Annotated in this window: 201 protein-coding genes, 1 tRNA gene, 2 rRNA genes, 1 other RNA gene and 1 pseudogene (1 of these 206 running past the window's edge); 118 read left to right on the forward strand and 88 right to left on the reverse strand. The window is 67.3% G+C overall.

Going from position 1 to position 228,686, the window contains the following annotated elements; genetic code table 11:
* From ABIC50_RS00005 to ABIC50_RS00020, 4 genes are all read left to right on the forward strand, one after another.
* Positions 1-83: ribosomal RNA gene (locus ABIC50_RS00005) — 23S ribosomal RNA — on the forward strand; the annotation flags it as partial.
* Positions 84-214: 131 nt separating this feature from the next.
* Positions 215-327, forward strand: a 5S ribosomal RNA gene (gene rrf / locus ABIC50_RS00010).
* A 313-nt stretch (positions 328-640) separates the two neighbouring features.
* On the forward strand, positions 641-2,716 hold the full coding sequence (locus tag ABIC50_RS00015; RefSeq protein WP_354162152.1) for a molybdopterin-containing oxidoreductase family protein: 2,076 nt from the start codon (positions 641-643) through the stop codon (positions 2,714-2,716).
* A gap of 136 nt (positions 2,717-2,852) precedes the next feature.
* Positions 2,853-4,526, forward strand: coding sequence for a long-chain fatty acid--CoA ligase (locus ABIC50_RS00020; protein WP_175674912.1), 1,674 nt, complete (start codon positions 2,853-2,855; stop codon positions 4,524-4,526).
* A 346-nt stretch (positions 4,527-4,872) separates the two neighbouring features.
* Here the strand turns inward: ABIC50_RS00020 and ABIC50_RS00025 are convergent, their stop codons facing one another.
* Positions 4,873-6,030, reverse strand: coding sequence for a porin (locus ABIC50_RS00025; protein WP_011655884.1), 1,158 nt, complete (start codon positions 6,028-6,030; stop codon positions 4,873-4,875).
* A 277-nt stretch (positions 6,031-6,307) separates the two neighbouring features.
* Here ABIC50_RS00025 and coq7 point away from each other — a divergent pair, with 277 nt between their 5' ends.
* From coq7 to lpxC, 18 genes are all read left to right on the forward strand, one after another.
* The gene (gene coq7, locus ABIC50_RS00030; protein WP_175674911.1) at positions 6,308-6,934 is read left to right on the forward strand and encodes a 2-polyprenyl-3-methyl-6-methoxy-1,4-benzoquinone monooxygenase; all 627 of its coding nucleotides are present in this window, start codon (positions 6,308-6,310) and stop codon (positions 6,932-6,934) included.
* A 388-nt stretch (positions 6,935-7,322) separates the two neighbouring features.
* Positions 7,323-7,751 carry a division/cell wall cluster transcriptional repressor MraZ gene (gene mraZ / locus ABIC50_RS00035; protein WP_006752433.1) on the forward strand — a complete coding sequence of 143 codons (429 nt, stop codon included), beginning with the start codon at positions 7,323-7,325 and terminating at the stop codon, positions 7,749-7,751.
* A gap of 23 nt (positions 7,752-7,774) precedes the next feature.
* Positions 7,775-8,716: a 16S rRNA (cytosine(1402)-N(4))-methyltransferase RsmH gene (gene rsmH, locus ABIC50_RS00040; protein ID WP_006752434.1), complete on the forward strand. Its 942-nt coding sequence runs from the start codon at positions 7,775-7,777 to the stop codon at positions 8,714-8,716.
* The gene (gene ftsL, locus ABIC50_RS00045; RefSeq protein ID WP_166722693.1) at positions 8,713-9,054 is read left to right on the forward strand and encodes a cell division protein FtsL; all 342 of its coding nucleotides are present in this window, start codon (positions 8,713-8,715) and stop codon (positions 9,052-9,054) included. The genes rsmH and ftsL overlap by 4 nt, the downstream gene beginning before the upstream one ends.
* On the forward strand, positions 9,051-10,898 hold the full coding sequence (locus tag ABIC50_RS00050) for a peptidoglycan D,D-transpeptidase FtsI family protein (protein ID WP_105834670.1): 1,848 nt from the start codon (positions 9,051-9,053) through the stop codon (positions 10,896-10,898). Before ftsL ends, ABIC50_RS00050 begins: the two co-directional genes overlap by 4 nt.
* Positions 10,895-12,433: a UDP-N-acetylmuramoyl-L-alanyl-D-glutamate--2,6-diaminopimelate ligase gene (locus tag ABIC50_RS00055; protein WP_354160969.1), complete on the forward strand. Its 1,539-nt coding sequence runs from the start codon at positions 10,895-10,897 to the stop codon at positions 12,431-12,433. The genes ABIC50_RS00050 and ABIC50_RS00055 overlap by 4 nt, the downstream gene beginning before the upstream one ends.
* Positions 12,430-13,836 carry a UDP-N-acetylmuramoyl-tripeptide--D-alanyl-D-alanine ligase gene (locus ABIC50_RS00060; protein ID WP_354160971.1) on the forward strand — a complete coding sequence of 469 codons (1,407 nt, stop codon included), beginning with the start codon at positions 12,430-12,432 and terminating at the stop codon, positions 13,834-13,836. Before ABIC50_RS00055 ends, ABIC50_RS00060 begins: the two co-directional genes overlap by 4 nt.
* Positions 13,837-13,852: 16 nt before the next feature.
* Positions 13,853-15,022 carry a phospho-N-acetylmuramoyl-pentapeptide-transferase gene (gene mraY / locus ABIC50_RS00065; RefSeq protein ID WP_006752439.1) on the forward strand — a complete coding sequence of 390 codons (1,170 nt, stop codon included), beginning with the start codon at positions 13,853-13,855 and terminating at the stop codon, positions 15,020-15,022.
* 27 nt (positions 15,023-15,049) lie between these two features.
* Positions 15,050-16,558 carry a UDP-N-acetylmuramoyl-L-alanine--D-glutamate ligase gene (gene murD, locus ABIC50_RS00070; protein WP_011655891.1) on the forward strand — a complete coding sequence of 503 codons (1,509 nt, stop codon included), beginning with the start codon at positions 15,050-15,052 and terminating at the stop codon, positions 16,556-16,558.
* Positions 16,555-17,838: a putative lipid II flippase FtsW gene (ftsW, locus tag ABIC50_RS00075; protein WP_006752441.1), complete on the forward strand. Its 1,284-nt coding sequence runs from the start codon at positions 16,555-16,557 to the stop codon at positions 17,836-17,838. The genes murD and ftsW overlap by 4 nt, the downstream gene beginning before the upstream one ends.
* A 121-nt stretch (positions 17,839-17,959) precedes the next feature.
* Positions 17,960-19,063, forward strand: coding sequence for an undecaprenyldiphospho-muramoylpentapeptide beta-N-acetylglucosaminyltransferase (gene murG, locus ABIC50_RS00080; RefSeq protein ID WP_011655892.1), 1,104 nt, complete (start codon positions 17,960-17,962; stop codon positions 19,061-19,063).
* Positions 19,060-20,457 carry a UDP-N-acetylmuramate--L-alanine ligase gene (murC, locus tag ABIC50_RS00085; protein WP_126227108.1) on the forward strand — a complete coding sequence of 466 codons (1,398 nt, stop codon included), beginning with the start codon at positions 19,060-19,062 and terminating at the stop codon, positions 20,455-20,457. The genes murG and murC overlap by 4 nt, the downstream gene beginning before the upstream one ends.
* An 84-nt stretch (positions 20,458-20,541) precedes the next feature.
* Positions 20,542-21,483, forward strand: coding sequence for a D-alanine--D-alanine ligase (locus ABIC50_RS00090; RefSeq protein ID WP_105834675.1), 942 nt, complete (start codon positions 20,542-20,544; stop codon positions 21,481-21,483).
* 19 nt (positions 21,484-21,502) lie between these two features.
* Positions 21,503-22,255 carry a cell division protein FtsQ/DivIB gene (locus tag ABIC50_RS00095; protein ID WP_006752446.1) on the forward strand — a complete coding sequence of 251 codons (753 nt, stop codon included), beginning with the start codon at positions 21,503-21,505 and terminating at the stop codon, positions 22,253-22,255.
* Positions 22,256-22,281: 26 nt separating this feature from the next.
* Positions 22,282-23,514 (forward strand): cell division protein FtsA, encoded by a 1,233-nt coding sequence (gene ftsA / locus ABIC50_RS00100; protein ID WP_006752447.1) that lies wholly within the window; start codon positions 22,282-22,284, stop codon positions 23,512-23,514.
* Positions 23,515-23,705: 191 nt separating this feature from the next.
* On the forward strand, positions 23,706-24,902 hold the full coding sequence (gene ftsZ, locus ABIC50_RS00105; RefSeq protein ID WP_006752448.1) for a cell division protein FtsZ: 1,197 nt from the start codon (positions 23,706-23,708) through the stop codon (positions 24,900-24,902).
* A gap of 198 nt (positions 24,903-25,100) precedes the next feature.
* Positions 25,101-25,607: a peroxiredoxin gene (locus ABIC50_RS00110; RefSeq protein ID WP_011655895.1), complete on the forward strand. Its 507-nt coding sequence runs from the start codon at positions 25,101-25,103 to the stop codon at positions 25,605-25,607.
* A gap of 240 nt (positions 25,608-25,847) precedes the next feature.
* Complete coding sequence (gene lpxC / locus ABIC50_RS00115; RefSeq protein ID WP_006756824.1) at positions 25,848-26,765, forward strand: UDP-3-O-acyl-N-acetylglucosamine deacetylase; 918 nt, start codon at positions 25,848-25,850, stop codon at positions 26,763-26,765.
* 78 nt (positions 26,766-26,843) lie between these two features.
* Here lpxC and ABIC50_RS00120 read toward each other — a convergent pair whose 3' ends face one another.
* Positions 26,844-27,323 (reverse strand): DciA family protein, encoded by a 480-nt coding sequence (locus ABIC50_RS00120; RefSeq protein ID WP_006756825.1) that lies wholly within the window; start codon positions 27,321-27,323, stop codon positions 26,844-26,846.
* Between the two features lie 267 nt (positions 27,324-27,590).
* Here ABIC50_RS00120 and secA point away from each other — a divergent pair, with 267 nt between their 5' ends.
* From secA to ABIC50_RS00140, 4 genes are all read left to right on the forward strand, one after another.
* Positions 27,591-30,386 carry a preprotein translocase subunit SecA gene (secA, locus tag ABIC50_RS00125; RefSeq protein ID WP_175698770.1) on the forward strand — a complete coding sequence of 932 codons (2,796 nt, stop codon included), beginning with the start codon at positions 27,591-27,593 and terminating at the stop codon, positions 30,384-30,386.
* Positions 30,387-30,528: 142 nt separating this feature from the next.
* Complete coding sequence (argJ, locus tag ABIC50_RS00130) at positions 30,529-31,770, forward strand: bifunctional glutamate N-acetyltransferase/amino-acid acetyltransferase ArgJ (RefSeq protein WP_354160973.1); 1,242 nt, start codon at positions 30,529-30,531, stop codon at positions 31,768-31,770.
* Positions 31,771-31,789: 19 nt separating this feature from the next.
* Positions 31,790-32,659: an ATP-binding protein gene (locus ABIC50_RS00135; RefSeq protein ID WP_011655899.1), complete on the forward strand. Its 870-nt coding sequence runs from the start codon at positions 31,790-31,792 to the stop codon at positions 32,657-32,659.
* Positions 32,656-33,114: an NUDIX domain-containing protein gene (locus ABIC50_RS00140; protein WP_105834678.1), complete on the forward strand. Its 459-nt coding sequence runs from the start codon at positions 32,656-32,658 to the stop codon at positions 33,112-33,114. Before ABIC50_RS00135 ends, ABIC50_RS00140 begins: the two co-directional genes overlap by 4 nt.
* Before the next feature lie 60 nt (positions 33,115-33,174).
* Here the strand turns inward: ABIC50_RS00140 and ABIC50_RS00145 are convergent, their stop codons facing one another.
* The 9 genes from ABIC50_RS00145 to ABIC50_RS00185 all read right to left on the reverse strand — a co-directional run bounded on the left by ABIC50_RS00145 (position 33,175) and on the right by ABIC50_RS00185 (position 41,146).
* The gene (locus tag ABIC50_RS00145; protein WP_138848284.1) at positions 33,175-33,375 is read right to left on the reverse strand and encodes a DNA gyrase inhibitor YacG; all 201 of its coding nucleotides are present in this window, start codon (positions 33,373-33,375) and stop codon (positions 33,175-33,177) included.
* A gap of 28 nt (positions 33,376-33,403) precedes the next feature.
* Complete coding sequence (gene zapD / locus ABIC50_RS00150; protein WP_006754990.1) at positions 33,404-34,159, reverse strand: cell division protein ZapD; 756 nt, start codon at positions 34,157-34,159, stop codon at positions 33,404-33,406.
* Between the two features lie 109 nt (positions 34,160-34,268).
* Complete coding sequence (coaE, locus tag ABIC50_RS00155) at positions 34,269-34,877, reverse strand: dephospho-CoA kinase (RefSeq protein ID WP_175668795.1); 609 nt, start codon at positions 34,875-34,877, stop codon at positions 34,269-34,271.
* Between the two features lie 84 nt (positions 34,878-34,961).
* Positions 34,962-35,873, reverse strand: coding sequence for a prepilin peptidase (locus tag ABIC50_RS00160; protein ID WP_354160975.1), 912 nt, complete (start codon positions 35,871-35,873; stop codon positions 34,962-34,964).
* Between the two features lie 44 nt (positions 35,874-35,917).
* Positions 35,918-37,123, reverse strand: coding sequence for a type II secretion system F family protein (locus ABIC50_RS00165; RefSeq protein WP_354160978.1), 1,206 nt, complete (start codon positions 37,121-37,123; stop codon positions 35,918-35,920).
* 5 nt (positions 37,124-37,128) lie between these two features.
* Positions 37,129-38,406 carry a GspE/PulE family protein gene (locus tag ABIC50_RS00170; RefSeq protein ID WP_354160981.1) on the reverse strand — a complete coding sequence of 426 codons (1,278 nt, stop codon included), beginning with the start codon at positions 38,404-38,406 and terminating at the stop codon, positions 37,129-37,131.
* 82 nt (positions 38,407-38,488) lie between these two features.
* Positions 38,489-39,778, reverse strand: coding sequence for an HlyC/CorC family transporter (locus tag ABIC50_RS00175; RefSeq protein WP_126227117.1), 1,290 nt, complete (start codon positions 39,776-39,778; stop codon positions 38,489-38,491).
* A gap of 149 nt (positions 39,779-39,927) precedes the next feature.
* Positions 39,928-40,004, reverse strand: a tRNA-Pro gene (locus tag ABIC50_RS00180).
* 146 nt (positions 40,005-40,150) lie between these two features.
* Positions 40,151-41,146, reverse strand: coding sequence for a polyprenyl synthetase family protein (locus ABIC50_RS00185; protein WP_006752232.1), 996 nt, complete (start codon positions 41,144-41,146; stop codon positions 40,151-40,153).
* 210 nt (positions 41,147-41,356) lie between these two features.
* Between ABIC50_RS00185 and rplU the strand changes: the two genes are divergently transcribed.
* The 4 genes from rplU (at position 41,357) to proB (ending at position 44,468) form a co-directional block, all read left to right on the forward strand.
* Positions 41,357-41,668, forward strand: coding sequence for a 50S ribosomal protein L21 (gene rplU / locus ABIC50_RS00190; RefSeq protein ID WP_006025184.1), 312 nt, complete (start codon positions 41,357-41,359; stop codon positions 41,666-41,668).
* Between the two features lie 24 nt (positions 41,669-41,692).
* Positions 41,693-41,956, forward strand: a complete 264-nt coding sequence (gene rpmA, locus ABIC50_RS00195; RefSeq protein WP_006476999.1) for a 50S ribosomal protein L27 — start codon at positions 41,693-41,695, stop codon at positions 41,954-41,956.
* Positions 41,957-42,146: 190 nt separating this feature from the next.
* Positions 42,147-43,259, forward strand: coding sequence for a GTPase ObgE (gene obgE / locus ABIC50_RS00200; RefSeq protein ID WP_229080154.1), 1,113 nt, complete (start codon positions 42,147-42,149; stop codon positions 43,257-43,259).
* A 90-nt stretch (positions 43,260-43,349) separates the two neighbouring features.
* Entirely contained in the window at positions 43,350-44,468 is a 1,119-nt protein-coding gene (gene proB / locus ABIC50_RS00205) for a glutamate 5-kinase (RefSeq protein WP_006752234.1), read from the forward strand.
* 121 nt (positions 44,469-44,589) lie between these two features.
* Here proB and ABIC50_RS00210 read toward each other — a convergent pair whose 3' ends face one another.
* Both ABIC50_RS00210 and ABIC50_RS00215 read right to left on the reverse strand, forming a co-directional pair.
* Positions 44,590-45,198 (reverse strand): CNP1-like family protein, encoded by a 609-nt coding sequence (locus ABIC50_RS00210; protein ID WP_354160983.1) that lies wholly within the window; start codon positions 45,196-45,198, stop codon positions 44,590-44,592.
* A gap of 13 nt (positions 45,199-45,211) precedes the next feature.
* A complete protein-coding gene (locus ABIC50_RS00215) occupies positions 45,212-45,862 on the reverse strand; it encodes an RNA pyrophosphohydrolase (RefSeq protein WP_011655908.1) in 651 nt (216 codons plus the stop codon).
* Positions 45,863-46,080: 218 nt separating this feature from the next.
* Here ABIC50_RS00215 and ABIC50_RS00220 point away from each other — a divergent pair, with 218 nt between their 5' ends.
* Complete coding sequence (locus ABIC50_RS00220) at positions 46,081-47,817, forward strand: proline--tRNA ligase (protein WP_354160986.1); 1,737 nt, start codon at positions 46,081-46,083, stop codon at positions 47,815-47,817.
* Positions 47,818-47,838: 21 nt separating this feature from the next.
* The gene (locus ABIC50_RS00225; RefSeq protein ID WP_011655910.1) at positions 47,839-48,441 is read left to right on the forward strand and encodes a MarC family protein; all 603 of its coding nucleotides are present in this window, start codon (positions 47,839-47,841) and stop codon (positions 48,439-48,441) included.
* A gap of 77 nt (positions 48,442-48,518) precedes the next feature.
* Here ABIC50_RS00225 and ABIC50_RS00230 read toward each other — a convergent pair whose 3' ends face one another.
* Positions 48,519-49,070 carry a hypoxanthine-guanine phosphoribosyltransferase gene (locus ABIC50_RS00230; protein ID WP_006756843.1) on the reverse strand — a complete coding sequence of 184 codons (552 nt, stop codon included), beginning with the start codon at positions 49,068-49,070 and terminating at the stop codon, positions 48,519-48,521.
* Positions 49,071-49,164: 94 nt separating this feature from the next.
* The gene (gene ffh, locus ABIC50_RS00235) at positions 49,165-50,532 is read right to left on the reverse strand and encodes a signal recognition particle protein (RefSeq protein WP_006752240.1); all 1,368 of its coding nucleotides are present in this window, start codon (positions 50,530-50,532) and stop codon (positions 49,165-49,167) included.
* A gap of 89 nt (positions 50,533-50,621) precedes the next feature.
* Between ffh and ABIC50_RS00240 the strand changes: the two genes are divergently transcribed.
* The 7 genes from ABIC50_RS00240 to ABIC50_RS00270 all read left to right on the forward strand — a co-directional run bounded on the left by ABIC50_RS00240 (position 50,622) and on the right by ABIC50_RS00270 (position 58,567).
* On the forward strand, positions 50,622-51,515 hold the full coding sequence (locus ABIC50_RS00240) for a cytochrome C assembly family protein (protein WP_105834690.1): 894 nt from the start codon (positions 50,622-50,624) through the stop codon (positions 51,513-51,515).
* A gap of 13 nt (positions 51,516-51,528) precedes the next feature.
* The gene (locus ABIC50_RS00245; protein ID WP_011655912.1) at positions 51,529-51,843 is read left to right on the forward strand and encodes a PP0621 family protein; all 315 of its coding nucleotides are present in this window, start codon (positions 51,529-51,531) and stop codon (positions 51,841-51,843) included.
* A complete protein-coding gene (ampD, locus tag ABIC50_RS00250) occupies positions 51,840-52,430 on the forward strand; it encodes a 1,6-anhydro-N-acetylmuramyl-L-alanine amidase AmpD (protein ID WP_011655913.1) in 591 nt (196 codons plus the stop codon). The genes ABIC50_RS00245 and ampD overlap by 4 nt, the downstream gene beginning before the upstream one ends.
* Positions 52,431-52,895: 465 nt before the next feature.
* Positions 52,896-55,895: a ribonucleoside-diphosphate reductase subunit alpha gene (locus ABIC50_RS00255; RefSeq protein ID WP_354160988.1), complete on the forward strand. Its 3,000-nt coding sequence runs from the start codon at positions 52,896-52,898 to the stop codon at positions 55,893-55,895.
* Between the two features lie 359 nt (positions 55,896-56,254).
* Complete coding sequence (locus ABIC50_RS00260; protein WP_011655915.1) at positions 56,255-57,466, forward strand: ribonucleotide-diphosphate reductase subunit beta; 1,212 nt, start codon at positions 56,255-56,257, stop codon at positions 57,464-57,466.
* An 83-nt stretch (positions 57,467-57,549) separates the two neighbouring features.
* A complete protein-coding gene (locus ABIC50_RS00265; protein WP_011655916.1) occupies positions 57,550-57,876 on the forward strand; it encodes a hypothetical protein in 327 nt (108 codons plus the stop codon).
* 28 nt (positions 57,877-57,904) lie between these two features.
* Positions 57,905-58,567, forward strand: a complete 663-nt coding sequence (locus tag ABIC50_RS00270) for a histone H1-like DNA-binding protein (RefSeq protein WP_011655917.1) — start codon at positions 57,905-57,907, stop codon at positions 58,565-58,567.
* 229 nt (positions 58,568-58,796) lie between these two features.
* Here ABIC50_RS00270 and ABIC50_RS00275 read toward each other — a convergent pair whose 3' ends face one another.
* The 10 genes from ABIC50_RS00275 to ABIC50_RS00320 form a co-directional block, all read right to left on the reverse strand.
* Complete coding sequence (locus tag ABIC50_RS00275) at positions 58,797-59,270, reverse strand: outer membrane lipoprotein (protein ID WP_006752247.1); 474 nt, start codon at positions 59,268-59,270, stop codon at positions 58,797-58,799.
* Positions 59,271-59,289: 19 nt separating this feature from the next.
* Entirely contained in the window at positions 59,290-60,228 is a 939-nt protein-coding gene (locus ABIC50_RS00280; protein WP_012363046.1) for a carbohydrate kinase family protein, read from the reverse strand.
* Positions 60,229-60,318: 90 nt separating this feature from the next.
* On the reverse strand, positions 60,319-60,822 hold the full coding sequence (gene tpx / locus ABIC50_RS00285) for a thiol peroxidase (RefSeq protein WP_006758913.1): 504 nt from the start codon (positions 60,820-60,822) through the stop codon (positions 60,319-60,321).
* A gap of 72 nt (positions 60,823-60,894) precedes the next feature.
* A complete protein-coding gene (locus ABIC50_RS00290; RefSeq protein ID WP_354160990.1) occupies positions 60,895-62,277 on the reverse strand; it encodes a DUF3426 domain-containing protein in 1,383 nt (460 codons plus the stop codon).
* Positions 62,278-62,322: 45 nt separating this feature from the next.
* Positions 62,323-63,225, reverse strand: a complete 903-nt coding sequence (gene prmA / locus ABIC50_RS00295) for a 50S ribosomal protein L11 methyltransferase (RefSeq protein WP_105834694.1) — start codon at positions 63,223-63,225, stop codon at positions 62,323-62,325.
* Positions 63,226-63,227: 2 nt separating this feature from the next.
* Positions 63,228-64,595, reverse strand: coding sequence for an acetyl-CoA carboxylase biotin carboxylase subunit (accC, locus tag ABIC50_RS00300; RefSeq protein WP_006752252.1), 1,368 nt, complete (start codon positions 64,593-64,595; stop codon positions 63,228-63,230).
* Between the two features lie 85 nt (positions 64,596-64,680).
* Entirely contained in the window at positions 64,681-65,154 is a 474-nt protein-coding gene (gene accB / locus ABIC50_RS00305) for an acetyl-CoA carboxylase biotin carboxyl carrier protein (protein ID WP_011655921.1), read from the reverse strand.
* Between the two features lie 66 nt (positions 65,155-65,220).
* Positions 65,221-65,673, reverse strand: a complete 453-nt coding sequence (gene aroQ, locus ABIC50_RS00310) for a type II 3-dehydroquinate dehydratase (protein ID WP_006756005.1) — start codon at positions 65,671-65,673, stop codon at positions 65,221-65,223.
* Between the two features lie 194 nt (positions 65,674-65,867).
* Complete coding sequence (locus ABIC50_RS00315) at positions 65,868-66,422, reverse strand: TlpA family protein disulfide reductase (RefSeq protein ID WP_011655922.1); 555 nt, start codon at positions 66,420-66,422, stop codon at positions 65,868-65,870.
* A 7-nt stretch (positions 66,423-66,429) separates the two neighbouring features.
* Positions 66,430-67,074, reverse strand: coding sequence for a UDP-N-acetylmuramate--alanine ligase (locus ABIC50_RS00320; protein WP_354160993.1), 645 nt, complete (start codon positions 67,072-67,074; stop codon positions 66,430-66,432).
* Between the two features lie 222 nt (positions 67,075-67,296).
* Here ABIC50_RS00320 and mpl point away from each other — a divergent pair, with 222 nt between their 5' ends.
* From mpl to ABIC50_RS00410, 18 genes are all read left to right on the forward strand, one after another.
* The gene (gene mpl / locus ABIC50_RS00325; RefSeq protein ID WP_354160995.1) at positions 67,297-68,682 is read left to right on the forward strand and encodes a UDP-N-acetylmuramate:L-alanyl-gamma-D-glutamyl-meso-diaminopimelate ligase; all 1,386 of its coding nucleotides are present in this window, start codon (positions 67,297-67,299) and stop codon (positions 68,680-68,682) included.
* Positions 68,679-69,248: a YqiA/YcfP family alpha/beta fold hydrolase gene (locus tag ABIC50_RS00330; protein WP_011655925.1), complete on the forward strand. Its 570-nt coding sequence runs from the start codon at positions 68,679-68,681 to the stop codon at positions 69,246-69,248. Before mpl ends, ABIC50_RS00330 begins: the two co-directional genes overlap by 4 nt.
* Positions 69,249-69,329: 81 nt before the next feature.
* Positions 69,330-71,420 carry an RNB domain-containing ribonuclease gene (locus ABIC50_RS00335; protein ID WP_354160998.1) on the forward strand — a complete coding sequence of 697 codons (2,091 nt, stop codon included), beginning with the start codon at positions 69,330-69,332 and terminating at the stop codon, positions 71,418-71,420.
* The gene (aroE, locus tag ABIC50_RS00340) at positions 71,417-72,283 is read left to right on the forward strand and encodes a shikimate dehydrogenase (RefSeq protein ID WP_354161000.1); all 867 of its coding nucleotides are present in this window, start codon (positions 71,417-71,419) and stop codon (positions 72,281-72,283) included. Before ABIC50_RS00335 ends, aroE begins: the two co-directional genes overlap by 4 nt.
* 14 nt (positions 72,284-72,297) lie before the next feature.
* Positions 72,298-73,035 (forward strand): monofunctional biosynthetic peptidoglycan transglycosylase, encoded by a 738-nt coding sequence (gene mtgA, locus ABIC50_RS00345; RefSeq protein WP_354161002.1) that lies wholly within the window; start codon positions 72,298-72,300, stop codon positions 73,033-73,035.
* Between the two features lie 434 nt (positions 73,036-73,469).
* Entirely contained in the window at positions 73,470-75,080 is a 1,611-nt protein-coding gene (locus tag ABIC50_RS00350) for a S10 family peptidase (protein ID WP_354161005.1), read from the forward strand.
* Between the two features lie 82 nt (positions 75,081-75,162).
* Positions 75,163-75,561, forward strand: a complete 399-nt coding sequence (locus ABIC50_RS00355; RefSeq protein ID WP_354161008.1) for an EF-hand domain-containing protein — start codon at positions 75,163-75,165, stop codon at positions 75,559-75,561.
* Positions 75,562-75,895: 334 nt separating this feature from the next.
* Positions 75,896-76,795: an IclR family transcriptional regulator gene (locus tag ABIC50_RS00360; protein WP_011655931.1), complete on the forward strand. Its 900-nt coding sequence runs from the start codon at positions 75,896-75,898 to the stop codon at positions 76,793-76,795.
* Positions 76,792-77,817: a 2-dehydro-3-deoxygalactonokinase gene (locus ABIC50_RS00365; protein ID WP_175704590.1), complete on the forward strand. Its 1,026-nt coding sequence runs from the start codon at positions 76,792-76,794 to the stop codon at positions 77,815-77,817. The genes ABIC50_RS00360 and ABIC50_RS00365 overlap by 4 nt, the downstream gene beginning before the upstream one ends.
* A gap of 22 nt (positions 77,818-77,839) precedes the next feature.
* Positions 77,840-78,517, forward strand: a complete 678-nt coding sequence (locus ABIC50_RS00370) for a 2-dehydro-3-deoxy-6-phosphogalactonate aldolase (protein ID WP_175661529.1) — start codon at positions 77,840-77,842, stop codon at positions 78,515-78,517.
* Positions 78,517-79,296 carry an SDR family oxidoreductase gene (locus ABIC50_RS00375; protein WP_041491315.1) on the forward strand — a complete coding sequence of 260 codons (780 nt, stop codon included), beginning with the start codon at positions 78,517-78,519 and terminating at the stop codon, positions 79,294-79,296. Before ABIC50_RS00370 ends, ABIC50_RS00375 begins: the two co-directional genes overlap by 1 nt.
* A 102-nt stretch (positions 79,297-79,398) precedes the next feature.
* Positions 79,399-80,394: an arabinose ABC transporter substrate-binding protein gene (locus ABIC50_RS00380; protein ID WP_006755510.1), complete on the forward strand. Its 996-nt coding sequence runs from the start codon at positions 79,399-79,401 to the stop codon at positions 80,392-80,394.
* Positions 80,395-80,462: 68 nt separating this feature from the next.
* Positions 80,463-81,974 carry an L-arabinose ABC transporter ATP-binding protein AraG gene (gene araG, locus ABIC50_RS00385; protein WP_041491316.1) on the forward strand — a complete coding sequence of 504 codons (1,512 nt, stop codon included), beginning with the start codon at positions 80,463-80,465 and terminating at the stop codon, positions 81,972-81,974.
* Between the two features lie 90 nt (positions 81,975-82,064).
* The gene (gene araH, locus ABIC50_RS00390) at positions 82,065-83,081 is read left to right on the forward strand and encodes an L-arabinose ABC transporter permease AraH (protein WP_012363061.1); all 1,017 of its coding nucleotides are present in this window, start codon (positions 82,065-82,067) and stop codon (positions 83,079-83,081) included.
* Positions 83,082-83,104: 23 nt separating this feature from the next.
* Positions 83,105-83,920 carry an SDR family NAD(P)-dependent oxidoreductase gene (locus ABIC50_RS00395; protein ID WP_354161010.1) on the forward strand — a complete coding sequence of 272 codons (816 nt, stop codon included), beginning with the start codon at positions 83,105-83,107 and terminating at the stop codon, positions 83,918-83,920.
* 80 nt (positions 83,921-84,000) lie between these two features.
* Positions 84,001-85,062: an aldose 1-epimerase gene (locus ABIC50_RS00400; RefSeq protein WP_175713729.1), complete on the forward strand. Its 1,062-nt coding sequence runs from the start codon at positions 84,001-84,003 to the stop codon at positions 85,060-85,062.
* Between the two features lie 39 nt (positions 85,063-85,101).
* Entirely contained in the window at positions 85,102-85,929 is an 828-nt protein-coding gene (gene pyrF / locus ABIC50_RS00405) for an orotidine-5'-phosphate decarboxylase (protein ID WP_011655939.1), read from the forward strand.
* Between the two features lie 220 nt (positions 85,930-86,149).
* A complete protein-coding gene (locus tag ABIC50_RS00410) occupies positions 86,150-87,208 on the forward strand; it encodes an HAD family hydrolase (protein WP_126227140.1) in 1,059 nt (352 codons plus the stop codon).
* 63 nt (positions 87,209-87,271) lie between these two features.
* Here the strand turns inward: ABIC50_RS00410 and ABIC50_RS00415 are convergent, their stop codons facing one another.
* The 3 genes from ABIC50_RS00415 to thiL are packed head-to-tail and all read right to left on the reverse strand — an operon-like array spanning position 87,272 to position 89,374.
* A complete protein-coding gene (locus tag ABIC50_RS00415; protein ID WP_012363065.1) occupies positions 87,272-87,772 on the reverse strand; it encodes a CinA family protein in 501 nt (166 codons plus the stop codon).
* Positions 87,773-87,804: 32 nt separating this feature from the next.
* Positions 87,805-88,350, reverse strand: coding sequence for a phosphatidylglycerophosphatase A family protein (locus tag ABIC50_RS00420; protein WP_011655942.1), 546 nt, complete (start codon positions 88,348-88,350; stop codon positions 87,805-87,807).
* Entirely contained in the window at positions 88,340-89,374 is a 1,035-nt protein-coding gene (gene thiL, locus ABIC50_RS00425) for a thiamine-phosphate kinase (protein WP_354161013.1), read from the reverse strand. The genes ABIC50_RS00420 and thiL overlap by 11 nt, the downstream gene beginning before the upstream one ends.
* Before the next feature lie 100 nt (positions 89,375-89,474).
* Between thiL and ABIC50_RS00430 the strand changes: the two genes are divergently transcribed.
* The 3 genes from ABIC50_RS00430 (at position 89,475) to ABIC50_RS00440 (ending at position 93,206) form a co-directional block, all read left to right on the forward strand.
* On the forward strand, positions 89,475-91,817 hold the full coding sequence (locus ABIC50_RS00430) for an NADP-dependent malic enzyme (RefSeq protein ID WP_279607089.1): 2,343 nt from the start codon (positions 89,475-89,477) through the stop codon (positions 91,815-91,817).
* A gap of 377 nt (positions 91,818-92,194) precedes the next feature.
* A complete protein-coding gene (locus tag ABIC50_RS00435; RefSeq protein WP_006760307.1) occupies positions 92,195-92,626 on the forward strand; it encodes a ribonuclease in 432 nt (143 codons plus the stop codon).
* 16 nt (positions 92,627-92,642) lie between these two features.
* Positions 92,643-93,206 carry a barstar family protein gene (locus ABIC50_RS00440; protein ID WP_006753300.1) on the forward strand — a complete coding sequence of 188 codons (564 nt, stop codon included), beginning with the start codon at positions 92,643-92,645 and terminating at the stop codon, positions 93,204-93,206.
* A gap of 96 nt (positions 93,207-93,302) precedes the next feature.
* On the opposite strand, the gene ABIC50_RS00445 is transcribed toward ABIC50_RS00440, so the two are convergent.
* From ABIC50_RS00445 to speE, 3 genes are all read right to left on the reverse strand, one after another.
* Positions 93,303-94,070 carry a 16S rRNA (uracil(1498)-N(3))-methyltransferase gene (locus ABIC50_RS00445; RefSeq protein ID WP_165750860.1) on the reverse strand — a complete coding sequence of 256 codons (768 nt, stop codon included), beginning with the start codon at positions 94,068-94,070 and terminating at the stop codon, positions 93,303-93,305.
* A 17-nt stretch (positions 94,071-94,087) separates the two neighbouring features.
* Positions 94,088-94,504, reverse strand: coding sequence for a VOC family protein (locus tag ABIC50_RS00450; protein WP_105834711.1), 417 nt, complete (start codon positions 94,502-94,504; stop codon positions 94,088-94,090).
* A gap of 193 nt (positions 94,505-94,697) precedes the next feature.
* Positions 94,698-95,555 carry a polyamine aminopropyltransferase gene (gene speE / locus ABIC50_RS00455; RefSeq protein ID WP_011655948.1) on the reverse strand — a complete coding sequence of 286 codons (858 nt, stop codon included), beginning with the start codon at positions 95,553-95,555 and terminating at the stop codon, positions 94,698-94,700.
* Positions 95,556-95,771: 216 nt separating this feature from the next.
* On the opposite strand from speE, the gene tkt reads away from it, so the two are divergent.
* Both tkt and gap read left to right on the forward strand, forming a co-directional pair.
* Positions 95,772-97,844 carry a transketolase gene (gene tkt / locus ABIC50_RS00460; protein ID WP_175674875.1) on the forward strand — a complete coding sequence of 691 codons (2,073 nt, stop codon included), beginning with the start codon at positions 95,772-95,774 and terminating at the stop codon, positions 97,842-97,844.
* 88 nt (positions 97,845-97,932) lie between these two features.
* Complete coding sequence (gap, locus tag ABIC50_RS00465) at positions 97,933-98,943, forward strand: type I glyceraldehyde-3-phosphate dehydrogenase (RefSeq protein WP_175657212.1); 1,011 nt, start codon at positions 97,933-97,935, stop codon at positions 98,941-98,943.
* Positions 98,944-99,021: 78 nt separating this feature from the next.
* Here the strand turns inward: gap and ABIC50_RS00470 are convergent, their stop codons facing one another.
* Positions 99,022-99,741, reverse strand: a complete 720-nt coding sequence (locus tag ABIC50_RS00470; protein WP_011655951.1) for a FadR/GntR family transcriptional regulator — start codon at positions 99,739-99,741, stop codon at positions 99,022-99,024.
* 245 nt (positions 99,742-99,986) lie between these two features.
* Between ABIC50_RS00470 and ABIC50_RS00475 the strand changes: the two genes are divergently transcribed.
* From ABIC50_RS00475 to ABIC50_RS00485, 3 genes are all read left to right on the forward strand, one after another.
* Positions 99,987-101,309 (forward strand): C4-dicarboxylate transporter DctA, encoded by a 1,323-nt coding sequence (locus tag ABIC50_RS00475; protein WP_011655952.1) that lies wholly within the window; start codon positions 99,987-99,989, stop codon positions 101,307-101,309.
* Positions 101,310-101,414: 105 nt separating this feature from the next.
* The gene (gene alc, locus ABIC50_RS00480) at positions 101,415-102,422 is read left to right on the forward strand and encodes an allantoicase (protein ID WP_165750865.1); all 1,008 of its coding nucleotides are present in this window, start codon (positions 101,415-101,417) and stop codon (positions 102,420-102,422) included.
* Positions 102,423-102,436: 14 nt separating this feature from the next.
* A complete protein-coding gene (locus tag ABIC50_RS00485; RefSeq protein ID WP_354161015.1) occupies positions 102,437-102,961 on the forward strand; it encodes an ureidoglycolate lyase in 525 nt (174 codons plus the stop codon).
* A gap of 198 nt (positions 102,962-103,159) precedes the next feature.
* Here ABIC50_RS00485 and fur read toward each other — a convergent pair whose 3' ends face one another.
* Positions 103,160-103,588, reverse strand: a complete 429-nt coding sequence (gene fur / locus ABIC50_RS00490; protein WP_006753314.1) for a ferric iron uptake transcriptional regulator — start codon at positions 103,586-103,588, stop codon at positions 103,160-103,162.
* A gap of 141 nt (positions 103,589-103,729) precedes the next feature.
* Between fur and ABIC50_RS00495 the strand changes: the two genes are divergently transcribed.
* From ABIC50_RS00495 to ABIC50_RS00535, 9 genes are all read left to right on the forward strand, one after another.
* Positions 103,730-104,527 carry an outer membrane protein assembly factor BamE gene (locus ABIC50_RS00495; protein WP_105834717.1) on the forward strand — a complete coding sequence of 266 codons (798 nt, stop codon included), beginning with the start codon at positions 103,730-103,732 and terminating at the stop codon, positions 104,525-104,527.
* A gap of 65 nt (positions 104,528-104,592) precedes the next feature.
* Positions 104,593-105,390: a 4-hydroxy-tetrahydrodipicolinate reductase gene (gene dapB, locus ABIC50_RS00500; RefSeq protein ID WP_105834718.1), complete on the forward strand. Its 798-nt coding sequence runs from the start codon at positions 104,593-104,595 to the stop codon at positions 105,388-105,390.
* A 19-nt stretch (positions 105,391-105,409) separates the two neighbouring features.
* Entirely contained in the window at positions 105,410-106,078 is a 669-nt protein-coding gene (locus ABIC50_RS00505) for a MotA/TolQ/ExbB proton channel family protein (protein ID WP_175792056.1), read from the forward strand.
* A gap of 22 nt (positions 106,079-106,100) precedes the next feature.
* Positions 106,101-106,556, forward strand: a complete 456-nt coding sequence (locus ABIC50_RS00510) for an ExbD/TolR family protein (RefSeq protein WP_229080172.1) — start codon at positions 106,101-106,103, stop codon at positions 106,554-106,556.
* Positions 106,557-106,836: 280 nt separating this feature from the next.
* Entirely contained in the window at positions 106,837-109,431 is a 2,595-nt protein-coding gene (leuS, locus tag ABIC50_RS00515) for a leucine--tRNA ligase (RefSeq protein ID WP_229080173.1), read from the forward strand.
* Positions 109,432-109,469: 38 nt separating this feature from the next.
* Entirely contained in the window at positions 109,470-110,021 is a 552-nt protein-coding gene (locus ABIC50_RS00520; protein WP_011655959.1) for an LPS-assembly lipoprotein LptE, read from the forward strand.
* Between the two features lie 18 nt (positions 110,022-110,039).
* Positions 110,040-111,134 carry a DNA polymerase III subunit delta gene (holA, locus tag ABIC50_RS00525; protein ID WP_229080174.1) on the forward strand — a complete coding sequence of 365 codons (1,095 nt, stop codon included), beginning with the start codon at positions 110,040-110,042 and terminating at the stop codon, positions 111,132-111,134.
* A 139-nt stretch (positions 111,135-111,273) separates the two neighbouring features.
* The gene (locus tag ABIC50_RS00530) at positions 111,274-112,545 is read left to right on the forward strand and encodes a glutamate-5-semialdehyde dehydrogenase (protein WP_354161018.1); all 1,272 of its coding nucleotides are present in this window, start codon (positions 111,274-111,276) and stop codon (positions 112,543-112,545) included.
* Positions 112,546-112,562: 17 nt separating this feature from the next.
* Positions 112,563-112,985: a CopD family protein gene (locus tag ABIC50_RS00535; protein WP_011655962.1), complete on the forward strand. Its 423-nt coding sequence runs from the start codon at positions 112,563-112,565 to the stop codon at positions 112,983-112,985.
* Between the two features lie 102 nt (positions 112,986-113,087).
* On the opposite strand, the gene ABIC50_RS00540 is transcribed toward ABIC50_RS00535, so the two are convergent.
* Positions 113,088-113,936 (reverse strand): MurR/RpiR family transcriptional regulator, encoded by an 849-nt coding sequence (locus ABIC50_RS00540; RefSeq protein WP_050013824.1) that lies wholly within the window; start codon positions 113,934-113,936, stop codon positions 113,088-113,090.
* A gap of 292 nt (positions 113,937-114,228) precedes the next feature.
* Between ABIC50_RS00540 and edd the strand changes: the two genes are divergently transcribed.
* The 4 genes from edd (at position 114,229) to ABIC50_RS00560 (ending at position 118,827) form a co-directional block, all read left to right on the forward strand.
* Entirely contained in the window at positions 114,229-116,085 is a 1,857-nt protein-coding gene (edd, locus tag ABIC50_RS00545) for a phosphogluconate dehydratase (RefSeq protein WP_138848247.1), read from the forward strand.
* Positions 116,086-116,104: 19 nt separating this feature from the next.
* Positions 116,105-116,731: a bifunctional 4-hydroxy-2-oxoglutarate aldolase/2-dehydro-3-deoxy-phosphogluconate aldolase gene (gene eda, locus ABIC50_RS00550; RefSeq protein ID WP_105834724.1), complete on the forward strand. Its 627-nt coding sequence runs from the start codon at positions 116,105-116,107 to the stop codon at positions 116,729-116,731.
* Positions 116,732-116,947: 216 nt separating this feature from the next.
* Positions 116,948-118,309, forward strand: a complete 1,362-nt coding sequence (locus tag ABIC50_RS00555) for a GntP family permease (RefSeq protein WP_229061636.1) — start codon at positions 116,948-116,950, stop codon at positions 118,307-118,309.
* A 14-nt stretch (positions 118,310-118,323) separates the two neighbouring features.
* A complete protein-coding gene (locus ABIC50_RS00560) occupies positions 118,324-118,827 on the forward strand; it encodes a gluconokinase (protein ID WP_006753807.1) in 504 nt (167 codons plus the stop codon).
* 69 nt (positions 118,828-118,896) lie between these two features.
* On the opposite strand, the gene ABIC50_RS00565 is transcribed toward ABIC50_RS00560, so the two are convergent.
* Positions 118,897-119,544 (reverse strand): TetR/AcrR family transcriptional regulator, encoded by a 648-nt coding sequence (locus ABIC50_RS00565; RefSeq protein WP_011655966.1) that lies wholly within the window; start codon positions 119,542-119,544, stop codon positions 118,897-118,899.
* A 267-nt stretch (positions 119,545-119,811) separates the two neighbouring features.
* On the opposite strand from ABIC50_RS00565, the gene ABIC50_RS00570 reads away from it, so the two are divergent.
* On the forward strand, positions 119,812-121,233 hold the full coding sequence (locus ABIC50_RS00570) for an NAD(P)/FAD-dependent oxidoreductase (protein WP_354161021.1): 1,422 nt from the start codon (positions 119,812-119,814) through the stop codon (positions 121,231-121,233).
* 114 nt (positions 121,234-121,347) lie between these two features.
* Here ABIC50_RS00570 and purB read toward each other — a convergent pair whose 3' ends face one another.
* Entirely contained in the window at positions 121,348-122,736 is a 1,389-nt protein-coding gene (gene purB / locus ABIC50_RS00575; protein ID WP_354161022.1) for an adenylosuccinate lyase, read from the reverse strand.
* Between the two features lie 337 nt (positions 122,737-123,073).
* Between purB and ABIC50_RS00580 the strand changes: the two genes are divergently transcribed.
* From ABIC50_RS00580 to ABIC50_RS00605, 6 genes are all read left to right on the forward strand, one after another.
* Positions 123,074-124,027, forward strand: a complete 954-nt coding sequence (locus tag ABIC50_RS00580) for a LysR substrate-binding domain-containing protein (protein WP_354161025.1) — start codon at positions 123,074-123,076, stop codon at positions 124,025-124,027.
* Between the two features lie 265 nt (positions 124,028-124,292).
* A complete protein-coding gene (locus ABIC50_RS00585) occupies positions 124,293-125,579 on the forward strand; it encodes a Glu/Leu/Phe/Val family dehydrogenase (protein WP_011655970.1) in 1,287 nt (428 codons plus the stop codon).
* Between the two features lie 265 nt (positions 125,580-125,844).
* On the forward strand, positions 125,845-126,738 hold the full coding sequence (locus ABIC50_RS00590; protein WP_166726363.1) for a glutamate/aspartate ABC transporter substrate-binding protein: 894 nt from the start codon (positions 125,845-125,847) through the stop codon (positions 126,736-126,738).
* Positions 126,739-126,822: 84 nt separating this feature from the next.
* The gene (locus tag ABIC50_RS00595; RefSeq protein WP_011655972.1) at positions 126,823-127,563 is read left to right on the forward strand and encodes an amino acid ABC transporter permease; all 741 of its coding nucleotides are present in this window, start codon (positions 126,823-126,825) and stop codon (positions 127,561-127,563) included.
* The gene (gltK, locus tag ABIC50_RS00600) at positions 127,563-128,240 is read left to right on the forward strand and encodes a glutamate/aspartate ABC transporter permease GltK (RefSeq protein ID WP_011655973.1); all 678 of its coding nucleotides are present in this window, start codon (positions 127,563-127,565) and stop codon (positions 128,238-128,240) included. Before ABIC50_RS00595 ends, gltK begins: the two co-directional genes overlap by 1 nt.
* Positions 128,237-128,962 (forward strand): amino acid ABC transporter ATP-binding protein, encoded by a 726-nt coding sequence (locus ABIC50_RS00605; RefSeq protein WP_006755150.1) that lies wholly within the window; start codon positions 128,237-128,239, stop codon positions 128,960-128,962. The genes gltK and ABIC50_RS00605 overlap by 4 nt, the downstream gene beginning before the upstream one ends.
* A 111-nt stretch (positions 128,963-129,073) precedes the next feature.
* Here ABIC50_RS00605 and ABIC50_RS00610 read toward each other — a convergent pair whose 3' ends face one another.
* Entirely contained in the window at positions 129,074-134,329 is a 5,256-nt protein-coding gene (locus ABIC50_RS00610; protein ID WP_354161027.1) for an autotransporter outer membrane beta-barrel domain-containing protein, read from the reverse strand.
* Positions 134,330-134,374: 45 nt separating this feature from the next.
* On the opposite strand from ABIC50_RS00610, the gene ABIC50_RS00615 reads away from it, so the two are divergent.
* Positions 134,375-134,686, forward strand: coding sequence for a hypothetical protein (locus ABIC50_RS00615; RefSeq protein WP_354161029.1), 312 nt, complete (start codon positions 134,375-134,377; stop codon positions 134,684-134,686).
* Between the two features lie 300 nt (positions 134,687-134,986).
* On the opposite strand, the gene ABIC50_RS00620 is transcribed toward ABIC50_RS00615, so the two are convergent.
* Positions 134,987-135,904, reverse strand: a complete 918-nt coding sequence (locus ABIC50_RS00620) for a class II glutamine amidotransferase (RefSeq protein WP_354161032.1) — start codon at positions 135,902-135,904, stop codon at positions 134,987-134,989.
* A gap of 203 nt (positions 135,905-136,107) precedes the next feature.
* Between ABIC50_RS00620 and pyrC the strand changes: the two genes are divergently transcribed.
* Both pyrC and rnpB read left to right on the forward strand, forming a co-directional pair.
* Positions 136,108-137,172: a dihydroorotase gene (pyrC, locus tag ABIC50_RS00625; RefSeq protein WP_354161035.1), complete on the forward strand. Its 1,065-nt coding sequence runs from the start codon at positions 136,108-136,110 to the stop codon at positions 137,170-137,172.
* Between the two features lie 74 nt (positions 137,173-137,246).
* Positions 137,247-137,658: RNase P RNA component class A (gene rnpB / locus ABIC50_RS00630), an RNA gene on the forward strand.
* Between the two features lie 70 nt (positions 137,659-137,728).
* Here the strand turns inward: rnpB and ABIC50_RS00635 are convergent.
* Positions 137,729-138,193, reverse strand: coding sequence for an OsmC family protein (locus ABIC50_RS00635; protein WP_072465471.1), 465 nt, complete (start codon positions 138,191-138,193; stop codon positions 137,729-137,731).
* Positions 138,194-138,627: 434 nt separating this feature from the next.
* A complete protein-coding gene (locus ABIC50_RS00640; protein ID WP_126227165.1) occupies positions 138,628-138,933 on the reverse strand; it encodes a hypothetical protein in 306 nt (101 codons plus the stop codon).
* A 313-nt stretch (positions 138,934-139,246) separates the two neighbouring features.
* On the opposite strand from ABIC50_RS00640, the gene rplM reads away from it, so the two are divergent.
* From rplM to erpA, 3 genes are all read left to right on the forward strand, one after another.
* Positions 139,247-139,675: a 50S ribosomal protein L13 gene (gene rplM, locus ABIC50_RS00645; protein WP_009687896.1), complete on the forward strand. Its 429-nt coding sequence runs from the start codon at positions 139,247-139,249 to the stop codon at positions 139,673-139,675.
* 11 nt (positions 139,676-139,686) lie between these two features.
* Entirely contained in the window at positions 139,687-140,079 is a 393-nt protein-coding gene (gene rpsI / locus ABIC50_RS00650; RefSeq protein WP_006751887.1) for a 30S ribosomal protein S9, read from the forward strand.
* A 204-nt stretch (positions 140,080-140,283) separates the two neighbouring features.
* On the forward strand, positions 140,284-140,655 hold the full coding sequence (gene erpA, locus ABIC50_RS00655; RefSeq protein WP_006751888.1) for an iron-sulfur cluster insertion protein ErpA: 372 nt from the start codon (positions 140,284-140,286) through the stop codon (positions 140,653-140,655).
* 107 nt (positions 140,656-140,762) lie between these two features.
* Here erpA and ABIC50_RS00660 read toward each other — a convergent pair whose 3' ends face one another.
* Positions 140,763-141,911: an anhydro-N-acetylmuramic acid kinase gene (locus tag ABIC50_RS00660; protein ID WP_354161037.1), complete on the reverse strand. Its 1,149-nt coding sequence runs from the start codon at positions 141,909-141,911 to the stop codon at positions 140,763-140,765.
* A gap of 142 nt (positions 141,912-142,053) precedes the next feature.
* Between ABIC50_RS00660 and tyrS the strand changes: the two genes are divergently transcribed.
* From tyrS to ABIC50_RS00675, 3 genes are read left to right on the forward strand one after another with little or no spacing between them, the layout of a single operon-like run.
* On the forward strand, positions 142,054-143,295 hold the full coding sequence (tyrS, locus tag ABIC50_RS00665) for a tyrosine--tRNA ligase (protein ID WP_006751890.1): 1,242 nt from the start codon (positions 142,054-142,056) through the stop codon (positions 143,293-143,295).
* A complete protein-coding gene (gene dtd, locus ABIC50_RS00670) occupies positions 143,292-143,750 on the forward strand; it encodes a D-aminoacyl-tRNA deacylase (RefSeq protein ID WP_012363101.1) in 459 nt (152 codons plus the stop codon). Before tyrS ends, dtd begins: the two co-directional genes overlap by 4 nt.
* Before the next feature lie 23 nt (positions 143,751-143,773).
* The gene (locus ABIC50_RS00675) at positions 143,774-144,436 is read left to right on the forward strand and encodes a histidine phosphatase family protein (protein WP_354161039.1); all 663 of its coding nucleotides are present in this window, start codon (positions 143,774-143,776) and stop codon (positions 144,434-144,436) included.
* Positions 144,437-144,557: 121 nt separating this feature from the next.
* Here ABIC50_RS00675 and ABIC50_RS00680 read toward each other — a convergent pair whose 3' ends face one another.
* The 9 genes from ABIC50_RS00680 to ABIC50_RS00720 form a co-directional block, all read right to left on the reverse strand.
* A complete protein-coding gene (locus ABIC50_RS00680; protein WP_354161041.1) occupies positions 144,558-145,502 on the reverse strand; it encodes an oxygenase MpaB family protein in 945 nt (314 codons plus the stop codon).
* A 24-nt stretch (positions 145,503-145,526) separates the two neighbouring features.
* Entirely contained in the window at positions 145,527-146,591 is a 1,065-nt protein-coding gene (gene ruvB, locus ABIC50_RS00685; protein WP_105831930.1) for a Holliday junction branch migration DNA helicase RuvB, read from the reverse strand.
* A 120-nt stretch (positions 146,592-146,711) separates the two neighbouring features.
* Positions 146,712-147,293, reverse strand: a complete 582-nt coding sequence (gene ruvA, locus ABIC50_RS00690; RefSeq protein WP_006751895.1) for a Holliday junction branch migration protein RuvA — start codon at positions 147,291-147,293, stop codon at positions 146,712-146,714.
* 153 nt (positions 147,294-147,446) lie between these two features.
* Positions 147,447-147,998, reverse strand: coding sequence for a crossover junction endodeoxyribonuclease RuvC (ruvC, locus tag ABIC50_RS00695; protein ID WP_006751896.1), 552 nt, complete (start codon positions 147,996-147,998; stop codon positions 147,447-147,449).
* A 151-nt stretch (positions 147,999-148,149) separates the two neighbouring features.
* Entirely contained in the window at positions 148,150-149,715 is a 1,566-nt protein-coding gene (purH, locus tag ABIC50_RS00700; RefSeq protein WP_175739083.1) for a bifunctional phosphoribosylaminoimidazolecarboxamide formyltransferase/IMP cyclohydrolase, read from the reverse strand.
* A 45-nt stretch (positions 149,716-149,760) separates the two neighbouring features.
* On the reverse strand, positions 149,761-149,994 hold the full coding sequence (locus ABIC50_RS00705; RefSeq protein ID WP_006476892.1) for a Fis family transcriptional regulator: 234 nt from the start codon (positions 149,992-149,994) through the stop codon (positions 149,761-149,763).
* Positions 149,991-151,058, reverse strand: a complete 1,068-nt coding sequence (gene dusB, locus ABIC50_RS00710) for a tRNA dihydrouridine synthase DusB (RefSeq protein WP_012363107.1) — start codon at positions 151,056-151,058, stop codon at positions 149,991-149,993. Before dusB ends, ABIC50_RS00705 begins: the two co-directional genes overlap by 4 nt.
* A gap of 159 nt (positions 151,059-151,217) precedes the next feature.
* Positions 151,218-152,396 (reverse strand): UbiH/UbiF/VisC/COQ6 family ubiquinone biosynthesis hydroxylase, encoded by a 1,179-nt coding sequence (locus tag ABIC50_RS00715; RefSeq protein ID WP_354161043.1) that lies wholly within the window; start codon positions 152,394-152,396, stop codon positions 151,218-151,220.
* Positions 152,397-152,463: 67 nt separating this feature from the next.
* Entirely contained in the window at positions 152,464-153,858 is a 1,395-nt protein-coding gene (locus ABIC50_RS00720; protein ID WP_354161046.1) for an aminopeptidase P N-terminal domain-containing protein, read from the reverse strand.
* Positions 153,859-154,043: 185 nt separating this feature from the next.
* Between ABIC50_RS00720 and ABIC50_RS00725 the strand changes: the two genes are divergently transcribed.
* Positions 154,044-154,658 (forward strand): glutathione S-transferase family protein, encoded by a 615-nt coding sequence (locus tag ABIC50_RS00725; protein WP_011655988.1) that lies wholly within the window; start codon positions 154,044-154,046, stop codon positions 154,656-154,658.
* A gap of 105 nt (positions 154,659-154,763) precedes the next feature.
* On the opposite strand, the gene ABIC50_RS00730 is transcribed toward ABIC50_RS00725, so the two are convergent.
* The 4 genes from ABIC50_RS00730 to ABIC50_RS00745 form a co-directional block, all read right to left on the reverse strand.
* Positions 154,764-156,383 carry an FMN-binding glutamate synthase family protein gene (locus ABIC50_RS00730; RefSeq protein ID WP_354161049.1) on the reverse strand — a complete coding sequence of 540 codons (1,620 nt, stop codon included), beginning with the start codon at positions 156,381-156,383 and terminating at the stop codon, positions 154,764-154,766.
* Positions 156,384-156,495: 112 nt separating this feature from the next.
* Positions 156,496-157,665: a tRNA 2-thiouridine(34) synthase MnmA gene (mnmA, locus tag ABIC50_RS00735; protein ID WP_354161052.1), complete on the reverse strand. Its 1,170-nt coding sequence runs from the start codon at positions 157,663-157,665 to the stop codon at positions 156,496-156,498.
* A complete protein-coding gene (locus ABIC50_RS00740; RefSeq protein ID WP_006751904.1) occupies positions 157,662-158,171 on the reverse strand; it encodes an NUDIX hydrolase in 510 nt (169 codons plus the stop codon). Before ABIC50_RS00740 ends, mnmA begins: the two co-directional genes overlap by 4 nt.
* 188 nt (positions 158,172-158,359) lie before the next feature.
* The gene (locus ABIC50_RS00745) at positions 158,360-159,280 is read right to left on the reverse strand and encodes a LysR family transcriptional regulator (RefSeq protein WP_354161055.1); all 921 of its coding nucleotides are present in this window, start codon (positions 159,278-159,280) and stop codon (positions 158,360-158,362) included.
* 81 nt (positions 159,281-159,361) lie between these two features.
* Between ABIC50_RS00745 and ABIC50_RS00750 the strand changes: the two genes are divergently transcribed.
* Complete coding sequence (locus tag ABIC50_RS00750; protein ID WP_354161058.1) at positions 159,362-160,285, forward strand: carbon-nitrogen hydrolase family protein; 924 nt, start codon at positions 159,362-159,364, stop codon at positions 160,283-160,285.
* A gap of 94 nt (positions 160,286-160,379) precedes the next feature.
* On the opposite strand, the gene ABIC50_RS00755 is transcribed toward ABIC50_RS00750, so the two are convergent.
* The 8 genes from ABIC50_RS00755 to ABIC50_RS00790 form a co-directional block, all read right to left on the reverse strand.
* Positions 160,380-161,066 (reverse strand): helix-turn-helix transcriptional regulator, encoded by a 687-nt coding sequence (locus ABIC50_RS00755; protein WP_006751907.1) that lies wholly within the window; start codon positions 161,064-161,066, stop codon positions 160,380-160,382.
* Between the two features lie 73 nt (positions 161,067-161,139).
* A complete protein-coding gene (locus tag ABIC50_RS00760) occupies positions 161,140-161,550 on the reverse strand; it encodes a VOC family protein (RefSeq protein ID WP_166724774.1) in 411 nt (136 codons plus the stop codon).
* 298 nt (positions 161,551-161,848) lie between these two features.
* The gene (locus ABIC50_RS00765; protein WP_212072993.1) at positions 161,849-163,147 is read right to left on the reverse strand and encodes a THUMP domain-containing class I SAM-dependent RNA methyltransferase; all 1,299 of its coding nucleotides are present in this window, start codon (positions 163,145-163,147) and stop codon (positions 161,849-161,851) included.
* Positions 163,148-163,313: 166 nt separating this feature from the next.
* Positions 163,314-165,437 (reverse strand): site-specific recombinase, encoded by a 2,124-nt coding sequence (locus ABIC50_RS00770; protein WP_175674856.1) that lies wholly within the window; start codon positions 165,435-165,437, stop codon positions 163,314-163,316.
* A gap of 499 nt (positions 165,438-165,936) precedes the next feature.
* Entirely contained in the window at positions 165,937-166,671 is a 735-nt protein-coding gene (locus ABIC50_RS00775; RefSeq protein WP_354161061.1) for a PqiC family protein, read from the reverse strand.
* Complete coding sequence (locus tag ABIC50_RS00780) at positions 166,668-168,287, reverse strand: PqiB family protein (protein WP_011655999.1); 1,620 nt, start codon at positions 168,285-168,287, stop codon at positions 166,668-166,670. The genes ABIC50_RS00775 and ABIC50_RS00780 overlap by 4 nt, the downstream gene beginning before the upstream one ends.
* Entirely contained in the window at positions 168,280-168,909 is a 630-nt protein-coding gene (locus ABIC50_RS00785; protein WP_012363120.1) for a paraquat-inducible protein A, read from the reverse strand. The genes ABIC50_RS00780 and ABIC50_RS00785 overlap by 8 nt, the downstream gene beginning before the upstream one ends.
* Complete coding sequence (locus ABIC50_RS00790) at positions 168,906-169,568, reverse strand: paraquat-inducible protein A (protein WP_175661495.1); 663 nt, start codon at positions 169,566-169,568, stop codon at positions 168,906-168,908. The genes ABIC50_RS00785 and ABIC50_RS00790 overlap by 4 nt, the downstream gene beginning before the upstream one ends.
* 258 nt (positions 169,569-169,826) lie before the next feature.
* On the opposite strand from ABIC50_RS00790, the gene ABIC50_RS00795 reads away from it, so the two are divergent.
* The 4 genes from ABIC50_RS00795 to ABIC50_RS00810 all read left to right on the forward strand — a co-directional run bounded on the left by ABIC50_RS00795 (position 169,827) and on the right by ABIC50_RS00810 (position 173,038).
* Positions 169,827-170,387 carry a cytochrome b gene (locus ABIC50_RS00795; RefSeq protein WP_175661494.1) on the forward strand — a complete coding sequence of 187 codons (561 nt, stop codon included), beginning with the start codon at positions 169,827-169,829 and terminating at the stop codon, positions 170,385-170,387.
* An 8-nt stretch (positions 170,388-170,395) separates the two neighbouring features.
* A complete protein-coding gene (locus ABIC50_RS00800) occupies positions 170,396-170,956 on the forward strand; it encodes a YceI family protein (RefSeq protein ID WP_175661493.1) in 561 nt (186 codons plus the stop codon).
* Between the two features lie 65 nt (positions 170,957-171,021).
* Positions 171,022-171,603, forward strand: coding sequence for a YceI family protein (locus ABIC50_RS00805; RefSeq protein ID WP_041491319.1), 582 nt, complete (start codon positions 171,022-171,024; stop codon positions 171,601-171,603).
* Between the two features lie 157 nt (positions 171,604-171,760).
* Positions 171,761-173,038 (forward strand): MFS transporter, encoded by a 1,278-nt coding sequence (locus ABIC50_RS00810; protein WP_354161064.1) that lies wholly within the window; start codon positions 171,761-171,763, stop codon positions 173,036-173,038.
* Between the two features lie 26 nt (positions 173,039-173,064).
* Here the strand turns inward: ABIC50_RS00810 and ABIC50_RS00815 are convergent, their stop codons facing one another.
* The 7 genes and pseudogenes from ABIC50_RS00815 to queA all read right to left on the reverse strand — a co-directional run bounded on the left by ABIC50_RS00815 (position 173,065) and on the right by queA (position 180,923).
* Entirely contained in the window at positions 173,065-173,520 is a 456-nt protein-coding gene (locus ABIC50_RS00815; RefSeq protein ID WP_354161067.1) for a hypothetical protein, read from the reverse strand.
* 127 nt (positions 173,521-173,647) lie between these two features.
* Positions 173,648-174,658: pseudogene (locus ABIC50_RS00820) on the reverse strand (S41 family peptidase).
* Positions 174,659-174,817: 159 nt separating this feature from the next.
* Complete coding sequence (gene secF, locus ABIC50_RS00825; RefSeq protein ID WP_011656006.1) at positions 174,818-175,768, reverse strand: protein translocase subunit SecF; 951 nt, start codon at positions 175,766-175,768, stop codon at positions 174,818-174,820.
* A gap of 18 nt (positions 175,769-175,786) precedes the next feature.
* The gene (gene secD / locus ABIC50_RS00830) at positions 175,787-177,808 is read right to left on the reverse strand and encodes a protein translocase subunit SecD (protein WP_354161070.1); all 2,022 of its coding nucleotides are present in this window, start codon (positions 177,806-177,808) and stop codon (positions 175,787-175,789) included.
* Positions 177,809-177,926: 118 nt separating this feature from the next.
* Positions 177,927-178,250 (reverse strand): preprotein translocase subunit YajC, encoded by a 324-nt coding sequence (yajC, locus tag ABIC50_RS00835; RefSeq protein ID WP_006476868.1) that lies wholly within the window; start codon positions 178,248-178,250, stop codon positions 177,927-177,929.
* 258 nt (positions 178,251-178,508) lie between these two features.
* Positions 178,509-179,696 (reverse strand): tRNA guanosine(34) transglycosylase Tgt, encoded by a 1,188-nt coding sequence (gene tgt / locus ABIC50_RS00840; RefSeq protein ID WP_354161072.1) that lies wholly within the window; start codon positions 179,694-179,696, stop codon positions 178,509-178,511.
* Between the two features lie 159 nt (positions 179,697-179,855).
* Complete coding sequence (gene queA / locus ABIC50_RS00845; RefSeq protein WP_354161075.1) at positions 179,856-180,923, reverse strand: tRNA preQ1(34) S-adenosylmethionine ribosyltransferase-isomerase QueA; 1,068 nt, start codon at positions 180,921-180,923, stop codon at positions 179,856-179,858.
* A 167-nt stretch (positions 180,924-181,090) separates the two neighbouring features.
* Between queA and recG the strand changes: the two genes are divergently transcribed.
* The 6 genes from recG (at position 181,091) to ubiA (ending at position 189,203) form a co-directional block, all read left to right on the forward strand.
* Positions 181,091-183,448 (forward strand): ATP-dependent DNA helicase RecG, encoded by a 2,358-nt coding sequence (gene recG / locus ABIC50_RS00850; RefSeq protein ID WP_354161078.1) that lies wholly within the window; start codon positions 181,091-181,093, stop codon positions 183,446-183,448.
* Positions 183,449-183,584: 136 nt separating this feature from the next.
* On the forward strand, positions 183,585-184,544 hold the full coding sequence (locus tag ABIC50_RS00855; RefSeq protein WP_011656011.1) for a hydrogen peroxide-inducible genes activator: 960 nt from the start codon (positions 183,585-183,587) through the stop codon (positions 184,542-184,544).
* Between the two features lie 433 nt (positions 184,545-184,977).
* On the forward strand, positions 184,978-187,164 hold the full coding sequence (katG, locus tag ABIC50_RS00860) for a catalase/peroxidase HPI (protein ID WP_165750900.1): 2,187 nt from the start codon (positions 184,978-184,980) through the stop codon (positions 187,162-187,164).
* A gap of 104 nt (positions 187,165-187,268) precedes the next feature.
* The gene (locus ABIC50_RS00865) at positions 187,269-187,442 is read left to right on the forward strand and encodes a hypothetical protein (protein ID WP_011656013.1); all 174 of its coding nucleotides are present in this window, start codon (positions 187,269-187,271) and stop codon (positions 187,440-187,442) included.
* Positions 187,443-187,559: 117 nt separating this feature from the next.
* Entirely contained in the window at positions 187,560-188,048 is a 489-nt protein-coding gene (gene dpsA / locus ABIC50_RS00870; RefSeq protein ID WP_126227186.1) for a non-specific DNA-binding protein DpsA, read from the forward strand.
* Positions 188,049-188,330: 282 nt separating this feature from the next.
* Positions 188,331-189,203 (forward strand): 4-hydroxybenzoate octaprenyltransferase, encoded by an 873-nt coding sequence (gene ubiA, locus ABIC50_RS00875; protein WP_354161081.1) that lies wholly within the window; start codon positions 188,331-188,333, stop codon positions 189,201-189,203.
* Positions 189,204-189,296: 93 nt separating this feature from the next.
* Here ubiA and proC read toward each other — a convergent pair whose 3' ends face one another.
* From proC to ABIC50_RS00905, 6 genes are all read right to left on the reverse strand, one after another.
* Complete coding sequence (gene proC / locus ABIC50_RS00880; protein WP_354161084.1) at positions 189,297-190,109, reverse strand: pyrroline-5-carboxylate reductase; 813 nt, start codon at positions 190,107-190,109, stop codon at positions 189,297-189,299.
* Between the two features lie 50 nt (positions 190,110-190,159).
* Complete coding sequence (locus ABIC50_RS00885; RefSeq protein WP_354161087.1) at positions 190,160-190,858, reverse strand: YggS family pyridoxal phosphate-dependent enzyme; 699 nt, start codon at positions 190,856-190,858, stop codon at positions 190,160-190,162.
* Positions 190,859-190,980: 122 nt separating this feature from the next.
* Positions 190,981-192,207: a glycolate oxidase subunit GlcF gene (gene glcF / locus ABIC50_RS00890; protein ID WP_011656018.1), complete on the reverse strand. Its 1,227-nt coding sequence runs from the start codon at positions 192,205-192,207 to the stop codon at positions 190,981-190,983.
* 285 nt (positions 192,208-192,492) lie between these two features.
* A complete protein-coding gene (gene glcE, locus ABIC50_RS00895) occupies positions 192,493-193,581 on the reverse strand; it encodes a glycolate oxidase subunit GlcE (protein ID WP_126227188.1) in 1,089 nt (362 codons plus the stop codon).
* Positions 193,582-193,766: 185 nt separating this feature from the next.
* Positions 193,767-195,260 (reverse strand): FAD-linked oxidase C-terminal domain-containing protein, encoded by a 1,494-nt coding sequence (locus ABIC50_RS00900; RefSeq protein WP_011656020.1) that lies wholly within the window; start codon positions 195,258-195,260, stop codon positions 193,767-193,769.
* Between the two features lie 37 nt (positions 195,261-195,297).
* Positions 195,298-196,707: an FAD-binding oxidoreductase gene (locus ABIC50_RS00905; RefSeq protein WP_354161089.1), complete on the reverse strand. Its 1,410-nt coding sequence runs from the start codon at positions 196,705-196,707 to the stop codon at positions 195,298-195,300.
* Positions 196,708-196,847: 140 nt separating this feature from the next.
* Here ABIC50_RS00905 and ABIC50_RS00910 point away from each other — a divergent pair, with 140 nt between their 5' ends.
* Together ABIC50_RS00910 and hmpA are read left to right on the forward strand one after the other, a co-directional pair.
* Complete coding sequence (locus tag ABIC50_RS00910) at positions 196,848-197,399, forward strand: cob(I)yrinic acid a,c-diamide adenosyltransferase (RefSeq protein WP_126227190.1); 552 nt, start codon at positions 196,848-196,850, stop codon at positions 197,397-197,399.
* A 94-nt stretch (positions 197,400-197,493) separates the two neighbouring features.
* Positions 197,494-198,702, forward strand: coding sequence for an NO-inducible flavohemoprotein (hmpA, locus tag ABIC50_RS00915; protein WP_354161092.1), 1,209 nt, complete (start codon positions 197,494-197,496; stop codon positions 198,700-198,702).
* A gap of 78 nt (positions 198,703-198,780) precedes the next feature.
* On the opposite strand, the gene ABIC50_RS00920 is transcribed toward hmpA, so the two are convergent.
* The 6 genes from ABIC50_RS00920 to ABIC50_RS00945 form a co-directional block, all read right to left on the reverse strand.
* Complete coding sequence (locus tag ABIC50_RS00920) at positions 198,781-199,170, reverse strand: type II toxin-antitoxin system VapC family toxin (RefSeq protein WP_011656024.1); 390 nt, start codon at positions 199,168-199,170, stop codon at positions 198,781-198,783.
* Positions 199,167-199,436 carry a type II toxin-antitoxin system Phd/YefM family antitoxin gene (locus ABIC50_RS00925; protein ID WP_059574295.1) on the reverse strand — a complete coding sequence of 90 codons (270 nt, stop codon included), beginning with the start codon at positions 199,434-199,436 and terminating at the stop codon, positions 199,167-199,169. Before ABIC50_RS00925 ends, ABIC50_RS00920 begins: the two co-directional genes overlap by 4 nt.
* A 123-nt stretch (positions 199,437-199,559) precedes the next feature.
* Positions 199,560-200,633 (reverse strand): 3-deoxy-7-phosphoheptulonate synthase AroG, encoded by a 1,074-nt coding sequence (gene aroG / locus ABIC50_RS00930; RefSeq protein WP_105831904.1) that lies wholly within the window; start codon positions 200,631-200,633, stop codon positions 199,560-199,562.
* A 444-nt stretch (positions 200,634-201,077) separates the two neighbouring features.
* The gene (gene tldD / locus ABIC50_RS00935; protein WP_012363145.1) at positions 201,078-202,544 is read right to left on the reverse strand and encodes a metalloprotease TldD; all 1,467 of its coding nucleotides are present in this window, start codon (positions 202,542-202,544) and stop codon (positions 201,078-201,080) included.
* Between the two features lie 93 nt (positions 202,545-202,637).
* Positions 202,638-203,465 (reverse strand): carbon-nitrogen hydrolase family protein, encoded by an 828-nt coding sequence (locus ABIC50_RS00940; protein ID WP_354161095.1) that lies wholly within the window; start codon positions 203,463-203,465, stop codon positions 202,638-202,640.
* A 51-nt stretch (positions 203,466-203,516) separates the two neighbouring features.
* Positions 203,517-207,713 carry a YhdP family phospholipid transporter gene (locus ABIC50_RS00945; protein ID WP_354161097.1) on the reverse strand — a complete coding sequence of 1,399 codons (4,197 nt, stop codon included), beginning with the start codon at positions 207,711-207,713 and terminating at the stop codon, positions 203,517-203,519.
* A gap of 227 nt (positions 207,714-207,940) precedes the next feature.
* On the opposite strand from ABIC50_RS00945, the gene glnE reads away from it, so the two are divergent.
* Both glnE and ABIC50_RS00955 read left to right on the forward strand, forming a co-directional pair.
* On the forward strand, positions 207,941-210,730 hold the full coding sequence (gene glnE, locus ABIC50_RS00950; RefSeq protein WP_354161100.1) for a bifunctional [glutamate--ammonia ligase]-adenylyl-L-tyrosine phosphorylase/[glutamate--ammonia-ligase] adenylyltransferase: 2,790 nt from the start codon (positions 207,941-207,943) through the stop codon (positions 210,728-210,730).
* Positions 210,731-210,887: 157 nt separating this feature from the next.
* Positions 210,888-213,131, forward strand: a complete 2,244-nt coding sequence (locus tag ABIC50_RS00955) for a PKD domain-containing protein (protein ID WP_354161102.1) — start codon at positions 210,888-210,890, stop codon at positions 213,129-213,131.
* A gap of 110 nt (positions 213,132-213,241) precedes the next feature.
* On the opposite strand, the gene recN is transcribed toward ABIC50_RS00955, so the two are convergent.
* Positions 213,242-214,891, reverse strand: coding sequence for a DNA repair protein RecN (gene recN, locus ABIC50_RS00960; protein ID WP_126227198.1), 1,650 nt, complete (start codon positions 214,889-214,891; stop codon positions 213,242-213,244).
* Positions 214,892-214,910: 19 nt separating this feature from the next.
* Positions 214,911-215,813: an NAD kinase gene (locus ABIC50_RS00965; RefSeq protein WP_006752731.1), complete on the reverse strand. Its 903-nt coding sequence runs from the start codon at positions 215,811-215,813 to the stop codon at positions 214,911-214,913.
* A gap of 130 nt (positions 215,814-215,943) precedes the next feature.
* On the opposite strand from ABIC50_RS00965, the gene hrcA reads away from it, so the two are divergent.
* From hrcA to ABIC50_RS00980, 3 genes are all read left to right on the forward strand, one after another.
* Positions 215,944-216,966 (forward strand): heat-inducible transcriptional repressor HrcA, encoded by a 1,023-nt coding sequence (gene hrcA / locus ABIC50_RS00970; RefSeq protein WP_011656033.1) that lies wholly within the window; start codon positions 215,944-215,946, stop codon positions 216,964-216,966.
* A 137-nt stretch (positions 216,967-217,103) separates the two neighbouring features.
* Entirely contained in the window at positions 217,104-218,168 is a 1,065-nt protein-coding gene (gene hemH / locus ABIC50_RS00975) for a ferrochelatase (RefSeq protein ID WP_165750910.1), read from the forward strand.
* Positions 218,169-218,263: 95 nt separating this feature from the next.
* Positions 218,264-218,671 carry an RNA-binding S4 domain-containing protein gene (locus ABIC50_RS00980; RefSeq protein WP_006752734.1) on the forward strand — a complete coding sequence of 136 codons (408 nt, stop codon included), beginning with the start codon at positions 218,264-218,266 and terminating at the stop codon, positions 218,669-218,671.
* Here the strand turns inward: ABIC50_RS00980 and ABIC50_RS00985 are convergent.
* Positions 218,643-218,804 carry a hypothetical protein gene (locus tag ABIC50_RS00985; protein WP_006752735.1) on the reverse strand — a complete coding sequence of 54 codons (162 nt, stop codon included), beginning with the start codon at positions 218,802-218,804 and terminating at the stop codon, positions 218,643-218,645. The two genes, ABIC50_RS00980 and ABIC50_RS00985, sit on opposite strands and share 29 nt — an antisense overlap.
* A gap of 353 nt (positions 218,805-219,157) precedes the next feature.
* Between ABIC50_RS00985 and grpE the strand changes: the two genes are divergently transcribed.
* From grpE to ABIC50_RS01010, 5 genes are all read left to right on the forward strand, one after another.
* On the forward strand, positions 219,158-219,703 hold the full coding sequence (gene grpE, locus ABIC50_RS00990; protein ID WP_006752736.1) for a nucleotide exchange factor GrpE: 546 nt from the start codon (positions 219,158-219,160) through the stop codon (positions 219,701-219,703).
* Positions 219,704-219,713: 10 nt separating this feature from the next.
* Entirely contained in the window at positions 219,714-220,154 is a 441-nt protein-coding gene (locus ABIC50_RS00995; protein ID WP_354161105.1) for a thioredoxin family protein, read from the forward strand.
* Positions 220,155-220,300: 146 nt separating this feature from the next.
* A complete protein-coding gene (gene dnaK / locus ABIC50_RS01000; RefSeq protein ID WP_011656038.1) occupies positions 220,301-222,253 on the forward strand; it encodes a molecular chaperone DnaK in 1,953 nt (650 codons plus the stop codon).
* 253 nt (positions 222,254-222,506) lie between these two features.
* Positions 222,507-223,640, forward strand: coding sequence for a molecular chaperone DnaJ (gene dnaJ, locus ABIC50_RS01005; RefSeq protein WP_354161108.1), 1,134 nt, complete (start codon positions 222,507-222,509; stop codon positions 223,638-223,640).
* A gap of 4 nt (positions 223,641-223,644) precedes the next feature.
* Positions 223,645-225,564, forward strand: a complete 1,920-nt coding sequence (locus ABIC50_RS01010) for a chorismate-binding protein (RefSeq protein WP_354161111.1) — start codon at positions 223,645-223,647, stop codon at positions 225,562-225,564.
* 151 nt (positions 225,565-225,715) lie between these two features.
* Here ABIC50_RS01010 and panB read toward each other — a convergent pair whose 3' ends face one another.
* The 4 genes in view from panB to pcnB are tightly spaced (at most 41 nt apart) and all read right to left on the reverse strand, a layout consistent with a single transcriptional unit that may run on beyond the window.
* On the reverse strand, positions 225,716-226,531 hold the full coding sequence (gene panB, locus ABIC50_RS01015) for a 3-methyl-2-oxobutanoate hydroxymethyltransferase (RefSeq protein ID WP_354161114.1): 816 nt from the start codon (positions 226,529-226,531) through the stop codon (positions 225,716-225,718).
* Positions 226,532-226,572: 41 nt separating this feature from the next.
* The gene (locus tag ABIC50_RS01020) at positions 226,573-227,259 is read right to left on the reverse strand and encodes a deoxynucleoside kinase (RefSeq protein WP_175701950.1); all 687 of its coding nucleotides are present in this window, start codon (positions 227,257-227,259) and stop codon (positions 226,573-226,575) included.
* Positions 227,256-227,798, reverse strand: coding sequence for a 2-amino-4-hydroxy-6-hydroxymethyldihydropteridine diphosphokinase (gene folK / locus ABIC50_RS01025; RefSeq protein ID WP_006750662.1), 543 nt, complete (start codon positions 227,796-227,798; stop codon positions 227,256-227,258). The genes ABIC50_RS01020 and folK overlap by 4 nt, the downstream gene beginning before the upstream one ends.
* Positions 227,799-227,833: 35 nt before the next feature.
* Positions 227,834-228,686, reverse strand: partial view of a polynucleotide adenylyltransferase PcnB gene (pcnB, locus tag ABIC50_RS01030; RefSeq protein WP_354161117.1) — the 3' portion only. 710 nt of this gene lie beyond the right edge of the window; only the last 853 of its 1,563 coding nucleotides appear in the window; the start codon falls outside the window, past its right edge; the stop codon is at positions 227,834-227,836.

The raw sequence follows: 228,686 nt of genomic DNA on the forward strand, positions 1-228,686 counted from the left end.
GACCAGGACGTTGATAGGTCAGGTGTGTAAGCGCAGTAATGCGTTCAGCTAACTGATACTAATTGCCCGTAAGGCTTGATCCTATAACAAGTCTGTTTCGCGCTGACAGAGCGCGTCGGACAAGTTGGATTCTCGTGTGTGATACACACAACCTAAATTACTGCTTCTTCCCAGATTGGTTCTATTGGCCACGCCAGCAGAACAACCCTCTTTGCCTGATGACCATAGCGAGTCGGTCCCACCCCTTCCCATCCCGAACAGGACCGTGAAACGACTCTACGCCGATGATAGTGCGGATTCCCGTGTGAAAGTAGGTAATCGTCAGGCTCCCTAAGCCAAGAACCCCCGCCCGACAAGGCGGGGGTTTTTGCATTGGCGCGACGGAAAAGCGATGGATCCCGATCGGTTATCCCCGATCGAACCTGCGACCCGTATCGGCGCAGCGATGCCACCACCAGGGTTGCATCTAACCCGTACCGCCGCCGCACCGGCCGTTAGAAGCCGCTCAACTGTCGATACTCCCCATCCTCCGCTTCTGCTTTTCTCCAAAAATAGACGGGAAATTCATACGAATCGACGTCTTATTCGGCCCGTCCACGTAAAATTTGCGAATCCTCTCCACGCAGTCGCATCCGAAACGATGAACGCCGCCACTCAGATAGCTCGGGCCGTATGCCCACACGATTGTCCGGACACCTGCGCAATGCGAGTGACCGTCGAAAACGGCCGGGCGATCAAGGTCACGGGCGATCCCGATCATCCGCCCACGCAAGGCGTGTTGTGTACGAAAGTCAGCCGATACGCGGACCGCGTTCATCATCCGGACCGTCTTACCGTTCCGCTCAAGCGCATCGGAGCGAAGGGAGAAGGGCGATTCGCGCCGATCAGCTGGACCGAAGCGCTCGACGAGATCGGCCGCCGTCTCGGCGAAATCGCCGCGCGCGCGCCGGAGGCGATCCTGCCGTACAGCTATGCGGGAACGATGGGGCTCGTGCAGGGCGAAGGCATTGCGCAGCGCTTCTTCCATAAAATCGGCGCGTCGCGGCTCGAGCGGGCAATTTGCTCCGCGGCCGGCGCGGCCGGCCTGCGCTATACGTACGGCGGAAACGTCGGCATGCATCTCGAGCATTTCGAGGAAAGCGAGCTGATTCTGATCTGGGGCGCCAATCCCATCGCATCGAGCCTTCACTTCTGGACCCGCGCGCAGGAAGCCAAGCGTCGCGGTGCCCGTCTCGTTGCGATCGATCCGTACCGCTCGCTGACGGCGGAGAAATGTCACCAGCACATCGCCTTGAAACCCGGCACCGATGGTGCGTTCGCGCTCGGGATGATGCATGTGCTGATTACCGAAGATCTGCTCGATCACGACTACATCGCGCGTCATACGCTCGGCTTCGACGCGCTCAAGGCGCGAGCCCTGTCCTATCCGCCGGAACGTGTCGCCCGGATCTGCGGCATCGAAGCGTCGGAGCTGATCGAACTCGCACGTCGTTACGGTGCGACTCGCAAGGCAGCGATCCGGCTCAATTACGGGATGCAGCGCGTCCGCGGCGGCGGCAATGCCGTGCGCGCGGTCGCGAGCCTGCCTGCGCTGACGGGCGCGTGGCGCGACCGGGCAGGGGGCCTGCTGCTGTCGTCGTCGGAGTCGGCGCCGGTCAATCACGCGGCGCTGCTGCGCCCCGATCTGATGCCCGGCTGGCCGCACAAGCTCCCCCGCATCATCAACATGAACACGATCGGCGATGCGTTGCTGAATCCGGGCGACGCGGCTTTCGGGCCGAAGGTCGAAGCGGTAATTGTCTACAATTCAAATCCGGTCGCGGTCGCGCCCGACTCGTCGAAAGTAGCGGCGGGGTTCGCGCGCGACGATCTGTTCACGGTCGTTCTCGAACACTTCAAGACCGATACGGCCGATTTCGCCGACATTGTGTTGCCGGCTACGACCCAGCTCGAGCATCTCGACGTCCACAAGTCGTACGGCCACACCTATGTAATGGCGAATCTGCCGGCGATTCCGCCAGTCGGCGACGCCCGCCCGAACACCGAAATCTTTCGTGGCATTGCCCGCAGTATGGGGCTCGACGAGCCCGCGCTTTTCCACAGCGATGAAGAGGTCGCGCAGGCAGCGCTCCGTTGGGACGACCCGGCGCTCGACAGCAATTGGGATACGTTGAAGCGTGCCGGCTGGCTGAAGTTGAAGGTGGCGGACGCGCCTTTCGCGAACGGTGGCTTCCGTACGCCGTCCGGCAAATGCGAGTTCCATAGCGCGCGACTCGAACAGATGGGCATGGACCCAGTGGCCGATTACCTGCCGCCGTTCGAATCGGCGGAGGCCGCGCCTGAACTCGCCGCCCGCTATCCGCTCGCGATGATTTCGCCGCCGGCGCGGCACTTCCTGAACAGCACGTTCGTCAACGTGGACAGCCTGCGCAGCACGGAAGGCCAGCCGCACCTCGACTTGCATCCGGCCGACGCCGATGCGCGCGGCATCCACGAGGGCGATGTCGTACGCATCTTCAACGACCGCGGCTCGATGCAGGCGGTCGCGAGAGTGACCGATCGCGCGCGACAAGGCCTCGTCGTCGGGCTGTCGATCTGGTGGAAGAAGCTCGCGGCGGATGGGCGAAACGCAAACGAAGTGACAAGCCAGGCGCTGACCGATCTCGGCAACTCGGCGACGTTCTACGATTGTCTGGTCGAAGTTGAGCGGATTTGACCGAACTTCGAGATATGATCAGACGAAATCGCTCGAAAGTTGGAAGTGAGCATCTAACCCTGTTGTCGCGGGACCTGCGAGCCGCTACGATGCGTTTTAGCACGACCATTCGAAAATCTGTGAGGAGACGCGCAGTATGGAAAAAATTTGGCTGAAATCGTACCCACCCGGCGTTCCAGCCGAAATTGACGCGTCCCCGTATCCTTCCATTCCGGATCTCCTCGACGAAAGCTTCAGGCAGTATCGCGACCGCAAGGCGTTCGTCTGCATGGGCAAGAGCATCACGTACGGCGAGCTCGATGCGCTGTCGCGCCAGTTCGGCGCATGGCTGCAATCGCGCGGTCTGGCGCGCGGCGCGCGCGTCGCCCTCATGATGCCGAACGTGCTGCAGTATCCCGTGGCGATCGTCGCGGTGCTGCGCGCGGGCTACACCGTCGTCAACGTCAACCCGCTCTATACCCCGCGCGAGCTCGAACATCAGCTGAAGGACAGCGGGGCGGAAGCGATCGTCATCCTCGAGAACTTCGCGTCGACGTTGCAGGCCGTCATCGCCAATACCGCGGTCAAGCATGTGGTGGTCGCGTCGATGGGCGATCTGCTGGGCATCAAGGGCTGGCTGGTCAATTACGTCGTGCGCAACGTGAAGAAGATGGTGCCGGCCTGGCAGCTTCCGTCGTTTACGCGCTTCAAGGCCGCGCTGTCGGAAGGCGCGCGCCAGACCTTCAAGCCGCAGAAGCTCGGCCCCGACGACGTCGCGTTCCTCCAGTACACGGGCGGCACGACGGGTGTCGCGAAAGGCGCGACGCTGCTGCACCGGAACATCGTGTCGAACGTGCTGCAGGCCGGCGCGTGGCACCATCCGGCGCACGAGAAGTACCCCGACGTGAAGCAGTTCGTGACGGTCGTCGCGCTGCCGCTCTATCACGTGTTTGCGCTGACGGTCTGCGGTTTCCTGACGATGCGCACGGGCGGTATGGGTATCCTGATTCCGAACCCGCGCGACATCGGCGGCATGATCAAGGAGCTGAAGGGTTACCAGATCTCGACGATCCCGGCCGTCAACACGCTGTACAACGCGCTGCTGAACCATCCCGACTTCAACCAGCTCGACCTGTCGAAGCTCGCGATCGCCAACGGCGGCGGCATGGCGATCCAGGAAAGCGTCGCGAAGCGCTGGTATGAGAAGACCCATACGGCGATCGTCGAAGGGTATGGCCTGTCTGAAACGTCGCCGGTTGCCACCTGCAATCCCGTGACGGCGACCGAGTACAGCGGGACGATCGGCTTGCCGCTGCCGTCGACCGAGGTTGCCATCCGCGACGATGCCGGCGCGGACGTCCCGCTCGGCGAGCCGGGCGAGATCTGCATCCGCGGACCGCAGGTCATGGCCGGCTACTGGAACCGTCCGGATGAAACCGAGAAGGTCATGTTCCCGGACGGTTTCTTCAAGACCGGCGACGTCGGCGTGATGGACGCGCGCGGTTACGTGAAGATCGTCGACCGGAAGAAGGACATGATCCTGGTATCCGGCTTCAACGTGTATCCGAACGAGGTCGAGGACGTGGTGGCGTCCCACCCGGGCGTGTTCGAGGTGGCGGCGGTCGGCGTGCCGGACGAGCACTCGGGCGAAGCCGTGAAGCTGTTCGTCGTGAAGAAGGATCCGGCGTTGACCGACAAGGACATCCTCGCGTACTGCAAGGAGCGGCTCACCGGCTACAAGCGGCCGAAACTCGTCGAGTTCCGCACGGAGCTGCCGAAGACGAACGTCGGCAAGATCCTGCGGCGCGAATTGCGCGACGGACGCGCGTAACACCGAAGTCGAACAACGAGCCCGGCCTGTGCCGGGTTTTTTATTTGTGACGCCGGCATCGGGGCTGCGGCGCACCGATGTGGCTATCGCCGGAACGACGCGCGTTCGACCGGGCGCGTCGCAGCCGACGGAACGCCTCAACGGGGTTGTCAGCGCGCGGATGGCGCTCGGTGCATTCCGCGAGCAATCGGCCAAGGCGTACGCGTCGATGAAGCCCGCGAACGGTACGTTGCAGTCGCCGCGATGTGCTGCGACCGTCCCGCTCACCGCTTCGCTTCCCGGGCTCCACAAAGAAAAAGGCGCCCGAAGGCGCCTTCAATATGCTGCGGCTTGTCAGACAAGCTGATTAGAACTTGTGACGGATGCCGACGCGAGCTGCGACCTGGTTGCTGGTCGTCGACGGGTCGAGACCGTTGATCGAAGCATGTGCCTGAACGACGTTGCCTGCTGCGTCGAGCGCGTTGCCCGATGCATGCTGGTACACGCCGATCACGTAGACGTCCGTGCGCTTCGACAGGAAGTAGTCGACGCCCAGCGAGCCCTGGTGGTACTTGGCTGCCGAGTTGCCGTCGATCTTGCTGCCTTGCGTGTAGTCGTACGCGGCGCCGACGATCAGCGCCGGGGTCAGCTGATACTTGAAGTTGATTTCGCCGTTGTTGAACGTCGCGGTCTGGTTCACGAACGGACCCACCGAGAAGCCCTTGAACTTCGTGTTCGAGTACGTCGCGCCGATCGTCGCCGCGCCGAACGTGTACGCGCCGCCCGCACCGATGACCTGGTACGTGTTCGCGCTGTTCGCGTACGCGCCGTACACCGGCGACGACACGGCCGTCGTGGCAGCCGACGCGCCGGTGTTGAACATGCCGCCGAAGTTCGCCGGCGTGCGGGCGTTCAAGTAGCCGACACCCAACACCAGCGGGCCGTTGTTGTAACCGGCGCCGAGCGACCAGACCTGGTTCCGCGAGAACTGGCCGGCCTGACCGCCGAAGCTGTACATGCCGCCGAACGAGAAGCCGCCGTAGGTCGGGCTCGTGTACTTGACCGCGTTGTTCACACGGTACGCGTTGTTGAAGTTGTCGAGGTCGCCCGGGTGAGCAGCGATGTAGCCGCCCCACTGATCGCCTGCCTCGAGCGGGCCGACGAAGTCGACGACGGAGTCGTACTGACGACCCAGCGTGACCGTACCGAACTGGCTCGACAGGCCGACGTAAGCCTGGCGGCCGAACATCAGGCCGCCCTGGCCGAGCCTGCCGGAGTTGACGTCAAAACCGTTCTCGAGCACGAAGACCGCCTTCAGGCCGCCGCCCAGATCTTCGGTGCCGCGCAGGCCGAAGCGGCTGCCTTGCATCACGCCGCTCGACAGACCGTACAGATGGCCGCCCTTCGCATTGTTGTTGAAGATGAAGCCTTCATCGATGATGCCGTAAAGCGTCACGCTGCTTTGCGCATGAGCTGCGCCAGCGAACGCGCCCAGCGCGACGAGCGCGAGAAGCGACTTTTTCATTAACGGATCTCCAAGAATCACTGAATTTTTTTGGCGGGGCGGATAGTTATGTTCTGTTGACGGGCCCCACCAACTTCGCAAGAAGTCGCACGTAATGTAGCAAAACCGATTTTTCGGACAAAGCGAAATGCCGTCGCTCAAGGTCGCCATGTTTCCTTTATGCAACAATGGTTAAAATCACGGGTTAACCGCAATTTCCGCTGAATAATCAAGTCGGTTACGCAGCGGAGCACGTGCCTTTGCCGCCCGCGGCGGCACACGCAGCCAGGAGAACAGGATGGTGTTGGATGAACTGATCAGCGAATTCGATCGCGGCTTGCGCTCGCTGACCGGCATTAGCCGGATGAGCCGCCCGGTGCCCGTGCCGACGGAGCCGCCCGCCGGCGAACTGACGCCCGCGGAGCGCGCGCATGCCGCCGGGCTGATGCGCGTGAACCATGTCGGCGAGGTCTGTGCGCAGGCGCTTTATCAGGCGCAGAAGCTGACCGCGCGCTCGGCATCGTCGAAGGCGATGTTCGAGGAAGCAGCACGCGAGGAGGAGGATCACCTCGCGTGGACCGCGCATCGGCTGAAGGAACTCGATTCGCGTCCGAGCCTGCTCAACCCGCTGTGGTACGCCGGCGCGCTCGCGATCGGCGTCGCGGCCGGCACGCTGGGCGACAAGGTCAGCCTCGGCTTCATGGCGGAGACGGAGCGTCAGGTCGAGAGCCACCTCGACGGGCACCTTTCCGAGTTGCCGGCCACCGACACGGCGTCGCGCGCGATCGTCGAGCAGATGCGGGTCGACGAGGTCAAGCACGGCAAGGCCGCGACCGACGCCGGCGGCATCGAACTGCCGCTGCCCGCGCGCATGCTGATGCGCGCCGCGTCGAAAGTCATGACGCGCACAGCGTACTATCTCTGACGTCCGGGGCCGGCGCGACGCACGACGCCGCGCCGGTCCGCCGAACCCGATACCGCCCGTTTTTTCCGCGTTTTCCCGCCCCCGAAAGTCCCGTCCGCACGCCAGTCTGGCCCGCCTTTCTCACGTATCACCTTCACAAGCTTCCCTAGCCCGTTCATTTATAACGGTTTTTGGTATGAGGGGTGGCATGAGCATGTGCGCGTAAGTCCTTGTTCTAACTAACAAAATTCGTCAAAAAAGCGGGCCGCTCCCTTGACCGTGCCAAACCCTTCCTCTAAAGTGGGAGACAGTGTGAGAAAGTGTATTTTTGTGTGATTTGGCGGGCTGTTCGGGCTAAATTCTTGAGCGTTGGGCGGGTGCTTCGGTGCCCTGAACGGGAGAGCGGAAAGTGTTCCAAGGGGCGTCGGCGCTGACGCTCGATGCGAAAGGGCGGATGTCGGTGCCGTCTCGCTATCGCGAAGCGCTGCAAGGACAGGCAGAAGGACGGGTGACTGTGACCAAGCACCCGGACGGCTGCCTGTTGCTGTTTCCGCGCCCCGAATGGGAAGTATTCCGCGCCAAGATCGCCGCGCTGCCGATGGACGCCCATTGGTGGCGGCGGATTTTTCTCGGCAATGCGATGGATGTCGATCTCGACAGCGCGGGCCGGATTCTCGTATCGCCCGAGCTGCGGATGGCAGCCGGACTGGAAAAGGAAGTCATGTTGTTGGGAATGGGTAGTCACTTCGAGCTGTGGGATTCGCAGACCTACATCGCGAAGGAGCAGGCAGCGATGGCGCAGGGCATGCCCGATGCGCTCAAGAACTTTACGTTCTGATTGCGGTGACGGAGACGCCCGCGATGGGAAATGAATTGCAGCATCGGACCGTGCTGTTGGACGAAGCAGTCGAGTCGCTCGTGACGCGCCCGGACGGCATTTATGTCGACGGCACGTTCGGGCGCGGCGGCCACAGCCGCGCGGTACTCGCGCGGCTGGCGGAGGCCGGCCGGCTGATCGCGTTCGACAAGGATCCGAGGGCGATCGAGACGGCGCAGCGCATCGAGGATGCGCGCTTCTCGATCGTGCATGACAGCTTTGCATCGATGCGCGACGCGCTTGCGGCGCGCGGTATCGAGAAGGTGTCGGGTGTGTTGCTGGACCTGGGCGTGTCCTCGCCGCAGGTGGACGATCCGGCGCGCGGTTTCAGCTTTCGCGCCGATGGTCCGCTGGACATGCGAATGGATCCGACGCGTGGGGAGTCGGCGGCCGAATGGCTCGCGCGGGCTTCGGTGCAGGAATTGACGGAGGTGATACGGGATTATGGGGAAGAACGGTTTGCTTTTCAGATTGCAAAGGCGCTTGTTGCTCGCCGGGCAGAGTCCGACCGTCTTGGGCCTCTCGACACCACGGGCGAGCTTGCCCAAATCGTGGGTCACGTCGTCAAAACCCGTGAGAAGGGCAAGGATCCGGCAACCCGCACCTTTCAGGCTATACGGATTCACGTCAATCAAGAGCTTGCGGACCTGCAAGTCGTACTAGACGCGGCATTGTCGTTGCTGGAGCAAGGGGGGCGGCTGGTGGTCATCAGCTTTCATTCACTCGAGGACCGGATCGTCAAGCGATTCATGCAGGCGCACGCGAGTGCGCCCGCGGTCGATCGTCGCCTGCCGATCCGTGCCGTCGACCTCCCGAGCCCGCCGCTCAAGATAATCAGCCGTCAATTCCCGAGCGAAGCGGAAGTCGTCGCGAATCCGCGCGCCCGGTCGGCCGTGATGCGCATCGCGGAGCGCGTCACGCCATGAGCCGCTTCAATATCTTCCTGCTGATCATCGTGATGGGTTGCGCGCTGTCGGTCGTCAACTCGACGAACCAGCAGCGCCAGATCTTCATCCAGCTGCAGCGCGCGCAGTCGCAGGAGCGTCAGCTCCAGCAGGACTATGCGCAGCTTCAATATCAGCAGAGCGCGCTGTCGAAGACGTCGCGCATCGAGCAACTCGCGAACGATTCGCTGAAGATGCAGCCGATCACGACGGGCCGCACCCAATACCTGACGCTGCCGCCGGGCGCCGTGAAGGCGATCGACGCGCCGATTCCCGCGTCGGCCGACGCGGCCACCAAGGGCAAGGGGGGCGCGCGATGAAGCCGTCGCAAAAGCGCCAGGACGTGAAATTCTCGTCGAGCCCCGTGCTCGGCGTGCACCTGCCGATGTGGCGCTCGAAACTCGTCGTGTTCATGTTGTTCATGGCGTTCGTCGCGCTCGCCGCGCGGGCGTTCTGGATCCAGGGGCCCGGCAACGCGTTCTATCAGAAGCAGGGCGAAAGCCGCTATCAGCGCACGCTCGAACTGCCCGCCACGCGCGGCAAGATCCTCGACCGTAACGGGCTCGTGCTCGCGACGAGTCTGCCCGTGCGCGCGATCTGGGCGATTCCGGACGCCGTGCCGGACGATCTCGGCGCGGACAAGATCAACCAGCTCGGCAAGCTCCTCGGCATGACGCCGAAGGAACTGCGCGTGAAGCTGTCGGAAGACAAGGGTTTCGTCTACGTGAAGCGCCAGGTGCCGATCGACGTCGCGGACAAGGTCGCCGCGCTCGATATCCCCGGTATCTATCAGCGCAACGAGTACAAGCGCTTTTATCCGGAAGGCGAGATCACCGCGCACCTGATCGGCTTCACGAACGTCGAGGACGAAGGTCAGGAAGGCGTCGAGCTCGGCGACCAGAAGCTGTTGTCCGGCACGTCCGGCGTGCGCCGCGTGATCAAGGACCGGCTGGGGCACATCGTCGAGGACGTCGCCGAACAGGTTCCCCCGCACAACGGGACGGACGTCGGCCTGTCGATCGACAGCAAGATCCAGTACATCGCCTATGCGAACCTGAAGGCCGCCGTCGAGAAGTTCAAGGCGAAGGCTGGCGCGGCGATGGTCGTCGACGTGCGTACCGGCGAAGTGCTCGCGCTCGTCAACTACCCGACGTACAACCCGAACGACCGCTCGCGGATGACGGGCGAGCAGTTGCGCAACCGGATCATGACCGACGTGTTCGAGCCGGGCTCGATCATGAAGCCGTTCACGGTATCGCTCGCGCTCGACCTGCACCGCGTGACGCCGAACACGCTCGTCGAGACGGGCAACGGGCATTTCGTGCTCGACGGCGCGCCGATCACCGACGACGCGGGCTTCGGCACGCTGACGGTCGGCGGCGTGATCCAGAAGTCGAGCAACATCGGCGCGACGAAGATCGCGATGACGATGCGGCCCGAGGAAATGTGGAATATGTATACGAGCATCGGCCTCGGCCAGGCGCCGAAGGTCGGGTTCCCGGGCGCGGTAGCCGGCCGCCTGCGTCCGTGGAAGAGCTGGCGCCGCATCGAGCAGGCCACGATGTCGTACGGCTATGGCCTGTCGGTGTCGCTGTTCCAGCTCGCACGCGCGTACACGGCGATCGCGCACGACGGCGAGCTGATGCCCGTGACCATTTTCAAGACCGACCCCAATCAGCCGATCGCCGGCACGCAGGTGTTCAACCCGACCACCGCCCGCGAAGTACGCGCGATGCTCGAGACGGTCGTCGCGCCGGGCGGTACGTCGCCGGACGCCGCCGTGCCGGGCTATCGCGTCGGCGGCAAGAGCGGTACCGCGTACAAGCATGAAGGCCACGGCTACACGCGCAAGTACCGCGCGTCGTTCGTCGGGATGGCGCCGATGCCGAATCCGCGCATCGTCGTCGCGGTGTCGGTGGACGAACCGACCGCCGGCAGCCACTTCGGCGGCCAGGTGTCCGGCCCCGTATTCTCAGCGATCGCCGGCGATACGATGCGCGCGCTGAACGTGCCGCCGAACATGCCGATCAAGCAGCTGGTCGTGTCCGACGACGCACCGGGCGCGCCCGCGAAGCCGGGTCCGCAAAAGCTCGCCGCGGGCAGCGGTGCGAAGCATATGATCGTATCCAGCACGACACGTAATTCACCAGGAGTTGTTCGATGAGCGCCGCTCGCAGTTCCCATCCGGCGCATCAGCAGATCGCAGCCGCGCTTGCGTGGCTGCGCCAGCATGTGGCCCCCGCGGCGCAACTGCATGCCGACACGCGCAGCCTGCGGGCCGGCGACGTGTTTCTCGGCTATGCGGTCGACGGGGCAGACAATCGCGCCTTCATTGCCGATGCCGTCGCGCGTGGCGCGGCCGCCGTGCTGTATCAGCCGGAAGGTCTCGCGGCCGCGCCGGCCGTGCCCGTCGCACTCGCTGTGCCGGCGCTCGACCAACTGGCCGGCGAGATCGCCAGCGGCTGGTACGGCGACCCGAGCGACAGCATGCTCGCAATCGGCGTGACCGGTACGAACGGCAAGACGTCGTGCACGCAATGGATCGCCGCCGCGCTGACGGCGCTGCACCAGCCGTGCGCGGTGATCGGCACGCTCGGCAGCGGCATGCACGGGCATCTGGTGCCGACCGGCTTCACGACGCCGGACGCGCCGCAGCTGCAGCGCAGCCTCGCGCAGCTGCACGACGCGGGCGCGAAGGCCGTCGCGATGGAAGTGTCGTCGCACGCGCTGCATCAGGGCCGCGTGAACGGCACGGCGTTCGACATCGCCGTGTTCACGAACCTCACCCAGGATCACCTCGACTATCACGGCACGTTCGAGGCGTATGAAGCCGCGAAGGCGAAGCTGTTTGCGTGGCGCGGCCTGCGCGCGGCGGTCGTCAATCGCGACGACGCAGCCGGCCGCCGGCTGCTCGAGAAGCTGGCCGGCCGCGTGCGCACGATCGCATACGGGATCGGCGACGCGCAGGCGCCCGACGCCGATCGCGAACTGGTCGCGATCGACGTGCGCGCCACCGCCACGGGCACGGCGTTCCACCTGCGTTCGTCGTGGGGCGACGCGGACGTCGAGGTCGGCACGCTCGGCGCGTTCAACGTCAGCAACCTGCTCGCGGTGCTCGGCTCGCTGCTCGCGGCCGACGTGCCGTTCGACGCGGCGGTCGCGGAGATCGCACGGCTCGAGTCCGTCAATGGCCGCATGCAGCGCCTGGGCGGCCGGCTGCAGAACGACGAACCGCTGGTCGTGATCGACTATGCGCATACGCCCGATGCGCTCGAGAAGACGCTCGACGCGTTGCGCCCGATCGCGGCCGCACGCGGCGGCCGGCTCGTGTGCATGTTCGGCTGCGGCGGCGATCGCGATGCGACGAAGCGCCCGCTGATGGGCGCGATCGCCGAACGGCTCGCCGATGAAGTCGTCGTCACGAGCGACAACCCGCGCAGCGAAGATCCGCAGCGCATCATCGACCAGGTCATCGCGGGCATGACGGCGCCCGATCACGCGCGCCGCATCGAGGATCGCGCAAGCGCGATCCTGCAGGCCGTGCGCGGCGCCGCCCGCGAGGACGTCGTCGTGCTGGCCGGCAAGGGGCACGAGGCGACGCAGGAAATCATGGGCAAGAAGCGCGCGTTCTCCGATCAGGATCACGCGCGGCTCGCGCTCGCGGCACGCGCGACGCACGTCAAGGGAGGTGCCGAATGACGATGCTCAGTCTCGGCGAAGCCGCCCGCCTGATTCCCGGCGCCACCGTCCACGGCGATCCGGACACGACGTTCGAGCGCGTGTCGACGGACAGCCGCACGGTCGGCCCGGGCGACCTGTTCGTCGCGCTGAAGGGCGACCGCTTCGACGCGCACGACTTCCTGGGCGACGTGGCCGCGCGTGGCGCAGCCGCGGCGCTCGTCGCGCACGTGCCGGCGGGTCTCGCGATGCCGGTCGTCGAGGGCGGTGAAACGCGTGCCGCGCTCGGCGCGCTCGCACACGGCTGGCGCAAGCGCTTCGCGGTGCCGCTCGTCGCGGTGACGGGCAGCAACGGCAAGACGACCGTCAAGGAAATGATCGCGTCGATCTTCGCGGCGGCAGTCGGCGCCGACGCGCGACTGGCGACGGCCGGCAACCTGAACAACGACATCGGCGTGCCGTTGACGCTGCTGCGCCTGTCCGGCGCGCATCGCGTCGCGGTGATCGAACTCGGGATGAACCACCCGGGCGAGACGGAAATCCTCGCGCGCCTCGCGGCACCGACCGTCGCGCTCGTCAACAACGCGCAGCGCGAGCACCAGGAATTCATGGCTACCGTCGAAGCCGTTGCGCTCGAGCACGCGGCCGTGATCCACGCGCTGACGCCGGACGGCGTCGCGGTGTTTCCGGCCGACGATGCATACGCGAGCATCTGGCGCGTCGCGGCGACCGGCAACCCGATCCTCGATTTCGCGCTGCACGATGCCGAACGGCAGGTCGAAGCGCAGGTCACGGGCCGTCTGCACGGCGGCGGGCTTGCGATCGACACGCCGTCGGGCGCGGTGACGGTGCGCCTGCGCGCGCTCGGCGAGCACAACGCACGCAACGCATTGGCTGCTGCTGCTGCTGCGCTCGCGGCCGGTATCGAACTGGCCGCGATCAAGCAGGGCCTCGAATCGTTCGAACCGGTCAAGGGTCGTCTGCAGGTCCGGCAGGCGGACGTCGGCAGCCTCGCGGGCGCGACGGTCGTCGATGACACCTACAACGCGAACCCCGACTCGATGCGCGCGGCGATCGACGTGCTGGCTGCGCAACCGGCGCCGCGCGTGCTGGTGATCGGCGACATGGGCGAGGTCGGCGACGAAGGCCCGGCATTCCACCGCGAGATCGGCGCGTATGCGCGCGAGCGCGGCATCGATGCGCTGTTCGCGCTCGGCGACGCGTCGCGCGATGCGTGCACGGCGTACGGCGACACGGCCCGCCATTTCGGCGACGTCGGCGCGCTGGTGACGGCGCTGCTCGCGGCGGGCTACGGCGCGCAGGCGACGGTGCTCGTGAAGGGCTCGCGGTACATGAAGATGGAGCGCGTGGTCGACGCGCTGACGAACCAATCCGCGGCGGGCACGGTGCCCGCCGCACACTGAGTAGAAGGAAGGAAGCATGCTGCTGGCGCTGGCGCAATGGCTGCAGGGCGACGCAAGCTTTTTGCGCTTGTTCACGTACCTGACGTTCCGTGCGGTGATGGCTACCATCACCGCGCTCGGGATCGGGCTCGTGTGCGGACCGTGGGTGATCCGCAAGCTGACGCAAATGAAGGTCGGGCAGGCCGTGCGCAAGGACGGCCCGCAGAGCCACCTCGTGAAGTCCGGCACGCCGACGATGGGCGGCGTGCTGATCCTGATCGGCATCGCGGTCGCGACGCTGCTGTGGGGCGACCTGACCAACCGTTTCATCTGGATCGTGATGCTCGTCACGTTCGGTTTCGGCGTGATCGGCTGGGTCGATGACTATCGCAAGGTCGTCTACAAGGATCCGCGCGGGATGTCGTCGCGCGAAAAGTATTTCTGGCAGTCGGTGATCGGGCTGTTCGCGGCGGTCTACCTGGCATTCAGCGTGTCCGAGGCGAACAACGTGCGCGTGTTCGACCTGTTCATGGCGTGGGTGCGCAGCGGCCTGTCGATGGGGCTGCCCGCGCGTGCCGACCTGATGCTGCCGTTCCTGAAGTCGATCAGCTATCCGCTCGGCGTGTGGGGCTTCATCGTGCTGACCTACTTCGTGATCGTCGGCGCGAGCAACGCGGTGAACCTCACCGACGGCCTCGACGGCCTCGTGATCATGCCGGTCGTGCTGGTCGGCGGGTCGCTCGGCGTGTTCGCGTACGTGATGGGCAGCTCGGTCTATTCGAAATACCTGTTGTTCCCGCACATTCCGGGCGCGGGCGAACTGCTGATCTTCTGTTCGGCGATGGGCGGGGCAGGGCTCGCGTTCCTCTGGTACAACACGCACCCCGCGCAAGTGTTCATGGGCGACGTCGGCGCACTGGCGCTCGGCGGCGCGCTCGGCACGGTCGCGGTGATCGTGCGCCAGGAAATCGTGCTGTTCATCATGGGTGGCATCTTCGTCGCGGAAACCTTGTCGGTGATGCTGCAGGTGTCGTGGTTCAAGTACACGAAGAAGCGTTACGGCGAAGGGCGGCGCCTGCTGAAGATGGCGCCGCTGCATCACCATTTCGAATTGTCCGGCTGGAAGGAAACGCAGGTGGTGGTGCGTTTCTGGATCATCACGCTGATGCTGTGCCTGTTCGGTCTGTCCACCCTCAAGTTGCGGTAAAGGAAAGGTAAAAGGATGTCTGGCGAGATGTTTGGAGATCGGCAGCGGCCGATGGTGCTCGTACTGGGGCTCGGGGAATCGGGCCTCGCGATCGCGCGATGGTGCGCGAGGCACGGGTGCCGGCTGCGTATTGCCGATACCCGCGAGGCGCCGCCTAACCTTGCCGCGCTGCAGGCCGAAGGCATCGATGCCGAGTTCGTCGGCGGGCCGTTCACGCCCGCGCTGCTCGACGGCGGTGTCGAGATCGTCGGCCTGAGCCCTGGCCTGTCGCCGCTCGAACCGGCACTCGCCGCGCTGATCGCAGCCGCGAACGAGCGCGCGATCGCGGTGTGGGGCGAGCTCGAATTCTTCGCGCAGGCGCTGCGCGCGCTCGGCACGAGCGGCTACCAGCCGAAGGTGCTCGCGATTACCGGCACCAACGGCAAGACCACGACGACGAATCTCACGGGCCTGCTGTGCCAGCGTTCGGGCAAGAAGGTCGCCGTCGCCGGCAACATCAGCCCGGCGATGCTCGACCGGCTCGCGCGCGCGATCGACGAGACGGCGCTGCCCGACGTCTGGGTGCTCGAACTGTCGAGCTTCCAGCTCGAGACGGCGCGCACGTTCGCGCCCGACGCGGCCGCGATTCTCAACATCACGCAGGATCACCTCGACTGGCATGGCAGCTTCGACGCGTATGCGGCGGCGAAGGGCCGGATCTTCGGCGCGACGACCACCCGCGTGCTCAATCGCGACGATGCGGCCGTGATGAAATTCGCGCCGGCCGCCGGCGCGGCCGATGCGGCGCGCACGGTCACGTTCGGCCTGAACGAACCGGCGCAGCAGGGCGACTACGGCCTGTCGCGCGACAACGGCATCGCATGGCTGGTCGAGGCGGTCGACCGCGACGCGCCGGACGAGACGACGAGCCGCCGGCGCAAGCGCGACGGCGCGCATACGCCGGACATCGCGCAGAAGCGCCTGATGCCGGCCGACGCGCTGCGCATCCGCGGGCTGCACAACGCGGCGAACGCGCTGGCCGCGTTCGCGCTCGCGCGTGCGATCGACCTGCCGGCCGCGCCGCTCTTGCACGCGCTGCGCGAATACCGCGGCGAAGCGCATCGTGTCGAAGTGATCGCGACGATCGACGACGTGGACTACGTCGACGACAGCAAGGGAACCAACGTCGGCGCGACGGTGGCCGCGCTCGACGGGCTCGCGCAGAAGATCGTGCTGATCGCGGGCGGTGACGGCAAGGGGCAGGATTTCGCGCCGCTCGTCGCGCCCGTCGCGCGGTGGTGCCGCGCGGTGATGCTGATCGGCCGCGATGCGCCGGCGATCCGCGACACACTCGCCGAGACGGGCGTGCCGCTTGCCGACCACGCGACGCTCGAGGCGGCGGTGCATGCGGCGGCGGAGCTCGCGGAGCCGGGCGACGCGGTGCTGCTGTCGCCCGCGTGCGCGAGCCTCGACATGTTCAGGAACTACGCCCACCGCGCTGACGTGTTCCGCGCGGCCGTGGACGAAATCGCCATCGACAAAGGAGCGACGACATGAGCTGGTCCGATCGCCTCGTCTCCCGTTTCAACGACCGGCGCGGCACCGGCGGCAATGCCGCGGGCGGCCGCGTCGCATCGGCCACGCGCGCCGCGACGGGCGGCCTGGCCAGCGTCGTCAACGGCGTGCGGCCGAGCCGCTCGCGGATGCTCGATTTCGACTACTCGCTGCTGTGGGTCGCGATCGCGTTGCTCGGGCTCGGCGTCGTGATGGTGTATTCGGCGTCGATCGCGATGCCCGATTCGCCGAAATACGCGGCGTATCACGATTACGCGTTCCTGATGCGTCACTGCGTGTCGCTCGGCGTCGCGTTCATCGCGGCGGTGATCGCGTTCCGCGTACCGGTGTCGACGTGGGATAAATACGCGCCGCATCTCTTCCTGATCGCGCTCGTCGGGCTCGTGATCGTGCTGATTCCGCACGTCGGCAAGGGCGTGAACGGCGCGCGCCGCTGGATTCCGCTCGGCATCACGAACATGCAGCCGTCGGAAATCATGAAGCTCGCGGTGACGATCTACGCGGCGAACTACACGGTGCGCAAGCAGGAATACATGCAGAGCTTCGCGAAGGGCTTCCTGCCGATGGCGTTCGCGGTCGGTCTCGTCGGCGCGCTGCTGCTGCTCGAGCCGGACATGGGCGCGTTCATGGTGGTCGCCGCGATCGCGATGGGCGTGCTGTTCCTCGGCGGCGTGAACGGCAAGCTGTTCGGCGGCCTCGTCGCGACGGCGGTCGGCACGTTCACGATGCTCGTGTGGCTGTCGCCGTGGCGTCGCGAGCGGATCTTCGCGTATCTCGATCCGTGGGACGAACGCTACGCGCAGGGCAAGGCATACCAGCTCACGCACTCGCTGATCGCGTTCGGCCGCGGCGAGTGGTTCGGCGTCGGCCTCGGCGGCAGCGTCGAGAAGCTGAACTACCTGCCGGAAGCGCATACCGACTTCATCCTCGCGGTGATCGGCGAGGAGCTCGGCTTCGTCGGCGTGCTGGTCGTGATCCTGCTGTTCTACTGGATCGTGCGCCGCGCGTTCGAGATCGGCCGCCAGGCGCTCGCGCTCGACCGCACGTTCGCGGGCCTCACCGCGAAGGGCATCGGCATCTGGTTCGGTGCGCAGACGTTCATCAACATGGGCGTGAACCTCGGCCTGCTGCCGACCAAGGGCCTGACACTGCCGCTCGTGAGCTACGGCGGTTCGGGCATTCTGCTGAATTGCGTCGCGCTCGCGGTGCTGCTGCGGGTCGATTATGAAAATCGCGTGCTGATGCGGGGAGGGAAGGTATGACCTCCCCGCGTCAGTACGCGATTTCGGCGAAGGCTAACTTCGTGCGCGCAGCGTGCGAAGTTAAGCGTAGCGGCCGTAGCCAAAACATTGATTCATTCTTATTGATGCGCGGAGGCAAGGTATGACCGCGTCGCGACGCACGCTGATGGTGATGGCAGGCGGCACCGGGGGCCACGTGTTCCCGGGGCTCGCTGTCGCGCACCGGATGGAAGCGGCGGGGTGGCGCGTCGTATGGCTCGGCAATCCGGCCGGGATGGAAGCGACGCTCGTGCCGAAACACGGCATTCCGATGGAATACGTGCGCTTCGGCGGGCTGCGCGGCAAGGGCCTGAAGACCAAGCTGACGCTGCCGTTCAACCTGCTGCGTGCGTGCTGGCAGAGCCTCGGCGCATTGCGCCGCGTGCGGCCCGACGTCGTGCTCGGGATGGGCGGCTACATCACGTTCCCGGCGGGCGTGATGGCCGCGCTGTCGGGCCGGCCGCTCGTGCTGCACGAGCAGAATTCGATTGCCGGCCTCGCGAACAAGGTGCTCGCGAAATTCGCGAAGCGCGTGCTCGTCGCGTTCCCCGGCGCACTGCCGCACGCGGAATGGACCGGCAACCCGATTCGCGCGGAACTTGCGCGCACGGAAACGCCCCAAGCACGCTATGCATCGCGCAGCGGCCCGCTGAACCTGCTGGTGGTCGGCGGCAGCCTGGGCGCGGCCGCACTGAACGAAGTCGTGCCGCGCGCGCTGGCGCTGCTGGCGCCGGGCGAGCGCCCGCGCGTCGTGCACCAGGCCGGCGCGAAGCACATCGACGCGCTGAAGGCGAATTACGAAGCGGCCGGTTTCGCGGGCGGCGACGCCGTGCGGCTGGTGCCGTTCATCGACGACATGGCGAGTGCATACGCGGCGGCGGATCTCGTGATCTGCCGCTCCGGCGCGATGACGGTGTCGGAGATCGCGGCGGTGGGCGTGGCGGCGCTGTTCGTGCCGTTCCCGTACGCGGTCGACGATCACCAGACGACCAACGCCGCGTTCCTCGCCGATGCGGGCGCGGCGGTGCTGGTGCAACAACGCGACCTTTCGGCCGAGTTGCTCGCCGACTGGCTGCGCAGCCAGTCGCGGGCATCGCTCGCGGACATGGCGGAGCGTTCGCGCTCGCTGGCCAAGCCCGAGGCCACCGACGAAGTCGCGCGCATCTGCGCGACGGTGGCTGGCGCGAACCTGGAAGAAATCAAATGAAACACATCGTCAAACAGATTCATTTCGTCGGGATCGGCGGCGCGGGCATGAGCGGCATCGCCGAAGTGCTCGTCAACCTCGGCTACGAGGTCAGCGGCTCGGACCTGTCGCGCAACGCGGTGACCGATCGTCTCGAGGCGCTCGGCGCGCGGATCGCGATCGGCCACGACGCGGCGAACATCGCGGGCGCGAACGCGGTCGTCGTGTCGACGGCCGTGCGCTCGGACAATCCCGAAGTACTGGCCGCACGGCACCAGGGCGTGCCGATCGTGCAGCGCGCGGTGATGCTCGCGGAGCTGATGCGCCTGAAGCAGGGGATCGCGATTGCCGGCACGCACGGCAAGACCACGACGACGAGCCTCGTCGCGAGCGTGCTCGCCGCGGGCGGCCTCGATCCGACCTTCGTGATCGGCGGCCGGCTGATCAGCGCCGGCGCGAACGCGCGGCTCGGCACGGGCGACTTCATCGTCGCCGAGGCCGACGAGTCGGACGCATCGTTCCTGAACCTGTATCCGGTGATCGAAGTCATCACGAACATCGACGCCGACCACATGGACACCTACGGCCACGATTTCGCGCGGCTCAAGCAGGCGTTCATCGAATTCACGCAGCGCCTGCCGTTCTACGGCAGCGCGGTCGTGTGCGTCGACGATCCGAACGTGCGGCAGATCATCCCGTTCATCTCGAAGCCGGTCGTGCGCTACGGCCTGTCGCCGGATGCGCAGGTGCGCGCCGAAGACATCGACGCGCGCGACGGCCGCATGCACTTCACGGTGATCCGCGAAGGCCGTGCGCCGCTCGCGGTGGTGCTGAACCTGCCGGGCCTGCACAACGTGCAGAACGCGCTCGCGGCGATCGCGATCGCAACCGATCTCGGCGTGTCGGACGACGCGATCCAGCAGGCGCTGGCGGAATTCAACGGCGTCGGCCGGCGCTTCCAGCGCTACGGCGAGGTGCCGAGCGCGGACGGCGGCCAGTACACGCTGATCGACGACTACGGCCACCACCCGGTCGAGATGGCCGCGACGGTCGCGGCCGCGCGCGGCGCGTTTCCGGGCCGCCGCCTCGTGCTGGCGTTCCAGCCGCACCGCTACACGCGCACGCGCGACTGTTTCGACGATTTCGTCAACGTGCTGTCGACGGTCGACGCGCTGGTGCTGACGGAAGTCTATGCCGCGGGCGAAGCGGCGATCGCGACGGCCAACGGCGATGCGCTGTCGCGTGCGCTGCGGGCGGTGGGGAAGGTCGACCCGGTATTCGTCGCGTCGGTCGACGACGTGCCGGACGCCTTGGCGGGGGTCGCCCGGAATGGCGACGTGGTGATCACGATGGGCGCGGGTTCGATCGGCGGCGTGCCGGCGAAGATCGTGCAACACATTCAACAGAAGGCATGACATGAAACGACCCCCACGCTCACTTCGTTCGCTGCCCCCCGCGGGGGCGGTCAGCCTCCTTGGGGCGGCCCGGCGGAGGCTGACATGAGCGGAATCGATCCGAAACGTTTCGGCAAGGTGGCAGTGTTGTTCGGCGGCGAATCCGCCGAGCGCGAGGTGTCGCTCACCTCGGGCCGCCTCGTGCTGCAGGGCCTGCGCGACGCGGGCATCGACGCGCATCCGTTCGACCCGGCCGAGCGGCCGCTGTCGGCGCTGAAGGATGAAGGCTTCGTGCGCGCGTTCAACGCGCTGCACGGCGGCTATGGCGAGAACGGCCAGATCCAGGGCGCGCTCGATTTCTACGGGATCCGTTACACGGGCAGCGGCGTGCTCGGCTCGGCGCTCGGCCTCGACAAGTTCCGCACGAAGCTCGTGTGGCAGCAGACGGGCGTGCCGACGCCGCCGTTCGAGACGGTGATGCGCGGCGACGACTACGCGGCGCGCGCGACGGACATCGTCGCGAAGCTCGGCCTGCCGCTGTTCGTGAAGCCGGCGAGCGAAGGCTCGAGCGTCGCGGTGCTGAAGGTCAAGACGGCCGACGCGTTGCCCGCCGCACTGTCGGAAGCCGCGACGCACGACAAGATCGTGATCGTCGAGAAGAGCATCGAAGGCGGCGGCGAATACACCGCGTGCATCGCCGGCGATCTCGATCTCCCGCTGATCAAGATCGTGCCGGCGGGCGAGTTCTACGACTACCACGCGAAGTATGTCGCCAACGACACGCAGTACCTGATTCCGTGCGGACTGCCGGCGGAGCAGGAAACCGAACTGAAGCGCATCGCGCGCCGCGCGTTCGACGTGCTCGGCTGCACCGACTGGGGCCGCGCGGATTTCATGCTCGACGCCGCCGGCAACGCGTATTTCCTGGAAGTGAACACGGCCCCCGGGATGACCGACCATTCGCTGCCGCCGAAGGCCGCGCGCTCGATCGGCATCAGCTATTCGGAGCTGGTCGTGAAGGTGCTGTCGCTTACGCTCAACGATTGACGCAGGAACGGAACGACGTATGTGGAACAACGTTCGCCAACTCAACCTTGCCGCCAGCGCGCTGTACGCGCTGCTGCTGCTCGTGTTGGCGGCGGCCGGCTGCTACTGGCTGATCCAGCGTCCGACGTTCGCGTTGCGCGAGATCCGGATCGACGGCGACACCGAGCACATCAACTCGCCGACGGTGCGCGCGGGCGTGGTCGGCCGGCTGAAAGGCAATTTCTTCACGGTCGATCTCGACTCGGCGCGGGCCGCGTTCGAGCAGATGCCGTGGGTGCGTCACGCGAGCGTGCGCCGGGTGTGGCCGAATGCGCTGGCTGTCACGCTCGAGGAGTACAAACCGCTCGGGACCTGGGGCAGCGCGCAGCTCGTGAGCGTCGACGGCGAGCTGTTCACCGCGAACCAGGGCGAGCTCGATCAGGAACTGCCGGCGTTCGACGGCCCGGAGGGCAGTGCGAAGGAAGTCGTCACGCGGTATCGCGACTTCGCGAATTGGTTTGCGCCGCTGAAGGCGGCGCCGGAAGAAGTGACGCTGTCGGCGCGCTACGCGTGGACGGTGAAGCTGTCGAACGGCATGCAGGTCGAACTGGGCAAGGAGCGCACCAGCGAGACCCTGCATGACCGGAGCCAGCGCCTCGTCGCCGCATGGCCGGCCGTCACGGAGCGTTGGGGCAACGACATCGAGTACGCGGACCTGCGTTATCCGAACGGATTCGCGATTCGCGCGGCAGGCATGCGGTTCCTGACCGATACCGACAAGCGCAAGAAGTAACGAGAGATCACACGCAAGAGCACTTTATGAGCAAAGACTACAAGGATCTGCTGGTTTCCCTCGACATCGGCACGTCGAAGGTGGTGGCCATCGTCGCCGAGCTGAAGGGCGAAGGCCATTACGAGGTCATCGGCCTCGGCCAGAGCGAATCGAAAGGTCTGAAGAAGGGCGTGGTGGTCAACATCGAGGCCACCGTGCAGTCGATCCAGCGCGCGCTCGAGGAAGCCGAGCTGATGGCCGACTGCAAGATCACCAACGTGTTCACGGGGATTGCCGGCAGCCACATCCGCAGCTTCAACTCGAGCGGGATGGTCGCGATCAAGGACAAGGAAGTCACGCAGACCGACGTCGCGCGTGTGATCGAGACCGCGAAGGCGATCAACATCCCGACCGACCAGCAGGTACTGCACATCCTCACGCAGGAATTCATCATCGACGGCCAGGAAGACGTGCGCGAGCCGATCGGGATGAGCGGCATCCGCCTCGAGGTGAAGGTGCACATCGTGACGGGCGCGGTCAGCGCCGCGCAGAACATCGTCAAGTGCGTGCGCCGCTGCGGGCTGGAAGTGAACGACCTGATCCTGCAGCCGCTCGCGTCGTCGCTGGCCGTGCTGACGGAAGACGAGAAGGATCTCGGCGTGGTGCTGGTCGACATCGGCGGCGGCACGACCGACATCGCGATCTTCGCCGAAGGCGCGATCCGCCATACCGCGGTGATTCCGATCGCCGGCGACCAGATCACGAGCGACATCGCGATGGCGCTGCGCACGCCGACGCCGGACGCGGAAGACATCAAGGTCGGCTACGGCATCGCCAAGCAGGCACTCGCCGATCCGGACGAGATGGTCGAAGTGCCGGGCCTCGGCGAACGCGGTCCGCGCACGCTGTCGCGCCAGGCGCTCGCGGCGGTGATCGAGCCGCGCGTCGAGGAATTGTTCTCGCTCGTGCAGCAGGTCGTGCGCGAGTCGGGTTACGAAGAACTGCTGAGCTCCGGCGTGGTCATTACCGGCGGGGCTTCGATGATGCCGGGCATGGTCGAGCTCGGCGAAGACATTTTCCTGAAGCCGGTGCGCATCGGCGCGCCGGAATACGCGGGCGGCCTCGCCGACGTCGTGCGCAATCCGCGCTATTCGACGGCGATGGGCCTGCTCGTCGAAGGCAGTGCGCAGCGCATGCGCGGCCGCAAGGTCGCCGTGCAGTCCGGCAACGCGGGGCAGATCTTCTCGCGGATGAAGGAATGGTTCCTGAGTAATTTTTGAGTACCCCACGGCTCGGTACGCCGAGCCTGCCCCCGACGGGGGCCAGGAAAACGCGGGGCGGCCCGACGTTGTCCTGAGGATGAACCGAATCGAAATTCGCGCCGGTGCCGGCGGCTGGCGCGCGACAGGGGGTTGCCCGATCTCCTGCCGAATAACGGCCGAGTAGTCTTATTTTCTTGACGGAGGCAACAATGGAATTCGAAATGCTGGAAACCGAAACCAACGGCACCATCATCAAGGTGGTCGGCGTTGGCGGCGCTGGCGGCAATGCCGTTCAGCACATGATCAACCGCGGCGTGCAGGGCGTCGACTTCATCGTGATGAACACGGACGCCCAGGCGCTGTCGCGTTCGCGCGCATCGTCGGTGATCCAGCTGGGCAACACGGGCCTCGGCGCCGGTGCGAAGCCGGAAATGGGCCGTGCCGCGGCGGAAGAAGCGCGTGAGCGCATCGCCGATGCACTGCGCGGCGCGCACATGGTGTTCATCACCGCTGGCATGGGCGGCGGCACGGGCACGGGCGCGGCGCCGGTGGTCGCGCAGATCGCGAAGGAGATGGGCATCCTGACGGTTGGCGTCGTCAGCAAGCCGTTCGAATTCGAAGGCGGCAAGCGCATGCGCGTCGCGGAAGCAGGCTCGCAGCAACTGGAGGATCACGTCGACTCGCTGATCGTCGTCCTGAACGACAAGCTGTTCGACGTGATGGGCGATGACGCCGAGATGGACAAGTGCTTCCAGTGCGCGGACGACGTGTTGAACAACGCGGTCGCGGGCATTGCCGAAATCATCAATGTCGATGGTCTCGTGAACGTCGACTTCGAAGACGTGAAGACGGTGATGGGCGAGCAGGGCAAGGCGATGATGGGCACGGCGACGGTCGCCGGCGTCGATCGCGCACGCCTCGCGGCGGAACAGGCCGTGGCGAGCCCGCTGCTCGAAGGCGTCGATCTGTCGGGCGCGCGCGGCGTGCTGGTCAACATCACGTCGAGCCGTTCGCTGCGCCTGTCGGAAACGCGCGAAGTGATGAACACGATCAAGAGCTACGCGGCGGAAGATGCGACGGTGATCTTCGGTGCGGTGTACGACGACGCGATGGGCGATGCACTGCGCGTGACGGTCGTGGCGACGGGTCTGGGCCGTGCGGCGAAGAAGCAGCAATCGGCTCCGATGACGCTGCTGCGCACGGGTACCGACAACCAGCCGGTCAGCGCGGTCTCGCACGGTTACGCGCAGCCGCAACACGTCAGCACGGCCGACTACGGCGCGCTCGATACGCCGGCGGTGTGGCGCAATTCGCGCGAAACCGCGGCATCGCACGTGCAGGCGCTGCAGGAGAAGGGTGTCGATACGTACGACATCCCGGCTTTCCTGCGCAAGCAGGCTGACTGACGACGCACACAGGCGAAGCCGCGGCACAATCGCTGAGATTGCCGCGGTAACGCCGGCGTGACGGATGCCACGGACCACGACAGGCCGCGTCGGATGCGACGCCGGGCCGGGAAACGTGCCCTCTTCGCATGAGCGGAGCGGGATGGGACGTGCTGTCCGCAATACGCTGAAAAACCGTATCGCTATGAGGGACCAGCCATGATTCAAGTGGGCGACGCGCTGCCCGACGCGCAATTGTTCGAGTTCATCGACGACGCGCGCGCAGGCTGCACGCTGGGGCCGAACGCCTTCAGCGTGCGCGACCAGGTGGCGGGAAAGCGGGTGGTGATCTTCGGATTGCCGGGTGCTTTCACGCCGACCTGTTCGGCGCAGCATGTGCCGGGCTATGTCGAGCACGCCGAGCAATTGCGCTCGGCGGGCATCGACGAGCTCTGGTGCGTGTCCGTCAACGACGCATTCGTGATGGGCGCATGGGGACGTGATCTGCACACCGCGGGCAAGGTGCGCATGATGGCGGACGGCAGCGCTGCTTTCACTCATGCGCTGGGGCTGACGCAGGATTTGTCCGCGCGTGGCATGGGAATCCGTTCCCTGCGCTACGCGATGGTGGTCGACGACGGTGTGGTCAAGACGCTGGCCGTCGAAGCACCGGGCAAGTTCGAAGTGAGCGATGCGGCGAGTGTTCTCGCGACGTTGACGTCCTGATCGTGCGGTGCGCCGTTGCCTGCCGGCAACGCTGCTCACCGCCGTCGGGGCAGTTGTAACACGGGCCGATGACCGGAAACGCCTCCGTTCCGGGCATCGGCCCGTCCCGTATCGGCGCGGGTAAACAGTCGAAACAGATTGATACGCAGTTTCCAACAGCGTTGAATAGGGAATTACGCTATAATCTCACCTATCGAATATAACTCCTGATTGATATTCTCAATCAAGTTGAAGAAGACCATGCTGAAGCAGCGCACCATCAAATCGATCGTGAAGACCGTCGGTATCGGTCTGCACTCGGGCCGCAAGGTTGAACTGACGCTCCGTCCGGCCGCGCCGGGCACGGGGATCGTTTTCTCGCGCGTCGACCTGCCCACGCCTGTCGACATTCCGGCATCCGCGATGTCGATCGGCGACACGCGGCTCGCGTCGGTGCTGCAGAAGGATGGCGCGCGCGTGTCGACCGTCGAGCACCTGATGTCGGCCTGCGCCGGCCTCGGCATCGACAATCTCTATGTCGACGTGACGGCCGAGGAAATTCCGATCATGGACGGCAGCGCCGCGTCCTTCGTGTTCCTGATCCAGTCCGCGGGCATCGAGGAGCAGAACGCGCCGAAGCGCTTCATCAAGGTGACGAAGCCGGTCGAAATCCGCGACGGCGACAAGTTCGCGCGTCTCGAGCCGTATTTCGGCTTCAAGCTGAAGTTCACGATCGACTTCCGTCATCCGGCGGTCGACAAGACCGGCCAGGAACTCGAGGTCGACTTCGCGAACACGTCGTACGTGCGCGAGATCGCGCGCGCGCGCACGTTCGGTTTCGCCCACGAAGTCGAAATGATGCGCGAGCTGGGTCTCGCACGCGGCGGCAGCATGGACAACGCGATCGTGCTCGACGAATACCGGATCCTGAACAACGACGGGCTGCGCTACGACGACGAGTTCGTGAAGCACAAGATGCTCGACGCGATCGGCGACCTGTACGTGGTCGGCCATCCGCTGCTGGCGTCGTACACGGCATACAAGTCGGGTCACGGGCTGAACAACGCGCTGCTGCGCGAGCTGCTCGCCCACGAAGACGCGTACGAGATCGTCACGTTCGACGATCCGCAAGCCGCGCCGAAAGGATTTGCGTTCGACGCGCAGACGGCCTTCGCCTGATCGGCGTTCGTCCCGAGCGAATAAAAAAAGCGACCTTCGGGTCGCTTTTTTGCTGGGCGGCCGCGGTCGGCGGCGCGTTCAGCGCGACGACTTCGCGCCGTGCCGCGCGGCCATCCGCGCGAGCGCGGCCTGCAGCGGCGACGGCTCGAGGTGATCGGCGAGTTCGCGCAACGCGGCGGCGCCGACGGTCGTCATGCGCGCCTGCTTCACGTGCGGCGGCTCCGGCGCGTCCTTCGGCCGCACGCGCACGCGCAGCGCCGAAACCGGCCAGCCGCGCTTCTGCAGTTCGGCGAGCAGCCGCGGCTCGACCTGCCGCAGCCGGGCAGCGAGCGCATTGTGCGCGGCAAAGAGGGTCAGGGTGCCGTCCTTGATCGAGCCCGGTTCGACATGATTCGCAAGATAGTCGGGCAGGAGCGCGGTGAGGTCGCGCTGCAGCGACGCGACCTGTTCGACGCCGGCGCGCAGCGCGGCGAACGCGTCGGTGCGGTTGAGCACCTCGGACACGGGTTGGGGGCGATACGCGGAGAGCGGGCCGAAACGCTTGGAAAATCGGTTCATCGAGGCATTGTTCGGGCGCGCACCTGCGCGGACGTTGACGCCGATTGTACCCGCGCCGGCCCTCGCACGGGCGGCTTTCGGGCCGTGCGCCCGGTGGCCCGCGCGGGTCCGGCGCGCGGCGCGCGTCCAGCCGGCACACGGGCGCATGCGTCCCCGCGTGCTAAAATTCCTCGTTTGATTCCACTAATTCGCTAAGCCGCCGAGGCTCGGGCGTCGGGGCGCGCAACACGCGCCGGGCGCCGGTGCTGCGACGCAGGATCCGATCCGATGACAACCGGTTTTCTCCAGAAAATTTTTGGCAGCCGCAACCAGCGGCTCGTCAAGCAATATCAAAAGACCGTCGAGACGATCAATGCGCTCGAAACGCAGATCGAGCAGCTGACGGACGACCAGTTGCGCGGCAAGACGGACGAGTTCCGCCAGCGGGTCGCGGCCGGGGAGTCGCTCGACAAGCTGCTGCCCGAGGCGTTCGCGGTCTGCCGGGAGGCGAGCCGCCGCGTGCTGAAGATGCGCCACTTCGACGTGCAGCTGATCGGCGGCATGGTGCTCCACTACGGCAAGATCGCGGAAATGCGCACCGGCGAGGGCAAGACGCTCGTCGCGACGCTGCCCGTGTACCTGAATGCGCTGGCCGGCCGCGGCGTGCACGTCGTGACGGTCAACGACTACCTCGCCCAGCGCGACGCCGAATGGATGGCGCGTCTCTACAACTTCCTCGGTCTGTCGGTCGGCATCAACCTGTCCGGCATGGAGCACGAGCAGAAGCAGCAGGCCTACGCGTCGGACATCACCTACGGTACGAACAACGAGTTCGGCTTCGACTACCTGCGCGACAACATGGTCTACGAGACCGAAGCGCGCGTGCAGCGGGCACTGAACTTCGCGGTCGTCGACGAAGTGGACTCGATCCTGATCGATGAGGCGCGTACGCCGCTGATCATCTCGGGCCAGGCCGAAGATCACACCGAACTCTACGTGCGGATGAACGCGCTGCCGCCGCTGCTCGAGCGCCAGATCGGCGAGGAGAAGGCCGACGGCACGGGCGTCGAGAAGCCGGGCGACTACACGCTGGACGAAAAATCGCGCCAGGTGTTCCTGACGGAGTCGGGCCACGAGAAGGCCGAGCGGCTGCTCGCCGAGTGGGGCCTGATCGGTGAGGGCGAGAGCCTGTACGCGCCGCAGAACATCACGCTGATGCACCACGTGTACGCGGCGCTGCGCGCGCACACGCTGTTCTACAAGGACCAGCACTACGTCGTGCAGAACGGCGAAGTGGTGATCGTCGACGAATTCACGGGCCGCCTGATGGCGGGCCGCCGCTGGTCCGACGGCCTGCACCAGGCGGTCGAGGCGAAGGAACACGTGAAGATCCAGAGCGAGAACCAGACGCTCGCATCGATCACGTTCCAGAACTACTTCCGGATGTACGCGAAGCTCGCGGGCATGACGGGTACGGCGGACACCGAAGCGTACGAATTCAACGAGATCTACGGCCTCGAGACGGTCGTGATCCCGACCAACCGCCCGCCAAAGCGGATCGACAAGCAGGACCAGATCTACAAGACCGCCAAGGAGCGCTACGACGCGGTGATCCGCGACATTCGCGAGTGCTACGAGCGCGGTCAGCCGGTGCTGGTCGGCACGACGTCGATCGAGAACTCGGAACTGCTGTCGCACCTGCTGAAGCAGGCCGGGCTGCCGCACGAAGTGCTGAACGCGAAGCAGCACGAGCGTGAAGCCGCGATCGTCGCGGAAGCCGGCCGTCCGAAACGCATCACGATCGCGACCAACATGGCCGGCCGCGGTACCGACATCGTGCTCGGCGGCAACGCCGAGAAGCAGGCGGCGTTCATCGAAGCCGACGAAGCGATCCCGGCCGACGAAAAGGCGCGCCGCATCAAGCAGCTGCACGACGAGTGGGAGACGCTGCACGAGCAGGTGAAGGCCGCGGGCGGCCTGCACATCATCGGCACCGAGCGCCACGAATCGCGCCGGATCGACAACCAGCTGCGCGGCCGTGCAGGCCGTCAGGGCGACCCGGGTTCGTCGCGCTTCTACTTGTCGCTGGACGATCCGCTGCTGCGCATCTTCGCGGGCGACCGCGTGCGTTCGATCATGGATCGCCTGAAGATGCCCGAAGGCGAGGCGATCGAGGCCGGCATCGTCACGCGTTCGATCGAATCCGCGCAGCGCAAGGTCGAAGCACGCAACTTCGACATCCGCAAGCAGCTGCTCGAATACGACGACGTGTCGAACGACCAGCGCAAGGTGATCTACCAGCAGCGCAACGAACTGCTCGAAGCCCACGACATCACCGAGACGATCTCGGCGATGCGTCACGGCGTGATCACTGAAGTCGTCCGCCAGTTCGTGCCGGAAGGCAGCATCGAGGAACAGTGGGACGTGCCCGAGCTCGAGGAAGCGCTGCGCAACGACTGGCAGCTCGATCTCGCGATCCAGGAAATGGTGAACGAGTCGTCGTCGATCACGGCCGACGAGATTCTCGACGCCGTGACGACCGCCGCCGACGAGCAGTACGAAGCGAAGGTCGCGATGGTCGGCCGCGAATCGTTCAGCGCGTTCGAGCGTTCGGTGATGCTGCAGACGGTCGACCGCCTCTGGCGTGAGCACCTCGCGGCGCTCGATCACCTGCGCCAGGGCATCCACCTGCGCGGCTATGCGCAGAAGAACCCGAAGCAGGAATACAAGCGCGAAGCGTTCGAGCTGTTCGCCGCGATGCTCGATGCGATCAAGCAGGAAGTCACGCGCATCGTGATGAACGTGCAGATCCAGTCGCCGGAGCAGCTCGAGGAAGCCGCCGAGCAGATCGAGGAGCGCAGCGGTCATCTCGAGAACGTCGAGTATCAGCACGCCGACTACGCGGAATCCGGCGCGCCGGTGGCGAACGTCGCGGCCGCCACGGCGGCCACCGCGACGGCCGACATGGTCGGCAGCGCGATGGCCCACGGCCACGGCGGCGAGCTGCCGAAGGTCGGCCGCAACGACCCGTGCCCGTGCGGCAGCGGCAAGAAGTACAAGCAATGTCACGGGAAGCTGTCATGATCGGCGGCGGCGCGCATCGGCGTGCCGCTTCATCCGCAGCTTCGAGTCAGTGAAGTGAGTTGCGGCGGCCGCTCGTGCGGCCGTCGGTTCTTCCAATCAATGCCGGCGCGTGCCGGCATTTTCCATCCGGCAGGTGTGCCCCATGGCTGTCAATTTTCCGTCGATCGATCCCGCCCAACTGCATCCCGTCGCCGGCGTCACGCTCGGCTGGGCGGAAGCGAACATCCGCAAGCCGAATCGCAAGGACGTGCTGGTCATCTCCGTCGAGGAAGGGGCGACGGTCGCCGGCGTATTCACCGAGAACCGCTTCTGCGCCGCACCGGTGATCGTATGCCGCGAGCACCTGGCCATCGTGCGTGCGGGCGGCGCGGGCATCCGTGCGCTCGTCGTGAATACGGGCAATGCGAATGCGGGCACCGGCGAGCCGGGCCTCGCGCACACGCGCGAAACCTGCGCGGAACTCGCGCGCCTCGCGGGCATCGACGCCGCACAGGTGCTGCCGTTCTCGACCGGCGTGATTCTCGAGCCGCTGCCGATCGACCGCCTGAAGGCAGGGCTGCCGGCCGCGCTCGCGAACCGCCAGGCCGCGAACTGGTACGACGCCGCGCAGACGATCATGACGACCGACACGCTGCCGAAGGCCACGTCGCGCCAGGTGACGATCGACGGTCACACGGTCACGCTGACGGGCATCAGCAAGGGCGCGGGCATGATCAAGCCGAACATGGCGACGATGCTCGGCTTCCTCGCGTTCGATGCGAACGTCGCGCAGCCGGTGCTCGACACGCTCGTGAAGGAAGTGGCCGATCGCTCATTCAACTGCATCACGATCGACGGCGACACGTCGACCAACGACTCGTTCATCCTGATCGCGTCGGGCAAGAGCACGCTGCCCGCGATCACGTCGACCGACTCGCCGGCCTATGCGGCGCTGCGCGAAGCGGTCACGCAGGTCGCCCAGGAACTGTCGCAGCTGATCGTGCGCGACGGCGAAGGCGCGACGAAATTCATGACGGTGCAGGTCGAAGGCGGCAAGAGCGTCGCCGAGTGCCGCCAGATTGCCTACGCAATCGGTCATTCGCCGCTGGTGAAGACGGCCTTCTACGCTTCCGACCCCAACCTGGGCCGGATTCTCGCGGCGATCGGCTATGCGGGCGTCACGGATCTCGATGTCGACAAGATCGATCTCTATCTCGACGACGTGCTCGTCGCGAAGGCCGGCGGCCGCAACCCGGCCTACCAGGAAGAGGACAGCCAGCGCGTGATGAAGCAGAGCGAAATCACGATCCGCGTGCTGCTCGGCCGCGGCGACGCGCAGGCTACCGTCTGGACGTGCGACCTGTCGCACGATTACGTGAGCATCAACGCGGATTACCGCTCCTGATCGGGAGCGCTCGGACGACATGGACAAGCTCGAACAGTTTCTGACGCGGGCCGAAGCGTTGCTCGGCCGCCTCGAGGGGATGCTGCCACCCGCACCGGCGGCTGTCGACTGGAATGCCGCCACCGCGTTCCGCTGGCGCAAGCGCCAAGGGCGCGGCTATCTGCAGCCGGTGCCGGCCGCGTCGTCGATCACGCTCGACGATCTGCACAATATCGATCGGCAGAAAGGGCTGATCGAACAGAACACGCGACAGTTCGTGCAGTGCAAGCCGGCGAACAACGTGCTGCTGACCGGTGCGCGCGGCACCGGCAAGTCGTCGCTGATCAAGGCGTGCCTGAACGCGTATGCGAAGGACGGGCTGCGCCTGATCGAAGTCGACAAGGACGACCTGCACGATCTCGGCGACATCGTCGACCTGATCGCGCAGCGTCCGGAGCGGTTCATCGTGTTCTGCGACGATCTGTCGTTCGAGGAAGGCGAATCGGGCTACAAGGCGCTGAAGGTCGCGCTCGACGGCTCGATCGCCGCGCAGTCCGACAACGTGCTGATCTACGCGACGTCGAACCGCCGCCATCTGCTGCCCGAGTACATGAGCGACAACGAGTCGTACAAGCATCTGCCGGACGGCGAGATCCATCCCGGTGAAGTGGTCGAGGAAAAGATTTCGCTGTCGGAGCGCTTCGGCCTGTGGGTCAGCTTCTATCCGTTCAAGCAGGACGACTATCTCGACATCGTCGCGCACTGGCTGCGCCATTTCGGCTGCGCGGACGGTGAGATCGAGACGGCGCGCGGCGACGCGCTCGTGTGGGCGCTCGAGCGCGGTTCGCGCTCGGGGCGTGTCGCGTGGCAGTTCGCGCGCGATTGGTCGGGTCGCAAGGAGCAGGCATGAGCACGGATTCCGCAGTGGGCGCCGTGCGTGCGCCTGACGGCCGCAAGGTGACGGAAGTCGCGGTCGGCGTGATGGTACAGCCCGGCAGCCCGCTCGGTGGCTGCCGCTACCTGCTTGCGCAGCGGCTGCAGGGCAAGCCGTACGAAGGCTACTGGGAGTTCCCGGGCGGCAAGCTGGAAGCCGGCGAGAGCGTCGAGGACGCGCTGGCGCGCGAGCTGCACGAGGAACTGGGCATCGTCGTCACCGCGAGCCACCGCTGGCATACGCTCGAGCACGACTATCCGCACGCATACGTGCGGCTCTATTTCTGCAAGGTGACGGGCTGGACGGGCGAGCCGCACAGCAAGGAAGGCCAGGCGTTCGTGTGGCAGCAACTGCCGGTCGACGTCGCGCCGCTGTTGCCGGCGGCGCTGCCGGTGCTGGAATTGCTCGAGAAGGAAGCGGCGTCGCAATGACGCCGCGGCGGCTCGCCTGAAAAGCGGGCCGCATCCGCCTGCGGCGGTACCGCGCGACGCTCAGCTGTCGCGGCGGTCGTCGGTGCCGTCTTCCTCGGACGACGGACCTTCGTCGGCGGACCCGCCGATCCGGTACTTTTCCGCGGCCCATGCGCCGAGGTCGAGCTGCTTGCAGCGGGCCGAACAGAACGGGCGGAACTTGTTTTCAGGCGTCCAGCGCACTTCTGCGCCGCACGAAGGACATTTCACAACGGTAGTCATACGAAAGCGTCGAACCGGCGCGGGGCCGTTACAGATTGCACAGTGTCAGATGGAACGGCACGTCGATGTCCACCGCGCGCGGCCGCACGTCGCCGTCCTGCATGGTGAACCGTACCCACAGCATGTATTTGTTGGCGCTTGCTTCAGGAATCACGCGCAGTTCGGGCGGCACGCGCACCTGCATCAGCTGGTAGCTGCGCCCCGACAGCATCTGCTGGTAGCTGCCCTGCATCGCCATCACCTTCGACGCCTGACCCGATTCGCGAGCGAGCCGCAGCACGATTGCCGCCGCGTCGCGCAGCGGCAGCAGCGGCATGATCCATTTCGCGATGTCCTGGCGCCGCTGTTCCGCGGGCCATTGCTGCCACGCATAGTACGACGGCAGGTCGAACTTGCACGTGCCGCCGGGAATCACCGCGCGGCTGCGGATGCTGGCGAGCCACTCGTTGTCGACCAGGTGCTGCCCGGTCTTGCCCTGCATCTGCGCAAGATTGGCGAGCGTCTGCTCGATTTCACCGAGCACGGCTTCGAGCGCATTCTGTTCGATGCCCGGATTGCCGCGAAAGGGAGCGAGCGTCTGACGTTGACGTTCGAGCTCCTTCATCAGATCCGATTTCAGGTCCGCGCGGCCCGTGACCTCGGCGATTTCGAACAGCGTCGTCAGCGCGACGTGATGTTCACGCGGGTCCTCCTGAGCCAAAAAGAACGCGAAGCGCTCGAACAAGTCTTCGAGGCGCAACAGCGTGCGAATTCGCTCGTTGAACGGATACTCGTAAAGAATCAAGCGCGCTCGCCTCTCGGGGTAGGAATTGAAACAATGCAGGACATTCTAATGCTCACTCTCTACCCTAGCAACGCGCCAATTTCGTACACCATCACGATTGCGGCGGCGGTCAGTGCGCGGCGGCCGCGAATCCGAGATAGCGTTGGTGCAGTGCATCGACCTGCGCGGCAAGCATATCGGGCGCCGTCGCATCATTGACGATCACGTCATCGGCCGCCGCGAGACGCGCTTCACGCGTCGCCTGTCTTGCGATGATCGCTTCGACCTGTTCGCGCGTGAAACCATTGCGCCGCATCACACGTGCGATCTGCGTTTCGACCGGACAGTCGACGACCAGCACGCGATCGCAGCGCGCCTTCCAGTTACCTGACTCCACGAGCAGCGGTACGACGAAGATCACGTACGGGCCCCGCGCTTCACGGGCCTCGCGATCGGTCTCCGCGCGGATCAGCGGATGCGTGATTGCTTCGAGGCGCCGGCGTGCGTCGTCGTCGCTGAAAATCAGTGCGCGCATCTTCGCGCGATCGAGCGAGCCGTCGGCCGCGACGAAGTCCGGCCCGAATGCGTGTTCGATCGCCGGCATCGCGAGACCGGCCGGCGCGGTGATGCGGTGCGCGATCAGGTCGGTATCGACGAGCGATGCACCGCGTGCGGCGAACAGGTCGGCGACGGTGGTCTTGCCGCTGCCGATGCCGCCCGTGAGTCCTATTGCAAACATGTGAGCCTCCGCCGGGCCGCCACGAGGAAACGAACCTCCTCCCTGCGACGCAGCGAACGAGTCGGACGGGATCGGTGCGTCATGTCAGCCGCCGAGCGCCAGATAGAAAGGGGTGCCGAAAAACAGTGTCGCGACGCCGCCGGCCGCGAGGAACGGGCCGAACGGAATCGGCTCCTCGAAGCGCATGCGCCCGCGCCAGGTCGCGACGAGCCCGACGATCGCGCCCGTCACCGCGGCGAACAGCACGACCTGCGGCAGCGCGGCCCAGCCCATCCATGCGCCGAGCGCGGCGAGCAGCTTCAGGTCGCCGAAGCCGATGCCCTCGATGCCACGCAGCCATTTGAACAGCCAGTAGATCGACCACAGGAACAGGTAGCCGGCCATCGCGCCGACCACGGCCGAACGCAGCGACGTGAACGTGCCGCCGAGATTCAGTGCGAGCCCTGCCCACAGCAGCGGCAGCGTCATCGAATCGGGAAGGTAGCCGGTCTGGATGTCGATCGCGCTCATCGCCAGCAGCGCGGCGCAGAGCCCGAACGCGGCGAGTGCGGCGGCGGTGGGGCCGAACGCGGCGAGCGAGCCGGCGGCGAGCAGCGCACCCGCGACCTCGACGAGCGGATAGCGCACGCCGATCGCATGGCCGCACTGTCGGCAGCGCCCGCGCAATATCAGATAGCTGACGAGCGGGATGTTTTCCCACGCGCGCAGCACGTGGCCGCAGTGCGGACAGGCGCTGCGCGGGCGCCACAGATCGTAGTGCGGCGGATAGCCGTCGTCCGGCGCGGCGCTCGCGCTGCCCGTCGCTTCTGCGATTTCGGCCTGCCATGCGCGCTGCATCATCACCGGGATCCGGTGCGCGACGACGTTCACGAAGCTGCCGACGCACAGCCCGAGCACGACGGCGAATGCATATTGCACCGCGGGCGGCAGCATCGCCAGCGCGAGCAACGTGCTGTCGGGCGAATCGAAAACGGTGGTCAGGGGCGCGGGCGTCATGGGCTCGGGTTCGGGCTTGAAAGGCGACAGAATCGGTTGCGATGCTACACCACGTTGCCCAGCTGAAGGATGGGCAGATACATCGCGATCACGAGGCCGCCGACGAGGGCACCCAGCACGATCACGATCAGCGGCTCGCCGAGCGCGGCGAGCGCATCGAGACGCGCGTCGAGCTGACGCTCGCAGAGCGCGGCGATGTCGGCGAGCATCGTGTCGAGTGCGCCGGTTTCCTCGGCGACGGCGATCGGCTGTACCACGTCGTCCGGGAAGCAGCCCGCCGCATGCATTGCATCGGCAAGACGCGCGCCGCGCAGCACGCGCGCGGCGATCTGCGCGGTGGCCTGCTCGAACACCGGGTGGCCGGCCGTGCGTTCGAGCGTGGCGAATGCATCGGCGAGCGGTACGCCGGCACCGAGCAGCGTGGCAAGCGAGCGGCACCAGCGCGCGGCCGCGAACCGCGTGAGCGCGCTGCCGACCAACGGCGCATTCAGCACGTGCCGCGCGGCCGTGTAGCGCAGCGACGGCGAGCGCCGCAGCGCATGGCGTGCGACGAGCCCCGCCACCGCGGCGCCGGCGACGAACGTGCCGCCCCAGGCCGATGTCGCGGAGGACAGGGCGAGCAGCGCGCGGGTCGGCGCCGGCAGTGCTGCGCCGAAGCCGTCGAAGATCTGCCGGAACGTTGGCACGACCCACACCATCAGCGCGGCCGAGATCGCGAGCGCGAACACGATGACGGCGACCGGGTACGCGAGCGCGGCACACAGCTTGCGCCATTGCGCGTCGGCGCGTTCGCGGTGCTCCGCGACGCGGGTCAGCACGGTGCCGAGCGCCCCCGATGCTTCGCCGACCTCGATCAACTGGCGATACAGCATGCCGAACTGGGACGGATAGCGTGCCAGCGCGGCGGCGAAGCGCTGGCCGCCGACGATCTCGCGTGCGAGACCCGCGGCGATGCGCGGGAGCCCGTCGCGCGTGCGGGTGCGGGCAAGCATTTCGAGCGACGGAGCGAGCGGCAGTCCGGCTTGCAGCAGGCTCGCGAGCTGACGCGTGAAGCGCGTGACCTCGCGTGTGCCGGCCGCCGGTGGCCGGGCCGTGCCGCGGATGTCGAGCGACAGCACCGCGACGCCGTCGCGCGCGAGCGCCGCGCGTGCGGCGGCTGCATCGAATGCGATGACGTTGCCGCGGCACGGCGTGCCGTCGCGACGACGGCCGCGCCACGCGAAGCGGGTTTCGTGAGGCGGCGCATGCATGGCGATCACGCGTCGGGCGTCGCGGCCAGGGCTTCCGCGACGCTCGTCGTGCCGTCGCGAACGTGCGCGAGTGCCGCGTCGCGCAGACTGCGCACGCCTTCGGCCGCCGCGCATTGCGTGAGCGCACCGACGCTTGCGCGCGCGACGATGCGTTCGGCCATCTCCGGTGAAACCGGCATCGTCTGATGCAGGCCGATGCGGCCTCGATAACCGATACCGTGACAGGCGGCACAGCCGCGTGCGACGAACGGGCGCCATCCGGATGCCAGTGCCGCAGGATCGCAGCCCGCATCGCGCAGCGCGTGCGCCGGCGCGTCCGAACGCGCGCGGCAGCTTACGCACAGACGCCGCACGAGCCGCTGCGCGGTGACGAGGCGCAACGCGGCGGCCAGGTTGTACGGCGCGACGCCGATATCGAGCAGTCGCGCGACAGCGGCCGGCGCGTCGTTCGTATGCAGCGTCGACAGCACGAGATGCCCCGTCTGCGCGGCCTTGATCGCAACGTCGGCCGTCTCCGCATCGCGAATCTCACCGACCATGATGACGTCCGGATCCTGCCGCAGCAGCGCGCGCAGCGCGGTGGCGAAGGTCAGCCCGGCTTTCTCCGCCACGCCGACCTGGTTGATGCCGTCGAGCTGAATCTCGGCCGGATCCTCGACCGTGCATACGTTGTGCGCGTCGCGATCGAGCATCTGCAGCGCGCAATAGAGCGACAGCGTCTTGCCGCTGCCGGTCGGGCCGGTGACGAGCACGAGACCGTGCGGCGCGCGTATCGCGGCCTCCATTGCCGCGGCCTGTCGCGCGTCGAAGCCGAGGCGCGCGAGCGTGAGGTCGGGCGGCAGCGTTTCGAGGCGGCGCAACACGAGTTTCTCGCCGAACAGCGTGGGCAGCGAACTGACCCGGTAATCGCCTCGCAGGCCACCGTCGACCGCGATGCGCAGCCGGCCGTCCTGCGGAAGCCGGCGCTCGGCGATGTCCATGCGTGCGAGCACCTTGATGCGCGTCACGAGCGCGTCGCGCAGATGGACGGGCGGTCGCGCGTGTTCATGCAGGACGCCGTCGACGCGCAGGCGAATGCGCCAGCCTGCTTCGAATGGCTCGACGTGGATGTCGGACGCGTCGCGCACGCGGGCGGCGTGCAGCGTGTCGGTCAGCAGCCGTACGGCGGGCGAGTCGTCGAGTTGCGCCGCATCGAGCGAATGGGGCGGCTCGGCGGGCGATGCGTCGGTGGAGGCAGGGGGCCGCTGCGTGCGCAGCGGCGCCCCGGGAGGTGGGAAGTGCATGTGAGCCGGCGCTCGGCCGCCTGTTGATCGTGACCGGTCAATGGTCGCGTATCGCGGGCGGCGCCGACAGTCGGCCGTTCGGCTAGCGCGCGACGGCGCGTGCGCGCGTGCTGCGCGGCTTGAAGAGCTTGACGGTGCGCACGGCCTGGTCGTCGCTGCGCATGACTTCGAGCATCACGTCGCGGATTTTCAGGCATACGTCGCCGTCGGGAATTTCCTCGAGGATCTCGAGGATCAGGCCGTTCAGCGTCTTCGGCCCGTCGGTCGGCAGTTGCAGGTGCAGCCAGCGGTTCAGTTCGCGCAGCGGCATCCGGGCGGCGACGATGCATTCGCCGTTTTCATCCCAGCCGCCCGCGCGTTCGCCGCGCGGCATCGACGTCGTGAATTCGCCGATCAGTTCCTCGATGATGTCCTCGGGCGTGACGAGCCCCTCGAGCTCGCCGTACTCGTTGACGACGAGCGCGGTGCGCTGCCGGCTTTCCTGGAAATACTGCAGCTGCTGGACGACCGGCGTGCCCGACGGCACGTAGTACGGCTCCGCGAGCAGCGTGCGCAACGTTTCGCGGTCGAAATCCTGGTTGTGCAGCGCGGTGAGCGTCTTGCGCACGTGCAGCACGCCGAGCACCTTGTCGATGTCGCCTTCATAGACGACCAGCCGGTTGTGATAGCAGGTCTCGAGTTGATGCAGGATGTCGTCGAGCGGCGCGTAGAAGTTGAGCGACTCGATCTGGCGGCGCGGCACCATCACATCGTCGACCGTGATGTTCTCGAGGTCGAACAGATTGAGCAGGATGCTGCGGTGCTTGGTCGGCATGAAGCTGCTCGACTCGAGCACGATCGCGCGCAGTTCGTCGGCCGACATCCGCTGGTCGCGGCCCTTCTTCGTATTGATGCGCAGCACCCAGAGCACGCCGTTCGCGAGCGCGTTGACGAACCAGACGATCGGCTTGAACACGCGCATCAGCGGCGCGATCACGAGACTCGCGGGCAGCGCGATGCGCTCGGGAAAGGTCGCGCCGACGATCTTCGGTGCGATTTCCGCGAACACGATGATCAGGAACGCGACGATGCCGGTCGCGATCGACAGCGCGAGGTTGTTACGGCCGAACGTGTGGAGCGCGAGCGACGTCGTGAGGACCGGGATGATCGTGTTGAACAGGTTGTTGCCGATCAGGATCACGCTGAGCAGCAGGTCGGTGCGCGTGAGCAGACCTTGCGTGGTCTTCGCGCCGAGCACGCCCTGGCCGGCGAGATGCTTCAGCCGATGACGGTTGAGCGCCATCATCGCGGTCTCGGAAATGGAAAAGAAACTGGAGCAGAGGAGAAGCAGGAAGACGGCGCCGATTTGCGCCCATAAGGGAATTTGGTCCACGCGTCAGAATGGGCAGTGAAGGACAGGGATGGAGGGAATATAGCAGAGGCCGGCGGCCGTGATGTGTCGCGCGCGGCACGAGGGCCCGCGCGATCAGGCTAAAGCAGGCAAAAAAAAACCGTGCACGTGGTGCACGGTTTTTTTAAATCTGGTCGGGGTGAGAGGATTCGAACCTCCGGCCTCTACGTCCCGAACGTAGCGCTCTACCAGGCTAAGCTACACCCCGATTTGGACTCTTCCGACTTCGCCGTCTTCTTCAAGACCGCTGCGTCGTCGAGCAAGAACATAACTATAGCGATGTTTTTTTAAAAAGGGAATACCTTGGTGAAGAAATTTTTCGAGGCAGCATATCGCCTCGTGTTTTCCTCGCGCTTACGACTGCCGCGACGTCGAGTACGAGCACAACGCGAGCAGGCTTTCCTTGTAGATCGAATCCGGGAACGCGGTGATCGCGGCAGCGGCGGCCTGTGCTTCCTGGCGCGCGCATTCGAGCGTATGGTCGAGCGCGCCCGAACGCGTGATCGCGTCGAAAATCGTGTCGAAGCGATCGGTGCCGCCTTGTTCGATCGCCTCGCGGGCGAGCGCCGACTGTTCGGGCGTGCCGCGTTCGATCAGATAGATGAGCGGCAGCGTCGGCTTGCCTTCGCGCAGGTCGTCGCCGGCGTTCTTGCCCATCGCTTCGGCCGTGCCCGCGTAGTCGAGCCAGTCGTCCATGATCTGGAACGCGGTGCCGATCCGGCGGCCATATTCGGCCGCGGCGGCTTCGGTCGGCGCATCGGCGCCCGCGAGCACCGCGCCGAGGCGGGCCGATGCTTCGAACAGCTTCGCCGTCTTGTAGCGGATCACCTGCATGTAGCGCGTCTCGTCGACGTCCGCGTCGTGCATGTTCAGCAACTGCAGCACTTCGCCTTCGGAAATGATCGTCGTCGCTTCCGACAGGATTTCCATCACGCGCATCTTGCCGACGCCGACCATCATCTCGAACGAGCGCGAATACAGGTAGTCGCCCACCAGCACGCTCGCCGCGTTGCCGAACAGCGCGTTGGCCGTCTGGCGGCCGCGCCGCAGCTCGGATTCGTCGACGACGTCGTCATGCAGCAGCGTGGCCGTGTGGATGAACTCGACGACGGCGGCCAGCACGTGCCGCTGGTGCGACGTCTCGCCGAGCGCGCCGGCGACGAGCAACAGCAGGGCCGGACGCAGCCGCTTGCCGCCCGCGCCGATGATGTACTCGGCGATCTGGTTGATCAGCAGCACGTCGGACGCGAGGCTTTGCCGGATAACGCGATTCACCTGCTCCATGTCGCTTGTGATCGGGGCGAGCAGGTGGGCGGCGCTGAGGGTGGGGGAGGCGGTGGACGACGACATGATGATCGAAATGGGTGATGCGGCGGATTATAAGTCCAATCCGCGATATCCCGGTCTGTCGGACGCGCGTGCACCGTGATTTTGGCCGTCCGGCCAAGGCCTGCGCGCGGCAATCGTGGATCGGCTTTGACTTGGGTGCTAAGCCCATGTATAATCACGTGTTTTCCGCGCGTGGTGTGCGGAAAATTTGGATCCAGAGTGAGGTTCTCAATGTACGCGGTCATAAAAACCGGCGGCAAGCAGTACAAGGTTGCCGTTGGCGAAAAACTCAAAGTAGAACAGATACCGGCTGACATTGACGCTGAAATCACGCTCGACCAGGTTCTCGCAGTGGGCGAAGGCGAATCGATTAAGTTCGGTACGCCGCTGGTCAGTGGGGCTTCCGTCAAGGCCACCGTTGTGTCGCACGGTCGTCATGCCAAGGTCACCATCTTCAAGATGCGTCGCCGGAAGCACTACCAAAAGCACGGCGGCCACCGCCAGAACTACACTGAGCTGCGCATCGACGCGATCAACGCGTAAGCGCCTCGGTAAAGGAGCAATCAGATGGCACACAAAAAGGCAGGCGGCTCTTCCCGGAACGGCCGCGACTCCGAGTCGAAACGTCTCGGCGTGAAAGTGTACGGCGGCCAGGCGATCAACGCTGGCGGCATCATCGTGCGTCAGCGCGGTACGCGCATGCACGCTGGCGAGAACGTCGGCATGGGCAAGGATCACACCCTGTTCGCGCTGGTCGACGGTCACGTCAAGTTCGCGACCAAGGGCGCGGACAAGAAGCATCTGGTCATCGTTGTCCCGGCGGCTGCCTAAGTTAGTTAGGCACCCACGGGCTTCGTAGCCGAAAGGCCCCGCAGTCTTCGCGGGGCCTTTTTTTATTTGGCCGCCGGGCGCATGTGCGCGCCGGCGGCTGTCGCGAAGCGGCGGGCAATCGGCCGAACGGCAGATTGTTCAAGCGTGCCGGCGCGCGGCACAATAGCGGAAATACTGGTCGGAGTAACGAATGAAGTTCATTGACGAAGCACGAATCGAAGTCATCGCCGGCGACGGAGGTGATGGGAGCGCGTCGATGCGCCGCGAAAAGTTCGTTCCGTTCGGCGGGCCGGACGGCGGCGACGGCGGCCGGGGCGGCAACGTCTACGCGATTGCCGACCGCAACATCAACACGCTGATCGACTACCGTTACGCGAAGAAGCACCTGGCGCGCAACGGCGAGAACGGTCGCGGCTCGGATTGCTACGGCAAGGGCGGTGACGACGTCACGCTGCGCATGCCGGTCGGCACGGTCGTGACCGACATGGATACCGGCGAGCTGATCGCCGACCTGACCGAGCACGGCCAGCAGGTGATGCTTGCGCAAGGCGGTGCGGGCGGTCTCGGCAACCTGCATTTCAAGTCGAGCACGAACCGTGCGCCGCGCCAGAAGACCGACGGCAAGCCCGGCGAACGGCGCATGCTGCGGCTCGAGCTGAAGGTGCTCGCCGACGTCGGGCTGCTCGGCATGCCGAACGCCGGCAAGTCGACCTTCATCTCGTCGGTGTCGAACGCGAAGCCGAAGATCGCCGACTATCCGTTTACGACGCTCGCGCCGAACCTCGGCGTCGTGCGGGTCGGCCCGAGCAAGAGCTTCGTGATCGCCGACATCCCGGGGCTGATCGAGGGCGCCGCCGAAGGCGCGGGCCTTGGCCACCAGTTCCTGCGACATCTGCAGCGCACGGGCGTGCTGCTGCATCTCGTCGATCTGGCCCCGTTCGACGAAAACGTCGACCCGGTCGCGGAAGCGAAGGCGATCGTCGGCGAACTGCGCAAGTACGACGAGGCGCTCTACGAGAAGCCGCGCTGGCTCGTCCTCAACAAGCTCGACATGGTGCCGGAAGACGAGCGTGAAGCGCGCGTCGCCGATTTCCTCGCCCGCTTCGAGTGGGACGGCCCGGTGTTCGAGATTTCGGCGCTGACGGGCCAGGGCTGCGAAGCGCTGTGCTACGCGATCTACGATTACCTCGCCGAGCATTCGGACGCGCATCGCGCGGCGGAAGAGGAAGATCTGGCCACGGACGTGCGGTTCCGCGACGCGCCGCCCGCAGTTGGCGGGACGACGCCCGGCGACGACGCCTGAGCGGACCCGAAACGCACCGGGCATCGCGCCCGGTGCCGGAATTCAATCGCGCCCGGCCGGGCAGGCATCAGATACAGGAGACGGCGCACGATGCGTTCGATCATCGCGGATTCGAAGCGATTGGTGGTGAAGGTGGGCTCGAGCCTCGTGACCAACGACGGCAAGGGGCTCGATCATGCTGCAATCGGCCGCTGGGCGGCCCAGATCGCCGCGCTGCGCGCGCAGGGCAAGGAAGTGGTGCTCGTCAGTTCGGGCGCGATTGCCGAAGGGATGCAGCGGCTCGGCTGGAGCAAGCGTCCGCGCGAGATCGACGAGCTGCAGGCTGCCGCCGCGGTCGGCCAGATGGGGCTCGCGCAAGTCTATGAAAGCCGCTTTACCGAGCACGACATCCGCACCGCGCAGATCCTGCTCACGCATGCCGACCTCGCGGATCGCGAACGCTACCTGAATGCACGCTCGACGCTGCTCACGCTGCTGCGCCTCGGCGTCGTGCCGATCATCAACGAGAACGACACGGTCGTCACCGACGAAATCAAGTTCGGCGACAACGACACGCTCGGCGCACTCGTCGCGAACCTGATCGAAGGCGACGCACTGATCATCCTGACCGACCAGTCGGGGCTGTTCACCGCCGATCCGCGCAAGGATCCGAACGCGACGCTCGTCGCGGAAGCCAGCGCGGGCGCGCCGGACCTCGAGGCGATGGCGGGTGGCGCAGGCTCGAGCCTCGGCCGCGGCGGGATGCTGACGAAGATCCTCGCGGCGAAGCGCGCGGCGCATAGCGGCGCGAACACCGTGATTGCGAGCGGCCGCGAAACCGACGTGCTGGTGCGGCTCGCGGCCGGCGAGGCGATCGGCACGCAGCTGATCGCGCGCACCGCGCGGATGGCCGCGCGCAAGCAATGGATGGCCGATCACCTGCAGGTGCGCGGGCACGTCGTGATCGATGCGGGCGCGGTCGAGAAGCTGACGGCCGGCGGCAAGAGCCTGCTGCCGATCGGCGTGATCGGCGTGCAGGGCGCTTTCGCGCGCGGCGAGGTCATTGCGTGCGTCGGTCCCGACGGACGTGAAGTGGCGCGCGGCCTCACGAACTACAGCAGCGCGGAAACGAAGCTGATTCATCGCAAGCCGAGCGGCGAGATCGAGACGGTGCTCGGCTACATGCTGGAGCCGGAGCTGATTCACCGCGACAACCTCGTGCTGGTGTAACGGTTCGGCCCGGCGTCGCGAGACAGCCAAAAAGCCAAAACGCAAAAAAGCCCGCATTTGCGCGGGCTTTTTCGTTGCGACGAAGCGGAGCAGGGCCGGCCAGGCGGCCTGCGTTGCGCCGTCAGCGCAGCTGGCTCATCGCGGTGCGGTGGAACTTGATGTTCTCGATGATCTGCTTGGTCGTGCCCTGCGGCATCTTGTTCGAGCAGAAGTAGTCCTGGTACAGCGCCGAGTGATACGAGTTCAGTTCGCCGTTCTCGATGCGACGCCAGTCGTTCTCGACCGTGCGGTCCCAGCCGTCGTGATCCGAATTCAGGCCTGCATACTGACGCCATTCGTAGGTGTCGCAGCGGATGCCTTCGTAGTTCACGTTGCGCGCGCCGGCCGGGCTCGTGATGACGACCGCGTAGCGCACGATGCCGTCGGTGCCGACCGTGAGCGACTTCGCATCCACGAAGAACTTGAGCGGCGTGTTCTGCGACACGGTGAACGGCAGCAGGTCGCCCGCTTGCGGCAGCGGCGGCAGCGTGTCGACCGGGTTTTCCTTCCACTCACCCTTACGGTCGAGCAGATAGACGAACTCGCTGTCGTCCTTGTTGGACGGCGCTTTCGAATTGGCGCAACCGGCCAGCGTGGCCACCGCGACAACCGATGCGAGCGCGAGAGCAATCGCTTTCAATATGCATTCCTCGTAAAAAAAGGGCGCGACACCAAGGTCGCGCCCGGTCATGCAGTCCGACTCGTCATTTGCCGACGATCACGCGGGGCGGCATCTCATCGAGCGTGCTCGCCTCCACTTCGATCTCCGAACAGACCACCGATGTGTCGACAATCGTCAGCGTCTGCTGGGACTGCGTGCCGATCACGCGCGGATAGCGCGACGACGGACGCGGCCCCTGCGGCTTGTCGGCTCGCTGCGCCGGGCGGCGCAGGAAGCGTGACAGTTCCGTCAGCGCCAACTGATAGACATCCCGCTTGAACTCGATCACCGCATCGAGTGGCACCCAGTACTCGTTCCAGCGCCACGCATCGAACTCCGGGTGATCGGTCGCGCGCAAGCAAATGTCGCAATCGCGTCCGACCATCCGCAGCAGGAACCAGATCTGCTTCTGGCCGCGGTAATGGCCGCGTACTTCGCGTTTGATGAACTTGTCAGGCACCTCGTAACGCAACCAGTCGCGGGTGCGGCCGATTATCTTGACGTGTTCCGGGTGCAGGCCGGTTTCCTCGTGCAGCTCCCGGTACATCGCCTGCATGGGGGTCTCGCCGTACTTGATCCCACCTTGAGGAAACTGCCAGGAATGCTCGCGGAGCCGCTTGCCCCAAAACACCTCGTTGCGCGCGTTCAAGAGGATGATGCCGACGTTCGGGCGAAAGCCTTCACGATCCAGCATACAACCACCTTCGAATCCTTTAAAATTGCTTTGATTATAAACAGATAACGGGCGCTGCGCACCGTGACGGAGCGAATCCGCGCGGGGTACGGCGGCTGAATTGTCCCTGATTTGTCTGCTACGTCATCTGCGCCATCGTCGTTCGTCGCGCGCAGCTTTTTCACCTTGAAACTTTTTCGGGCGCCCCGCCTGGGGGCGCCGTATTTGGAACCGTCCGCATGAAAGCTTCCCGTTTCTTTATCGGCACCCTCAAAGAAGCACCGGCCGACGCAGAGATCGTCAGCCACAAGCTGATGGTGCGCGCCGGCATGATCCGTCGTGTCGCCGGCGGCATCTATAACTACCTGCCGGTCGGCCTGCGTTCGATTCGCAAGGTCGAAGCGATCGTGCGCGAGGAAATGAACCGGGCAGGCGCCATCGAGCTGCTGATGCCGGCCGTGCAGCCGGCCGAGCTGTGGCAAGAGTCGGGCCGCTGGGAGCAGTACGGCCCCGAGCTGCTGCGCTTCAAGGACCGCAAGGACAACGACTTCGTGATCGGGCCGACGCACGAGGAAGTCGTCACCGACATCGCGCGCAACCAGATCAAGAGCTACCGGCAGATGCCGGTGAACTTCTACCAGATCCAGACGAAGTTCCGCGACGAGATCCGTCCGCGCTTCGGCGTGATGCGCGGCCGCGAATTCATCATGAAGGACGCGTATTCGTTCGACAAGGACACGGCCGGCCTGAACGAGTCGTATCGCAAGATGTACGACGCGTACGTGCGCATCTTCACGCGCCTCGGCCTCGAGTTCCGGGCGGTCGCGGCCGACAGCGGCTCGATCGGCGGCAACTTCTCGCACGAGTTCCACGTGATCGCCGATACCGGCGAGGACGCGATTGCCTACTGCCCGACGTCCGATTTCGCGGCGAACATCGAAGCGGCCGAAGCGCTGCCGTTGATCGCCGAGCGTGCGGCGCCGGCCGAGGCAATGGAGAAGGTCGCGACGCCCGGCAAGGCGAAGTGCGAGGCGGTCGCCGAACTGCTGGCGATCCCGCTCGAGCGCACGATCAAGTCGATCGTGCTCGCCACGGAGAACGAAGGCGCCGAGCCGACCATCTGGCTCATCATGCTGCGCGGCGACCACGACCTGAACGAGATCAAGGTGTCGAAGCTGCCGGGGCTGAAGAACCACCGCTTCGCGACCGAGCAGGAAATCGTCGACTGGTTCGGCACGCCGCCGGGCTATCTCGGCCCGGTCGGCACGAAGAAGCCGGTGAAGGTGATCGCCGATCGCACGGTCGCGAACATGAGCGACTTCGTCGTCGGCGCGAACGAGGTCGACTATCACATCGCGGGCGTGAACTGGGGCCGCGACCTGCCGGAACCGGAAGTCGCCGATGTGCGCGACGTGAAGAAGGGCGATCCGTCGCCGGACGGCAAGGGCACGATCGACATCTGCCGCGGCATCGAAGTCGGTCACGTGTTCCAGCTCGGCACCAAGTATTCGGACGCGATGGGCGCGACGTTCCTCGATGAATCGGGCAAGCCGCAGCCGATGCTGATGGGCTGCTACGGCGTCGGCATCACGCGGATTCTCGGCGCGGCGATCGAACAGAACTTCGACGACCGCGGCATCATCTGGCCCGAGTCGATCGCGCCGTTCGAGGTCGTGCTCTGCCCGATGGGCTACGATCGCAGCGACATGGTCCGCGAGGCCGCCGACAAGCTGTACGCGGAACTGGCCGCCGCCGGCATCGACGTGATCCTCGACGATCGCGGCGAGCGCCCGGGCGTGATGTTCGCCGACTGGGAACTGATCGGCGTGCCGCATCGCCTGGTGATCGGCGAGCGCGGCCTGAAGGAAGGCAAGATCGAGTACCAGGGCCGCCGCGACGCGGAGGCGACGCTGCTGCCGGCGGACGAGGCTGCGGCGACGGTGACGGAGAAGATCCGCGCCGCGCTCGCGCACTAAGCGCCGCGACCGGGGGACACGGTGGAATACACCTTCCTGTCGGCCACCGTGCTCCTCGTGCTGATTACGGATCCGCTCGGCAACATCCCGCTGTTCATCACGGCGATGCGGGACGTGCCGCGCGAGCGGCGCGTGAAGCTGATCCTGCGCGAGGTGGGGATCGCGTTCGTGATCCTGCTGTTCTTCATGGTGGTCGGCGACCGCTTTCTGCGGATGATGAGCCTCACCGACCTGTCGCTGCGGCTCGGCGGCGGGATCGTGCTGTTCCTGATCGCGCTGCGGATGATCTTTCCGCATCCGGACGGCGCGCTCGGCACCGATCCGCGCGCGGGCGGCGAGCCCTTCATCGTGCCGCTCGCGATTCCCGCGCTCGCCGGGCCGTCCGCGCTCGCGACGGTGATGCTGCTGACGTCGCAGGCGCCGGGCAAGATGTTCGAGTGGGTCGGCGCGCTGACGGTCACGATGATCGTCTGCGCGATCACGCTGGTGCTGGCCGAACGGATCCAGCAGTGGCTCGGCGAGCGGACCGTCGCGGCGTTCGAGCGGCTGATGGGCCTCGTGCTCGTCGCGATCTCGGTCGAGATGCTGCTGGCCGGCGTGCGGGCGTTCGTGCACCAGCTGTAGCACGGGCGGCGCGGCCGACAAAAAAGCGGCGCTCCGGGAAACCGGAGCGCCGCTTTTCTTTATTGCAGGCCGGGCAGTCAGACGTTCGCGGTCAGCGCGCGGATCGTCGGCAGGTTGCGCCAGTAGCCCTTCGCGTCCATCCCGCAGCCGAACACGTAGCGGTCGGGCACCGGGAAGCCGCAGAAGTCGGGATGCAGCGGTTTCGCCTTCGCGAGCGTCTTCTCGCACAGCACGGCGGACATGAAGCGCGTCGCGCCCATGTCGAGGATGCGGTCGCGGATCGCGGCCATCGTCTCGCCTTCGTCGAGGATGTCGTCGAGCACGAGCACGATCCGGTCCTTCACCGATTCGCGCGGCGCGACGCGCCAGTGCATCTCCGGGCTGCCCTGCGTCGTGTTGCGGTAGCGGGTCAGGTGGATGTAGTCGAATTCCAGCGGGAAATCGAGGCGCGGCAGCAGCATCCCGGTAAACACGGCGGCGCCGCCCATCACCGAAAGCACGAGCGGGAACGCGTCGCCGATCTCGGCGCGGATCGCGTCGGCCATCCGGGAGATCGAAGCATTGACGGCGTCTGCCGAGACGATCTCTTCGGAGTGGTCGAAAATGTGGAGGGCTTCTTCGCGGTTCATGTGTTCTGGCGAGCAGTCGGTATACAAATAAGAATGAAGCAGAACGGACGGCGCGCGCTACAGCAAAAACCCGCGCGCCGGCCGATGGGCGCGATCAGCGCATGCCGGGCATCATGCCCTTCAGGCCGCGCATCATCTTCTGCATGTTGCCGCCCTTCAGCTTCTTCATCATCGTACGCATCTGGTCGTACTGGTTCAGCATCCGGTTGACTTCCTGCACCGGCACACCCGCGCCGGCCGCAATGCGGCGCTTGCGCGTCGCCTTGATGATTTCGGGTTTCGCGCGCTCGGCGGGCGTCATCGAGCTGATGATGCCTTCCATCCGGCGGATCGACTTCTCGGCCTGGCCCATGTCGGCACCGGCCGCCGCCTGCTGGAATTGCGCGGGCAGCTTGTCCATCAGCGACGACAGGCCGCCCATGTTCTTCATCTGCGAGATCTGCGCGCGGAAATCGTTCAGGTCGAAGTCGCCGCCTTTCTTCACCTTGTCGGCGAGCTTCTGCGCGGCCTGCACGTCGACGCCGCGCTGCGCTTCCTCGACCAGCGCGAGGATGTCGCCCATGCCGAGGATCCGGTTCGCCATGCGATCCGGGTGGAACACCTCGAGGCCGTCGAGCTTTTCGGCGACACCGACGAACTTGATCGGCTTGCCCGTGATGTGGCGCACCGACAGCGCGGCACCGCCGCGCGAATCGCCGTCGAGCTTGGTCAGCACGACGCCGGTGAGCGGCAGCGTGTCGTTGAACGCCTTCGCGGTGTTGACCGCATCCTGGCCGAGCATCGCGTCGACGACGAACAGCGTTTCAGCCGGCTTTAGCGTGCCGTGCAGCGCGGCGATTTCCTGCATCATCGCCTCGTCGATACCGAGGCGGCCGGCCGTATCGACGATCAGCACGTCATGGTAGTGACGCTTCGCCCAGTCGACGGCCGCGACCGCGATGTCGACGGGCTTCTGGTCCGGCGTGGACGGGAAGAAGTCGGCGCCGACCTGTTCGCTCACCGTTTTCAACTGCATGATGGCGGCCGGGCGATACACGTCGCACGAGACCGTCAGCACCTTTTTCTTGTGCTTCTCGCGCAGCAGCTTCGCGAGCTTGCCGACGGTCGTGGTCTTGCCGGCGCCCTGCAGGCCCGCCATCAGGATCACGGCGGGCGGCGTGACCGCGAGGTTCAGCTCGGCGGCCTTGCCTTCGTAGTCGCCGCCGATCACGGCGGTCAGTTCCTTCTGGACCACGCCGACGAGCGCCTGACCCGGCGACAGGCTGCTGATCACTTCCTCGCCGAGCGCCTTTTCCTTGACCTTGGCGATGAATTCGCGCACGACGGGCAACGCGACGTCGGCCTCGAGCAGCGCGAGACGCACCTCGCGGAGCATTTCCTGGGTGTTCGCCTCGGTAAGCCGGGCCTCGCCGCGCAGCGTCTTGACGACGCGCGCCATCCGTTGAGTGAGATTGTCGAGCATGGGGAGCGTTGGACAGTGGGGCCCGAAGGCGCAACGGAACCGAACAAAGGGAGCCGTCGCGGGAAGGGGGCCTAGTGTAAACTTCGAACATGGATATTGTACTGTATGCCCTCACCGCATTCCTGTACGGCGGCCTCGCCGTCGCAGGCTGGCGCACGCACCGCCAAGGCGCGACGCCGCTCGTCGCGAGCGTGCCCGCCGTGCCGGTTCCGGCGTCCGCCGCGTCGGGGATGAGCGCGGCCGGCCGCGCGCTGCTGTTCGCGGCGCTCGTCGCGCACGGCGTGCTGCTGCACATGACGATCTTCCCGCACGACGCGATGATCTTCGGGTTCGCGTTCGCGTTGTCGGCGATGTTCTGGCTCGGCGCCGGCATCTACTGGATCGAGAGCTTCTTCTTCCCGCTCGACAGCCTGCGCCTGCTGGTGCTGCCGCTCGCATGCGGCGCGTCGCTGCTGCCGCTCCTGTTCGGCGGCGTGCGGGTGCTGCCTTATGCCGCGGCGCCGCTGTTCAAGATGCACTTCCTGATCGCGAATATCGCGTACGGCCTCTTTGCGATCGCCGCGCTGCACGCGGTCCTGATGCTGATGGTCGAGCGGCGCCTGCAGTCGCTCAGGAGCGGCGGGCGCGACGGTTCGACCGGCTGGATCGCGAGCTGGCTCGAAACGCTGCCGCCGCTGCTCACGCTCGAGAAGCTGCTGTTCCGCCTGATCGGCGCCGGCTTCGTGCTGCTGACGCTGACGCTCGCATCGGGGATCCTGTTCAGCGAGCAGGTCGATGCACGCGCGATGCGGCTTGATCACAAGACGGTGTTCGCGGTGCTGTCGTGGCTGATGTTCGGCGGCCTGCTGGTCGCCCGCAAGACGTCGGGCTGGCGCGGGCGCGGCGCCGCGCGCTGGGTGCTCGTGTCGTTCGCGGCGCTGCTGCTCGCGTATGTCGGCAGCCGGTTCGTTTTCGAGGTGCTGCTGCACCGCTCCGTGGTTTGAACGCAGGTTTCCGATGCGACAGATTCTTCTCCTGATTCTTCTTCTCTTCGCGGGCTCGTGGCTTGCGCGCAAGCTGCGCCAGGCCCAGGAGCAAGCGCACGCGCGCACCGGCCGCGGTGACGGCGCCGACGCGCCCGGTCACGGCGGCGCGGGTGCGGCACGCCCGAACGGCGGCACGCGCTCGCTGCCCGAACCGATGGTGCGCTGCGCGGAATGCGGCGTGCATGCGCCGAAGGGCGACGCCGTCGCCGCGGGCGGCGAATACTTCTGCAGCACCGACCATGCGCGGCGCCACGGCGCACGCGCGAGCGGCCACGACGCGCGATGAGCGACGCAGCGCCGCTGTCGGTCGACGCACACGGCTGGGTGCGCGAAGCGCGCCACGCGCCGTCGCCGAATTTCGAGGCGCGGCCCGCGGGCGCGGTGCCGACGCTCGTCGTCGTCCACAACATCAGCCTGCCGCCCGGCGAGTTCGGCGGCGACGCGATCGAGTCGCTGTTCCTGAATCGCCTCGATTGCGATGCGCATCCCTATTACCAGAGCCACCTGCGCGGCGTGCGCGTGTCCGCGCACTTCCTGATCCGCCGCGACGGCGAGCTCGTGCAGTTCGTGTCGTGCGACGAGCGCGCATGGCATGCGGGCTCGTCGGAGTTCTTCGGCCGGCCGCGCTGCAACGATTTCTCGATCGGCATCGAGCTCGAGGGCGCGGACGACGTGCCGTTCGACCCGGCGCAGTACGCGACGCTCGGCGTGCTCGCCCGCACGCTCGCCGCGCGCTACCCGATCGATGCGGTGGCCGGGCATTCCGACGTCGCGCCGGGCCGCAAGACCGACCCGGGTCCGCATTTCGATTGGCAACGCTTCGCAGGCGATGCCGGCTTTTCGGCCGAATACTTTCCTTTCCGTCAGCACTGAGCGCAGGGTTTTCGAGCGCGCGAAAAAAATTTTTCCGACCAATGCCTTGTCACGTCTGCGCCTGCGCGGGGCGGGGGTGATGTCAATACCTTCAGCGCAAATTATCCGTTTTGACCTCGTCCGAATGTCCACTATACTTGGTGCCAGTTGAGCGGTTCTGTACTAGATATAGTGTGTGTCGCAGGGGAAACCCGAGCGGCACCGGCCGGCGGCCAACGCCGGCGGACAGGGTTCTCAGGGCGGCGCGCCAGGGCCGGGCGGTCCGGGCGTCGCGATCAAGCGCAGCGAACTTCGACGGGGCAGGGGTACACATGACGAAGCACACGACCGGCTCGGTTGTCGCGCATCGACCGCACCGGCGTCCCCGCCGCATCGCTCGCCTCTTACCGCTCGCGCACTCCATCGCGCAGCGTTCGTTTTAATCCGCGGTTCTCTCCGCACCATCCAACACCAGGAGCTTTGCACATGCAAACCACCGACAACGCGACGTCCCAGTACGAGAGCGCCTCGAGCCGTCCGCTCGGCGGGACCGAACAGGGCGCGAAGGCGCTCGCGCCGCAGGCCACGTTCGCCGACTACAAGGTGATCCGCCGCAACGGCAGTGTGGTGTCGTTCGAGCCTTCGAAGATCGCGATCGCGGTGACCAAGGCTTTCCTGGCCGTCAACGGCGGGCAGGGCGCGGCATCGGCGCGCGTGCGCGAGCAGGTCGAGCAGCTCACGCACAACGTCGTGCGCGCGCTCGTGCGCAGCCGTCCGAACGGCGGTACGTTCCATATCGAAGACATCCAGGATCAGGTCGAACTGGCGCTGATGCGCGGCGGCGAGCATAACGTCGCGCGTGCGTACGTGCTGTATCGCGAGAAGCGCCACCTCGAGCGCCAGCACGCAGGCGAAGAAGCGGCCGCAGCGGGCGGCGAGGCGAGCGCGGGCATCAACGTGGTCGACAACGGCGTCACGCGCCCGCTCGACATGAACGCGCTGCGCGAGCTGATCGTGTCGTCATGCGCCGGTCTCGGCGCTGCGGTTAACTCTGAGCCGATCGTCGCGGAGACGGTGAAGAACCTGTACGACGGCGTGCCGATGAGCCAGGTCTACGACTCGGCGATCCTCGCGGCGCGCACGATGATCGAGAAGGACCCGGCGTACAGCCAGGTCACGGCCCGCATCCTGCTGCACACGATCCGCCGCGAGATCCTCGGCGAGGAAGTGCTCCAGGCCGAGATGGCGACCCGCTACACGGAATACTTCCCGCAGTTCCTGAAGCGCGGCGTCGATGCCGGCCTGCTCGACGACAAGCTGCTGCAGTTCGACCTGAAGCGTCTCGGCGAAGCGCTCGACGCGAACCGCGACCTGCAGTTCGGCTACCTCGGCCTGCAGACGCTGTACGACCGCTACTTCCTGCACGTCGAAGGCACCCGCATCGAAATGCCGCAGGCATTCTTCATGCGCGTCGCGATGGGCCTGTCGCTGAACGAGATCGACCGCGAAACGCGCGCGATCGAGTTCTACAACGTGCTGTCGAGCTTCGACTTCATGAGCTCGACGCCGACGCTGTTCAACTCGGGCACGCACCGCTCGCAGCTGTCGTCGTGCTACCTGACGACGGTCGCGGACGACCTCGACGGCATCTATGAAGCGCTGAAGGAAAACGCGCTGCTGTCGAAGTTCGCCGGCGGTCTCGGCAACGACTGGACCCGCGTGCGTGCGCTCGGCTCGCATATCAAGGGCACGAACGGCAAGTCGCAAGGCGTGGTGCCGTTCCTGAAGGTCGTCAACGACACGGCCGTCGCGGTCAACCAGGGCGGCAAGCGCAAGGGCGCGGTGTGCGCGTACCTCGAATCGTGGCACCTCGACATCGAGGAGTTCCTCGAGCTGCGCAAGAATACCGGCGACGATCGCCGCCGCACGCACGACATGAACACGGCGAACTGGATTCCCGACCTGTTCATGAAGCGCGTGATGGAAGGCGCCGACTGGACGCTGTTCTCGCCGTCGACCTGCCCGGATCTCCACGACAAGTTCGGCGCGGAGTTCGAGGCGGCTTACACGGCTTACGAAGACAAGGTCGCGCGCGGCGAGATCAAGCTGTTCAAGAAGATCCCGGCGCAGCAGCTCTGGCGCAAGATGCTCGGCATGCTGTTCGAAACGGGCCACCCGTGGATCACGTTCAAGGATCCGTGCAACGTGCGTTCGCCGCAGCAGCACGTCGGCGTCGTCCATTCGTCGAACCTGTGCACGGAAATCACGCTGAACACCAGCGACACCGAAATCGCGGTGTGCAACCTGGGCTCCGTGAACCTCGTCGCCCACCTGGTGAAGCAGGCCGACGGCAGCTACGCGCTCGACCACGACAAGCTCAAGCGCACGATCAGCGTCGCGATGCGCATGCTCGACAACGTGATCGACATCAACTACTACGCGGTGCCGAAGGCGCGTAACTCGAACCTGAAGCACCGTCCGGTCGGCATGGGCATCATGGGCTTCCAGGACTGCCTGCACCTGCTGCGCACGCCGTACGCGTCGGAAGCGGCGGTCGAGTTCGCCGATCGCTCGATGGAAGCGGTCTGCTACTACGCGTACTACGCGTCGACCGAGCTGGCCGAGGAACGCGGCCGCTACTCGAGCTACCGCGGCTCGCTGTGGGATCGCGGCATCCTCCCGCAGGACACGCTCAAGCTGCTGACGGAAGCACGCGGCGGCTACGTCGAGGTCGACACGTCGGAGTCGCTCGACTGGACGTCGCTGCGCTCGCGGATCGCGGCACACGGCATGCGCAACTCGAACTGCGTCGCGATCGCGCCGACGGCGACGATCTCGAACATCATCGGCGTGTCGGCGTGCATCGAGCCGACCTTCCAGAACCTGTACGTGAAGTCGAACCTGTCGGGCGAGTTCACGGTGGTCAACGAGTACCTCGTGCGCGACCTGAAGGAACGCGGCCTATGGGACGAAGTGATGGTCGCCGACCTGAAGTACTTCGACGGCATGCTGTCGCGCATCGACCGCATCCCGGCCGACCTCCGCGCGATCTACGCGACCGCGTTCGAAGTCGACCCGACGTGGCTGGTCGAAGCGGCATCGCGTCGCCAGAAGTGGATCGACCAGGCGCAGTCGCTGAACATCTACATGGGCGGCGCGTCGGGCAAGAAGCTCGACGAGGTCTACAAGCTCGCGTGGCTGCGCGGTCTGAAGACGACCTACTACCTCCGCACGATGGCGGCGACGCACGTCGAGAAGTCGACGGTCGCGCACGGCGCGCTGAACGCGGTGCCGACGGGCGGTGCGGGCGGCTCGAGCAGCGGCGGCGCGCAAGGCGCGGCAGGCGGTTTCGGTGCGGCAGGTGGCGATGCCTCGTCGGGCGCGGTCAATGCGGCAGCGGCGCTGGCGCCGGTCGAAGCAGACGGTCCGGTATGCACGATGCGTCCGGGCGATGCGGGTTTCGACGAGTGCGAAGCCTGCCAGTAACGCAGCGCGTATGAACTAAGGTTCGTGCGGCGCGCACGACAACCGATGGAGGTTGAAGTGTGCGCCGCTCTCAACTAAAAAAATGATAAGGAATCTGTAACGCGGCATTCGCGTTGCAGGCAGTGACGAGCGATCGAAACATCCCCGACGACGTCGCGTTTCGATCAGCGTTCGATGCGTCGAGCGCACCTCGCGATACATGTGCGACACGCGTCGCGCTCTGCATGAACGACGATGCGTTGCTCAAAGTGTTGTATCGAGGTCGCAACGCGAATCGAAAAAAGGATTTTTCGTGAGCGAACCCTTTTATCGCTCAGGAAAAGATGGTACAAACCGTTCTAAATTGATGGTGAGAATTTATGCTCAACTGGGATGACGAGAAGACTGCCGTAACCCCCGCGAGCGGAGCGCAGCAGAACGCGTTGCGCACCTCCGCTGGGATGGCTGTCGGACTGCAGGCGACAGCGCCTGCCGCCCATCAGGTCCGCGACATTTTCGAAGGCGATCTCGCGGTGCCGCCGCAAGCATCGGCTGTTCCCGCTGCGGGTTCGGAAGCGCGGGTCAACGTTGCGGACAAGCGCATCATCAACGGCCAGACTGACGTCAATCAGCTGGTGCCGTTCAAGTACAAGTGGGCGTGGGAAAAGTATCTGGCCGGTTGCGCGAACCACTGGATGCCGCAGGAAATCAACATGTCCCGCGACATCGCCCTGTGGAAGGACCCGAACGGTCTGACCGAGGACGAGCGCCGCATCGTCAAGCGCAACCTCGGCTTCTTCGTGACGGCCGATTCGCTCGCCGCGAACAACATCGTGCTCGGCACGTACCGCCACATCACGGCGCCCGAGTGCCGGCAGTTCCTGCTGCGCCAGGCGTTCGAAGAGGCGATCCACACGCACGCGTATCAATACATTGTCGAATCGCTCGGTCTCGACGAAGGCGAGATCTTCAACGCGTACCACGAGGTCACGTCGATCCGCGCGAAGGACGAATTCCTGATCCCGTTCATCCACACGCTGACGGATCCGGCCTTCAAGACCGGCACGCTCGAAGCGGACCAGAAGCTGCTGAAGTCGCTGATCGTGTTCGCCTGCATCATGGAAGGCCTGTTCTTCTACGTCGGCTTCACGCAGATCCTCGCGCTCGGCCGCCAGAACAAGATGACGGGTGCTGCAGAGCAATATCAGTACATCCTGCGCGACGAGTCGATGCACTGCAATTTCGGCATCGACCTGATCAATCAGATCAAGCTCGAGAACCCGCATCTCTGGACCGCGGAATTCCGCGCCGAGATCCGCGAGCTGTTCAAGCAGGCTGTCGAACTCGAATACCGCTACGCCGAGGACACCATGCCGCGCGGCGTGCTGGGTCTGAACGCGTCGATGTTCAAGAGCTATCTGCGCTTCATCAGCAACCGCCGTTGCCAGCAGATCGGCCTCGACCCGCTGTATCCGAACGAGGAAAACCCGTTCCCGTGGATGAGCGAGATGATCGACCTGAAGAAGGAACGCAACTTCTTCGAGACGCGTGTGATCGAGTATCAGACGGGCGGCGCGCTGTCCTGGGAATAACCCGCAGCAGCGAACCCGTCACATGATGTGAGCAGCCGGCGGCCTCTCGGCCCCGGCCCAAGGTTTAGGAGCAAGAACGCCTGATGCAAAGCATGCCCGGTGCCTTAACGGCCCAACGACATGATCGGCACTTTGCGAACCCTTCAGTGGGATGGGCAAACTTCCCTCCGGAAAAAGCGGACGGCCGTGTGGCGGTCTGCTTTATCAAGCGATTAGGGGTAGCGGCGCGAGGTGCGCCGGCTACCGACTTGATTTGGCGCGCGAGGCCATGGGGTCACGCGCGCCATACCGTATTCATTAGCGTAAGCGCGCGGTATCCGCGTACGCCGATGAATAGCCCGCTTCGAAGCGCACGTGCTGAACAGCGTCCGCGGGAAGCGGGTTTTGACGAAGGGTGTAGTTTGAACTGACTCTCATCTGAACCTGAAGGAGAACAACATGGCTACTGCCAAGAAAAAACCGGCTGCGAAGAAGGTTGCCGCCAAGAAGACCGTTGCGAAGAAGGCTGCTCCGGCCAAGAAGGCTGCCGCGGTGAAGAAGGTTGCTGCCAAGAAAGTCGCGGTGAAGAAGGTTGCCGCGAAGAAGGCAGCACCGGCGAAGAAGGCCGCTGCGAAGAAGGTCGCGGCCAAGAAGGTCGCAACGAAGAAGGTTGCAGCCAAGAAGGTCGCTGCGAAGAAAGTCGCGGTGAAGAAGGTTGCCGCGAAGAAGGCAGCACCGGCGAAGAAGGCCGCTGCGAAGAAGGTTGCAGCCAAGAAGGTCGCAACGAAGAAGGTTGCTGCGAAGAAGGCCGCACCGGCGAAGAAGGCTGCTGCGAAGAAGGCCGCGCCGGCGAAGAAGGCTGCCGCCAAAAAGGCTGCGCCTGCGAAGAAGGCTGCTGCGAAGAAGGCCGCGCCTGCCAAGAAGGCTGCCCCTGCGAAGAAGGCTGCCGCACCGAAGGCTGCTGCCCCGGCGAAGAAGGCTGCTGCTCCGAAGAAGGCCGTCGTGAAGAAGGCTGCACCGGCAACCACCGCGTCGACCGCATCGGTTGCGCCGGCATCGGGCGTGAAGACCGCGCTCAACCCGGCAGCGGCATGGCCGTTCCCGACCGGCAGCCGTCCGTAATCGCGGCTGGCCAGTACCACCCGGACACTCATGCGGTGTCCGTGGGTTGAGTAGCGCTACTCAATCGATCCCGCCATCTGGCTCAGGTGGCGGGATTTTTTTCGTCCGTATTCATCGAAGCGCCGACCCGCGGCCGGCGGCCGCCAGCGAATAGCGGACGAAAAAAAACGCATGTGCAGCTTCGCACATGCGTTCGACCGCGGCTTGCGCCGCGTGCTGAGGATGCTCGTTAGTGCGTGACGCGCGTGACGCCGCCGCTCGACAGCAGTCGCACACGCTCGCCGGCGCGGAACATTTCGCCGCTTGCCGCCTGCGTGATCGAGCGCAGGTCGCCGTTATCGAGGCGCACGGTGATTTCGACACCGTTCGCCGTGCCGAGGTTTTCGCCGACCGCATTGCCCGCGACCGCGCCGACGAGGCCGCCCGCGATGGCCGTCAGGATCGACCCCTTGCCGCCGCCGATCGCGCTGCCCGCGACCGCGCCGAGCGCGCCGCCGCCGAGCGTGCCGATCGCGCTGCCGCCGCCGTCGGACTGGATGCGCACCGCACGGACGCTTTCGACCGTACCCATGCGGACGGTCTGCTCGCGCTGCGCCTGACCGACGCTATAGACATCCGCCGAGCCCGGCGCCGTGAAGCAGCCGGCGAGCGTCAGCGTGGCGGTCAGCATGGCCGCGAGCGTGAGGGTTTTTTTGGTCAACATCTTTGCTCTCCCACAATATTCATTTGAGACTGTACCCGAAGGCAGCCTCGAAGCGCGCGTCGATTTCGGCGCGCGTCAGTGCGTAAGTCTGGGGCCCCTGGTGGGCAATCTTGATCGAGCCCATCAGGCTCGCGAGACGGCCCGTGGTTGCCCAGTCGAGGCCGTTCTCGATGCCGTACAGCAGGCCGCCCCGGAAGGCGTCGCCGCAGCCGGTCGGATCCACGACACGTTCTGCTTGCACGACCGGAATCTGTTCTTCGCCGTTTTTGTGAAGAATGGTCGAGCCGTGCTCGCCGCGCGTGATGATCAGCGCCTGAACCCGGCTGGCGATGTCCTGTTCGGACCAGCCCGTCTTGTCGCTGACGAGCTTGCCCTCGTAGTCGTTGACCGCGACAAAGGTCGCGAGTTCAATGATGCGGCGCAGCGTCGCACCGTCGAACAGCGGCAGGCCCTGGCCCGGATCGAAGACGAACGGGACGCCGGCCTTCGCGAACTGCTCGGCGTGCTGGACCATCCCGTCGAAGCCGTCCGGCGCGACGATGCCGAGCTTCACGCCCGCCACTTCGTCCGCGCGGTTCAGGTGCGACACCATCATCGCGCCCGGGTGGAATGCGGTGATCTGGTTGTTGTCGAGATCGGTCGTGATCATTGCCTGCGCGGTGTGCGTTTCGGGCACCACGCGCACGCTGGCCTTCGACAGGCCGAGGCTGTCGAGACGCTCGAGATAGCGATCGGCGTCGTTCGCGCCGACCGTCGCCATGATGCGCGCGTCGCCGCCGAGCATGTGCAGCGCGTAGGCGATGTTCCCCGCGCAACCGCCGAATTCGCGACGCATCGTCGGCACGAGGAAGCTCACGTTCAGAAGGTGAACCTGGTCGGGCAGGATGTGCTCGCGAAACCGGCCTTCGAAGGTCATGATGTTGTCGTAGGCGAGCGAGCCGCAAATCAGCGTAGTCAAGGCGTGCGTTCCTGTAGAGAGCAAAGGGGAGCGGCCACCCGACCGGCGCGCAGGCCGTCCGGCTTCGCGCGGCAGGGGGGTGGCAGCGGATTACTTCAGTGCGGCGAGCGCTGCGTCGTAGTTCGGCTCGTCCTTGATCTCGTCGACGAGTTGCGCGTGAATCACCTTGTCCTGCGCGTCGAGCACGACGACCGCGCGGGCCGTCAGGCCGTTCAGCGGGCCGCTCGTCACGTCGACGCCGTAGGCGTTCGCGAAGGCGCGGCCGCCGCGGAACGTCGAAGCCGTCACGACGTTCGCGAGGCCTTCGGTCGTGCAGAAGCGCGTGGCGGCGAACGGCAGGTCGCCCGACACGACGACCACGACCGTGTTGTCGAGCGACGACGCGGCTTCGTTGAACTTGCGGGTCGACGTCGCGCAGGTCGGCGTGTCGAGGCTCGGGACGATGTTCAGCACCTTGCGCTTGCCGGCGAAGCTGGCGAGCGACAGATCGGCGAGGTCCTTGCCGACCAGCTTGAAGTCGGGGGCTTGCGAGCCGACGGCCGGGAACGTGCCGGCGAGATCGATCGGGTTGCCACCCAGCGTAACTTTGCTCATGTTCGTGCTCCGAAATAGCGCGCCGCTGCGGCGCGCGGGTTGAGACGGCGCGCATGCGCGCGCCGCGGGGCGTCACGGATAGAAGATCTGGACGCGGAAATTCGAGGCGGGCGTGCCGTTCGTGTCGAGACGGACGACCATCGTCTGCGTCGAGCCGGGCGGCAGCCCGGCGTCGATCGGCGTGCCCGGACGCACGTAGTCTCGCGGCGCGAGCACGCGGCGCACGGTCACGTGATTCGTGTCGTCGAGCAGCGTCAGCTCGAGCGACGGATAGGCGAGCGCGACGCGGTAGCGGTTCGTCAGCGGCACCTTCAGCTCGAGCGTGCGCGGGCCGTCGATCTGGCGCAGGTCGGTCGCGTCGAGCCGCAGGCCGTCGATCGCGCGCGGCGGCGTGAGCCTGCAGCCGAGCGGCGCGCACGCCTGCCGGAACCAGCCCTGCGTGGCGGGCCAGTAGATCATCACGGTTTCGCGCTGCCACCATGCGAGCTGCGCGACGAGCAGCACCGCGAGCGCCGCGGCGACGAGGCCGCCGAAAAAGCCGCCGAGCATCCCGCGTCGCTGCGGCGCGCCCGTCTCGCGCGTCTCGCGCGTCACGGCGAAATGTGGGCGGTCGTCGTCGGTCAGGGCGGCGGGGAAGGGGAGGGCCGGTTGGGCGGCCGGTTGAGCTGCGGGGTGGATGTCCGGTTCGGCGGCCGGTTCGCTGGCGGCCGCGGTCGGTGCGGGCGCGCGTTCGTCGGCGTGGATGTCGGGTCCGGATTCGGGTTCGGATACGGCTTGCGCCGGCCTGAACGCGAAGCGCGGTTCGCGCGGTGCGTGCTCGTCGTCCGGCACTGCGAAGCGCGCATTGCCCACCGGTTCGGCGGGCTCCGCTGCGGCGGGTTCGACCGACGGCGTGTGCGCGACGAAGCGCGGTTCGCGCAGGTCGGGCTCGGCAGCGGACGCGGCGAACGACGTGCCCGACGCGTCGGTTTCGTGCAGCGTCGCGTCCGGCTCGGCCGCTTGCGTGTGCGCGGCGTGCAGCTCGGCAGGGGCGGAGGCAATCGGTGCGGGCGTGCCGGAAAGGCGCACGACACCGGCTTCCATGGCCGGCAGCGCGAGCGGCACCAGTGGCTCGGCGCGCACGGTCTGCACCGTGTGCTGCAACGATGGATCGACGCCGGCATCGAGCCACGGCGCCCACATGTCCCAGCCTTCGGGCTTGTAGTCGATACCGGACGCCGGCTCGACCGGGGGGGCGGTGCCGAAGAGCCGCGCGGGCGCGGCGTCCGGCCCGGCCGGTGCCGCTTCGGTCAGCGCCGGGTCGGGCTGCCGCGCCGGATCGGGTACGAGTGATTGCGAGGCGTTGAAGACCTGCTGGCAGTGTCCGCAGCGCACGAGCCCGTCATGCAGCGAGAGCTGTTCCTGCTGCAGCCGGAAGACGGTTTCGCAATGAGGGCAGCGCGTCGCAAGAAGCATGTCGAGCCGGGCGGCCTGCTGGCCAGAGTGAAGGACAGCGCTATTCTAATGGCTTTCGCGCCGGGTTCCGGCGAGGCATACCCAACCTTCGTGTTCGCGCCAGACCGAGATGTCGACGTAGCGCGCATAGACGGCCGCGACTTCGTCCGCCTGGCGCGCGAGCACGCCCGACAGCGCGATGCGCCCGCCCGGTTTCACCTTCGACGCGAGCATCGACGCCATCAGCTTCAGCGGGTTCGACAGGATGTTCGCGACGACGATGTCGAATTCGCCGGCCGGGCACGCGTCGGGCAGCCCGTACGTGACTTCCGCGTGGTTGCGTTCGCTGTTCTGCCGCGCCGACTCGACCGCCTGCGGATCGATGTCGATGCCGACCACGGGGTTCGCCCCGCATTTGCGCGCGAGGATCGCGAGAATGCCCGAGCCGCAGCCGTAGTCGAGCACCGACTGGCCGGGTTTCACCGACTGTTCGAGCCATTCCATGCACAGGCGCGTAGTCGGATGGCTGCCGGTGCCGAACGCGAGACCGGGGTCGAGTTCGAGGATCAACGCGTCGGGGTCGGGCGCGTCGTGCCACGACGGCACGACCCAGATCCGCTCGCCGATCGGAATCGGCTCGAATTGCGACTGCGTGAGCCGCACCCAGTCCTGTTCCTCGACTTCGCGTACGTCGAACTTCGGGGTTTCGGCCACGCCGATGTCGTTCACGGCCGCCGCGAGCAGCACGGCCGGCTCGTGATCGGGCGACAGCAGCGCGATCACGCGCGAGTGCTGCCACGCGGTGCGATCGGGAACCAGGCCGGGCTCGCCGAAGAGCGGCTGTTCGTCGGGCGTGTCGGCGTCGGCGTCTTCGACGGACACCGACAGCGCGCCGAGTTCGAGCAGCGCGTCGGACAGCGCCTCCGCATGCTCACGGGCCAGTTCGACGACGAGTTCGCGATAGCTCATGCTTACGCTTCTTCCGGTGCGACCTGCTGCTTCTGGGCGAGCCGGTGTTCGAGGTAGTGGATGCTGGTGCCGCCTTCGACGAACTTCGAGTCGATCATCAGCTCGCGGTGCAGCGGGATGTTCGTGTGGATGCCTTCGACGACCATTTCCGACAGCGCGATGCGCATCCGGCGGATCGCCTGGTCGCGTGTCGCGCCGTAGGTGATCAGCTTGCCGATCATCGAATCATAGTTCGGCGGCACGAAATAGCCATTGTATGCATGCGAGTCGACGCGCACGCCGGGGCCGCCCGGCGTATGCCACGACGTGATCCGGCCCGGCGACGGCGTGAACTTGAACGGATCTTCCGCGTTGATCCGGCATTCGATCGCATGTCCGCGGAACTGGATGTCGCGCTGGCGCAGCGCGATCTTCTCGCCGGCCGCGATGCGGATCTGTTCCTGCACGATGTCGACGCCCGTGATCATCTCGGACACCGGGTGCTCGACCTGCACGCGCGTGTTCATCTCGATGAAGTAGAACTCGTTGTTCTCGTACAGGAATTCGAACGTGCCCGCGCCGAGGTAGCCCATCTTCTTGCACGCGTCCGCGCAGCGGTCGCCGATGCGCTCGATCAGGCGGCGCGGAATGCCGGGCGCCGGCGCTTCCTCGATCACCTTCTGGTGACGGCGCTGCATCGAGCAGTCGCGCTCGCCGAGCCAGATCGCGTTCTTGTGCGCGTCCGACAGCACCTGGATTTCGATGTGGCGCGGGTTCTCGAGGAACTTCTCCATGTACACCTGCGGGTTGCCGAACGCACGGCCGGCTTCCTCGCGGGTCATGTTGACCGCGTTGACGAGCGCGGCCTCGGTGTGCACGACGCGCATTCCGCGCCCGCCGCCGCCGCCCGCCGCCTTGATGATGACCGGATAGCCGATCGTGCGCGCAATCTTGACGATCTCCTTCGGATCGTCCGGCAACGCGCCTTCCGAGCCCGGCACGCACGGCACGCCGGTCTTGATCATCGTCTGCTTCGCGGTGACCTTGTCACCCATCATGCGGATCGTTTCCGGGCGCGGCCCGATGAACGTGAAGCCCGACTGCTCGACGCGCTCCGCGAAATCGGCGTTCTCCGACAGGAAGCCGTAGCCGGGGTGAATCGCTTCGGCATCGGTGACTTCCGCGGCGCTGATCAGCGCGGGCATGTTCAGGTAGCTCAGGTTCGACGGGGCGGGACCGATACAGACGGCTTCGTCCGCGAGGCGCACGTACTTGGCTTCCTTGTCGGCTTCCGAGTAGACAACCACCGTCTTGACGCCGAGTTCGCGGCACGCGCGCTGGATGCGCAGCGCGATTTCACCGCGGTTGGCAATGAGGATTTTTTCAAACATAGCGAGTATTCGTCTCTTCGAGGGGCGCGCGAACGGCGCCTGGCGAGCATCGGCGGCGCGCGGCCGGCAGGGCCGCGCGGCGGAGTTAGCCGATCACGAAAAGCGGCTGGCCGTATTCGACGGCCTGGCCGTTCTCGACGAGGATTTCCTTGACGACGCCGGCCTTGTCCGACTCGATCTCGTTGAGCAGCTTCATCGCTTCGATGATGCAGATCGTCTGGCCTTCCTTGACCGTGTCGCCCACCTGGACGAACGGGTCGGCGCCCGGCGACGGCGCGCGATAGAACGTGCCGACCATCGGCGACGTCACGACGTGGCCCTGCGGGACGGCCGGTGCGGCTGCCGCGCCTGCGGCCGGCGCGGCGGCGCCGTCGGTCGGCAGCGCGGCCGACGGAGCGGGCGCGCTGACCTGCGGGGCAAACCCAGCCGTCTGCTGCACGTAGACCGGCGGCGCGTTCTTGACGATGCGCACCTTGCCTTCACCTTCCGTGACTTCCAGCTCGGAGATGCCGGATTCGGAAACGAGGTCGATCAGAGTTTTCAGCTTACGAAGATCCATCGGGAATTCCCCTTTCAATACGTGAAAGCGCCGGTTAGGGGCCGGCGCTGAATCTAGATCGCGAAATCAGCCGCGCGACGCGCCTTGCAGCTTATCCAGCGCGTACTCGAGCGCGTACAGATAACCTTTCCAGCCGAGCCCGCAGATGACGCCTTCGGCCTGGTCGGAAAAGTAGGAGTGATGCCTGAACGCTTCGCGGCGGTGCACGTTCGACAGGTGAATCTCGACGAACGGGATGCCTACGCCGGCGATCGCGTCCCGGATCGCGACGCTGGTGTGCGTATACGCGGCGGGATTGATCAGGATGAAATCGGTCTGTTCCTCCCGCGCGGCCTGGATGCGGTCGACGAGCGCGCCTTCATGGTTGCTCTGGAACGACGACAGCTCGGCGCCGGCTTCCTGCGCCCGCGCGGCAAGCGCCTGATCGATCTGCGCGAGCGTGACGCGGCCGTACACCTCCGGTTCCCGGGTGCCGAGAAGGTTCAGGTTGGGGCCGTGCAGCACCAGCAATCGTGTCATGGTCGCTTCTATTTCTGCGGAATTGCGCGAACTTTAGCGCTATTTAGAGAAATTTGTCTAGTTTTGCCGAACGGCCGAGCGCGCCGGACCTGCAAGAATTACCGGCAGGACCACAAAGTATCGGCGAATTTCCGTGAAATTGCGGCGATCGACGCACAAATCGCCGCCAACGTGCGGGCGGCCGTTCAGGACGATCACAGCGCGTCGAGGGTCTTTCTCAGCTCGGCCGGCTGGATTTGTCCTAATTTTGTCTCGCGAATCTTGCCGGTTTCGTCGATGACGACCGTAAACGGCAGCGCGCCGGCCGTATTTCCGAAATTGCGGGCCAGATCGGCACCCGCATAACCGCTGACGAAAACCGGATAGTCGACCTTCACCTTCTGGAGAAAGTTCTTCACGTTCTGGTCGGAATCGACGCCGATCCCGATGAAGCGGACGCCTTTCTGCTTGTATTGATGCGACAGCGCGACGAGTTCCGGCATCTCCTCCACGCACGGGCCGCACCACGACGCCCAGAAATTGACCACGACCTTCTGGCCCTTGAAGGAGGCGAGCGACGCCGGCTTGCCGTCGACGCCGGTCAGCGACGCGGCCCACAGCTGGTCGACCGGGTTGCCCTGCGCGGCGGGCGCCGCGACGGCGACGCCGTCATCGGCGCTGCCGCCGCGGAACCAATGGCCGGCGGCGAGCCCGCCGGCGACGGCGGCGGCCGCGACCACCGCGAGCGCCAACATGCGTTTCGTCATCATCGTTGAATCATTCCGGTTCGGAAGGAGCGTTGCTGGCCTCGAGCAGCGCGCGCAATGCGGTGGCGTCCGCGCGCGCGACGCGGCCGCGCGCGTCGGCCTTGACCGCACCGCGCAGGTCGTCGCTCGCGTAGAGCGCGACGTGAATGCCGATCGCGTCCACGTCGCGCCGCGGGCGCCACAGGAAACTGAGCGTCTCGACGTCGGCGCGGCCGGCGAAATGTCGCGTCTCGGATACGTCGTACTGAACGTTCTGGTTCAGCAGGTAGATCGCAACGTCCTTCGGGTTGTCGGTGAATATCTGCAAATGGATGTCCGAATGCTCGTTCGCGGTGCCGTGCAGCACCGCGCCCGTCACATACGGATTGAACTCGGCGAGCCGGCGCATCCACTCGAGCGCGAGCTCGCGCAGGCGGCGCAGTTCGTCCGGCTGCGTGTCGCTCTGGAACAGGGCGAGATACTCGCGCAGTTCTTCTTCGATCAGGTCGTTATCGGGCAGCCATTCGCCGGCAACGCGCGCATCGCCGAACAGCTGGCGCGCGGCCTTGCGCTTCGCGCTGGCGTAATCGAGGCCGTCCTCCGCGATCAGGCGGGCGGCGGACTGGGCGATTTCCTCGCGGGCGCGCCGCGGGTCGACAAGGGGTTTGCGAGACATGATCCGGCAATCATACTCGATCGCCGTCGCGCCCGAACGTGGTGCCGGTGCGTGCCGGGCGGCGTCCGCGATCCTCGTTCGGGCCGCCGGTCACGGCGGGGCGTCAGTTACAATGGCGGTCTTTGTGTCGCGGCGAAAGTCGTTGGCCGGGCGGCCTGTCCGGCGTGCCGCAGACCTTCCTTTCCGAATCGACGGCGCCCGGCGGCGCGAAAGCATTCATCTATGCACATCCACATTCTTGGCATCTGCGGCACCTTCATGGGCGGTCTTGCCGTGCTCGCGCGCGAGGCGGGCCACACGGTGACGGGTTGCGACGCGGGCGTCTATCCGCCGATGAGCACGCAGCTCGAGGCGCAGGGCATCACGCTGATCGAGGGCTACGGCGCCGAGCAGATCGACCTGAAGCCCGACCTGTTCGTGATCGGCAACGTCGTCACGCGCGGCAACCCGCTGATGGAGGCGATCCTCGATCGCGGCCTGCCTTACGTGTCCGGCCCGCAATGGCTCGGCGAGCACGTGCTGGCCGGCAAGTGGGTGCTGGCGGTCGCGGGCACGCACGGCAAGACGACCACGTCGTCGATGCTCGCGTGGCTGCTGGAAGATGCCGGCCTGAACCCGGGCTTCCTGATCGGCGGCGTGCCGCTGAACTTCGGCGTGTCGGCGCGGCTGACCGATTCGAGCTTCTTCGTGATCGAGGCCGACGAATACGATACGGCGTTCTTCGACAAGCGCTCGAAGTTCGTCCACTACCGGCCGCGCACCGCGGTGCTCAACAATCTCGAATTCGATCACGCGGACATCTTCCCGGATCTCGCCGCGATCGAAACGCAATTCCATCATCTCGTGCGTACCGTGCCGGGTGTCGGCCGGCTCGTGACCAACGGCCGTTCCGACGCGCTGGAGCGCGTGCTCGCGCGCGGCTGCTGGAGCGAGGTCGAGCGCTTTGGCGTCGACGGCGGCTGGCAGGCGCTGCCCGCCGAGGACGGCGTGCCGGTCGACGAACGGTTCGCGGTGTATTCGCAGTCGGAGCGCGTCGGTGAAGTCGCGTGGCAGGTGCAGGGCGACCACAACCGGATGAACGCGCTCGCCGCGATCGCCGCCGCGCGCCACGTCGGCGTGCCGCCCGCGCAGGCCGCCGAATCGCTCGCATCGTTCCGCAACGTGAAGCGGCGCATGGAAGTGCGCGGCAGCATCGACGGCGTGACCGTGTACGACGACTTCGCGCACCATCCGACCGCGATCGAAACCACGATCGCCGGCCTTCGTGCGCGCATCGGCCGTCAAAATTCCCGCATTCTCGCGGTGCTCGAGCCGCGCTCGAACACGATGAAGCTCGGCGTGATGAAGGCGCAACTGCCGGCCAGCCTCGCGGACGCCGATCTCGTGTTCGGCTATGGCGCGCCCGCCGGGCGCGACGTGCTCGGCTGGAACCTCGCCGACGCGCTCGCGCCGCTCGGCGACAAGGCCCGTGCGTTCGACGATCTCCATCTGCTGGTGAAGTCGGTCGTCGAGGCCGCGCGTCCGGGCGACCACGTGCTGGTGATGAGCAACGGCGGCTTCGGCGGCGTGCATCAGAGGCTGCTCGACGCGCTCGGGAGCCGCGCGTGATCCTGTACCTGCACGGGTTCCGGTCGTCGCCGGAGTCGCAGAAGTCGCGGCTGCTCGCCGCGCGCATGGCCGAGCTCGGCCGCACGCACGAGTGGCGCTGCCCGTCGCTGTCGGTGTCGCCGCTCGATGCGATCGCCGTGGCGGAAGCCGAGGTGGCCGGGGCGCGCGACGTGACGGTGATCGGCAGCTCGCTCGGCGGCTACTACGCGACCTGGCTGGCGGAAAAGCACGGCTGGAAGGCGGTGCTGCTGAATCCGGCGATCGTGCCGCAACGCGATCTCGAACAGTATCTGGGCGAACAGCCGTTGTGGCACGGCGGCGGCTCGATCGTCGTCGAACGCCGTCACCTGCAGGAGCTCGATGCGCTGCGCGTGCCGGCGATTTCGCGTCCCGAGCGCTACTATCTGTTCGCGGCGACGGGCGACGAAGTGCTGGACTACCGCGAGATGCTCGCCCACTACCCGGGCGCGAAAACGCGCGTGATCGAAGGCAGCGATCACGGAATCAGCGAATTTGCCGACTATGTCGACGACGTTCTCGCTTTTTGCGACGACACGACGTCATGAGCCCGGCGTCATGCCGATCGAATTCCCATCATCATGCGGCGCCGCCAATGCGGCGCCCGGCAGTCTGAACGAGAGTACTGAGTGAACGTTTTCTTCGAGGAATCGGGCAGTTTCAAGGCGGGCAGCGTGCTGTCGCGCCAGGGCGACGCGTTTCAGGTCGAGTTGCCCGGCGGGCGGCGGGCGAAGGTGCGCGCGAAAGACGTGCTGATCGAATTCGAGAAGCCGGCCGCGAGCGAACTGATGCAGGAAGCCGACACGGCCGCGCAGCAGATCGACCTGGATTTCCTGTGGGAATGCGCGCCGGCGGAAGAATTCACCTACACGGCGCTGGCCGCGGAATACTTCGGCGCGACCTACGGCGCGGTCGAGCGCGCGGCGCTGGTGCTGCGGCTGCACGGCTCGCCCGTCTACTTCCGCCGCAAGGGGCGCGGCCAGTACCAGCGCGCGCCGGAAGACCAGCTCAAGATGGCGCTCGCGTCGCTCGAGCGCAAGCGCCAGCAGGCGCTCGTCCAGGTCCAGTATGAAGAGGAGCTGAAGGCCGGCAAGCTGCCGGAGGCGTTCGCGGGCAAGGTGCTCGGGCTGCTGACGCGGCCGGACAAGAATTCGATCGAATACAAGGCGCTCGAGGCGGCGGCCGGCGCGCGCGGCGTGTCGCCGGCGCGGCTGATGCTCGACTGCGGCGGCGTCGCGTCGGCGCGTGCGCTGCACGAGGCGCGCTTCCTCGCGGAATTCTTCCCGCACGGCACGGGCTTTCCGCCCGTCACGGTCGGCCCGCTGCCGGACGACCTGCCGCGCGCGGACGTCGAGGCGTTCTCGATCGACGACGTCACGACGACCGAAATCGACGACGCGTTCTCGGTCGAGCACCTCGCCGACGGTCGCGTGCGGATCGGCGTGCACATCGCGGCGCCGGCGCTCGGCATCGTGCGCGGCGACGCGGTCGATGCGATCGCGCGTACGCGCCTGTCGACCGTCTACATGCCGGGCGACAAGATCACGATGCTGCCGGACGACGTCGTCGACGTGTTCACGCTGAAGGAGGGCGACTACCGCCCGGCGCTGTCGCTGTACATCATCGTCAACCGTGAGACGCAGGACATCGTCGCGAACGAGACGCGCGCCGAGCTCGTGTTCGTGAAGAGCAACCTGCGCCACAACACGCTCGACGAGCTCGTCAACGAAGAGACGCTCGCGGCCGGCACCGGCGACTACCCGCACAAGGACGACATCGCCGTGCTGTGGCCGCTCGCGCAGGCGCTGTTCGAGAAGCGCCAGGTCGCGCGCGCGGGCTATGGCCTGAAGCGCGAGGTGCAGCGCAACACCGACTACAACTTCTACGTCGAAGGCGAGCACGTGACGATCACGCCGCGTCGCCGCGGGTCGCCGCTCGACCTGATCGTGTCGGAGCTCGCGATCCTCGCGAACTCGACGTGGGGCGCGTTCCTGCACGATCACACGGTGCCGGGCATCTACCGCTCGCAGCGCGGCTTCGGCGCGCCGGGCCCAAAGCGCACGCGGATGCAGACGACGGCCGCGCCGCACGAAGGCCTCGGCGTCGCGCAGTACGCGTGGAGCACGTCGCCGCTGCGCCGCTACGTCGACCTCGTGAACCAGTGGCAGCTGCTCGCGTGCGTGCAGCACGGCGTCACCGCGAAGCTCGCCGCGCCGTTCAAGCCGAAGGACGCCGACCTGTACGCGGTCGTGCAGGGCTTCGACGACACCTATACCGCGTACGCCGACTACCAGCGCCGGATGGAATACTTCTGGTGCCTGCGCTGGCTTGCGCAGGAGCAGAAGAAGCAGGTCGTCGCGAGCGTCGTGAAAGGCGATCTCGTGCGTCTCGAGGAAATTCCGCTGCTGCTGCACGTGCCGGGGCTCGGCGTGCATGCGCGCGGCACGCGCGTGCTGCTCGACGTGATGTCGCTCGACGAGCTGACGATCGAGGCGTCGGTGCGGCTCCTGAACGTGCTCGACGCGCCGACCGTGACGACCGGCGAGGCGGCCGAGGACGAAGACGAAACCGAAGGCGGCGACGACACGCTGGTCGATGCGGAAGACGCGTCGGCGCAAACCGAGGCCGAAGCGCTGGCCGAATCGGACGGCGCGGCGGCCGAAGGCGGCGATGCCGCGACCGGCAACGGCCAGGTAAGCGAAGAGGGCCGCGCATCATGACTGCGATCGCGCCGACGAGCGGCCCCGACCGCTACGTGGTGTTCGGCAACCCGGTGGCGCACAGCAAGTCGCCGTTCATCCACGCGCAGTTCGCGGCGCAGACGGGCGAAGCGATCACTTATGAGCACCGGCTCGCGCCGGTGGACGGCTTCGAGGCCGCCGTGCGCGCGTTCGTCGCCGAAGGCGGGCGCGGCGCGAACGTCACCGTGCCGTTCAAGCTCGATGCGCATGCGCTTGCCGACACGCTGTCGCCGCGCGCGGCGGCGGCCGGCGCGGTGAACACGCTGCGTATCGACGCCGACGGCAGCATTTACGGCGACAACACCGACGGTGTCGGCCTCGTGCGCGACATCGAATCGAATCTCGGCGTGTCGCTCGCAGGCGCGCGCATCCTGCTGCTCGGCGCGGGCGGCGCCGCCCGCGGTGTCGTGCTGCCGATGCTCGAGCGCGCACCGCTGTCGATCACGATCGTGAACCGCACCGCGAGCAAGGCCGAGACGCTCGTCGGCCAGTTCACGCAGGCCGCGCACGATGCGGGCTGCGTGCTGGCGGGCGGCGGCCCGGACACCGTCCGTGCCGAACCGTACGATGTGATCGTCAACGCGACGGCCGGCAGTCTCGATGCGGCGCTGCCGGAGTGCGACGCCGCCGCGTTCGGCGCGGGCACGCTGGCCTACGACATGATGTACGGCGCGCAGCCGACGGTGTTCATGCAGCATGCGGCGTCGCTCGGCGCGCGCACGGCCGACGGTCTCGGCATGCTGGTCGAGCAGGCGGCCGAATCATTCTTCATCTGGCGCGGCGTGCGGCCGGACGGCGCGCCCGTGCTGGCCGCGCTGCGCCAGGCGCTCGCGGCGGCCTGAGCGGAGCGCGGCAGGTGGCGGCGGTAAGCGGCATGCGGCGCACGCGCACGGTCAGCCCGACCCGCTGGGTCGTCTACGCGGGTTCGGTGCTCGCGGGCGCGTGGCTCGCGACGCAGCTGTTCTATCTCGTGCAGATCGCGCTGTGGTCGTTCATCAACCCGGGTTCGACCGCGTTCATGCGTACCGACGCGTGGTGGCTGTCGCGCGACAAGCCGCCCGCGCAGGTCCAGCACCAGTGGGTGCCGTACGACCAGATCTCGCGCAACCTGAAGCGCGCGCTGATCGCGTCGGAGGATTCGACCTTCGCGACCAACAACGGCTACGACGTCGACGCGATCCTGCAGGCATGGGAGAAGAACAAGGCACGCGGCCGGATCGTCGCGGGCGGCTCGACGATCACGCAGCAGCTCGCGCGCAACCTGTTCCTGTCGCGCGAGAAAAGCTACATCCGCAAGGGGCAGGAGCTGATCATCACGTGGATGCTCGAGACGGTGCTCGACAAGGAGCGGATCTTCGAGATCTACCTGAATTCGGTCGAATGGGGCCGCGGCGTGTACGGCGCCGAGGCCGCCGCACGCTATTACTACCGGATTCCCGCGAGCCGGCTCGGCGCGTGGCAATCGGCGCGCCTCGCGGTGATGCTGCCGAAGCCGCGCTGGTTCGACGCGCACCGCGGCTCGGCCTACCAGGCGCAGCGCGCGGCCGTCATTGCCCGCCGGATGGGCGCGGCCGAGCTTCCGCAATCGCAGTGAGGCAGTGAGCGGCGCGCTCGCGCCGTTGCATTGTCCGTTCCGTCGCCGGCGCGCGATTGGTGCGCTGCAGCGCATGGGTATCGCCCGGATTTCGGGTCGCATTGTTTAGACGAAATCATCTATTTCGCTTTACTGAGCAATCCCCGCAGCCGCGCGGTTTTGTTTGCCGATATGGCACGAAATCCCCTCGGTTTCTCCGTTTCAACGGTCACGCGCCATGCGCTGAAAGCCGGCTGAAAAACGATGGTGTGCGAATCGAAGCATTCCTGAAAGGTGTGCGCCGCACCGACCTTCGCTCGAATATTTCCAAATTTTTCAAAGCCGACCCGCTCGCGTATATTGGCCAGCGCCTCGGCTTATCGGCCGCAATCGAGGCGGGGGGCGGCGTACCCGGCTGCTCGACATAAAAAACATTCGAGAGAAGGAAAGCAACGATGCCAGCGAGCAAAGCGAAGCTGTTGTTGGGAGTTGTGTTCTCTTCGCTGATTCTGACGGCCTGCAACGACGACGTGACGTCGTCCGCCGCAACAGGTGCCGCCAACTCAGCCGATCCCGCCGCTCAGGTGGACAGGCCGTACAACGATCCCAATAGTTATTCGTCGAGCGCGACCGCGTCGCTCGATGCGTCCGCCGCGGTCGAGAAGGCCGCCGTCACCCATCACCAGATCACGCTGAGCGGCCAGACGATCCGCTACACGGCCACCGCCGGCCACCTCGTCTCGCGCAATCCGCAGACGGGCGCACCCGAGGCATCGTTCTTCTACATCGCATACACCGCCGACAACCAGCCCGCCGCGAAGCGGCCCGTCACGTTCCTGTACAACGGCGGCCCCGGTTCCGCATCGGTGTGGCTGCATCTCGGCTCGTTCGGTCCGAAACGGATCCAGACGGGCGATCCGAACGCGAACACCTCGACGTTCCCGTTCGTCGACAACGCGGAAAGCCTGCTCGATACGACCGACCTCGTGTTCGTCGATGCGATCGGCACCGGCTTCTCGGAAGCGATCGCGCCGAACACGAACCAGACGTTCTGGGGTGTCGACCAGGACGGCGGCGCGTTTCGCGATTTCGTGATGCGCTACCTCGCCGTGAACCAGCGCAACGATTCCCCGAAATACCTGTTCGGCGAATCGTATGGCACGCCGCGCACCGACGTGCTCGCGAACCTGCTCGAAACGGCTGGCGTGAAGCTCGCCGGCATCGTGCTGCAGTCGTCGATCCTGAACTACAACGCGAACTGCGACATGGCGAGCGACTACATCGGCAACTCGAACAACGGGTCGAGCCCGGTGAGCTGCGCGGGCTTCGTGCCGTCCTACGGCACCGTCGGCGCGTACTACCAGCTCGACAATCCGAACCCGTCGAGCCTGCCGCAGTATGCGGACCAGATGCGCCTGCTGACGGCCGGCAGCTACGCGCCTGCCGTGAACGCGTATCTCGCGAGCCACACGCCGCCCCCGTCGACGCTCGTCACGACGATGGTGAATTCGACCGGCGTGAAGCAGTCGCTGTGGAATGCGGACTTCAACGTGGTCCCGACGTTCTTCGACAACAGCTTCCAGGTGGCGCTGATCCCGGGCACGCTGATCGGTCGCTATGACGCACGCGTGAACGTGCCGTCGTCGAGCCCGCTCGCGGCCGACGGCGACCCGTCGAGCACGTTCATCACGAAGCCGTTCACCGACACGATCGGCAGCTACCTGCCGAACGTGCTGAAGTACAGCGCGCAGTCCGCGTATTCGCTGAGCAGCAACGCGATCAACACGTGGGACTGGTCGCACGACGGCCTCGCGATGCCCGACACGATCCCCGATCTCGCCGCGGCGCTGACGCTCAATCCGTCGCTGAAGGTGCTGTCGCTGAACGGGTATCACGACATCGCGACGCCGTTCTACCAGACCGAGCTGGACCTCGCGCGGCTCGGCTCGCAACCGAACCTGACGATCAAGGACTATCAGGGTGGACACATGGTCTATCTCGACGATACGTCGCGTCCGCAGGAGAAGGCCGACCTCGTGACCTTCTACAACGCGGCCGCGCATTGATGCGATGGGCGGGCCTGGCGACGCGCGCGTGGCCGCGCCGTTCGCCGGCCGTCGACGACCTCATTCCAGACTGGAGCCTGACATGAAGAAACGTTTCATCGTCGTTGCCGCGGCGCTTGCATGCGCCGGCGCTGCAACATCCGCATCCGCGTTCGCGCAGGCGAGCGACGCCGCCACCCCGGCGCGCGCGCGCCAGGCGCAGCTCGGCGATCCGTACGTGCCGCCGGCCGCGCGCAAGCCGACCGCCGGCACGCAGACGACGGGTGCCGCGCTGCACGCGCAGGTGGTGCGCAAGCTCGCGCGGCAGTTCGGCGCGGCCGATACGCAGAACACCGGTTCGATCACCGAAGCGCAGGCGCGCGCGGCCGGCCTCGGCTACGTCGCGAACCACTTCCGGCAGATCGACGCGAGCGGCAGCGGCCGCGTGTCGTTCTCCGACGTGCAGCGCTACATGCAGGCGCGCAGCACGAACCAGCAGTAAGCGCGGCGCGCGTGGATAACGGGGGCGGAACCCGCGACGCGTCGGGTTCCGCCCCCGTGCACGTGGCGCGGCCATTTCGTTGCCACCGCCGGCCTTTCTCATTATCTGGACAACGCATTCAAATATTGGAGACGAGTGCGTGCGCTCCTACAATCCGAAGCACATCGACAGCTTCGGACCCACGCATCGCGCGGCGCCCGACGCACACGGAGACACATTCCATGAAGTTCGCCGGGCGCTTTCCTCGGTGCATCGACCGCCGCGTTGCCGCGACGCCCGACCTCGTTCCGGCTTCGCGACCGCCGCTTCACCGATTCCGTTGAAAGCCCGTTCCATGACCAAGATGCCCGAATCCCTTGCTCTCGACGCCCGGCGTGCGACGCCGGACGATGCGCCGCTGACCGACAGCATCGGCGCGACCAGCACGCCGCTCGATCTCGCCGCGCAGCAGGCCGGCACGCAGACGCTGTTGCGCGGCCTCGCGATCCTCGAAGCGATCGCGAACGGCGCGCGCGACATGCGTGCGATCGGCGCCGCGCTCGGCACGACGCGCAGCACGACGCACCGTCTCGTCAGCAGCCTCGTGCAGGCGCGCTACCTGCGACAGGTGCAGGGCGGTTACCTGCTCGGCCCGAAGCTGATCGAGCTCGGCACGATCGCGCTCGAGCAGATGCCGCTCACGGCGGTCGCGCGGCCGCACCTCGAAGCGCTCGCGGAAGCGACGCTCGACACGATTCACCTCGGCGTGCGCGACGGCGACGACGTGCTGTACATCGACAAGATTCCCGGCACGCGCGGCCTCGAGATGCGTTCGCGCGTCGGCCACCGGATGCCGCTCGCATCGACCGGCATCGGCAAGGCGATGATGCTCGACCTCGATCCGGACGTGTGGCGCTCGCTGTTCGAAGCGGCGCGCCGCGCGCTGGCCGGCGTCAATTTCAAGCCGGACAACCGGCCCGAGACGAGCGCGTTCCTGCAGCGCATGGCGCACTACGCGGCCGGCGGCTACACGTTCGACCTCGAGGAAAACGAGGCGTCGATCCGCTGCGTGGCCGCGCCGATCCGCGACGCGTCGGGCGCGGTGGTCGCGGCCGTGTCGGTCGCGAGCACGATTCCGTACATGCCGCACGATCGGATGGATGAACTGATTCCGCTCGTGCAGCGTGAAGCGCGAGCCATTTCCGCTGAACTGGGCTGGAGCCCGCCGCAAGGTACCCGCAGGATCAAACGATGACCCATCCGACCCGGACCGCTCCGGACGCCAACTCCGCCGCCCCGTCGTTGATTGCGCTCGACTGGGGCACGACGTCGCTGCGCGCGTATCTGTTCGATGCGCACGGCGCGCTGCTCGACACGCGTAGCCGCGCGGCGGGCGTGATGCACGTGCCGGCCGGCGGCGCGCGTGCGTTCGACGTCGTGTTCGAGGAAGCGTGCGGCGACTGGCTCGACCGCGCGCCCGGCGTGCCGGTGCTGGCCGCCGGGATGGTCGGCAGCGCGCAGGGCTGGCGCGAGGCGCCGTATGTGGCGGTGCCGGCCGGCGCCGATGCGCTCGTCGCGGGCCTCGTCACGGTGACGACGGCGCGCGGCACGGCGGTGTCGATCGTGCCGGGCGTGATCGCGACGGGCGAATTGCCTGACGTGATGCGCGGCGAAGAAACGCAGATATTCGGCGCACTCGCTAACGATTCTCTGCTTGATGCCGATCGTTCAGGGCTACTGATCGGCTTGCCGGGCACGCATGCGAAGTGGGCGTGGGTGAAGGACGGGCTCATCGAGCGCTTCCAGACCTTCATGACGGGCGAGCTGTTCGCGGCGCTGCGCGACCACACGATCCTCGGCCGCACGATGCGCGCGAGCCCGACGCCCGACCGTGCGGCATTCGCGCGCGGCGTCGCGGTCGCCCGCGGCGCGCAGCGCGCGGGGCTGCTCGCGACGATCTTCAGCACACGCACGCTCGGCCTGACCGACCGGCTCGCGCCCGATGCACAGGGCGACTACCTGTCCGGCCTGCTGATCGGCCACGAACTCGGCGCGCTCGACGCGATGCTCGCGGAGCGCGGCGTCGCGCTCGCGAACCAGCCGCTGCTGCTGATCGGCGACGACGGATTGTGCGCGCGCTATGTCGATGCGCTGCGCGTGTTCGGCTGCCTGCATGCGCGCGTCGTCGCGCAGGCGACCGAGCGCGGCCTGTGGTGGATCGCATCGCGTGCCGGACTCGTGCGCGCGGACGGCGAGCCCGTCTGCGCCGATCAATGAACCGATTGAAGAGGAACCATCGATGTCGTCCGAACTGACCTTGCCCGCGCCGTACACGCCGCATCCCGCGTTGATGCGGGCGTTCGACGCATGCCCGCTGATCGCGATCATGCGCGGCATCACGCCCGCCGAAGCGGCCGACCACGGCCTTGCGCTGCACGAAGCCGGCGTGCGGATCGTCGAGGTGCCGCTGAACTCGCCCGATCCGTTCGACAGCATCGCGGCGCTGCGCCGCGCGTTGCCGGACGACATGATCGTCGGCGCGGGCACCGTGCTGCGCGCCGAATTCGTCGACCGCGTGCAGGACGCCGGCGGCACGCTGATCGTGATGCCGCACAGCGACGCCGCCGTGATCCGCCGCGCGCGCGAGCGTGGGCTCGCGAGCGCACCGGGCGTCGCGACGCCGACCGAGGCGTTCGCCGCGCTCGCGAACGGCGCCGACGTGCTGAAGATGTTCCCGGCCGAGCAGCTCGGCGTGTCCGTCGTCAAGGCGTGGCGCGCGGTGATCGACCGCGCGGTGCCGCTGCTTCCGGTCGGCGGGATCACGCCGGACAACATGCAGCCGTTCCTCGCGGCCGGTGCCAACGGCTTCGGCCTCGGCTCGGCGCTGTACCGGCCCGGCCAGTCGGCGGACGCGACCCTCGCGAATGCACGCGCGTTCCAGGCCGGCCTGCGCGCGGCGCTGGGCGGAGCCGCATGATGGGACGGCTCGCGGGCAAGGTCGCGGTGGTGACGGGCGCGGGCCGCGGGATCGGCGCCGCGATCGCGCAGGCGTTCGCGCGCGAGGGCGCGGCCGTCGCGCTCGTCGACCTCGACTTCCCGCAGGCGCAGCGCACGGCGGCCGCGATCGCCGCCGGCATCGACGGCGCGCGCGTGCTCGCGCTGCATGCGGACGTCGCGCGGCAGGACTCGGTGCGCGACGCGTTCGCGCAGACCGAAGCGGCGCTCGGCCCGCTCGACGTGCTGGTGAACAACGCGGGCATCAACGTGTTCGCCGATCCGCTGACGATGACGGACGACGACTGGCGCCGCTGCTTCGCGGTCGATCTCGACGGCGTGTGGCACGGCTGCCGCGCGGCGCTGCCCGGGATGGTCGAACGCGGTCGCGGCAGCATCGTGAACATCGCGTCGACGCATGCGTTCCGGATCATCCCCGGCTGCTTTCCGTACCCGGTCGCGAAACACGGCGTGCTGGGCCTCACGCGCGCGCTCGGCATCGAATACGCGGCGCGCAACGTGCGGATGAACGCGATCGCGCCCGGCTACATCGAGACGCAGCTCACGCGCGACTGGTGGGATGCGCAGGCCGACCCGGCCGCCGCGCGCGCCGAGACGCTCGCGCTGCAGCCGATGAAGCGGATCGGCAAACCGGAGGAAGTCGCGATGACGGCCGTGTTCCTCGCGTCCGACGAGGCGCCGTTCATCAATGCCGCGTGCATCACCGTCGATGGTGGACGCGCGGCGCTGTACCACGATTGACGCAACGATTCGAAAGACCGCACGTGCGACGGCCGCGCGCACGCTGCGTCGAAACCAACAAGCGGCTGCATCCCGTTCGATGAAGACAAGGAGACACTGGAGATGAAACGCAGAACGTTCGTAACGCTGGCCGCCGCGGCGGCGGTGGTGATGGGCAGTCCGGTCGCGCACGCGGCCGATCCGGTCAAGATCGGCTTTCTGGTGAAGCAGCCGGAAGAGCCGTGGTTCCAGGACGAATGGAAATTCGCCGAGATGGCCGCGAAGGACAAGGGCTTCACGCTCGTGAAGATCGGCGCGCCGTCGGGCGAGAAGGTGATGAGCGCGATCGACAACCTGTCCGCGCAGAAGGTGCAGGGCTTCATCATCTGCACGCCCGACGTGAAGCTCGGGCCGGGCATCGTCGCGAAGGCGAAGTCGCACAACCTGAAGATGATGACGGTCGACGACCGCCTCGTCGACGGCGCGGGCAAGCCGATCGAGTCGGTGCCGCACATGGGCATTTCCGCGTACAACATCGGCAAGCAGGTCGGCGACGGCATCGCGGCCGAGATCAAGAAGCGCGGCTGGAACATGAAGGAAGTCGGCGCGATCGACATCACGTACGAGCAGCTGCCGACCGCGCACGACCGCACGAGCGGCGCGACCGACGCGCTGGTGGCGGCCGGCTTCCCGAAGGCGAACGTGATCGCGGCGCCGCAGGCGAAGACCGACACCGAGAACGCGTTCAACGCGGCGAACATCGCGCTCACCAAGAACCCGCAATTCAAGCACTGGGTCGCCTACGGCCTGAACGACGAAGCCGTGCTCGGCGCGGTGCGAGCGGCCGAAGGGCGCGGCTTCAAGGCGGACAACATGATCGGCATCGGCATCGGCGGTTCCGATTCGGCGCTCAGCGAATTCAAGAAGCCGCAGCCGACGGGCTTCTACGGCACCGTGATCATCAGCCCGAAGCGCCACGGCGAGGAAACCTCGGACCTGATGTACGCGTGGATCACGCAGGGCAAGGCACCGCCGGCGCTGACGCTGACGACGGGCATGCTCGCGACGCGCGACAACGTGTCGAAGGTGCGCGACGAGATGGGGCTCGCATCGAAGTAAGCGGCTTGCCGGCTGCCGCGGCGATGCGGCAGCCGGCGATCGATGGATCTGCAAAGTGGGGAGACGACGTGTCAGCGGCACTGCGTTTTGACAATATCGGCAAGGTATTTCCCGGCGTGCGCGCACTCGACGGCATCTCGTTCGACGTGCATGCGGGCGAGGTGCATGGCCTGATGGGCGAGAACGGCGCGGGCAAGTCGACGCTGCTGAAGATTCTCGGCGGCGAATACCAGCCCGATGCGGGCAGCGTGCTGGTCGACGGCCAGCCCGTGCATTTCTCGAGTGCGGCCGCGTCGATCGCGGCCGGCATTGCAGTGATTCACCAGGAACTGCAGTACGTGCCCGACCTGACGGTCGCGGAGAACCTGTTGCTCGGCCGCCTGCCGAACGCGCTCGGCTGGGTGAAGAAGGGCGAGGCGAAGCGCCATGTGCGCGAGCGGCTCACCGCGATGGGCGTCGATCTCGATCCCGACGCGAAGCTCGGGCGGCTGTCGATCGCGCAGCGGCAGATGGTCGAGATCTGCAAGGCGCTGATGCGCAACGCGCGCGTGATCGCGCTCGACGAGCCGACGAGCTCGCTGTCGCATCGCGAGACCGAGGTGCTGTTCAAGCTCGTCGACGACCTGCGTGCGCAGGGTCGCGCGCTGATCTACATCTCGCACCGGATGGACGAGATCTACCGGCTGTGCGATGCGTGCACGATCTTCCGCGACGGGCGCAAGATCGCGTCGCACGAATCGCTCGCCGACGTGCCGCGCGAGCAGCTCGTCGCCGAGATGGTCGGGCGCGAGATTTCGGACATCTACCATTACGCGCCGCGCGCGCTCGGCGACGTGCGGTTTTCGGCCGAAGGCGTCGACGGCCCGGCGCTGCGCGAACCGGCGAGCTTCTCGGTGCGCGCGGGCGAGATCGTCGGGTTCTTCGGGCTGGTCGGCGCGGGGCGCAGCGAACTGATGCGGCTCGTGTACGGCGCGGACCGCCGGCGCGCGGGCGAGCTGACGCTCGACGGCAAGCGCATCGACGTGAAACGCACCGGCGACGCGATCCGCCACGGCATCGTGCTGTGTCCGGAGGACCGCAAGGAAGAAGGGATCATCGCGATGGCGTCGGTCGCGGAGAACATCAACATCAGCTGCCGCCGGCATTCGCTGCGCGCCGGGCTCTTCATCGACCGCAAGACCGAAATCGAGACGGCCGACCGCTTCATCCAGCGGCTGAAGATCAAGACGCCGAACCGCCGGCAGAAGATCCGCTTCCTGTCGGGCGGCAACCAGCAGAAGGCGATCCTGTCGCGCTGGCTCGCGGAGCCCGACCTGAAGGTCGTGATCCTCGACGAGCCGACGCGCGGGATCGACGTCGGCGCGAAGCACGAGATCTACGACGTGATCTACCGGCTCGCGGAGCGCGGCTGCGCGATCGTGATGGTGTCGTCGGAACTGCCGGAAGTGCTCGGCGTGTCCGACCGCATCGTCGTGATGCGCGAAGGCCGCATCGCGGGCGAGCTGGCGCGCGCGCAGGCGAACGAGCACGCGGTGCTCAGCCTCGCGCTGCCGCAGACGAGCGTCGCCGAGGCGGCCTGACGCGGTGTCAGGTCGCCGCTGGCGATGCAGGATATTCGAATCGATCACGCGCGGCGCGGGCCGCGCGATGCAGGAGCAGGAGACACAACCATGCAAGTCCGGGAAAACCTCGCCAGCGCAGCCGTGAAGCCGTCGGCCGACGCGCTGGTTCCACAGCAGAGCGACCGCCAGAAGTGGTGGCAGCACCTCACCGAATACAGCCTGATCGCGATCTTCGCGGTGATGTTCCTGACGATGTCGCTGACGGTCGATCACTTCTTCTCGATCGACAACATGCTCGGCCTCGCGCTGTCGATCTCGCAGATCGGGATGGTCGCGTGCACGATGATGTTCTGTCTGGCCTCGCGCGACTTCGACCTGTCGATCGGCTCGACCGTCGCGTTCTCCGGCGTGCTGTGCGCGATGGTGCTGAACGCGACCGACAACACGTTCGTCGCGATCATCGCGGCGGTCGCGGCGGGTGCGGCGATCGGGTTCGTGAACGGCGCGGTGATCGCATACCTGCGCATCAACGCGCTGATCACGACGCTCGCGACGATGGAAATCGTGCGCGGGCTCGGCTTCATCGTGTCGAAGGGGCAGGCGGTCGGCGTGTCGTCGGACACGTTCATCGCGCTCGGCGGGCTGTCGCTGTTCGGCGTATCGCTGCCGATCTGGGTCACGCTGCTGTGCTTCATCGTGTTCGGCGTGCTGCTGAACCAGACCGTCTACGGCCGCAATACGCTCGCGATCGGCGGCAACCCGGAGGCGTCGCGCCTCGCGGGGATCAACGTCGAGCGCACGCGCGTCTACATCTTCCTGATCCAGGGCGCGGTGACGGCGCTCGCCGGCGTGATCCTCGCGTCGCGCATCACGTCGGGCCAGCCGAACGCCGCGCAGGGCTTCGAGCTGAACGTGATCTCCGCCTGCGTGCTCGGCGGCGTATCGCTGATGGGCGGCCGCGCGACGATCTCGGGCGTCGTGATCGGCGTGCTGATCATGGGCACCGTCGAGAACGTGATGAACCTGATGAACATCGACGCGTTCTACCAGTACCTGGTGCGCGGCGCGATCCTGCTCGCGGCCGTGCTGCTCGACCAGTTGAAGAACCGCGGCGTACGCGACTGACCGATTCCACGGAGACGATTCGCATGACCATCGAAACTTCCGCGCAGGATCCGCGCGCCGCGAGCGACGCGCGCTATGCGCGCTACCCGAGCCTGGCGGATCGCGCGGTGCTGATCACGGGCGGTGCGACCGGGATCGGCGCGGCGTTCGTCGAGCACTTCGCGCGGCAGGGCGCACGCGTCGCGTTCGTCGATCTCGACGCGCAGGCGGGCCAGGCGCTCGCGGAAAGCCTCGCGCAGATGCCGGAGGTACGCCACGCGCCGCTGTTCCTGCCGTGCGACCTCACCGACATCGATGCGCTGCACCATGCGATCGACGCGATCCGCGCGCGGATCGGCGCGATCGCGGTGCTCGTGAACAACGCGGCGAACGACACGCGCCACGCGATCGCCGACGTGACACCGGCGTCGTTCGACGCAGGCATCGCGGTGAACCTGCGCCACCAGTTCTTCGCCGCGCAGGCGGTGATCGACGACATGAAGCAGCGCGGCGGCGGCGCGATCATCAATCTCGGCTCGATCAGCTGGATGCTGAAGAACGGCGGCTATCCCGTGTACGTGATGGCGAAGGCGGCCGTGCAGGGGCTCACGCGCGGGCTCGCGCGCGATCTCGGCCCGTTCGGGATCCGCGTGAATTCGCTGGTGCCCGGCTGGGTGATGACCGACAAGCAGCGCAGGCTCTGGCTCGACGACGCGGGCCGTGCGGCGATCAAGGCGGGCCAGTGCATCGACGCCGAGCTGCTGCCTGATGATCTCGCGCGCATGGCGCTGTTTCTCGCGGCCGACGACAGCCGGATGATCACCGCGCAGGACGTGGTGGTCGACGGCGGCTGGGCCTGATTGTAGGTATGGGTGCCGGGGTTCGCTCGGCACCGTGCGACGACCCGTATCGTTTCATCGACGAAGGAAAGGAGTTCACCATGACCGCCACGTCCTCGCGCACCTTGTCGTCCACGAGCCAGTCGCGCCGCGCGCGCCTGGCTGCCGCCGCGCAGCCGGTCAGCGCCGGCCCGCAGACCGCCGCGTTCGCGCAGGGCGTCGGCGCCGCGCATGCGGCGGCCGTCACGCTGTCGAACGCGGCGCTGCGGCTCGACGTGCTGCCGCACCTCGGCGGCGGCATCGCGCGCTTCGACTGGCGCGGCGACCATGGCGCGCTGGTGCCGGTGTTCCGCCGCTGCGAGCATCCGGAAACGGCCACGGATCCGAATGAACTCGCGTGCTATCCGCTGCTGCCGTATTCGAACCGGATCGGCAACGGCCGCTTCGAATGCGACGGGCGCAGCGTCGCGGTGCCGCGTAATCGTCGCGACGAGCCGCTGCCGATTCACGGCGATGGCTGGCTCGCGCCGTGGCAGGTGGACGACGCGACCGACACGACGCTGCAGCTGTCGCTCGATCGCGCGAGCGGCGCGCCGTATGCGTTTCGCGCGATCCAGTCGTTCGCGCTCGACGACACGACGCTGTCGATCGCACTGACGATCGAGAATGCGGGGCGCGCGCGGCTGCCGTTCGGTCTCGGCGTTCATCCGTTCCTGGTGCGCGACGACGTGACCGAGCTTGCCGCGGCCGCGGGCGGGCTGTGGCTGTCGGGCGCCGATTTCCTGCCGGTGCGGCACGTGAGCGTGCCGCCGGCCTGGCAGTTCGGCGTCGCGTATCCGTTGCCGGCGACGCTCGTCAATCATGCGTTCACCGGCTGGGGCGGCCACGCGGCGGTGAGCTGGCCGCGCCGCGGGCTGTCGCTGACGGTGGCGGCCGATGCCGATGCGTACGTGCTGTATACGCCGCCCGGCGAGGATTTCTTCTGCTTCGAACCCGTCGATCATCCGATCAACGCGGTGAATTTGCCCGGCGGTGCCGCCGCGCACGGCATGACGCTGCTCGCGCCGGGCGAGCGGCTCACGCGGCGTTTCGCGTTCACCGTCGAGCGGGCCGATACACGCGTCGATGCGGCCGCACGCGAAGGGCGCCGGCGACGCGGGTAAAATACGCGGTCTACCAACGGTTTGCCGCGAGTATCCGCCATGTCTTCCCCGCTTACTTTCATCGAATCGCTGCGCGCCGCGTGGCAGCGCACGAATTCGCTGCTGTGCGTCGGCCTCGATCCCGAGCCGTCGCGCTTTCCCGTGCAGTTCGACGGCCAGCCCGACGCGATCTTCGAATTCTGCCGGCAGATCGTCGACGCGACCGCACCGTATGCGAGCGCGTTCAAGCCGCAGATCGCGTACTTCGCCGCGCATCGCGCCGAAGACCAGCTCGAGCGCCTGATCGCGCACATCCACCTCCAGCATCCGGGCTTGCCCGTGATTCTCGACGCGAAGCGCGGCGACATCGGCAGCACCGCCGAGCAGTACGCGCGCGAGGCGTTCGAGCGCTATCGCGCGGACGCCGTCACCGTGAACCCGTACATGGGCTACGACTCGGTCGAGCCGTACTTCGAGCATGAAGGCAAGGGCGTGATCGTGCTGTGCCGCACGTCGAACCCGGGTGGCTCGGATCTTCAATTCCTCGACACGAACGGCCGGCCGCTGTACCAGGTCGTGGCCGATCTCGCGGCGAACAAGTGGAATGCAAAGAACGGCCAGCTCGGCCTCGTGGTGGGCGCAACGTTCCCGAACGAAATCGAGATCGTGCGCGGGATCGTCGGCGACATGCCGCTGCTGATTCCCGGCATCGGCGCGCAGGGCGGCGACGTGGAGGCCACCGTCAACGCGGGCCGCACGGCCGACGGCACCGGGATGATGATCAACTCGTCGCGCGCGATCCTGTATGCGAGCAAGGGCGAGGATTTCGCCGAAGCCGCGGCGCTCGCCGCGCAGAAGACGCGCGACACGATCAACGCGCATCGCTGACATACCGGCCGCCCGTCCGGGCGGCCTTTCACCGCCGCGCCCGCATTCGCGGGCCGCGCGCGTGCCTCCCGCGTGCCTCCCGCGCCTGCCGCATTGGCGCACGCGAACAACTTCCCGTCGCTTTCCCACCGCATGCCCGCGCCGCAATCGCGCGATGCTGCCGGGGATCAGGCCCTCGTCATCGATTTGTCACCATACTGTCACGAAAGGGAGCGACGTCATGCCCAAGCTGTCCCGCCGTATTCTGAGCGCGCTTGCCGCGTCGTTGTGCATGTCGTTCGCCCACGCGGCGGACCTGTCGCACTGGCCGGCGGACAGCGCGAAGGCGCTGAACGCGATGATCGCCGCCCATGCGAATCGCGGCGACTACGCGGTGTTCGACGCCGACAACACGACCTACCGCTACGACCTCGAGGAATCGCTGCTGCCGTATCTCGAGAACCGCGGCGTGCTCACGCGCGACTCGCTCGATCCGTCGCTGAAGCTGATCCCGTTCAAGGATTCCGCCGACTACAAGGAATCGCTGACGAGCTACTACTACCGGCTTTGCGAGATCGACGACCTGGTCTGCTACCCGTGGATCGCGCAGGCGTTCGCGGGGCTGTCGCTCGCGGATCTGAAGCGTCACGTCGACGCGATGCTCGCTGACGGCAAGCCGGTGCCGATCCGCTACTGGCAGGGCGACAAGGTCGTCGACGGCGCCGCGAATCCGCCGCGCTTCTTCCGCGGCATGCAGGAGCTGTACAACGCGCTGCGCGAGAACGGGATCGAGGTCTACGTGATGACCGCCGCGCACGAGGAGCTCGCGCGGCTCGTGCTGTCCGATCCGAAATACGGCTACAACGTGAAGCCGCAGAACGTGATCGGCGTGACGACGCTGCTGCGCAATCCGGCGACGGGCGCGCTGACGACGTCGCGGCTGCAGATCAAGGCCGGCAAGTACGACGAGGCCGCGAACCGCAACCTCGTGATCACGCCGTTCCTGATGAACCCGATGACCTGGTACGAAGGCAAGCTCGGCTCGATCGTCGGCTGGATCGATCAGTGGAAGAAGCCGGTGCTCGTCGCGGGCGACACGCCGACGTCCGACGGCTACATGCTGCTGAATGCGACCGACGTCGCGCGCGGCGGCGTGCGCGTCTGGGTCAACAAGAAGGACAAGCAGATGGCGCAGATCCGCGCGTGGTCGGACGAATCGGCCGCGAAGCAGAAAGCGCTCGGGCTGCCAGTCACGGCGGACAAGAACTGGATCGTCGTGAAGCCCGACGCGATCCAGTAAGCGGGGAGGGCGCCGGCCGCCGCAGCCGGTGCGGCGGCAAATCAGCGTGGGTTCGGCCTTCGCTCAGCCTTCGCGCTCGTCGAGCAGCTTCAGCAGCCCGCGCAGCGCATGCGCGGCGGCCTGCGTGCGAATCTGCTCGCGGTCGCCCTTGAACACGCGCGTCTCGACGTCGGTATGCAGCCGGTTGCTCCACGCGAACGACACGGTGCCGACCGGCTTTTTCTCGCTGCCGCCTGCCGGGCCGGCGATGCCGGTCACGGACAGCGCGACCTGCGCGCGGCTGTTGCGCAGCGCGCCTTCGGCCATCGCACGCGCGACCGGCTCGCTGACGGCGCCGTGTTTGTCGATCAGGTCGGGCGGCACGCCGATCATCTCGATCTTGGCCTGGTTCGAATACGTGACGAAGCCGCGCTCGAACCACTGGCTGCTGCCGGAGATGTCGGTGATCGCCGCGGCGATCATGCCGCCCGTGCAGGATTCGGCGGTGGCGAGCGACAGGTGCTCGTCACGCAGCTTGTTGCCTGCGCGGATCGCAAGCTGATGGACGACGGAATCGGTTGGCATGCGCGTCGGGAAACGGGAGTCGGGAACAGCGGTCAGCTGACGGCGGAGCGCCACAGGGCGATCACGAGCAGCGTCATGAACGCGGCGATCAGGTCGTCGACCATGATGCCGAGCCCGCCTTTCACGCGACGATCGAAATAGCGGATCGGCGGCGGCTTGAGCATGTCGAAGAAGCGGAACACGACGAACGCCCACAACTGGCCGATGAAGGTCGCGGGCGTGACGAACAGCATCACGAGCCAGATCGCGACGATTTCGTCCCAGACGACGGCGCCCGGATCGGTCGTGCCCATCCTGCGTGCGGTGAAACCGGTGATCCACGTGCCTGCGACGAACCCGACCGCGATCAGCGCCCACCATTCGGGCACCGTCAGGTAGCCGTTCAGCACGACGAACGTGAGCCACCCGAACAGCGAGCCGAACGTGCCGGGCATGAACGGCGCGAGCCCGCTGCCGAAGCCGAGCGACACGATGTGCGCAGGGTGCGACAGCATGAAGCGCACGGTGGCGCGCTGCGGCGCGTTCCGGGCGGCGCCGGGCGCGGCCGCGTTCGGTGCGGTCGTCGGGTCAGTCTGCATGGAAGTGGTCGAAACCGTGCAACGTGAGAGTCAGGGGCGTGCCGGCGGCGTCGCGCCACGCGATCGCGGGCTGCTCCGACGGCGAGGACAACGCGTGTATTGTACCGACTCGCGTGACCCGAACGCCGCTGCTTGTACCCGCCGCCTCGACCGCCGCGCGGGCCGCGGCCGGTGCCGTGAAGCACAGTTCGTAGTCGTCGCCGCCGGCCAGCGTGCAGCGTCGCTGCACATCGGGCGGCAGCGTCGCGAGCGCGGCCGAGCGCGGCACCGCGTCGGCGTCGATGTCGGCGCGCACGTTCGAGCGGGTCAGGATGTGCCGAAGGTCGCCGGCGAGGCCGTCCGAGATGTCGAGCGCCGCATGCGCGACGCCCGCGAGTGCCAGCCCGAGCGCGATGCGCGGCTCGGGACGCTCGAGCGCCTGCCGGAACGCGGCGGCTTCGGCCGCGCCGGCGCTCCATTCGCCGCGCGCGAGGCCGAGCCCCGCGCGCGCGTCGCCGAGCGTGCCGGACACCCAGACGTCGTCGCCGTCCCGCGCGGCATCGCGCCGCAGCGCCGCATCCGGCGCGACTTCACCGAACACGGTCACGCACAGGTTCAGCGGCCCGCTGGTCGTGTCGCCGCCGATCAGCTCGCAGCCGAACCGTTCGGCGAGCGCGAACAGCCCGTTGCTGAACGCCTCGAGCCACGCGGCGTCGGCGCGCGGCAGCGCGCACGCGAGCGTGAACGCGCGCGGCTCGGCGCCCATCGCCGCGAGATCCGACAGGTTGACCGCGAGCGTCTTGTGGCCGAGCGCGTCGGGCGCGACATCGGCAAAGAAATGGCGGCCTTCGACCAGCATGTCCGTCGAAATGGCCAGCAATTTTCCGGATCGCGGCGCGATCAGCGCGCAATCGTCACCGATGCCGAGGGTCGACGCACGTGCGCCGCGGGCCGCGCGGCGCGCGAAGAAGCGATCGATCAGCGAAAACTCGGACAAGGCGGCTGGCACGGCGGACGGACCCGGAAGCGGTGAAAGGAACGGCATTGTACGCAGCGAACGGCGCCGTTCCTGCACCGTTCAGACCATTTTTGTCGCGGCTGTCGCACCCGAATCGCCGGTCTGGCGGCCTTGGATTGGCGCTACAATGCCGTCGAACAGTTATTCTAATCCGCCCGCCAAGAGACACATGTCGACCCAAGCCTCCTCCAAAGCCAAGCTCCGCGAAGCCGCTCTCGATTATCACGAATTCCCGACTCCCGGGAAGATCGCGATTGCCCCGACCAAGCAGATGATCAACCAGCGCGACCTCGCGCTCGCGTATTCGCCGGGCGTCGCGTATGCGTGCGAGGAGATCGTCGAGAACCCGCTGAACGCCGCACGCTTCACCGCGCGCAGCAACCTGGTCGGCGTGGTCACGAACGGCACCGCGGTGCTCGGGCTCGGCAACATCGGCCCGCTCGCGTCGAAGCCGGTGATGGAAGGCAAGGCCGTCCTGTTCAAGAAGTTCGCCGGCATCGACGTGTTCGACATCGAACTGAACGAGTCCGACCCGCACAAGCTGGTCGACGTGATCGCCGCGCTGGAGCCGACCTTCGGCGGGATCAACCTGGAAGACATCAAGGCGCCGGACTGCTTCATCGTGGAGCGCGAAGCGCGCAAGCGGATGAAGATCCCGGTGTTCCACGACGACCAGCACGGCACCGCGATCGTCGTGGCCGCGGCCGTCACGAACGGCCTGAAGGTCGTCGGCAAGGACATCAAGAAGGTGAAGCTCGTCGCGTCGGGCGCCGGTGCGGCCGCGCTCGCGTGTCTGGACCTGCTGGTCGACATCGGCCTGCCGATCGAGAACATCCTGGTGACCGACCTGGCCGGCGTGGTCTACAAAGGCCGCACCGAGCTGATGGATCCGGACAAGGAGCGTTTCGCGCGCGAAACCGAAGCCCGCACGCTGGCCGAGGTGATCGAAGGCGCGGACATCTTCCTCGGCCTGTCGGCTGCAGGCGTGCTGAAGCAGGAGATGGTGAAGGGCATGGCCGAGCGCCCGCTGATCCTCGCGCTCGCGAACCCGACGCCGGAAATCCTGCCGGAACTGGCGCTCGAAGTGCGCCCGGACGCCGTGCTGGCCACCGGCCGCACCGACTATCCGAACCAGGTCAACAACGTCCTGTGCTTCCCGTTCATCTTCCGCGGCGCGCTCGACGTCGGCGCGACGACGATCACGCGTGAAATGGAGATCGCGGCCGTCAACGCGATCGCCGAGCTCGCGCAGCAGGAGCAGAGCGACATCGTCGCGACCGCATACGGCATTCAGGATCTGTCGTTCGGGCCCGACTACCTGATTCCGAAGCCGTTCGATCCGCGCCTGATCGTCAAGATCGCGCCGGCCGTCGCGCAGGCCGCGATGGACGGCGGCGTCGCGACGCGTCCGATCGAGGACATGGAGGCGTACCGCGTTCATCTGCAGCAGTTCGTGTATCACAGCGGCACGACGATGAAGCCGATCTTCCAGATCGCGCGCGCCGCGCCGGGCGAGAAGAAGCGCGTGGTGTTCGCGGAAGGCGAGGAAGAGCGCGTGTTGCGCGCCGTTCAGATCATCGTCGACGAGAAGCTCGCGACGCCGATCCTGATCGGCCGCCCGTCGGTGATCGAGCACCGTATCCAGCGCTACGGCCTGCGCCTCACGCCGGGCACCGACTTCACGGTCGTCAACACCGAGCACGACGAGCGCTACCGCGACTTCTGGCAGACGTACTACAAGATGATGTCGCGCAAGGGCATCAGCGAGCAGCTGGCCCGCGTGGAAATGCGCCGCCGCACGACGCTGATCGGCTCGATGCTGGTGAAGAAGGGCGAAGCGGACGGGATGATCTGCGGCACGATCAGCACGACGCACCGCCACCTGCACTTCATCGACCAGGTGATCGGCAAGCGCCCGGGCTGCAGCGTGTACGCGGCGATGAACGGCCTCGTGCTGCCGGGTCGCCAGATTTTCCTGGTCGATACGCACGTGAACGTCGATCCGACGCCGGAGGAACTCGCCGAGATCACGATCATGGCCGCGGAAGAAGTGCGCCGGTTCGGTATCGAGCCGAAGGTCGCGCTGGTGTCGCACTCGAATTTCGGCACGAGCAACGCCCCTTCGGCGAAGAAGATGCGCGATACGCTCGCGATCCTGCAGGAACGCGCGCCGGAGCTGAAGGTCGACGGCGAAATGCACGGCGACGTGGCGCTCGACGCGGCGCTGCGCAAGGAAATCCTGCCGGAATCGACGCTCGAAGGCGACGCGAACCTGCTGATCCTGCCGAACATCGACGCCGCGAACATCGCGTACAACCTGCTGAAGACGGCCGCCGGCAACAACATCGCGATCGGGCCGATCCTGCTGGGCGCGGCCCAGCCGGTGCACGTGCTGACCGAATCGGCGACCGTTCGCCGCATCGTCAACATGGCGGCGCTGCTGGTCGCCGACGTGAACGCCGCACGCTGAGCCGGGACGAACGGGCGGCCCCGGTCAACCGGTGCCGTGCGTCGGGCGAAATTGTAAACAAAAGCAAAAAGAGGCGTGCCCGCAACGGGCACGCCGTCAGGTAGGGCGCAAACGCGCTTCCTATAAGCAACAGCAGCATCTCTCCACTCCGGGTAGCGAGCGCGGCAAGGAGGCAGGGTCTTGCCATGCGAGAGATGCTGCGCGTATTTTATCCTATGTAAGATAAATGTAGTTCGATTTCGGTAAGAAATGCGCGATTTGGGGCGGCGCCAGGCTTTCGATTCCCAAACGAACATTGATTCGCAAGGACAATAGCGCTACGCTAACGCCTTTGGTTGGTCGTCAACTACTTGATTTAACAGCGGGAACCCTGGTTCATGGCACGCAAGTGGCTCCGCAACGGCGCGCTGGCGTCCGTCTTCGCGATGTTCGCGATGGGTATCGTCGGTACACCGACGGGCAGTCTGGTTTCCGCCGCTTACGCACGGCAGGCCGTTTCGGCCGACCTGGCCGTCGGCGGGGTCGATACGATCCCGACCGCCCGTCTGCCGCGCGAGGCCGTGACCACGCTTGGCCTGATCGGCGCCGGTGGCCCCTATCCGTACGAGAAAGACGGCGTCGTCTTCGGCAACCGCGAGCGGATCCTGCCGAAGGCGAAGCGCGGCTACTACCACGAGTACACGGTGCCGACGCCGCGCGCACGCAATCGCGGCGCGCGCCGCATCGTCTGTGGCGGGCCGTTGCGCCGGATCGACAACTGTTATTACACGGACGACCACTACAACAGTTTTAAACGTATTGTTGAATGACTTCGGGATGAATGGCATGAGCGACTCCATCTACGCGCACGACACGGCGGGGGCGGAACTGTTCGCGGCCGGCGACGGCAATCTGTTCCAGCGCGTGATGCAACTACACGCGGTGGCGCAGGCTGGCGGCGCGTCGGAGCAACAGGAAGCCGAGCCCGGGCTTTCATCGAACGAGGAGCCTATGAGCCTTTTCACGACCGTGCGACCCAACCTCGTGCAGTCGATCCGCGCGTTCCGCGTGCAGGATCTCGCCGACGAAGCCAGCCGGCTCGGCCAGCATTTCCTGTACGCGTATTGCGGCGCAGCGCAGTCGAAGCAGGAGGTGATGGAGACGATCGCGACGTCGTTCCTGTTTCCGAAGCATTTCGGGAAGAACTACGACGCGCTGTACGACTGCCTGACCGACCTCGTCGCGAAGGCCGGCGCGCAGCCCGGTTTCGTGATCGTCCTCGAAGGGCTGCCGATCGCGCAGAAATTCGACAAGGAAGGGCGCGAGACGCTGCTCGACGTGTTCCGCGAAGCCGCCGAGTTCTGGGCCGAGCGCAAGGTCGCGTTCCGCGTGTTCTATTCGTTCGCGTAAGCGTGTATCCGTCGGCCGCGCACCTGCGGCCGATCCGCCGAAAAGCCCGCGTCGAGCGGGCTTTTTTGCGTCCGCGCAGGCGGCACGTCTCGCCCGTTACCACCCGCCCCAGCGCGCCGCGAGCGCGGCGAGCACGGCCGCGCCGGCCGTCTCGGTGCGCAGCACACGCGGCCCGAGCGACAACGCGGTGAACCCGTGCGCGCGGGCCGCGTGTTCTTCGTCCGGCGACAGTCCGCCTTCCGGCCCGATCAGCAGCGTGACTTCAGCCGCGGGCGGCGCGTCGGGCAGCGACGCGAACGGGATGCTCGCGCGCGGCGACAGCAGCAGCCGCAACTCGCCGTCGGCTGGCGCGGCCGGCAGCGTGTCGAGCCACGCGCCGAAGCCGCGTACCGGCGCGACGTCGGGCACACGGTTGCGTCCGCACTGTTCGCACGATGCGCGCACGACGCCGCGCCAGTGCGCGACGCGCTTGTCCGCGCGCTCGCCCGACAGTTTCACGACGCCGCGCGCGGTCGTCAGCGGCACGACCGCCGCGACGCCGAGCTCGACGGCTTTCTCGATGACCCAGTCCATCTTGTCGCCGCCGGCGATGCCCTGCGCGAGCGTCACGCGATACGGCGGCTCGGCCTCGGCCGGGTCGAACGCCTCGATCTGCGCGAGCGCGTTGCGCTTGTCGATCTCGACGAGCCGCGCGCGGTACTGGCCGCCGCTGCCGTCGAACAGTGCGAGCGTGTCGCCCGGCTGCAGCCGCAGCACCTGCGCGTGACGCGCGACCTCGGCCGGCAGCGTGAGCGTCGCATCGGCGCGCAGCGCCGCTTCGACGAAAAAGCGCGGCACGGCCGCGGTGGTGGTGGCTTCACTCATGTGGGGCGCGGCTCCGTTCATGCGCTCAGGCGGCAACCGAGCGCCCACCGGTAGCCGTTGAGATCCTCGACCTGTGCGAAGCGGTCGCCCCAGAACTGGTCCTGCGGTGCGGTCAGCGACTTCGCGCCCGCGTCGAGCGCGCGCTGCCAGGTCGTGTCGACGTCGTCGACATACAGATAGAACGATTGCGGGGCGGTTGCGTCCGCACTCTTCGGCGTGAGCGCGGTCGAGCCGAACGCGCCTTCGGGCGCGAACATCACGACCAGCTGCCCGCGGTAGGTCATCTCGACGTGCATGATCGCGCCGTCCTCGTCGTGGACGTCGCGCAGCTCGAAGCCGAATGCGGCTTTGAAGAATTCGATGGCCGCCTGCGCATTGCGCACGGCCAGATAGGGTGTCAACCAAGGCACGTTGGCCGGACGTGGATCGGTCATGAAAATCTCCTGTCGAACGGTGTTGGCGCTTGAGCGGCTACGCCGGTCCCATGCTTTGCGGTCCAACGGGTATGGGCGCCCGGGCGCCCGGTCCCGCGCCATGTCGCGAATACCGACGCAGGCCCTGAGCGTCGCAGGTCCAGCGCGGTAAAACGCGCGACCAACCTGCGGAACGATGCGTTCGCCCGTCAGCTCAGCGGCGAACGCCCAGTGTATCGCGCAGCGCGCACGGCAGGGCAAAGAGGGCCGCATGAAGTCGCGCATCGTAGTAGCGCAATCCCTGCACGCGGCGTGCGGCGAGGCGTTCGTCGACGTCGTGCGCGAACAGCGCGGCCGCATCGAGCGTATCGCTCGCGATCGCCATCAGCCATTGGGAGCCGTAAAGCGGCACATGCGCGGACAGCGGATCGACGAACGCGAAGCTCGCGCGCAGATCGTCGAGCAGCGCCGCGATGCGCGCCGCGTGGAACACCGGCGAGCCGAGGTGCATCGAGATCGCGCCGCGCGGCGTGAGGATCCGCTTGAGCTGCGCATAGAACTCGCGCGTATAGAGGCCGGCCGCGGGCGAATCGGGCGGCGTGAGGTCGAACACGACCAGATCGAAATGCTCGATGGTCGACGTGACGAAATGCGCGGCGTCGCCGATCACGACCTCGACGCGCGGGTCGTCGAGTGCGCCCTGGTGCACGTCGTCGAGATAGCGGCGCGCCATGCCGACCACTTCGTCGTCGAGCTCCGCGACGACGACCCGCTCGATGCACGCGTGCTTGAGCAACTGGCGCGCGGCGCCGCCGTCGCCGCCGCCGAGCACGAGCGCCTTCTTCGGGCACGGATGCGCGAGTGCGGCCGGGTGCGTCATGCACTCGTGATACACGAATTCGTCGCCGACCGACGTCATCGGCCGGCCATCCAGCGTAAACAGGCGGCCGAGCTGCGGCGTTTCCCAGACTTCGATGCGCTGGTGTGGCGACGCGACGTGCGCGAGCCGGCGTGCGTTGGGGAAGCCGTAGGCGGCGTCGGGGGTGGGATGGAAGAGGAGAGTCGTGCTCACGGGTGGGCCGCCGGTGGCGGGGAGTTCCGACGCCTGAATTATAGGAGGCGCGCGGTTGTACGGAAAAGCGTGCCGGAACACCGCGTATCGACAAGGGAAATGTCGGCCCATCTGTTAAAATGACGAGCTTTGCAGCCCCGTCCGTAGGCTCCGTCCGCTTCGCGTCCGTCAGGCGCCGCACCGCGCGCCGGGAACGATTGACGCTCGAGCTTCCGGATGCCGCCGTGCCCCCGTTTCCTCGACTCGTTCTCCGGACTCGACATGACGACTTCGTCTCCCGCCTCTACCACTCTGATGGCCAACGCGATCCGTGCGCTCGCGATGGACGCCGTCCAGCAAGCGAACTCCGGCCACCCGGGCATGCCGATGGGCATGGCCGAAATCGGCGTTGCACTCTGGTCGCGCCACCTGAAGCACAACCCGACGAACCCGCACTGGGCAGACCGCGACCGGTTCGTGCTGTCGAACGGCCATGGCTCGATGCTGCTGTACTCGCTGCTGCACCTGACCGGCTACGACCTGCCGATCGAAGAGCTGAAAAACTTCCGCCAGCTGCACTCGAAGACGCCGGGCCACCCGGAATACGGCATTACGCCGGGCGTCGAGACGACCACCGGCCCGCTCGGCCAGGGTCTCGCGAACGCGGTCGGCATGGCGCTCGGCGAAGCGCTGATGGCCGACGAGTTCAACCGTGACGGCGCGAAGATCGTCGATCACCACACGTACGTGTTCCTCGGCGACGGCTGCCTGATGGAAGGCATCTCGCACGAAGCCTGCTCGCTCGCGGGCACGCTGAAGCTGAACAAGCTGATCGCGCTGTACGACGACAACGGCATCTCGATCGACGGCGACGTCGTGAACTGGTTCCACGACGACACGCCGAAGCGCTTCGAGGCATACGGCTGGAACGTGATCCCGAACGTGAACGGCCACGACGTCGACGCGGTCGACGCGGCCATCGCGAAGGCGAAGCTGTCGGACAAGCCGACGATGATCTGCTGCAAGACGGTGATCGGCAAGGGCGCGGCGACCAAGGCCGGCGGCCACGACGTGCACGGCGCGGCGCTCGGCGCGGAAGAAATCGCGAAGACGCGCGAAGCGCTCGGCTGGAAGTGGGAGCCGTTCGTGATTCCGCAGGAAGTCTATGCGGCCTGGGACGCGAAGGAAGCCGGCAAGCGTGCCGAGACCGAATGGGACGCGACGTTCGCGCAATATCGCGAGAAATTCCCCGCAGAAGCCGCTGAATTCGAGCGCCGGATGGCCAACCAGCTGCCGGCCGACTGGGCCGAGAAGGCCGCGGCGATCATCGCCGGCGCGAACGAGCGCGCCGAGACGGTCGCGACCCGCAAGGCGTCGCAGCAGGCCATCGAAGGGCTCGCCGCCGCACTGCCGGAACTGCTCGGCGGCTCGGCCGACCTGACCGGCTCGAACCTGACCAACTGGAAGGCATCGAAGGCGGTGCGCGCGAATCCGGAAGGCGCGGGCGTGCTGCTCGGCAACCACATCAACTACGGCGTGCGCGAATTCGGCATGAGCGCCGCGCTCAACGGCCTCGCGCTGCACGGCGGCCACAAGCCGTTCGGCGGCACGTTCCTGACGTTCTCCGACTACAGCCGCAACGCGCTGCGCGTCGCGGCGCTGATGAAGGTCCCGACGATCTTCGTGTTTACGCACGATTCGATCGGCCTCGGCGAAGACGGCCCGACGCACCAGTCGATCGAGCACGTGTCGAGCCTGCGCCTGATCCCGAACCTGGACGTATGGCGTCCGGCCGACACGGTCGAGACGGCCGTCGCATGGACTCACGCGGTTGCCGCCGACCGTCCGTCGAGCCTGATCTTCAGCCGTCAGAACCTCGCGTTCAACCCGCGTACCGATGCGCAGATCGCGAACATCGAGAAGGGCGGCTACGTGCTGAAGGACTGGGACGAAGAGATCGTCGCGCGCAAGATCATCCTGATCGCGACGGGCTCGGAAGTCGAACTCGCGATGAAGGCGGTCGAGCCCCTCGCGCAGCAGGGCATCGCGGCCCGCGTCGTGTCGATGCCGTCGACCAACGTGTTCGATCGCCAGGACGCCGAATACCGCGAACGCGTGCTGCCGCACGGCGTGCGCCGCGTCGCGATCGAAGCGGGCGTGACGAGCTTCTGGCACAAGTACGTCGGCCTCGAAGGCGGCGTCGTCGGGATCGACACGTTCGGCGAATCGGCACCGGCCGGCGTGCTGTTCAAGTACTTCGGTTTCACCGTCGAGCACGTCGTCGAGACCGCGAAGGCCGTGCTGGCCTGAAAGCATACGCGACGCGCGCCACCCGTCGCGCGCGTCGCACCGTGAAGCTGCACGTAACTAATTTTTTTCAGCCATCAGGAGATAGACCATGACGATCCGCGTCGCAATCAACGGCTACGGCCGCATCGGCCGCAACACGCTGCGCGCGTTTTATGAAAACGGCAAGAAGCACGATCTCGAGATCGTCGCGATCAACGACCTGGGCGACGCGAAGACCAACGCGCACCTGACCCAGTACGACACCGCGCACGGCAAGTTCCCGGGCGACGTGTCGGTCGACGGCGACTACCTCGTCGTGAACGGCGACAAGATCCGCGTGCTGGCCAACCGCAATCCGGCAGAACTGCCGTGGGGCGAGCTCGGCGTCGACGTCGTGATGGAATGCACGGGCTTCTTCACGACGAAGGAAAAGGCGAGCGCGCACCTGAAGGGCGGCGCGAAGAAGGTGATCATCTCGGCGCCGGGCGGCAAGGACGTCGATGCAACGATCGTCTACGGCGTGAACCACGACGTGCTGAAGGCCGAGCACACCGTCATCTCGAACGCATCGTGCACGACGAACTGCCTCGCGCCGCTCGTCAAGCCGCTGAACGACCGCATCGGCCTCGAAACCGGCCTGATGACGACGATCCACGCTTACACGAACGACCAGGTGCTGACGGACGTCTATCACGAAGACCTGCGTCGCGCGCGTTCGGCCACCCACAGCCAGATCCCGACGAAGACGGGTGCTGCATCGGCCGTCGGCCTCGTGCTGCCGGAACTGAACGGCAAGCTCGACGGCTACGCGATCCGCGTCCCGACGATCAACGTGTCGATCGTCGACCTGTCGTTCATCGCGAAGCGCGACACGACGGTCGAGGAAGTCAACGCGATCATGAAGGAAGCATCGGAAGGCTCGCTGAAGGGTATCCTCGGTTACAACGACGCGCCGCTGGTCTCGATCGACTTCAACCACAACCCGGCTTCGTCGACGTTCGACGCGACGCTGACCAAGGTGTCGGGCCGCCTCGTCAAGGTGTCGAGCTGGTACGACAACGAGTGGGGTTTCTCGAACCGCATGCTGGATACGGCAGTCGCATTCGCGAACGCGAAGTAATCCCGCACGTTGCGTGGCCGCCGTCAGGCGGCCTGCGCGGCGAACGAGCCCGGCCCGGTTTTCCCGGCCGGGCTTTTTTTATTTCACGGGAAGGGCCGCGACGGTGCCGGCGGACGGCGTCGGGAAAAAGATGCCCGCGCGCTGCGCGGCATTCGCGATGTGCGTCTCGATCGCGAGGCCGGCCGCGGCCGCATCGCGGGCGATCAGCGCGTCGAGGATCGCGCGGTGCTCGTGCCACGTCGACAGCAGCAGCTCGCGCCGGTAGAACGGCATGCGCTGGCTTTCCTTCATGATGTCCGCGCTGCTGCGCAGCACCGACTCGATCGCCGCGTTGCCGGCGAGATGGATGATCCGCATGTGGAAGTCGAAGTCGAGCCGCGACGCTTCGTCCAGCTCGCTGTCGGTGAGCGCGACGTGGAGGTCGGCGAGGTTGTCCTCGAACCACGCGATGTCGTCGTCGCTGACGACGTGCGCGGCCATGCGCGCGGCGAACCCTTCGAGCGCATAGCGCATCTGGTACGTGTCGGGCGGCGACGACTGCTCGGCGAACTGCCACGGATGGGCAGCGCTCGCCTGCGCGCTTTCGACATAGACGCCCTTGCCGGCGCGGATGCGCAGCATCCCGAGCGCCTCGAGCGTGGAGAGCGCCTCGCGCAGCGACGCACGGCTGATCTCCAGCTCTTCGGAGAGCTGGCGCTGGGCCGGCAGCAGGCTGCCGACCGGATAGACGCCTGCCTCGATCCGGTCGCGGATCGTCGCGATGGCGGCGTCGGTCACGGTGTGCGGAACGTTTTTCATGATGTGAGCGTTTGGCCGGTCTGACCGGCATTGTAATCCGCACGCGTGCGGTGCATCGGCGCCCTACGGGTAAGCCACGACCAGCCCCTGTTTGGTGCGCCGGAAATTCGGGGCGACGGGGGCGGGAAATCCCTATTTTGATCGTCCTTGACGCCACTATATCGGCTTCCTACTATCCACCATAACATCACTGGTCTTACCAGTATGAACAGACGAAACTGCAACCGTTGGATCGGGAGAGCGCCGTGTCGAAATTCCTCAATTCGCTGTTTGGCCGGGTAGTCGTCGCATTGATACTGGGGGTCGCGCTCGGCGCGTTCTTCCCGCATTTCGCCGAGTCGCTGCGACCGCTCGGCGACGGCTTCCTGAAGCTCATCAAGATGGTCATCGGCCCGATCGTGTTCTGCGTCGTGGTGAGCGGGATGGCCAATGCGGGCGACCTGAAGAAGGTCGGCCGGGTCGGCCTGAAGGCCGTCATCTACTTCGAGGTGATGACCACGCTCGCGCTCGGCATCGGGCTCGTCCTCGCGTGGCTCACGCGCCCGGGCGTCGGGATGAACATCGACCTGCGCTCGCTCGATGCAGCGTCGCTCTCGTCGTACGCGAAGAATGCCGAAAGCCTGAAGGACACGGCCGGCTACCTGATGAAGATCATCCCCGAAACCGCGATCGACGCGTTCGCGAAGGGCGACATCCTGCAGATCCTCGTGTTCGCGGTGTTGTTCGGCTCCGCGCTGTCGCTGCTCGGCGACAAGGCGCAGCGCGTGAACAGCCTCATCGAGGAACTGTCGCACGTGTTCTTCCGGATCATCGGCTTCATCATCAAGCTCGCGCCGCTCGGCGTGCTCGGTGCGATCGCGTTCACGACCGGCAAGTACGGCGTCTCGTCGCTCAAGCAGCTCGGCTACCTCGTCGCGGTGTTCTACCTGAGCTGCATCGTGTTCGTCACGGTCGTGCTCGGCGTGGTGATGCGGCTCGCGGGCTTCTCGGTGTTCAAGCTGATCCGCTACCTGCGCGAGGAACTGTCGATCGTGCTCGGCACGGCGTCGTCGGACGCGGTGCTGCCGCAGGTGATGAGCAAGCTCGAATACATGGGCATCAAGGATTCGACGGTCGGCCTCGTGATCCCGACCGGCTATTCGTTCAACCTCGACGGCTTCTCGATCTACCTGACGCTCGCCGTGCTGTTCATCGCGCAGGCCACCAACACGCCGCTGTCCACGCATGACCTGATCGTCGTGCTGCTCGTGTCGCTCGTCACGTCGAAGGGCGCGCACGGGATTCCGGGTTCGGCGATCGTGATCCTCGCGGCGACGCTGTCGGCGATTCCCGCGATTCCGGTGCTCGGCCTCGTGCTGATCCTGCCGGTCGACTGGTTCGTCGGCATCGCCCGCGCGCTGACCAACCTGATCGGCAACTGCGTCGCGACGGTGGTCGTCGCGGTGTGGGAGAACGACATCGACCGGGCCCGCGCGACGCGCGTGCTGAACCGCGAGCTGCGCTACGTGGCGGTCGACGCGCAGGGCAGCAGCGCACCGGTCGCCGGCGACCAGGCTCACGCGCTCTGAGCATCACGCGCGCGCAGCGGCTTTCCCTGGCCGCTGCGCGCGATTGCATTTCCCGCGGCCGGCGCCACGACGCGCCGGCCCATTTCGAAAAATAGTGGAGACGACATGGCAGCCCCCATCCTCGATCCGAACGCGCCGGCCTTCACGCGGCGCTACATGAACCTCGCCGACCCGCGCCTGGGCGCGCAGGCGCTCTTCGCGAGCGACGAATTCTTCGCGCCGAAGGAGCGCATGCTCAATCCCGAGCCGGCCGTCTTCATCCCCGGCAAGTACGACGATCACGGCAAGTGGATGGACGGCTGGGAAACGCGCCGCAAGCGCACCACCGGCCACGACTTCTGCGTGGTCCGGCTCGCGCGGCCGGGCGTGATTTACGGCGTCGATCTCGATACGAGCCACTTCACCGGCAACTTCCCGCCGGCTGCGTCGATCGACGCATGCGCGGTGGAGGGCGACACGCCGCCGGACGACGCCGAATGGCGTACGCTCGTGCCCGCGACGACGCTGCAGGGCAATTCGCATCACTATGTCGGCGTCGACGACGCGCAACCGGTCACGCACCTGCGCGTGAACCTGTATCCGGACGGCGGGCTCGCGCGCTTGCGCGTGTATGGCCAGCCGCAGCGCGACTGGCGCCACGTGCCGGCGGGCGAGCTCGTCGATCTCGCGGCGATCGAGAACGGCGGCTACCTGGTGGCCGCGAACAACCAGCACTTCGGTCCGGCCTCGCAGATGCTGATGCCGGGGCGCGGCGCGAACATGGGCGACGGCTGGGAAACGCGGCGCCGCCGCGAGCCCGGCAACGACTGGGCGATCGTCGCGCTGGCGCGGCCGGGCATCATCCGGCGCGTCGAAGTCGATACGGCATTCTTCAAGGGCAACTTCCCCGACCGCTGTTCGCTGCAGGCCGCGCGGGTCGCGGGCGGCACCGACGACTCGCTCGTCACGCAGGCGATGTTCTGGGCCGAACTGCTCGGCGAGCAGAAACTGCAGATGGACCACGTGCATACGTTCGACCAGCTCGCGGCACTCGGCCCCGTCACGCACGTGCGCTTCAACATCTTCCCGGACGGCGGCGTGTCGCGCCTGCGTCTGTGGGGCGAGCCGGCTTGAAGGAGGGCAATGGCATGAGCGGACCCCATATCCTGCGCGTCGAGCGCCTGACCCGCGAAGCGTTCGCGCCGTTCGGCGACGTGATTGCGCTCGAAGGCGCGCGGCATTTCCCGATCAACGGCGGCACGACCGAGCGCTTTCACGATCTCGCGACGATCGACGTCTGCGCGGACGGCGGCCGGCCGCTCGTCAGCGTGTTTCGTGCGCAGCCGCGCGCGCTGCCGGTCGCGATCACGCTGATGGAGCGCCATCCGCACGGCAGCCAGGCGTTCATCCCGCTTGCGGCCGTGTCGCGCTACGCGATCGTCGTCGCGCCGGCCGGCGAGTTCCGGCCCGACGCGATGCGCGCGTTCCTGGCCGAAGGCTGGCAGGGCGTGAATTACGCGAAGGGCGTCTGGCACCATCCGCTGCTCGCGCTCGACGCGGTCAGCGACTTCGTGATCGTCGACCGCGGCGGCCCGCAGCCGAACTGCGACGAGATTCCGCTCGACGAACCATTGGCGCTCGAGTTCGAGCCGGCCTGCGCGAGCGCGACCTGACGCACGGCGAAGGGCCGCATCAGGCGTCGACGATCGCGCGGCGGCAGCACGGCTCGCCGCCGCACGCTTGCTTAAAAACATCGTTCCGACCCGGCCCGCAGCCGACACGTGCGGGCCGCTTTCATTCCGGCTCCGAAAACAACACGGCCCGGGCGGCGGGATGCCGGCCGGGCCGTGGCGCTTGCGCGAAGGGTTCGATCAGTGCTTGCGGTGCGGGCAGTTCTCCGTCGTGCACGAACCGTACATCGCGAGCGAGTGTTCCTGGAGCCGGAAGCCGCGTTCCTTCGCGATCGCCTGCTGGCGGCTTTCGATCTCGGCATCGAAGAACTCCTCGACGCGGCCGCAATCGAGGCAGACGAGGTGATCGTGGTGCGAACCTTCATTCAATTCGAACACGGCCTTGCCGGATTCGAAGTTGCTGCGCGTGAGCAGGCCGGCCTGCTCGAATTGCGTCAGCACGCGGTAAACGGTGGCGAGCCCGATGTCGAGCTGCTCGTTGAGCAGGTTGCGGTAGACGTCTTCGGCAGTCAGGTGACGCACGGGGCTTTGCTGGAAGATCTCGAGAATCTTGAGGCGCGGTAGGGTGGCCTTTAGCCCGATATTCTTGAGATCCGTCGGATTGGTCATGGCTAGGCATCCCTAGAGTACAATGCAGGGCTTCATGTTACCGGCTTTTCGCCGTTCCAGAAACACGCGCGGCTCGCGACGCGGGCCTGCACGGTGACGGAAATGTTCCCGGAATCTCTTTCGCACTTTCAGAGGAGTCGCATGCGGAGTGCCATCATCGCTGCCGCCGCCGTTGCCGCGCTGGCTGGTTGTTCGTCGTACGACAGCGTGACGCAGCGTATCGCGCAGAGCATCACGCCCTATCGGATCACCGTCGTGCAGGGCAACTTCGTGTCGCAGGAGAAGGCCGCGCAGCTGCAGGCCGGCATGACGCGCGAGCAGGTCCGCGCGCTGCTCGGCACGCCGCTGCTGGCCGACATGTTCCATGCCGACCGCTGGGATTACCTCTTTTATTTCAAGCGCGGCTCGACGTCCGTCGTCCAGCAGCGCGATCTCGTGCTGACGTTCGCGAGCGATCGCCTCGCGAGCTGGACCGGCGCCGACAATCTGCCTTCCGAGCTCGACCTGCTGGCCGATATCGACGGCGACCGCGGCGGCAAGAAGGCGAAGGCCGCCGCCGAGGCGAAGCGGGCGGCCGAGGCCGCTGCCGCCGCGAGCGCCGCGCAGGCTGCCGAGGCCGCGAGCCCGTCCACCGGACTGGCGTCCGGCGCGGTGGTCGACCAGGATGCGAACGCCCAGGCGGCGCGCGCGGCGAACCGCGCGACCAACCAGGTGTCGGGGCAGGGCTCGGCCAGCCGCCGCTTCACGCCGTCCGCGCAGGCTTCGGGCGGCGCGCCGGTGCCGGGCGGCCAGCCGCCGGGCGCCGCGCCGGCGATCCAGCCGCAGTTCCAGTTCCACCGCCCGCCGCAGCCGAACGCGTCGAACGAAGCGGCGCCGCCGGTCGGCCCGCAAGGCTCCGACAACCTGCAGAACCAGCCGCTCACCGCGCCGGCCCAGTAAGCGTCCGGCGTGCGGAAACAGGGCGGCATGCGCCGCCCGCCTTTAGACCTGTCGTGTAGAAAGCCATGAAGATTGCGATTGCCGGTGCATCGGGCCGTATGGGCCGGATGCTGATCGAAGCCGTTCTCAACGATTCCGACGCGCAGCTCGTCGGCGCGCTCGACCGCGCCGATTCGCCGTTCCTCGGCCAGGACGCGGGCGCGTTCCTCGGCAAGGAAACCGGAGTCAAGCTGACCGACGACCTCGATGCCGTGTTCGCGCAGGCCGACTACCTGATCGATTTCACGCGGCCGGAAGGCACGATCGCGCACGTCGCGGCCGCGCTGCGCCACGACGTGAAGCTCGTGATCGGCACGACCGGCTTCACCGCCGAGCAGAAGGCCGAGCTGCAGGCCGCCGCGGCCCGGATCGGCATCGTGTTCGCGGCGAACATGAGCGTCGGCGTGAACGTCACGCTGAAGCTGCTCGAGTTCGCGGCGAAGCATTTCTCGCACGGCTACGACATCGAAATCATCGAGGCGCACCACCGTCACAAGGTCGACGCGCCGTCGGGCACCGCGCTGATGATGGGCGAAGCGGTGGCCGGCGCGCTCGGGCGCTCGCTGGAGGACTGCGCGGTGTACGGCCGCCAGGGCGTGACGGGCGAACGCGATCCGTCGACGATCGGCTTTGCGGCCGTGCGCGGCGGCGACATCGTCGGCGATCACACCGTGCTGTTCGCCGGGATCGGCGAACGGATCGAGATCACGCACAAGTCGTCGAGCCGCGTGTCGTACGCGCAGGGCGCACTGCGTGCGGTCCGCTTCCTGTCGGCGCGCGGCGCCGGCCTGTTCGACATGCAGGACGTGCTCGGCCTGCGCTGACCCTCACGGGGAAACTCCGATGGCGATTCCCACCGGCGTTGTCCACTACCTCGAAAGCGGCGATGCGATCACGCACGCCGTCGCCTATGTGCTGCTGGCGATGTCCGTCGCCAGCTGGTGCTTTCTCCTCATGAAGGCCTGGCTGCTGGTCCGCGCGAAGCGGCAGGGGCCGCGCGCGCTCGCCGCGTTCTGGCGTGCGGCGTCGCTCGACGCAGGCATCGACGCACTCGCTGGCGCCGATCGCGAGCGCGTGTTCGTGCCGCTCGCCGAAGCCGCGCGCGACGCGGCCGACGAACACGATCCGGCCGCGCTGGCCGCGCGCGTCGAGCGCAGCGAACGCGTGCTGCGCGCGCTGCGTCACGCGATGCTGCGCTCGCAGCGGCGTCTCGAATTCGGTCAGGTGCTGCTCGCGTCGATCGGCAGCACCGCGCCGTTCGTCGGGCTGCTCGGCACCGTGTGGGGCATCTATCACGCGCTCGGCAGCATCGCCGCGAGCGGACAGGCGCAGATCGAGAGCGTCGCGGGGCCGGTCGGCGAGGCGCTGATCATGACTGCGTTCGGGCTCGTCGTCGCGATCCCCGCGGTGCTCGCCTACAACATCCTCGGGCGGCTCGTGCGCCAGCTCGCCGAGGAACTCGACGGCTTCGCGCGCGACCTGCACGTATTCGTGTGCGCGCAGGGCGCCTGACGCGCAGCCGGGAGGAGCGACCATGGCATTCGGCGGACTGGAGCACCACAAGACGTCCGCGCCGATGGCGGAGATCAACATGACGCCGCTGATCGACGTGATGCTCGTGCTGCTCGTCATCTTCATCATTACCGCGCCGCTGATGACGCATGCGATCCGGCTCGACCTGCCGAAGGTCGCGGCCGGCGTCGCGCGCGATACGCCGCAATCGGTCACGCTGTCGATCGACGACGCCGGCAAGCTGTACTGGGACGACACACCCGTCGCACTCGACGCGCTACCGGCACGCTTTCAGGCCGCCGCCGCGGGCGCCGCGCCGCCCGAGCTTAGGCTGCGCGCGTCGCGCGCGACCCGCTACGACGTGATCGCGCAGGTGATGGGCGCCGCGCAGGCCGCGGGCCTCACGCGGATCGGCTTCGTCACCGACGTGCCGCCGGCAGGCGCCGCCGCGCCGGCCGCCCCGGGCGCGAAACCCTGACCTGCCGGCCGCCTGCGAGCCCGATGCAGGCAAGAATGCGCCGCGGCCCGCGACACCCGGCCGTACGGCCCGCCACGGACGGTATAATCGTCGTTTCCGCCCGGTTGGCAGGGTTTCGCCGGGTAACCTGGAGACCTTCCGGGTTACCCGGCGAATATCCGGAACCATGATGCAGGCCCGAGAACCGTGAGCCTGCTCCCGCCGCCGGGCTGCCCGATTTCGTCCACTTCCGCGTGCCCGCCTCGTGGCGCGCTGCTTAAAGCCTAGTCCGAACCACACCATGCACGAGAGATACGTACCCGCCGACGTCGAAGCCGCCGCCCAGGGCGACTGGCGCGCAGCCGATGCCTACAAGACGAGGGAAGATTCGCAGAAGCCGAAGTTCTACTGCGTGTCGATGCTGCCGTACCCGTCCGGCAAGCTGCACATGGGTCACGTGCGCAACTACACGATCAACGACGTGATGTACCGCTATCTGCGGATGAACGGCTACAACACGCTGATGCCGATGGGCTGGGACGCGTTCGGGATGCCGGCCGAGAACGCCGCGATGGCGAACGGCGTGCCGCCCGCGAAGTGGACCTACGACAACATCGACTACATGAAGGGCCAGATGCAGTCGATGGGCCTCGCGATCGACTGGTCGCGCGAAATCGCGACGTGCAAGCCCGACTACTACAAGTGGAACCAGTGGCTGTTCCTGAAAATGCTCGAGAAGGGCATCGCGTACAAGAAGACGGGCACCGTGAACTGGGACCCGGTCGACCAGACCGTGCTCGCGAACGAGCAGGTGATCGACGGCCGCGGCTGGCGCTCGGGCGCGCTCGTCGAGAAGCGCGAGATCCCGATGTACTACCTGCGGATCACGCAGTACGCGGATGAGCTGCTGAACGATCTCGACGGCCTCGGCTGGCCCGAGCGCGTGAAGATCATGCAGCAGAACTGGATCGGCAAGAGCTTCGGCGTGAACTTCGGCTTCCCGTACGAACTCGACGGCGAGAAGGCGCTCCTGCGCGTGTTCACGACGCGTGCCGACACGATCATGGGCGTCACGTTCTGCGCGGTCGCGGCCGAGCACCCGCTTGCCACGCGCCTCGCGCAGGGCAAGCCGGAACTGCAGGCGTTCATCGACGAATGCAAGCGCGGCGGCGTCGCCGAAGCCGATGTCGCGACGATGGAGAAGAAGGGCGTCGCGACGGGCTTCTCGGTGTCGCATCCGCTCACGGGCGAGCCGGTCGAGGTCTGGATCGGCAACTACGTGCTGATGAGCTATGGCGAAGGCGCGGTGATGGGCGTGCCGGGCCACGACGAGCGCGATTTCGCGTTCGCGAAGAAGTACGGCCTGCCGATCAAGCAGGTGATTGCGAGCGAAGGGCAGACGTACTCGCTGGATGCGTGGCAGGAATGGTACGGCGACAAGGAAACCGCGGTCTGCGTGAACAGCGGCAAATACGACGGCCTGCGCTATGCGGATGCGGTCGACGCGGTCGCGGCCGACCTGAAGGCCGGCGGCTACGGCGACAAGCAGGTCACGTGGCGCCTGCGCGACTGGGGCGTGTCGCGCCAGCGCTACTGGGGCACGCCGATCCCGATCATCCACTGCCCGTCGTGCGGCGACGTGCCGGTGCCGGAGCAGGACCTGCCGGTCGTGCTGCCGGAAGACCTCGTGCCGGACGGCTCGGGCAACCCGCTCGCGAAGTCGGAAGCGTTCCTGAACTGCTCGTGCCCGAAGTGCGGCGCGGCCGCGAAGCGCGAGACCGACACGATGGATACCTTCGTCGATTCGTCGTGGTACTTCTCGCGCTACACGGCGCCGGACGCCGACACGATGGTCGACGCGCGCACCGATTACTGGATGCCGATGGATCAGTACATCGGCGGCATCGAGCACGCGATCCTGCACCTGCTGTATTCGCGCTTCTGGACCAAGGTGATGCGTGACCTCGGCCTCGTGAAGTTCGGCGAGCCGGCGAAGAACCTGCTCACGCAGGGGATGGTGCTGAACGAGACGTTCTACCGCGAAGACGCCTCCGGCAAGAAGACCTGGTACAACCCGGCCGACGTAACCGTCACGCACGACGACAAGGGCCGCCCGGTCGGCGCGACGCTGAACACGGACGGCCAGCCGGTCGTGCTCGGCGGCATCGAGAAGATGTCGAAGTCGAAGAACAACGGCGTCGATCCGCAGGTGCTGATCGACCAGTACGGCGCCGATACCGCGCGCCTGTTCACGATGTTCGCGGCGCCGCCCGAGCAGCAGCTCGAGTGGTCGGGCGCGGGTGTCGAAGGCGCGAGCCGCTTCCTGCGCCGCGTGTGGAGCTTCGGCGCGACGAACCGCGAGGCGCTCGCCGCGCGCGCGGGTTTCGACGCGGCCGCGCTCGGCGACGCCGACAAGACGCTGCGCCGCGAAATCTACAGCGTGCTGAAGCAGGCCGATTTCGACTACCAGCGCCTGCAGTACAACACGGTCGTGTCGGCCGCGATGAAGATGCTGAACGCGATCGACGGCGCGAAGGGCGCGACGCCCGCCGTGCTGCGCGAGACGTACGGCGTGCTGCTGCGCGTGCTGTACCCTGTCGTGCCGCACGTCACGTTCGAGCTGTGGAAGGCGCTCGGCTACGCGGACGAATTCGGCCCGCTGCTCGACGCACCGTGGCCGAAGGTCGACGAGGCCGCGCTCGAGCAGGCCGAGATCGAACTCGTGCTGCAGGTGAACGGCAAGGTGCGAGGCGCGCTGAAGGTCGCGAAGGACGCGAGCCGCGACGCGATCGAAGCCGCGGCAGTGGCCGACGAAGCGTTCGCGAAGTTCAGCGACGGCAAGCCGGCGAAGAAGATCGTCGTCGTGCCCGGCCGCCTCGTGAACATCGTCGTCTGACGGCCATTGGCCGTCGGGCGCACACAGAAGGAGCGAAGGTGATCCGCAGATCGTTTTTGGGGCTCGTCGGCAGCGCGGTCGCGCTGTCGGCATGCGGTTTCCAGTTGCGCGGCCGGCAGGACTACGCGTTCAAGCGCCTGCTGGTGGCCGGCGCGCCGGCGCCCGTCGAGGCGCGGCTCGTGCGCCTCGTCGAGGCCGGCAGCGACACGAAGATCGTCAAGTCGATGGACGAAGCCGATGCCGTGCTGCGCATGTCGGAGTCACGCGGGCAGAACACGCTGACGCTCAACAAGTACGGCTCCGCGCAGGAATATGCGCTCTACTACACGTTGAACTTCACGCTGACGAGTCAGGACGGCACGCTGCTGATCCCGCCGAGCGCGATCGCGCTGAACCGCGCGATGACGTACAGCGATCAGTACACCAACGCGAAGGCGCAGGAAGCCGAGATTCTGTACGCCGACATGCAGAACGACGCGGTCGACCAGCTGATGCGGCGTCTCGCGATCGTCCACTCGCTGACGCCGGCGCCGGAGGACGTGGTGCCGGGCGTCGCGCCGCGCGCGCCGCTGCCGCCGCCGCCGCTGTGATCGCCGGCGCACGCACCGATGCAATTGCGACTTGATGCGCTGGAGCCGCACCTCGCGAAGGGGATGGCCGGGCTCTACACCGTCTACGGCGACGAGCCGCTGCTCGCGCAGGAAGCGTGCGACCGCATTCGTGCGGCCGCGCGCGCGGCCGGCTTCACCGAGCGTTCGGTGCATACGGTCGAGCGCGGCTTCGACTGGAGCGTGCTGCTCGGCGCGACGCAGGCGATGTCGCTGTTCGGCGAGCGCCAGCTGATCGAGCTGCGCATTCCGTCGGGCAAGCCGGGCAAGGAAGGCGCCGACGCGCTGAAGACGCTCGCGGCGACCCCCAACCCCGACGCGCTGATGCTCGTCACGTTGCCGCGCCTCGACGCGGCAACGCAGAAATCCGCATGGTTTACCGCGCTGCAGAACGGCGGCGTCGCGCTGAAGATCGATCCGGTCGAGCGCGCGCAGCTGCCGAACTGGATCGGCCAGCGTCTGTCGATGCAGGGCCAGCGCGTCGCGCCCGGCGACGACGGGCGGCGCGCGCTGCAGTTCATCGCGGAGCGCGTCGAGGGCAACCTGCTCGCCGCGCATCAGGAAATCCAGAAGCTCGGGCTGCTCTATCCGCAGGGCGTGCTGTCGTTCGAGCAGGTGCACGATGCGGTGCTGAACGTCGCGCGCTACGACGTGTTCAAGCTGAACGAGGCGATGCTCGCGGGCGATGCCGCGCGGCTCGCGCGGATGATCGACGGGCTGAAGGGCGAGGGCGAGGCGATCGTGCTCGTGATGTGGGCCGTCGTCGAGGAATTGCGCACGCTGCTGCGGATCAAGCGTGGCACGACGGCCGGCAAGCCGCTCGCCACGCTGCTGCGCGAGAACCGCGTGTGGGGCCCGCGCGAGCGGCTGATCGGCCCCGCGCTGAACCGCGTGTCGGAACCCGTGCTCGAGAAGGCGCTCGCGTTCGCCGCGAAGCTCGACCGGCAGGTGAAGGGGCTGTCGGCGATCACGCCGGGCCGCCGCTCGCAGGACGATCCGCCGCCCGACCCGTGGGACGGCCTGTTCCAGCTCGCGATGACGGTCGCGGGTGCACGCGGCGAGCGACCGCCACCCGCGGATCGCGTGCGGCGTTAAGCCCCGTCCGGGCCTTCAGCGCACGCATCGCAACCCGCTTACAATATTTCGATACGCTGGCGCGACGGGCCTGCCGCCGCGCCTCACGCTTCCCCACGAATTCACGCCGCGCCAAGCGGCTCGCTTCTCGAGTCACACGATGGATATCGACCAGTACATGACGGACCTGGGCCGCCGTGCCCGGCACGCTTCCCGCGCGATGGCGCGCGCCAGCACGGCCGCGAAGAACGCGGCGCTCGACGCCGTGGCCCGCGCGATCGAACGGGACGCGCAGGCGCTGAAGGATGCGAACGCACGCGACGTCGCCCGTGCCCGTGAAAAGGGTCTCGACGCGGCGTTCATCGATCGCCTGACGCTGTCCGACAACGCGCTGAAGACGATGGTCGAAGGCCTGCGCCAGGTCGCGTCGCTGGCCGATCCGATCGGCGAGATCGGCAACCTCAAGTACCGCCCGAGCGGGATCCAGGTCGGCCAGATGCGCGTGCCGCTCGGCGTGATCGGCATCATCTACGAGTCGCGCCCGAACGTGACGATCGACGCGGCCGCGCTGTGCCTGAAGTCGGGCAACGCGACGATCCTGCGCGGCGGCTCCGAGGCGCTCGAATCGAACGCGGCGCTCGCGAAGCTGATCGGCGAAGGGCTCGAGGCGGCCGGGCTGCCGCAGGATGCCGTGCAGGTCGTCGCGACCGCCGATCGTGCCGCGGTCGGCAAGCTGATCACGATGACCGACTACGTCGACGTGATCGTGCCGCGCGGCGGCAAGAGCCTGATCGAGCGTCTGATCAACGAGGCGCGCGTGCCGATGATCAAGCATCTCGACGGCATCTGCCACGTGTATGTCGACGATCGCGCCGATCTCGCGAAGGCGCTGACCGTGTGCGACAACGCGAAGACGCACCGCTACGGCACCTGCAACACGATGGAAACGCTGCTCGTGGCGAGCGGCATCGCGGCGACCCTGCTGCCGCCACTCGGCAAGCTGTATCGCGACAAGCAGGTCGAGCTGCGCGTCGATGCGGCCGCGCGCGCGGTGCTCGCCGAGGCGGGCGTCGGCCCGCTCGTCGATGCTACCGACGAAGACTGGCACACCGAATATCTCGCGCCGGTGCTCGCGATCAAGGTCGTCGACGGCCTCGCCGCCGCGATCGAGCACGTCAACCACTACGGCTCGCATCACACCGATGCGATCGTCACCGAGGATCACGACCGCGCGATGCGCTTCCTGCGCGAAGTCGATTCGGCCAGCGTGATGGTCAACGCGTCGACGCGCTTCGCGGACGGCTTCGAATTCGGCCTCGGCGCGGAAATCGGCATCTCGAACGACAAGCTGCACGCACGCGGCCCCGTCGGCCTGGAAGGGCTCACGTCGCTGAAGTACGTCGTGCTCGGGCACGGCGAAGGCCGTCAGTAAAGCGAGGCGCACAATTGATGGCAATGCTCTGGGTCAAGACGTTCCATATCGTTCTGATCGCCGCGTGGTTCGCGGGGCTGTTCTACCTGCCGCGCATCTACGTGAACCTGGCCATGGAGACCGATCCGGCCGCGGTGCGGCGCCTGCTGCTGATGGCGCGCAAGCTGTTCCGCTTCATGACGATGATCGCGGTGCCGGCGCTCGCATGCGGGCTGTGGCTCTGGCTCGTGATCGGCATCGGCCAGGGGCAGGGCTGGATCCACGCGAAGGTGACGGTGGTGCTGCTGCTCATCGTCTACCACGCGTATTGCGGCCACCTGCTGCGCGTGTTCGAGCGCGGCGAGAACCGCCGCACCGACAAGTGGTATCGCGTGTTCAACGAGCTGCCGGTGCTCGGCATGCTCGCCGCGGTCGCGCTGGCCGTGATCAAGCCGTTCTGAGCCCTTCCGGCGGCTCTTCCGACGAGCATGCCGGCGGTCGATCGACGCACACATGGAAACGGCGCCCCTCGGGGCGCCGTTTTCATATGCGCGTCGTGCGCGTCAATCCTTCGTCGGATCGTCGATCCGGCGGCGCGTGATTGCCTCCTTCGCGCGGCCGACGCGCTCCATCAGCGCCGGCCCGCGCGACAGCGCGACGCCGACCGCGAGGATGTCGCCGATCGCGAGGTGCGACATCCGCGACGTCATCGGCGAGAACACGTCGGTTTCCTCGGCCACGTTCGACGCGAGGCTCACCGTCGCGAGTTTTGCGAGCGGCGAATGGCTCTGCGTGATCGCGACGACCTTCGCGCCGCACGCGAGCGCGGAGCGCGCGGCATCGACGATGTCGCGCGTGCGGCCGGTGTTCGAGATCGCGACGACGACGTCGTGCGGCCCGAGCAGCGCCGACGACATCGAGAACGTGTGCGGGTCCGAATACGCGACGCTCGGCACGCCGAGCCGGAAGAACTTGTGCTGGATGTCCTGCGCGGCGATGCCCGAGCCGCCGGCGCCGTAGAACTCGATGCGCGACGCGTTCGACAGCAGCGCGATCGCGTCGGCGACGCTGCCGGCCGACAGGCTGTTGCGCACCTCGATCAGCGCCCCGATCGTGCGGTCGAACACCTTGCCGATGATGCCGGGCGCGGGCTCGTCGGGCTCGACGTCGCGATACACCGACGACACGCCGGGCGCCACGCTCTGCGCGAGCCGGATCTTGAATTCGCGAAAGCCGCTGCAGCCGAGCGCCTGGCAGAAGCGCGCGATGGTCGGCTGGCTGACGCCCGCGCGGGTCGACAGCTCGGTCATCGCGAGGTCGAGCACCTCGCGCGGCGCGGCGAGGATGTAGTCGGCGAGCTTGCGCTCGGACGGGCGCAGTTCGGCGCGGATCGCTTCAATGCGAGGCAGCATGGGGCGGCGGATGGAAATGGGGTTCGGGTAGGGAGTGTATCGCAATCAAATTGTAGAAAATCTACATGAAAATGCTAGCTCCAATGCCGGTAATTTCTGCTTCAATTGGGGTGGTGAATTAGGGTTTTCACTAGGTAAAGCCTTACTGGTGGCGGGAATGTGGGTTGCACGCCGGTTGATCTGCATTGCGTCTATGTAGTTTTTCTACTAGACTTGCTTCGTTCGTTCGACGTACTCGACCGTCCCCACGATTCCAACCGCCGGTGTCGTCCGGCATACAGGAGCGCCCAGCATGACGTCGCTGCACCCCACTCTGGCGAAAGTCACCGAACGCGTGATCGCCCGCAGCCAATCGACCCGTTCCGCCTATCTGCAGCGCATCGACGGCGCGCAAGGCAAGTTCCCGGCGCGCGGCGCGCTGTCGTGCGCGAACCTCGCGCACGGCTTCGCGGGTCTCGAAGGCAGCGACAAGTTCCAGATCAAGGCAATCCGCGAGCCGAACATCGGCATCGTGTCCTCGTACAACGAGATGCTGTCCGCGCACGCGCCGTACAAGGATTTCCCCGACATCATCAAGGCCGCCGCGCGCGAGAACGGCGGCGTCGCGCAGTTCGCGGGCGGCGTGCCGGCGATGTGCGACGGCGTCACGCAGGGCAACCCCGGGATGGAGCTGTCGCTGTTCTCGCGCGAGGCGATCGCGATGGGCACGGCGATCGCGCTCACGCACAACATGTTCGACGCGGCGCTCTGCCTCGGCATCTGCGACAAGATCGTGCCGGGCCTGCTGATCGGCGCGCTGCAGTTCGGCCACCTGCCGACCATCTTCGTGCCGGCCGGCCCGATGACGAGCGGCCTGTCGAACGACGACAAGGCGAAGATCCGCCAGCAGTTCGCGACCGGCCAGGTCGGCCGCGACGCGCTGCTCGAAGCCGAATCCGCCGCGTATCACGGCCACGGCACCTGCACGTTCTACGGCACCGCGAACAGCAACCAGATGCTGATGGAGCTGATGGGCCTGCACCTGCCGGGCTCGGCGTTCGTCCATCCGCACACGCCGCTGCGTGACGCACTGACCGCCGAAGCCGCGCGCCGCGTGCTCGACCTGACGGTCGAGCGCGGCCAGTACACGCCGATCGGCCATGTGATCGACGAGAAGGCGATCGTCAACGGGATCGTCGCGCTGCTCGCGACCGGCGGCTCGACCAACCACACGCTGCACCTCGTCGCGATCGCGCGTGCGGCCGGCGTGCTGATCGACTGGAACGATTTCGACGAACTGTCGGCCGTCGTGCCGCTGCTCGCGAAGATCTACCCGAACGGCAAGGCGGACGTGAACCATTTCCACGCGGCGGGCGGCGTTGCGTTCCTGGTGCGCAACCTGCTCGAAGGCGGGCTGCTGCACGAAGACGTGACGACGGTCGCCGGCAAGGGCCTGTCGCACTACACGAAGGAGCCGAAGCTGATCGACGGCAAGCTGACGTGGGTCGACGGCACGGCCGAGAGCCACGACACGAAGGTGCTGCGCGGTATTCGCGAGCCGTTCCAGCCGGACGGCGGCCTGCGCCTGATGCAGGGCCGGCTCGGCCGCGGCGTGATCAAGATTTCGGCGGTCGCGCCCGAGCACCGCAAGGTGACGGCGCCCGCGATCGTGTTCGATTCGCAGGAAGCCGTGCAGGCGGCATTCGATCGCGGCGAGCTGAAGCGCGATTTCGTCGCGGTGGTGCGCTTTCAGGGCGCGCGCGCGAACGGGATGCCCGAGCTGCACCGTTTGACGCCGCTGCTCGGCGTGCTGCAGGATCAGGGCTTCCACGTCGCGCTCGTCACCGACGGCCGCATGTCCGGCGCATCGGGCAAGGTGCCGGCGGTGATCCACGTGTCGCCGGAAGCGCTGCTGGCCGGCCCGCTCGGCAAGGTGCAGACGGGCGACACGCTCGTGATCGACGCGGAAGCCGGCATCCTCGACATCGAGGTCGACGAGGCCGAGTGGCAAGCGCGCGCGGTCGCGCAGCCGCTGCACCAGGCCGACAACGAGACGGGTTTCGGGCGCGAACTGTTCGGCGTGTTCCGCGCGGCGGCCGCGCCGGCCGAGCAGGGCGCATCGGTTTTCGGGACGCTGGTCGGCGAAACGGCCGTCGGCGTCGCTGCATGAATTTCAAGGAGTGTCATCAATGAAGAGGATTGGCGAAATCGTGAAGCTGGGCCCGGTGATTCCGGTGCTCGCATTCGACTCGGTCGAGCAGGGTGAACACGTTTCGCGCGCGTTGCACGCGGGCGGCGTCAAGGTGCTCGAGATCACGCTGCGTACGCCGGCGGGCCTGGAGGCGATCCAGCGCGCGAGCCAGCTCGCGGAGGACATCGTCGTCGGCGTCGGCACGATCACGAAGCCCGAGCACTGCGCGCAGGCGAAGCGCGCGGGCGCGAAGTTCGGCGTGTCGCCGGGCCTGACGAAGGACCTGCACCTCGCGTCGCTCGACGCGGACCTGCCGCTGCTGCCGGGCGTGATGACGCCGAGCGACATCATCCAGGCGCTCGAATTCGGCTACGAGATCGTCAAGTTCTTCCCCGCGCAGCAGGCCGGTGGCGTGCCGATGCTGCAGGCGTTCCACGGCCCGTTCCCGGCGCTGAAGTTCTGCCCGACGGGCGGCATCACCGCCGAAAGCGCACCGAGTTTCCTGAAGCTGCCGAACGTCGTGTGCGTCGGCGGCTCCTGGCTCACGCCGAAAGCCGCGCTCGCCGCGCAGGACTGGGCCGAGGTCACGCGCCTCGCGCAAACCGCGAGCCAGCTCCCCCGCTAAGACTTGTACGAAATGATCGTTTGGCCCTCGGTAAACGAGCGCTTAGTGCTTGTTTTACCGAGGGTTTTTGCTGATGGAACCGGTTCTATCCGCGGGCCGCAAAGATAAGTAAAATTCAGCGTCCTCACGGGGGTACCCCGTGTTTCGGAGACCTGCATAGCCGGGCATACTCGCAACACCTCGCCCGGTTCGAACAAATTCTAGGAGGAGTGCCACATGGGGGCTGTCCAAGGCAGCATGCTGCTCGTATTCACGCTGATCGCGATTGCCGCGCTGATCCTGATGATCGCGCGCTACAAGATCTACCCGTTCCTGGTGCTGATCATCGTTTCGCTGGGCCTCGGTCTCGTCGTCGGCATGCCGATGGACAAGATCGTCAAGTCGTTCGAAACGGGCACCGGCGGCACGCTCGGCCACATCGCGATCGTCGTCGGCCTCGGCACGATGCTCGGCAAGATGATGGCCGAATCGGGCGGCGCCGAACGGATCGCGACCACGCTGATCGACTGGTTCGGTGAGAAGAACATCCACTGGGCGATGATGTTCGTCGCGATCATCGTCGGCCTGCCGGTGTTCTTCGAAGTCGGCTTCGTGCTGCTGATCCCGATCGCGTTCAACGTCGCGAAGCGCACCGGCAAGTCGCTGCTCGTCGTCGGCCTGCCGATGGTGGCCGGCCTGTCCGTCGTGCACGGGCTGATCCCGCCGCACCCGGCCGCGCTGCTGGCCGTTCAGCAATACGGCGCCGATATCGGCAAGACGATCGCCTTCGGCCTGATCGTCGGCGTGCCGACCGCGATCATCGCCGGTCCGCTGTTCGCGCTGGCGATCTCGAAGTTCGTGAAGCTGCCGGAAAACAATCCGCTCGCCGCGCAGTTCGTCGATACGCACACGGAAGGCCGCAAGCGCGAACTGCCGAGCTTCGGCATCACGCTGTTCACGATCCTGCTGCCCGTCGTGCTGATGCTGGTCGGCAGCTGGGCCGACCTGGTGTTCGCGCCGAAGTCGCTGCCGAACAACCTGCTGCGCTTTGCCGGCAACTCCGACGTCGCGTTGCTGATCGCCGTGCTGGTGAGCTTCTTCACGTTCGGCAAGCTGCAAGGCTTCAACCGCGACCAGATCCAGAAGTTCTGCGGCGAGTGTCTGGCGCCGATCGCCGGTATCACGCTGATCGTCGGTGCGGGTGGCGGCTTCGGCGGCGTCCTGCGCGACAGCGGGATCTCGCAGCAGATCGTCGAGACCGCGAAGCACGCGCATCTGTCGCCGCTGCTGCTCGGCTGGTTCGTCGCGGCGCTGATGCGTCTCGCGACGGGTTCGGCGACGGTCGCGATGACGACGGCCTGCGGCATCGTCGCGCCGATCGCGGCGGCGTCCGGCGCGGCGGTCAGCCCGGAGCTGCTGGTGCTCGCGACGGGCTCGGGCTCGCTGATCTTCTCGCACGTGAACGACGGCGGCTTCTGGCTCATCAAGGAATACTTCGGGATGACGGTCGGTCAGACGTTCAAGACCTGGTCGCTGCTTGAAACCATCATCTCGGTGCTCGGTCTTAGCTTCACGCTGGTGCTGAGCCTGGTTTTGTAACAAAGGGGTAGTCAATGATTCTGATCGCAATGGGCGTGTCGGGCGCGGGCAAGTCGCGAATCGGCGAAATGCTGGCGGAACGCCTGTCGTGCAGCTATACCGACGGCGACGCGTTTCACAGCGCGGCGAACAAGGAAAAGATGCATCACGGCATTCCGCTCACCGACGACGACCGCTGGCCGTGGCTGCGCACGATCCGCGCGGCCATCGAGGAAAAGCAGCGCGCCGGCGAGACGGCCGTGTTCACGTGCTCGTCGCTGAAGCGGTCGTACCGCGACGTGCTGCGCGGCACCGACACCGACGTGCGGTTCGTGTATCTGAAGGGTTCGTTCGAGGTATTGCAGGAGCGCCTGAAGAGCCGCACCGGCCATTTCTTCGATCCGTCGCTGCTGAAGAGCCAGCTCGACACGCTCGAGGAGCCGGGCCCGGACGAAGCGATCGAGGTCAGCATCGAGTTGACGCCCGAACAGATCGTCGATGAAGTGATGGTGAAGATCGGCTTCGCGCAGCAGCACTGAGCGCGGTTTGCCGCAATCTTCATGAAAAAGGCGCCTTCGGGCGCCTTTTTCGTTGGCGGCGCGCGCCGGTCAGGCGGCGTGCGCGTGCCGCGCGATGCCGTCGAGCAGCACGTCGAGCATCGTGTCATGCACGACGGCCGGATCGAGCCGTGCATAGAGCGGCGCGGCCGATTTGACGAGCGGATGCGCGGTATCGGACAGCGCATCCATTTCCGCGAGCTCGACGTCGTTCGCGGGCCGCGTGAGGCCGCCGGCCTCGGCGGCGGCGAGCCCGATCACGCTCGCATACCAGCCGACGCACACGGCCGGCAGTGCGGTGCGCGCGATGCCGGCGTCGGCCAGCGCGCGGTGCACGGCCTCGATGTGCGCGAGATCGGCCGGCCCGGTGCTCATGTGCCGCTGCAGCAGCGCGAACGCGGCCGGGTAACGCAGCGCGAGCGCGCGGTACTGGCGCGCGAGATCGCGCAGCCGGTCGCGCCACGGCAGCGTGTCGTCGACCGGCACGAGCGAGCGCGACAGCGCATTCGCGATCGCACGGGTCAGGCCGTCCTTCGACTTGAAGTGATACAGCACGCTCATCGGGTCGCAACCGACCGACTGCGCGAGCTTGCGCACGCTGAACGCGGCTTCGCCGACCTCTTCGAGCAGCGCGAGCGCGGCTGCGACGATCGCATCCTTGTCGAGGCCGCGCGGGCCTTGGGCGGGTTTGTCTTTCATGGGGGCGGTGGTGGCGTGCGACTGTCAGCTTGACGAAAGCATATTCTACGCTGTAGAATTATTTCTGCGGTGTAGAAATTGGGTGTCCCGGCACCTTTCAATACGTGCTTTCGCACAGTCCCGGGATCCAGGCAGACATACACGTGTCTGCCGTCAACACGGGCCATCGCGCCCTTTATCTCGTTGACACCCAAGTGGAACCGGCTGCCCCACCCGCGAAGCCTCACGGCCCTTCGACTGGCGGCCCAAGACCATGCAAGTGCAATCATGACCACCAACAACAAACCCCTGATCCAGGGCGAATCGCGTTTCGACCAGACGCAACTGAACATCGAAAAGGACAACTGGAACTGGAGCGAGCCGTCCCGCTACGACGGCGAGCGTCCGGCCAACTGGTACGAGGCGTCGCTGTCGCGCCATGAAAACAGCGCGCCGCTCGCGCACGACGCCGTGTGCGACGTGCTGGTGATCGGCTCGGGGCTGCTCGGCGCATCGGCCGCGCTACATCTCGCGGAAGCGGGCGTCGACACGATCCTCGTCGACAAGCATCACGTCGGCTCCGCGGCGTCGGGCCGCAACGGCGGCCAGCTCACGCCGGGCCTCGCGCGCTGGGAAGCCGCCGACATGATCGACTACCTGTCGCACGACGATGCGAAGCGGCTGTGGCGCTTCGCGTCGACCGAATCGATGGATCTGATCGACGAAATCGGCGCGCGTTACGCGCTCGACCTCGATCGCAAGAACGGCCACGTGACGGCGGCGGTCCACCCGGGCCACATGAGCGCGCTGCTCGACGGCGCGGACGCCCGCCGCCATCTCGGCGACGCCGGCGTGACGCTGGTCGGCCGCCATCAGCTGCACGACGAATACGTGCGCTCGGGCCTGTATCACGGCGCGGCGATCGACGCGCTCGGCGGCCAGCTTCATCCGCTCGCGCTGGTGCGCGGCCTCGTGCACGGCTTCCAGTTGAACGGCGGCGCCCTGTACGAGGGCACCGAGGTGCTCGAGCTCGACGAAACGCCCGCGGGCGTCGTCGCGACGACGCCGGGCGGCACGATCACCGCGCGTCGCGGCGTCGTGCTCGCGCTGCACAACACGACGTTCCGGCTACTGGACGACGGCGGCGCGACCACCGTGCCGTTCTTCACGTATGTGAGCGTGACGGCGCCGCTCGACGTCGATGTCGCGACGCTGATGCCGGCCGGCATGCCGGTGTACGACACGCAGTTCCAGATCGACTACTACCGGCCGGTGCGCGGCAACCGGCTGCTGTTCGGCGGGCAGGGCACCGGCTCGTGCTGGCCGCAGCAGGACGTCAACGCGTATCTGCTGACGCGGCTGAACACGGTGTTCCCGCAGCACGACGGCCGCTTCGCGCTCGACTACTGCTGGAGCGGCGTCAGCGACTTCACGCTGAACGGCGCGACCGACAGCCGCAAGACCGACGGCCGCGTGCCGATGTACATGGTGCAGGGCTGGAGCGGGCACGGCGTCGCGCAGACGGTGCGGATCGGCAAGGCGATCTGCGATGACTTCGTCGGACGCAACGACGATTTCTCGATGCTGACCGGCATCGACCATCGCGAGATTCCGCTCGGCCGGCAGCTGTCGCCGATCGCGATTCCGGCCGCGAAGGCGGCGATGAGCGTGATGAGCGCGCTGAATCCGGGGCGGATGATCTCGTTCTGAGGTGCCGGTGTTCCGACGCGCTGGCCGCGCGCCGGTCGCCAACGAAAAAGCCCGATGCGAACTTCCTCGCATCGGGCTTTTTTCCGTCCGTTTTCCGTCCGGTAACGGCGGCGCTTACGCGATCCGCTTCGCCAGTTCGACGGCCTTGCCGATGTACGACGCAGGCGTCATCGCGAGCAGGCGATCCTTCGCGTCCTGCGGAATCGCCAGCGTGCCGACGAATTCCTGCAGCGCTTCGCGCGTGATGCCCTTGCCGCGCGTCAGTTCCTTCAGCTGCTCGTACGGGTTCTCGATGCCGTAGCGGCGCATCACCGTCTGCACCGGCTCCGCGAGCACTTCCCAGCAGTTGTCGAGATCTTCGTTCAGGCGCTGCGGGTTCACTTCGAGCTTGTCGAGGCCGCGGATCAGCGAATCGTACGCGAGCAGCGAGTAGCCGAGCGCGACGCCCATGTTGCGCAGCACCGTCGAGTCGGTCAGGTCACGCTGCCAGCGCGACACCGGCAGCTTGTCGGCGAGGTGGCGCAGCGTCGCGTTTGCGAGGCCGAGGTTGCCTTCCGAGTTCTCGAAATCGATCGGGTTGACCTTGTGCGGCATCGTCGACGAGCCGATTTCGCCGGCCTTCGTCTTCTGCTTGAAGTAGCCGACCGAGATGTAGCCCCACACGTCGCGGTCGAGGTCGAGCAGGATCGTGTTCGCGCGCGCGACCGCGTCGAACAGCTCGGCCATGTAGTCGTGCGGCTCGATCTGGATCGTGTACGGGTTGAACGTCAGCTTCAGGCGGTTCTCGATCACGTCGCGCGAGAACGCTTCCCAGTCGAATTCCGGATACGCGGAGAGATGCGCGTTGAAGTTGCCGACCGCGCCGTTCATCTTGCCGAGGATCTCGACCTTCTCGATGCGCGCGATCGCGCGCGCGAGCCGCGCGGCGACGTTCGCGAGTTCCTTGCCGAGCGTCGTCGGGCTGGCCGGCTGGCCGTGCGTGCGCGACAGCATCGGCTGCTCGGCGTGCGCGTGCGACAGCGCGACGAGGCGCTGGTGGACCGTGCGCAGCGCCGGCAGGATCACGTGCTCGCGCGCGCCGGCGAGCATCATCCCGTGCGACGTGTTGTTGATGTCTTCCGACGTGCACGCGAAGTGGATGAATTCGCTGGCCTTTTCGAGCTCGGCCTGGCCCTTGACCGATTCCTTCAGCCAGTATTCGACGGCCTTCACGTCGTGGTTCGTCACGCGCTCGATTTCCTTGATGCGCGCGGCGTCGTGCGCGGTGAAGCGCTCGGCGAGCTGCAGCAGGAATTGTTCGGCGGCGTCGGAGAAGCGCGGGACTTCCGCGAAGCCGGCGCGCGACAGCGCGATCAGCCAGTGCACCTCGACGGTGACGCGGTGGCGCATGAAGGCGGCTTCGGAGAGCCAGTCGCGCAGCGCTTCGGTCTTGCTGGCGTAGCGGCCGTCGATGGGCGAGAGCGCGGTGAGGGCGAAAAGCGTATCGGGACGAGTGTCGGACATGATCGGGCGGGGCCTTGGAGCCGGGGCGAACGAGGGGGAGGAGAATCCGGCATTTTACCATTGGCGCGGGTCAATTCCGGCCGAACCGGTTCGGCCGGCCCTGCTGCGGGCGACCGGCGTGCACCCGGCGGCCGGCCGTCGCGCATCCGGCCTGGCGGCGGGCGCCTGGGCCGGCTCGCCGGGTCCGCCTGTCACACCGCCGCCGCCCGCCGGCCCCACCGCCGACCCCACCGCCGACCCCACCGCCGACCCCACCGCCGACCCCGCCGCCGGCCCACACCCGCCCGCCGGTAGAATGCAGGCTTCTTCCCGACCGCCGCCCGCCGCGCCCGCCTGCATGGAACTGAAATGGCTCGAAGACTTCGTCTCGCTCGCGGAAACGCGCAGCTTTAGCCGGTCCGCCGAACTGCGGCACGTGTCGCAGCCCGCGTTCTCGCGGCGCATCCAGGCGCTGGAAGCCTGGCTGGCGACCGAACTGATCGACCGTTCGGTCTATCCGACGCGGCTCACGCAGGCCGGCCAGATCTTCTACGAGCAGGCACTGACGATGCTGTCGCAGGCGCACGAGGCGCGCACGCTGCTGCGCGGCCACGTCGGCGCGCCGGTGCCGACGATCGAGTTCGCGGTGCCGCACACGCTGTCGCTCACGTATTTCCCGCGCTGGCTGCAGCGGATCGAGGCGAAGATGGGGCAGGTCCACACGCGGCTGCGCGCGCTGAACGTGCACGATGCCGTGCTGTCGCTCGTTGAAGGCGGCTGCGATCTCGTGATGGGCTACCACCACCCGAGCCACCCGGTCGCGCTCGACCCGGCGCGCTACGACATGCTGATCCTCGGCAGCGAGCCGATCAGCGCGTTCTCGGCGCCGGGCCGCGCGGGCCGGCCGCGCTACACGCTGCCGGGAACGGCCGATGCGCGCGTGCCATACCTGTCGTATACGCCGAACGCGTATCTCGGCCGGATGACCGAAGTCATCGTTGCGAACGCACCGACGCGGCTGTTCCTCGATCGCGTGTACGAAACCGACATGGCCGAAGGGCTGAAGGCGATGGCGCTCGCGGGCCACGGCGTCGCGTTCCTGCCGCACAGCGCGGTCGAGGACGCGGTGGCCAGCGGCCGGCTGATCCGGCTCGACCGCTCCGCGCGCGGCGGCACGCATCCGTACACGCTGACGATGGAGATTCGCCTGTACTGCGACAAGCTCGCGCTGCAGGGGGACGATCCGCGCCAGAAACTCGTGCGCGCGTTGTGGGAAGTCGTGCGCGACGAATTACGCGACACGGCCGAATGATGGAACCGAACACGGCCGCGCGCGGCTGACGACGAGCTTGCCGCGCCTGTCGGACGGCTGTCCGGCGGGCGTCCCGCATATTGCACCAACGATTTTCGCGCAGCGCGATGCACGACCGATCGCGGGCGTTCTTGCGCAAATCGACCGCGGATTTGCGAAAAATCCCGATCATGCAAGAAACGCATAATCGAATAAGCAAACGGCATTGGATAAAAAAAATGGCTTTTTCGACAATGTGCGCAATCCGTTGAACGTTGGAGCATCCATGTCTTCGCAACTGCAGTCCATCCCGTCCTACCTGCACGCCGACGATCTCGGCCCGTGGGGCAACTACCTTCAGCAGGTCGATCGCGTCGCACCGTACCTCGGTTCGCTGTCGCGCTGGCTCGAAACGCTGAAGCGTCCGAAGCGCATCCTGATCGTCGACTGCCCCATCGAGCTCGACAACGGCACCGTCGCGCACTTCGAAGGCTATCGCGTGCAGCACAACGTGTCGCGCGGTCCGGGCAAGGGTGGCGTGCGCTACCACCAGGACGTGACGCTGTCGGAAGTGATGGCGCTGTCGGCATGGATGTCGGTGAAGAACGCGGCCGTGAACGTGCCGTACGGCGGCGCGAAGGGTGGCATCCGCGTCGACCCGCGCAAGCTCTCGCGCGGTGAGCTCGAGCGCGTGACGCGTCGCTACACCAGCGAAATCGGCATCATCATCGGACCGAACACCGACATTCCGGCGCCGGACGTCAACACCAACGAACAGGTGATGGCGTGGATGATGGACACCTACTCGATGAACCAGGGCCAGACGTCGACCGGCGTCGTGACCGGCAAGCCGATCTCGCTCGGCGGTTCGCTCGGCCGCAAGGAAGCGACGGGCCGCGGCGTGTTCGTCGTCGGCTGCGAAGCGGCGAAGAAGAAGGGCCTGGAAATCGAAGGCGCGCGCATCGCGGTGCAGGGCTTCGGCAACGTCGGCGGCATCGCGGCGAAGCTGTTCCAGGAAGCGGGTGCGAAGGTGATCGTGGTGCAGGATCACACGGGCACGATCTACCGGCCGGCCGGCCTCGATTCGAACAAGCTGCTCGACCACGTGGCACGCACGGGCGGCGTCGCGGGCTTCGAAGGCGCCGAGCCGATGCCGAACGACGAGTTCTGGACGGTCGAGACCGACATCCTGATCCCGGCGGCACTGGAAAACCAGATCACCGAGAAGAACGCATCGAAGATCCGCACGAAGATCATCGTCGAAGGCGCGAACGGCCCGACGACGACGGCGGCCGACGACATCCTGAGCGCGAACGGCGTGCTCGTGATCCCGGACGTGATCGCGAATGCGGGCGGCGTGACCGTGTCGTACTTCGAGTGGGTGCAGGACTTCTCGAGCTTCTTCTGGACGGAAGACGAGATCAACCACCGTCTCGAGCGCGTGATGCGCGAAGCGTTCGCCGGCGTGTGGGCGGTTTCGGAAGAGCACAAGGTGTCGGTGCGTACGGCGGCGTTCATCGTCGCGTGCAAGCGCATCCTGATGGCGCGCGAAATGCGCGGCCTGTACCCCTGATCGGGCGTCGCCGATCGGCCATTGCCGATCGGCGATCGGTTGACTACGATCACAGCGTGACGCAATCCACCGATTGCGTGCATGATCCCTCGCGGGCGGTGCCGAAATCCGGCACCGCCCGCGCGTGCATTCATGCGTCACAAGCGCGCCCGAAGCCGGGAGGAAGGCTTCGTACAGGGCGATTCGTAGTGCGGTAAACAACCAGTTCTTTCAAAAATATTACTTTGATACACTGGCGCGGGTTTTAGCAAAGGAGATGACCAAAATGAAATACCACAAGGCAGTCCTGATGGTCGCGGCGCTCTGCGCGTTCGCGAGCGGCGCGCATGCACAGGAGACCGGCACGCTGAAGAAGATCAAGGACACGGGCGTGATCGCGCTGGGGCACCGCGAATCGTCGATCCCGTTCTCCTACTATGACCAGAACCAGCAGGTCGTCGGCTATTCGCGCGAATTCCAGATGAAGGTCGTGGACGCGGTGAAGAAGAAGCTGAGCCTGCCGAACCTGCAAGTCAAGAACATCCCGGTCACGTCGCAGAACCGCATCCCGCTCGTGCAGAACGGCACGGTCGACATCGAGTGCGGCTCGACGACCAACAACACCGAGCGTCAGCAGCAAGCCGCGTTCTCCGACACGATCTTCGTGATCGGCACGCGCCTGATGACGAAGAAGGATTCGGGCGTGAAGGACTTCGCCGACCTGAAGGGCAAGACGGTCGTGACCACCGCCGGCACGACGTCCGAGCGCCTGCTGCGCAAGATGAACAACGACAAGCAGCTCGGCATGAACATCATCAGCGCGAAGGATCACGGCGACTCGTTCAACACGCTCGAGTCGGGCCGCGCGGTCGCGTTCATGATGGACGATGCGCTGCTCGCGGGCGAGCGCGCGAAGGCGAAGCAGCCGGGCGAGTGGGTGATCGTCGGCACGCCGCAATCGGAAGAGGCTTACGGTTGCATGATGCGCAAGGGCGATACCGACTTCAAGAAGGTGGTCGACGACGCGATCTCGCAAGTCGAGAAGTCGGGCGAAGCCGCGAAGATCTACGCGAAGTGGTTCGAGAGCCCGATTCCGCCGAAGGGGCTGAACCTGAACTTCCCGCTGTCCGATTCTATGAAGAAGCTGTACGCGAACCCGAACGACAAGGCGCTCGACTGACCACACGGACGTTGACGCAGTAATGACGCTACTGAAACGGAAGAGGCCATGCTTCTTCCGTTTCTTTTTGCTGGAGTCTTGCCTATGTCTTACCACTGGAACTGGGGCATCTTCCTGAGCCCCGTCTCGACCGGCGAGCCGACGACTTATTTCGGATGGCTGATGTCGGGCTTCTGGGTGACGATCGAAGTGTCGCTCGTCGCCTGGGTCATCGCGCTGATCGTCGGTTCGCTGTTCGGCGTGCTGCGCACGGTGCCGAACAAATGGCTGTCCGCGATCGGCACAATCTATGTGTCGATCTTCCGGAACGTCCCGCTGATCGTGCAGTTCTTCATCTGGTACCTCGTCGTGCCCGAGCTGCTGCCCGCGTCGGTCGGCACCTGGATCAAGCAACTGCCGCCGACCACGCAGTTCTTCACCGCGTCGATCGTCTGTCTCGGCCTGTTCACCGGGGCGCGCGTGTGCGAGCAGGTGCGCTCCGGCATCAACGCGCTGCCGACGGGCCAGCGCGCGGCCGGCCTCGCGATGGGCTTCACTCAATGGCAGACGTATCGCTACGTGCTGCTGCCGGTGGCCTACCGGATCATCGTGCCGCCGCTCACGTCCGAGTTCCTGAACATCTTCAAGAACTCCGCCGTCGCGTCGACGATCGGCCTGCTCGATCTGTCCGCGCAAGCGCGCCAGCTCGTCGACTACACCGCGCAGACCTACGAGTCGTTCATCGCGGTGACGCTCGCGTACGTGGTCATCAACCTCGTCGTGATGTCGTTCATGCGCTGGATCGAAGGCCGTACGCGGCTGCCCGGCTACATCGGAGGCAAGTGATGCATCAGTTCGACTGGAGTAGTATTCCCGGCGCGATGCCGACGCTGTGGTCCGGCGCGATCGTCACGTTCAAGATCACGCTGATCGCGATCGTCGTCGGTATCGTCTGGGGCACGCTGCTGGCGCTGATGCGGCTGTCCGGCGTGAAGCCGCTCGCGTGGTTCGCGAAAGCGTACGTGACGGTGTTCCGCTCGATCCCGCTCGTGATGGTGCTGCTGTGGTTCTTCCTGATCGTGCCGCAGGTGCTGCAGGGCGTGCTCGGGCTGTCGCCGACGATCGACATCCGGCTTGCGTCGGCGATGGTCGCGTTCTCGCTGTTCGAAGCCGCGTATTATTCCGAGATCATCCGTGCCGGCATCCAGGCGGTGCCGCGCGGGCAGATGAACGCCGCGTTCGCGCTCGGCATGAACTACGCGCACGCGATGCGCCTCGTGATCCTGCCGCAGGCGTTCCGCGCGATGGTGCCGCTGCTGCTCACGCAGGCGATCGTCCTGTTCCAGGATACGTCGCTCGTGTACGTGATCAGCCTCGCGGACTTCTTCCGCACGGCCGCCAACGTCGGCGATCGCGACGGTACGACCGTCGAGATGGTCCTGTTCGCGGGTGCATGCTATTTCGTGATTTGCTCGGTGGCGTCTGCCCTCGTCAAAGGTCTCCAGAAAAAGGTCACAAGATGATTTCCATCAAGAACGTTTCGAAGTGGTACGGCCAGTTTCAGGTCCTCACCGATTGCACGACCGAGGTGAACAAGGGCGAAGTGGTCGTCGTGTGCGGTCCGTCGGGCTCGGGCAAGTCGACGCTGATCAAGACCGTCAACGGCCTCGAGCCGTTTCAGCAGGGCGAGATCCTCGTGAACGGCCAGTCGGTCGGCGATCGCAAGACGAACCTGTCGAAGCTGCGCTCGAAGGTCGGGATGGTGTTCCAGCATTTCGAGCTGTTCCCGCATCTGTCGATCACCGAGAACCTGACGCTCGCGCAGATCAAGGTGCTCGGCCGCGGCAAGGACGAAGCGAACGAGAAGGGCATGAAGCTGCTCGATCGCGTCGGCCTGAAGGCGCATGCGCACAAGTTTCCGGGGCAGCTGTCGGGCGGCCAGCAGCAGCGGGTCGCGATCGCGCGTGCGCTGTCGATGGACCCGATCGCGATGCTGTTCGACGAACCGACGTCCGCGCTCGATCCGGAGATGATCAACGAAGTGCTCGACGTGATGGTCGAGCTCGCGCAGGAAGGGATGACGATGATGGTCGTCACGCACGAAATGGGCTTCGCGAAGAAGGTCGCCCATCGCGTGATCTTCATGGACAAGGGCGCAATCGTCGAGGACGACCGCAAGGACGATTTCTTCTCGAATCCGAGGTCGGATCGCGCGAAGGACTTCCTCGCGAAAATCCTGCACTGAGCGTTCGTGCATCGCGCGCTTCGTGTGCGCGAATGCGGAAAACCGCCCGGCCGAACGCCGGGCGGTTTTTTTTCGTCGGCAGCCGGCCAACGGCCGGGTTCGCGTCGAGCGTTACCAGCTGTAGCGGTAACCGACCTGCCCGGTGACGCCGCGCCGGTAATCGCCACCGAGGTTGCGCGCATATTTCACGTTCGCGTACAGCTCGCCCGACTTGCCGAAGCCCGCGGTCACGCCGAGGCCCAGCTCGTACCAGGTGCGGCCCAGGTGCGTCGCGAACGGCGTGCCGCCGACGACCGTCTGGCCCGGCGACAGGAAGTCGTGCAGCACGTCGGCCGTGAAGTACGGCGTCGCGGCGCCGCCGCCCGCGTTCGCGTCGAGGTTCGGCCGGAAGATCCGCACGCCGACGCGCCCGCGCAACGCGTTCGTCGTCGTGCCCGATACGGCCGACACGTTGTCGTTGAACCCGTTCAGTTTCAGGTACTGATACATCAGCTGCGCCTGCGGCTCGACCGCGATCGGCGTGCCGCCGATCCCGAACGGCTTGCCGACTTCCTGCGACAGCGCGATGCCGAAGCCGTTCTGCGATGCGTCGTTGCCGTAGCTGTCGCGATAGCGGTTGCCGTAGTGCGTGACCTGGCCGACGCTGTCGAAGTAGGTGCCGGCGGCGAGGTAGCGCGTCCAGTAGCCGCCGACGCTCTGCGCGTGCATCTCGACCGAGCCCGTCGACGTCGACAGGCCCGGCGTATCGGCACGCGCGATGTCGTCGAAGCTCGCGTTCGCGACGCCGATGCTCGCCGTCACGCCCGCGTGCGTGCTGCCGCCGGCCGCAGCCTGGTCGAGCGTCCAGTCCTTGCCGAACTGCGCGAAGAACGTGCGCTCGTCGGCCGCGAAGCGGCCCGCGTTCGCGTCGAGGCTCTGTCCGCCAATGCGCCCCCACACGCCGTCGCGGTTGCCCGGCGCCTGCTTATCCAGGTTGTAGATATCGCCGACGCGTTCGTGCAGCTTGCCGAGCGTCGAGAAGCCGTAGTCGGCGTTCAGCAGCGGCGTCATCGCATAGCCGGCGACGCCCGGGCGATACGCGAGATTGCCGCCGTTGCCGTTGCCATTGGCGTTCCCGTTCCCGTTGCCGGACGGATGAATCGAATCGTCAGGATCGGTCGGGTCGAGTTGCGAGCGCAGGTACCAGCCGTTCGCATCGCTCTGTCCGCCGCGATAGAGCCGGTATTCGTATGCGCCGGCCTGCACCGGCCCCGCGAGATGGAACGCCGACGCGGCGGTCGTGCCGCCGTTGGCCGTGACGACCACCGGGATCCCGTCGCCGGTCGTCTGCGCGCCGGTGCCGGCCGTGTTCGCGATCTTCAGCCCCGTCGTGCCGCTCGCGGTGCCGCCGTTCACGATCAGCCGGTCGGTCGGCGACGCATCCGCGCCGAGGTAGGTGTTCAGCGCGATCGTGCCGCCGTAGCCGACGTAGCTGCCGGTGGTCAGCGTCCGGTAGCTGCCTGCCGCCGTCGGCGCGCCGGACGGTGCGGCGAATGCAACGAGGCCCGCGTTGTTCAGGCTGCTCAGCACCGAACTGCCTGTCATGTGCCACGCGCTCGAGCCGTCGATCCTCAGTGCGACCGGGTCGATCTTGCCGGTGAGCGTCGTGCCGTTCGCCAGGAACACGTTGCCGTTGCTAGACGCGTCCGACACGATGTCGCCGCTCAGGTTGACCGCCGATGCGTTGAAGGTCGCCGTGCTGCCGTTCGCGAGGTCCAGCAGCGTGCCGTTGCCGGCCGTCACGACGGTGCCGTTGCGCACCGCGATGTCGACCGTGCCGCCGCGTGCAGCAAATGCCGGCCCCGCGACGGACGCGACGCTGCCGCCGTCGACCAGCACCGCGCTCGTCGCGCCGGTCGCGAGCGTGTCGGTGCTCAGCACGCCGGCGGTCGCGCCCTTGAGCGTCGTGCCGGTCAGCGCGAGCACGCCGCCGCCGTCGACGTTCGCGCCGCTGCCGGCCGCGCTCGCGATCGACGAACCCGTGTCGCCGATGCGGCCGCCGTTCTGCGCGACGAGGCCGTCGGCCGACGCACCGGCCGTGGAAACCTTTGCGCCCGACAGCCACGCGCTCGCGCCGCTGCCCGCGACGATCGCGTGCGCGCCGGCGCCCGTCGTCGCGACCGTCGTGCCGTTGGCCGCGAGCGTCGAATCCGCGCCCGCCACCACGAGGCCGCGTGCGGTGTCGCCGGCGGTGCGCACGACGGTCGCCGCGTCGGTCACGATGCGCGCGCCGGCGCCCGTCGACGACAGCCCGTCGGCGCCGTTGCCGGTCGTGCCGATCTGCGTGCCCGACAGCGCGATCGTCGTGTTCGTGCCGAGGTTGTCGATGCCCTTGCCGGCGCCGCCCACCACGATCGACGTCGCGCCGGCCGCGATCCCGCCGTCCGCGACGCTCGAATCGACCCGCACGCCGTCGGCGCTCCCATTGGCGATGACGGTGCCCGCGCCCGACAGCGCGACCGACGCGCCCGCGCCGGTCAGGTGCACGCCCGCGACGCCGTCGTCGGCCTCGATCGTGCCTGCGTTGGCGAGCGTCGCCGACGCGCCCTGCACGAGCGCGCCGGTGCCGTTCGACACGCGGATCGCCGACGCGTTGTTCACCGTGCCGAGCGGGCCGATCACGACGCCCGTCGAGCCGGCGCCGGTCAGCAGCACCGAGCCGCGGTTCTCGAGCGTGCCGAGGTTGCGCGCGACGAAACCTGTCACGCCCGCGCTCGACGAGGTGACCGCCGCAGCGTTGGCCAGCGTCGTCGCGACCGGCGCGCCGGCATTCGCGCCGGCGAGGTCGTGCGCCTGGCCGTCGACGACACCCGCCGTCGCGCCGGCCGCATTCAGGTTGATCGTCGCGCCGGCGTCGATCGAGCCCTGCGCGCCACCTTCGACCGCCACCGCGATGCCGTTCGCGCCGTTGACGTTGTAGGTGGCATTGCCGGTCGACAGCGTCGTGCCGGCGCCGGTCGCGAGCACGCCGCGCGCACGCTGGCCGGTCACGTCCGTCGTCAGCGTTCCGGCGGCCGACGCGCCCGTATAGGCCGCGCCGCCCGCGATCCGGAACAGCGTCGAATCGTCGGTATCGACGCTCAGGTGCTGCGCGGCGACGTTGATCCTCGAGCCCGCGCCATACGCATAGAAGCCGATCTGGTTCGTGCCCGACATGAAGCGGGGCACCGCGTTCGCGCCGACGTCGATGGTCGCGCCCGAGCGCGCATGGACGCCGATCGCGCCGTTGCCCGTCAGATTCAGCGCGCCGTCGACCGTGGCCTGCGCGCGCGACCCTTCGGCCCACACGCCGTAGTTGCGCGTGTCCGAGGCCGGATCGAGCCCGCCGGCCACGTTGATCGTGCCGGTCGACGTCGCGGCCGTCGCCGTCGAGGTGCCGACCACCATGATGCCGATCCCGTTCACGCCGTTCAGCGTGATCGTGCCGGTGTTGGTGACGGTCGCGGCCGAATTGGCCGCGAGCATGCCGACGTTCGCGAGCGGCGTGCCGGGCGCCGCGCCGTTCACGACGATCGAGCCCGCGTTGCGCAGCGTGCCGGACGACGAGCCGACGCTCGCCATCCCGGCGCCGTTCTGCGTCTGCGAGCCGATCACGATCGAGCCGAGATTGCTGGCCGTGCCCGACGCGCCGAGCAGGATCCCGTACGCGCGCGCGGACAGCGCGACGTCGTTCGCCGCTGCCCCGGGCGCGTACTGGGCCGCGCGGCCGAGCTGGATCGTGCCGCCGGCCTCGTTGGTGAAGGTGCCGCCGGCCGCGAAGCCGCCGATCACCTGGCTGTCGAGCGTCGTCGCGTTGACACCCACGTTGATCGTGCCGGCGTTGGACGCATTCGCGCCGCCCGTCACGCCCACCGCGTAGTTCTGCAGGTCGGGGCGGTTGCCGTCGAGCGTCCAGGCGCCGACGTTCATCACGCCGTTGTTCACGAACGTCGTGCCCGTGCCGCTTGCGTACACGCCGTTGCCCTCGGTGTACGCGTGGAACCCGAAGTTGTCGGGCGGCGTGCTGCTGCTCGTGTCGACGTTGTCGCCGGACGCGTAGCCGGCCGAGATCACGCCGTTGTTGACGCCGCTCGCGCCGCTGAGCAGGCGCACCAGCGTGAAGTCGCCGGACAGGCGGCCGTCGTTGACGAAGTGCGCGCCGTTTTCCGCGAGGACGGCCGAACTCGATTCGATCGTGTTGGTGCCGCGGAAGTCGATCTGGCCGTCCTTGCCGATCTGCAGCGTCGCGTTCGCGCCCGTGCCGTGCATCACCGACAGATGGTCGATCGGCAGCGTGTTCTTGTCGCCGGCCGACACGTTGTTCGCGTACTGGAAGGTTTCCTGCGTGGAGGTGACGGCCTGGCCGAACGCGGTGTCGTACGCGGCTTGCGAGCCGAGCGCGCCGCTGCGCACGGCGCGCGCGAGGAAGTCGTTGTACGCGGCGAGCGACGCGGCGTCGCTCACCGTCCACGTGCTGCCGTCGAACGCGGTGAAGGTGCCCGCATAGGTCGGCACGTCGAGCTGGACCTGGCCGACGGCGCCGCCGCTCGCGAGATAGTCGCCGGTGCCGAGCCAGATCTGGTTGCGCGAATTCCAGTTGACGACGCTTTTTGCGGAGCCGGTGCCGTCCGCGAAGGTGAGGTCCGTCTGCTTCGGCGCGATCGAGATCGCGTTGCCGGCCGCGTCGGGCGCGTTCGCCGGATTGCCGATCGACACGTTCAGCGTGCCGCCGGTGCGGTCGACGGTGCCGAGCCGAAGGTTCACGTACTGGTTGCCGTTCACGTCCTGGTAGACGGGTACGTTGGTCGCGCCGGCCGTCGACGCGGCGAACGCGGACGAGTCGTAGGTGGCGATCGACGTATGGGTGCCCGTGATCGAGTCGGGCGTGCTGACGCTCTGCGTCTTGCCGCCGAGCGACAGCAGCGGCTGGTTCGGGTTGCCCGACACGATCGACGTATTGCCGATCGGCGTGAGCGTATAGCCGGGGTCGCCGGCGGCGCTCGTCCATGCACCCGTCACGCCGACCGTGTCGCCGCCCGACACGGTCGTGGCGCCGGCCAGGTTGTCATTCACGGTCGGGCTGTAGCTGCCGAGCGCGCACGTGCCGCTGCTCGCGACCGCGGAGCCGTCGCCGCACGTCGATGCGTGCGCGGAGCCGGCCGACAGCGCGGCCAGCGCGGCGCCGAGCGCGGCGACACGCAGCGGCGAGCGGCGGGCGGCCATGCGGCCGGCACGGCGGCTTGCGCCCGATTCGCCGCCCGAACGCTTGCCGCGCGCCCGGGCCGTTTCCGCGACCGCCACCCAGCAGCCGGCAGCTTCGCTCCATATCGATCGAAATGAGTGATTCACGACAAGCCCCTCTCTCTTTTTTGAAGTGGTGTCCACCGCGGTACGGTGAAAGCGCATTCCACGGCGGGAAAATGGCTCGAATGGGCGTGCGGCGGCCGTTGCCGCATTGCGGATGTCGCGCCAATCGTGATCCGTTACACCGGGGATGGGGCGAGTCTACTAATGGAGTTGGCAATCGATTATCAAAAAAATAACGAATGTGGCGATAATGCCGATTTCATTCTGTATTTTTTGATTGTGTGGTTAATCGAACTGAAAGCCTTGTGGGGCAAGGGTTTGTTCGATTTTGAAGGGGTCCCGTATTTATGCCGTGCGTCGGTGGCCTGCCGCACTGTTCGCGGAAAATTGCCGCGATAAAATGGGGCTTCAGGATTATGTAATTGTGAGCGCGGATATTTATTTGTTTCGCGTATGTATTATTTTCGCTTGAACGTTAATAAAATCAAGTGAATGTTGGGTGAGGTCGGCTCGATACGCGGAATTGTGGTTCAGATGAAACGAAAGCCGGAGTGCGGATGGAAAAGCGGCGCGATTTTCCGCGAGAGTGCACGGGCCGGATTCGGGCGCGGATAATCGGTCATGCCAAGCCGGCATGACCGGCGATCACGCCGTCGCGTGGTGACGGCAACGGAAGCAGGGTGCGCGAGCGCGCGTGGCTCAGAAATCGATCGCGTCGTCGCCGTCGTCCGAGGCGCCGGCCGCCAGCGCTTCGCGAATCACACCGCCGCACGGCGCGGACGCCGATGCATCGAGCGCCGGGTTGCGCAGCTTCTCGAGCACGCGCTCGGGCACCGGAATCTGCATCCGCGCGGCGACGTCGCCGCACTGGAACATGATCAGCTCGCCCGGTTCGAACGACGTCCAGATTTCGTTGTCGGTCAGCGGCTGCGTGGCGATCACCGCGACGCGATCCTCGGGCGTCGTGTATTTCGCGAAGTCGATCGACAGGTCTTCGTCGACCAGGTGCGCGGTCGAGAACGGCCAGCGCCGCACGAGGTAGTGCAGCCGCGTCGAGCAGTGCGCGAAGAGCGCCTGGCCGTTCGACATCAGGAAGTTGAACACGCCGTGATCGGTAATGCCGCGCGTCAGCTCGCCGACGCGCTCGAACAGCTCCGGCAACGGCGGCTGCGCGCCGGGAAACGCTTCGCGCAGCCCCTGCATCAGCACGCAGAACGCCTTCTCGCTGTCGGTCGTGCCGACCGGATGGTAGACGCTGCCGTCGAGGTCGGGTTCGTAGTCCTGCAGATCGCCGTTATGCGCGAAGATCCAGTGCCGCCCCCACAGCTCGCGCATGAACGGGTGGCTGTTCTCGAGCAGGATGTGACCCTGCGTGGCTTTGCGGATGTGCGCGATCGTGTTCTTCGACTTGATCGGGTAGCGCTTCACCATTTCGGCGATCGGCGACGTGGCCGATGCCTGCTGGTCGATGAAGAGGCGACAGGCCTTGTCCTCGAAGAACGCGATTCCCCAGCCGTCGGCATGGTGATCGGTGAGGCCGCCCCGGGCCGCGAAACCTGTGAAGGAGAATGTGACGTCCGTCGGCGCGGCGCAGTTCATTCCTAGGAGTTGGCACATTTTACTTGGGGGCGGGGGCGGAAGCGGGGTAACCAACCGGGGGAACCCCGGTACAATGTGGTTTCTAGCATATCACCGAGCCTTGAGCGGTAAAAAGCGGATTCCGCCGGCCGAAGGCCTCGTGTTGCGGTTTGCCGTCAGTCGGTCCGCGCACGTGCGTTCCGGCCCCGCAGATGGCCAGCCCGTTCCTCACGACGCCTCCTATGACTGCCTCGAACGCTTCCTCTCCGGCGACGCTCACGCTCGCCCGTCCCGACGACCTGCACCTGCACCTGCGCGACGGCGACATGCTGGCCGCGGTGCTGCCGCACACCGCGCGCCAGTTCGCCCGCGCGATCGTCATGCCGAACCTGAAGCCGCCCGTCACGACCACCGCGCACGCGCAGGCCTATCGCGAGCGGATCCTGGCCGCGCTGCCGGCCGGGATGACGTTCGAGCCGCTGATGACGCTGTACCTGACCGACAACACGGCGCCCGACGAAATCCGCCGTGCGCGCGACAGCGGCTTCGTGCACGGCGTGAAGCTGTATCCGGCCGGCGCGACGACGAACTCCGACCACGGCGTCAGCGATCTCGCGAAGTGCGCGAAGACGCTCGAGGTGATGCAGGAAACCGGCATGCCGCTGCTCGTGCACGGCGAGGTGACCGATCCGTCGGTCGACATGTTCGATCGCGAGAAGGTGTTCATCGATCGCGTGATGACGCCGCTGCGCCGCGATTTCCCGGGCCTGAAGGTCGTGTTCGAACACATCACGACGAAGGACGCGGCCGACTACGTGCGCGACGCCGACGCGGCGCCGGGCCTGCTCGGCGCGACGATCACCCCGCAGCACATGCTTTACAGCCGCAACGCGCTGTTCGTCGGCGGCATTCGCCCGCATTACTACTGCCTGCCGGTGCTGAAGCGCGAAACGCATCGCGTCGCGCTCGTCGACGCCGCGACGTCGGGCAACCCGCGCTTCTTCCTCGGTACCGACAGCGCGCCGCACGCGCGCGGCGCGAAGGAAACCGCGTGCGGCTGCGCGGGCTGCTACACGGCGCTGCACGCGCTCGAGCTGTATGCGGAAGCGTTCGACCAGGTCGGCGCGCTCGACAAGCTGGAAAATTTCGCGAGCCGCTTCGGCGCGGATTTCTACGGGCTGCCGCACAGCACCGAAACCGTCACGCTGCGTCGCGAGACCTGGGAATTGCCGCGCGAGGTGTTCGCGGGCGATACGCCGGTCGTGCCGCTGCGCGCCGGCGAGGCGATCGGCTGGAAATTCGCGTAACCGGGGCGGCCGGCGCACCGCCGCGTGACGCCGGCCAGACGGCCGGCGGCGCGCGGTGCTAGAATGCGCGTCGCAAAGCAGGCCAGGCAGTCGCGGCCTCGCCGCCTTCGGGCGGGCGGGGGCGAGGAAAGTCCGGACTCCACAGGGCAGGGTGATGGCTAACGGCCATCCGTGGCGACACGCGGAACAGGGCAACAGAAAGCAAACCGCCGATGGCCCGGCGCAAGCCGGGATCAGGTAAGGGTGAAACGGTGCGGTAAGAGCGCACCGCGGCGACGGCGACGTTCGCCGGCACGGTAACCTCCACCCGGAGCAATTCCAAGTAGGCAGGCGCGCATTTTCGGATGCAGGACGGGGCCCCCGTCTCGTCTGCGGGTAGGAAGCTTGAGCGCGTCAGCAATGGCGCGCCTAGAGGAATGGCTGCCACGCGCTGCGCGCTTCGGCGTGCAGCGTGCACAGAATCCGGCTTATCGGCCTGCTTTGCCGTTCGAATGTGAAAGGGCCGGCGCTCCACCAGGAGCGCCGGCCCTTTTTTTCATGCGTGGCTGCCGTGCGTTCAGTCCGCGACGATGTCGAACGAATGCGTGAGTTCGGCCGTCTTCGCGATCATGATCGACGCGGAGCAGTACTTGTCGTGCGACAGGTTGATCGCGCGCTCGACCGTGGCCGGGTTCAGGTTGCGGCCCGTGACGGTGAAGTGGAAGTGGACCTTCGTGAACACCTTCGGATCTTCGCTCGCGCGCTCGGCCTTCAGCGTGACCGAGCAGCCGGTGACTTCCTGGCGGCTCTTCTTCAGGATCAGCACGACGTCGTACGCGGTGCAGCCGCCGGTGCCGACCAGCACCATTTCCATCGGGCGCGGCGCGAGGTTATGGCCGCCGCCTTCCGGCGCGCCGTCCATCGCGACGAGATGCCCGCTTCCGGTCTGGGCGGAAAACGCCATGCCGTCCTGACCCATCCAGCTTACTTTGCATTCCATGCTTGCACTCCAGCGTTGCCTGATTCGGATTCGATCCGGCATTGTAGCCCGCCGGGCAATGGTCGGCTGATGCGCTGCACGACGCGTAAGGGCGGGCCGGGGCGTGCGGCGCCCAGTTGGCCTCGGACGCCGATTTCCCTGCGGGTTTTAGGGGTTTTACTCTAGCTTCGATGGGCTTCTGCGCGTACGCTCGCTAACCAATCTATTGATTTTAAAGAGAAAAGTCGACTCGCCTCGCGAAATGGCGTGCATCCCACATTGTGGTTTGCGATTTCTTAATGCGAATTTTCTTGTGAAGTCGACCCCCCATTCGTATAATGAGCCTCATTGGTTGTCGCGGTGCGACAATCTCCGCATGTCTCCTCCACCCTCCTCCTGAGGTGGATTAAGCCCGAACCAGCCGTTCGGGCTTTTTTTCGTCCCATGCAAAGAGCAGCGCGCAGTTTGCGCGCTCCGACATCCGTTACGGGTGGTGATTACGCGGGCTGTCGTGCGGCCGGCCGCGACGCCGCGTCGGGTGGCGACTCCGCGGCACGGGCGGCGGGCGCCGGCGCGGGCGCGCCCGAGGCATCGCTGTAACCGCGCGCGCAGAAGTGCTGCACGCGCGCGCGTACCGCGCGCAAGCGGGCGACGCGATCTTCGGCATGGGCGCCGCGGGCCTCCGCGATGCGGGCGTCGAGTGCGTCGAGCTTGGCTTCGCAGCCGGCCGGGGCCGCGATGGCGGGCGCGACGGCGGCCAGCCATCCGGCCGCGAGAATAGGCGTAAGTCGTTGTTTCATCATGCTTGTTGGTCGTTTTTCCGTGGTCGGCCGATCGGGCGCGGCAAGGTCTGGTGCCGCACGTCGATGGGTGCCTCCCCGGGCGCTCGGTTCGCCTGGTGTGTCGGGGCACGACCGAATTCTGGCTCATTTCGGGCGCGGCCGGTGCGGGACGTGGATTCCCTTTGACCGCGTTGCCGTATTTCCTTTATAATTCAGGGCTTTTCCGCATTCATGCCCACGGAAAAAGAAACAGGGAGAGCCTGCACCGCGCCTCGAAGCGCACACAGACAAGCAGGAAGAACACATCGGGCAAAGCATTTTTTTTGGATCGATCATGAAGACGTTTTCCGCAAAAGCCCATGAGGTGACGCGCGAATGGTACGTGATTGACGCGACGGATAAGGTTCTCGGCCGTGTTGCCAGCGAAGTGGCACGCCGTCTGCGCGGCAAGCACAAGCCTGAGTTCACCCCGCACGTCGACACTGGTGATTTCATCATCATCATCAACGCGAGCAAGTTGAAGGTCACGGGCAACAAGACTCTCGACAAGAAGTACTACCGTCACTCGGGCTACCCGGGCGGTATCTATGAAACGACGTTCGGCAAGATGCAAGAACGCTTCCCGGGCCGCGCGCTCGAGAAAGCGGTCAAGGGCATGCTGCCGAAGGGCCCGCTCGGCTACGCAATGATCAAGAAGCTGAAGGTCTACGCTGAAGCCACGCATCCGCATTCGGCGCAACAGCCGAAGGCGCTCGAGATCTAAGGGGAGCCCATATGATCGGTAACTGGAACTACGGTACGGGCCGCCGCAAGAGCGCTGTCGCACGTGTCTTCATCAAGGCTGGCAAGGGTGACATCATCGTCAACGGCAAGCCCATCGCTGACTACTTCTCGCGCGAAACGTCGCTGATGATCGTGCGTCAACCGCTGGAACTCACGAACCACGGCCAGACGTTCGACATCAAGGTGAACGTCACGGGCGGCGGTGAAACGGGTCAGGCAGGCGCAGTGCGCCACGGCATCACCCGTGCACTGATCGACTACGATGCGACGTTGAAGCCGTCGCTGTCGACCGCAGGCTTCGTCACGCGCGATGCACGTGAAGTCGAGCGTAAGAAGGTTGGTCTGCGCAAGGCACGTCGCGCAAAGCAGTTCTCGAAGCGTTAATTCCGCTTCATGGCCTCGCCGCTTTCGGGCGGCGTCCGCCGAAAAAACCGCCAGCTTTCGCGCTGGCGGTTTTTTTATGCCCGCGCGACGGCCACCCGCGGGGCCACGCGATTGAAATCAACAAGAACCTATTGATTTCATGGACATCAGCACGATCTTCTGATCGGCCCTACAATAGCGGCTAAAGCTTTTTGGAGAGTTCGCATGAACGCTGTTACCGAATCCGCAGCAACGACGGCCGAAATGCCGGTACCGTTCGTCTTCACCGACGCCGCGGCCGACAAGGTCAAGCAACTGATCGACGAAGAGGGCAATCCCGACCTGAAGCTGCGCGTGTTCGTGCAGGGTGGCGGCTGCTCGGGCTTCCAGTATGGCTTCACGTTCGACGAGGAAGTCAACGAGGACGACACCGTGATGAACAAGAACGGCGTCCAGCTCCTGATCGACTCGATGAGCTACCAGTACCTGGTCGGCGCCGAGATCGACTACAAGGACGACCTCAATGGCGCCCAGTTCGTGATCAAGAACCCGAACGCAACGACCACCTGCGGGTGCGGCTCGTCGTTCTCGGTCTGAGCATCCGGCAGATCCGCGCCGGTTCGCCGATATGAAAAATGGGGCTTCATGCCCCGTTTTTTCATTCCCGTCTGCGATGCAGCGCCCGCCGCGCGGCGGGCACCGCGTCAGCGCGGATAAAGCGCGCCGAGCACGCGGTTGCCGGCCGCGCCGGTCACCGTCGCAAGATTGCCGGGCTCGCGCGCGGTGAAGCGGTACGCGAGCCACGCAAAGGCGAGCGCCTCGACCTGTTGCGGCGGCACGCCGAGCGCGGCGGTCGTATCGACCGAGGCCGGCACGCCGGCCTGGTGCAGCGCGTCCCGGAGCGCGTCGAGCAGCACTGGGTTGCGTGCGCCGCCGCCGCATACGAAAAGGGCCTTGCAGCCCGATGCATGCGTGGCGACCTCGCGTGCGACCGACGCGGCAGTGAGCGCCGTGAGGGTCGCCTGCACGTCCTGCGGCGCAACCTGCGCGAACGCGGCGAGCTTCGCGTCGAGCCACGCGGGATTGAACAGGTCGCGGCCGGTGCTTTTCGGCGGCGGCGCCGCAAAATAGGGCTCGTCGAGCAGTGCGTCGAGCAGCGGCGCATGCACGGTGCCGCGCGCGGCGAACTTGCCGCCGTCGTCGTACGGCTTGCCGAGATGGCGGGTCGCCCATTCGTCGAGCAGCGCATTCGCGGGGCCGCAGTCGAAGCCGCGCACGTCGCCGCCTTCGGCGGGCAGGATCGTGATGTTGCTGATCCCGCCGAGATTGCAGACGACCCGCGTCTCGCCGGGCGCGCCGAACACCGTCGCATGGAACGCCGGCGCGAGCGGCGCGCCGTGGCCGCCAGCGGCCACATCGCGGCTGCGGAAATCGGCGATCACGTCCACCTGGGTCAGCTCGGCGAGGAGCGCCGGGTTGTTGAGCTGCCGCGTATAGCCGCGCTCGGGGCGATGACGCACCGTCTGGCCGTGCACGCCGATCGCGCGAATCTCGTCGCGCGACAGCCCGGCGGTGCGCTGCAATTCATGGCAGCACACCGCGTAGCGCGCGACGAGCGCGTTCGCCGCGAGCGATTCCCGGTCGATTTCATCATTACCCGGCTGCTGCAGCGCGAACAGCGCGTCGCGCAGCGATTGCGCGAAGCCGACGAACGCTTCCGCGAGCACGACCGGTGCGTGGCCGGTTTCGAAACGCACGGCGACGCCGTCGACGCCGTCCATGCTGGTTCCCGACATCAGCCCGAAGTAGATGCCGTCGGCCGGATGGGCAGGTTGCGGATGTCGTTGCGGCACGTTGGGTTCTCCTGGATCGAGCGGCGCGGGCCGGTGCCACGCGCCTTGCGCCCGATTATCCGCGCAACCTGACGCATCGTTAAGCGATGCACGCGCAAGTTATGGGAAAATCCCTGTCTTTGCGACATTCTTCCCGGCACCGATGAGCACCGAACCCAGTTCCAAGCCTGTTTTCCCGATCACCGACGAAGTCCGCCATGCGCTCGCCGTCACGAAGCGCGGCGTCGACGAACTGCTGATCGAGGAAGAGTTCGCGCAGAAGCTCGCGCGCAGCGCGGCCACCGGCACGCCGCTGCGCATCAAGCTCGGCCTCGACCCGACCGCGCCCGACATCCACATCGGCCATACGGTCGTGCTGAACAAGATGCGTCAGTTGCAGGACCTCGGTCATACCGTGATCTTCCTGATCGGCGATTTCACGTCGCTGATCGGCGATCCGTCGGGCCGCAACGCGACGCGTCCGCCGCTCACGCGCGAACAGATCGAATCGAACGCGAAGACCTACTTCGAGCAGGCCGCGCTCGTGCTCGACCGCGAAAAGACCGAGATCCGCTACAACAGCGAATGGTCGATGCCGCTCGGCGCGGACGGGATGATCAAGCTCGCGTCGCGCTACACGGTCGCGCGGATCCTCGAGCGCGAGGACTTCACGAAGCGCTTCCAGGGCGGCGTGCCGATCTCGATCCACGAATTCCTGTACCCGCTGATGCAGGGCTACGACTCGGTTGCGCTGAACGCCGATCTCGAGCTCGGCGGCACCGACCAGAAGTTCAACCTGCTGGTCGGCCGCGAACTGCAGAAGCAGTACGGCCAGGAACAGCAGTGCATCCTGACGATGCCGCTGCTCGAAGGCCTCGACGGCGTCGAGAAGATGTCGAAGTCGAAGGGCAACTACGTCGGCATCAGCGAGAAGCCGACCGACATGTTCGGCAAGCTGATGAGCATCTCGGATACCCTGATGTGGCGTTACTTCGAACTGCTGTCGTTCCGCAGCCTCGACGAGATCGCCGGCTTCAAGCGCGACGCCGAAGGCGGCCGCAACCCGCGCGACTTCAAGGTGCTGCTCGCGCAGGAAATCGTCGCGCGCTTCCACTCGCAGGCCGACGCCGAGCGTGCGCTCGACGACTTCAACCACCGCGCGAAGGGCGGCGTGCCGGACGACATCCCGTCGGTCACGCTTGCGGGCGCGCCGCTCGCGATCGGCCAGTTGCTGAAGCAGGCCGGCCTCGTGCCGTCGACGAGCGAAGCGCTGCGCAACATCGAGCAGGGCGGCGTGAAGATCGACGGTGCGACCGTGTCCGACAAGGGCCTGAAGGTCGAGGCCGGCGAATTCGTCGTCCAGGTCGGCAAGCGCCGCTTCGCGCGCGTCACGCTGAGCGCATGATCGCGCTGATCCAGCGCGTGAAGCGTGCCGACGTGCGCGTCGGCGACCGCACGACCGGCGAGATCGGCGCGGGCCTGCTCGCGCTCGTCTGCGCGGAGCGCGGCGACACCGAGGCCGCGGCCGACAAGCTCCTCGCGAAGCTGCTCGGCTATCGCGTGTTCAGCGACGCGGCCGGCAAGATGAACCTGCCGGTGTCGAACATCGATGGCGCCGGTGGCGCTGGCGGCCTGCTGCTCGTGTCGCAGTTCACGCTTGCGGCCGATACCAACAGCGGGCTGCGGCCGAGCTTCACGCCGGCCGCGCCGCCCGACGAAGGCGCGCGCCTGTTCGACTATTTCGTCGCGGCCGCGCGCGAGCGCCATCCGATCGTCGAGACGGGCGAGTTCGGTGCCGACATGCAGGTGTCGCTCGTCAACGACGGCCCCGTGACGTTCTGGCTGCAAGTGCGGCCCTGACACTTTCCCGGAGACGCGCCGCGATGGCCACCACGCAGATTCTGTTCATTCGCCATGGCGAAACGACCTGGAACCGCATCAAGCGCATCCAGGGCCATATCGACATTCCGCTGGCCGAAACGGGGCTCGCGCAGGCGCGGCGGCTGGCCGTCCGGCTCGCGCGGGAAGCGCGCGAAGGGCAGCGGATCGACGCGATCTATTCGAGCGACCTGATGCGTGCGCAGCAGACCGCGCAACCCTTTGCCGATGCGCTCGGGCTGCCGCTGCAGTTGCGCGAAGGGCTGCGCGAACGCGCGTACGGCGTGTTCCAGGGGCATGACAGCACCGAGATCGAGACGCTGTTTCCGGACGCCTACGCCGCGTGGCAGACCCGCGACCCGGGCTTCGCGCCTGATGGCGGCGAGTCGCAGAGGGAGTTCTATCACCGTGTGCTGCATGCGCTCGAGCCGATCGTCGCGGCGCATCCGGGCGGCCGGATCGCTTGCGTCGCGCACGGCGGCGTACTCGACTGCGTGTACCGCTTTGCAAACGGTCTCGAGCTGTCGGCTCCGCGCAGCTATCAACTGCTCAACACGAGCATCAACGTCGTCGATTACGTCGATGGCCGCGCGCAGGTCGTGCAATGGGCCGACGTGTCGCATCTGGACGCCGCGAGCGACGACGACGGGTATCGCAAGGTACTCTGATCCGATCGTATCGGCCCGGCCTGGCGTGATGGGCGGGGGCGCTTCGTACGACCGTGCGTGGAGGCAAGCGCGTCAGCTTGTCACCGTATTTCCCAGCAAATCGAAATGATCCGAAGGATCGTCAGGCGGGCGGATCGCCGTCGGGCGGTGGCGCGGCTGCGCGGCGGCGTGCGCGTTTCGACGCGCCGTTGACGAGCGCCCAGCGCAGCACGGGGGCGACCACCCGGACCCCGGGCCGGACCACCGCACGCCGCAGCGGTGCGAACGTCGATACACCGAGCATGCGCTGCGCCCACGGCGGCAACAGGTCGATTCCCGCATGCATGATCAGTGACGCGGCCGGCCGCAGCGCGGGCGTCGCGACCGGCACATTCAGCAAGATGTCCACCACTTCGAAGGTGCGCGGCCCGGCCGCGAGCTCGGGCTGCATGCGCGCGAGATAGGCCGCCACCTCGACCCGCGAACGAGGAACGTCGCGGGCGCCGAGCAGCTCGGCGACCAATGCCGTTTCAGCGTAGTAGCCATCCTGCAACTCGCCCGGCAGAGACGGATTCACATAGCGCAGATGCGCGGCGAGGAAGCTCGATACTTCCGCGACATGCACCCAGGTTAGCAACGCCGGATCGTCGGCCCGGTACGGCCGGCCGTCGGGCGCGGTGCCCGATATGCGCGCGTGGATCGCTTTCACGCGCTCGATCAGCGCGAGTGCGTCCGCGCGGCTGCCGAACGTCGTGCCCGTGATGAACGTGGCGGTACGCCGCAAGCGGCCAAGGATGTCGGTGCGAAACGACGAGTGATCCCAGACGCCCGCGAGCGCGAGCGGATGAAGCGCCTGCAGCAGCAGCGCCGCGATGCCGCCCGTCATCATCGACGTGAAATCGGCATGCACGCGCCAGCAGATGGCGTCGGGGCCGAACAGCCCAGGATCGCCGGGCGGCGACGACAGATCGAGCGACGGACCGCCGCCGCCTGCCGTCAGGTGCGTGACGCCGGCCACGAGCCGCTTGCGGATCGGCTCGGCCCAGCGCGGGCGGGGTGCGGGGCGAGGGCTGGGCGGCGTGGTCATGGCTGGCTTGGCGCGGGCGGGAGGCTACTTTCCGGCGGGGGTGTCCCACATCCCGCGTTCGTTGCCGGCGTCGGGCGCGGAGAGGCCGAAATGGCGATACGTAAGCAGCGTCGCGACGCGCCCGCGCGGCGTGCGCTGCAGGAAGCCCTGCTGGATCAGGTACGGCTCGAGGACGTCCTCGATCGTGTCGCGTTCCTCGCCGATCGCCGCCGCGAGGTTGTCGATGCCGACCGGACCGCCATCGAACTTGTGCAGGATCGCCTCGAGCAGCTTGCGGTCCATCAGGTCGAAGCCGACCGGGTCGACGTCGAGCATCGCGAGCGCGGCGTCGGCGACGGCCGCGGTGATCTGGCCGTCAGCCTTCACTTCGGCAAAGTCGCGCACGCGGCGCAGCAGCCGGTTCGCGATCCGCGGCGTGCCGCGCGAGCGCTTCGCGATCTCCAGCGCGCCGCTCGGATCGATGTGCGCGTTCAGCAGCGACGCCGAGCGCCGCACGATGCGCGCCAGTTGATCGGCATCGTAGAACTCGAGACGCGCGACGATCCCGAAGCGATCGCGCAGCGGGTTGGTCAGCATCCCCGCGCGCGTGGTCGCACCCACCAGCGTGAACGGCTGCAGGTCGAGCTTCACGCTACGCGCGGCCGGCCCTTCGCCGATCATGATGTCGATCTGGTAGTCCTCCAGCGCCGGATACAGGATTTCCTCGACGACCGGCGACAGCCGGTGGATCTCGTCGATGAACAGCACGTCGTTCGCTTCGAGGTTGGTCAGCAGCGCGGCGAGGTCGCCCGCGCGCTCGAGCACGGGGCCCGACGTCTGGCGCAGGTTCACGCCCATCTCGCGCGCGATGATGTGCGCAAGCGTAGTCTTGCCGAGGCCCGGCGGCCCGAACAGCAGCACGTGGTCGAGCGGCTCGGAGCGGCGCTTCGCGGCCTCGATGAAGATCTCGAGCTGGCCGCGCACCTTTTCCTGGCCGACGTAGTCGTCGAGCTGGCGCGGCCGCAGCGCGCGTTCGAACACCTCCTCGTGCGACGAGGTGGGCGTGGCGGCGATGATCCGCTCGGCGGCGAGTTTGTCGGTTTCAATCATGCGGCCATTGTACCGCGCGCCGTCACGCGGCCGAACTGGCCGAACGGCCGACTGGCGCGCGCCGCACGGCGGCGCGACACTGGTTCCGACAGCCGGTTCGGGCGCCTGCCCGGGCCGCCGTTACACCTTCGACAGTGCCTTGAGCGCGAGTTTGATGCCTTCGGACACGCCGGTGCCGGCCGGCACGTTCTTGATCGCGGCAAGGCCTTCCTTTTCGGAATAGCCGAGCGCGACGAGCGCGTTGAGGATGTCGGTCGCGTGATCGGACTGCGATGCGGCGCCGGCGAGCGCACCGAGGTCCGCGCCGAGCTTGCCCTTCAGCTCGAGCAGCAGGCGCTCGGCGGTCTTCTTGCCGATGCCGGGCAGGCGCGTGAGGCGCGCGGCGTCCTGCATCGTCACCGCCTGCGCGAGCTCCTGCACGCTCATGCCGGAGAGCACGGCGAGCGCCATGCGCGCGCCGATGCCCGTGATCTTCAGCAGTTCGCGGAAGGTCGTGCGCTCCTGCGGCGTCAGGAAGCCGTACAGCAGGTGCGCGTCCTCGCGCACGATCTGCTGCGTGAGCAGCACGACGCGCTCGCCCGTCTGCGGCAGGTTGTAGAAGGTGCTCATCGGCACGTCGATTTCATATCCGACGCCGTTGCAGTCGACGAGCAGGTGAGGCGGGTTCTTTTCGAGCAGGATGCCGGCGATGCGACCGATCATGGATGGCGGGATGCGAGGAGGAAAGCGCGAGTGTAGCGCAGGTGCGGCGCGATGCCGATGGGTTCGCCGTCAGGTCGGGGCGATGCACCGCGCATGCGCGACGCGCGTGGCCGCGCGCCGCATCGGGCGATTGGGCGATTGCGTGCCGTCGCGTCAGCCGACGAGCCGTCCGCGCCGCACGCGCAGCCCCTTTTTCGCCAGCGCCGGCGCGAGGCCGCCGATCGCGCCGATCGTGCCGAGCGTACTGCCGCTGTGCGCATGGCAGATCGCCATTCCGAGCGCGTCGGCCGCGTCGCTGCCGGGCTGGCCGGTGAGGTTGAGCAGCCGCGTGACCATCTCCTGCATCTGCGACTTGGTCGCGCGCCCGTAGCCGACGACGGCCTGCTTCAGTTGCAGCGCGGTGTATTCGGCGACCGGCAGGCCGCCGGAGACGAGTCCGCAGATCGCGGCGCCGCGCGCCTGGCCGAGCAGCAGCGTCGACTGCGGGTTCACGTTGACGAACACCTGTTCGATCGCGGCCTGGTCGGGCGCGTGTTCGCGCACGAGCGTCGATACGCCCTGGAAGATCGTGCCGAGCCGCGTGGCCAGATCGGCCGTCGGCGTGCGGATCACGCCGCTTGCGACATAGGCGAGCCGGTGGCCGCTGACGTCGATGACGCCGAAGCCGGTGACGCGCAGGCCGGGGTCGATGCCGAGAATTCGCATGAGTGAGGAGAAAAACCAGATGCAGCGATACTACAACGAATGGTGCACGGCGCCGGCCGCATTGTCGCGTGCGCCGGCGGCGCGCAATAAAAAACCCGGCGGGTGCGATGCCGCCGGGTTTGCGTGCGGCGGCCGCGCGGGCCGCGTGCGATCAGTGACGGAAGTGACGCACGCCCGTCAGGATCATCGCGATGCCGTGCTCGTCGGCTGCCGCGATCACTTCGTCGTCGCGCATCGAGCCGCCCGGCTGGATCACGCAGGTCGCGCCTGCCGCCACGACGACGTCGAGGCCATCGCGGAACGGGAAGAACGCATCCGACGCGACGGCCGAGCCGGCAAGAGTGAGGCCCGCGTTCTGCGCCTTGATGCTCGCGATGCGCGCGGAATCGACGCGGCTCATCTGGCCTGCGCCGACGCCGAGCGTCATGCCGTTGCCGCAGAACACGATCGCGTTCGACTTCACGTACTTCGCGACGCGCCATGCGAACAGCAGGTCGTCCATTTCCTTCGCGCTCGGCTGACGCTTCGTGACGACGCGCAGCTCGCTCGGCTGCACGTTCTTCGAATCGAGCGACTGCACGAGCAGGCCGCCGCCCACGCGCTTCAGGTCGAAGGCGTTATGGCCGTCGCCCAACGCGATCTCGAGCAGACGCACGTTCTGCTTCGCGGCGAACACCTGCTTCGCGGCGTCCGAGAACGACGGCGCGATCAGCACTTCGACGAACTGCTTCGCCACCGCCTGCGCGGCCGCCTCGTCGACTTCGCGGTTGAACGCGATGATGCCGCCGAACGCCGACGTCGGGTCGGTCTGGAATGCCTTCGCGTATGCGTCGGCCGAATCGTGGCCGACCGCGACGCCGCACGGGTTCGCATGCTTGATGATCACGCAGGCCGGCACGTCGAACGTCTTCACGCATTCCCACGCCGCGTCCGAATCCGCGATGTTGTTGTACGACAGCTCCTTGCCCTGCAGCTGGCGGTAGTTCGCCAGTGCGCCGGCCGGCGCCGCGAGGTCGCGGTAGAACGCGGCGCTCTGGTGCGGGTTCTCGCCGTAGCGCAGGTCCTGCACCTTGTCGAACGCCATGTTCAGCGTCGCCGGGTACGCGCTGCGCGACGCGTGCTGCAGCTCGTCGGTCAGGCTCGTCAGGTAGTTCGTGATCGCGCCGTCGTACTGCGCGGTGTGCGCGAACACCTTCGTCGCGAGGCGGAAGTTGGTCGCGTAGCCGATCGCGTTGCCGTTCGCCTTCATTTCGTCGAGCACGACCGCGTAGTCGGCCGGATCGACGACGACCGTCACGTCGCGGTGGTTCTTCGCGGCCGAGCGCAGCATCGTCGGGCCGCCGATGTCGATGTTCTCGATCGCGTCGGCGAGCGTGCAGTCGTCCTTCGCGATTGTCGCGACGAACGGATACAGGTTCACGACCAGCAGGTCGATCGTCGGGATGTCGTGCTGCTCCAGCGCCTGCATGTGCTCGGGCAGGTCGCGGCGGGCGAGGATGCCGCCGTGCACCTTCGGGTGGAGCGTTTTCACGCGCCCATCGAGCATTTCCGGAAAGCCCGTGTAATCAGCCACTTCGGTAACGGGCAGGCCCGCGTCGGCGAGGAGTTTCGCGGTGCCGCCGGTCGACAGCAGCTTGACGCCGAGGTCGGACAGCGACTTCGCGAAGTCGACGATGCCGGTCTTGTCGGAAACGGAAATGAGCGCTTGCTTGATCATGATGGAACCACCAATAGCCAGGGAAACGGGGACGGGACGGCCGGCCTACAGCAGGCCGTGCTGCTGCAGCTTCTTGCGCAGCGTATTGCGATTGATGCCGAGGTACTCCGCGGCGAGCGACTGGTTGCCGCCGGCCTGTACGAGCACGACCTCGAGCATCGGCTTTTCGACGCAGGACATCACCATTTCATAGACGTCGTGCGGATTGGAGCCGTCTAGATCCCGGAAATACACGTCCAGGCTCTCACGGACACATTGTTCGATGTTGTGCTTGCTCATGCTGCTAACTGGTTATGGTCGTCCGACTCGCGCTGGCCGTTTTCCTCTTCGTCATCGACGTAGACGAGGTGGTCCGACAGCGCCTTTTGCGCCTCGAAGAATGCATTGACGGCGGCGAGCTGCTCGCGGGTGGAATCGAGCGTGTTCATCCTGTGCCGGAACCCGTTGGCACCGGAAAGGCCGCGAGTGTACCAGCCGATGTGCTTGCGCGCAGTACGGACTCCCGTGAATTCACCGTAGAACGCGTAGTGGTCTTCCAGGTGTTCGTTCATCACGTGCTGGATCTCGTCGATCCGCGGCGGGGGCAGCAGCTCGCCGGTTTGCAGGAAATGATCGATTTCACGGAACAGCCACGGCCGGCCTTGCGCGGCGCGACCGATCATCAGCGCGTCGGCGCCGGTTGCGTCGAGCACGGCCTTCGCTTTCGCCGGCGACGTGATGTCGCCGTTCGCGACGACCGGGATGCGCACGGCCGCCTTCACGGCCGCGATGGTGTCGTATTCCGCGTCGCCGCGGTAGAGGTCCGCGCGCGTGCGGCCGTGCACGGTCAGCATCGAGATGCCGGCCGCTTCGGCGAGGCGCGCGACCGTGATCGCGTTCTTGTGCTCGCGATCCCAGCCGGTGCGGATCTTCAGCGTGACGGGCACCGCATCCGGCCCCGTGCCGACCGCCGCGACCACGGCCTCGACGATCCGCTGCACGAGCGGCTCGTTCTGCAGCAGCGCGGAGCCGGCCGCGACGTTGCAGACCTTCTTCGCCGGGCAGCCCATGTTGATGTCGATGATCTGCGCGCCGTTGTCGACGTTGTAGCGGGCCGCTTCGGCCATCATCGCGGGATCGGCGCCGGCGATCTGCACCGCGATCGGCTCGACTTCGCCTTCGTGGTTCGCCCGCCGCATCGTTTTCGCGCTTTTCCACAGCTGCGCATTGGACGCGACCATCTCGGACACCGCGTATCCGGCCCCCAGCCGCTTGCACAGCTGGCGGAACGGACGATCCGTCACGCCGGCCATCGGCGCGACGAACAGGTTGTTACGCAAAACGTGAGAGCCGATAACGGGCATCGCAATGGCACCGCCCGCGAGCGCCGGGCGTCGCGGGCAAAAAAGGCGGAGGGAAAACGCGCATTTTACCGTATTCCCATGGCCCGCCGATTTGACCCGGTTTGCGTGATCCGGCTGCGCGCAACCGACGTGCGCAACTCAAGCGCGATGCGCCGCGCGTCAGTTGCGCTGGCCGAACATCATCTGGCGCGCGATCGCCTTCTTCAGCGGCGGCACGAATTCGAGCGCGGTGAGCGCCGCGCCGCGCAGCAGCGGAAGCGGGCCGGCCTCGACCGTGAACAGGCGCGCGAGCGTGTCGGTCGCGCCGATCGTGAAGCGCCGGTCGAGCGCGCGCCGCGCGTTGAAGGTCGCGAGTGCGGTTGCCTCGAAGCCTTGCGTGGACAGCGAGTCGACGAGCGTGTGCGCATCGCGCAGCCCGAGGTTGAGGCCCTGGCCGGCGACCGGATGCAGCGTTTGTGCGGCATTGCCGACGATCGCGATGCGTCCGTTGACGAGCGTCTGCGCCGCGTTCAGCCCGAGCGGGAACGATGCGCGCCCGGCGATCGCGACGAATTGACCCATGCGTTCGCCGAACGCGGCGCCGAGTTCGCGCAGGAACTCGGCGTCGGGAAGGGCGGCGCGGCGGGCTGCTTCGTCGGGCATGCAGCACCACACGAGCGAATAGTCGGCGCCGCCAAGCGGCAGCAGCGCGAGCGGGCCTTCGTGCGTGAAGCGTTCCCACGCGACGTTCGGGCGCGGCGCCGAGACGGTGACCGTGCCGACGATCGCGGTCTGACCGTAGTCCCGGCGATGCTTGCCGGTCTCGGCCTGCTGTTCGTGGAACAGCCCGCCTTCCGCGTTGATGACGATGCGCGCGCGCAGCGTGCGTTCGCCTTGCGGGCCGTCGAGCGTCAGCGTGACGCCGTCGGCGTCCTGTTGCGGCGCGCGGGCGGTGGTCGAAGTAAGCCAGTCGACGCGCGTGCCGCGTACCGCCTGCGCGAGCGCCTGCACGATCGAGCCGTAGCGCACCACGTAGCCGAGCGCGGCGAGGTCGTGCTCGTCCCGGTCGATCAGCGTGCGGCCGAAGTGGCCACGCTGCGACACGTGGATGTGTTCGATCGGCGTCGCGTCGGCCGGCCACGCCAGCGTGTCGAGCAGCACGCGGCTGCCGTGCGACACGGCGATCGCGCGCGGATCGTTCGCGCTCGCGGCCGGCTCGCGCGCGTCGATCAGCGCGATCGACGCGTGCTGCGTCGCGCTGCGTCGTGCGAGCCAGCCGGCGAGCGCGAGCCCGACGGGGCCCGCGCCGACGATGGCAAGGTCGTAGTCCGGCGTGGCCGGGGAGGAAGCGGTCGTCATCAGTGTTCGTGAAACGGGGTAACGGTCAACGGCGGGTCGGCGAGATCGATGGCAGCCTGCGGCACGCTCAGGCGGCGTGCGCCGCGCCCGCGCGCATCAGCGCCTCGATCTCGGCGGCCGCCACCGGCACGTCGCGCGTGATCAGCTCGCAACCGTGCTCGCGCACGATCGCGTCGTCTTCGATGCGGATGCCGATGTTCCAGTATTCGGACGGCACGTCGTCGGCGGCCCGCACGTACAGGCCCGGCTCGACGGTGAGCGTCATGCCGGGTTTCAGCGTGCGCCACGGCAGCGCGCCGTTGGCGTCGCGCTCGGCGGGCCGTTCGCGGTAGTCGCCGCAATCGTGCACGTCCATGCCGATCCAGTGGCCGGTGCGGTGCATGTAGAAGCGTGCGTACGCGCGCTCGGCGATCACGTCGTCGACGCTCGCGAAACGGGTCTTCGGGATGATGCCGGTATCGAGCAGCCCCTGCGCGAGCACGCGCACGGCTGCATCGTGCGGCGCCTCGAACGGCACGCCCGCGCGCGTCGCGTCGATCGCGGCCTGCTGCGCGGCGAGCACGATGTCGTACAGCGTGCGCTGCGCGGGCGAGAAGCGCCCGTTGGCCGGGAACGTGCGCGTGATGTCCGACGCGTAGCCGTCGAGTTCGCACGCGGCATCGATCAGGATCAGGTCGCCGTCCTGCGCGGCCGCGTTGCCGGCCGGGTAGTGCAGCACGCACGCATTCGCGCCGGCCGCGACGATCGAGCCGTACGCGGGCGCCTGCGCGCCGTGCTTGCGGAACGTATAGAGCAGCTCGGCCTCGAGTTCGTATTCGCGGATTCCGGGGCGGCACACCTGCATCGCGCGGCGATGCGCGAGCGCGGAGATATGCGCGGCGCGCATCATGATCGCGAGCTCGTGCTCGTCCTTCATGAGCCGCATGTCGTCGAGCAGCGGCGTGAGGTCGAGCATCGCGTCCGGCGCGGCGACACCCGCGCGCGCCTGCGCGCGCACCGCATCGATCCAGCCGGCGAGCTGGCGGTCGAACTCGGCCGATGCGCCGAACCGGTAGTGCACGGTGCCCGCATCGGCGAGCAGCCGCGGCATTTCGGTGTCGATCACGTCGACCGCGTAGGCCGTGTCGAAACCGAACGCATCGCGCGCGGCCTCGGGCCCGTAATGGAAACCTTCCCAGATCTCGCGGTCGGCGTTCTTCGCGCGGCAGAACAGGATCGATTCCGGCGCGCCGTGCCTGGCCGCGTTCAGCACGAGCACGGCGTCCGGCTCGGTGAAGCCCGTCAGGTAGTGGAAGTAGCTGTCATGCCGGTACGGAAAGGCCGTATCGCGGTTGCGCAGCATTTCCGGCGCGGTGGGGACGATGGCGACGCCGCCGCCCGCGGCGCGCAGTGCGGCAAGCACGCGTTCACGGCGCTGGCGGTAGACGTCGACGGCGATGGCGGTATCGAGGGGCGCATTCATTCGTGCGATTGTAGCGCCGCCGGGCGCGGCGCGTGAGGGCAGTGGCCGCAAGCCACGCCGGACGGGGCTCGGCGACGGCTGTTGCAAACCATCCACAGGCCGGACGGGCGATTTTCTACCCGGCCGCGCCGGCCGGTTATGATCGACGACAACGTATACTCTCGGCGGTTCCCTTAAAAAGGCAGATGATGAAATTAATCGGTTCGCTCAGCAGCCCGTTCGTCCGCAAGGCGCGGATCGTGCTTGCTGAAAAGAAGATCGACTACAAGCTGGAGCTCGAGAACGTGTGGGCGCCGGAGACGAACATTCATGCATCGAATCCGCTCGGCAAGGTCCCGTGTCTCGTGATGGAAGATGGTGCCGCGGTGTTCGATTCCCGCGTGATCTGCGAATACGTCGATACGCTGTCGCCGGTCGGCAAGCTGATTCCGCCGTCGGGGCGCGAGCGTGTCGAAGTGCGTTGCTGGGAAGCGCTGGGCGATGGCGTGCTCGACGCGGCCGTTGCGATCCGTCTCGAACACACGCTGCGTGAAGAAGCCCAGCGCAGCGCGAGCTGGATCGCGCGCCAGCAGCGCAAGATCGACGACGGCCTCGTCGCGATGTCGCAGGGCCTCGGCGGCAAGACGTGGTGCGTCGGTAATCATTACACGCTCGCCGACATCGCACTCGGCTGCGCGCTTGGCTACCTCGACTTCCGGATGCCCGAACTCAACTGGCGCGAGCGCCATCCGAACCTCGACAAGTATTTCGCGAAGCTGTCGCAGCGGCAGACGTTCGCCGACACGCTGCCGCCAGCCTGACCCGCTGCCGGCGGGCAGATCGAGCAGACAAAAGAAAAGCGCCCCGCGGGGTGCTTTTCTCTTTGGCGGATCGCCCGGGCGACGGGCGAGCGCAGGTCTTACGCGTCAGTCGATCGACGCGTAAACGGTTTCGCCGAGCACGAACGAATCGCTGCGCGCGATCGGCCACCACTTGTCGTACAGCGAATAGCCGCAGGTCTGGCCGTCGAGCAGCGCGCCGGGCTTCAGGTACTTCAGCAGCTGCGACATCAGCCGGACCTCGTGCGGCGCGACGCGCTGCACGATGTGATGCGCGCGCAACTCGGACGGATGGCCGAGGCCGGCCGCCTGCACGAGCTCCTGCAGCGCATGCAGCGTATTGCGGTGGAAGTTGTACACGCGCTCGGCCTTGTCCGGCACGACGAGGGCGCGCTGGCGCACCGGGTCCTGCGTGGCGACGCCGGTCGGGCAGCGGTCGGTGTGGCAATGCTGCGCCTGGATGCAGCCGACCGCGAACATGAAGCCGCGTGCCGAGTTCACCCAGTCCGCGCCGATCGCGAGCGTGCGCGCGATGTCGAACGCGGTGATGATCTTGCCGCTCGCGCCGATCTTCACGCGATCGCGCACGCCGATCCCGACGAGCGTGTTGTGCACCAGCAGCAGCCCTTCCTGCAGCGGCACGCCGACATGGTCGGTGAATTCGAGCGGCGCGGCGCCGGTGCCGCCTTCCGCGCCGTCGACGACGATGAAGTCGGGCACGATGCCCGTCTCGACCATCGCCTTCGCGATCCCGAAGAACTCCCACGGATGGCCGATGCACAGCTTGAAGCCGGTCGGCTTGCCGCCCGACAGCGTGCGCAGCCGCTCGACGAATTCGAGCAGCCCGCGCGGCGTCGAGAATTCCGAGTGCGTCGCGGGCGAGATGCAGTCCTTGCCCATCGGCACGCCGCGCGTCTCGGCGATCTCGGGCGTGATCTTCGCGGCCGGCAGCACGCCGCCGTGGCCGGGCTTCGCGCCTTGCGACAGCTTGATCTCGATCATCTTGACCTGCGGATCGGCGGCCTGCTTCGCGAATTTGTCCGGGTTGAACGTGCCGTCGTCGCTGCGGCAGCCGAAGTAGCCGGACGCGATTTCCCAGATGATGTCGCCGCCGTTCTCGCGGTGGTACTTCGACAGCGAGCCTTCACCGGTGTCGTGCGCGAAACCGCCTTTCTTCGCGCCGAGGTTCAGCGAGCGGATCGCGTTCGCGGACAGCGAGCCGAAGCTCATCGCCGAGATGTTGAAGATCGAGATGTCGTAGGGTTGCGCGCGGTTTGCGCCGACCCGGATGCGGAAGTCGTGGTTCGGCAGCTTCGTCGGCGCGAGCGAGTGGCTGATCCATTCGTGCGCGACGGCCTTCACGTTCAGTTCGGTGCCGTACGGGCGGTTGTCGGCGACATTCTTCGCGCGCTGGTAGACGAGGCTGCGCTGCGCGCGCGAGAACGGTTTCTCGTCGGTGTCGTCCTCGACGAAATACTGGCGGATCTCGGGGCGGATGAACTCGAACAGGAAGCGGAAATGGCCCCACAGCGGGTAATTCCGCAGGATCGCGTGACGGTCCTGTTTCAGGTCGTACAGGCCGAGTGCGACGAGGGCGACGGGGATGATGATCCACAGCCAGGAAAGCACGTGGATCGACGCGAGGGCGGCCGCTGCGACGAGCAACAGCACGGCGCACCACATCGCGAGGTAGCGTCTGGAAAGCATGGGGACTCCGTAAGAGAATGCCGCCATGCGTACGCTGCGCGGCGGCGCACCGGCCGCGGCGGAATCGTGTTCCGCCGGGCGCGGCGTGCCGCAAGTCTAAACCGAATGGATGTCAGCGTGCTTCGGCCAGCGCGCCGGTGTGGCCCGCCGCCGGTGCCGGCGCCGTCTGGCCGGGTTGGCCGGTGGCCGCGAACTCGATGATGCCGCCGCCCAGGCAGATCTCGCCGTCGTACAGCACGGCCGACTGGCCGGGCGTCACCGCCCATTGCGCGTCGTCGAATGCGAGCGAGAAGCGTTCGCCGTCGGCGCGGCCGAGCGCGGCCCGACCGAACGTGCACGCGGCGTCGGCCTGCCGGTAGCGTGTCTTCGCGCCGCACGAGAAGACGTCGGCCGGCGGCTCGCCCGCGACCCAGCTCACGTTGCCGGCGACGAGCTGACGCGACAGCAGCCATGGATGGTCGTGGCCCTGCACGACGTACAGCGAGTTCGACGCGATGTCCTTCGCGGCGACGAACCACGGCTCGCCGCTGCCGTCCTTGCTGCCGCCGAGGCCGATGCCCTTGCGCTGGCCGAACGTGTAGAACGCGAGGCCGATGTGCTCGCCGATCACCTTGCCGTCCGGCGTCTTCATCGGGCCCGGTTTCGTCGGAAGATAGCGGTTCAGGAAGTCGCGGAACGGCCGTTCGCCGATGAAGCAGATGCCCGTCGAGTCCTTCTTCTTCGCGTTCGGCAGGCCGATCTGCGCGGCGATCTCGCGCACCTTCGTCTTCGGAATCTCGCCGAGCGGGAACATCGTCTTCGACAGTTGCGCCTGGTTCAGCCGATGCAGGAAGTACGACTGGTCTTTCGTATGATCGAACGCCTTCAGCAGTTCGAAGCGTCCGTCGCGCTCGCGCACGCGCGCGTAGTGGCCGGTCGCGATCATTTCGGCGTCGAGCGACATCGCGTGATCGAGGAACGCCTTGAACTTGATCTCGGCGTTGCACAGCACGTCCGGGTTCGGCGTGCGGCCGGCCGAGTATTCGCGCAGGAATTCGGCGAACACGCGGTCCTTGTACTCGGCCGCGAAGTTCACCGCTTCCACGTCGATGCCGATCAGGTCGGCGACCGACACGACGTCGATCCAGTCCTGGCGCGTCGAGCAGTATTCGCCGTCGTCGTCGTCTTCCCAGTTCTTCATGAACAGGCCGACCACGTCGTACCCTTGTTCCTTCAGCAGCCACGCGGTCACCGACGAATCGACGCCGCCCGACATGCCCACTACTACACGGCGCTTGGTCATTTGCTTACCGCCTGGCGGTCGAATGCGTCCGGACGCGGCGCGACCGAATGCGTATGCAGGAAATCGAGCGGAATGCGCCGCCCGGCGAGATAGTCGTCGACGCAGCGCATCACCGCCGGCGAGCGGTGGCGCTCGCTGCACGCGCGCAGTTCGTCGGCGCTCATCCACAGCGTGCGGACGATGCCGTCGTCGAGCACGTGGCCCGGCAGCGGCTCGCCGGCCGTGCCGCAGAACGTGAAGCGCAGATAGGTCGCGCCGGCGGTGCCGGGGCGGTCGTAGTGCGCGAGATAGACGCCGACGAGCGCGTCGGGCACGAACGGATGCGCGGTTTCCTCGAGCGTCTCGCGGATCACGGCGTCGGCGAGCGTCTCGCCGGCTTCGAGATGGCCGGCCGGCTGGTTGATGCGCAGGCCCGTGGAGGTTTCTTCCTCGATCACGAGAAAGCGACCGGCGCGCTCGACGAGCGCTGCAACGGTCACATGCGGGGTCCAGATTTCGGGTTTCATGGTTCGGCATTTTACCGGTTGCGCCCGGACGCTGCCGGCCCCCATCGTTGGACGGATCCGACCCTGGTCATTTGTGTCGTCGCTACGGGCGGCCGATTTGCCGTGGCGCGGATCGGCGGCGCGGCCACGATCAGCGAACGGCCCGGGCGGCAGGGCGGACCCGAGCCGCCGAATCACGCCCCCATTTTTCACGGCGCGACGATCGCCGCGACACAGCCGGCGATCGTATCCCGCACGCGCACGATCGCCGGGTCGCGCTGCGTGCTCGTGCGCCAGCCGATCTCCACCGGGTAGCGTGGCAGCTCGACCGGGCACGCGAGTGCGCGCAGCGACGTCGACTGCGCGATCGCGCGTGCCGCGTGCGCCGGAATCGTCGCCACCGCGGCGGAGCCGGCGAGCAGGTACGGCAGCGCCGCGAAGTGCGTGGTCGACGCCACGACGCGCCGCTTGTGGTCGAGCGCGGCCAGCGCCTCGTCGACGATCCCGATCACGCCGCCCGACGACACGAGCAGGTGATCGCGCTGCAGGAACTCGGCAAGCGCGAGCGTGCGCGGCGCTCGCGCGCGGCCGGCCGGATCGATCAGGCACGCGTAGCCGCCCGTGGCGACCGCGCGCCGGCTGAGGCCGTTGGCCGAGAACCCGCCCGACGCGATCGCGAGATCGACGCCGTGCCGCAGCAGCGCGTCGCCCGCGATGCCGCTGTGCGTCTGCCGGAAGATCAGCCGGATGCCCGCGGCTTCCCGCGCGATGGCGTCGATCAGCGCGCGGCCGAGCGCGATCTCGAAGTCGTCCGACAAGCCGATCGAGATCGTGCGGCCGACCCGCTCGCCGCCGTCGGCCGCGATCGCGAGGCTTTCGCGGCAGCGGTCGAGCGCATCGGACAGGATCGGCTTGAGTTCGTCCGCGCGCGGCGTCGGCGCGAGCCCGCGGCCGGTGCGCACGAACAGTGGATCGGCGTAGATCACGCGCAGCCGCGCGAGCGCCGCGCTGACCGCCGACTGCGTGAGGCCGAGCCGCAGCGCCGCGCGGCTCGCGCCGCCTTCCTCGTACAGCGCCTCGAACACCTTCAGCAGGTTCAGGTCGAGCCCGGCGATATCATCCGCATTCATGTCAGTTATCGTTGTATCGATTTGATCGATGAAATGATATCGATAAAGATGGCGTCACCTCATTCACCCGGAGACGCCTTCATGTCCACCTCAGTCATCGCCGCGCTGCAGATCGGCGCCTCGCCCGCCGGCACGCGCGCCACGCTCGACACGATCCTCGGCTACGAAACCGCGATCCGCGACAGCGGCGCGTCGCTCGTCGTGCTGCCCGAGGCCGTGCTCGGCGGCTATCCGAAAGGCGAGAGTTTCGGCACGCGGCTCGGCTACCGGTTGCCCGAAGGCCGCGACGCGTATGCGCGCTACGCGGCGCAGGCGATCGACGTGCCGGGGCCCGAAACCGACGAACTGGCCGCGCTGTCGCAGCGCACGGGGGCGAGCCTCGTGGTCGGCGTGATCGAGCGCGGCGGCAGCACGCTGTACTGCACCGCGCTGTTCTTCGACCCGCGCGACGGGCTCGTCGCGAAGCACCGCAAGCTGATGCCGACCGGCACCGAGCGGCTGATCTGGGGGCAGGGCGACGGCTCGACGCTTCCCGTGGTCGACACGGCCGCGGGCCGCGCGGGCGCCGCGATCTGCTGGGAGAACCACATGCCGCTGCTGCGCTGCGCGATGTATGCGAAAGGCGTGCAGATCTGGTGCGCGCCGACCGTCGACGAGCGCGACCTGTGGCAAAGCTCGATGCGGCACATCGCGCACGAGGGGCGCTGCTTCGTCGTCAGCGCTTGCCAGGTGCAGCCGTCGCCGCGCGCGCTCGGCATCGACGTGCCGGGCTGGGATCCCGAGCGGCCGCTGATCCGCGGCGGCAGCGTGATCGTCGGGCCGCTCGGCGACCTGCTGACGGAGCCGCTGATCGGCGAGGCCGGCCTCGTGACCGCGCGCATCGATACCGACGAACTCGTGCGTGCGCGCTACGACTTCGACGTGGTCGGGCACTATGCGCGCGCCGACGTGTTTTCGCTGCACGTCGACGAGCGGCTGAAGCGGCCGGTTGTGTTCGAGGGCTGACGGGCGTTGCCGGGGCGCCGACGTCCCGGCGCTCGAAGGGCGGCTGGGCCGGCGGCGCGGCATCCGGCCTGCTGCTGCCGCGCGCGTCAGCGCGTCAGCGCATCGGCGCTTCCGCGATCCGCATGTAGTCGGCGATCCGCCGGCCTTCCATGTCCGGAAACTGCTCGTGCACGGTGATGTCGCCCATCCGCGCGATGTCGAAGGTGCGGAAGTCGCCGCGCAGTTCGCACCACGCGCCGATCGTCCAGCGTCCGCCCCAGTAGACGAGCCCGAGCGGCCACACGCGGCGCCGCGTGTGCGCGCCGAGCCGGTCGCGGTAGTCGAAGCTGACGATGTGGTGCGTGTCGACCGCCTGATGGATCGCGTCGACCTTCGCGCAGAACGTCTCGTCGATGTGGAACGACGGCGCGAACACCGGCAGGCGGTCGAGCGCCGTGCGCTTGTCGGCCGGCATCGCCGATGCGATCTTCGCGAGCGCCGAGCGTGCGCCACCCGCGAAGCGGGCGCCGCCCCAGGTCTCGAGCATCCGCGCGCCGACCGCGAGCGCCGCGAGCTCCTCGGCCGTGAACGTGAGCGGCGGCAGGCTCGCGTTGCGGTTCAGCCGGTAGCCGATGCCGGCTTCGCCTTCGATCGGCACCCCTGACAATTGCAGGTCGCGCACGTCGCGATAGACCGTGCGCGGCGACACCGACAGCCAGTCGGCGAGCTGCTGCGCGGTCGTGAGACGCCGCCCGCGCAACAGCTCGGCGATCTGGAACAGACGGTCGGCACGGCGCGTCATGGGTGCACCTCGACTCCAACGGCGACGGGAATTTCGCGATGATAGCGCCGCGCCGGCAGGATCGCGGACGCGCTCAGTGGCATTTCGGCGCGTGCAGGCCGACGCGGTTGCCTTCGGTATCGATCAGGTAGCCGATGTAGCCGTAGTTGTTCGGCAGCTCGATGACCGAGCCCTGCACGACGCCGCCCGCGCGTTTCGCACGTTCGAGCGCCGCGACGACCGACTCGCCGGCGTTCAGATACACGAGCACGCCGTTCGCGCTCGGCTTCATCTGCTGCGGATCGAACACGATGCTGCCGCCCGTGCTCGACGCTTCGTGATCGAACATGGCCATCGGCACGCCGCCGATGACTTCGCGCTGCAGCGTCGTTTGCAGCACGGTTTCGTAGAAACGGATCGCCCGGTCGAAATCGAGGGACGGGATGTCGAACCACGCGATCGCACGTTCGAGGGTGGCGGTTGCGGTTGCAGTTGCGGACGTCATGACGAGTTCCTTGTGTTGTTCGGGTTGTTGATGGAAACCAGCCTTGCATTGCGCCGGGATTGCAGTGTGATGGGGGGCTGCTGACAGCGTGCTGTCAGTAGTCGTGGTGGTGCTGACGAAAGGTCGATTCGGCAGCTTCGCCGGCGTCCCGGCCGGGCGGCACCGTATGGGACGGGCGGATCGAAGGGCGGCGGGCGCGGCCCGGCGGCATGCCTCCGCGCCCCGCAACGAAAAACGCCCGGCGGATGCCGGGCGTCGTCAGGGTGTCAGCACGCGGCCGCAGCGGCCGCTTCGCGTGTCAGGCGTCGCCTTCCGGCGCGGCCGGGCGTGCCTTCACGCTGCCGGCGATCAGGTCGAAGCGGAACAGCCGGCATTCGAGCGCGCCGTTGAACAGCGGCGTCTTCGCCGATTCGCGCAGCCGCAGCATGCCCGGCAGCGACCGGTCCGACGTCAGCAGGAACGCCTGCCAGCCGGTGAAGCGCTGCTTGAGCGCATCGCCGAGCGCGTTGAAGAACTCGCTGTCCGGCGCGTCGGTGTGGGTGCGGCGGAATGCGTCGTCGTTGTCGCGGTTGCGGCCCGTCTCGCGTACCTCGCCGCGCGCGCTGCGCCCGCGCACCTCGATCCGCTCGCCGTACGGCGGGTTCGCGAGGATGATGCCCGGGCCGTCGCACGGCGGCGTCATGCCGCGCGCGTCGACCTGCTTGAGCCACACCGACGGCACGCCCGCGCGCTCGAGGTTCGCGCGCGCCTTCTCGAGCATGTCGCCGGAGATGTCGCTGCCGTACACGCCGAGCGCCTCGCGCTTGCCGCGCGCCGCGCGCTTCGCGTCGAGCGCCGGGACCTTCAGGCCCTGCCATGCGGTGATGTCGTACTGCTTGAGCTTTTCGAAGCCGAAGCGGCGCTCGACGCCCGGCGCGACGCCGAGCGCGATCTGCGCGGCTTCCGCGAGGAACGTGCCGCTGCCGCACATCGGGTCGTACAGCGGGGTGCCGGGCGTCCAGCCCGTCAGGCGCAGGATGCCGGCCGCGAGGTTCTCGCGCAGCGGCGCCGCGCCCTTGTCGAGACGCCAGCCGCGCTTGAACAGCGGCTCGCCCGACGTATCGAGGTACAGCGTGCACTCGGTGGCCGTCAGGAACGCGAACACGCGCACGTCCGGCGCGCCGGTGTCGATGCTCGGCCGCGAGCCGGTCTTCTCGCGCATCCGGTCGCAGATCGCGTCCTTCACGCGCAGCGTCGCGAATTCGAGGCTCTTCAGCGGCGACTTGATCGCGGTGATGTCGACGCGCAGCGTCTGCGTCGACGCGAACCAGCGTTCCCACGGCTGCTCGAGCGCGAGCGCGTAGACGTCCTGTTCGGTGCGGTACGGGCGGTGCGCGATCTTCAGCAGGATCCGGCTCGCAATTCGCGAATGGAGGTTCGCGGCCATGCCGGCGGCCCAGCCGCCGCGGAAATGAACGCCGCCCGGCACCTGCGCGCCCGCAGTGAACGGCGCGCCGTCCAGATGGCGGCCGGCGATTTCGGCCAGCTCGGCGGCAAGCACCGCTTCGAGGCCGCGCGGGCAGGGAGCGAAGAATTCGTACAGGGTGGGCGAGGACATAAGACGGGTGAGGGCGTGCAAAAGTCCACCATTGTACGCGGCGCGGGCGGCCGCGGCCGGTGTTGCGTCCGATTCGGGACGCCGGCGCGCGCGCGCCGCCCGCGCCCGCGGACCGGGCAGCCTGCGCGGCGGCGCCCTGGCGGGGCGCCGCGCTACCGTCGCGCGGTCAGTGCGAGTCCGGCTGGCCGGCCCGCACGGCCGGAGCGCCGGCCGGCCAGAACAGCGCGGACGGCTTCGACAGCACCGTGCGGACGATCGCGCCGACCAGCGCGCGCACCTTGGCGCGGCGCAGGCTGCGCGAGCGCACGGCCATCGTGAACGCGAGCGCGAAGCTCACGAGCACGTTGAGGATCGCCATGCTCAGCACGCCGGCGCAGGCCCACCACAGCTCCGGCGTACTCAGCGCGTCCTTGCCGAGCACGCCGAGCGCGATCCCGATCGAGCCGGCCGACAGCGTCACGTGCCGCACCTCGAACGGGAACAGGAACACGGTGACGATCGCCGGCACCAGGCCGAGCATCAGGCCGAGGCCGACGTTCGCGACCACGCCCGCGACGTTCGACCGGCAGAAATGCGCGAGCTTCGCGGCGCCCGAGGCGCCGAGCGTGAGCCGCAGCCGGCGGTTGTACGTGAGCGCGTCGCCGACCCGGTGCAGCACGAACCAGTTGTCGGCCCAGCCCGCGAGCAGGCTCGACGACCACAGCAGCACGCCCGTGAGCGCGGCATAGAACGGCGTCGGGCCCAGCAGCGAGAACGAATGCAGCGTGGCGTGCGCCTTTTCCGGCGAGATCAGGTTGCCGTGCAGCAGGTGGCTCGCGAACAGCTGCACGAGCAGGCACACGGGCAGCACGACGAGCACGTTGCCGGAGATCGCCGCCGCCTGCGTGCGGATCAGCGCGATCACCGACGCGACGAACGCCTTCACGCCTTCGTCGTGACCGGTTTCGTCGAGCTCGCGCGCGAGCGTCGGCGCGGTCATCGCGGGCTGCTTGGTCGCGAGCGTGAAGTGCAGGAAGTGCATCAGCATGAAGCTCGCCGCGTAGTTGATGCCCGCGAGCAGCCCTTCGAGCATCGACTGGAGATGCGCGCCGGTGATCGCGAACTTCACGCACACGGTCACGACGGTGACGAGGCCGCCGCCCGCGGCCATCCGCAGCATCTTCAGGTATTCGGCGCGGCCGCGCGAGATGTAGTGCTCACCCGTGTCCGCGTTGGTCTCGACCAGCTTGCGCGCGAACAGCGAGAAGTTGCTGCGCACGAGGTGCGACACGCTCTGGCTGTTCTGGTTCGCGTCGACGAGCTCGGCCGTCAGGCGCGCCATGCCGCGCAGGTCGTCGCGCGCCATCCACGCGTTGAGCAGCGTTTCGGCGCGCAGGATGCGCATGCGCATCCGCTCGACCTGGAACACGATGTCGACCGACACGCCGTTGCGGTACAGGTGCGAGAACACGTCGTCGACCGCGGTCCGGCATTCGTCGAGCAGCACGCGCAGGTAGTTCACCTCGTGCAGCAGCTTGCTCGGATCGCCGCCGTCCTCGACGGCCGCGTGCGCCGTCTCGACCGCGAGCATCGCGCGCGTGAGGCGGTAGAACGGCTGCGTTTCGAGCGGCTTGCGCGCGTCGTCGTCGGACAGGCGGCTGCGCACCGTCTGCGACAGGCCGGTCGAGCTGATCTGGCAGGTCAGGTTGTGCAGCGCGGCCAGCAGGTCGCGCGAGAACGAGCCGGGCTCATGGCGTTCTTCGTCGGTGACGTCGTACGAATTCAGGTCGGCGAGGCGGGCGAGCAGGTCGTCGGGCAGCGCGTCGATCCATTGCGCGTCTTCCGGCGCCGGGAACATCAGCGTGAACAGCGCGCTCAGCTCGCGGCGGTTCGGCGCGGGCGGGATCAGCGACGAGTCGATCCGCTCGAACAGCGCGCCGAAGAAGCCGGAGTGCACCGGCATCCCCGCGTCGCACAGCAGCGAGATGCCGTCGCATTCGCGCAGGATCCCGCGCAGGATGCGCGCCGCGTGCGATTTCCACACGGGATTGCGGTCGAGCACGTGGAACAGGTAGCGCAGCCGCGCGTGTGCCGGATACGTGCGCGTGTCGGCGTCGTGCGCGGCCGTCGCGTCCGGCGCGGGTTGCACCGCGCCGGTGCGGCGCAGCCAGTGCGCGAGCTCGATCAGCCATTCGCTGCGCTCGGCGTACGACGCGTCCGCGTCGGCATGCGCGAGCAGCGCGTCGAGCTGGTGGCCCGTACTGCGCGACGCGCGCCACTTCTTGATCAGGGTCGTCAGGGAACGAAACATAAACGGAATAGCGAAAGCCCTGGACGGGCGGGTTCGGGGTGCCGGCCGGGAACACGGCACGGCGCCGGGGGAACGGTAAGGCTGGTCAGGTGGCCGGAAATACGCGGCGACCCGCGATGCGGCTGCCCCGATGCGGTGCACGCGGTTCGCGCGCGGGCGCCCGGGAGACGCGGCGACCGCACCGGACAGGGGCGGATCGCCGCCGGCTGGCGCGCACGACAGGCGGCGCGAGCCGGAAAGTGCGTAGGATCGTCAATCGGGCGCGAAAACGCAAGCCGACCGAATGGCATGGCGCCGGTTCCGGCGGATTTTGACAAACAGTGCAAAGCGGCCGTCCGGCCGAGGGATGGCGCGCGCGGGCGGCTGCTCGGGGATGGCGGCGGGGAGGCGTGCGCGGCGGCGCGCACGCGGATCGCCGCCGACGGGCGCTATCGGGCGGCGCGTGCCGAATCCGGTCGCAGGTGCGAATCCACCGGACGCCGGCCCGCGCGCCGCACGCTTACGCGCCGGACTTCCCGTTCGCGCCCGCGTCGCCGCCTGGCGTCGGATTGGCCGGGCAGGGCAGCACGGGCGCGGCGGCCGTTGCCTTGGCCGACGCGCTCCGCGTGGCCGGCGCCGTCGCCGTCGCATCGCGCTGCGCGGCCATCGCGCGCACGCCGGCCGCTGCCTGCGACGCAATCACGTCGAGCGCGCGCCGGTGGCCGGCGACGAGCGCGTCGTAGCCATCGCCGACCGGTTCCGCGACGCTCGTGCGGCACGTCATCACCGCCTGCGTGCCGAGCGCGCGCACGCTCCACACCGCATCGATCGCTGCCCGCTTGCCGGGCCACGAATCGAAGCGCTGCAGGTTCACGCTGATCCGATAGACGGGCACGCCGACCGGGTACGCCGAATTCACGACGTCGATCGTGTCGAGCTGCGTGGCGAGATCGTCGGACAGCGCGCGGCGGATCTCGTCGGCGGGCGGCGCGGCCCAGCGCTCCTGTTCGAGCACGTCGACCTGCGCGCCATTCTTCTGCACGACGAGCTGATTCTTCGCGACCTGTTCGGGCACGCCGACGGACGGCACCTCGATCAGGAACGGCGGGTTGGCCGGCGCGGTGCGCACGGTGGCCGTGGCGCCGGCCGGGCTCAGCGTGTAGAACCGCGCGGGCGGCGAGCTGCACGCGGCGAGCGCGAGCACGGCGACAGCCGCCGCCGCGCCGCTCGCGAAACCGTTCACGCGTGTCGTCATTGTTGATCTCCTGGCTTGCCCTTGAGCAGCGATTCGGGGTGGCGCTCCAGATAGTCGGCGAGCGCGTTCAGGGATTGCAGCGTGCGCGTGAGCTCCTTCAGCGCGCCGCGCACGTCGGACTGCAGCGGCGAATCCTGCTGCAGCGTGGCCTGGGCGGTCGAGAAGGTCTGTTGCGCGGCCGACAGCGTGTCGCGCGCTTGCGGCGCGATCTGCGTGTCGAGCTGCTTGAACAGCTTGTCGGCGTTCGACAGCGCGCTGTTCAGGTTCGCGCCGATCTGGTCGAACGGCACCTTGTCGAGCTTCTTCGCGATGTCGGCGACCTGCAGCTGCAGCTCGTCGAGCGTGTTCGGCACCGTCGGAAGCTCGAGCGGCTGGCGGGTGGTATCGATCTTCGCGGGCGGCGCCTTCGGGAAGAAGTCGAGCGCGACGTACAGCTGGCTCGTCAGCAGGTTGCCGGTGCGCAGCTGGCCGCGCAGCCCGTGCTTGACGAGGCGCTCGACGATGTCGCGGCGGGCCGGTTCGCCCTGGCTCTCGATCGTTTCGCGGAACCGCCGGCCAAGCCGCTCCGGATACACGTTCATCGTGACCGGCATCAGGAAGTTCTTGGTCTTCGGATCGTAGTCGATGCCGATGTTCGTCACTTCGCCGAGCACGATGCCGCGGAAGTCGACCGGCGCGCCCACGGCGAGCCCGCGCAGCGACTGGTTGAAGTTCATCACGACCTGCAGCGGCTGGCCGTCCGGATCGCGCATCGCGTCGCCCTCGTCGGAGCCGAGGCGGAAGGTCGTGTTGTTCGGCGCGGTCGCGCCCGTGCCTTGGTTCGGCGGCGTCTGGAACGCGATGCCGCCGAGGATCACCGTCGCGAGCGACTGCGTGTTCAGCTTCAGGCCGCTCGAATCGAGCCGCAGGTCGACGCCGCTCGCCTGCCACCAGCGCGAGTTCACGCCGACGTACTGGTCGTACGGTGCATTGACGAACACGTTGAAGGTGACGCCGGTGCCGTCCTTGTCGAGGGAAAAGCCGACCACCTGTCCGACCTGCACGCGGCGGTAGTAGACGGGCGAGCCGATGTCGACGGAGCCGAGCGAATCGCCGCGCAGCACGTACTGCGTGCCCTTCTGGTCGCCGGTCACGGCCGGCGGGGATTCGAGCCCGGTGAAGTCGGTCTGCGTATCTTGCCCGTGACCGCCGTCGACGCCGATGTACGCGCCCGACAGCAGCGTGCCGAGCCCCGACACGCCGGTCGCGCCGACGCGTGGACGCACGATCCAGAAGCGCGAGCCCTTGACCGCGAAGTCCTCGGCTTCCTTCTTCAATTGCACCTGGACGAGCACGCGCGACAGGTCTTTCGACAGCTTGATCGTCTTGACCATGCCGATCTCGACGTCCTTGTACTTGACCTGCGTCTTGCCCGGCTCGAGGCCTTCCGCGCTGTGGAAGCTGATCGAGATTTCCGGGCCGCGTTCGCGCACGGACTTGACGACGAGGCCGATGCCGATCAGCGCGGCGATCAGCGGCACGAGCCAGACGAGCGACGGCAGCCAGCCGCTTTTCGTCGAGATCGACGGGTCGGGCGGCCGGGACGCGTCGTGCTGCGGGCCTTGCGGACTATTCATGGTGTTTCCCTGAGGTTTCGACTGGATCCCAGATCAGACGGGGATCGAACTGCATCGACGCGAGCATCGTCAGGATCACGACCGAGCCGAACGCGAGTGCGCCGGGGCCGGCCGTGATGACGGCGAGCGAACGGAAATGGACGAGCGCGACGGTCAGCGTCACGACGAAGATGTCGAGCATCGACCAGCGGCCGATGCGCTCGACGATCCGGTACAGCAGCGTGCGCTGCAGCGGTCGCCATGTGGTGCGGCGCTGCGAACTGATCACGAGGATCAGCAGCACGCCGAGCTTGAGCATCGGCACGAGAATGCTGGCGACGAACACGACGACGGCGAGCGGCCAGTCGCCCGACGTCCAGAAATAGATGACGCCGCTCATGATCGTGTCTTCCTGCGAGCCGACGATCGATGACGTGCGCATGATCGGCAGCAGGTTCGCCGGGATATAGAGGATCGCGGCCGCGAGCAGCAGCGCCCAGGTGCGCATGATGCTGTCCGGCGTACGGAAATGGAGCCTGCTGCCGCAGCGCGCGCAACGCGCATGCGGATGATCGATCGTCTGCACGAGCCCGCATGCGTGACAGCTGGCATAGCCCTCGCGGGCCGCGTTCGGCGTCGTCATCGGCGGGGGTCTTGCGGCGGCGCGGCGCCGTCGGGCTGCCCGGGCGCGCGGCCGGCGCGCAGGTCGTCGGCGATGTCCCACAGCGTGCGCGGATCGAACATCAGCACGACGGCCGTCATCAGCGTCAGCGCGCCGAACGCGAACAGCGCGGCGTCGGGCACGACGCGCGCGAGGCTCACCATCTTCACGATCGTCACGACGATGCCGAGCATGAGTACCTCGATCATCCCCCACGGCCGCACGAGCTGGATCGTGCGCAGCACCAGGTTGAGGCCGGGCGGCACGACGCCGCGGCGGATCGGCAGCAGCACGTAAAGCAGCGCGGCCATCTCGACGAGCGGAAACAGCACGGTCGAGCAGAACACCATGACGCCGACGACTTCCATACCCTGGTGCCACAGCGACTCGATCGCGCCGAGCAAGGTGGTTTGCACGCGCGTGCCGTTCAGGTCCATCTCGAGGATCGGGAAGGTTTGCGCGATGATGAACGTGACCAGGGCCGCGACCGCGAGCGCGCTGATGCGCTCGATCTGCGTGGTGCTGTTGCGGTAGAGCAGCGCGTCGCAGCGCGGGCAGCGCGCGATTTCGCGACCGCTCAGGCGCGGTTTATGCAACAGTGCGTCGCATTCGTGGCAGGCAATCAGGTCGTATCGTTGCATGGAGGAGGCGGTTGCGTGACGGCGGAAACGTGTGCCGACGGGGCCGGAAGCCGCGCCAATCTTACCAAAACGGCCTTTTCGGCGCGTCAACGTTCCGTTATCGGGTGACCGATCGGTAACATGGCATCAACATGGCGGCCGGCTGGCGCGCCTGTCCTCAGAGTCCGCGCAGCACAAAAGGTTGCGGTAGCATGGCGGCCGTGGCAAGCGTCGGACGAATTTACCGGCGCGGCCGTTCGCTCAACTGAGGAAACCAAGATGGCATCGAATTCGCTGCCGGCCCGGCCGGCACGTTACACGCAGACCGCGATCGCGCTGCACTGGCTGATCGCGCTGCTGATCGTCTGCGGCTTCGCGCTCGGCTGGGTGATGACGGACATCCCCGGTTTCACGCCGACCAAGCTGAAGTATTTCTCGTGGCACAAGTGGATCGGCGTGACGGCGTTCGCGCTGGCCGTCGTGCGCGTGCTGTGGCGTGCGACCCATGCGTCGCCGGCGCTGCCGGGCAATACGCCGGCATGGCAGCGGGCGGCGTCGCACGGCGTGCACATCCTGCTGTACGTGCTGATGCTCGTGATCCCGGTGACCGGCTATCTGTACAGCTCGGCGTCGAACATCCCGGTCGTCTACCTCGGCATCGTGCCGTTGCCGCGCCTGATCGACCCCGATCCGGTGTTGAAGGAAACGTTCAAGACGCTTCACGTGTCTTTGAATTACATTCTGCTTGCGCTCGTTTCGCTGCACGTGCTCGCGGCGCTCAAGCACCAGGTGTTGGACCGCGACGGCCTGCTGTCGCGGATGCTTCCCTTTGCCAAATGAAGGATCCCATGAAAGTGTCTTTCTCCCGCTCCATGCTGACCGCGTTCGCCGCGGCGGCACTTGTCGCGTCGGGCGCGGCGCATGCCGACGTCGATCTCGCGAAGAGCAAGGTGTCCGCGGTGTCGAAGCAGATGAACGTGCCGACCGAAGGCGCATTCAAGAAGTTCTCCGCGCAGGTGAAGTTCGACCCGGCGAAGGCCGCGCAGGGCAGCGCGCAGATGTCGATCGACATCGCGAGCTTCGACCTTGGCGACAAGATGTACAACGACCAGGTCGCGGGCAAGGACTGGTTCGACGCGAAGACGTATCCGCAGGCGACCTTCGCGTCGTCGGCGATCGCGCCGGCCGGCGGCAACAAGTACAACGTGACCGGCAAGCTGACGATCAAGGGCAAGTCCGAGACCGTCACCGTGCCCGTCACGGTCACGCAGAGCGGCGCGACGCAGACCTTCGACGGCGTGCTGCCGATCAAGCGTTCGGCGTTCAACGTCGGCACCGGCGAGTGGAAGGACACGTCGATCGTCGCCGACGAAGTGCAGATCAAGTTCCATCTCGTCGCCACGAAGTAAGCGGCGCGCTGTTGCATTACCCGAATGCCGCGCGAGGGCGCGGCGCTGTTCACAGGAGAATGAGTTTGAAAAAGCATCTGATCATCGCCGCCGGCGCATTGGCCGCCTCGCTGTCGTTCTCGGCATTCGCCGACACCGCGACGTACCAGTTCGACCCGAGCCATACGTACCCGAGCTTCGAGGCCGACCACTTCGGCGGCCTGTCGGTCTGGCGCGGCAAGTTCGACAAGTCGAGCGGCACCGTGACGCTCGACCGCGCGGCGAAGACCGGTACGGTCGACGTGACGACCGACATCGCGTCGATCCACACGGGCAGCACGAAGCTCGACGAGCACCTGCAGACGGGCGAATTCTTCGACGCCGCCAAGTTCCCGCAGGCGAACTACAAAGGCACGATCAAGTTCGACGGCGACAAGCCCGTGTCGGTGGTCGGCAACCTGACGCTGCATGGCGTCACGAAGCCGGTCACGCTGAAGATCGACTCGTTCAAGTGCATGCCGCACCCGATGCTCAAGCGTGAAGTGTGCGGCGTCGACGCGATCGGCGAATTCAGCCGCGACGATTTCGGCCTCGACTACGGCAAGCAATACGGCTTCAAGATGAAGACGAAGCTGCTGATCACGGCCGAAGCCGTCAAGCAGCAGTAACGCGCCCGGCCGCACCGGCCGCCGCGTTGCGTGTACACCGCCGCGCCCCCGTTTCCGGGGTCGCGGCGGTTTTTTTTGCGCGCCTATAATCGTCGGCACAGCTCGCGGCGCGGGAACGGCGCGTCGGACAAAACGTACAACGACAAGGAGATCGCCGATGCACGCCGTCACGCAGTCCAGCTCCATTGCCTCGTCGCCGCGCGTGTGGCGCGCGGTGGTTGCCGCGTCGATCGGCAACGCGCTCGAGTGGTTCGACCTCGTCGTCTACGGCTTCTTCGCGGTGACGATCTCGAAGCTGTTCTTTCCGGCCGGCAACGACACCGCGTCGCTGCTGCTCACGCTCGGTACGTTCGGCGTGTCGTTCTTCATGCGTCCGCTCGGCGCGATCGTGCTCGGCGCGTATGCCGACCGCGCGGGCCGCAAGGCCGCGCTCACGCTGTCGATCCTGCTGATGATGGCCGGCACGCTCGTCATCGCGGTGCTGCCGACCTACGGGACGATCGGCGTCGCGGCGCCGCTGATCCTCGTCGCCGCACGGCTGATGCAGGGTTTCTCGGCGGGCGGCGAATTCGGCAGCGCGACCGCGTTCCTGGCCGAGCACGTGCCGGGCCGGCGCGGCTTCTTCGCGAGCTGGCAGGTCGCGAGCCAGGGCCTCACGACACTGCTTGCCGCCGGTTTCGGCACCGTGCTGAACGCGCAGCTCACGGCCGACCAGATGGCCGCGTGGGGCTGGCGCATTCCATTCTTCTTCGGGCTGCTGCTCGGGCCCGTCGCGTACTACATCCGCTCGAAGGTCGACGAGACGCCCGAATTCCTCGCGGCCGAAAGCACCGCGACCCCGTTGCGCGACACGTTCGCGTCGCACAAGGCGCGGCTCGTCGCCGCGATGGGCGTGGTCGTGCTCGGCACCGTCGCGACCTATCTCGTGCTGTTCATGCCGACCTACGGCGTGAAGCAGCTCGGCCTCGCGCCGTCGGCCGCGTTCGCGGCGATCCTCGTCGTCGGCGTGATCCAGATGGCGTTCGCGCCGCTCGTCGGCCACTGGTCGGATCGCTACGGCCGCGTGCGCGTGATGATCGCGCCGGCGCTCGGCATTCTCGTGCTGATCTATCCGGCATTCGCGTACCTGGTCGCGCACCCGGGCTTCGGCACGCTGATCGCGCTGCAGGTGCTGCTCGCGTTCCTGATGACCGGCTATTTCGCGGCGCTGCCGGGCCTGCTGTCGGAAGTGTTTCCGGTGCAGACGCGCACGACCGGGATGTCGCTCGCGTATAACGTCGCGGTGACGATCTTCGGCGGCTTCGGGCCGTTCATCATCGCGTGGCTGATCCGCGCGACCGGGATGAAGACCGCGCCGAGCTTCTACCTGATGTTCGCGGCCGTGCTGAGCCTCGCGGCGCTGTTCGTGCTGCGGCGGCGGTTCGGGTTTCGGTGAGGGGGCAGCCGGCCGGGGGCTGTGATTCAGCCGTCGGTAGCCAGTAGCGTCTTCGCAGTCGCACGTAGCGCTTCGAGATCCGCCGCCGTGACGCGCTTGCCGGTTTGGCTCGCCGCGGACGACGCGTCGATGAAGCGGCGAGCCGCGTCGTATTGCGGCTCCGACAGGAGCAGGCGCTTTGCCGCGAGCGAGTTGCGCGCTTCATCTCGGGCGCGATTCGCTTCGGCTCCGAGCGCGCGATAGTTGTTCCGGAAGATTGCCGACACCGGATTTTGCGGCATCTTCGCCGCCAAATCGTCGAGCGAGGAGAAGTCCTCATATCGCGCCTGCTTCAAGGCGAACAGCTCGGCATGACCCCATACTTCGACGAATGCCGCGCGTTGCTCTGCGAGGCGGGCCGTCTCGCGTGCCGCGTTGACCATGTTGCGGTCGACCATCCAGGTGCCGAAACTGCCGATCAGCGCACCGACGACGGCCGTCACGAGTGAATGCTTGAAGAACTCGCGGAGCGCGCCGCCTGGCTGAGCATGTGTCATCGGGCTGGATCCGGATGATGTGATGGAGCGTTCAATTTACCATTGCGGCGGATGCGTCCGGTCCGGCGGCGCGTCAGTCGTCGCTGCGCTCACATGTCGGCTGCGCCGGCATCAGTCGGGCCGGTGCGTGGGCGGTCCTCACCGGGCGACCGGCGAGTGCATTGATCGCCTGCGTGAGCTGCCAGTCCGCAGCCGTACCGAATGCGCGCTGCGGCAGCCCCGCGCCTTTCGACAGATCGACTTTCGCGCGCACACGCTGCTCGCGCAGCGTCTGCCGCGCGTGGCGGACTTGCGCGAACGGATCGGGCGCCAGCCGGTCCGCATACGGCGCACGGGCGAGATCGACTTCCCGGTACCACAGCAGCACGCCGTCGATGTCCGAATCGCGGCGCGGCGGCACGAATGTCGCCGGCGAGCCGCTTCGCGCTCGCCGGACACGGCTTGACGATCGCACGGCCCGGCGCGAAGGTCAGCGTCGTGTGGTTCGGCCCGCGCCGGACCTTGAGCCTCAGCGGCACGCCCGCGTCGCCCTTCGCGAGCTTCACGACCTCGCTGCTGTCGATGCCCACGACGCTCTGGTCGTTCATCGCGACGACGAGATCGTCGGGCCGCACGCCGGCTCGCTCGGCGGGCGCGTCGGGAATCACGTCGATGATGTGCAGCCCGTCGGGCCGCGTGTCGAACACGATGCGGATGCCCGGCGTGCCGTCGCGCGCGCGGCGTTCGTCGTCGAGTTGCGCCTGCCGCTCCTTCGCGTTGAAGAAGGGTGCGTACGGCAAGGTCTTGATTCCGTCGTGCACGGTGGCGTCGAGTAGCGCGCCGATGTCGACGTCGGTCAGGTGCTGCTGCTTCAGCACGTCGACCGCGGCCTTCAGTTCGCAGAGCTGCGGTTCCCAGTCGGGGGGCAGGGCGATGATTGCGACGCGGCGGCAGGCGCGGAGGCTGACGATGAAGCGGGCGCGGTGGCGGTCGGGGCGGACGCGGGTTGCGCGCGGGCGGCCGATGCGCACGCAACGAACGCGGCCGCGGCGGCGGCGGTACTCCAGGCGGCGATGCGACGAACGACGCGCGTTGCAGGCATCATGAGGACCGCAGGTTCGACGGGCGGCGGGGCGGAATGGTGACGCAATTGTAGCCGACGGGCCCGCGCCGTCGCGCCGGTGGAGGCGGGCGGCGGTCCGCCCATGAAAAAAGGCCGGTCACGAGGGACCGGCCTTCTGCAATCAGCCGAAACGGCGCGGGCTCAAACCTGCGCGCCCGCGTTCGGATCGTCCGGATCGTGTGCGCCCTTCTTTTCCTTGATCAGGTCTTCGCGTTTGATGCCGAGCCACATCGCGAGCGAGCCCGCGACGAACACCGACGAGTAGATGCCGAACATGATGCCGACCGTCAGCGCGAGCGCGAAGTAGTGCAGCGTCGGGCCGCCGAAGAAGAACATCGACAGCACCATCATTTCCGTCGACGTGTGCGTGATGATCGTGCGCGACATCGTCGTCGTGATCGCGTGGTTGATCACTTCCGACACGCTCATCCTGCGTTCGCGGCGGAACGTTTCGCGGATCCGGTCGAAGATGACGACCGACTCGTTGACCGAGTAGCCGAGCACCGCGAGGATCGCCGCGAGCACCGCCAGCGAGAACTCCCACTGGAAGAACGCGAAGAAGCCGAGAATGATCACGACGTCGTGCAGGTTCGCGATGATGCCGGCGACCGCGTACTTCCATTCGAAGCGGATCGACAGATAGATCACGATGCCGATCACGACGCACGCGAGCGCGAGGAGACCGTCGGTCGCGAGCTCGCGGCCGACCTGCGGGCCGACGAACTCGACGCGCTGCAGCGACACGTCGGGGCTCTGCGCCTTCAGTGCGGTCATCACCTGATCGCTCTGCTGCGCGGACGTGAGGCCTTCCTTCAGCTGCAGGCGGATCAGCACGTTGCGCGACGTGCCGAAATTCTGCACCTGCGCATCGGCGTAGCCGAGCTTGCCGAGCGTGGCGCGCACGGGTTCGAGCTGCGCGGCCTGCTGGTACTGAACCTCGATCACCGTACCGCCGGTGAATTCGACGGACAGGTGCAGCCCGCGGTGGAACAGGAAGAACACGGCGGCGAGGAACGTGACCAGCGAGATCACGTTGAACACCAGCGCGTGCCGCATGAACGGAATGTCTTTACGGATGCGGAAAAATTCCATGGCTTCGTCTCCGGGGCCTTATTGGGTCGAGCCCGGTTTCTTCGGCGACACGCCTTGCTGCGCGCGGTTGCGCAGCTGCGGCTTGCCGGCGCGCGGGGCGTTGCCCTTCGCGGGGGCGGCGAGCTTCGCGGCGCGCGCGGTGTCGGTCGATTCGTCGGCCGCGGTGAACGACGCGCCGGCCGTGGCGCCTTCCGGCCTCCACACCTGGCCGATCGCGAGCGACTTCAGTTTCTTGCGGCCGCCGTACCAGAGGTTGACGAGCCCGCGCGAGAAGAACACCGCGGAGAACATCGACGTCAGGATGCCGAGGCAGTGCACGATCGCGAACGCGCGAACCGGGCCCGAGCCGAACGCGAGCAGCGCGAGGCCGGCGATCAGCGTCGTGACGTTCGAGTCGAGAATCGTCGCCCACGCATGCGCGTAGCCGGACTGGATCGCGACCTGCGGCGGCTGGCCGGCGCGCAGTTCTTCACGCACGCGCTCGTTGATCAGCACGTTCGAGTCGATCGCCATGCCGAGCGCGAGCGCGATTGCCGCGATACCCGGCAGCGTCAGCGTCGCCTGCATCAGCGACAGCACCGCGACGAGCAGCAGCAGGTTCACCGACAGGCCGATCACCGAAATCACGCCGAACAGCATGTAGTACGCGATCATGAACACGGCGATCGCGCAGAAGCCCCAGATCACCGAGTGGACGCCCATCTTGATGTTGTCCGCGCCGAGGCTCGGGCCGATCGTGCGTTCCTCGATGATGTCCATCGGGGCGGCGAGCGAACCGGCGCGCAGCAGCAGCGCGAGGTCGGCCGCTGCCTGCGGCGTCGGCTGGCCCGTGATCTGGAAGCGGTCGCCGAGTTCGGACTGGATCGTCGCGACGGTCAGCACTTCGCCCTTGCCCTTCTCGAACAGCACCATCGCCATCGGCTTGCCGATGTTCTCGCGCGACACCGCGCGCACCGAGCGGCCGCCCGCCGAATCGAGGCGGATGTTGACCGACGGACGCTGGTGTTCGTCGAAGCCGGCCGACGCATCGATGATGCGGTCGCCGGTGAAGATCACTTCCTTCTTCAGCAGCACGGGCGCCTGGTTGCCCTGCGTGAACAGCTCCTCGCCCGGCGGCACGGGGTCGTTCGGGTTCGGGTGCGTGTTGATCGGATCGGCGAGGCGCGCCTCGAGCGTTGCGGTGCGGCCGATGATGTCCTTCGCCTTCGCGGTGTCCTGCACGCCCGGCAGCTCGACGACGATACGGTCGCTGCCCTGCTGCTGCAGGATCGGCTCGGACACGCCGAGTTCGTTCACGCGGTTGTGGAGCGTCGTCAGGTTCTGCTTGAGCGCGGCGTCCTCGACGGACTTCTGCACGGCCGGCGTGAACGTGCCGACGACCTGCGTGCCGCCGCCGCCGGGCTGGGTCGCCCATTGCAGTTCGGTGACGGAGGCAGCGAGCACCTTGCGGGCGTCTTCGGCCGTTTGCGCATCGCTGAAGTTGACGACGACGGACTGGTCGACGCGGCTCACGCCGCCGTCGCGGATGTTCCGGTCGCGCAGCAGCGCGCGTGCGTCGGATGCGTCGGAGTCGAGCTTCTTCGTCAGCGCGCCCGTCATGTCGACCTGGAGCAGGAAGTGGACACCGCCGCGCAGGTCGAGGCCGAGATACATCGGCAGCGCGTGCAATGCGGTCAGCCAGCGCGGCGACGCGCTCTGCAGGTTCAGTGCGACGACGTACTGCGGATCGTTCGGATCGGCGTTCAGCGATTTCTGCAGCAGGTCCTTGACGCGCAGCTGCGTATCGGTGTCCTTCAGGCGCACGCGGATGTTCGCGTTGGACGCCGTGTTCTCGAAGGTGATGTCGTCCGGCTTGATCTGCGCGGACGCGAGCGCGGATTCGACCTGGGTCAGCGTGGTCGAGTCGAGCTTGACCGTGGCCTTGCCGCTCGACACCTGCACCGCCGGCGCTTCACCGAAGAAGTTGGGCAATGTGTACAGAAAGCCGATGGCGAGCGCCACGACCATCACGACATATTTCCAGAGTGGATAACGATTCATGAGGGGGCCGAACGGGTGGTTGGCGTGAAAGCGTCGCGTCCGGCGCCGCGGCGGCCCGCTCTCTCAGGCGGGCACGGCGCGGGGAGCCGGACGCTCGGTAAAAGCCTTACAGCGAGCCTTACAGCGACTTGATCGTGCCCTTCGGCAGAATGGTCGTGACGGCGGCCTTCTGCACGGTGATTTCGGTGCCTTCGGCGATTTCGACGCCGATGTAGCCTTCGGTGACCTTCGTCACCTTGCCGACGAGGCCGCCGCTCGTGACGACTTCGTCGCCCTTCGCCATGGCCGCGAGCATGTTGCGGTGTTCCTTCTGACGCTTCATCTGCGGACGGATCATGATGAAGTACAGCACCGCGAACATCAGGATGAGCGGCAGGAAGCTCATCAGGCTCGATTCGGCGCCACCGGCGCCTTGCGCGAAGGCATTGGAAATGAACGGCACGTTGGTCTCTCCGTAGGGGAAGATCGAAAAATAAGCCGGTTATTCTACCACCGGCCCCATGTGCAAACGGCGCGGCAAATGCGCTTTCGGATCAAGCTGTTAAAGCATGAACCCGCACCGTTGCGACTTGTTTGGAAAGGCAATTGTAATGTTTCGCGGTCGCGACCGGCACCTGGAACGCGTTATTTAGTACGTGTCCGATGTGACAGGCGGCGGCGCGGGCAGCGGGGCGGGCAGCGGCGCGGGCAGCCGGCCGCGTCAGTCGACCCCTCTCGCGCGATCCTCCGCGAAGCGCTGGCGGAACGCGTCGAACGTATGGGTTTCGATCGCGTCGCGGATCTCGCCCATCAGCTGCAGGTAGTAGTGCAGGTTGTGGATCGTGTTGAGCTGCGCGCCGAGGATTTCGCCGACACGGTGCAGGTGATGCAGGTAGCCGCGCGAGAAGTTCTGGCACGTGTAGCAGCCGCAGCTCGCATCGAGCGGCTTCAGCGAGTTCTTGTGCGTCGCGTTGCGGATCTTCACGTCGCCGAAGCGCGTGAACAGCCAGCCGTTGCGCGCGTTGCGGGTCGGCATCACGCAGTCGAACATGTCGATGCCGTTCGCGACGCCCTCGACCAGGTCCTCCGGCGTGCCGACGCCCATCAGGTAGTGTGGCTTGTTGGCCGGCAGCTTCGGGCCGACGTGCCGCAGCACGCGCATCATGTCTTCCTTCGGCTCGCCGACCGATAGCCCGCCGATCGCGAGGCCGTGGAAGCCGAGCTCGGACAGCCCCGCGAGCGATTCGTCGCGCAGATCCTCGAACATCCCGCCCTGGACGATCCCGAAGAGGGCGTTCGGGTTGCCGAGCCGGTCGAACTCGTCGAGCGAGCGCTTCGCCCAGCGCAGCGACATGCGCATCGAGTCGGCCGCCTCCTTGTGCGTCGTCGGCACGCCGTTGGTCGCGTACGGCGTGCATTCGTCGAACTGCATCACGATGTCGGAGTTCAGCACCTTCTGAATCTGCATCGACACTTCCGGCGACAGGAACAGCTTGTCGCCGTTGATCGGCGACGCGAACGTGACGCCGTCCTCGGTGATCTTGCGCAGGTCGCCGAGCGAGAACACCTGGAAGCCGCCCGAGTCGGTCAGGATCGGCTTGTTCCAGCCCATGAAGCCGTGCAGGCCGCCGTGCGCGTCGATCGTGTCGAGGCCCGGGCGCAGCCACAGGTGGAACGTGTTGCCGAGGATGATCTGGGCCTTGATCTCGTGCAGCTCGCGCGGCTGGATCGCCTTCACGGTGCCGTACGTGCCGACCGGCATGAAGATCGGCGTCTCGACCACGCCGTGGTTGAGCTTCACGCGGCCGCGGCGTGCATGGCCGTCGGTCGTCAGCAGTTCGAATTCGAGCCCGTTGGCCGGGCGTTCCTGCACGGGCGCGTGCGTATCGTGGGATGAACTTTCGGTCATCGCGTCATTCTCCTTGCCACCGGAAAACAGTCCGGCGCATGTTGGACAGGCCGCCAGGAACCCGGCGGCGGGAAAAGCGGGTGCGCGCCAGCGTGGCGCGCACAGCGGGAAATCTGAGGGCGACGGTCATGCGGTGCGGGACCGTTGCGCCCGTCGCGCTTATGCTTGCGGCGCCTCCGGCGTGTCGCGCCGCGTGAGCAGCATCGCGTCGCCGTAGCTGAAGAAGCGGTAGCGTTCGTCGATCGCGTGCCGGTAGGCCGCGCGGATCGTCTCGACGCCCGCGAACGCGGACACCAGCATCAGCAGCGTCGACTTCGGCAGGTGGAAGTTCGTGACGAGCCGGTCGACGACCCGGAAGCGGTAGCCGGGCGTGATGAAGATGTCGGTCTCGGCCTGCGTCGCCGCGAGCGGGCGGCCCGCTTCGTCGGCGCTGCGCGCCGCGGCTTCGAGCGCGCGCATCGACGTCGTGCCGACCGCGATCACGTTGCCGCCGCGCGCGCGCGTGGCGGCGATCTTGTCGACGAGCGACTGCGGCAGGTCGTACCACTCGCTGTGCATCCGGTGCTCGGCGATGTTCTCGACGCGCACCGGCTGGAACGTGCCCGCGCCCACGTGCAGCGTCAGCGTCGCGCGCTCGACGCCCATCGCGTCGAGCTGCTCGAGCAGCGGCAGGTCGAAATGGAGCCCGGCGGTGGGCGCCGCGACCGCGCCCGGGTTGCTCGCGTAGACGGTCTGGTAGCGCGTCTCGTCGTTCGCGTCGGCGTCGTGCTCGATATATGGCGGCAGCGGCAGCCGGCCGTGATGCTCGATCAGCGTGAGGCACGGCTGCGGGAAGTGCAGCGTGAAGAACGGTTCGACGCGCTCGCCGACCGTCACGTCGAACGCGTCGGCGAGGCGCAGCGTCGTGCCGGCGCCCGGCGACTTGCTCGCGCGGATCTGCGCGAGCGCCGTATGCGTGCCGGTCACGCGCTCGATCAGCACCTCGATCTTGCCGCCACTGGCCTTCTGGCCGAAGAAACGCGCCTTCAGCACCCTGGTATCGTTGAACACGAGCAGGTCGCCGGGCGCGATGCACGACGGCAGCTCGGTGAAGTTGCGGTCGACGAGGCGCGCGGGCTCGACGGTATGGTCGACCTCGAGCAGGCGGCTCGCGGTGCGCTCGGGCAGCGCGGTTTGCGCAATCAGCTCGGGCGGCAGATTGAAATCGAAATCGGAAAGCGTGAACATGCGGGCTGGTTCGAAACGGCCGGCGGGCGCCGCCCACAAGGCGGAAACGCATGAATGGGGCGCGCGAGCCGCTATGATGGCGGGATGCGCGGCCTGGCCGGCGTCGTTCGTTCGGACGACGTGAAAGCCGCTATTGTACTTGCCTTGCGAAGCACCCAGACGATCCGATGCCTGTGTCACCACGCCGTTCCTCCGCTGCCGTTGCCGATTCCGCCGATCCGTTCGACGCGGACGATGCCGCGTTACCCGCGCGAAGCGCGGGCGAGCGCGACTCCGACGCGCGCGCGGCGCCGAAGCGCGCGGGCCCGAAGCGCGGCGCCGACGGGCGGCTCGCGCAACCGGCCGCCGCCGCGCCCGACGTCGAACCGGGCGCCGGCAGCGACGAAGCGGGCGCGGCGGCGGCCTCGGGCGCATCCGATGCACCCGGCGCGAAGCGCAAGAAGAAGCCGGCCGCCGACAAACCCGTGAAGACCGCCGACAAGCTCGCGAAGCTCGGCCTCACGCGCTCGATCGATCTCGTGCTGCATCTGCCGATGCGCTACGAGGACGAAACCACGCTCACGCCGATCGGCGAACTGCTGCCGGGCGGCATCGCGCAGACCGAAGGCATTGTGTTCGACAACGAGGTCGCGTACCGGCCGCGCCGCCAGCTCGTCGTGAAGATCCAGGACGACGACGGCGAGCAGCTCGTACTGCGCTTCCTGAATTTCTACGGCTCGCAGGTCAAGCAGATGGCCGTCGGCCAGCGGCTGCGCGTGCGCGGCGACGTGCGCGGCGGCTTCTTCGGGATGGAGATGGTGCATCCGGCCGTGCGCGTGGTCGAAGCCGGTGCGCCGCTGCCGCAGGTGCTCACGCCCGTCTATCCGAGCACGGCCGGCGTGTCGCAGGCGTATCTGCGCAAGGCGATCGAGAACGCGGTCGAGCGCACGCCGCTGCCCGAGCTGCTGCCGCCCGAGATCGAGCGCGACTACCTGAAGCCGCTCGGCGTGCCGACGCTCGCGCAGGCCGTGCGGATCCTGCATCACCCGGGCGTCGATTCCGACGAAGCCGCGCTGATGGACGGCTCGCATCCGGCGTGGACACGCATCAAGTTCGAGGAGCTGCTCGCGCAGCAGCTGTCGCTCAAGCGCGCGCACGAGGAGCGCCGCACGCGCACGGCGCCCGCGATGCCGCGTCGCGCCGCGACCGATGCCGACGCGCAGACCACGCGCCTCTACGCGGCGCTGCCGTTCACGCTGACGGGCGCGCAGGCGCGCGTCGTCGACGAGATCGCGCACGACCTCACGCTCCCGCATCCGATGCAGCGGCTGTTGCAGGGCGACGTCGGCAGCGGCAAGACGGTCGTCGCCGCGCTGGCCGCGACTCAAGCGATCGATGCCGGCTACCAGGCCGCGCTGATGGCGCCGACCGAAATCCTCGCGGAGCAGCACGCCCGCAAGCTGCGCGCGTGGCTCGAGCCGCTCGGCGTGTCGGTCGCGTGGCTCGCGGGCAGCCTGAAGGCGAAGGAGAAGCGCGCGGCGATCGAGGCCGCGGCGCTCGGCACCGCGCAGCTCGTGATCGGCACGCACGCGATCATCCAGGACACGGTCGAATTCGCGCGGCTCGGCCTCGTGATCGTCGACGAGCAGCACCGCTTCGGCGTCGAGCAGCGTCTCGCGCTGCGGGCGAAGGCCGCGAACGCGGCCAACGGCGCGCGCGATTTCCAGCCGCACCAGCTGATGATGTCGGCCACGCCGATTCCGCGCACGCTCGCGATGACGTATTACGCGGATCTCGAGGTGTCGACGATCGACGAGCTGCCGCCGGGCCGCACGCCGGTGCTGACGCGCCTCGTCGGCGACGCGCGGCGCGAGGAGGTGATCGCGCGCGTGCGCGAGGCCGCGCTGACCGGCCGCCAGGTGTACTGGGTGTGTCCGCTGATCGAGGAGAGCGAGACGCTGCAGTTGCAGACGGCCGTCGAAACCTACGAGACGCTGGCCACGGCCCTGCCCGAGTTGAAGGTCGGGCTCGTGCACGGCAGGCTGTCGCCGGCCGACAAGGCGGCCGTGATGGAAGCCTTCACGCGCAACGAGGTGCAGTTGCTCGTCGCGACGACCGTGATCGAGGTCGGCGTCGACGTGCCGAACGCGTCGCTGATGGTGATCGAGCACGCGGAGCGCTTCGGCCTCGCGCAGCTGCACCAGTTGCGCGGCCGGGTCGGGCGCGGCACCGCGGCATCGGTGTGCGTGCTGCTGTACACGGGCCCGCTGTCGCTCACCGGCCGCGAGCGGCTGAAGACGATGCGCGAGACGACCGACGGCTTCGAGATCGCGCGGCGCGACCTCGAGATCCGCGGCCCCGGCGAATTCCTCGGCGCGCGCCAGTCGGGCGCGGCGATGCTGCGCTTCGCGAACCTGGAGACCGACGGCTGGCTGATCGACCCGGCCCGCGACGCGGCGGCGCGACTGATCGCCGCGTATCCCGGCGTCGTCACGCAGCATCTCGCCCGCTGGCTCGGCGCGCGGGAGCAGTATCTGAAGGCGTGATCGACGTATTCAGGGCGGGTCCCAAAATCAAAATTTGCCGCCGTCCGGCGCATTGCAATACTGAGAAACTTGGCGAATCGGTCCGAGTGGGTGTATAAATTAAACCTATCGCCTGTATATATCTGATTGGCCCACAATGACCCTGACTGAACTGAAATACATCGTCGCGGTCGCGCGCGAGCGGCATTTCGGTCGCGCCGCCGAAGCCTGCTTCGTGAGCCAGCCGACCCTCTCGGTGGCGATCAAGAAGCTGGAAGACGAGCTGAACGTGCAGATTTTCGAGCGCGGCGCGAGCGAAGTGAGCGTGACCCCGATCGGCGACCAGATCGTCACGCAGGCGCAGCGCGTGCTCGAGCAGACCTTCGCGATCAAGGAGATCGCGAAGCAGGGCAAGGACCCGCTCGTCGGCCCGTTCCGGCTCGGCGTGATCTACACGATCGGGCCGTACCTGCTGCCGACGCTCGTCAAGCAGATGATCCAGCGTGTGCCGCAGATGCCTTTGATGCTGCAGGAGAACTACACGCTGAAGCTGCTCGAACTGCTGAAGCAGGGCGAGATCGACGCCGCGATCATGGCGCTGCCGTTTCCCGAAACCGGCCTGATGGTGCGGCCGCTGTACGACGAGCCGTTCGTCGTCGCGCTGCCGGCCGGCCATCCGTGGGAGAAGCGCGCCGAGATCGACGCCGAGGATCTCAAGCAGGAAACCATGCTGCTGCTCGGCAACGGCCACTGCTTCCGCGATCACGTGCTCGGCGTGTGCCCGGAACTGATGCGCTTCTCGCAAACAGCCGACGGCATCCAGAAGACCTTCGAGGGCTCGTCGCTCGAAACGATTCGCCATATGGTCGCCAGCGGGGTCGGCATCACGGTGCTGCCGCGGATGTCGGTCGCCGAGATCGGCCCGCGCGCGAATGGCCCCGACGCCGAACTGCTGTCATACGTGCCGTTCAACGAACCGGTGCCCGATCGCCGCGTCGTGCTGGTGTGGCGCAAGAGCTTCACGCGGATGCCGGCGATCGACGCGATCAGCGACGCGATCGCCGCGTGCGACCTGCCGGGCGTCGCTAAGCTCGACATGCCGGCGACGATGAACTGAACGCACGGCGGCATACGTGACCGCATGATGAACGGGGCTTGCGACCCCGTTTATTTTTGCCTATCGCATAGATTATTTTTATTAAATTACAAACGTCGATAGATATCGATACACTCTTCTACATGGATCGGCGTCGGCTCGCCAGCCCGATTCGCACCGTCAATGCAAGCGTCAAAGGAGGATGTCATGATGCGGTCGGTATTGCAGCACGCGCAACGGAACATCCCGTCGCGCGATGAAGTCCTGAATCGTGCGAGGGCGGCGACCCGCAGCCTGCGCCCGATTGCGTTCGCATACCTGGCGGATCGTGTCTACGGCGGATGAGTGCCGCCGCACGCCGCTCCGGTGCCCCCGATTCCCGTTTCATCCCCCGCAATGCTCCACGAACCGCGCCCGGCAAGTGGGGGCTTACGAGCAAATAAAGGAGAAAAGCATGTCGACCGAAGCGAAATGTCCGTTCAACCACACGGCGGCCGGCGGCACGTCGAACAAGGACTGGTGGCCGAACCAGCTGAACCTGAACATCCTGCACCGGCACTCGGCGCTGTCCGATCCGATGGACAAGGATTTCGACTACGCGCAAGCATTCAAGAAGCTGGACCTCGCGGCGGTGAAGCGCGACCTGCAGGCGCTGATGACGACGTCGCAGGACTGGTGGCCGGCGGACTTCGGCCACTACGGCGGCCTGTTCGTCCGGATGGCCTGGCACAGCGCCGGCACGTACCGGATCGCCGACGGCCGCGGCGGCGCGGGCGGCGGGCAGCAGCGCTTCGCGCCGCTGAACAGCTGGCCGGACAACGCGAACCTCGACAAGGCGCGCCGGCTGCTGTGGCCGATCAAGCAGAAGTACGGCCGCAACATCTCGTGGGCCGACCTGCTGATCCTGACCGGCAACGTCGCGCTCGAATCGATGGGCTTCAAGACCTTCGGCTACGCGGGCGGCCGTGCCGACACGTGGGAACCGGACGACGTCTACTGGGGTTCGGAAAAGATCTGGCTGGAACTCAGCGGCGGCCCGAACAGCCGCTACTCGGGCGACCGTGATCTCGAGAACCCGCTCGCGGCCGTGCAGATGGGCCTCATCTACGTGAACCCGGAAGGCCCGGACGGCAACCCCGACCCGGTCGCGGCGGCACGCGACATCCGCGACACGTTCGCGCGGATGGCGATGAACGACGAAGAGACGGTCGCGCTGATCGCCGGCGGCCACACGTTCGGCAAGACGCACGGCGCGGGCCCCGCGACGGACGTCGGTGCGGAGCCGGAAGCGGCGGGCATCGAGCAGCAGGGTCTCGGCTGGAAGAGCGCGTATGCATCGGGCAAGGGCCACGATGCGATCACCAGCGGCCTCGAAGTCACGTGGACGTCGACGCCGACGAAGTGGAGCCACGACTTCTTCAAGCACCTGTTCAGCTACGAATGGGAACTGACGAAGAGCCCGGCCGGCGCGCACCAGTGGGTCGCGAAGGGCGCGGACGAAGTGATTCCGGATGCGTTCGACGCGTCGAAGAAGCATCGCCCGACGATGCTGACGACCGACCTGTCGCTGCGTTTCGATCCGGCCTACGAGAAGATCTCGCGCCGCTTCTACGAGAACCCGGCCGAGTTTGCCGACGCGTTCGCACGCGCCTGGTTCAAGCTCACGCACCGCGACATGGGTCCGCGTGCGCGCTATCTCGGCCCGGAAGTGCCGGCCGAGGAACTGCTGTGGCAGGATCCGATCCCGGCCGTCGATCACCCGCTGATCGATGACGCGGACGTCGCGGCGCTGAAGGCGAAGGTGCTCGCGTCGGGCCTGTCGGTCGCGCAGCTCGTGTCGACCGCGTGGGCGTCGGCCTCGACGTTCCGGGGTTCCGACAAGCGCGGCGGCGCGAACGGTGCGCGCATCCGCCTGGCGCCGCAGAAGGACTGGGAAGTGAACCAGCCGGCCGCTCTTGCCGCAGTGCTCGAGACGCTCGAAGGCGTGCGCAAGGCGTTCAACGATGCGCAGACGGGCGGCAAGAAGGTGTCGCTCGCCGATCTGATCGTGCTGGCCGGTGCGGCCGGTGTCGAACAGGCCGCGAAGAACGCCGGTGTCGCGGTGACGGTGCCGTTCGCACCGGGCCGGATGGACGCGTCGCAGGAGCAGACGGACGTCGACGCGATGGCCGTGCTTGAGCCGGTGGCGGACGGTTTCCGCAACTACCTGAAGAGTGCGTACAAGACGCCGGCCGAGGCGCTGCTGGTCGACAAGGCTCAGCTGCTGACGCTGAACGGGCCGGAGCTGACGGTGCTCGTCGGCGGCCTGCGAGTGCTCGGCGCGAACGTCGGCGATGTGAAGCACGGCGTGTTCACCGATCGTCCGGGCACGCTGTCGAACGACTTCTTCGTGAACCTGCTCGACATGGGCACGGAGTGGAAGCCGGTGTCGGCCGCGAACGACGTGTTCGAAGGGCGCGATCGTGCGACGGGCCAGGTCAAGTGGACCGGCACGCGCGTCGACCTGATCTTCGGTTCGCACTCGCAGTTGCGCGCGCTGGCCGAGGTGTACGGCAGCGCGGACGCGAACGAGAAGTTCGTGCGCGATTTCGTCGCGGCCTGGGACAAGGTGATGAACCTCGACCGCTTCGACCTCGCGTGAACGTCGTGACGCGCTAGCGCAGTCACGTTGCAACGTGCAGCGGCCGGTCGCATGACCGGCCGTTTTTTCTTCCGATTCAAGGTCTTGTCGAAGGAGTGACGACCATGACGCAAATCGTGCTGAACATGCGCGCCGCCCTCGCGGCGCCCGAGCTGCGCACGCCGGCCGGGCTGGCGCGGCACATCGTCGGATTCGCGATCGTCGTCGGCGGTGCAGCCGAGCTGGTCGCGCAGGCGCTGCACGCGCTCGCGCCGATCGTCTCGAGTGCCGGCGGTTGAGCGCAGCGATTCGCTCGCCGCGCTAGACTGGCACGTGGCGACGGACGCCGCGCGGCGGCATGCCGGTTGCTCGCCGCATTTTCGCCGGTTCAACATTTCGAATGAGGAGTCCCGAAGATGGCCAAGAAAGGTAACGCCACGCAGATCAACATCGGCATCAGCGACAAGGACCGCAAGAAAATCGCGGACGGCCTGTCGCGGCTGCTGGCCGATACGTTTTCGCTGTACCTGAAGACCCACAACTTCCACTGGAACGTCACGGGTCCGATGTTCAACACGCTGCACCTGATGTTCGAAGAGCAGTACAACGAACTGTGGCTCGCGGTCGACCAGGTCGCCGAGCGCATTCGCACGCTCGGCGTCGTCGCGCCGGGCACGTTCGGCGATTTCGCGAAGCTGTCGTCGGTGCCGGAGGCGGACGGCGTGCCGGCGGCCGAAGAGATGATCCGCCAGCTCGTCGAAGGGCACGAGACTGTCGTGCGCACCGCGCGCGAAATCTTCCCGATCGCCGATGCGGCGAGCGACGAACCGACCGCCGACCTGCTCACTCAGCGTCTGCAGACGCATGAAAAGACCGCGTGGATGCTGCGGTCGCTGCTCGCGTAAGGCCGGTGCGGCCGGTCGCGCGCGCCGCGCGGCCGGCGTGAGTGGGTGTCCCGCGCCGAAGCGGCGCCGGGTTGCTATCCGCATCAGATGGAATTCCGGCGACAGCGCGGTACGCGCCTGCCACGCATCTGTCCCCTGATTGACGCGCGGACTGCCCGGCCCGCCTTCAGCGGGCCCCGGCGGCCGGCGCGCGGGTCGCGGCAGCCGTCGCGGGCCTGCCCGACATGACGTGACCCGCCGCTCGGCTCTAAAATGCCGGGATTATCTTCCCGGTGCTTCGCCATGCTTGCCCGCTTTCCCCTGTATCTGCGGCTCGTCCGGATGGACAAGCCGATCGGCAGCCTGCTGCTGCTGTGGCCGACGCTCAACGCACTGTGGATCGCGTCGGACGGCCATCCGCGCTGGCCGCTGCTCGCGATCTTCGTGCTCGGCACGCTGCTGATGCGCTCGGCCGGCTGCGCGATGAACGACTATGCCGACCGCGACTTCGACCGTCACGTGAAGCGCACGGCCGACCGGCCGCTGACGTCCGGCAAGATCCGCGCATGGGAAGCCGTCGCGATCGCGGTGGTGCTGGCCTTCATCTCGTTCCTGCTGATCCAGCCGCTCAATACGCTGACGAAAGAGCTGTCGGTCGTCGCGCTGTTCGTCGCGGGCTCGTATCCGTTCATGAAGCGCTTCTTCGCGGTTCCGCAGGCGTATCTCGGCATCGCGTTCGGCTTCGGCATCCCGATGGCGTTCGCGGCCGTGCAGGACACGGTGCCGATGCTCGCGTGGGTGATGCTGATCGCGAACATCTTCTGGTCGGTCGCGTACGACACCGAATACGCGATGGTCGACCGCGACGACGACATCAAGATCGGCATTCGCACGTCCGCGCTGACGTTCGGCCGCTTCGACGTCGCGGCCGTCATGCTCTGCTATGCGGCGACGCTCGGCATCTATGTGTGGATCGGCGTGACGCTCGGCTTCGGCCTCGCATATTGGGCCGGCTGGGCCGCGGCGGTTGGCTGCGCGCTGTATCACTACACGCTGATCAAGGACCGCGAGCGGATGCCGTGCTTCGCGGCGTTCCGGCACAACAACTGGCTCGGCGGCGTGCTGTTCGCGGGGATCGCCGCGCACTACCTGCTGGCGGGCACGGCAGGCAACTGAAGCGGCCGCGCGCCGGCGCGCGATGCCAACAAAAAAGCGGCCGAGGCCGCTTTTTTGTTGCCGGTGCCGGAAGCCCGGCGCAGCGTGCTGCACTTACGCGCGGCCGAGCTCGTCACCCATTTCCTTCGCGCGTGCCTCGGCGGCCAGCGCGCCGCGCACGATCGCTTCCTTCACGCCCTGCGCGTCGAACGACGCGAGCGCGGCGGCCGTCGTGCCGCCCTTCGACGTCACGCGCTCGCGCAGCACGCTCGCCGGTTCGCCCGATTGCGCGGCGAGCTGCGCGGCACCCGCGAACGTCGCGACCGCGAGCGCGCGGCCCTGTTCGTCGTTCATGCCGAGGCGGCGCGCGGCTTCCTGCAGCGCTTCGATGAAATAGAACACGTAGGCCGGGCCGCTGCCCGAGATCGCGGTGACGGCGTCGAGCTGCGCTTCGTCGTCGAACCAGACGATCTCGCCGACCGCGCCGAGCACGTTCGACGCGAGCTCGCGACCGGCCGCGTCGACGCCCGGCAGCGCAGCGAGGCCCGTCACGCCCATGCCGACCAGCGCGGGCGTGTTCGGCATCGTGCGCACGACGCGCGCGTAGTCGCCGAGCCAGCGGGCGAGGTCGGTGCCGCGGATGCCGGCCGCGATGCTGATCACGAGCTGCGACTTCAGATGCGGGGCGAGCGCCTGCGCGACGTCCTTCAGGACCTGCGGCTTCACCGCGAGCACGATCGCGTCGTAGCCTGCGAGCGTCGCGTCGACGGCCGCGCCGGTGCGGATGCCGAATTGCTGCGCGGCGCGCGCGCGGACGTCCTCGTTGACGTCGATGGCATACAGGCCGTCAGCGGCGACGCCGCGCTTGATCAGGCCGCCGATCAGGGCCGCGGCCATGTTGCCGCCGCCGATGAATGCGATTTTCATGATGTCGATTGAGCAGAAGAGTGAACGGAAAGGCGGAACAGGGGAGGCGCTCAGTGCGAATAGTCGCGTGCGCCGAACAGCGCGGTGCCGACGCGCACGATCGTCGCGCCTTCGAGCACCGCGGCCTCGAGATCGGCGGACATGCCCATCGACAACGTGTCGAGCGGCAGGCCGGCGGCGCGCAGCGTATCGAACAGCGCGCGTAGCGCGCGATGCGGCGCGCGCTGCGCGTCGGCATCGCCGGCCGGTTCGGGAATCGCCATCAGGCCGCGCAGGCGCAGCGTCGGCAGCGCGGCGACCGCGCGCGCGACCTCGGCCACGTCGGCGGGCGCGACGCCGCTCTTGGACGCCTCGCCGCTGATGTTCACCTGCACGCACACGTTGAGCGGCGGCAGGTGCGCGGGGCGCTGTTCGGCGAGGCGCTGCGCGATCTTCAGCCGGTCGACCGAATGGACCCAGTCGAACCGCTCGGCCACCGGGCGCGTCTTGTTCGATTGCAGCGGCCCGATGAAATGCCATTCGAGCCCGGCGCGCAGATCCGCGAGCGCGTCGATCTTGTCGATCGATTCCTGCACGTAGTTTTCGCCGAACGCGCGTTGTCCGGCCGCATGCGCGGCGCGCACGTCGTCGGCGGGAAACGTCTTCGACACGGCGAGCAGCGAGACGGTGGCGGGATCGCGGCCGGCCGCGCGGGCGGCGTCGGCGATGCGGCGGTGAACGGAGTCGAGACGGGCGGCGAAATCGGACATGACGGGCACGGAAGCAGGCACGAGAAGCGGATACCACGGCGGATGCGGCACGGTGCGCGCCGCATCGATTCGCCCATTATACGGACGCGATGCCGTGCGCGACCGGTCGCCCCGGCACCGCGCTAGCCGTACAGCAGATGCTCGACGAGCTGGATCCAGTGCGCGACCGGAATCTGCGTGCCGCTCTGCAGGTGCGCGATGCAGCCGACGTTGCCGGACACGATCATCTGCGGCTCGAGTGCCTGCAGCTTCAGCAGCTTCTGCTTGCGCAGCCGGTACGACAGCGACGGCTGCGTCAGCGAATAGGTGCCGGCCGACCCGCAGCACAGGTGGCTGTCGGCCGGCAGCCGCACCTCGATGCCGAGCGTCTCGAGCAGGCGCTCGACCTTGCCGCGCGACTGCTGGCCGTGCTGCAGCGTGCACGGCGGGTGGTACGCGACGGTATGGATCGCACGGCGCCGCGCGAGCGTCGCGATTTCGGCCTCGAACGCGAGCAGCACGTCGGAGATGTCGCGCGTCAGCGCGACGATGCGCTGCGCTCGTTCCGCATAGGCCGGATCGTCACGCAGCAGGTGCGCATATTCGAGCACCGTCGCGCCGCAGCCCGATGCGTTCATGACGATCGCTTCGGCACCTTGCTCGATATACGGCCACCACGCGTCGATGTTGCGGCGTGCGTCGGCGAGCGCTTCGTCGTGATAGTTCAGGTGCAGGCGGATCGCGCCGCAGCAGCCCGCGTCGGGCGCGACGATCGTCTCGACGCCGAGTGCGTCGAGCACGCGCGCGGTCGCGATGTTGATGTTCGGCAGCATCGACGGCTGCACGCAGCCGCCGAGCATCAGCATCTTGCGCGGATGCGTGCGCTGCGGCCATTCGAGCAGCCGCTGGCGCGGCGGTACCTTGTCGCGCAGCCGTTTCGGCAACAGCGGCCGCACGTGCTGGCCGAGCCGCATGACCGGCGAGAACAGCGCCGCGTTCGGCACGAGGCTCGCGAGCACGCGGCGCAGGATTCGCTGCTGCACCGGGCGCTGCACCTGCGCCTCGACGTGCTTGCGGCCGATCTCGACGAGCCGGCCGTACTGGACCCCCGACGGGCAGGTCGTCTCGCAGCTGCGGCAGGTGAGGCAGCGGTCGAGGTGCTGCTGCGTGCTGCGCGTGACGGGCGCGCCTTCGACCATCTGCTTGATCAGGTAGATGCGCCCGCGCGGGCCGTCGAGTTCGTCGCCGAGCAACTGATAGGTCGGGCACGTCGCGGTGCAGAAGCCGCAATGCACGCACTTGCGCAGGATCGCGTCGGCCTCGTCGCCGTCGGGCGTGTTGCGGATGAAATCGGCGAGGTTCGTTTGCATTTAGGGTCTGTTTACCTATGGAACGCGCATGCGTTGCCGCGAGAACGGCCGCTCGCGAGGCGCGCGCCGCCGCGAATACTGAAGTATTCGCAAGGTGCGCAACGCGGCGAGCGGCCGTTCTCGCGGCAACCCCTAATTAAAAAATTCATTCCACGGGAATGCCCGAAATCGCCCGTATGGCGGCGTCGGTCGTCACTTGTTTGGCTCGGCCAAACGGCGCTCCTCACTTCTTGCCCTACGAGCGATTTCGGGCATTCGCATGTGCGTTCCATAGGTAAACAGACCCTAAAGCTCGGGGTAGAGCCGCCCGCGGTTGAAGATGCGTGCGGGATCGAACGCAGCCTTTAGCCCGCGGTGAATCTTCATCAGCGGCGCGGGCAACGGCGTGAACACGCCCGCGCTGCGGTCGTAAGAATCACCCGCGCGGAACAGCGTCGCATGGCCGCCGGCCTGCTTCGCGCTCATGCGCACCGTTTGCGCATCGGCGTCGGTGATCCACCAGCGCTGCGCGCCGCCCCATTCCATCAACTGGGTGCCCGGCAGGTGCATCGGCTCGGTGATCGACGGCAGCGCGAGGCGCCATAGCGCATAGCCGGGCGGGATGCCGTTGAAGAACGGATCGGCATGCTCGCGCAGGCCGGCCCAGAAGCGCTCGGCCTCGACCGCGTCGACGACTTCGCCGCCGAGCAGCGTCTTCGCCGATTTCACGGCGGCCTCGGCGCCCGACAGCCGCAGCACCAGCGTGCCGTTGCGCCACGCGCTCGCGCTGACGGGCAGCGGATGGCCACCCCATTCGTTGAGCTTGCGCACCGCGTCGGTCGCGGTCATCTCGAACTTCAGCGTGACTTCGGCGACCGGCACCGGCAGCACCTTGATCGACAGCTCGAGCATCAGCCCGAGCGTGCCGAGCGAGCCGGCCATCAGCCGCGACACGTCGTAGCCGGCGACGTTCTTCACGACCTGGCCGCCGAAGCGCAGCAGCTCGCCGCGCCCGTTCATCAGCGTGACGCCGAGCACGAAATCGCGCGGCGCGCCGCAGGTGGCGCGGCGTGGGCCCGCGAGGCCGGCCGCGATACAGCCGCCGACGGTAGCCGTGCGGCCGAAGTGCGGCGGCTCGAACGGCAGCATCTGGCCGCACTCGGTGAGGGCGGTTTCAAGCTGCGCGAGCGGCGTGCCCGCGCGGACCGTGACGACGAGTTCGGCCGGGTCGTACGACACGATGCCCTGCAACGCGCGCGTGTCGAGTATTTCGCCGTCCAGCGCCTGGCCGTACCAGTCCTTGGTACCGCCGCCGCGAATCCGCAGCGGCCGGCCGTCGGCACTGGCGGCGCGGATGCGCTCGGCCCATCCGGCGACGATGTCGTCCTCTTCCATGTTCTATTGCAGTCTCGTCTTGTTGTCCGGTCGATTGTACCGGGGTGGCGCGAATCCACATCGCGACTATCCCTAAGCCCCGTATCACGAACGCAGGCAGGCGCCGCCGCGCGGATGGCCGGCGCGCGGGCAGGGCCGCACGTCGCGGCCCGCGCGTCGGCACGGGGCGCGCCGCCGCGCGGTGCTCAGAAGCGCGGCAGGTCGGGATGCGGCAGCAGCCCGCCGCGCACGTGCTGGCGACCGTATTCCGCGCAGCGCGCGCGGGTCGGAATCCCCTTGTCGGGATTGAGCAGCCCGGCCGGATCGAACGCGCGCTTGACCGCGAAGAACGCGTCGCGCTCCTGCGGCGAGAACTGAACGCACATCGAATTGAGCTTTTCGATGCCGACGCCGTGCTCGCCCGTCACGCTGCCGCCGAATTCCACGCAGCATTCGAGGATTTCCGCGCCGAACTGCTCGGCGCGATGCAGCTCGTCCGGATCGTTCGCGTTGTAGAGGATCAGCGGATGCATGTTGCCGTCGCCGGCATGGAACACGTTGATGCAGCGCAATCCGTATTGCGTCTCGAGCTGCTCGATGCGCGCGAGCAGCGGGCCAATCGCGCGGCGCGGCACGGTGCCGTCCATGCAGTAATAATCGGGGGAAATGCGCCCGGCGGCCGGAAACGCGTTCTTGCGGCCCGACCAGTAGCGCAGCCGCTCGCTTTCGTTGCGCGACACCTGGATGCGCGTCGCGCCATGCTCGCGCAGCACGGCCGTCATGCGCACGACTTCCTCCGCGACTTCCTCCGGCGTGCCGTCCGATTCGCACAGAAGGATCGCCTTCGCGTCGAGGTCGTAGCCCGCGTGCGTGAACGCCTCGACGGCCTGGGTGGCCGGCTTGTCCATCATCTCGAGCCCGGCCGGGATGATGCCCGATGCGATGATCGCGGCGACCGCCTCGCCGCCCTTCACGACATCGTCGAAGCTCGCCATCACGAGCTGCGCGGTCTGCGGTTTCGGGATCAGTTTCAACGTGACCTCGGTGACGATCGCGAACATCCCTTCGCTGCCGATCATCACCGCGAGCAGGTCGAGGCCCGGCGTGTCGAGGCCGAGCGAGCCGAATTCGACGATCTCGCCCTCGATCGTGACCGCACGCACGCGCATCACGTTGTGCACGGTCAGTCCGTATTTCAGGCAGTGGACGCCGCCGGAATTTTCCGCGACGTTGCCGCCGATCGTGCACGCGATCTGCGACGAAGGATCGGGTGCGTAGTACAGCCCGTAAGGCGCGGCGGCTTCCGAAATCGCGAGGTTGCGCACGCCGGGCTGCACGGTGGCCGTGCGCGCGTACGGATCGACCTCGACGATGCGCGTGAAGCGCGCGAGCGACAGCACGACGCCGTTGCCGATCGGCAGCGCGCCGCCCGACAGGCTCGTGCCCGCGCCGCGCGGCACGATCGGCACTTCCATGCGGCGGCAGATCTGCACGATCCGCTGCACCTGCGATTCGGTTTCGGGCAGCGCGACCGCGAGGGGCAGCCGCCGGTACGCGGACAGGCCGTCGCATTCGTACGGCGCGGTGTCTTCGTCGCGGAACAGCAGGCAATGCGTGGGCAGCACGGCCATCAGCGCCTGCACGACTTCGCGCTGGCGCTGCGCGCGGGTCGCGCTCGACAGTTCGACGGAAGCGTTCATTGGGTCTCCTGCGGCCGCGCGGCGGCGCGCCGCCGTGTCAGCACGTGAAGATCTTGCCGGGATTCATCAGGTTGCGCGGATCGAGCGCGAGCTTGATCGCGCGCATCGCGTCGATCGCGTTGTCGCCGTGCTCCTTCGGCAGGAAGCGCATCTTGTGCAGCCCGACGCCGTGTTCGCCGGTGCAGGTGCCGCCGAGGCGCAGCGCGCGTTCGACGATCCGGTCGTTGATGCGCTCGGCTTCGTCGATTTCCTCGGGCTTGTCGGGATCGATCAGGATCGCGACGTGGAAATTGCCGTCGCCGACGTGGCCGACGATCGGGCAGGGCAGCGACGACGCGCGCAGGTCGACTTCGGTCTCCTCGACGCACGCGGCGAGCTGCGAGATCGGCACGCATACGTCGGTCGTCACCGCGCGGCAGCCGGGTTTCAACTGCAGCATCGCGAAGTACGCGTTGTGGCGCGCGGCCCAGAGCCGCGTGCGGTCCTCGGGGCGGGTCGCCCATTCGAAGCCCTGGCCGTTGTTCTGGCCCGCGAGCGCCTGCACGAGCTCGGCTTGTTCCTTCACGCCGGCTTCGGTGCCGTGGAATTCGAAGAACAGCGTCGGCGCTTCGGCGAGTGTCAGGTTCGAGTGGCGGTTGATCGAGCGCACCGCGAGCGCATCGACGAATTCGACGCGCGCGATCGGCACGCCGATCTGGATCGTCTCGATCACGGTGCGCACCGCGTCGCCCATCGACGGGAACGTGCAGATCGCGGCCGACACGGCTTCGGGCAGCGGATGCAGGCGCAGCGTGATCTCGGTGATCACGCCGAGCGTGCCTTCGGAGCCGACGAACAGGCGGGTGAGGTCGTAGCCGGCCGACGACTTGCGCGCGCGCGAGCCTGTCTTCACGACGCGGCCGTCGGCGAGCACGGCGCTCAGGCCGAGCACGTTCTCGCGCATCGTCCCGTAGCGCACGGCGTTGGTGCCCGACGCGCGGGTCGCGGTCATCCCGCCGATGCTGGCGTCGGCGCCCGGATCGATCGGGAAGAACAGGCCGGTGTCGCGCAGCGCTTCGTTGAGCGCCTTGCGCGTGATGCCCGGTTCGACCGTGACCGTCAGGTCTTCCGCGTTGATCGACAGCACGCGGTTCATTTCCGACAGGTCGAGCGATACGCCGCCGCGTACGGCGAGCAGATGGCCCTCGAGCGACGAGCCGGCGCCGTACGGAATCAGCGGTACGCTGTAGAGCGCGCACAGCGACACGACTTCGCGGACTTCATCCGCGCTGCGGGCGAATACGACGACGTCGGGGAGTTGCGGATCGAACGGCGATTCGTCGCGGCCGTGATGGGCGCGGACGGCGTCGGCGGTCGACACGCGCTCGCCGAAGGCGGCGCGCAGCGCATCGAGCATCGCGGGCGGGAGGGGGCGGCGCGTGGCGGCCGGCGTGTCGGGGTGATTCACTCGTGTCTCCTGACGGCTGCTTGTCGAACTTTCGGTTCATTCTACGCTGCAACGTCCGGTGCGGCCCCCGCCGCGGGCTGCGATAATCGCGTACCAACCCCACCTGGCCGCGCTGCGGCCGCGCACGAGAGGACATTCGCATGGGCCACCGCTTGAGCAAGATCGCCACGCGCACGGGTGACGACGGCACCACCGGCCTCGGCGACGGGCGCCGCGTCGGCAAGGACGACGTGCGGATCGCCGCGATCGGCGACGTCGACGAACTGAACTCGGCGCTCGGCGTGTTGCTCGCCGAGCCGCTTCCGGACGACGTCCGCACCGCGCTCGTCACGATCCAGCACGACCTGTTCGATCTGGGCGGCGAGCTGTGCATCCCCGGCCATGGGGTGCTCGACGACACGCATCTCGCGCGCCTCGACCGGTGGCTGGCCGACTACAACGCGACGCTGCCGCCGCTGAAGGAATTCATCCTGCCGGCCGGCTCGCGCGCGGCGTCGCTGGCGCACGTGTGCCGCACGGTGTGCCGCCGTGCAGAGCGCTCGATCGTCGCGCTCGGGCGCACCGACACGCTCAATGATGCGCCGCGGCGATACGTGAACCGGCTGTCGGATCTGCTGTTCGTGCTGGCGCGCGTGCTGAATCGCGCGGACGGCGGCTCGGACGTGCTTTGGGAGCGCGGGCGCGTGCGCTGACGCGCGGCATCGATTTCCGCACTGCGACAATTTGTCCGAGGGGTGCTTGGATTTTAAAGATGTATAGTATGTGCATGTTTAACGGAGAACGCACATGACCCACATCACCGCTGACCAGATGGCCCGTGTGAAGGCCACCGCCCCTGTCCTTGCCGAGCACGGCGCGACGATCACGAAGCACTTCTATCAGCGCATGTTCGCGCGTCATCCGGAACTGAAGAACCTGTTCAACCAGACGCACCAGAAGACCGGCAGCCAGCCGGAAACGCTCGCGAAGGCGGTCTACGCGTATGCCGCGAACATCGACAACCTCGGTGCGCTGGGCGGCGCGGTGTCGCGCATCTCGCACAAGCACGCGAGCCTCAATATCCGTCCGGAGCATTACCCGATCGTCGGCGAGAACCTGCTCGCGTCGATCGTCGAAGTGCTCGGCGACGCGGTCGACGCGGAAACGCTCGAAGCCTGGCGCGTCGCGTACGGCCAGCTCGCGCAGATCATGATCGGCGCCGAGGCCGACCTGTACGCGAACGCCGCATGGAGCGGCTTCCGCCCGTTCAAGGTCGCCCGCAAGGTGCGCGAAAGCGACGAGATCACGTCGTTCTACCTGACCCCCGCCGACGGCGGCGACGCGCCGAAGTTCGAGCCGGGCCAGTACATCTCGGTGAAGCGCTTCGTCGGCGATCTCGGGGTCGACCAGCCGCGCCAGTACAGCCTGTCCGATGCGCCCAACGGCAAGTGGCTGCGCATTTCGGTGAAGCGCGAAGCCGGCAGGCCGGAAGCGATCCCGGCCGGGAAAGTATCGACGCTGATGCACGACGGCGTGGAAGAGGGGGCGATCGTCGAAGTGACCGCGCCGATGGGCGACTTCTCGCTGAAGCGCGATGCCGAGACGCCGGTCGTGCTGATCTCGGGCGGTGTCGGCATCACGCCGATGATGTCGATGGCGTCGACACTGATCGCCGAAGGCAGCCAGCGCGAAGTGCGGTTCGTCCACGCATGCCGTTCGGGCGCGGTGCACGCGTTCCGCGACTGGCTGAACGACGCGGCGCGCGAGCACGCGAACGTGAAGCGCACGGTGCTGTACGAGCTGGTCGGCCCGAACGACCGTGCCGGTATCGATCACGACCTCGAAGGGCGCCTGACGCCGGAGCGCGTGAAGCAGCATGCGCTGGTGCCGGATGCCGACTACTACATCTGCGGCCCGATCGCGTTCATGAAGGCGCAACGCGATGCGCTCGTCGCGCTGGGCGTCGCGCCGGAGCGTGTGAACACGGAGATCTTCGGCTCGGGCGCGCTCGAGTGATGCGCGAACGGACGGTCTCAGGCCAGTAAAAAAGCCCGGCGCGAGCCGGGCTTCGATTTTGTCGCGTGCATGACGATGTCAGGCACGCAGCATCAGCGTGGAGTGGTAGCGCCACACCTTCGGATCGGCACTGACGAGCGGCATGCCTTCATGGAGTGCCTGCGCGATCATCACGCGGTCGAACGGATCGGCATGGTCCGGGAAATCCGGCAACGCGGCGACTGCCTCGGCGTGATCGCTGCTGATCGGCAGCTCGGCAAAACCTGCGAGCCGGAACGCCGAACGTGCATCGCGCGGATGGACGGGCAAATTGCCTTTGCGATATTTGATCGCGATTTCCCAAATCGACGCGGCGCTGACGTACAGCGTGTTTTGGGGATGTTCGATCAATGCGGCCGCGGTTGCCGAAAGTTGCGGCGCGCCTTCAGCCGCCCATAGTGCGATGTGCGTATCGAGCAGCAGCTTCACGGTGCAAGCCCTTGATCCGAGCTGGCATCGAAGTCGGCAGCGATCGATTCATCGCCGGCATTGAATGCCTCGACGCTTGTCGGAATGTTCAATCCGGCAAGCAACTGACGGGCTGCGCCGATCCGCTTCGGCGCGGTGTACGGAACGATCCGGGCGACCGGATGACCATTGCGGGCGATCACGACTTCGGCTTCGCGCCCCGATTCAAGCGCTTCCACGAGGCTGGAAAGCCGCGACTTGGCATCGTGCATGTTGACGGTCGACATGGTCGATCCTCTGGTTAGCTAGACGATGTTAGCTAGTCTAGCAGAGCACCACGCCGACTGCAGGTTGGCCGCATGGCCAATTCGCCGCCAGGCGGGGCCATACGGTCAGCTTGTTGGCGTTCTTCAGTTCCCGCTGCCGCGCGCGACGCGGCGTGCCTTCACCGATTCCGCGAGGCCTTCGAGCACCTTCACGCTGTCGTCCCACGCGATGCACGCATCGGTGATGCTCTGGCCGTAGGTCAGCGGGCAGCCTTCCTTCAGGTCCTGACGCCCCTCGACGAGGTGCGACTCGATCATCACGCCGACGATGCGCTCGTCGCCGGCCGCGACCTGGCGGCCGATGTCCGCGCACACGGGAATCTGGTTCTCGTGCTTCTTCGAGCTGTTCGCGTGGCTCGCGTCGATCATCAGGCGCGCGGCGAGGCCGGCCTTGCCGATGTCCGCGCATGCGGCGTTCACGCTGTCCGCGTCGTAGTTCGGCGCCTTGCCGCCGCGCAGGATCACGTGGCAGTCCTCGTTGCCGGCCGTCGATACGATCGCCGAGTGGCCGCCCTTGGTCACCGACAGGAAATGGTGCGGCTGCGACGCGGCCTTGATCGCATCGACCGCGATCTTCACGTTGCCGTCGGTGCCGTTCTTGAAGCCGACCGGGCACGACAACCCCGACGCCAGCTCGCGGTGCACCTGCGACTCGGTCGTGCGCGCGCCGATCGCGCCCCACGAGATCAGGTCGGCGATGTACTGCGGGCTGATCATGTCGAGGTATTCGGTCGCGGCCGGCAGCCCCATCTCGTTGATCTGCAGCAGCAGCTCACGCGCGGTGCGCAGCCCTTCGTTGATCTTGAAGCTGTTGTCCAGGTGCGGATCGTTGATGAGCCCCTTCCAGCCGACCGTCGTGCGCGGCTTCTCGAAGTACACGCGCATCACGATTTCCAGCTCGCCCTTGAAGCGCTCGCGCTCCTTCACGAGCCGCCCCGCGTACTCGATCGCCGCCTTCGTATCGTGGATCGAGCACGGCCCGATCACGACGATCAGCCGGTCGTCCATCCCGTGCAGGATGCGGTGCATCGACTGGCGCGAGTGGTAGATCAGCTCGGACGCGGCCTCGGAGCACGCGAATTCGCGGATCAGGTGGGCGGGCGGCGTCAGTTCCTTGAGTTCGCGAATGCGGACGTCGTCGGTATTGTGCGGGGGCATGCTGTTTTCTCCTGTGTCGACCGGCTCGAGTGCTTCGGCACTTGCGCCGGCCCCATGCAAAGCTGTTGAGGGCGCCGCCCAATGACTACGCGTGCGGCAAATTCATCGATTCAGACAATTCAGTGGTGTCGATCGGGGCCGCGGACCGCTGCGGCGGCGACCGGCTGGCGAAGGGCGAAAAAAAACCGCCGGGTTCGCCGGCGGTTTTTCGGGAATTTCGGTTGCGCTTCACGCGCCATCAACCCTCTCGATCCGCCAGCGGTCTGAGATGCCAAAAAAAGTAAAAATAAAACTTGGCGGACATGACGGAGATTCGGTTCGTCAAAAAAGTTGATTCGGAATTTATACCGTGTCGCCGTGCGGCTGGCAAGCCGGGGCCTCAAAAAATGCGGACAATCCGCGCGTTTTTGTCAAAATACGCGGATTGTCTGCGTCGCGATGCGGTTATGCCGTACCGCCGACCGTCATCTTGTCGATCCGCAGGGTCGGCTGGCCGACGCCGACCGGCACGCTCTGGCCTTCCTTGCCGCACACGCCGACGCCCGAGTCGAGCGACATGTCGTTGCCGATCATGCTCACGTACTTCAGCGATTCCGGGCCGCTGCCGATCAGCGTCGCGCCCTTCACCGGGTAGGTGACCTTGCCGTTTTCGATCATGTACGCCTCGGACGCCGAGAACACGAACTTGCCGTTCGTGATGTCGACCTGGCCGCCGCCGAAGTTCACCGCGTACAGGCCGTTCTTTACCGACGCGATGATTTCCTGCGGATCCTTGTCGCCGTTGAGCATGTACGTGTTGGTCATGCGCGGCATCGGCAGCGCCGCGTACGATTCGCGCCGCGCGTTGCCGGTGACGGGCATCTTCATCAGGCGCGCGTTGAGCGTGTCCTGGATGTAGCCCTTCAGGATGCCGTCCTCGATCAGCGTCGTGCACTGCGTCGGGTTGCCTTCGTCGTCGATGTTCAGCGAGCCGCGGCGGTTCGGCAGCGTGCCGTCGTCGACCACCGTCACGCCCTTCGCGGCGACCTGCTCGCCGATGCGGCCGGCGAACGCGGACGAACCCTTGCGGTTGAAGTCGCCCTCGAGACCGTGGCCGATCGCCTCGTGCAGCAGCACGCCCGGCCAGCCCGGCCCGAGCACGACCGTCATCGCGCCGGCCGGCGCGGGGCGGGCGTCGAGGTTCACCAACGCTGCGTGCACGGCGTCGTCGACGTAGCGCGACAGCACGTCGTCGGTGAAGTACGCGTAGTCGAAGCGGCCGCCGCCGCCGCCGGAGCCGATCTCGCGGCGGCCGTTCTGCTCGGCGATCACCGTGACCGACACGCGCACGAGCGGGCGGATGTCGGCCGCGAGCGCGCCGTCGCTGCGCGCGACCAGCACGACATCGTATTCGCCGGCGAGGCCCGCCATCACCTGCGTGACGCGCGGGTCGCGCCCGCGCGCCATCTGCTCGATGCGCTCGAGCAGCTTGACCTTGGCGGTCGCGTCGAGCGACGCGAGCGGATCGGACGGCAGGTACAGGTCGCGGCCCGAGATGCCCGTGAGCGACGTCGCGGCCCGGATCTTCTGGCGGCCGCCGCCGGCCGCCGCGATCGCCTTGGTGGCCGCGGCTGCCTGCGCGATGGCTTCAGGCGACAGGTCGTCCGAGTAAGCGAACGCGGTGCGGTCGCCCGCGACCGCGCGCACGCCGACGCCCTGGTCGATGCTGAAGCTGCCCGACTTCACGATGCCTTCCTCGAGGCTCCACGCTTCGCTGCGGGTCGCCTGGAAGTACAGGTCCGCGTAGTCGACGCGATGCGTGAAGATGTCGGCGATCGTGCGCGTGAGCAGGCTCTCGTCGAGGCCGTACGGCGTGAGGAGGATGTCCTTCGCCAGCGCAAGATTGCGGATGCCGGGTTCGATGATGTTCATGCGGGTATCGAGGGTTCTCAAAAAGTTGTCGGGTGCGTTCTGGGCAGATGGGTTGGCCGGGCGGCGTTTCAAGCGCCGGGGCGGTTCAGCGGGTCACGCCAGCACGCGATGTCGCCACGCGGGCAGGCTCTGGCGCACGTCGGCGATCCGCTGCGGATCGAGCTCGCCGGTCACGACGCTCGCGCCTTCGTCGCGGACCGCGACGATCTCGCCCCACGGGTCGACCAGCATGCTGTGGCCCCAGGTGCGCCGGCCGTTCTCGTGCTTGCCGCCCTGCGCGGCCGCGAGCACGTAGCACTGATTCTCGACGGCCCGCGCGCGCAGCAGCATTTCCCAGTGCGCGCGACCCGTCGTATACGTAAACGCCGACGGCACGACGATCAGCGCGCAGTCGCCCATCCTGCGGTACAGCTCCGGAAAGCGCAGATCGTAACAGACCGACAGGCCGACCCGCCCGAACGGCGCGTCGAACGTGACGACCGTCTCGCCCGCGCGGATCGTGCGCGCCTCGTCGAACGATTCGTCGCCTTTCTCGAAGTTGAACAGGTGGATCTTGTCGTAGCGGGCCGCCTCTTGGCCGCTCGGATCGAACACGAGCGTCGTGTTCAGCACGCGATCGGGTTCGGGCGCCTTCAGCGGCAGCGTGCCGCCGATCAGCCAGACGCCGTGACGCTGCGCGGCCTGCGCGAGAAACTGCTGGATCGGACCGTCGCGGTAGGGTTCGGCGAGCGCGAGCTTGTCGGTGTCGCGGTGGCCCATGAAGCAGAAATACTCGGGCAGCAGCACGAGCTGGGCGCCGTCGCCGGCCGCTTCCGCGATCAGGCGGCCGGCTTCGGCGAGATTGCGCGCGACGTCCGGCGTGCTCACCATCTGCAGCGCGGCGACCCGAAAGGGCGTGGCGGAACGGGTGTGATCGGTCATCGCTGGATCGATTGCGTCATAAATAGGGTGCGGCCCGGCACCCTGCGCGCGTCAATGGCTCGCCGCATCGGCCGGACCGTGATTCATCTTACCCTGATCGCCCCGCACCCGCTCGATGTGCGGATGCGCCCACGAGCCGGTGATCGCGTAGTCGAGCGCGAACGCGTGCGACAGCGTCTCCGACAGCGCGTAGTTCGCGGCCAGCACGCCGACGCCAAGCAGCGGATTGATGATCGCGGCCGCGATCGCCGCCGTGCCGGCGCCGATCTTCGGCGCGACGTGCGCGTGCAGGTCCTGCGTCTCGGCGCCGAGATCGACCGCGCCGCGCACCGTCACGTTCGCCGGCGCCGTCGTCATCGAGAAATCGTCGGTGCGCGCGATCCCGTTCGAGATCCGGCTGGTGCCCGTGATCTTGTCGAACGGCAGCCCCTTGCCGACCACGTCGCGGAAATTCAGCGTCAGGAAGCGCGCGAGGCTCTGCAAGCTCAGCACGCCGAGCAGTTTCGCGGCGCCCGGATCGACCTTCAGGATCTGGCCGTGCTCGAGATCGACCGCGACCTGGCCGCCGAGCGACGGCAGATCGACCGCGGTCGGGCCGCCGCGCCAGCCGACCTTGCCGGTCACCGTGCCGTGGCCGTTCGCGACCGTGCGCGGCAGGCCGACGAGATCGAGCAGCGCGCCCGCGTTGCCGATGTCGAGCTTGAAGTCGAACACGCTGCGGCGCGGCGCATCGTTTTCGTCGACGCCGCGGGCCAGCGCACGGCGCGAGGTGCGCCAGTTGCCGGTCGCCGTCAGCTTCGCGGCCGGGTTCGCCAGTTCGAGCTTGTCGAGCTGCCACACCGGCGCGCCGTCCTCGTCGATGTTGCGCGCATTGACGACGAGCCGGCCGATGTCGTGATCGCGCGCGACGACCTGGTCGACGATCAGGTCGACCGACGGCATCGGCCGGTCCGTCGGCGTCGGCAGGTTCATCGCGCGGCCGACGAGGTCGTGCTGCGCGCTTTGCGGAATCACGAGCTTCGCGAGCCGCGCGTTCAGCACGCCCGCGCCGTTGTGGCCGCCGCCCTGCGCCCACGACAGGTAGCCCGAGACCTGGTTCGACGCGATGTTCGCCTGCCACAGCTCGTCGACGTGCGACGCGCCGATGATCACGTTTTCCCAGTTGCGCTTGAGCAGCTTCAGCGTGCCGAAGTGCAGCGCGAAGCGCTTCGGCGTGAAGCTCGCGACGTCGACGCGCGGCGCGGCCGGCTCCGGTGCGCGCGGCGTGTCGTGCTGCAGCGTGCGGGCCAGCGCGAGCCATGCGTCGGCGTCCAGTTCGTCGACGTCGACGGCGGCGCTCACGCCGTCCTGCGGCAGGTCGGGCATCCGGTGGATGCCCATCGCGCCGCGCACCGCGCGCAGCGGCTGGCCGCGCGTCGCGTCGAGCAGGTAGGTCGCGGACACGGGGCCGAGCGTCAGGTCGGCATGTTCGAGGCGCTTGCCGTCGGCCTCGGCGGCCGGCTGCAGCGTGAAGCGGAACGGCATCGGCGTGCCGGCCGGTTTCGCGAACGGCGCGGGGAAGTTCAGCGCGACGCCCGTCAGGTCGGAATGCGCGGTGACCTCCGGCAGGCGGCCCGGCGCGCCGCGCACGGCGACGTGGTACGGCGCGTCGCCGACCACGTGCTCGAGCAGCGCCGCGGCCGTGCCGTGCAGGTTCAGGCCGCGCGTGGCGTCGAGCGCGAGCTTGCCGTCGACGTTCACCGCGTACGGGCCATGCGACTGGAAGTTGCCGTTCGCGCGCACCGGGCCGCCGAGGAAGCGCCCCGACAGGTCGTGCAGCGACGCGCCGGCCTCGCTGAACCGCACGCTGCCGCGCAGCGCGGACAGCGGCGGCACGCCGTCGGTCGACAGCGTGTTGCCGCCGAACGCGAGGGCGCCTTCGACGTGCGTATGCGGATGCGGCACGCGCTGCGGAATCGTGATCTTCAGCGCGAGCGACGCGGGCCCCTGCGCATCGATCCGCTGGCCGATGTGCCCGCTCATCGTGCCGAGCGAGCTGTTGTCCGCGTAGTCGATCAGGTCCGCGAGCGGGCCTTGGGCATGGCCGTCGATGATGAGCGGCGACTTCGACGGGTTGCCGAGATCGTCGATCCGGCCGGCCACCTTGGTCAGCGCGACGCGCTTGTAGCGCGCGCGCGCGATGTCGAAGCGCAGCTTGTTCTGCGCGAGCTCGAACACGCCGTCGATCGCGTCGAGTGCCGGCCAGACGCTCGGCGTGCCGTTCGCGAGCTTGCGCGGCGGGTACGGCGTCGGCTCGAAGCGCCCGCCGGTAAACGGCGCGACGATATGGAACACGCCGGCATCCGGCTCGTGTGAGAACGGGAATTTCTCGAGCGGGCCGCGCGCGACGATCGACGCGCCCTTGGTCACCTGGCCGTCCTGCAGCGCATGGCCGAGATACGCGCGCAGGCGTTCGGACATCCCGGTCGGCAGGTAGCGCGGAATGCGCGCGACCGACGCGCGCGCGAAATCCGCGCGCAGGTCGAGCGAGCCGCGGCCGTGGCCGGGGTTCGTGTACGAGCCCGACACCGCGATTTCGGCATCGGGGTTCGAGACGAACAGGTCGGGCAACGTCACGTCGACGCGCGCGTGCTTGTCGCCCGGCGCCGGCGTGATCACCCATTTCGCGTTGCCGCGCAGCCGGTCGAAGGTCAGGCGCGGCTGGTCGAATTCGCCGGGCACCGTGACCGCGGCGTTGACCGTGTCGAAGTGCGCGCTGCCGCCGGTCTCGTTCGCATCGACGCGGCCCCACAAATTCTCGACGCCCGGCCAGCCGGCGCGCGGGTGACCGCGCGGCGACAAGCCCGGCGGCGGCTCCTGCGCGGCGACGCTGATGCCCTGCAGATCGCCGAGGAAGCGATAGCGCACGATCGGCGCGGCGCCCATGCGCCGCTCTTCGTCGGCGAGCTCGGGCCGCGCCGGCTTCGCGCGCTCGACCTCGATGTGGTAGTTCGACACCATCCCGCGCGGGTCGAGCTTGATCAGCTCGTTGCGCAGGCGTGCCGGCAGCGGCAGCCCTCGGATGAACTCACTGAGGATGCCGAGATCGACGCGGTCGCCGACGACGCTCAGCAGTTGCCCCTGGTCGGCGGCCGGCACGCGGTAGCGGGCGGTCAGCGTCGACAGCGCGAGCGAGCGCGCGAGCGGCGTGCCGTCCGGCAGCGGCGGCTGGCCGAGCTCCGCGTTGAAGCGCGTCAGGTGCAGCGTGTAGTCGCGGCCGGCGTTCAGCGCCATGTCCCAGCCGAACCCGACCGTCGGCACGTCGAGGCGCGGCTGGGTCGGCCGCACGCGCAGCACGACGTCGGCGCCTTGCAGGTCGCCGCCCGCGGAGCGCAGGTGGCCGTCCTCGAAGGTCGCCCAGATCGCATTGTCGATCCGGCCCGCATGGATCGTCAGCGGAATGTCGAGATAGCGGCCGAGGGTCTGCAGGTCGACCGGGCCGGTCGACAGGTATGCGTCGCCGGTCCAGTTCGTCGGCTTGCCGATCGGCTGGAGCGGCTTGTGGCGGAAGCGCGCGCGAAAATCGAGCGGGCCGAGCAGCAGCGTGCCGTTCGCGGGCGCCTGCAGCGCGGCCTTGTGCACGCGGCCGTGGTTGAGCACCGCCAGGCGAATGCCCGACAGCGCGAGCTCCGGTGCGTCGTGCTGCGCGTCGCGCCAGCGCAGCGTGCCGTTGCGCAGCACGATCGCTTCCTGCTTCAGCAGCCACGTGCTGAACGTGTCGTTGCCGCCATGGGTGGTCGCGACGCCGACGCCCGCGACGCTCAGCGAGCCGTCGGCCGCGCGCGCGACGACGAGGTCGGGGTGGTCGACGATCAGGCTCGACAGCGCGGGCGACAGCCGCAGCAGCGACATCCAAGACAGCGCGGCCGTCGCGTGCGGGACCGACAGCGCGATCCGGCCGTCACGGCCGCGAATCGTCAGGTTGGTGACTTCGACGCCCGGCTGCATGCCGGACCAGTGGGGAGACAGTCTGCCGATCGACAGCTGCGCGTGGAGCTTGTCGGACACCGCGCGCTCGATGCGCGGGCGGAATTCGTCGATGCGCGGGAGCAGCACGTAGCGCAGCCCGAGGAACGAGGCGGACGCGACGAAGTAGGTGCCGATACCGAGTGCCAGCGTCACCCTGAACACGCGACGCAGGACAGGATGATCGTGCTTCGGAGGTCCCGCTTCGGGCGCAGGTACGGCGGATTCCTGACGGTCGGACATGCGGCGGAAGGGCGGCGATATGGTAGTTTTGCAGACTGACGTTGAAATGTATCACAGGGGTTCGTGCCGGCGGCCGTTGGGGCAGCATGGCACGGGCTTTCCGGCGCGCGGTTTTCGCGGCGGCGCACCCGCGCCGCGATACCGCGCCGAGTCCAAGGGGCCTGTCGGCAGCGGGGCGCGCATGCGTCGCCCGCGGTGGCGGGCCTTACCGCCAGGCCCGCTTTTCGATGACCGACGCTTCCGCCCTGATCAGCCCATCCTACTCCCGCTATATCGCCCGCGCGGCCGCCGCGCGTCCCGCGCTGTCCGAGCGGATCGCCGCGTGGGCCGCCGCACCGCTGTCCCGCGCGCAGCTCGACGCGCGCCTGAGCGAGCTGCTCGCGGCGCCGGCCGGCACGGCCGCGCCGAGCGACGAGCAGCTGAAGCGCGCGCTGCGGCAGTTGCGTGTCGAAGTGTTCGGCGCGGTCGCGGAGCGCGACCTGCGCGGCCTCGCAAGCGTCGCCGAGGTGACGGGCGCGATGACCCATCTGGCCGAAGCGGCCGTGCAGCGCTCGCTCGCGCTACTCTCGGCCGAGCTCGAGGCGATGTACGGCGAGCCGCGCGGCGCCGACGGCCAGCGCGTCGTGCTCGGCGTCGTCGGGATGGGCAAGCTGGGCGGCCGCGAGCTGAACGTGTCGTCGGACATCGACCTGATCTTCGTCTACGAGGACGACGGCGAGACGGCCGGCGGCACGCGCTCGCCGCTGTCCACCCAGGAATACTTCACGCGGCTCGGCCGGCGCCTGATCGGCGTGCTGTCCGAGGTCACGGCCGACGGCTACGTGTTTCGCGTCGACATGCGGCTGCGCCCGAACGGCGATTCGGGGCCGCTCGTCTGCAGCCTCGGGATGCTCGAGGAATATTTCTACGTGCAGGGGCGCGAATGGGAGCGCTACGCGTGGATCAAGGGGCGGCTCGTGTCGGAAGGCGACAGCGACGCGGCGCGGCGGCTCGAGTCGCAGCTCGAATCGATCGTCAAGCCGTTCGTCTACCGCCGCTATCTCGACTTCGGCGTGATCGGCGCGATCCGTTCGCTGCACCAGCAGATTCGCCACGAAGCCGCGCGCCGCGCGTCGATGCGGCCCGACAAGGCCGACGACATCAAGCTCGGGCGCGGCGGGATCCGCGAGATCGAGTTCAGCGCGCAGGTGTTTCAGCTGATCCGCGGCGGCCAGGATGCGGGGTTCCGCGTGCGGCCGACGCTCGCGGTGCTGCGCCATGCGCAGGCGCGCGGGCTGATCGGCGAGGACGTGCGCGAGCGGCTGACCGACGCGTACAACTTCCTGCGCACGCTCGAGCACCGGCTGCAGTATCGCGACGACGCGCAGACGCATGCGATGCCGGTCGATCCGGACGAGCGCGCGGCGCTGGCCGCGTCGCTCGGCTTTGCGGACTACGCGGCGCTGATGACGGTGCTCGATGGCCACCGCACCTTCGTCGAGGCGCAGTTCGACCAGATTTTCGCGGACAAGGTGAGCGGCGGCCCCTGCGCGGCAGGTGAAGACACGGCGGCCGCGTGGATCTGGAGCGGGGCGCTGGCCGACGACGGCGAAGACGACGCGCTGCTCGCGCGCCTCGACGGGCTGGGCTTCACCGATCCGGCGGCCGTGCTCGCGCGGCTGCGCGCGATCTGGCAGTCGTCGCGCTACGCGGGCCTGCCGGAAAAGAGCCGGCAGCGCTTCGACAGCGTCGCGCAGCGCGCGCTCGAGGCCGCGCCGCGGATCGACGCCGCGCGCCGCGACGAAACCATCGTGCGGCTGTTCGACCTGCTCGAGACGGTCAGCCGGCGCGGCGTGTATCTCGCGCTGCTGACCGAGTACCCGGCGGCGCTCGACCGCGTGCTGTCCGTGCTCGGCGCGACGCGCTGGGGCGGCGGCTACCTGATCCGCCATCCGCAGCTGCTCGACGAACTGCTCGACGACGAAGCGATCGCGAGCCCGTTCGACTGGCCCGCGTTCAAGGATGCGCTGCGGGCGCGTCTCGCGGCGGCCGACGGCCCCGAGCAGCAGATGGACCTGTTGCGGCATGCGCAGCACGCGGAGGTGTTCCGCATCCTGCTGATCGACCTGGCGGGCCAGCTGTCGGTCGAACACGTGAGCGATCGCCTGTCCGAGCTCGCCGACGCGGTGCTCGACGTGACGATCGAAGTGGTCTGGTCGCAGCTCGCGAAGCGCCATCGCGACGTGCCGAAGTTCGCGGTGATCGCGTACGGCAAGCTCGGCGGCAAGGAGCTCGGCTACGCATCGGATCTCGACCTGATCTTCCTGTACGACGATCCCGACGAGCGCTCGGCGGACGTCTACACGACATTTACGCGACGGCTGATCACGTGGCTCACGACCGCGACCGGCGCGGGCGCGCTGTTCGACATCGACCTGCGGCTGCGGCCGAACGGCGAGGCCGGGCTGCTCGTGACCGATCTCGACGCGTTCCGCCGCTACCAGCTGCGCGAGGGCGACGCGGCGAACACCGCGTGGGTGTGGGAGCACCAGGCGCTCACGCGCGCGCGCTACAGCGCGGGCGACACGCAGATCGGCATGGACTTCGAGGAGATCCGCCAGCAGGTGCTGACGACGCCGCGCGACGGCGACGTGCTCGCGAAGGAAATCGTCGACATGCGCGGCAAGGTGTTCGCGGGCCATCCGAACCAGACCGGGCTGTTCGACCTGAAGCACGATCGCGGCGGGATGGTCGACATCGAATTCATCGTCCAGTACTGGGTGCTGCTGCATGCGTCGAGCGATGCCGAGCTGATCCGCAACACCGGCAACATCGCGCTGCTGCGCGAGGTCGCGCGCTTCGGGCTGATGAGCGAGGACGAGGCCGAGCGTGTCGGCGCGGCGTACCGCCAGTACCGGAAGCTGCAGCACAAGCTGCGGCTCGACGGGATGGAGAAGGCGCGGGTCGATCCGGCCCTGGTGGCCGACGAGCGGGCGGCCGTGACGGCGCTGTGGACGCGGGTGTTCGGCGGCGCTTGACGGGCCTTCGGCCGTGGCGTGGGTTGTTGCCCCGGAGGGGGCCGGTTCCGCCGCGTTGAGATTCGTTTGAGATTGTTTGAGCGGAAATGTCTGCATCGAAAGAATGCGGACTTTCCGTTCAACCGGCGCCGTGCGCCCTCAACGAGCTCGTCCCATCTTGAAACCGATTCGTGTTGTCTTTGCCACAACGGCGCTGTCCGCTGCCGTCGTCGGACTGTTCTCCGCTTCCGCCGGCGCCGCCGAGCCGGCATCCACGTCACTCAAGAACCTGTCGCGCGGCGACGATCAGTGCCTGGCGTGGCAACCGGCCGACAACGCAGCGGTGTTCGCCGCGTGCGACGGCGGCGCCGCGCAGGACTGGACCTTCGAGCCGCGCGGCGGCTTCCAGCGCATCGTCAACACCGGCGCGAGCGCCGCGCGCGGCACCAGGATGTGCCTGCATTCGGCCGCGGGTGATACCGGCATGGGGCGTGTGGCGGTCGGCGTGTGCGGCGAAGGCGACCAGACGATGCGCGACTGGCGGGCGGATCGCGGCCTCGACGGCCAGGTGGTGTTCGGCAACCGGTACCGGATCAATACCGGCCGCACGGCCGAGGTGCTGGCGCCGCGCGCCGGCGGCGCCGGCGTCGCGATGCAGAACCTGCGCGGCCAGCCGTCGTCGGTCTGGAGGTCGGCCGTGTCGATTGCGCCGTCGCAGCGCCCGCTGCTCGGCGACAAGTCCGTGCTGCTGATGGTGACGCACTTCAACGACTCGAAGCCTGCCGACAGCGAGGTGGTGCGCAAGGCGGTGTTCGGCGACGGCGATGACCATTCGTCGCTGCGGCGCTATCTCGAGGTCGCGTCGCGCGGCAAGCTGACGCTGCACGGGCAGACGCTGGGCGGCGTCAATCTCGGCGACCGGCCCGCCACCTGCGATTCGGGCGCGATCCGCACGGCCGCGCGCAACGCGGCGCTCGCGCGCGGCGTGAACCCGGACAAGTTCAACTACCTGTTCGTCGATCTGCCGAAAATGAGCAGTTGCAACTGGAGTGCTCTTGCCGCGACGCCGGGCAACTGGATTCTGTCGAATGCGAGCGGCCACGGCTACTGGATGTGGTCGCACGAGTTCGGTCACAACCTGGGCGCGAAGCATCCGGGTTCGCTCGTCGATTGCCCGACGCCGGGCGGCACGGTCGAGGTCGGCGGCGTGTGCCGCGTTGGCAAGGTCGATGATCCGTCCGACACGATGGGCGGCGGCGGCCGGCGTTTGTATCCGGCGAGCTATCAACTGTTCGCTGGCTGGCTGGGCGAGGCCGACGTGCCCGAGATCAACGGCAGCGGCACCTATCGGCTCGCGCCGCTGTGGGGCGATGCGCCGGGCGCGAAGGCGTACCGTATCGCGCGCGCCGACGGCTCGACGCTGTGGCTCGAGTTCCGCCAGCCGCTACGCGGCTTCGACGACTGGAAGGCGGACGATTCGTTCGTCAACGGCGTGATCGTGCGCACCGTCGCGCATGGCGGCAACGTGCTGACGAACACGCTGGTCGACGCGACGCCCGGCAGCGCGAACGGCATGAAGGACGCGCCGCTGATGCCGGGCCATGCGCTGCACGACACGTTGTCGGGCAAGATCGTCACCGTCAAGTCGGTCGGGCCGGACGGCGCCGTGGTCGAGGTGAAGAATGACGGCCTGCTGATGCCCGACGCGGTGGTCACCGGCCCGCAGCAGGCGGCCGCGGGCACTGCGGTCGTGCTGTCGGGCGCATCGTCGGCCGGCGACGCATTGCGCTACAGCTGGGTGGTGCCGGTCGGCGTCGACGCGCAGCCGAACGGCGCGGAATTACGTTTTGTCGCGCCCACGCTCGAACAGGACCGCGACTACGCGTTCGAGCTGACCGTGGCGAACGACAAGGGCTATACGTCGCAGGCGACCCACGTCGTCACGGTGAAGGCGCAGGAGATCGTCGCGCCGCCGCGCGCCACGATCAGCGGGCCGGCGTCGGTCGACGGCGGCGCAGCCGTCACGCTGTCCGGCGCGTCGTCGACGGGCAAGGGGTTGAAGTACGCGTGGACCGGGCCGGCCGGTGTGTCGATCGCGCAGAACGGCGCGACCGCGATGTTCACCGCGCCGAAGGCGGCCGACGAGCGCCGCTATGCGTTCAAGCTGGTGGTGACCGACGCACTGGGTCGCACGGCCGACGCGACCCACGACGTGACCGTGCGTGCGTCCGCGGGCGAGGGCGCGGCTGCGTGGGATCCGAAGAAGACCTACGCGACGCCGTGCCACGAAGTCAGCCATGCCGGCAAGACCTGGCTCAACGGCTGGTGGGTGCTTGGCGACGTGCCGGGCACGGGCGGCGAGTGGGGCGCATGGCGCGAGAAGGGCGTCGCGAACATGCACGCGATGTGCAAGAGCAAGTAAGTGCGGCCGCGATGCGCCAGCGCGGGTAATCACGCTGGCGCGAGTTGTGGCGGTGCGGAGCGAAGTGTTGCCGCGTTCCGGTTCCGGCCCGCTGCGGGCCTTGTGCGGGCTTACGCGGCCAGCATTTCCTTCGCGTGCTTGCGCGTCGTCGCGGTGATCTCGAGGCCGCCGAGCATCCGTGCGACTTCCTCGACCCGGCTCGCCTTGTCGAGCGGGATGACCGACGACACGGTGCCGCCGCGGTCGTCGGCGCCTTTCGCGACCTGATAGTGATGGTCGCCGCGCGCGGCCACCTGCGGCAGGTGCGTCACGCACAGCACCTGGCGGTCGCGCCCGAGCTGGTGCAGCAGGCGGCCGACCACCTCGGCGACGCCGCCGCCGATCCCCGTGTCGACTTCGTCGAAAATCAGCGTCGGGGTCGGGCTTGCCGCGCTCGCGATCACTGCGAGCGCGAGGCTGATCCGCGCGAGTTCGCCGCCCGACGCGACTTTCGCGAGCGGGCGCAGCGGCACGCCGGGGTGCCCGGCGACCCGGAATTCAACCTGCTCGAGCCCATGCGGGCCGCCGTCGGCGAGCGGCACGAGCGCGACTTCGAAGCTGCCGCCCGCCATCGACAGTTCCTGCATGCCGGCCGTGACGGCCGTGCCGAGCGCCTTCGCCGCCTGCGTGCGGGCCTTCGACAGGTGTTTCGCGTCGGCGAGATAGGTTTCCCATGCCTTCGCCTGCGCGGCTTCGAGCGCGCCGAGATCGGCGGCCGCGTCGAGCGCGGCGAGCTGCGCGCGGCGTGCCGCATGTTCCTCGTGCAGCGTGCCGGGCGGCAGCCTGAACTTGCGGGCGGTCGTGTGCAGCGCGTCGAGGCGCGCTTCGACCTGCGCGAGCCGGGCCGGGTCGAGATCGAGGCGCTGCGCGTAGTGCGACAGCGAATAGACGGCTTCCTGCAACTGGATCTCGGCCGGTTCGAGCGACGCGAGCGCATCGCCGAGCGCCGTGTCGTAGTCGGCCAGGTTGCGCAGCTTCGACACGATCGCGCCGAGCTGCGGGAGCATCGCGTCGTCGGCCTCGGACAGCGCGTTGAGCGCGCCCTGCACGCCGGCGATCAGGTTCGCCGAGTGCGACAGCCGCTTGTGCTCGCTGCCGACTTCGTCCCATTCGCCCGGTTGCGGCGCGAGCTTGTCGAGTTCGGCGAGCTGCCACGCGAGCTTTTCACGTTCGAGCTGCAGTTCGCGCTCGTGCGCCTTCGCGGCGTCGATCGCCTGCGTCGCGTCGCGCCATACGCGCCACGCGCGGGCGACGTTCGCGGCATCGGCGACGAGCCCCGCGTGCGTGTCGAACAGCTCGCGCTGCGCGTCGGGCCGCATCAGCAATTGGTGCGCGTGCTGGCCGTGGATGTCGACCAGCATCTCGCCGAGCTCGCGCAGTTGCGCGAGCGTCGCGCTGGTGCCGTTGATGAACGCACGCGAGCGGCCGTTCGCGTCGATCACGCGGCGCAGCATCACGGTGTCCTCGGCGTCGAACGCGTGTTCGTCGAGCCAGCGCGCGACGCGGTCGTGCGGCGTGAATTCGGCGGTGATGTCGGCACGGCTGCAGCCGGCGCGCACGACGCTCGCGTCGGCGCGTTCGCCGAGCGCGAGGGCGAGGGCGTCGATCAGGATCGATTTGCCGGCGCCGGTTTCGCCGGAAAAGACGGTAAAGCCGCTGTCGAATTCGAGATCGAGCGCGGCGACGATGACGAAGTCGCGAATCGAGAGGTGGCGGAGCATGGTGTCGGGCTGTGGTGCGTCAGGACGCCGTGTCGTCTTCGTTCGATGCGTGTTCGTTCCAGTGCAGCTTCTTGCGCAGCGTCGCGTAGTAGCTGTAGCCGACCGGATGCAGGAACGGCACCGTGTGCTTCGAGCGGCGCACCTCGATCGTGTCGTTCAGTTCGAGCGCGGTGAACGACTGCATGTCGAAGTTCACGTTGACGTCGCGGCCGCCGACGATCTGGATCGCGATCTTCGAATCGTCGGGCAGCACGATCGGCCGGTTCGACAGCGCGTGCGGCGCGATCGGCACGAGCACGATGCCCTGGAGTTGCGGGTGCAGGATCGGGCCGGCCGACGACAGCGCGTACGCGGTCGAGCCGGTCGGCGTGGCGACGATCAGGCCGTCCGAACGCTGGTTGTACATGAACCGGCCGTCGACCGACGCGCGCAGCTCGACCATCCCGGAAAAGCCGCTGCGGTTCACGACGACGTCGTTGAACGCGAGCGCGTGGTAGATCGGTTCGCCGTCGCGCACGATCCGCGCCTCGAGCAGCGAGCGCTCCTCGCGCTCGAACTTGCCGGACAGGATCACCGGCACGCGCGCCTGCATGTCGGCGGCCGCGATGTCGGTGATGAAGCCGAGCCGCCCGTGGTTGATCCCGATCAGCGGGGTCTTGTACGGCGCGAGCTGGCGGCCGATGCCGAGCATCGTGCCGTCGCCGCCGAGCACGACCGCCACGTCCGCGCGCGCCCCGATCTCGGCCGGGGTGAGCGCCGGATAGCCGGAGATGCCGATCTCGCGAGCGGTGTCGACTTCGAACACGACCTCGAAGCCCAGCTTCGCGATGCAGCCGGCCAGCGTGGTGAGCGGCTCGGCGATGCCGGGCGTGTTGCTCCGGCCGACGAGCGCGACAGTGTTGAACTGATTACCGGTTTTCATGCCGGCATTACACCATAGCTCGTTGACGAAAAGAACCGGTTGTGCGCAGACGGGGCCGGATCGGCCGGCCCGCACGACTGGGGCCGCTGCCACTCGCCGTGCTGGCGCGGTTGCGCTAAAATTTTCCACCATGCTAGATCCTCGCGCACGAACCCTCCTGAAAACCCTGATCGAACGGTATATCGCCGACGGTCAGCCGGTCGGATCGCGCACGTTGTCCCGTTACTCCGGGCTCGAACTGAGCCCGGCAACGATCCGCAACGTGATGTCCGACCTGGAGGAGCTCGGCCTTGTGTCGAGCCCCCACACATCGGCCGGCCGCGTGCCGACGCCGCGCGGCTACCGGCTGTTCGTGGACACGATGCTGACGGTCGAGACGCCGATCGACGCCGAGGCCGTCGCGCGGCAGGTGCAGCACACGCTGCAGGCCGGCGAACCGCAGCAGCGGGTGGTGGCGGCCGCCGCCAGCGTGCTGTCGAACCTGTCGCAGTTCGCGGGCGTCGTGCTGACGCCGCGCCGCAGCCACGTGTTCAAGCAGATCGAGTTCATGCGCCTGTCGGACAAGCGGATCCTGCTGATCATCGTCACGCCCGAGGGCGACGTGCAGAACCGGATGCTCGCGACGCCGCGCGACTATTCGCCGTCGCAGCTGACCGAGGCATCCAACTACATCAACGCGCATTTCGCCGGGCTGTCGTTCGACGAGGTGCGCCGCCGCCTGCGCGACGAGATCGACCAGTTGCGCGGCGACATGACCACGCTGATGCATGCGGCCGTGACGGCCAGCACCGAGGTGCCCGATACCGAGGACACCGTGCTCATTTCCGGCGAGCGCAACCTGCTCGAAGTGGCGGATCTGTCGTCCGACATGGCGCGGCTGCGCAAGCTGTTCGACGTGTTCGACCAAAAGACGGGCCTCCTGCAACTGCTCGACGTGTCGAGCCACGCCCAGGGCGTGCAGATCTTCATCGGCGGGGAATCGACGCTCGTGCCGATCGAGGAGATGAGCGTCGTCACCGCACCCTACGAGGTGAACGGCCAGATCGTCGGCACGCTCGGCGTGATCGGCCCGACCCGCATGGCTTACAACCGCGTGATCCCGATCGTCGACATCACCGCGCGCCTGCTGTCGCTCACGCTGAGCCAGCAATAACCTGACCGGCACCGCCCCGCCATCGTGCCGCGGTGGCGCGCGCGCCGCCATTCGGCCGAACGGCCAGCCGACCCGAGCGGGGCGGCCCGCTATAATTGAGAGCCGTCCGACTGCGTGCCCCGAGCACGTTCCTGCCCATGCGTTTCGATCTTGAGCCGCCTTCGAGCGTCGCGGCCGCCCATCGTACCGGCGTGCTGCTGATCAATCTCGGCACGCCCGACGCCCCGACGCCGCGCGCGGTGCGGCGCTATCTGGCCGAATTCCTGTCGGATCCTCGCGTCGTCGAAATCCCGCAGGTCGTCTGGCAGGTACTGCTGCGCACGCTGATCCTGCCGCTGCGCGGCCGCGCGTCCGCGAAGAAATACGCGGCCGTCTGGATGCCCGAGGGTTCGCCGCTGCGCGTCTACACCGAGCGGCAGACGGAGGGCGTGCGCCACCTGCTCGCATCGAATGCCTATCAGGTAACGGTCGATTACGCGATGCGCTACGGCAGCCCGAACATCGCGCACGCGCTCGCGCAGTTCAAGCGGGCGGGCGTCGAGCGCGTGCTGCTGATGCCGATGTATCCGCAATACTCGGCGTCCACCACCGCGACGGCATTCGATGCCGCGTTCGCCGCGCTCGCGCGGATGCGCAACCAGCCGGAAGTGCGCACGGTGCGGCAGTACGCCGACCATCCGGCCTACATCCACGCGCTTGCCGAGCAGGTGCGCCAATACTGGGCGCAGCACGGCCGGCCCGATTTCGCGGCCGGCGACAAGCTCGTGCTGAGCTTTCACGGCGTGCCGAAACGCACGCTCGATCTGGGCGACCCCTATCACGACCAGTGCCAGCAGACGGGCGCGCTGCTGATGGCCGCGCTCGGGCTGTCGACGCTCGAATGCCGCGTGACGTTCCAGTCACGCTTCGGCAAGGCCGAATGGCTGCAGCCGTACACGGCGCCGACGCTGCGTGAGCTCGGCGCGGCCGGCGTGCGGCGGGCCGACGTGTTCTGTCCCGGTTTTACGGCCGATTGCCTGGAGACGATCGAGGAGATCGGGATGGAGGTGCGCGACGAGTTCATCGCGGGCGGCGGCCAGGCGTTCCACCGGATTCCGTGCCTGAACGGCGCGCACGCATGGATCGGCGCGCTCGGCGAGATCGTCGCCGAGAATCTGCAGGGCTGGCCGGTGAAGGCCGCGCAGCCCGACATGGTGAACTGAAGGTGAACTGAAATGACGGCCCGCCCCCTGTGCGCACTGCGTTCGCCGTTCGAGCGGGCGTTCGGTGGCGATGGGGTGGCACGGCGGAGGCTGACATGAACTACAAGATTTCGACGGAACCCGGCGCGCGGCTGCGCATCGACAAATGGCTGTGGGCAGCCCGCTTCTTCAAGACGCGCTCGCTCGCGTCCGACGCGGTCGACAAGGGGCACGTGAAGATCGGCGGCGCGGCGGTGAAGCCGGCGAAGGACGTGCGCGTCGGCGACGAGGTCGAGATTGCGATCGACGGTGTCGTCTGGCACATTGCCGTGCTGGGAATTTGCGACGTGCGCGGGCCGGCGAGCATCGCGCAGACGCTCTACGCGGAAACGGAGGCCGGGCGAGCCGCGCGGCTCGCCGAACTGGAACGGCGCCGCACGTATCGGGAGCCGGCGGCGGAACTGCACGGCCGGCCGACCAAGCGTGACCGGCGCATCATCGACAGATTTTCGGGTGGAAGCTGAACATCTGGTCGAACGTCGCCCGCGCGCTTCCGTATTCGGTCGTGCGGTCGGTGACGGCTCCCGACAGGCAGATGGTGGTGGTGCCGGCAATCAGTACCAGCGCGACCACCGATATGGCAAAGGTCAGTTTCACGGTACTCGCCTCGTGGGACGGTTGAATGCGGCGCCAGGTGAATGTCAGGCGGCGGTCAGCTAGGGGTAAACACGCTTTCCGACGCTTGAGTTGGAGTGTAGTGCAGCCCCTCGAGCCGAGCTAGTACTAGTCAGGTAAGCGTTGTTACCGGTCGTTTCGTCCGGTTTGGCGGCAAATGCGCGCAATGGGGCGGCGCGCAGCGCGGTTGTTTCTCGGCATTGGCGAATGCCGGCGAATAACCCTCTTGAAGTCGCAGTTTTCGCCCTTATTTGCACCGTGAATGTGCGGTGCCGCCGGGTATACGGTCCGGCGGTTGCCGATTTGGCTTCAACCTCTAATCGACTTTCAGCGACATGGAAAACACGCAAGAGAACCCGGCTACCCCATCGGCCGATGACATCGGCAGCGAGAAGCAGGCGGCGCAAGGCGCTGCTCCCGCCGCCGAAGCAGCCGACGCGGCGCTCGCGGAGGCTCAAGCCAAGGTCGCCGAGCTGCAGGAGAGCTATCTCCGGGCGAAGGCCGAGACGGAGAACGTCCGCCGCCGCGCGCAGGACGACGTCTCGAAGGCGCACAAGTTTGCGATCGAGAGCTTCGCCGAGCACCTGCTGCCGGTGCTGGACAGCCTCGAAGCGGCCGTCGGCGACACGTCCGGCGACATCACGAAGGTGCGCGAAGGCGTCGAGCTGACGCTGCGCCAGCTGACGAGCGCGCTCGAGAAGGGCCGCGTCGTCGCGATCAACCCGGTCGGCGAGAAGTTCGATCCGCACCAGCACCAGGCGATTTCGATGGTGCCGGCCGAGCAGGAGCCGAATACCGTCGTGACCGTCCTGCAAAAGGGCTACATGATCGCCGACCGCGTGCTGCGCCCGGCGCTCGTCACGGTCGCCCAGCCGAAGTAAGGCTGTCGCGATGATTCCCGCCGGCGTCGATCCGGCCGCGTTCAACGCGTTCGACATGCAGGCGCTGGCGCCCGACACGTTCGACGCTGGTGTCGCCGGCGCCGGCGACGCGCTCGCCGTGGTGTTCTTCTGGGGCGTCGACTGCTTCAATTGCGAGATCGCGAAGAAGGCGATGCTCGCCCAGCCGGGCGCGATCCGCGCGCTGGGCCTGAAGTGGTTCCACTGCAACGTGTACGAATACCCGGAGCTTGGGCGCCGCTTCGGCCTGCACGGCGTGCCGACGTGGTTCTTCTTCCACCGCGGCAAGCGGCTCGGCCGCGCGACCGGCTGGCATGGCCTCGCGCAGTTCCAGGCGGCGGTGTCGGCGGCGCGCGCGAAGTTCGCCGCGGCCGGCGCGCAGCCGGCCGAGCGCGACGGCGGCCCGCACGATCCAGCTACCGGCGGCGATTGAAAAAATTTAATATCCGCATCGCTGGGCGGGTCTTGAAAACGGGCCGGCCGGACGCATTTCGGGAACAGAGTTGAATTCAGGCGCGCGAAACCGCCCAAAAACGCGGGGTTTCGCGCAGCAAACAAGCATTTCTGGAGATTAGGAAAATGGGAAAGATCATCGGTATTGACCTCGGCACCACGAACTCGTGCGTCGCCATCATGGAAGGCAACCAGGTCAAGGTCATCGAGAACTCGGAAGGCACGCGCACGACGCCGTCGATCATCGCCTACATGGACGATAACGAAGTGCTCGTCGGCGCGCCGGCCAAGCGTCAGTCCGTGACCAACCCGCGGAACACGCTGTTCGCCGTGAAGCGCCTGATCGGCCGCCGCTTCGAAGAGAAGGAAGTCCAGAAGGACATCGGCCTGATGCCGTACGCGATCATCAAGGCCGACAACGGCGACGCATGGGTCGAAGCGCACGGCGAGAAGCTCGCGCCGCCGCAGGTTTCGGCGGAAGTGCTGCGCAAGATGAAGAAGACGGCCGAAGACTACCTCGGCGAGCCGGTCACGGAAGCCGTGATCACGGTGCCGGCGTACTTCAACGACAGCCAGCGCCAGGCCACCAAGGACGCCGGCCGCATCGCGGGCCTCGAAGTCAAGCGGATCATCAACGAGCCGACCGCGGCCGCGCTCGCATTCGGCCTCGACAAGGCCGAGAAGGGCGACCGCAAGATCGCCGTGTATGACCTCGGCGGCGGCACGTTCGACGTGTCGATCATCGAGATCGCGGACGTCGACGGCGAAATGCAGTTCGAAGTGCTGTCGACCAACGGCGACACGTTCCTCGGCGGCGAGGACTTCGACCAGCGCATCATCGATTACATCATCGGCGAGTTCAAGAAGGAGCAGGGCGTCGACCTGTCGAAGGACGTGCTCGCGCTGCAGCGCCTGAAGGAAGCGGCCGAAAAGGCAAAGATCGAGCTGTCGTCGAGCCAGCAGACCGAAATCAACCTGCCGTACATCACGGCCGACGCATCGGGTCCGAAGCACTTGAACCTGAAGATCACCCGCGCGAAGCTGGAAGCGCTGGTCGAGGACCTCGTCGAGCGCACGATCGAACCGTGCCGCATCGCGATCAAGGACGCCGGCGTCAAGGTGTCGGACATCGACGACGTGATCCTGGTCGGCGGCCAGACCCGCATGCCGAAGGTGCAGGAGAAGGTGAAGGAGTTCTTCGGCAAGGATCCGCGCCGTGACGTGAACCCGGACGAAGCCGTCGCGGTTGGCGCGGCGATCCAGGGCCAGGTGCTGTCGGGCGACCGCAAGGACGTGCTGCTGCTCGACGTGACCCCGCTGTCGCTCGGTATCGAGACGCTCGGCGGCGTGATGACGAAGATGATCAGCAAGAACACGACGATCCCGACGAAGCACGCACAGGTGTATTCGACGGCGGACGACAACCAGTCGGCCGTGACGATCAAGGTGTTCCAGGGCGAACGCGAGATGGCGGCAGGCAACAAGCTGCTCGGCGAGTTCAACCTCGAAGGCATCCCGCCGTCGCCGCGCGGCGTGCCGCAGATCGAAGTGACCTTCGACATCGACGCGAACGGCATCCTGCACGTCGGCGCGAAGGACAAGGCGACCGGCAAGGAAAACAAGATCACGATCAAGGCGAACTCGGGCCTGACCGACGCCGAAATCGATCAAATGATCAAGGACGCGGAAGCGAACGCAGCGGAAGACCACAAGCTGCGCGAGCTGGCTGATTCGCGCAACCAGGGCGACGCGCTGGTCCACAGCACGAAGAAGGCGCTCACCGAGTACGGCGACAAGCTGGACGCGGGCGAGAAGGAGAAGATCGAGGCGGCGCTGAAGTCGCTCGAGGACGCGCTGAAGGATACGTCGGCCGACAAGGCGGCGATCGACGCGAAGGTCGAGGAACTCGGTCAGGTTTCGCAGAAGCTCGGTGAAAAGATGTACGCCGACATGCAGGCGCAGCAGGCCGGTGCGGCCGGCGCGGCGGGTGCAGCGGAAGGCGCGGCCCACGCGGGTGGTGCGCAGCAGGCCGCCGACGACGTCGTCGACGCCGAGTTCAAGGAAGTGAAGAAGGACTAAGCCAGGTTGCCATGGCACCGCACGCCGCGCGCGATACGCGCGCGGCGCGGTTGAACAGCGGTCTGTCTTTCCCTTCCGGATGGCCGGATCGACTCCACGCCTGGCGGGCTTCGCGGCCCTCCGGGCACATTTGTTTTTTGGCGGGTGCTGCGCGAGCCGTCCGCGGACGGCGCAGCGCCAGACGAGTCGAGAGACTTTACTGCGGGCGAAAGGAGCCGCCGCGCGTGCGACGCGCGAAGGCACATGAATCGATATGGCGAAACGGGATTACTACGAGGTTCTGGGCGTCGCGAAGAACGCGAGCGACGACGAAATCAAGAAGGCATATCGCAAGCTTGCGATGAAGTATCACCCTGACCGCAATCCGGACAGCAAGGATGCGGAAGAGCATTTCAAGGAGGCGAAGGAAGCCTATGAAATGCTGTCGGACGGCCAGAAGCGGGCGGCGTACGACCAGTACGGCCACGCGGGCGTCGATCCGAACATGGGCGGTGCGGGCGGCCAGGGTTTCGGCGGTTTCGCGGATGCGTTCGGCGATATCTTCGGCGACATCTTCGGCCAGGCCGCGGGCGGCGCCGCGCGCGGCGGCCGCGGCCCGCAGGTGTATCGCGGAGCCGACCTGCGCTACAGCATGGAAATCACGCTCGAGCAGGCGGCGCACGGCTACGACACGCAGATCCGCGTGCCGAGCTGGGTGTCGTGCGAAGTCTGTCACGGCTCGGGCGCGAAGCCCGGCACGAAGCCGGAAACCTGCCCGACCTGTCACGGCCAGGGCACGGTGCGCATGTCGCAGGGTTTCTTCAGCATCCAGCAGACCTGTCCGAAGTGCCACGGCACCGGCACCTACATCCCGGAACCGTGCGTGCACTGCCACGGGTCGGGCAAGGTGAAGGAAACCAAGACGCTGGAAGTGAAGATCCCGGCCGGCATCGACGACGGGATGCGGATCCGCTCGGCCGGCAACGGCGAGCCCGGCATCAACGGCGGGCCGCCGGGCGATCTGTACGTCGAGATCCACATCAAGCCGCATTCGGTGTTCGAGCGCGACGGCGACGATCTGCACTGCCAGATGCCGATCCCGTTCACGACCGCCGCACTCGGCGGCGAGATCGAGGTGCCGACGCTGGCCGGCCGCGCATCGTTCCCGGTGCCGGAAGGCACGCAGTCGGGCAAGACGTTCCGCCTGCGCGGCAAGGGCATCAAGGGTCTGCGTTCGAGCATCGCGGGCGATCTGTACGTACACGTGCAGGTCGAGACGCCCGTGAAGCTGACCGACCAGCAGCGCGACCTGCTCAAGCAGTTCGAGAAGTCGCTGGCCGAGGGCGGTGCGCGTCACAGCCCGCAGAGCAAGAGCTGGTTCGACCGGGTGAAGAGCTTCTTCGAGTAACGGCATGACTGAAGGCAACGAGAGCGCGTCATTCGCGCTCTTGGACGATTGCGACTCGACCGCGGTTGCGCGGTCGAGTCGTTTGTATTCCGGTTTCGTGCGCGAACGCGTATGCACGGATCCGGCGCGGCTCGACGAAGTCGATGCGGCGGTGGCGCAGGATCTGCGCGACGGGCTGCATGCGGTCGTCGTCGGCGATTACGAATTCGGACGCAATCTGGAAAGAGCGCAGCCGGGCCATGCCCCGCTGCGCTTTTTGCTGTATGCGCGCTGCGAGCGCCTGTCGCGCGACGAAGTCGACGCGTGGCTCGCGCAGCAGGATGGCGGCGGCGCGCCGTCGATCGCCGGCGTCGCGCACGTCGCGAAGAGCGTGTCGCGTGACGCGTTCGACGCGGCGATCGCCGCCGTGCACGATGCGCTTCGCGCGGGCGACTCGTACCAGATCAACTATACGTACCGGCTGAATTTCGACATGTTCGGCACGCCGACCGCGCTGTACCGGCGGCTGCGCGCGCGTCAGCCCGTGCGTTACGGCGCGCTGATCGCGCTGCCCTGCGGCGCGTGGGTCGTGTCGTGCTCGCCGGAGCTGTTCGTCGAGAAGCACGGCGACGTGCTGCGCGCGCGGCCGATGAAGGGCACCGCGCCGCGCTCGGCCGATCCGCGTGACGATGCGGCGGCCGCCGCGTTCCTCGCGAACGATCCGAAGAACCGCGCGGAAAACGTGATGATCGTCGACTTGCTGCGCAACGACGTGTCGCGGATCGCGCGCACGGGCACGGTCAAGGTGCCGGCGCTGTTCTCGGTCGAGCCGTATGCGTCGGTGTGGCAGATGACGTCGACGGTCGAGGCCGGCTGGCGCGACGGGACGACGTTCGCGCAGATGCTGCGCGCACTGTTTCCATGCGGATCGATCACCGGTGCGCCGAAGCACAAGACGATGGAATTGATCGACGCGATCGAGTCGACGCCGCGCGGCCTCTATACGGGCGCGATCGGCTGGCTCGATGCGCGGAAGGAAGATCAGTCGACAGGCGGCGCGGCGCCGGGCGGCGTGGCCGGCTGCGGCGATTTCTGCCTGTCGGTCGCGATCCGGACGCTGACGCTCGATGCGGTCGGCATCGATGCTGTCGCAACGGTCGACGCGCGCGACGCGGCGGCTCGCCGGGCCGGCCGACGGCGCGGCACGATGGGGGTCGGCGCGGGCATCGTGCTCGACAGCGTGGCCGCCGACGAATATGCGGAGTGTGAATTGAAAGCACGATTCCTGACCGACGCCGATCCCGGCTTCCAGTTGTTCGAAACCATGGCGGCCACCCGTGCGGACGGTATTCGGTATTTCGAGCGCCATCTCGCGCGGCTGCAAGGTAGCGCGGATGCATTCGGCTTCCGTCTCGACGCCGACGCATTGCGTCGCGAGGTCGATGCCCGTTGCGCGGCGCTCGACGGCGATGGCCCGTACCGGATGAAGCTCGCGCTCGCGAAGGACGGCGCGGTCGAGATCATGGCCGCGCCGCTGAAGCCGCTCCCCGCGGGGCCGGTCCGCGTGATGCTCGCGTCCGAGCACGGCTTCGCGCCGACCCGCACCGACGACGCGCTGCTGCTGCACAAGACCACGCGTCGCGCCGAATACGATCGCGCGTGGCAGGCGGCGGATGCGCTCGGCGGCTTCGACATGCTGTTCGTCAACGAGCGCGGCGAGGTGACGGAAGGCGGCCGCTCGAACCTGTTCGTGAAGCTCGACGGCCAGTGGGTGACGCCGCCGCTGGCGAGTGGCGTGCTGCCGGGCGTGATGCGCGGCGTGCTGCTCGACGACCGCGCGTTCGGCGCGGTGGAGCGTATCGTCACGCGTGACGACCTTGCGCGCGCGCAAGCGCTGCTGCTGACCAACGCGCTGCGTGGCGCGCTCGACGCGGTATTGACATGACGCACTGAGGGTTCGGGCCGCGTGCCCGAAGGACCGGTGCCGCACACCTTCGGCAACCGGGCGTCCGGACAAAAAAGCGCGGCACCCCGCAAAGGGTGCCGCGCTTTTTTTGCATCGAGACGACGCCGGCGAACGAGTCGCCGGCCGCGCGTCAGAACGAATGTTCCGGGCCGGGGAACGAGCCGTCCTTCACTGCGCGCACATAGGCTTCGACGGCCGCCTGAATGGTCGGCTGGCCCTGCATGAAGTCCTTCACGAAGCGCGGACGTTTGCCGGGGAAAATGCCGAGCATGTCGTGCAGCACGAGCACCTGGCCCGAGCAGTCGGTGCCTGCGCCGATGCCGATCGTCGGAATCCTGAGCATGTGCGTGACTTCGGATGCGACGAGCGTCGGCACCGCTTCGAGCACGACGAGTTGCGCACCGGCATCCTCGACCGCGCGCGCGTCGCGCAGCAGTTGCGCGGCGCCGGCCTCGGTCTTGCCCTGTACCTTGAAGCCGCCGAACGCGTGCACCGACTGCGGCGTGAGGCCGACGTGCGCACACACGGGCACCGCACGCTCGACGAGGAAGCGGATCGTTTCGGCGAGCCACTCGCCGCCTTCGAGCTTGATCATCTGCGCACCGGCGCGCATCAGCTTCACGGCGCTCGCGAATGCCTCGGCCGGCGTGCCGTAGGTGCCGAACGGCAGGTCGGCGATGATCAGCGCGCGCGGCTGCGCACGCGCGACACAGGCGGTGTGGTACGCGATGTCGTCGAGCGACACGGGCAGCGTGGTCGTGTGGCCCTGCAGTACGTTGCCGAGCGAATCGCCGATCAGCAGCACGTCGACGCCCGAGCGGTCGAGCAGCGCGGCAAAGCTCGCGTCGTAGCAGGTGAGCATCGCGATCTTCTCGCCGGCATCGCGCATTGCCTGCAGCTTCGGCACCGTGACGGCAGGCCGGCTCGATTCCTGGAGATAGGTCATGGGAAATCCGGTTCGATGTGAAAACGACAGGCGAGGACGCGTCAGCGCGTCGTCTCGCCCTTGACGAAGGATTCCTTGCGGCCGCGCATCGTCTCGATGCGCTCGATCAGCAGCGCGAGGTCTTCGGGGGAATCCTGCGGGTTCAGGTGTTCGGCTGCGACCGTCAGTACCGGCGTGCGGTCGTAGTGGTAGAAGAATTCGTTGTACGCGTCGACGAGCGAGCGCAGGTACGCGTCGCTGATCTGCAGTTCCATCGGCAGCCCGCGCTTCTGGATGCGCGAGAACAGCACCTCGGGGCTCGCCTGCAGGTAGACGACGAGATCGGGCGCGGGCGCCTGCGGCACATCGAGGTGCGTCGCGATCGACCGATACAGCTGCCATTCGTCTTCCGGCAGGTTCAGCCGCGCGAAGATGTCGTTCTTCTGCGGCATGTAGTCGGCGACGACGGGCCGGCCCGTATCGAGCGCGCCGATCAGTTCGCGCGCCTGCTGCGCGCGCTCCAGCGCGAACGACAGCTGCGCGGGCAGCGCGTAGCGCGCGGTGTCGCGGTAGAAGCGTTCGAGGAACGGATTGTCCTGCGGGCGTTCGAGCAGCGCCTGCATCGACCAGCGCTCGCCGAGCAAACGCGCGAGCGTCGTCTTGCCGACGCCGATCGGGCCTTCGATCACGAGATAGCGATGGGGGGCGCGCAGGTCGGGGGCGGTGACGGTCAGCGGAGTGGTGTTCATGGGCAGCGGTTCTTGTCGGCGTCTGCGCCGGCGGCCAGGGCCTTCTGCATCAGGCATTGACAGGTCTGCACCTTCTCGACGCGCTGGTCGGCGACGGCGGCGAGGAATGCATCGGCGCGGCCGCGCGCCGGGATGTCGAGCGCCGGCTCGATCTCGACGAGCGGCACGAGCGCGAAGGCGCGATCGGTGAGGCGCGGATGCGGGACGATCAGGTCGGGTTCGTCGATCGAGTCGGTGCCGAACAGCAGGATGTCGAGGTCGAGCGTGCGCGGCGCGTTGCGATACGGGCGCTCACGCCCGAAGTGATGTTCGATCTTCTGGCAGAGCGCGAGCAGCTCGCGGGCCGACAGCGTCGTGTCGAGCTTGACGACGCAGTTGTAGTAATCGTCGCCGCCCGCCTCGAAGGGCGCCGTGCGATACAGGCTCGACTTGCCGAGGATCGAGATGGTGCGCTGCTGCGCAAGGCACACCACCGCGTCCTTCAGGGTCTGGCGTGCATCGCCGAGATTCGCCCCCAGTCCGATATATGCAACCGTCATGGCATCACTTCCTACGTCGTTCGCCGGCGAGCGCGTCAGTCGTCGGAACCGCCCGCGGTACCGCTCGCGGTACCGCCTGCGGTGTCCGGCGCCTGCTCGGCTGCGCCTTCGTCCGGCTTGCGGTTTCGCACACCACCGCGGCGGCGCCGCTTGCGGGGCGATTTTTCCTTCGAGCCGCCTTGCGTGAGAAGTGCCTCACGAGCGGCTGCGTCGCCTTCGATGAAATCCGTCCACCACTGGCCGACAGCTGCTTCCAGCTCGCCGGATTCGCAGCGTAACAGGAGGAAATCATACCCCGCTCTAAACCTTTGGTGTTCCAGCAGCCGCATCGCGCTGCGGCCCGAGCGTTTTTCCAGGCGCAACTGCAGGCCCCAGATTTCGCGCATGTCGGCCGAGTAGCGCTTGTGGATCGCGAGCTTCTCGGTCTGCATGTCGATCACGTCGTCCATCGCGCGATGGAGCGCCGGCACCGGGATTTCGCCTTCGGCCGTGTACTGTTCGAAGCGCTGGCGCATGTCGTGCCACAGCAGCGTCGCGAACAGGAAGCCCGGCGACACCGTCTTGCCGGCGCGCACGCGCGCGTCGGTGTTGTTCAGCGCGAGCGTGATGAACTTCTCGCCCTGCGGCTGTTCGAGCACGACGTCGAGGAGCGGCAGCAGCCCGTGGTGCAGGCCTTCCTTGCGCAGCCGTTGCAGGCACGCGAGCGCCTGTCCCGACAGCAGCAGCTTCAGCATTTCGTCGAACAGGCGCGCGGCCGGCACGTTGTTGATCAGGTCGGCCAACGCGTTGATCGGCTCGCGCGTGTGCGTCTCGATCTCGAAGCCGAGCTTCGCCGCGAAGCGCACGACGCGCAGCATCCGCACCGGATCCTCGCGATAGCGCGTGGCC

The sequence above is a fragment of the Burkholderia sp. 567 genome, from assembly GCF_040545115.1.
Classification (GTDB): Bacteria; Pseudomonadota; Gammaproteobacteria; order Burkholderiales; family Burkholderiaceae; genus Burkholderia; species Burkholderia ambifaria.

What these genes read in the sequence shown, in the direction of transcription:
- mnmA (WP_354161052.1), bottom strand. Translation starts at nt 157,665, where the DNA reads ATGACCAAGCGCCGTGTAGTAGTGGGCATGTCGGGCGGCGTCGATTCG.
- gltK (WP_011655973.1), top strand. Translation starts at nt 127,563, where the DNA reads ATGCATCAGTTCGACTGGAGTAGTATTCCCGGCGCGATGCCGACGCTG.
- erpA (WP_006751888.1), top strand. Translation starts at nt 140,284, where the DNA reads ATGAACGCTGTTACCGAATCCGCAGCAACGACGGCCGAAATGCCGGTA.
- leuS (WP_229080173.1), top strand. Translation starts at nt 106,837, where the DNA reads ATGCACGAGAGATACGTACCCGCCGACGTCGAAGCCGCCGCCCAGGGC.
- fur (WP_006753314.1), bottom strand. Translation starts at nt 103,588, where the DNA reads ATGACCAATCCGACGGATCTCAAGAATATCGGGCTAAAGGCCACCCTA.
- aroG (WP_105831904.1), bottom strand. Translation starts at nt 200,633, where the DNA reads ATGCCCCCGCACAATACCGACGACGTCCGCATTCGCGAACTCAAGGAA.
- ABIC50_RS00585 (WP_011655970.1), top strand. Translation starts at nt 124,293, where the DNA reads ATGTCTTCGCAACTGCAGTCCATCCCGTCCTACCTGCACGCCGACGAT.
- ruvB (WP_105831930.1), bottom strand. Translation starts at nt 146,591, where the DNA reads ATGATTGAAACCGACAAACTCGCCGCCGAGCGGATCATCGCCGCCACG.
- ABIC50_RS00760 (WP_166724774.1), bottom strand. Translation starts at nt 161,550, where the DNA reads ATGACGTCCGCAACTGCAACCGCAACCGCCACCCTCGAACGTGCGATC.
- ABIC50_RS00560 (WP_006753807.1), top strand. Translation starts at nt 118,324, where the DNA reads ATGATTCTGATCGCAATGGGCGTGTCGGGCGCGGGCAAGTCGCGAATC.
- dpsA (WP_126227186.1), top strand. Translation starts at nt 187,560, where the DNA reads ATGGCCAAGAAAGGTAACGCCACGCAGATCAACATCGGCATCAGCGAC.
- ABIC50_RS00435 (WP_006760307.1), top strand. Translation starts at nt 92,195, where the DNA reads ATGGCACGCAAGTGGCTCCGCAACGGCGCGCTGGCGTCCGTCTTCGCG.
- glcE (WP_126227188.1), bottom strand. Translation starts at nt 193,581, where the DNA reads ATGGAAGAGGACGACATCGTCGCCGGATGGGCCGAGCGCATCCGCGCC.
- ftsL (WP_166722693.1), top strand. Translation starts at nt 8,713, where the DNA reads ATGAGCCGCTTCAATATCTTCCTGCTGATCATCGTGATGGGTTGCGCG.
- ABIC50_RS00540 (WP_050013824.1), bottom strand. Translation starts at nt 113,936, where the DNA reads ATGCTGCCTCGCATTGAAGCGATCCGCGCCGAACTGCGCCCGTCCGAG.
- ABIC50_RS00230 (WP_006756843.1), bottom strand. Translation starts at nt 49,070, where the DNA reads ATGAACCGCGAAGAAGCCCTCCACATTTTCGACCACTCCGAAGAGATC.
- pyrF (WP_011655939.1), top strand. Translation starts at nt 85,102, where the DNA reads ATGTCTTCCCCGCTTACTTTCATCGAATCGCTGCGCGCCGCGTGGCAG.
- pyrC (WP_354161035.1), top strand. Translation starts at nt 136,108, where the DNA reads ATGACTGCCTCGAACGCTTCCTCTCCGGCGACGCTCACGCTCGCCCGT.
- glcF (WP_011656018.1), bottom strand. Translation starts at nt 192,207, where the DNA reads ATGCAAACGAACCTCGCCGATTTCATCCGCAACACGCCCGACGGCGAC.
- eda (WP_105834724.1), top strand. Translation starts at nt 116,105, where the DNA reads ATGAAGAGGATTGGCGAAATCGTGAAGCTGGGCCCGGTGATTCCGGTG.
- ABIC50_RS00790 (WP_175661495.1), bottom strand. Translation starts at nt 169,568, where the DNA reads ATGCAACGATACGACCTGATTGCCTGCCACGAATGCGACGCACTGTTG.
- ABIC50_RS00980 (WP_006752734.1), top strand. Translation starts at nt 218,264, where the DNA reads ATGAACTACAAGATTTCGACGGAACCCGGCGCGCGGCTGCGCATCGAC.
- alc (WP_165750865.1), top strand. Translation starts at nt 101,415, where the DNA reads ATGGCAGCCCCCATCCTCGATCCGAACGCGCCGGCCTTCACGCGGCGC.
- ABIC50_RS00060 (WP_354160971.1), top strand. Translation starts at nt 12,430, where the DNA reads ATGACGATGCTCAGTCTCGGCGAAGCCGCCCGCCTGATTCCCGGCGCC.
- ABIC50_RS00380 (WP_006755510.1), top strand. Translation starts at nt 79,399, where the DNA reads ATGAAACGCAGAACGTTCGTAACGCTGGCCGCCGCGGCGGCGGTGGTG.
- ABIC50_RS00265 (WP_011655916.1), top strand. Translation starts at nt 57,550, where the DNA reads ATGCAAAGCATGCCCGGTGCCTTAACGGCCCAACGACATGATCGGCAC.
- ABIC50_RS00445 (WP_165750860.1), bottom strand. Translation starts at nt 94,070, where the DNA reads ATGAGTGAAGCCACCACCACCGCGGCCGTGCCGCGCTTTTTCGTCGAA.
- ABIC50_RS00925 (WP_059574295.1), bottom strand. Translation starts at nt 199,436, where the DNA reads ATGTCGACCGTCAACATGCACGATGCCAAGTCGCGGCTTTCCAGCCTC.
- accB (WP_011655921.1), bottom strand. Translation starts at nt 65,154, where the DNA reads ATGGATCTTCGTAAGCTGAAAACTCTGATCGACCTCGTTTCCGAATCC.
- ABIC50_RS00510 (WP_229080172.1), top strand. Translation starts at nt 106,101, where the DNA reads ATGGCATTCGGCGGACTGGAGCACCACAAGACGTCCGCGCCGATGGCG.
- ABIC50_RS00715 (WP_354161043.1), bottom strand. Translation starts at nt 152,396, where the DNA reads ATGACGACCGCTTCCTCCCCGGCCACGCCGGACTACGACCTTGCCATC.
- ABIC50_RS00135 (WP_011655899.1), top strand. Translation starts at nt 31,790, where the DNA reads ATGGACAAGCTCGAACAGTTTCTGACGCGGGCCGAAGCGTTGCTCGGC.
- ABIC50_RS00160 (WP_354160975.1), bottom strand. Translation starts at nt 35,873, where the DNA reads ATGACGCCCGCGCCCCTGACCACCGTTTTCGATTCGCCCGACAGCACG.
- ABIC50_RS00145 (WP_138848284.1), bottom strand. Translation starts at nt 33,375, where the DNA reads ATGACTACCGTTGTGAAATGTCCTTCGTGCGGCGCAGAAGTGCGCTGG.
- ftsA (WP_006752447.1), top strand. Translation starts at nt 22,282, where the DNA reads ATGAGCAAAGACTACAAGGATCTGCTGGTTTCCCTCGACATCGGCACG.
- ABIC50_RS00785 (WP_012363120.1), bottom strand. Translation starts at nt 168,909, where the DNA reads ATGACGACGCCGAACGCGGCCCGCGAGGGCTATGCCAGCTGTCACGCA.
- rpmA (WP_006476999.1), top strand. Translation starts at nt 41,693, where the DNA reads ATGGCACACAAAAAGGCAGGCGGCTCTTCCCGGAACGGCCGCGACTCC.
- ABIC50_RS00555 (WP_229061636.1), top strand. Translation starts at nt 116,948, where the DNA reads ATGGGGGCTGTCCAAGGCAGCATGCTGCTCGTATTCACGCTGATCGCG.
- tgt (WP_354161072.1), bottom strand. Translation starts at nt 179,696, where the DNA reads ATGACCGAAAGTTCATCCCACGATACGCACGCGCCCGTGCAGGAACGC.
- ABIC50_RS00165 (WP_354160978.1), bottom strand. Translation starts at nt 37,123, where the DNA reads ATGCATGCGCCGCCTCACGAAACCCGCTTCGCGTGGCGCGGCCGTCGT.
- recN (WP_126227198.1), bottom strand. Translation starts at nt 214,891, where the DNA reads ATGCTCCGCCACCTCTCGATTCGCGACTTCGTCATCGTCGCCGCGCTC.
- rpsI (WP_006751887.1), top strand. Translation starts at nt 139,687, where the DNA reads ATGATCGGTAACTGGAACTACGGTACGGGCCGCCGCAAGAGCGCTGTC.
- ABIC50_RS00355 (WP_354161008.1), top strand. Translation starts at nt 75,163, where the DNA reads ATGAAGAAACGTTTCATCGTCGTTGCCGCGGCGCTTGCATGCGCCGGC.
- ABIC50_RS00780 (WP_011655999.1), bottom strand. Translation starts at nt 168,287, where the DNA reads ATGAATAGTCCGCAAGGCCCGCAGCACGACGCGTCCCGGCCGCCCGAC.
- dnaK (WP_011656038.1), top strand. Translation starts at nt 220,301, where the DNA reads ATGGGAAAGATCATCGGTATTGACCTCGGCACCACGAACTCGTGCGTC.
- ftsZ (WP_006752448.1), top strand. Translation starts at nt 23,706, where the DNA reads ATGGAATTCGAAATGCTGGAAACCGAAACCAACGGCACCATCATCAAG.
- purH (WP_175739083.1), bottom strand. Translation starts at nt 149,715, where the DNA reads ATGATCAAGCAAGCGCTCATTTCCGTTTCCGACAAGACCGGCATCGTC.
- accC (WP_006752252.1), bottom strand. Translation starts at nt 64,595, where the DNA reads ATGTTTGAAAAAATCCTCATTGCCAACCGCGGTGAAATCGCGCTGCGC.
- ABIC50_RS00795 (WP_175661494.1), top strand. Translation starts at nt 169,827, where the DNA reads ATGGCATCGAATTCGCTGCCGGCCCGGCCGGCACGTTACACGCAGACC.
- ABIC50_RS00750 (WP_354161058.1), top strand. Translation starts at nt 159,362, where the DNA reads ATGTCCACCTCAGTCATCGCCGCGCTGCAGATCGGCGCCTCGCCCGCC.
- ABIC50_RS00450 (WP_105834711.1), bottom strand. Translation starts at nt 94,504, where the DNA reads ATGACCGATCCACGTCCGGCCAACGTGCCTTGGTTGACACCCTATCTG.
- queA (WP_354161075.1), bottom strand. Translation starts at nt 180,923, where the DNA reads ATGTTCACGCTTTCCGATTTCGATTTCAATCTGCCGCCCGAGCTGATT.
- ABIC50_RS00410 (WP_126227140.1), top strand. Translation starts at nt 86,150, where the DNA reads ATGCCCAAGCTGTCCCGCCGTATTCTGAGCGCGCTTGCCGCGTCGTTG.
- obgE (WP_229080154.1), top strand. Translation starts at nt 42,147, where the DNA reads ATGAAGTTCATTGACGAAGCACGAATCGAAGTCATCGCCGGCGACGGA.
- ftsW (WP_006752441.1), top strand. Translation starts at nt 16,555, where the DNA reads ATGAGCTGGTCCGATCGCCTCGTCTCCCGTTTCAACGACCGGCGCGGC.
- ABIC50_RS00320 (WP_354160993.1), bottom strand. Translation starts at nt 67,074, where the DNA reads ATGTCTCGCAAACCCCTTGTCGACCCGCGGCGCGCCCGCGAGGAAATC.
- panB (WP_354161114.1), bottom strand. Translation starts at nt 226,531, where the DNA reads ATGACCTATCTCCAGGAATCGAGCCGGCCTGCCGTCACGGTGCCGAAG.
- ABIC50_RS00395 (WP_354161010.1), top strand. Translation starts at nt 83,105, where the DNA reads ATGACCATCGAAACTTCCGCGCAGGATCCGCGCGCCGCGAGCGACGCG.
- tldD (WP_012363145.1), bottom strand. Translation starts at nt 202,544, where the DNA reads ATGAACATCATCGAACCCGGCATCCGCAATCTTGCGCTGGCGAAGGAC.
- ABIC50_RS00580 (WP_354161025.1), top strand. Translation starts at nt 123,074, where the DNA reads ATGGAACTGAAATGGCTCGAAGACTTCGTCTCGCTCGCGGAAACGCGC.
- gap (WP_175657212.1), top strand. Translation starts at nt 97,933, where the DNA reads ATGACGATCCGCGTCGCAATCAACGGCTACGGCCGCATCGGCCGCAAC.
- ABIC50_RS00400 (WP_175713729.1), top strand. Translation starts at nt 84,001, where the DNA reads ATGACCGCCACGTCCTCGCGCACCTTGTCGTCCACGAGCCAGTCGCGC.
- ABIC50_RS00275 (WP_006752247.1), bottom strand. Translation starts at nt 59,270, where the DNA reads ATGTTGACCAAAAAAACCCTCACGCTCGCGGCCATGCTGACCGCCACG.
- ABIC50_RS00770 (WP_175674856.1), bottom strand. Translation starts at nt 165,437, where the DNA reads ATGTTTCGTTCCCTGACGACCCTGATCAAGAAGTGGCGCGCGTCGCGC.
- ABIC50_RS00725 (WP_011655988.1), top strand. Translation starts at nt 154,044, where the DNA reads ATGATGAAATTAATCGGTTCGCTCAGCAGCCCGTTCGTCCGCAAGGCG.
- ABIC50_RS00675 (WP_354161039.1), top strand. Translation starts at nt 143,774, where the DNA reads ATGGCCACCACGCAGATTCTGTTCATTCGCCATGGCGAAACGACCTGG.
- secF (WP_011656006.1), bottom strand. Translation starts at nt 175,768, where the DNA reads ATGGAATTTTTCCGCATCCGTAAAGACATTCCGTTCATGCGGCACGCG.
- thiL (WP_354161013.1), bottom strand. Translation starts at nt 89,374, where the DNA reads ATGCCGTTCCTTTCACCGCTTCCGGGTCCGTCCGCCGTGCCAGCCGCC.
- ampD (WP_011655913.1), top strand. Translation starts at nt 51,840, where the DNA reads ATGAGCGACGCAGCGCCGCTGTCGGTCGACGCACACGGCTGGGTGCGC.
- ABIC50_RS00245 (WP_011655912.1), top strand. Translation starts at nt 51,529, where the DNA reads ATGCGACAGATTCTTCTCCTGATTCTTCTTCTCTTCGCGGGCTCGTGG.
- ABIC50_RS00730 (WP_354161049.1), bottom strand. Translation starts at nt 156,383, where the DNA reads ATGCTTTCCAGACGCTACCTCGCGATGTGGTGCGCCGTGCTGTTGCTC.
- ABIC50_RS00025 (WP_011655884.1), bottom strand. Translation starts at nt 6,030, where the DNA reads ATGAAAAAGTCGCTTCTCGCGCTCGTCGCGCTGGGCGCGTTCGCTGGC.
- secA (WP_175698770.1), top strand. Translation starts at nt 27,591, where the DNA reads ATGACAACCGGTTTTCTCCAGAAAATTTTTGGCAGCCGCAACCAGCGG.
- ABIC50_RS00705 (WP_006476892.1), bottom strand. Translation starts at nt 149,994, where the DNA reads ATGAGCAAGCACAACATCGAACAATGTGTCCGTGAGAGCCTGGACGTG.
- ABIC50_RS00485 (WP_354161015.1), top strand. Translation starts at nt 102,437, where the DNA reads ATGAGCGGACCCCATATCCTGCGCGTCGAGCGCCTGACCCGCGAAGCG.
- ABIC50_RS00740 (WP_006751904.1), bottom strand. Translation starts at nt 158,171, where the DNA reads ATGAAACCCGAAATCTGGACCCCGCATGTGACCGTTGCAGCGCTCGTC.
- recG (WP_354161078.1), top strand. Translation starts at nt 181,091, where the DNA reads ATGCCTGTGTCACCACGCCGTTCCTCCGCTGCCGTTGCCGATTCCGCC.
- ABIC50_RS00720 (WP_354161046.1), bottom strand. Translation starts at nt 153,858, where the DNA reads ATGAATGCGCCCCTCGATACCGCCATCGCCGTCGACGTCTACCGCCAG.
- aroQ (WP_006756005.1), bottom strand. Translation starts at nt 65,673, where the DNA reads ATGACACGATTGCTGGTGCTGCACGGCCCCAACCTGAACCTTCTCGGC.
- ffh (WP_006752240.1), bottom strand. Translation starts at nt 50,532, where the DNA reads ATGCTCGACAATCTCACTCAACGGATGGCGCGCGTCGTCAAGACGCTG.
- ABIC50_RS00810 (WP_354161064.1), top strand. Translation starts at nt 171,761, where the DNA reads ATGCACGCCGTCACGCAGTCCAGCTCCATTGCCTCGTCGCCGCGCGTG.
- proC (WP_354161084.1), bottom strand. Translation starts at nt 190,109, where the DNA reads ATGAAAATCGCATTCATCGGCGGCGGCAACATGGCCGCGGCCCTGATC.
- ABIC50_RS00620 (WP_354161032.1), bottom strand. Translation starts at nt 135,904, where the DNA reads ATGTGCCAACTCCTAGGAATGAACTGCGCCGCGCCGACGGACGTCACA.
- prmA (WP_105834694.1), bottom strand. Translation starts at nt 63,225, where the DNA reads ATGAGCTATCGCGAACTCGTCGTCGAACTGGCCCGTGAGCATGCGGAG.
- ABIC50_RS00215 (WP_011655908.1), bottom strand. Translation starts at nt 45,862, where the DNA reads ATGCTGGATCGTGAAGGCTTTCGCCCGAACGTCGGCATCATCCTCTTG.
- dusB (WP_012363107.1), bottom strand. Translation starts at nt 151,058, where the DNA reads ATGCCCGTTATCGGCTCTCACGTTTTGCGTAACAACCTGTTCGTCGCG.
- coaE (WP_175668795.1), bottom strand. Translation starts at nt 34,877, where the DNA reads ATGTTTGCAATAGGACTCACGGGCGGCATCGGCAGCGGCAAGACCACC.
- ABIC50_RS00140 (WP_105834678.1), top strand. Translation starts at nt 32,656, where the DNA reads ATGAGCACGGATTCCGCAGTGGGCGCCGTGCGTGCGCCTGACGGCCGC.
- ABIC50_RS01010 (WP_354161111.1), top strand. Translation starts at nt 223,645, where the DNA reads ATGACTGAAGGCAACGAGAGCGCGTCATTCGCGCTCTTGGACGATTGC.
- ABIC50_RS00535 (WP_011655962.1), top strand. Translation starts at nt 112,563, where the DNA reads ATGGCAATGCTCTGGGTCAAGACGTTCCATATCGTTCTGATCGCCGCG.
- folK (WP_006750662.1), bottom strand. Translation starts at nt 227,798, where the DNA reads ATGACGGTTGCATATATCGGACTGGGGGCGAATCTCGGCGATGCACGC.
- ABIC50_RS00590 (WP_166726363.1), top strand. Translation starts at nt 125,845, where the DNA reads ATGAAATACCACAAGGCAGTCCTGATGGTCGCGGCGCTCTGCGCGTTC.
- ABIC50_RS01020 (WP_175701950.1), bottom strand. Translation starts at nt 227,259, where the DNA reads ATGAACACCACTCCGCTGACCGTCACCGCCCCCGACCTGCGCGCCCCC.
- ABIC50_RS00530 (WP_354161018.1), top strand. Translation starts at nt 111,274, where the DNA reads ATGGATATCGACCAGTACATGACGGACCTGGGCCGCCGTGCCCGGCAC.
- lpxC (WP_006756824.1), top strand. Translation starts at nt 25,848, where the DNA reads ATGCTGAAGCAGCGCACCATCAAATCGATCGTGAAGACCGTCGGTATC.
- ABIC50_RS00020 (WP_175674912.1), top strand. Translation starts at nt 2,853, where the DNA reads ATGGAAAAAATTTGGCTGAAATCGTACCCACCCGGCGTTCCAGCCGAA.
- ABIC50_RS00185 (WP_006752232.1), bottom strand. Translation starts at nt 41,146, where the DNA reads ATGTCGTCGTCCACCGCCTCCCCCACCCTCAGCGCCGCCCACCTGCTC.
- mraY (WP_006752439.1), top strand. Translation starts at nt 13,853, where the DNA reads ATGCTGCTGGCGCTGGCGCAATGGCTGCAGGGCGACGCAAGCTTTTTG.
- ABIC50_RS00090 (WP_105834675.1), top strand. Translation starts at nt 20,542, where the DNA reads ATGAGCGGAATCGATCCGAAACGTTTCGGCAAGGTGGCAGTGTTGTTC.
- ABIC50_RS00370 (WP_175661529.1), top strand. Translation starts at nt 77,840, where the DNA reads ATGTCGTCCGAACTGACCTTGCCCGCGCCGTACACGCCGCATCCCGCG.
- katG (WP_165750900.1), top strand. Translation starts at nt 184,978, where the DNA reads ATGTCGACCGAAGCGAAATGTCCGTTCAACCACACGGCGGCCGGCGGC.
- glnE (WP_354161100.1), top strand. Translation starts at nt 207,941, where the DNA reads ATGACCGACGCTTCCGCCCTGATCAGCCCATCCTACTCCCGCTATATC.
- ABIC50_RS00350 (WP_354161005.1), top strand. Translation starts at nt 73,470, where the DNA reads ATGCCAGCGAGCAAAGCGAAGCTGTTGTTGGGAGTTGTGTTCTCTTCG.
- murG (WP_011655892.1), top strand. Translation starts at nt 17,960, where the DNA reads ATGACCGCGTCGCGACGCACGCTGATGGTGATGGCAGGCGGCACCGGG.
- tkt (WP_175674875.1), top strand. Translation starts at nt 95,772, where the DNA reads ATGCCGCCGTGCCCCCGTTTCCTCGACTCGTTCTCCGGACTCGACATG.
- ABIC50_RS00050 (WP_105834670.1), top strand. Translation starts at nt 9,051, where the DNA reads ATGAAGCCGTCGCAAAAGCGCCAGGACGTGAAATTCTCGTCGAGCCCC.
- ABIC50_RS00565 (WP_011655966.1), bottom strand. Translation starts at nt 119,544, where the DNA reads ATGAAAGACAAACCCGCCCAAGGCCCGCGCGGCCTCGACAAGGATGCG.
- ABIC50_RS00965 (WP_006752731.1), bottom strand. Translation starts at nt 215,813, where the DNA reads ATGAAAACCGGTAATCAGTTCAACACTGTCGCGCTCGTCGGCCGGAGC.
- ABIC50_RS00255 (WP_354160988.1), top strand. Translation starts at nt 52,896, where the DNA reads ATGCAAACCACCGACAACGCGACGTCCCAGTACGAGAGCGCCTCGAGC.
- ABIC50_RS00595 (WP_011655972.1), top strand. Translation starts at nt 126,823, where the DNA reads ATGTCTTACCACTGGAACTGGGGCATCTTCCTGAGCCCCGTCTCGACC.
- ABIC50_RS00745 (WP_354161055.1), bottom strand. Translation starts at nt 159,280, where the DNA reads ATGAATGCGGATGATATCGCCGGGCTCGACCTGAACCTGCTGAAGGTG.
- dapB (WP_105834718.1), top strand. Translation starts at nt 104,593, where the DNA reads ATGAAGATTGCGATTGCCGGTGCATCGGGCCGTATGGGCCGGATGCTG.
- ABIC50_RS00220 (WP_354160986.1), top strand. Translation starts at nt 46,081, where the DNA reads ATGAAAGCTTCCCGTTTCTTTATCGGCACCCTCAAAGAAGCACCGGCC.
- ABIC50_RS00015 (WP_354162152.1), top strand. Translation starts at nt 641, where the DNA reads ATGAACGCCGCCACTCAGATAGCTCGGGCCGTATGCCCACACGATTGT.
- ABIC50_RS00495 (WP_105834717.1), top strand. Translation starts at nt 103,730, where the DNA reads ATGCGGAGTGCCATCATCGCTGCCGCCGCCGTTGCCGCGCTGGCTGGT.
- ABIC50_RS00995 (WP_354161105.1), top strand. Translation starts at nt 219,714, where the DNA reads ATGATTCCCGCCGGCGTCGATCCGGCCGCGTTCAACGCGTTCGACATG.
- ruvA (WP_006751895.1), bottom strand. Translation starts at nt 147,293, where the DNA reads ATGATCGGTCGCATCGCCGGCATCCTGCTCGAAAAGAACCCGCCTCAC.
- argJ (WP_354160973.1), top strand. Translation starts at nt 30,529, where the DNA reads ATGGCTGTCAATTTTCCGTCGATCGATCCCGCCCAACTGCATCCCGTC.
- ABIC50_RS00055 (WP_354160969.1), top strand. Translation starts at nt 10,895, where the DNA reads ATGAGCGCCGCTCGCAGTTCCCATCCGGCGCATCAGCAGATCGCAGCC.
- ABIC50_RS00315 (WP_011655922.1), bottom strand. Translation starts at nt 66,422, where the DNA reads ATGATGACGAAACGCATGTTGGCGCTCGCGGTGGTCGCGGCCGCCGCC.
- ABIC50_RS00290 (WP_354160990.1), bottom strand. Translation starts at nt 62,277, where the DNA reads ATGCTTCTTGCGACGCGCTGCCCTCATTGCGAAACCGTCTTCCGGCTG.
- dnaJ (WP_354161108.1), top strand. Translation starts at nt 222,507, where the DNA reads ATGGCGAAACGGGATTACTACGAGGTTCTGGGCGTCGCGAAGAACGCG.
- hemH (WP_165750910.1), top strand. Translation starts at nt 217,104, where the DNA reads ATGCGTTTCGATCTTGAGCCGCCTTCGAGCGTCGCGGCCGCCCATCGT.
- ABIC50_RS00365 (WP_175704590.1), top strand. Translation starts at nt 76,792, where the DNA reads ATGACCCATCCGACCCGGACCGCTCCGGACGCCAACTCCGCCGCCCCG.
- ABIC50_RS00680 (WP_354161041.1), bottom strand. Translation starts at nt 145,502, where the DNA reads ATGACCACGCCGCCCAGCCCTCGCCCCGCACCCCGCCCGCGCTGGGCC.
- ABIC50_RS00900 (WP_011656020.1), bottom strand. Translation starts at nt 195,260, where the DNA reads ATGAACGCTTCCGTCGAACTGTCGAGCGCGACCCGCGCGCAGCGCCAG.
- ABIC50_RS00940 (WP_354161095.1), bottom strand. Translation starts at nt 203,465, where the DNA reads ATGACCGATCACACCCGTTCCGCCACGCCCTTTCGGGTCGCCGCGCTG.
- ABIC50_RS00640 (WP_126227165.1), bottom strand. Translation starts at nt 138,933, where the DNA reads ATGATGAAACAACGACTTACGCCTATTCTCGCGGCCGGATGGCTGGCC.
- ABIC50_RS00260 (WP_011655915.1), top strand. Translation starts at nt 56,255, where the DNA reads ATGCTCAACTGGGATGACGAGAAGACTGCCGTAACCCCCGCGAGCGGA.
- ABIC50_RS00885 (WP_354161087.1), bottom strand. Translation starts at nt 190,858, where the DNA reads ATGTCCGATTTCGCCGCCCGTCTCGACTCCGTTCACCGCCGCATCGCC.
- edd (WP_138848247.1), top strand. Translation starts at nt 114,229, where the DNA reads ATGACGTCGCTGCACCCCACTCTGGCGAAAGTCACCGAACGCGTGATC.
- proB (WP_006752234.1), top strand. Translation starts at nt 43,350, where the DNA reads ATGCGTTCGATCATCGCGGATTCGAAGCGATTGGTGGTGAAGGTGGGC.
- ubiA (WP_354161081.1), top strand. Translation starts at nt 188,331, where the DNA reads ATGCTTGCCCGCTTTCCCCTGTATCTGCGGCTCGTCCGGATGGACAAG.
- ABIC50_RS00440 (WP_006753300.1), top strand. Translation starts at nt 92,643, where the DNA reads ATGAGCGACTCCATCTACGCGCACGACACGGCGGGGGCGGAACTGTTC.
- ruvC (WP_006751896.1), bottom strand. Translation starts at nt 147,998, where the DNA reads ATGCGAATTCTCGGCATCGACCCCGGCCTGCGCGTCACCGGCTTCGGC.
- ABIC50_RS00910 (WP_126227190.1), top strand. Translation starts at nt 196,848, where the DNA reads ATGGGCCACCGCTTGAGCAAGATCGCCACGCGCACGGGTGACGACGGC.
- hrcA (WP_011656033.1), top strand. Translation starts at nt 215,944, where the DNA reads ATGCTAGATCCTCGCGCACGAACCCTCCTGAAAACCCTGATCGAACGG.
- ABIC50_RS00110 (WP_011655895.1), top strand. Translation starts at nt 25,101, where the DNA reads ATGATTCAAGTGGGCGACGCGCTGCCCGACGCGCAATTGTTCGAGTTC.
- ABIC50_RS00570 (WP_354161021.1), top strand. Translation starts at nt 119,812, where the DNA reads ATGACCACCAACAACAAACCCCTGATCCAGGGCGAATCGCGTTTCGAC.
- ABIC50_RS00170 (WP_354160981.1), bottom strand. Translation starts at nt 38,406, where the DNA reads ATGCACTTCCCACCTCCCGGGGCGCCGCTGCGCACGCAGCGGCCCCCT.
- araH (WP_012363061.1), top strand. Translation starts at nt 82,065, where the DNA reads ATGCAAGTCCGGGAAAACCTCGCCAGCGCAGCCGTGAAGCCGTCGGCC.
- ABIC50_RS00800 (WP_175661493.1), top strand. Translation starts at nt 170,396, where the DNA reads ATGAAAGTGTCTTTCTCCCGCTCCATGCTGACCGCGTTCGCCGCGGCG.
- secD (WP_354161070.1), bottom strand. Translation starts at nt 177,808, where the DNA reads ATGAATCGTTATCCACTCTGGAAATATGTCGTGATGGTCGTGGCGCTC.
- ABIC50_RS00360 (WP_011655931.1), top strand. Translation starts at nt 75,896, where the DNA reads ATGACCAAGATGCCCGAATCCCTTGCTCTCGACGCCCGGCGTGCGACG.
- ABIC50_RS00945 (WP_354161097.1), bottom strand. Translation starts at nt 207,713, where the DNA reads ATGTCCGACCGTCAGGAATCCGCCGTACCTGCGCCCGAAGCGGGACCT.
- ABIC50_RS00865 (WP_011656013.1), top strand. Translation starts at nt 187,269, where the DNA reads ATGACGCAAATCGTGCTGAACATGCGCGCCGCCCTCGCGGCGCCCGAG.
- ABIC50_RS00855 (WP_011656011.1), top strand. Translation starts at nt 183,585, where the DNA reads ATGACCCTGACTGAACTGAAATACATCGTCGCGGTCGCGCGCGAGCGG.
- aroE (WP_354161000.1), top strand. Translation starts at nt 71,417, where the DNA reads ATGACTGCGATCGCGCCGACGAGCGGCCCCGACCGCTACGTGGTGTTC.
- ABIC50_RS00270 (WP_011655917.1), top strand. Translation starts at nt 57,905, where the DNA reads ATGGCTACTGCCAAGAAAAAACCGGCTGCGAAGAAGGTTGCCGCCAAG.
- rplU (WP_006025184.1), top strand. Translation starts at nt 41,357, where the DNA reads ATGTACGCGGTCATAAAAACCGGCGGCAAGCAGTACAAGGTTGCCGTT.
- hmpA (WP_354161092.1), top strand. Translation starts at nt 197,494, where the DNA reads ATGACCCACATCACCGCTGACCAGATGGCCCGTGTGAAGGCCACCGCC.
- ABIC50_RS00430 (WP_279607089.1), top strand. Translation starts at nt 89,475, where the DNA reads ATGCCGTCGAACAGTTATTCTAATCCGCCCGCCAAGAGACACATGTCG.
- ABIC50_RS00415 (WP_012363065.1), bottom strand. Translation starts at nt 87,772, where the DNA reads ATGCCAACCGATTCCGTCGTCCATCAGCTTGCGATCCGCGCAGGCAAC.
- tpx (WP_006758913.1), bottom strand. Translation starts at nt 60,822, where the DNA reads ATGAGCAAAGTTACGCTGGGTGGCAACCCGATCGATCTCGCCGGCACG.
- ABIC50_RS00505 (WP_175792056.1), top strand. Translation starts at nt 105,410, where the DNA reads ATGGCGATTCCCACCGGCGTTGTCCACTACCTCGAAAGCGGCGATGCG.
- ABIC50_RS00210 (WP_354160983.1), bottom strand. Translation starts at nt 45,198, where the DNA reads ATGACCGGGCGCGACCTTGGTGTCGCGCCCTTTTTTTACGAGGAATGC.
- ABIC50_RS00120 (WP_006756825.1), bottom strand. Translation starts at nt 27,323, where the DNA reads ATGAACCGATTTTCCAAGCGTTTCGGCCCGCTCTCCGCGTATCGCCCC.
- ABIC50_RS00470 (WP_011655951.1), bottom strand. Translation starts at nt 99,741, where the DNA reads ATGAAAAACGTTCCGCACACCGTGACCGACGCCGCCATCGCGACGATC.
- holA (WP_229080174.1), top strand. Translation starts at nt 110,040, where the DNA reads ATGCAATTGCGACTTGATGCGCTGGAGCCGCACCTCGCGAAGGGGATG.
- ABIC50_RS00775 (WP_354161061.1), bottom strand. Translation starts at nt 166,671, where the DNA reads ATGACGACACGCGTGAACGGTTTCGCGAGCGGCGCGGCGGCGGCTGTC.
- purB (WP_354161022.1), bottom strand. Translation starts at nt 122,736, where the DNA reads ATGTCCGACACTCGTCCCGATACGCTTTTCGCCCTCACCGCGCTCTCG.
- coq7 (WP_175674911.1), top strand. Translation starts at nt 6,308, where the DNA reads ATGGTGTTGGATGAACTGATCAGCGAATTCGATCGCGGCTTGCGCTCG.
- ABIC50_RS00420 (WP_011655942.1), bottom strand. Translation starts at nt 88,350, where the DNA reads ATGCAGACTGACCCGACGACCGCACCGAACGCGGCCGCGCCCGGCGCC.
- ABIC50_RS00095 (WP_006752446.1), top strand. Translation starts at nt 21,503, where the DNA reads ATGTGGAACAACGTTCGCCAACTCAACCTTGCCGCCAGCGCGCTGTAC.
- ABIC50_RS00605 (WP_006755150.1), top strand. Translation starts at nt 128,237, where the DNA reads ATGATTTCCATCAAGAACGTTTCGAAGTGGTACGGCCAGTTTCAGGTC.
- ABIC50_RS00635 (WP_072465471.1), bottom strand. Translation starts at nt 138,193, where the DNA reads ATGCCGGATCGAATCCGAATCAGGCAACGCTGGAGTGCAAGCATGGAA.
- mpl (WP_354160995.1), top strand. Translation starts at nt 67,297, where the DNA reads ATGCACATCCACATTCTTGGCATCTGCGGCACCTTCATGGGCGGTCTT.
- tyrS (WP_006751890.1), top strand. Translation starts at nt 142,054, where the DNA reads ATGAGCACCGAACCCAGTTCCAAGCCTGTTTTCCCGATCACCGACGAA.
- grpE (WP_006752736.1), top strand. Translation starts at nt 219,158, where the DNA reads ATGGAAAACACGCAAGAGAACCCGGCTACCCCATCGGCCGATGACATC.
- ABIC50_RS00240 (WP_105834690.1), top strand. Translation starts at nt 50,622, where the DNA reads ATGGATATTGTACTGTATGCCCTCACCGCATTCCTGTACGGCGGCCTC.
- murC (WP_126227108.1), top strand. Translation starts at nt 19,060, where the DNA reads ATGAAACACATCGTCAAACAGATTCATTTCGTCGGGATCGGCGGCGCG.
- dtd (WP_012363101.1), top strand. Translation starts at nt 143,292, where the DNA reads ATGATCGCGCTGATCCAGCGCGTGAAGCGTGCCGACGTGCGCGTCGGC.
- rsmH (WP_006752434.1), top strand. Translation starts at nt 7,775, where the DNA reads ATGGGAAATGAATTGCAGCATCGGACCGTGCTGTTGGACGAAGCAGTC.
- ABIC50_RS00755 (WP_006751907.1), bottom strand. Translation starts at nt 161,066, where the DNA reads ATGACGCGCCGTGCCGACCGTCTGTTCCAGATCGCCGAGCTGTTGCGC.
- ABIC50_RS00375 (WP_041491315.1), top strand. Translation starts at nt 78,517, where the DNA reads ATGGGACGGCTCGCGGGCAAGGTCGCGGTGGTGACGGGCGCGGGCCGC.
- murD (WP_011655891.1), top strand. Translation starts at nt 15,050, where the DNA reads ATGTTTGGAGATCGGCAGCGGCCGATGGTGCTCGTACTGGGGCTCGGG.
- ABIC50_RS00765 (WP_212072993.1), bottom strand. Translation starts at nt 163,147, where the DNA reads ATGTCCTCGCCCACCCTGTACGAATTCTTCGCTCCCTGCCCGCGCGGC.
- rplM (WP_009687896.1), top strand. Translation starts at nt 139,247, where the DNA reads ATGAAGACGTTTTCCGCAAAAGCCCATGAGGTGACGCGCGAATGGTAC.